A 230,686-nucleotide genomic window follows, 5' to 3' on the forward strand; every position below is an offset into this window, starting at 1 on the left:
GGGCGCTCGGGCGTCCGCGCGCTGGGTCGATCGTCGCAATGTCGGAGTTTTTCGCGACACGCCGTGATCCGGGGCGGCGGATGCCGCGAGCCGCGTTTTTCTCCGACATAACCGTTCTCGCCCGACCCGGGCGCACCCCGTGGGCGGCGGTTTCGGCATGGAACAATGACGTATGACCGTGCGGGCTTCGAGGTGGCTGATCGTGCTCGCGGCCGTGTGCTTCGGGACGACGGGTACCGCGCAGGCCCTCGGTGCGCTCGGCGGCGCCGAGGCGAGTGCGACATCGCTCGGCGCGGCGCGGATCGTCTTCGGGGGCGCGCTCCTGGCTATCCTCGCGTTCGCGGTGGCGCTCGCTGAACGCCGGAGGCGGTCGGCCGCGGCAGGCCGAGACGGCGAACCCGACGGCGCCGGCGGTCGAGACGGCGAGCGAGACTCCGAACGCGACGGCGACGGCGACGGGGATCTCGACCGCGACAGCGTCCGCGGGTCGGGCCGGGTCCGAAGCCGGCCACGCGGCTCGAGCGTGGCGCTCGTGATCCTCGGGGCGGCCGGCGTTGCCGCGTACCAGCCGGCTTTCTTCACCGGGACCGCGCAGAACGGGGTCGCGGTCGGCACGCTCGTCGCCCTCGGCTCGGCCCCGGTGCTCACGGGACTGCTTGAGTGGGGCTGGTACCGCCGACCCCCGGGCATCCGCTGGGCGTGTGCGACGTTCGTCGCGGCGACCGGGGTGGCGGCGCTGTCCGGGCTGTTCAGCGGGGGAGGCGGGCCCGTGACGGTTCTCGGGATCGCGGGCTCACTCGGTGCGGCCGGGTCCTACGCCGTGTACACACTGAGCACGAAGCTGCTCCTCGATCGGGGCTGGGCGCCCGCGGCCGCGATGGGAGCGACGTTCGGTGCCGCGGCCGTTCTGATGCTGCCCGTCCTGCTCGCGAGCAACCCGGCCTGGCTCGCCCAACCCGCGGGGCTGGCGACGGCGGCGTGGCTCGCAATCGTGGCGACCGCTCTCGCCTACACCCTCTTCGCCCGCGGATTGCGGGGCCTGTCGGCATCCCAGGTATCGACGCTCACGCTGGTCGAACCCGTGACCGCGACGGCCCTCGGCGTGTTCGTGCTGCACGAGGACTTCACTCCTGCCACCGTCGTCGGCGTCGCCCTGCTCGTGGCCGGACTCGGAATCCTCACGATGAACCGCCGTGCCGCGGGCGCACCGACCGGCACCCTGTCTTAGACGCGCAGCACTGCAGGGCCAGATTGTGCACAAAAAGCGCATAGCGAGGGTCTGCTGCGCGGTAGATTGAGGCGAGATCATCGGCGGTTTTCTGGCGGTGTCCGGGACTCGGAGGGGACGGCGCGATGAATTCCGGAGTGCCGCCGGCGTCGACCTGGGCTCGCCTGCGGGCACGCGTCATCGCCAACACCTCGGGGACCCTGCTGGTCCCCGTGCAGTTGTCGCTGCTCGGCAGCTTCGCCATCGTCGCGTTGATCGTCGGGTCGGCGGCGGATTCCGCCGGAATCCGGACCGAGCTCCTTCTCGGCCTCGCCCTGATCGTGGTGTCAGCCGCAGCCCTCTGCGTGCCCTGGGCGAGCCTTCCGGACGGCTGGATCCTCCTCGTCGCCGTCGTAGACATCGTGATCGTCGCCCAGATCCGCGTGGCCGTCGTCAACGAGCAGCCCGGCGTGAACGTACTCGTCCTGATCCCCGTGCTGTGGCTCGCGTATTCATTCGGGATCGTCGCCCTGCTGCTCGCCATCATGGGCGATTTCTTCGCCGCAGTCTTCCCATACGCCCTGAGCGGCGACTGGCCGGCCACCTCGGCCCAGTGGGCGGGCACGACGATCCTGCCCGCCACGATCGCCATCGTCGCGATCGCCGTCTTCGTGGCCGCCCGGCAGCAGCGCAGGGAACGGGCCGATCTCGTCGCCGCATACGAGGACCTGCGGGTATCCATCGCCGAGGGGCTCGACACGGCGTCCGCCGCCCTCGCCGTCGTCGACACGGTGGATGCCGGCATCACCTTCTACAATCCGGCCGGCGAGATCCTGCTCACCAACGACACCGCCCGCCAGCTTGCGGTGGCGGGAGGTTCACCGGCCTCGACATCCGTGCAGCGCTGGGAACACGTCTTCGGAGAAGACCGGGTCACGCCGATTCCCGAGGACCAGCGCGTTGTCGCCCTCGCTGCCCGTGGTGAGATCGTCACCCGCCGGCTCTTCTGGATCGGCGTGGAGGCGGACCAGCGGGCCGTCGTCGTCTCGACCCAGTTCGTCCGCCGCGCGTCCGGCGAGCTGATCGGAACCGTCGTCGCCGCCCACGACGTGACCCCGCTTGCAGAGGCGATCTACGCGCGGGACGAGTTCCTGACGACCATCACCCACGAACTCCGCACCCCGCTCACCTCGATGATCGGCTACCTCGACCTGATCGAGGACAGCGTTGACCTCGCCGATTCCGGCATTGCCGCGGAATTCGGGATCGTGCAGCGCAACAGTCAGCGTCTCCTGGCCCTGATCAACGACCTCCTCGTGACGACCCGCGGGCAGGCGCACCTCGAACGCCGGCTCTTCGATGTGGCCGAGCTCGCAGAGAACTCGATCAACACGATCCGGGTCGCGGCCGGTGAGGCGGGCGTGCACATCGTGCCGCCCACCCTGGTACCGGTCCGGGCGGAAGTGGACGCCGACCAGATCGGCAATGTGCTCGACAAGGTGCTCTCGAACGCCCTCAAGTTCAACCGGCCGGAAGGCGAGATCGACCTCACGATCGAGGTCGACGGCGACGACGTCGTCATCCGCGTCGGCGACACCGGCATCGGGATGAGCGAACCGGAGCAGGCGCAGATCTTCGACCGGTTCTTCCGCGGTGCGTCCTCCCGGCTCAACGTGATCGCCGGGAGCGGGCTGGGACTGTCGACGGCGAAGACCATCGTCGAGGCGCACCACGGCTCGATCTCCGTGCAGAGCGAACTCGGCGAGGGATCCACGATCGAGATCCGCCTGCCGCTCCGCGTCGGCTCCCCGGTGACGCGGTCGGTCCCGACGGTCCCCGCGGTCCCTGCGGTTCCGGCGCAGACCCTGGCCTCCTGAAGCGATCGACCCGCCGAAGCGGTCAGTCGGCCGAAGTGGATGCCGCGCCCGGCCGCCCCTGCTGCCTGCGGTGTTCGAGGCGCAGCTCGAGCTCGTTCATCACCAGGGCTGCGAGGTCCTCGAGGGTCGCGAGCTCTGCGTCGGTGACCGCCCGTGGCTCGAAGTCGAGCACGCACAGCGTGCCCAGGTTGAACCCGTCCTTCGTGCGCAGCGGCACTCCCGCATAGAACTGAAGGCCGAAACCGCCGGCGACAAGGGGGTTCGTCAGCGCCCGCGCGTCCGTTCGCGCATCCTCGATCACCCAGGGGCCGTCCTGCATGATCGCGGACGAGCACAGGCCCGGGTCGCGCGCGATCTGCTCGAGGTCGAGCCCGGTGTGGGACTTGAACCAGATCCGGTCGTGGTCGACGATGCTCACAATCGCGATCGGCACGTCGAAGATCCTGGCGGCGAGGGCGGTGATCCGGTCGAAGGTGCCGTCCGGCGGGGTGTCGAGGATGTCCAGCCGGGCGACCGCCGCCATCCGCTCGGCTTCGTCGGTCGAGAGGGGGACCTGCTCGTCGCCGCGGTGCCTACCCGTCTCCGTGATCACGGCCTGGCGGAGCGCGAGCACCACCTCGCCGATGTCCGGGCGGTCGGCGGGATCCCGGGCGAGCATCGTCGACAGCAGGTCCCGCCAGGCCGGTGAGACGGATGCCGGGATCACCGGGTCGCGCAACAGTCGCGCGAGCGCAGCCTGCACCGGTTGACCGTCGAACGCGACTTCCCTGGTGAAGCACTCCAGCAGCACGAGCCCGAGCGAGTAGATGTCGCTCGCCGGGCCGACCTCCTCGCCGCGGGCCTGCTCCGGGGAGAGGTAGGCCGCCGTCCCTGTCGTCATGCCCTCGCTCGTGAGGCGCGTGCTCGCCGGTGAGAGGGCGATGCCGAAGTCCGTGAGCTTGGCGCGGGCCCTGAACCGGCTGCTGTACTGCGCGAGGAGGATGTTCGCCGGCTTGATGTCGCGGTGCACGATGCCGCGCCCGTGGATGTACTCGAGTCCCTCGGCGAGGTCGTAGCCGACCTGGGCGATGTTCCGCACCGACAGAACGCCCTCGAGGAGCCGGTCCCGGAGGTCGATACCGTCGACGAGCTCCATCACGAGGAAGATCTGGCGTCGGTCAGAGGCCGCTTTGTGCACGCCCACGTCGAAGAGGGTGACGAGGCTGTGGTGGCTCAGGCTCGCGAGCACGTTGATCTCGGCCTGCTGGCGCTGGATGTCGTCCTGCTCGATCGCGACGGTCGTGAACACCTTGATGGCGACATCGCGGCCGAGCCGGTCGTCGGTGGCCCGGTAGACGGACGCCATGCCGCCGCTGCCGATCAGCTCTTTGAGCTCGTATCGATGGCCGAGCAGGCCAGTGGGTTTCGCGGTCATCGGGCTCCTTGTGACCCGAGTATAGGGGAAGACCGGGCTCGGATCAGTGGGTCAGAACCCCCGGTCCGCCAGCAGTCCGGGCAGTCCGGTCGGGCCGGACGAGTTCGCGGTGTCTTCGAACCCCACGGGGAGCATGCTGCCGATCCAACTCTCGGCCGTCCAGCCCTCGACGGGTGATCCGGTCACGACGATCGTGCCGGTATTACTGAGCTGATTGTCCGTCACGTAGCCGGCCTGCAGGTTGCTGCACGAGTACCCGGTCCAGGCGCGCAGGATCGCGCCGTGGCTGACGAACGCCACGGTCTCGAGCCCGAGTTCGGCCGCCTCCGCGACGACCCGGTCGAACCGGGCGAAGGTGTCGCGGCCGGACTCGCCGCCGGGCATCACGATGTCGAGCTCTCCGTTCGCCCACGCCAGGAAGGTCGTGCAGTACGCGTCGACGGCGACCCGGTCGTGGCGCCCCTCGAGGGCACCCGCGCCGACCTCACGGATATCCGCACGGATTCGCACCTCGAGGCCGCGGGCCGCCGCGAGCGGTGCCGCCGTCTGCTGGGTGCGGACGAGCGTCGAGACGTAGAGCGCGTCGATGGCGACGGGTTCGAGGGTGGCGACGAGGCTCCCGGCCTGTTCCCGCCCGAGCGGGGTGAGATCGGCGCCGGGATGCGCGGTATCGAGGAGACCCCCGACATTGGAGACCGTCTGGCCGTGCCGGATCAGGATGAGGCGCATGGCTACCTTTCGGGACGCCCGATCGTCGGGCATCCGCTTCTAGGATGCCCAAAGATCGCCCGCCGCGGAAATTACCCGCAATCCTCCGGGAAATAGTGCTTTCAATCAGGGAAATTTCAGGGTCATCCCTGATGCCGGGCCGGGGGGATCGGAGGAGTCTGGAAGCCGCGACAGGCGCGAGAGACGAACGAGCGGGGACGGCATGACGACCAACAGGGGCCACGGGGAACGAATCGGTGAATTAGGACGCGAGTCGCACGGAGACGGGGACAGGGGTGAGGACGGGGTGAAGACTCCGCCGATCGCCTTCGCTCGCGGCCTCGTCAAACGCTACGGGACCGGCGAGACGGCCGTCGAGGCCCTCGCCGGGATCGACGTGGACTTCGCACGCGGTGAGCTCACCGCGATCATGGGGCCGTCGGGTTCGGGTAAGTCGACGCTGATGCACTGCATGGCCGGACTCGATACCGTCACGTCCGGCAGCGTCGTGATCGACGGCGCCGACGTGGGACGGATGAACCAACGCCAGCTGACCCGGCTGCGCCGCACCCGGCTCGGCTTCATCTTCCAGGCCTTCAACCTCGTTCCGACCCTGACGGCAGCAGAGAACATCACCCTGCCCCTCGACATCGCCCGCACCCCCGTCGACCGCGCCCACTTCGACGCCGTCGTCGCGGCTCTCGGCCTCGACGCACGCCTCGGCCACCGGCCGAGCGAGCTCTCCGGCGGCCAGCAACAGCGTGTCGCGTGTGCGCGGGCCCTCGTCGCCAAGCCCGCGGTGATTTTCGCGGATGAGCCGACCGGTAACCTCGATTCCCGCGCGGCGACCGAGCTGCTCGCCTTCCTGCGCCGCTCGGTCGACGAACTCGGCCAGACCGTCGTGATGGTGACCCACGACCCGCGCGCGGCGGCGTACGCGCACCGCGTGCTCTTCCTGGCCGACGGCCGGCTGGTCGGCGAGCTCGAGGCGCCGACGCAGGCCTCCGTGCTCGAGGCGCTGGGGTCTCTCGGCTCGGCTTCCGGCGATGGGCCGGCCGGGCCGGGCCTCCGCTCGGGTGGCCCCGCGACGATCCTGCCTGCGACGATCGCCGCGGGCAGTCCGGCCGGCCGCTGATGCGCCGGGTCGCACTCCGCGGCATCCGCGCGCACCTCGTGCGGTTCGTGCTGTCCGTGCTCGCGGTGACTCTCGGCGTCGCCTTCGTCACCGGCAGCTTTTCGCTGCGCACCATGATGTCGTCGACGTTCTCGGGCATCGTCGACAGCTCCATGCAGGCAGACGCCTACGTGCACGGCCGGGCTACGACGCCGGCGTCCGACGAGGGTTCCACCGCGAGCACCGTCCGCAACCAGATCCCGGCGTCCCTCGCGGTCGATCTCGCCCGCGTCGACGGAGTCGCGCACGCCTTCCCCGTCTACAGCGGACCGATCGTGCTCGTCGGTGCGGACGGCACGGCGGTCAGCAGCACCCAGGCGCCGAGTTTCGCGACGGGCTTCGAGCCCACCGAGGAGGTCGCGTCGGTCACGGCGGGTCGTGCTCCCGCAGGGCCGAACGAGATCGCGCTCGAGTCGGTGACGCTGGCTTCCTCGGGGCTTTCGGTCGGTGACAGCACCACCGTGGTCCTGGCCGGCGGGCTGCGCACGGTGCGTGTCGTCGGGGACGTGTCGATGGGGGTTCCGATGGCGGGAGCCACGATCGTGTTCCTCGACGTCCCGACCGCGGCCGCGGCCTTCGCCCCCGATGGACAGGTGGAGTCGATCAAGGTCTACGCCGAGCCGGGGGTGGACGAATCGACTCTCGTCGACCGGCTGACCCCGGCGCTCGCCGCAAGCGCGACGAACGCCACCGCCCCGAGCGAGGCGGCCACCGGAGACAGCATGCGCGCGGAGCAGCGCGCCGGCATCGAGACGACCCTCGGCTTCGTCGAGACCTTCATGCTCATCTTCGCGGCGATCTCCCTCTTCGTCTGCGCCTTCATCATCGCCAACACCTTCTCGATGTCCGTGCGGCAGCGGATGCGCGAGTTCGCGCTGCTCCGCGCCATCGGCGCCTCCCCGCTCCAGGTGTTCGCCTCGATCCTGGTGCAGGCCGCCGTGGTCGGGCTGGCAGGATCGGTGCTCGGGATCGCGGCGGGGGTCGGGTTGGTGTCCCTGCTCCGGATCGGTTTCGAGCAGGCCGGGATGAGCCTGTCCGGGGCGATCCCGCTCACGGAACCCACCATCATCACGGCCCTGCTGGTCGGCACGCTCGTGAGCGTTGTCGCGGCTGCTCTGCCCGCTCGTCGTGCCGCCCTGATCGCGCCGGTCGAGGCCATGCGCGACGACGTCGGCAGCAACGAACGATCGCTGAGGTTCCGCACCATCGCCGGATCGGCGCTCGTCACCCTCGGCGCAGGGTGCCTCGGCATCGCCCTGCTCCGGGCGGCGGACGGCGCGCAACTGCTCGCGTTCGGTGCCGTCGGCCTCATCCTGGGCATGCTCGTCCTCGCCCCGGTGATCGCCCGGTACAGCCTCGGCGTGCTCAGCTGGGTCTTCGTCGTCGCCTTCCGGCCGATGGGCCGGCTGGCGAGGGGCAACGTCACGCGCAACCCCCGCCGGACAGCGAACACGGCCGGTGCACTCATGATCGGGATGGCGCTCGTCGGCGGGGTGTCCGTGCTCGCGGCCTCGGCGACCGCATCCACCCAGACGATCGTCCGGGACGGCTGGAACGCCGACTTCTCCGTGCAGTCGGCCGCGGGTGCCGTGCCGGCCGGCGTGGTCGCGCCGATCCGCGACCTCGGCTCCGTCGCATCCGTCGACGTGCTCAGCCTCGGGCCGGCCCTCGTCGCGCATCCGGGTGCGGCCGACGACTCGATGTACGTGGTCGGAATGCCTCCGGAAGCATTCGAGCGCACGCTGACCATTCACGTCGTCAGCGGTTCGCTCGGCACCCTCGCCTCCGGCGAGGTCGCGGTCCAGAAGACCGCCGCGGCGGAACACGGCTGGGCCCTGGGCGATCCGTTGACCTTCACGGTTGCGCAGGGAAGCGGCACGGTCACCGAGACGACCACCATCGGAGCGATCGTGGACACGCGCATCATCGGCACCCCGATCATCATGTCCGAGGCCCGGTTCTCCGAGATCGTGCCACCCGCTACGGCCATGATCGACACGCTGCTGATCGAGAGTGCCCCCGGCGCCAGTGCGGCGGCGGTGCGCGCAGACCTCGTTTCGGTCGTCAAGCCGTACGTCGTGCTCTCGGTGCTCGATGCCGCGGACTTCGCCGCGCAACTGGCCGGCCAGGTCGACCAGATGCTCGTGGTCCTCTATGCGCTGCTGGCCCTGTCGATCGTGATCGCGGTTCTCGGGATCGTGAACACCCTCGCCCTGTCGGTGATCGAGCGCACCCGGGAGATCGGCCTGATGCGTGCCGTTGGCCTCGGCCGGCTGCAGCTCGCGACGATCATCACGATCGAATCGGTGCTCACCGCGCTGTTCGGCACCGTCGTGGGCATGGTCGTCGGCGTGGGGGTGGCATCCGCGATGCCGACCGTGTTCACCGGGATCGGGCTGACCGAGCTCGCCATCCCGTGGGCCCAGCTCGTCGGGATGCTCGTGCTGGCCGCCGGCGTCGGCGTGCTCGCCGCACTCTGGCCGGCCGTGCGCGCCGCACGGCTGCCCGTTCTGCAGGCTGTCGCGAGCGACTGACGCCGGCGGCGGGGAGCGGATGCCGGGGGCGGCCCAGGAGGCCGGCCCGCGGCATCCGCTGCACCGACTCAGCGCGAGACCGACTCCACCGGGACGGGGGTGAGCCAGGTCAGCACGGAGCCCTCGCCCTCGATCAGGTCGCCGAGGGCGGCGTTGAAGACGGCCCCGTATGGCGCCGTGATGTGCGCCTGGAAGGCGTCGGCGTCGCGGTACACCTCGTAGACGAAGAACTCGAGCGGGTTCGACACGCGGCGGTGCGGATCGAAGGTCACGTTGCCCGGTTCCCGCCGAACGTCGACGGTCAGCCCGGCGATCATCGTCGCGACCTCGTCCCCGCGGCCGGGAAGGGCCGTGAATTCGGCGTAGAGGGCGACGGGCTCGTCGGGATTCGTTGGTGGTGTGATGGTCATGCCTTCCTGGCTCCGGTCATGATCGCGACGGCATCCGTCATGGAATGCGACTGCGGCGTGATCGTCGCGGCGCACTTGCCGAGGCGCTGGATGTGGATGCGGTCGGCGACCTCGAACACATGCGGCATGTTGTGGCTGATCAGGATGACCGGGATGCCCCGGTCGCGGAGGTTCTTGACCAGCTGGAGCACCTGGTTCGACTCGCGGACCCCGAGGGCGGCGGTCGGCTCGTCGAGGACGACGACCTTTGAGCCGAATGCCGCGGCGCGCGCGACGGCGACGGCCTGGCGCTGACCGCCGGAGAGGTTCTCGACCGCGACGGTGACGTCCTGCAGGGTGCTGATGCCGAGGTCGCTCAGCTCTTGCTTCGCCCGCTTGCGCATGCCTTTCTTGTCGACCATGCGGAACACCGAGCCGAGCAGGCCCGCGCGCCGCAGTTCGCGGCCGAGGAACAGGTTCGAGGCCACATCGAGGGCGGGGGAGACGGCGAGGGTCTGATAGACCGTCTCGATGCCTGCTGCGTGCGCGTCCTGCGGCCGCTTGAACTGCACGGGCTTCCCGTCGAGGGTGATCTCGCCCTCGTCGGCGACTTCGGCGCCGGTCAGGCACTTGATTAGGGTGGACTTGCCCGCGCCGTTGTCGCCGATGATCGCGAGGACCTCGCCCGGGTAGAGCTCGAGGCTGACCCCGTCGAGTCCGACGACGCGGCCGTAGGTCTTGACGAGCTTCTTCGCCGTGAGAATCGGCTCGCGAACCGGTGCCGGAGCGCCGGCGGCCGTGCTGCCATCGATGAGGGTCATTTGCGTACCTTTCGGATCCACTGGTCGACGGAGACGGCGAGGACGATGAGCACGCCGACCGCGAAGGTCTGCCAGAGCACGTCGAGGCCGGCGAGGGAGAGCCCGTTGCGGAAGACGCCGACGATGAGGGCGCCGAGGAGGGTGCCCCAGATGGTGCCGCGGCCGCCGAAGAGGCTCGTGCCGCCGATGACGACGGCGGTGATCGAGTCGAGGTTGAGGTCGGTGCCCGCGTTGGGCGAGGCCGCGTTGCTGCGGCCGATCTGGATCCACGCGCCGATCGCGAGGATGGCCCCGGCGGCGAGGTAGACGCTCATCAGCACCCGGCTGACGCTGATGCCGGCCAGGCGGGCGGCTTCCTTGTCGTCGCCGACCGCGTAGACGTGCCTGCCCCACGCGGTCTGGGAGAGGATGAAGGCGATCACGACGTAGAGGACGAGCATCAGCAGCACGCCCATCGTGAAGTTGACCCCGCCGACGGAGAACGTGGTCCCCGTCCAGGTCAGGAGGTCGGGCATGTCGCCGCCGCGGACCGTCGCACCGTTGGAGTACAGCAGGGTGAGGGCGACGAACACGTTGAGGGTGCCGAGGGTGACGATGAACGGGGGAAGCCGCAGCCGGGTCACGAGGAAGCCGTTCAGGGCGCCGGCCGCGAGCGCGACGACGAGTCCGGCGATCAGGCCGAGGATGGGCGGGAGGCCGTTCTGGACCGTGAACTGGGCGATCACCATCGAACTGAGCACCATCACGGCGCCGACCGAGAGGTCGATGCCCGCGGTGAGGATGATCAGCGTCTGGGCGATCGCGAGGGTGCCGACGACGGCGACCTGCTGGGTGATCAGGGAGAGGTTCGCCGGGTTCAGAAACCGTTCGTTGAGCATCCCGAACACGATGATCGCGATGACGAGCACGACGGCCGGGCTGATCGCCGGGTAGCGGTGCATGAGGCCCCGCAGCCGGCTGAGGGGGGTGGTGCGGTCGAGGAATTCCTCGGCCAGGTCATGCTGGCCCGTTGCCGGGTTCGCGGTTGGTGTGGGCTGGGTCACGATGGGGGCTCCGGTTTCCTAGACGCCTGCGGTAAGGCCCCGTGGGGCGCCGGAATCGATTCTCGGCGCCCCACGGGAGCGGTAGTGGTTCTGACTAGCCCCAGCAGATGCCGGATGCCTTGGTCGTGTCGATGGACTCGACCCCGGTCTGGGGTGCGTCCGTCACCAGTGCGACGCCCGTGTTGTAGAAGTCGAGGCCCGGGCTCGTGGTCGGCTTCGCCCCCTTGTTGATGAGGTCGACGATCGCCTGCACGCCGAGCTCGGCCATCTTCACCGGGTACTGCTGGGCGGTCGCACCGATGATGCCGTCCTTGACCTGCTTGACGCCGGCGCAGCCGCCGTCGATCGAGACGACGATCATGTCGGTCTTGCCTGCAGCCTTGAACGCCTGGTACGCGCCGTATGCGGCGGGTTCGTTGATCGTGTAGACGACGTTGATGTTCGGGTTCTTGCTCAGCAGCGTCTCGGCCGCCGTGCGTCCGCCGTCTTCGGCGCCGTTCGTGGGCTCGTTGCCGACGATCTCGTAGTCGCCGCCGCTGTAGGTACCGGTCTTGGCCTCGTCACCGTTCTTGGCCTTGTCGGCCGTGTTGATACCCATCCCGTCCAGGAAGCCCTGGTCACGGTTGACGTCGACGGAGACGATCTTGTCGCCGAAGAGGTCGAGCATCGCGATGGTCGCCTTCTGGCCGGCGAGCTTCGCGGCGGTCCACTTGCCGATGTCCTGACCGGCGAGGTAGTTGTCGGTCGCGAAGGTGATGTCGACGGAATCCTTGTTCGTCGGCGGTGTGTCCAGTGCGATCACGAAGAGGCCGGCCGCGCGGGCCTTGACGAGGGCGTCTTCGACGCTGGGGCCGGTCGGAGTGATCAGGATGCCCTTGTCGCCCTTGGAGATGGCGTTCTCGACGGCGGTGATCTGGCTCGCCTCGTCGCCGTCGGCCTTGCCGGCCGCCAGGGTGAGAGTGACGCCGGCTGCGTCTGCGGCCTTCTTGGCGCCGTCTTCCATCGCGACGAAGAAGGGGTTGGTGGTGGTCTTCACGATGAGGGAAACGCCGATCGGGCCGGACGCGGCTCCCGTGGTGGAGCTGCTCGAGGCGGTCGAGGAACAACCGGCGAAGCCGATCGTGGCGAGTGTGGCAACCGAAGCGGCGGCAATCATCCGCTTCATGGTGGACGGAGTGGTCGTGCGATTCATCTTTGAATCTCCTCTTGGTGGGGGGAGGGTGCTCCCTGACAACGATGTCAGTGATCATCCTCAGTGCTGAATGTAATAAGGTCAAGTGCAATCGTGAGGCGGAGACCAAACTGTGACATCGATGTCAGAACCGGAAGGCGGGGCGCCTGCCCCTGTTGCCGTCGCCGATCCGCGCGCCCGGCCGACGATGAAGAACGTCGCCGCGCTCGCCGGGGTGGGTATCAAGACCGTCTCCCGGGTGATCAACGGTGAGCCGAACGTCTCTGCCGTCACCACGGCCCGCGTGCGTGCTGCCGCCGACAGCCTGGACTTCCATCCCGACCTGCACGCCCGCAACCTGCGCAGGGCCGACGGACGCAGCAGCACCCTGGGACTGCTCGTCGGTAGCGTCGGCAACCCGTTCTCCGGCGCGATGCACCGAGCCATCGAGGACCTCGCGAGCACCCGCGGCGTCGCGGTCTTCGCGTCGAGCCTCGACGACGACCCCGACCGTGAAGAAGTCGCCGTCTCCGCCTTCCTGCGCCGTCGGGTCGACGGCCTCATCCTCACGACCGTGTCGAAGAGCCAGGGGTACCTGTTGCCCGAGCTGCGGCGCGGGACACCGCTCGTCTTCGTCGACCGCGAGCCCGCCGGCGTCGAAGCGGATGTCGTCGTAAGCGACAACGCCGCGGGTGCGGCCGCTGCGACGCGGCATCTGCTCTCGTTCGGGCACCGGCGGATCGCCTTCCTCGGCGACCGGACCGATATCCAGACGGCGCAGGAGCGACGCCGCGGTTTCCTCGAGGAGCTCGGGCGGGCCGGCGTCGCGACCGCGGACATCCCGGTCATCACCGGGCTGCACGACGAGGATGCCGCGAACCGTGCGCTGATCGCGCTCCTGGAGTCGGAGCATCCGCCGACCGCCGTGTTCAGCAGCCAGAACCTGATCACGATCGGCGCGGTGCGTGGCCTGCGCGAGCTGGGCCTGCACCGCACGATTGCGCTCGTCGGCTTCGATGACGTGCCCCTCGCCGACCTGCTCGAGCCGGGCATCACGGTCGTCGCGCAGAACCCGAGCGAGATCGGGCGGCTCGCCGCCGAACGGATTTTTGCCAGACTCGACGGAGACCGCTCCGCCGGGAGAACCTATGTTGTACCAACCGAGCTGATCACTCGCGGATCAGGGGAGATGAGACCGAAATGACAGAAAACCAGACTGTGCCAGGAACCGAGACTGCAGGTGCCGGAGCGACCGGCCCGCGCGTCGTCGTCGTGGGCGACGCGCTCATCGACGAGATGCGCGAACCCGATTCCGTGCAGGAGTTTCCCGGAGGGGCGGCGCTCAACGTCGCCGTCGGCCTCGCCGTCCTCGGCGTGCCGTCGACCCTGATCGCGATGGTCGGCGACGACGCCGACGGCGCCGTGCTCCGTGAGTTCCTCGCCGCGTACGACGTGGAGCTGATCGCGACGCGCGGACCGTTCGGAAGCTCGCGCGCGACCTCCGACCGCACCGACGGCGAGCCGCGGTACGCGTTCAACGAGGCCGCGCAGAAGCGCCGAATCGACTTCGGCCCGGCCGAGCGCGCTGCCCTCGACGCGGCGCCGCTCGTCGTCGTGAGCTGCTTCCCGTTCGACGACACCGCGCAGACCGACGACTTCCTCGCCGCGGTCGGCGACGGCGAGCATCGTCTCGTGATCGACCCGAATCCGCGGGCCGGGATGATGCACGACAAGGCCCGCTTCGTGGAGAATTTCGAGCGCGCCGCGGCTCGCAGCCTGCTGACCAAGGTCGGCGACGAAGACGCGGAGCTGCTCTACGGGAGCACCCTCGAGGAGCTGCGCGAGCGCCTTGTCGCAAGCGGGACGCACCATGTGCTCGCGACCGCCGGCCGCGCCGGCGCCTCGATCAAGACCGATGACGGCCTGCTCGTGAGCGAGCCGATCGCGCCGCTGCCCGGTGCCGTGGTCGACACCATGGGCGGCGGTGACGCGACCCTGGCCTCGAGCGTGCGGAGCTTCCTCACCGAAGGCGTGCCGGCGGATGCCGACGGCTGGCAGCGGCTGCTCGCGACCGCGATGCTCGTCGCCGCGGCGACCTGCCGGTCGGAGGGAGCCCTGCTCCGCGTGCCGCCCGTCCTCTGAGCCTCGCCCCCTGAGCCCGACCACACGACCACACGTCCGCACGCCTGCGGTCGTGTGGTCGCGCGTCGTCGAGGCGCGCCTGCGGTCTCGTAGCGGGCTCACGGTCTCGAGGCTCATCCGGCGTCTCGGGGCGACCGGTAGAGCGCGCGCCGCGAGGCGTGGTGCGCGCCGCGAGGCGTGGTGCGCGCCGCGGGCGCCGCTCAGGCGGGGTCGACGGGCGTGAGGAGCGGGATCTTGGGTTCGCGGCCGTCGCCGGAGGACTTCCCGGTCAGGCGCCGGCCGATCCACGGCAACACGTAGCCGCGGTAGTAGGCCGCGGTACGCATCCGCTGGGCCGGAGGGGCCGCAGGCGCACCCGCGGCATCCGTCGCCGACCACTCCGCGGGAACCGGCACTCCGAGAGCCGTGAGCACGTTGGACGCGATCAGGGTGTGCCCGCTCGCGTTCAGGTGCAGCTTGTCCGCCGACCAGTACCGGGTATCGGTGAGCCGGGCATCCGCCCAGTTGTCGACGAGCGTGACGCCGGGCCGGGTGAAGGCCGCGCGGGCGGCCTCGGCGAGCTGGTCGCCGCGGCGCTGCATGAGCGCACCCAGGGGGAGCTGCTTCGAGGGGTTGCCGCCGCTCAGCACGAGCATGTGCGCGCCGTGCGCGAGTCCGGCCTCGACGACCTCGTCCATCAGTCCGACGACGCGCGAGATCTCCACGCGTGGGCGCATCATGTCGTTGCCGCCGCCGCAGATTGAGAGCAGGTCGGGCGCCTGGACGAGCGCGGGTTCGAGCTGTTCTGCGACGATCGGGCCGAGGAGCCGGCCGCGTACGGCCAGGTTCGCGTACGAGACCGGGGCAGCGGATGCCGCGGCGAGCCCGAGCGCGACCAGGTCGGCCCAGCCGCGCAGCCGCCCGTCGGGGAGTTCATCGCCGACCCCCTCGGTGAAGCTGTCGCCCATGGCAATGAATCGCTGATACATCCGACCCCCCAGTTGCTGCGGGCGTGCCCCGCATCCGTCACCAGCGCGATGTTACCCGCTCGGGGCGGAGGTCAGCGCTCGGGGTGGCTGTGCTTCGATCCGTGGCTGTGCTTCGTGCCGTGGGTCTGTTCCTCGCCCTGGCTCGGGTCGCGGGACAGCTGCCAGCGTTCCTGCAGCACGTCGCGGGCCTGCTGGGCGGCGCGGCGGACCTCCTTGTCGGGGTCGCGCAGGCGCTGCACGATCGTGGGAAGGTTCTCCTCGGTGCCCTGGGCGGCGAGGGCGTGCAGGGCGGCGGCGCGCACCCGCGGCACCTCGTCGGTGGTGAGGCGCACGAGCTTCGGGGCGACCTGCAGGTCGCGCAGCTGCACGACGCGCGCGCACATCTCGCGCACCCGCCAGGCCTGGTTGGTCAGCCCGACGACGATGTACGGCGCGGCAGACTCGCCCCAGACGTAGAGCAGCGCACGCGCGCCCCACAGCTCGGGCCAGTACAGGGCGGGGGCACCCTCGAGGATGCCCAGGGCGTGGCGGCCGCCGGCGTAGAGGAGGAAGTCCTTGCCGGCGTTCTTGGCGCGCAACAGGGCCACGGAACTGTCGACCACCGCGGTCTCGCCGTAGTGTTCGACGGCCGCGTGGATGCGCTCGGCCGTCGGAAGGTCGATGGGAAGGTCGGGGTGTGGCTCTAATTTGTTATGCATAGCACTCCCCACGGTACTGCCCGGGAGGTGATGGGGCCACTGCCCGGGCGCGTCCCGTCCGCGTCGCCGTTTCGCGAGAGCGTACTTGTGGCCCTTGGAACGGTGGTTTCAGCGCGCGGGGGTGACGCCCAGCATCCGCTCGAAGCCGGTCGCGCGGGCGTAGACGCCGTAGTTGCCGATCTCGGTGTAGCCGAGGCTGCGGTACATCGCGAGGGCCTCCGGCTGCCTGTAGCCCGTCTCGAGGCGCAAGCGGGAGTAGCCGAGCTCCCGGCCGAGCGCCTCGAGCTCGCCGAGCACTGCGACGGCGTGCCCCTGCCTGCGGTGGGCGGGGCTCGTCCACAGGCGTTTGGCCTCGCAGGTGTCGTCGTCGAACCGACGGATGCCGCCGCCCGCGATGGTTTCGTCGCCGTCACGCAGCACGATGAACCCGCCGCCCGGCGCCGCGAAGTCCGCGGCACTGTCTTCGAGGACGTCGTCGCCGCCGCCGTAGCGCAGCACGTATTCGCGGTGCAGGTCGGTCAGCAAGGGGACGACTTCGGCGTCGGTCAGACGTACGCGAACAAATTCCACGGATCCAGTCTGCCCGGTAAACTCCTCGTGTGTCTGTCAACCCCGAACTGCAGGGCCGGGTCTTCCCGCCCGTCGCCCCTTACCTCGTCGGTCGGGAGAAGGTGCGGGAGTTCTCCCGCGCCGTCTTCGCGCGCAACCCGATCAACCACGACCCGGAGGCCGCCCGCGCGGCCGGATACGCCGACGTCGTCGCCCCTCCGACCTTCGCGGTCGTCGTGCAGGAGGCCACGCTCGCGCAGCTCCTCGCCGAGCCCGACGGCGGCATCGACTTCAGCCGGGTGGTGCACGGCGAGCAGCGCTTCACGTTCAGCCGGCCGATCGTCGCCGGCGATGAACTGACCGCGACCCTGTCCGTCGCGAGCGTCAAGAGCCTCGGCGGCCACTCGATGGTCACCGCGGAGTCCCGCGTCGTCGACGCGACCGGCGCCCACGTCGTCACCGCGACATCCACCCTCGTCGTCAGGGGAGACGAATGACCCAGGCAGCTGCGGCCACGCCCGCACTCGATTCGCTCACCGTCGGCCAGATCGTCGCCACCGGGCTGTTCCCGCTGACGCGCGATTCCCTCGTGCGGTACGCCGGGGCATCCGGCGACTTCAACGCCATCCACTATCGCGACGACGTCGCCGTCTCGGTCGGCCTGCCCGGCGTGCTCGCCCACGGCATGCTCACGATGGGCCTCGCCGTTCAGCCCGTCGTCGACTGGGCAGGCGACCCCGTCCGCGTCGTCGACTACCAGGTGCGCTTCACCCGCCCGGTGCTCGTCGATCCCGCGCTCGGCGCCGTCGTGTCCGTGGTCGCGAAGGTCGGCCGCATCGAAGCGGATGCCGGCATCGTGCGCATCGACCTCACGGTCACCTCGAACGACCAGACCGTCCTCGGCAAGGCGCAGGCACGCGTCTCGCTCGCCTAGGCGCCCATGACTGACGCTGCTTCTGCTTCTGCTGTGCCGGTCTCTGACGCGGGCACCGAGCCGACGGATGCCGCGCCGTCGACGTTCGCCGAACTCACCACGATCCGCACCGGCGGACGCCCGCGGCTGCTGCTCGCTGCGGAAACCGAGGACGAGCTCGTCGCGACCGTCCAGGACGTCTGGGCGTCCGGCGAGGAGTGGCTGCTGCTCGGCGGCGGCTCGAACACCGTCGCGGCAGACACCGAGTTCGACGGCACCGTTGTGCGGGTGCTGACCCGCGGCGTATCGGTCGAGCACTCCGCCGACCGCGTGATCCTGCGCGTGCAGGCGGGCGAACCCTGGGATGCCCTCGTCGCTCACACCGTCGCGCAGGGCTGGTCGGGCATCGAAGCCCTCTCCGGAATTCCCGGCTCGACCGGAGCCGCGCCGGTGCAGAACATCGGCGCATACGGCCAGGAACTCGCCAACAGCCTCGTCGCGATCGACTTCCTCGACTACGAGAGCGGCGAACGGCGCCGCATCCCCGCCGCAGAACTCGAGCTCGGGTACCGCACCTCGCTGCTCAAGCACGGGCTCCGCGGTCTCGTCGTGGCGGTCGAACTGGAGCTGTGGGACACCGCGGCCGAGGCATCCGTTCTCGGAGGAGCGCTCAGCCGCCCCCTCGCCTTCCCCCAGCTCGCGGACGCCCTCGGTGTGCACCTCGGCGACCGCGTGCCGCTCGCCGATGTGCGCGAGACCGTGCTGCGGCTGCGCGCCGCGAAGGGCATGCTGCTCGACCCGGACGACACGGACGCGACGAGCGCCGGGTCGTTCTTCACTAACCCGATCGTCTCCCTCAGCTTCTCGCGGACCCTGCCGGAGTCGGCGCCGCGCTGGCCGCTGAACGACCCCGAGCTGCCCGACCGGGTGATCCCGCTCGACGACTACTACGGGATCGGTCCCGTGCCCGGCGCGACCCTGGTCGTGCCGCTCGTCAAACTGAGCGCGGCGTGGCTCATCGAGCACGCCGGCATCTCGCGCGGCTTCCGGTTGCCCGGTTCACGGGCTGCGGTATCGAGCAAGCACACCCTCGCCCTGACCAATACCGGGGGTGCGAGCGGCGAGGAGGTCGCCCAGCTCGCCCGGTTCGTGCAGCAGCGCGTGCAGGCGGAGTTCGGCGTCATCCTGCAGCCGGAGCCCGTGCTCGTCGGCCTCGGCCTGTAGCCCCGGGTTGCGCGGCTTCGCGCCTGCCCCTGAGCAACGGGCCCCCAACCAGTTCGACGGAGTTTTTCGATTCTGAACCGGTTTACGCGGCTTCCTGAGTGTCGAAATCCCACAAACTCCGTCGAATCGGTTCGGCCAGCGGATGCCCGGGCGGCTCCAGCGGGCGGCGTTCGGCATCCGTTGCCTGGGTTCAGGTTCCGCGGCTGCCTGCAGCTGCTCTCACGCGCTACATGCGCCGCTCCGCGCCCGGCATGCCGGCAGCGTAGCGGCGGAACTGGCGCGCGGGTCCGGGAGGGGCGCCCAACCAGCGGCCTCGCGGCTCGGGGCTCGCTGTCCCAGGCTGTTGCTCGGCTGCTGCCGTGAGGAACACCCGCGCTGTGGCGCAACTCCCGCGCTCGCTCATCGCAGCGCGAGCGCGCGTGGGGCCGCGACCGGTCAGGTCGCTCGCCGGGCCGCTGCGGCGATGCCCGCGACGATGAGCACGAGCCCCATCAGGATCACGCCGCCGAGCAGCCACAGCGCGGGGTCGGTCTCGCCGGGCACGAGCGTGCGATAGATGATGAAGCCCGAGAAGGCGAGCATCACCGTGCCCCAGAAGATCGTGCCGAAGAGCGGACGCCGCCGCCGCGCCGGCGCCGCAGGCCACGGCTCCGGGGCACTCGCGCTCGGAGCCGCGTAAGCGGGTGCGGTCGGTGCGGGAGGCACGGGAGGCGGCGTCGAGCCTGAGGAGGGGGTCGCAGCTGCGCTGGCACCTGCTGCACTCGCACCCGAAGCGGCACTCTGGGCCAGGGGGATATCGTGTTCGCGCGGCGCGGCGAATGCGGTGAACTCCGGAATGACCGGCTCGGCCGGGAGTACTTCGGTCTCGGCGAGTCCCGAACGGTCCATCGTCCCGAACGGAAGGACATCGGTGTCTGCGGCCGATGCGCCAGAGGTGGTCGAGGGCTCAGTCGGCAGGACGGCGGTCTCTGCGGTCGGTCCGGCGGGGGGTATGGCCGCTTCAGCAGGCAGGACGACGGACTCTGCGGTCGATGCTGCCGAGGGGGCTGTGGCGGCTTCGGCCGGCAGGACGGCGGTCTCGGTCGAATCGGCTGTGGGCATCGGTCCGGATGGGGCGGAGCCGGACTCGAACGGAAGCACCTCGGTATCGCCCTCCGAGACCGGGAACGGGATGGTCGCGTCGAGGGGGAGCACGGCGGTTTCTGCGGACGCGGCGGTTTCAGGTGAGTCTGTAGAGTCGGCGGCGGTCGCTTGCGACTCTGCGGGCTCGTCGGGACGGCCCGAACCGGCGGATGGGGTGACGGGATCGGTCATGGCGGACTCCTAGCGTGCGGTGCCGACGCGGACGCCGGACTGAGTGAGGTCGACCTGGCCGGCGAACGACCAGACGCGAACGTGGGTGACGGCCCGGGCATCCGTGCCGTTGACGGTGCGCACGTCGCGGAGGAAGACACCGGCGCGCTCGGGGTCGCGTGATTCCCCGCCCGTCGTCACGACGCCGGCGAGGAGGTTGACCTCGACCTCGACGGGCCGGTCGCTCGGCAGCTCGAGCGTCGTCACGCCGAATCCGAGCCACACGTCGATCGTGCGGGCGTCCCGGGCCGGGGCATTGTCGAGGGCGGTGAGGTCGACGGTCGGCGTGCCGGCGAACATCGCGTAGCCGGGGGGTGCCCCGGCAGAGGAGGACGGCACGGCCCAGTTGTGGGTGCCGGCGAAGGCGAACTGGGTGCCCTGCGGCATCCAGCCGAGGGCGACGAGGGTGAGCGCCGCGAGGAACGCGAGCCCGCCGAGCGCCCCGCTCTCGCGGCCGCGGATGCCGGAGACGATCATGCCGATCGCGGCGACGCCGAGGGCGACGGCGAGGCCGAGGACGAACGCGGAATTCGACCAGACCCCGTGCGCATAGACGGACGCGACGATCGCTCCGGCGAGCAGCGCGACCCCGAGGGTGATCGCCGACACGGCGGCGCTCGGGCGGCGGCCGCGGCGCCAGGCGGCCTGTTCGGCCTGCCGCTGACGCTGGCGTTCCTGCCAGGCGAGGTTCTGCTCGCGCCACGCGCGGTTCTGCTCGGTACGCACCCGGTTCTGCTCCTGCCAGGCCTGGTTCGCGGCCGTCGCACTCGCGGCGTTCGCCGCGTACGCGCCGGTCGCGGGTGCGCCCGGGGTGCCCGGGCCGCCCGGGTAAGCGGATGCCCCCGGGTACGTCCCCGGCGTCGGCTGCGGGATTCCGTTCCGGTTCCGGTAGTCGGCCTGGTACGGGTTCTCGGTCGGGGATGGCGACGCGGTCCACGACGATTGCGGGGCGAAGCCGGCGGAAGACGTGGCCTCGGGCGCCGGCGGAGCCGGGGGTGCGGGGGGCGCGCCGGGGGCAGGCGGGGTGGGACCGGCATCCGCTGCCGAGCCGTAACCCGAGGTCGGACGCGGGCGCTCGCCGGAACCGGAACCCGGACCGGGGCTGTACCCGGTACCGTCGCCGGAACCGTAGCCGCCGTTTCCGCCGCGGGATGAACCCCCGCCGCCCGGACCGCGGCGCACGAGGTAGAGCACGAGCCAGACGATGCCGGCGACGACCGCGAGGCCCCAGGCGGCGCTCAGCGAGGTGCTCAGCCAGCCGGGCATGCCCCAGGCGGCGGGAGGGCCGTCCCACCAGAATCCGCGGGTGAACGGCACGATGGTGAGGAGCAGGACGGCGCCGATCCCGATCATGGCGGGCTCGAAGCGGCCACGGAGGGCTTCCTCGGCGTGGATGCGACCGAGCGCGTTGGGCAGGAGCGCCCAGCCGACCGCGTAGACGAAGAGCACGGGAGCCCCGAGCACGGCGAGAACGAACGCGATGCCGCGCACGATGATCGGGTCGAGGCCGGTGCGGCCGGCGATCGCGCCGCAGACTCCGGCGAACCAGCGGTCAGCGCCACGGACCATGCCGCTGCGGCGGATCCAGTCGAAGAAACGGGTGAGCTGGTCTGGACCCGACGGGCCCGGGCCGGCCGGATATGTCGGATTACGCGGTTGATCGGTCATAACTTCACTCAACCACTCGCGGTGGCGCGCTGCTATGGGGGAGAACCCTGAACGGACCCTGAGATCTGGCCGCACCGGATCGGGGCGGCCTTCGGGGTGCTTGGATGAAGACATGAGAACCGAGCGGATGACCCGGCCGCGCCAGCGGATCATCGCCGGCGTCTGCGCGGGGTTCGCCGAACACACCGGGTTGTCCGTGACCGTGGTGCGCAGCGCGACGCTGCTGCTCGTCCTCGCCGGCGGGTCCGGCGCGCTGCTCTACGCCTGGCTCTGGGTGACGACGCCGACAGAGACAGCGAACCCGGCCCGGTTCGGGGCGGGCGAACTCCCCAAGGCGAGTCTCGCGCGCCCGGCGCCCGGGTACGCAGGCTCCTCCGGCTCCGGCTCCGGCTCTGACTCCGGTTCCGGCCTCGGCGGGCCGGCGGATGCCGCGGCCGAGAGAGCCGCCGCCGCCGCGTCCTCGGCCCGGTCGGCCCCGATCACGGAGATCCTGCTCGGGCTCGCCCTCCTCGCCGCCGGGCTCACCCTCGTCGCGAGCCGGCTCGGCGCCGATATCCCGCTCGCCGTCGTCATCCCCGCGATCGTCGTGCTCTCGGGGACCGCGCTCGCCTGGCGCCAGTTCGCGGACATTCGCGGCGGTTCCGAGCAGCACTCGTCCGCCCTGCTCGTGCGCGCCCTCGGCGCCCTCGTGCTCGTCGCCGTCGGGATCCTGCTGTTCTTCGTGACGAGCGACAGCCCGGACGGGTGGACGGTCGTGATCGCATCCGCTTCGGTGCTGCTCGGCGTCGTCGTCGTGATCGCGCCGTGGCTCGTGCGGCTCTCGCGCGACCTCGCCGACGAGCGCGCGGGGCGGGCCCGCGAGGCCGAACGCGCCGAGATCGCCGCGCACCTGCACGACTCCGTGCTGCAGACGCTCGCGTTGATCCAGCAGAAGGCCGGGCCGCAGAGCGACGCCGCCCGGCTCGCCCGCGCCCAGGAACGCGAGCTGCGCGAATGGCTGTTCACCGGGACGGGGACCGGTTTCGGCACGGGCGGAGGAGCGGGCGCCGATGGCGGTGCCGGGTCTGGTGCCCCCGACGTCGACCTCCCGACGGCCCTCCGCCGGATCGGCGCGGAGCTCGAGGCCGATTTCCCGGTTCAGTTCGATGTCGTGAGCGCCGGCGCGAGCCTCGGACCCGCCCCGGATGGGCTGCTCGCCGCTGCCCGCGAGGCCATGCTCAACGCGGCGCGGCACGCGGGCGGACCGGTGTCTGTCTACCTCGAGACGGGGGCGACCGCGGTGAGCCTCAGCGTGACCGACCGCGGGCCCGGCTTCCGGCTCGACGACGTACCGGACGACCGGCACGGCGTCCGCGAGTCCGTCATCGGGCGGATGCGTCGTCTCGGCGGCTCCGCGCTCGTGCGTCCCGGCCCCGGCGGCGCCGGCACGGAGATCCTGCTCACCCTGCCCACGGCATCCGCTGCCCCCGCGGTCCCCGACCCTGCCGCCCCGCACCCAACCAATTCGACGGACTTTGTGATGAAAACGCACGTTACGGGCCCGATTCGGGCCGAAAACCCCACACTCTCCGTCGAATCGGTTCGGCCGGACCCGGTGCAGCCAGACGAAGCGGATGCCGACGGGAGCCGCTCATGAGCGAGCCGCACGCCGCACCAGACCCGCGCCCGGACCTCGGCACCGCGCCCGGCACGGCCGCCGGGCTCCCGGTCGTGATCGTCGACGACCACTCGATCTTCCGCTCCGGCCTGCGCGCCGAACTCGACGCGGACGTCCGGGTGCTCGGCGAGGCCGCGACCGTCGACGAGGCGATCGAACTCGTGGTCGCGCTGCAGCCGCGGGTGGTGCTGCTCGACGTGCACCTGCCCGGCGGGCGTGGCGGCGGCGGCAGCGAGGTCATCCACGATGCCGCGCACCGGGCGCCGCACACCCTGTTCCTCGCGCTGAGCGTCTCCGACGCCGCCGACGACGTGGTCCGGGTGATCCGGGCGGGCGCCCGCGGCTACATCACCAAGAGCTCATCGGGGGCCGAGGTCTCCGAAGCCGCACGCCGGGTCGCCGGCGGCGACGCCGTGTTCTCCCCGCGGCTCGCGGGCTTCGTGCTCGACGCGTTCGGCGCGGTCGCCGGCGAGACAGCCGAGACGACGGAGGAACTCGACCGCCTCTCCGCGAGGGAGCAGGAGGTCATGCGGCTGATCGCCCGCGGCTACACCTACAAGGAAGTCGCCGGGAGCCTGTTCATCTCGCCGAAGACCGTCGAGACGCACGTCTCAGCGGTGCTCCGCAAGCTGCAGCTCTCCTCCCGCTACGAGCTCACCGCCTGGGCGCTCGAGCGCAAGCTGCTCTAGCCGCCCGGCGGTATCCGCCGGGCTACAGCAGTCCGAGTTCCATCGCCCGGGTCACGGCGCGGGTCCGGTCGCTCACCGCGAGCTTCTCGAAGGCGTGCAGCAGGTGCGTCTTCACGGTCGCCTCGCTGATGAACAGTGAGCGGCCGATCTGCGGGTTGCTCTCGCCGGCCGAGACGAGCCGGAGCACGTCGAGTTCGCGGGCCGACAGGCGCGGCGCGGGGGCGGCATCCACGCGCACCCGCTGCACGAGCATCGCCGCGATCGACGGGGCGAGCGCGGTCTGGCCGCGAGCGACCGAGCGCACGCCCTCGATGATCTCCGCCTGGGGCGCCGCCTTGAGCAGGTACCCGCTCGCCCCGGCCGCGATCGCCGCGAGGATCTGGTCGTCGCTCTCGTAGGTCGTGAGCACCAGCACCCGGGTACGCTCGTTCGCCGCGACGATGAGCGCGGTCGCCGCGACGCCGTCGAGCAGCGGCATCCGCAGGTCCATCAGCACGAGGTCGGGGTCGAGCGCGGCCGCGAGCGCGACCGCCTCCTCGCCGTTGCCTGCCTGCCCGACGACCTCGATGTCGCCGGCGGCGCCGAGCAGCATGGCGATGCCGCCGCGCACGATCGGGTGGTCGTCGGCCACGATGACCCGGATCATCGCTCGCCCCGCACCGATTCGACGGAGGTGCGGGCGTCGTCCGCGCCCGCCGCGGGCACGGTCACCCGCAGCACGGTGCCGCCGCGCTCACCGGCGCCGACCGTGAGACCGCCGCCGACGAGGGCGAGCCGGTCGCGCATCCCCGAGAGGCCGAACCCGTTCTCGTGGGCGGGAGCATAGGCGCCGAGGCCGCGACCGTCGTCGGTCACGGTGAGCACGGCATCCGTGCCCACTCGTTCGAGGCGAACGGATGCCGCCCCCGCGCGGGAGTGCTTGCGCACGTTCGCGAGACCCTCCTGGGCGCAGCGGAGCAGCACGACCTCGTTTTCGCGGTCGAGCCGGTCGAGTCCGTCGAGGCCGGGCGCCGAGACGGACACCAGCACCTGGATGCCGGTCTCGCGTTCGAAGCGTGCAGCGAGGCGGCGCAGGGTCTCGGCGAGGGTCGAGTCGCCGACCCGCACGGGCGACATCGCCGCGACCAGGGTGCGCGCCTCGGTCAGGGCCTGCCGGGCGGTGTCCTCGATGAGTTCGACGGTGGGCCGCGCCCCGCTGTCCGGCCCGAGCTCGTTCCCCGCGCGCTGGGCGAGCATCACGAGGCTCGTCAGGCTCTGGGCGATGGTGTCGTGGATCTCCCTGGCCAGGCGTTCCCGCTCGGCCGCGCGCCCGGCATCCCGGTGCAGGGCGGCGAGCTCGTCCTGGGCGACGCTGAGTTCCTCGTAGAGGCGGCGCTGGGTGTTGCCGTCGCGGGCGATGCGGGTGATCCAGGCGCCCATCGCGATCGCGAAGACGAAGGAGATGCCTTCCGTCGCAAACGCCTGGCCCAGGGCGGACGCGGTGCCGCCGATGCCCAGCCAGAGCCCGGCCGCAGCCGACATCGCGAGGAGTGCACTCAGGGCGACGGAGACGAGAAAGGAATCGGTGAGCGTCCAGAGCAGCGGGAAGGCGATCGCCTGGAGCGTCGCAAGGCTCGGGTTGAACGCCGCCGCGACGCCGACGCCGACGATCAGCACGCCGCGGAAGGCCGTCGCGGCCATCCCCGATTGCGCGGCCCGTCCGCTCGGGCAGTCGATCGCGCGCCGCCCGAACCAGAGATAGCCGACACCGATCGCGGCGAGCGTCGCGAGAGCGCCGATCCGCCCGAGCTCGTGCCCGTACCGGTAGGTGTCGGAGGCCGCGAGCACTCCCATCAGGAGCAGGGACCCGCCGACGGCGACGTCCCACCAGCGCACGGTCGTCATGGCCGGAATTCTCATGCGCCCAGCCTCCCACGGCGGCGGTGACCGGAGTACACCGGTTCAGCTGTCCTTGCGGATCCAGCGGAACGTCACCCGGCTGAGCACGAGTCCGACCACGAGCCAGATCCCGAGGTTGAGCGCGACGAGCGGGAGGTCCCAGACCCCGTTCTGCTCGAGGCTCGCGAAGCTGTCCGGCAGGAACACCGAGCGCATCCCCTGTGCCATCCACTTGAGCGGGAAGAGGCTCGCGACGTTCTGCATCCACTCGGGCAGCACGTAGAACTGCAGGTAGACGCCCGAGATGAACTGCAGGATCAGCACGATCGGGATCACGACGGCCGTCGCGCTCTTCCCGGAGCGCGGCAGCGCGGAGAGCGCAATGCCGAGGAACGCGCACGCGATCACTCCGAACAGGAACACCCAGGCGAAGGTCAGCCAGGTGGACGGGTCGGTCGGCAGGGCGATATCGAGCAGGAACCGCGCCACGAGGATCAGCAGGGCCGCCTGGATCGTGCCCGTGACGAGCACCATCCCGATCTTGCCGATGAAGTAGCTCAGCGGGGACAGCGGGGTGCCGCCGAGTCGTTTGAGAGTGCCGTCGCTCTTCTCCCCGGCGATGTCGACCGCGAGGTTCTGCACGCCGGAGAGCAGCATGCCCGCCGCGAGCATGCCCGGAAGGTAATACGCGCCGACGCTGACGCCACCGCTGCCATCGGGCGCTGTGCCGATGTTGCCGGCCGAGCCGAACGCGGCGGTGAAGATCGCGAGCATGATGAACGGGAACAGGAACGTGAAGAACACGCTGTCCGGGGTGCGGAAGTACATGCGTGCTTCGTAATACACCCGGGCGAGGCCGAGCCGCAGCACGCCGTGGCGGGCCGTGCGGATGCCGCCGGTAGGGGTAGTCGTGTCGAGCGTGGTCATGCGAGCACCTCCGTGCTGTCGTCAGAAGTGGACGAGTCGGCAGCGGATGCCGCCGCCGTGGTTTCCGCGCGGTCGTCGCGCACGAGCCCGAGGTAGACGTCCTCGAGGCTCGGCCGGATCACCTCGAGTTCGGCGGGCTCCCCGGCACCCTTGCCACTCGCGCCGCCACTCGCGCCGACGCTCGCAGCGACGAGCTCGGCGACGACCCGGCCGGGCTGGTCGGTGCGGATCTCGTGGGACTGGCCCGCCGCATCCCGCCAGCGCACGAGCGGAACCCGCGCCTCCGCCCCGCCGATCTCGTCGATCGCGCCGATGTCGATCAGGCGGCCCCCGGTGATCACCCCGGCGCGGTCGCCGAGCTGGGCGGCCTCGTCGAGGTAGTGGGTCGTGAGCAGGATCGTGGTGCCCTCGGACTTCAGGCTGCGCACGAGGTCCCAGAACTGGTGGCGTGCCTCGGGGTCGAACCCCGTTGTCGGTTCGTCGAGGAAGAGGAGCTCCGGCCGGCCGATGATGCCGAGCGCGACATCCACCCGCCGACGCTGTCCGCCGGACAGCCGGCTGATCCGGGTCTTCGCCTTCTCCTCGAGGCCAACGGCCGCGATGACCTCCGTCACGTCCCGCGGGTTCGGGTAGAGGCTCGCGAAGTGCGCGAGCTGCTCGGCGACCGTGACGTTGCCGCTTTCGCCCGTCGACTGCAGCACGATGCCGAGCCGGGCCTTCCAGTCGAGGCCGCCGTGCTGCGGGTCGGTGCCGAGCACGCTCACCTCGCCGCTGGTGCGGTCGCGGTAGCCCTCGAGGATCTCGATGACCGTGCTCTTGCCCGCGCCGTTCGGGCCGAGGAGCGCGAACGTCTCCCCGGGCCGGATGTCGAAGCTGATGCCCGCGACGGCCTCGAAGGCGCCGTAGGACTTGTGCAGGTCGCGCACGCGCACGACGGGGTCTGAGCTGTTCCTGGGCTCTGGTGTGGTGGTCATACCGAAAGAATCCCACCGGAGGCCCGCGAACGTAAGCGTCCGCCCGGCCGACCCGGGCATCCACCGGTCGGTGGATGCCCGGGTCGGTTTCGATTCAGGCGAAGAGGCGCTGCAGGCGGTGGATGCCTTCGAGCAGCTGGTCGTCCCCGAGTGCGTAGGAGAAGCGCAGGTACCCGCTCGGGCCGAAGGCCTCACCGGGAACCGCGGCGACCTCGGCCTGGTCGAGGATCAGGTCGGCGAGCTCGAGAGACGTCGTCGGCGTGACCCCGCCCCAGGTGCGGCCGAGCAGGCCGGTCACGTTCGGGTAGACGTAGAACGCGCCCTGCGGTGTCGGCGTCACCATGCCGGGGATCTTGTTCATCTCGGCGACGATGAGCCGGCGGCGCCGGTCGAAGGCCTCCCGCATCGCGATCGCGTCGTCCTGCGGGCCGGTGAGGGCGGCGATCGCGGCGCGCTGGGAAACGTTGGACACGTTCGAGGTGAGGTGGGACTGCAGGTTCGCCGCGGCCTTGATCGCGTCGAGCGGGCCGACCATCCAGCCGAGGCGCCAGCCGGTCATCGCGTACGTCTTGGCGACGCCGTTGACGAGGATGGTGCGGTCGGCGAGGGCGGGAACGGCCTCGACGATCGAGACGGCGCGCACGCCGTCGTAGGTGAGGTTCTGGTAGATCTCGTCGGTGATGACCCAGAGGCCGTGCTCCTCCGCCCACTCGCCGATCGCCTTCGTCTGCTCCGGCGAGTAGACGGCGCCGGTCGGGTTGGAGGGAGAGACGAAGAGCAGCACCTTGGTGCGCTCGGTGCGGGCGGCCTCGAGCTGCTCGACGGTGACGAGGTAGCCCTGGTCGCTGCCGGCGAAGACGTCGACCTGCACGCCGCCGGCGAGCCGGATCGATTCCGGGTAGGTGGTCCAGTACGGGGTCGGCACGATGACCTCGTCGCCCGGGTCGAGCAGGGTGGCGAAGGCCTGGTAGACGGCCTGTTTGCCGCCGTTGGTGATGACCACCTGGGCGGGGGAGACTGCGAGTCCGGAGTCGCGGAGGGTCTTCGCGGCGACGGCCTCGCGCAGGTCGGGCAGGCCAGCGGCCGGCGTGTACTTGTGGTTCTTCGGGTCGCGCACGGCGAGAAGCGCCGCCTCGACGATGTGCGCGGGTGTCGGGAAGTCCGGCTCGCCCGCCGCGAAGCTGATCACGGGTCGACCGGCCGCCTGGAGGGCCTTGGCCTTGCTGTCGACCTTGAGGGTTGCCGATTCCGCGATGGAGCCGATCCGGGTAGAGATTCGCTTGAGTTCGTGAGCCACAGAACGAGCATACGGTGGCCGCACCCGCGCGGCCAGCATCCGCCACGACGACCCCAGCTTTACAGTGGTGCCGGTGTGACCTAGACTTGATCGAGGTAGTTGAAATCTGCCATGCTTTTTTGCGCCTTTTTCTCGTGTTTCTTTCGGGGGGTCTGCGCAGGTCCGCATGGTGATCCGGCTGCATAGGGTGGTGGCTCAATTGGTAGAGCAGCGGTCTCCAAAACCGCAGGTTGCAGGTTCGAGTCCTGTCCGCCCTGCAAGTCGGTGGCATTTCCGTCGGCCCATGAAAGGTGTAACAGGTGGCCCGAAAAGTTGTCGACGAACCCAGTGAGGAAATCGTCGCAGACGCACGACTCGCTCGCGACGCCAAACGCGGTCCGTTCGCACGGATGTCCCTGTTCCTGAAGCAGGTCATGGCGGAGCTCCGCAAGGTGGTCACCCCGACACGCAAGGAACTGCTGAGCTACACGGCTGTCGTCCTGATCTTCGTAGCGATCATGATGGCCCTGGTTTCCGCCCTCGACTGGGTGTTCGCACTCGTCGTGACGTACGTCTTCGGAACACCAGGCGGCTGACCGGCTGCCGCCTACCGGCGGCGAGACCGCATGGCCAGGATTCACGGCAACGCTGCGCGGGACACGTCTTCGTGCCCGCGCACTACATAAGGATTGAGATTTAGTGACTGAGACGAATCACGACGACGTTGACTGGGCCACCGCAGCCGAGCAGGCGTCCGACGACGACGAAGCACAGGAAGGCAACGTCCTCGAAGCGGAAGAAGAGTCCGTGGAAGCCGCCGAACAGGTTGCCGTCCACGTCTTCGACCCCAGCGTCGGCGTTGAAGACAACCTCGACGCCGCACTCGACGCCCTCGCCGGCGCGGTCGACCCCACGGCCGACGCGCTCGTCGACGACGCCCTCGACATCGACTCCATCGACGAGGCAGAAGCCGCCGCCGAAGCCGTCGACGACGAAGAAGAGGTCGACGCGGTCGCGGACGACGCCGATGCAGAGGCCGACGCGGCTGACGCCGCAGACGCCGCCGGTGCACCCGTAGAAGCCGTCGACGAAGACCCATACGCCGAGTTCCGCAAGGAACTCCGCTTCCAGCCCGGCAAGTGGTTCGTCATCCACTCCTACGCCGGCTTCGAGCGTCGCGTGAAGTCGAACATCGAGAACCGCAAGCAGTCGATGGCCATGGAAGATTTCATCTACCAGGTCGAGGTTCCGATGGAAGACGTCGTCGAGATCAAGAACGGCCAGCGCAAGATGGTCACCCGCGTACGTATCCCCGGATACGTGCTCGTCCGCATGGACCTCAACGAGGACAGCTGGTCCGTCGTCCGGCACACGCCGGGCGTCACCGGCTTCGTCGGCAACGCGCACAACCCGACGCCGCTGCGCTTCGAGGAGGCCTTCGGCATGCTGAAGAGCCTCGTCGAGATCCAGGACGTGCCGTCCGCCAAGGGCGCAGGCACGCACGGCAAGATCGCGACCCGCGCACTGCCCGCCGAGATCGACTACGAAATCGGCGAGACCATCACGATCAAGGAAGGCTCGTTCGCGGGCCTGCCCGGCACGATCAGCGAGATCAAGGCGGAGAGCGGCAAGCTCATCGTCCTCGTCTCCCTGTTCGAGCGTGAGACCCCGGTCGAGCTCAGCTTCGACCAGGTCACCAAGCTTTAGTAAGTTTCCCCACCACCGGGGCCCGTCCGGGCCACCGGGAGAGTTGCCTCACGGCCGCTCGTCATCATAAAAGAAGGAAGAATCATGGCACCGAAGAAGAAGGTTACTGGTCTGATCAAGCTTCAGATCAAGGCCGGCGCCGCAAACCCCGCACCGCCCATCGGGCCGGCACTGGGTCAGCACGGCGTGAACATCATGGAATTCTGCAAGGCATACAACGCCCAGACCGAATCCCAGCGCGGCAACGTCATCCCGGTTGAGATCACCGTGTACGACGACCGTTCCTTCACTTTCATCCTGAAGACCCCGCCGGCGGCGGAGCTCATCAAGAAGGCGGCCGGCGTTGCCAAGGGCAGCGGCACCCCCCACACCGTCAAGGTGGCCAAGCTCACCCAGGCGCAGGTCCGCGAGATCGCCGAAGCGAAGATGGTTGACCTCAACGCCAACGACATCGACGCCGCCGCGAAGATCATCGCCGGCACCGCACGCTCCATGGGCGTTACGGTCGAGGCCTAACCCTTACCAGGCATCCGCCACCAGCAGTACGTGGAAGAGCCGGCCAGGCTCGCACCACACTCTCAAATCTTTATATACAGGAGATTCACATGGCACAGAAGTCAAAGGCCTACCGGGCCGCGGCCGAGAAGATCGAGGCCGACAAGTTCTACACCCCCACCGAAGCCGTCGCGATTGCCCGGGAGACCGGCTCCGCGAACTTCAACTCGACCATCGAGGTCGCGTTGAAGCTCGGCGTCGACCCGCGCAAGGCTGACCAGATGGTCCGCGGAACCGTTATTCTTCCTCACGGTACCGGCCGCGTGTCGCGCGTCATCGTCTTCGCAACGGGCCCCGCGGCCGAAGCAGCCCTGGCTGCCGGCGCCGACGAGGTCGGTGGCGACGAGCTCATCGAGAAGGTCGCCGCCGGTTACACCTCCTTCGACTCCGCGGTTTCGACCCCGGAGCTCATGGGCAAGGTCGGTCGTCTCGGTAAGGTCCTCGGCCCGCGTGGCCTCATGCCGAACCCGAAGACCGGAACGGTCACGACCGACGTCGCCCGCGCCGTCAACGACATCAAGGGCGGCAAGATCGCGTTCCGCGTCGACAAGCACGCCAACGTGCAGTTCGTCGTCGGCAAGGCATCCTTCACCGCCGAGCAGCTGAACGAGAACATCACGGCAGCACTCGAGGAGATCGTCCGCCTCAAGCCGAGCTCGTCCAAGGGCCGCTACGTCATGAAGGGCGCCGTCTCGACGACCTTCGGACCGGGCATCCCGCTCGACGTCAACGCCATCTAAGCACCACACCAGCACCACACCGAAGGGCCCGTCGCAAGACGGGCCCTTCGTCGTACCCGGCGCATCCGCCCGTCCGAAGCACCGCGCGCCCCTTCCGCCGCTCCGCGCCAGGCATGCCAGGCGCGAAGCGGCGGAGATGGCGCGCGAGCCGCGTCGGCGTCCGGCGGTGGGGTCAGTCAGAGACGGATGTCGGGCCCGGCTTTCCCGGGGCGGCGGGAGCGGCCGCGGCATTGCCCGGGTGCGCCCGGAGCAGTGCCGCGACCGCGATCGCGTCGCCCTCCGGCTGGTGCGAATTCGTGTGCGGCTTCGCGATGAACAGGTACAGGAGCCCTGCGCCCATCACGACCGCGAGGCCGATCAGCACGATCCAGTCGTCGAGGAAGACGCCCGTCTTGCCGGGCAGCGCCAGCAGCACCATCGCGAAGACACCGTAGGCGAGGGCGACGATGTTGACGACGAAGCCGGCTCGGCCGAGGTTGAAGGGGCCGGCGGGGCGCCAGCCCTTGATCCGCTGGCGGAGAGCGGCGAGCACGACGGCCTGGAACGCGACGTAGATGCCGATCACCGCGAACGCCGTGATCTGGGTGAGGCTGCCGCCCGCGTAGATCAGCAGGCAGAGCGCGAGCGGGATCGAACAGGCGACGATCAGCGCGTTCACCGGGACGGCGGTGCGCGGGCTGACCTTGGAGAGCCAGGCGTGGCCGGGGATCATTCCGTCGCGGGCGAAGGAGAACATCAGCCGGCTGGCTGCGGCCTGCAGGCTCAGTACGCAGGACAGGAAGGCCGTGATGGCGATCACGAGGAAGAGCTTGGCGCCGACCGTTCCGAGCGAGGCCTCGAGGATCGCCGGGATCGGGTCGATGTCGTTGCCGTCGACCACAGCCTGCAGGTCGGGCGCCGCCATCACGTAGCCGCCGAAGGAGAACAGCGCCGAGACCCCGCCGACGAGAATGGTCAGGATCATGGCCCGCGGGATGCCCCTGGCCGGGTTCGCGACCTCCTCGGCCACGTCCCCGCAGGCTTCGAAGCCGTAGAACAGGAACAGGCCGGCAAGGGCCGCGCCGAGGAACGCGACGGCGTAGTTGCCGTCGCCCTCGACACCCATCGTGCTGAAGAAGACGCTGAACTCCTGCTTGCGCTGGAAGATCAGCAGGTAGAGCCCGAGCCCGATCACGCCGATGAGCTCGGCGGCGAGGCCGATCCTGGCGACCCGGCCGAGCATCTTCGTGCCCGAGAAATTGAACGCGAACGCCACCAGCAGGAACAGCACAGAGAGGCCCAGCGTGACCTCCTTCGTGACCGGCGCGTCGATCAGGCTGCCGAGGAAGCCGCTGCCGAACTCGGCGACCGCGGTGATCGTGACGAGCATCGCCCAGACATAGACCCAGGCGGCCATCCAGGCGTAGCGCTTGCCCCAGAGCCGTCGGGTCCACGGATAGATGCCGCCGGCGATCGGGTACTGCGAGACCACCTCGCCGAAGACGAGGGCGACGAGCAGCTGGCCGGCTCCCACGATCACGATCCAGACGATCGAGGGCGGCCCGCCCGTGCTGAGGGCGAGCGCGAAGAGGGAGTACACGCCGACGAGCGGCGAGAGGTAGGTGAAGCCGAGGGCGAAGTTCGCCCACAGCGACATCGAACGGTGGAAGGAATCCTCGTACCCGAGCACCCTGAGGTGCTCCTGGTCGCCGATCCCCTTCGCGGCGGGCGACTTCCCCGGCTGTTCTGCGCTCATCATGACCTTCCGGCTGTGGTGCGCCCCGACGTCGTCGGCAGGGCGTGTGTGCCCAACATAGTGACACCGCCGCGACAAAGCTATAGAACCGGATGTATTCCCCGGACAGGGGGGATCAGCCGATGTAGCTCATCACGTGCTTGATCCGGGTGTAGTCCTCAAGGCCGTACATCGAGAGGTCCTTGCCGTAGCCGGAGTGCTTGAAGCCGCCGTGCGGCATCTCGGCGACGAGCGGGATGTGCGTGTTGATCCAGACGCAGCCGAAGTCGAGGCGCTTGGCCATCCGCATCGCCCGCGAGTGGTCCTTCGTCCAGACCGAGGAGGCCAGTCCGTACTGCACGTCGTTCGCCCAGGCCAGCGCCTCAGCCTCGTCGGTGAACTTCTGCGCCGTGATGACCGGCCCGAAGATCTCGTTCTGCACCGCGTCGTCGCCCTGCCGCAGGTTCGACACGATCGTCGCCTCGTGGAAGTAGCCGAGGCTGCCCTGGCGCTGCCCGCCGAGAGCGATGTTCGCGTGGTCGGGCAGGCGCTCGATGACGCCCTGCACGCGGGCGAGCTGGTCGGCGCTCGAGAGCGCCCCAAAGAGGATGCCGTCCTCGCGCGGGCCTCCGGTCCGCGCGTTCACGCGGGCGTACGCCGCGAGTGCGGCCACGAACTCGTCGTGGATCCCGGCCTGCACGAGCACCCGGGTGGCCGCGGTGCAGTCCTGGCCGCCGTTGTAGAACGCCGCCGTCGCGATGCCCTCGACGGCTGCGTCGATATCGGCGTCGTCGAACACGATGACGGGGGCCTTGCCGCCGAGCTCGAGGTGCACGCGCTTGACGTCGAGCGCCGCGGTCCCCGCGACCTCCATGCCGGCCCGGACCGACCCGGTGATCGACACCATCTGCGGTGTCCGGTCGGCGACGAGGGCGCGGCCGGTGTCGCGGTTTCCCGTGACGACGTTGAAGACGCCGGCCGGGAAGAACTCCGCGGCGATCTCGGCGAGGAGCAGTGTCGAGACGGGCGTCGAGTCAGAGGGCTTCAGCACGACGGCGTTGCCCGCCGCGAGAGCCGGGGCGATCTTCCAGATCGCCATCATCATCGGGTAGTTCCACGGGGTGACCTGCCCGATCACGCCGATCGGTTCCCGCCGGACGAACGAGGTGTGGTCCTTCAGGTACTCGCCGCCCGACTTGCCCTCGAGCACGCGCGCGGCGCCGGCGAAGAAGCGGACCTGGTCGATCATGACGTCGACTTCGTCGCCGACCAGGCCGGCCCGCGGCTTTCCAGTGTTCTCGCTCTCGACGTCGGCGATCTCCTCCGCGCGCTTCGAGAGGGCGTCGGCGAACTTCAGCAGGGCGAGCTGGCGTTCGCCGGGCGTGGTCTCGCCCCACGTCTCGAAGGCGGTCGCCGCTGCGGAGTACGCGGAGGCGACATCCGCTTCGGTCGACACCGGCGTGCGCGCGTAGACCTCCTCGGTGGCGGGGTTCACGATGTCGAGCTGCTCGCTCGCTGCGGACTCGACGTACTGCCCGTTGACGAAGTTACGGAGTTCACGGATGGACATGCGCGGGCCTTTCCCAAACGGCTGGTCGGCGCTGGCGAGGGCCACGGCGCCCGGGGCGGAATTCCCCAGAGGCCGACGATACCCTAAATCATCCCAAATACAATCTTTTATTTCGGTGGGCGCCGGGCGATCACGTCGAACGGGATCCCGGCGCAGGGCATCCGGTCGTAGGCCGCGAGCGGATGCCGCGGGTCAGGCACGATGTCCCCGGCGGCGAGCGAAGCTTCCGTCGAGATCAGCACGCGGCCGACCGAGTTGACGAGGGCGGCGGGCGCATCGAGCCCGAGCAGCACCGGCAGCAGCGCCTGCTCGAGCCGGGTGACCGACACGTCCGCCCCGATCACTCCGACCATGCGGCCGTCGGCGAGGACGGGAAGGGTGAGGGTGACGATGAAGTCGAAGGTGCACAGGTGGTCGACGTACGGACCCGTCACATGCGCTCGCCCGGTGGCCTCCGGCACCCGGTACCACTCGAGGCCGCGGAAGTCGCGCAGGTATTCGGTGTGCACCCGGGCGGCGAGGTCGAGCCGGGTGGGCGCGAGCGTCGTACCGAGCAGGGGGTTCGAGGCGAGGGGCCCGAGCCACCAGGCGAAGTGCGCGGGGCGGCCGGGCCGGTAGCCCGCTGCCGCGATGAACCCGGCGCCGACCAGGAGCATGGGGGAGCCCTCCGGTGCCGCACCGCCGAAGAGCGTGGGCACGACGAGGGATTCCACGAGGGCGTCGAGTTCGGCCGTCGTCGCACCGGGGACCGCGGCGGCGACGCGATCGCGCCAGTCGTCGAGCACCCGGAACACGTCGGCGAACGCGGCGCCCACGGCGGAGGCCACGGGTGCGAGTGCGTCCGGCGACGCGCTCGGCACGTCAGGCGCTGACAGCGGATGCAGCATGGAGCGTTCCTCCCCGTTCGATCCTGGTCTTCGCCGCGTGCAGCCACTCGGCCAGGTCGCGCACCTGACCGGCGACGAGGGTGCGGGCGAGCGGCCCGTCGCCTGCCCGGATCGCCGCGACGACGTCCGCGTTGCAGGCAGCGACCCTGGCGCGCATCGACGGGTCGACGAGCCCGAGCAGGAGCAGCGGACCGAACTCGGCCTGCAGCCGGACCTGCTCGCGCACGAGCCGCGCCGACTGGCTGAGCACCGCGAGCTCGAGGTAGAAGCCGCCGGCGTTGGCGCGCGCGCCCGCATCCCGGTCCCAGTCGGCCTGGGCAAGCCACTCGGAGAGCCGGTCGGCGTCGTTCGGCGCCGCGCGGAGGGCCGCCCGTTCCGCGCACCCTTCGACGATGGTGGAAAAGTAGACCGCGAGGTCGGAGAGCTCGACGTGGGCGACGCCCCGGAGCCGGGTGTGCAGGAGCGTCTCGTCCGGGGCATCCGCTTGGATCACGAAGCTGCCGCCGCCGCGGCCGCGACGGGTCTCGACGAGGCCGGACTCGCGCAGGATCACGAGGCCCTCGCGGACCGTGATCAGGGCAACCCCGAAACGGCGGGCGAGTTCCTGCTCGCTCGGCAGGCGTTCGCCCGAGGTGAGCACGCCGAGGATGATGGCATCGGTGAGGCGTCGGGCGACCTGCTCGGCCCGGCCGGCCTCGATGAGCTGGGCGAAGATCGCCTCCCGGGCGCCGGGTCGCAGCTGTGCCTCCATAGACTTCAATGTAGCCGACGGTGGCATGCTGGGAGCGGTCGGACGGGTGCCGGAATCAAAAACATTCGGTATAGGATCACAACTGAGTCCTGTCGCTGTGGCCGGCCGGACGCGTCGATGGGGACCGAGGTGAGCTGATGTCGCACGAACCGTCCGCCCGCGCACCCCGGCTGAGGGTTGCCGATTTCTCGCGGGTGCTCGCCGGCCCGTATGCCACGATGATGCTCGCCGACTTCGGCGCCGACGTGATCAAGATCGAGAGCCCGGCGGGGGACGACACCCGGCAGTGGCTGCCACCCACGGATGCCCTGGGCGCGTCCACCTACTTCGGTGCGGTCAACCGCAACAAGCGTTCGGTCGTCTGCGACCTCGGCACGGACGAGGGACGCGCGGCGGCCTGGCGTCTCGCGACCACGGCGGATGTCGTGGTGGAGAACTTCCGCCCCGGCGTGATGGAACGGTTCGGCCTCGGCTACGAGGCCGTGCGTGCTGCGAACCCCGGCGTCGTCTACTGCTCGATCACGGGCTTCGGCGCCGGAGCGGGCGCCCGGCTGCCCGGATACGACCTCCTCGTGCAGGCCGTCGGCGGGCTGATGAGCGTGACCGGTCCGGCCGACGGGGAGCCGAGCAAAGTCGGCGTCGCCCTCGTGGACGTGCTCGCCGGCCTCAACGCGCTCAGCGGCATCCTGCTCGCGCTCCGCGAACGCGACTCCCGTCGAGGCGATGCCGGTGCCGTCGACGCGGGTGGCCCCGTCGGCGGGCGGGTCGAGGTCGACCTCCTGACGACCCTGCTCTCTGCGCTCACGAACCAGGCGGCCGGCACCCTTGCGACCGGGCACTCTCCGGCCCGCCTCGGCAATGCCCACCCGAGCATCGCCCCGTACGAGCTTTTCTCGGCGGCCGACCGCGACCTCGTGATCGCCGTCGGCACCGACTCCCAGTTCCGCACGCTCGTGCGCCTCCTCGGCGCACCCGGCCTCGCGACGGACCCGCGCTTCCTGGGCAACGCCGACCGGGTCAGGCACCGCGCCGACCTCAGGCCGGCGCTCGAGGCGCTGCTGCGCACCCAGCCGGCGGCGCACTGGGTCGACACGCTCACGGATGCCGGGGTGCCCGCCGGACTGGTCAACTCGATCAGCGAGGCCTTCGCCTTCGCGGCGGGGCTCGGCGTCGAGCCCGTCGTCGAGCTCGAATCGGGCACCGAGCCCCGGCGCCTCAGCCGCCAGGTCGCCAATCCGATCCACCTCGGCGAGCGTCCGGCGAGCTACCGGCTGCTTCCGCCTCGCCTCGGCGAACACGCCGGGGCCGGGTGGCTCGAGCCGGACGCCCACCGCGCCGGTGGCGAGGCCGCTTCGGAGCCGTCGGCGCCGGCATCCGCACCCGGAGCGTCCTCGATGGCCGTTCCCACGTCCGTTCCCGCATCCATTCCCGTATCCCCGCCCGCGCTCCGCCGAACCGAACAGGACCTCTCGTGACTGCATCAGGCCGCCCCACACCGCTCGTCGCCACCCCGCTCGTCGATGCGGTCTTCGATCTCGACGAACTCCTCACTCCCGAGGAGGTCGTCTGGTCGCGCAAGGCCCGCGCGTTCGCGACCAACCGCATCCTGCCCACGATCGAGCAGGACTTCGAGGACCGGTTCTTCCGCGCCGAGCTCGTCGCCGAACTCGGCGCGGCCGGCTTCCTCGGCATGCACCTCGAGGGCTACGGCTGCGCGGGCGCGAGCGCCGTGAGCTACGGCCTGGTCTGCCTCGAACTCGAGGCTGCCGACAGCGGCTGGCGCACCCTCGTCTCCGTGCAGGGCTCTCTCGCCATGTCGGCGATCCACAAGTACGGGTCGGAGGACCAGAAACAGCGCTGGCTGCCCGGCATGGCGGCGGGCGCGCTCATCGGCTGCTTCGCCCTCACCGAACCGACCGGCGGCAGCGACCCTGCCGCGATGCGCACGATCGCCCGGCGCGACGGCGACGACTGGGTGCTCACGGGTACCAAGCGCTGGATCGGCCTCGCGAGCGTCGCAGACGTCGCCGTGGTGTGGGCGCAGACCGACGCCGGGGTGCGCGGATTCCTCGTCCCCACCGAGACCGCGGGGTTCACGGCCACACCGATCGCCGGCAAACTCTCGATGCGGGCCTCCATCCAGTGCGACGTCACCCTCGACGGGGTGCGCCTGCCCGGCGATGCCGTCCTCCCCGGCGCCACGGGGCTCTCCGGCCCGTTCGGCTGCCTGAACGAGGCCAGATTCGGCATCGTCTGGGGCGCGATGGGCGCCGCCAGGAGCTGCCTCGACGCCGCGATCGGCCGGTCGCGCAGCCGCGAGGTGTTCGGCCGCCCGATCGGGGCCATGCAACTGACCCAGGCCAAACTCGCCGACATGCTCGTCGAGTACGAGAAGGGCGTCCTGCTCGCGCTGCACCTCGGGCGGCTCAAGAAACGCGGCACCCTCACCCCGGCTCAGATCAGCGTCGGCAAACTCAACAGCGTGCGCGAGGCCATTCGGATCGCCGGCCTCGCCCGGTCGATCCTCGGTGGCGACGGAGTGACGAACGAATTCCCGGTGATGCGCCACCTCGCCAACCTCGAATCCGTCCGTACCTATGAGGGCACGGACGAGATCCACCAGCTCGTGATTGGTCGCGCTCTCACGGGGATGACGGCGTTCTGACCCGGGCGGGGCAATCGGAGGACGATTCCGGCCGTACCCCCACTTCGCGCCGCCTGGGCCTGACGGGGCATCCACGCCGTCTTCTCTGGAACCGCGTGTGCAATAGTTGAAAGGCGCGCACGTGGCAACGAGGGCATCGGGGTGGACATAGTGTCGGTAACAGGCGGTCAGGCCGCATTTGCGTACCTGCGCGGGCGCATTCTCTCCGGTGAGATCCCGGGCAATGCCACCCTGCGCGAGCAGGCGCTCGCCGAGGAACTCGGCGTCAGCCGTACCCCGATCCGGGAGGCGCTGCGGCGGCTCGACGAGACCGGCCTTGTCGAGTTCGTGCCGAACAAGGGTGCCACGGTCATCGCCTGGACGACCGAGCAGATGCGCGAGACCTACTACCTGCGGGCCATGCTCGAGAGCCGCGCGGCAGGCCTCGCCGCGGTGCGGATCTCCGACATCGACCTCGCGCGCCTTGCCGACCTGATCACCCTGATGGATGAGTTCGTGCTCGCGGAGGACGACGCCGGAATCTCCCGGCTCGGTGAACTCAACGCCGAATTCCACCGCATCATCGTCACCGCCGCCGAGAACGCCCAGCTCACTCGCCTGACCGTGTCCGTCGGCCGGGTGCCGCTGATGGCGAAGGCCTTCCGACGCGACAGCGGATCCTTCCGCGCGGTGAGCAATCACCATCACCGCGACATCCTCGCCGCCCTGATCTCGCGCGACGCGCTTTGGGCTGCGACGGCCATGCGGTCGCACATCCTTGCCGCGCGCAATTCGGTGCAGAGCTGGGACCGGGACGAGGGCGCCATCGTCGGCCCGGGCGCCGATCAGTCCGCGACGGCCAGTCCGCTCGACGCGGTCGAGCTCGACGCTGACGCGATCGATGCGGCCGACCTGGCCGACCTGGCGGACTTCACTCCATAACCCGCGTCCAGGATCTCGGCGACGGAGCCGTGCCGGGCGATCCGGCCGGCCTCGAGCACCGCAACCCGGTCACAGGTCTCCGCGACGATCTCGAAATCGGTCGACGCGACGAGGAGCGCGAACTCTTTCGCGTGCCACACGTCGCGCAGCAGGATGGCGTGCGCGGCCCGCGCGTCCGGTTCCAGCCCCGCGCCGGGGGAGACGGCGATGACGAGGGCGGGGTCGCCGGAGAGGACGGCGGCCAGGACCACCCGGTGGAGCACGACGGGGTCGAGGTCCTGCGGATACTGCCGGGCCCGAGCGGCCGGATCGACGACACCGACCAGGTCGAGTAGGTCGACGATGTGCCGCCGCGCGACGTCCGGGGTGACGCCGATGCGTTTCCGCAGTGCGCCGGCGAGCTGGTTCCTGACCGAGCGGCTGCGGTCGAAGCCGCTGAGCGGGTCGGCGGGGAGGTAGCCGATCGCGGTGCCGAGCAGGCGGGCTGCCGGGCGACGCTTGAGACCGACCAGTTCGATTCCCTCGACGAGGATCGAGCCGGTCGCGACCGAGGCGCCCTCCGGGAGCCGCCCCGCGATGGCGAGCGCGACCGAGATCGCGCCGGCCGCGACGGTTCCGACGAGGCCCAGGGACTCGCCGTGGGAGACGGACAGGGTGATCGCATCCACCGGGGTCAGCGTCGCGAGGGTCGACGAGATGCCGAGGCCGCGGACGTCGAGCACGGAACTCGCCCGGAAGGCGTGCGAGGGCACGGGGTCCTCATCGGGGTGGTCGTTGGCGGCGGCGGGGGACGGCTTCGCGGCTCCCGATGCCGTGGCGGCGAGGTCGGGATCGGGGAAAGGGGTCACGGGCGGGCCAATCATCGCGTCTCCAGGAGCTGTATGCAATCTTGACCACATCTTGCGGCAAAGCGCCATAAATGTCGAATTCGTTGCCTATCAATCCGTCATGTTGCATACATCGATTTCGAGCGGTGTGGCGAAACAATCCCGCAACATGAGGCGACTACGCTCCGACCATGGTTGACCTGTTCACCGGCTACGGTGCCACTACGAAGAGTCGGAAACGGACGGGGTCAGGGAGCGCCTGGGACGAGATGTTCCCGGATCCGTCCTCGCTCACTCCGACGGAAACGCGTGCCGCGTACAAGGACGTCTATGGCGCCCTGGCCAAGATGACCCAGGAGGAACTGCGGGGCCGCACGGCGGCGCTCGCGAGTTCGTACCTCGCCCAGGGCGTCACCTTCGACTTCGCGGGGGAGGAACGGCCTTTCCCGCTCGACGCCGTGCCGCGGGTGATCGAACAGCCGGAGTGGGTCACCGTCGAGGCCGGCATCAAGCAGCGCGTCCTCGCGCTCGAGGCGTTCCTCGCGGACATCTACGGGCCCCAGGCCGCCGTGCACGACGGCGTCATCCCGGCGAGCCTGATCAGTTCGTCCAACCACTTCCACCGCCAGGCCGCCGGCATCGTCTCGGCCAACAACGTGCGCATCCAGGTCTCCGGCATCGACCTCATCCGCGATGAGAAGGGCGCGTGGCGGGTGCTCGAGGACAACGTCCGCGTGCCCAGCGGCGTGAGCTACGTCATCTCCAATCGTCGCGTGATGGCGCAGACGCTTCCCGAACTCTTCGTCTCGATGCGGGTGCGCCCGGTCGGCGACTACCCGAACAAGCTCCTCCAGGCGCTGCGGGCATCCGCCCCCGCCGGGGTCGACGACCCCAACGTCGTCGTGCTCACCCCGGGCGTCTTCAACTCCGCGTACTTCGAGCACACCCTGCTCGCCCGGCTGATGGGCGTCGAGCTCGTCGAAGGCCGCGACCTGTTCTGCTCCGGCGGGCGCGTCTGGATGCGCACGACCGCAGGCCCCACCCGGGTCGACGTCATCTATCGCCGGGTCGACGACGAATTCCTCGACCCGCTCCAGTTCCGCGCGGACTCGCAGCTCGGGTCGCCCGGCATGCTGATGGCCGCCCGCCTCGGGAACGTCACGATCGCCAATGCGGTCGGCAACGGGGTCGCGGACGACAAGCTCGTCTACACCTACCTGCCCGATCTCATCCGCTATTACCTCGCCGAAGACCCGATCATCCCGAACGTCGACACCTGGCGGCTCGAGGATCCCCTCGCGCTCGAAGAGGTGCTCGACCGGCTCGACGAGCTCGTGGTCAAGCCCGTCGACGGGTCGGGGGGCAAGGGCCTTGTCGTGGGGCCTGCCGCGTCGAAGGCGGAACTCGCGACGCTGCGGAAGCAGCTGCTGCGTGACCCGCGTGGCTGGATCGCGCAGCCCGTCGTGCAGCTCTCGACCATCCCGACCCTCGTCGAAGACGGGATGCGGCCGCGCCATGCCGACCTGCGTCCCTTCGCCGTGAACGACGGCACGGATGTCTGGGTTCTGCCGGGCGGTCTGACCCGCGTCGCGCTCCCCGAGGGTGAGCTCGTCGTCAACTCGAGCCAGGGCGGCGGATCGAAGGACACCTGGGTGATCGGGCTCGAACCCGACTTCTACCACGAGTCCTCCGCACGCAACATCCAGGGTCTCGTGGCCGACCAGGCCGCGAACACCCAGGCTCCGGTGGCGGGCGCACACTCCATCGACCACTCGCCGCAGGACAAACCGCTGGGCAACAGCGACCAGCAGGAGCAACAGCAACAGCAACAGCAACAGCAACAGCAGGGGAAGCAACCGGTGTCCGCTGGGGCGCCGGCGGCATCGAAGTCATCGGCGCAGGAGGACCGGGAATGTTGAGTCGCATTGCAGAAAGCCTGTTCTGGATCGGACGGTACATCGAGCGCAGCGACGGCACCGCCCGCATCCTCGACGTGCACCTCCAGCTTCTGCTCGAGGATCCGTGGATCGAGGAGAACCTCGCCTGCCGGTCGCTCCTGCAGCTGATGGGCAGCCCCGTCCCCGAGGAGGGCGAGCTGACCCGCAAGGACGTTCTCGCCACCCTCGCCATGGACCGCACGCATCCGGCGTCGATCGCGTACTCGATCACCTCCGCACGCGAGAACGCCCGCCGCGCGCGGGAGATCGTGCCGACCGAACTCTGGGAATGCCTCAACACGACGAGCGCGCGGATGCCGCGCAAGGTCGCGAGCGAGAAGACCCACGACTACTTCGCCTGGGTGCGGGAACGTGCCGCGCTCGCCGTCGGGATCGTCGAGGCCGGTGCGAGCCGGGACGACGCCTGGCACTTCTTCACCCTCGGGCGCAGCCTGGAGCAGGCGGACATGACGGCTCGTCTTCTCGCCACCCGGTCGTTGACCGAAGCGAGCGGGCCGTCGTGGACGACGATCCTGCGTTCCTGCGGCGCGTACGAGTCCTACCTGCGCACCTACCGCGGGGTGCCGTCCGCCCGGAACGCCGCCGAATACCTGCTGATGGACCGGTTGTTCCCCCGGTCGATCGTCTTCTCCGTCTCGCGCGCCGAACAGTGCCTGCGCGACCTCGAGCCGCGCACCGACCGGGCCGGTGTCACCGGCCAGGCCCAGCGGGTGCTCGGCCAAATCCGCAGCCAGCTGGAGTACCGACCGATCATGGACATCCTGAACGACCTGCCGCTGCAGATGATGCGCGTCCAGGACGCGACCAGTACCGCCTCGGAGGCCATCGGCAACCGGTATTTCCCGAAGGGGAACGTTCCGACCTGGACAGGGGAAGCCTCGTGAACCGTCTCCGGATCCGGCACACGACCGGCTACCGCTACAAGGGCGAGGTCGCGGCCTCCTACAACGAGGCGCGGATGCTGCCGGTCAGTTCCGTCGACCAGTTCGTGCTCTTCTCGAACCTCGAGATCAGCCCGACGGCGGGCAACCACTACTACGCCGACTACTGGGGCACCCGGGTCTCCTCGTTCGAGGTGCTCACCCCGCACTCCGAGCTGACGCTCACCGCCAACAGCCTCGTCGAGGTGCGGCCGCGCGAGCACGAGACCCACGAACACACCTGGGTCGACCTCGTCGCGGATGCCCTGCGCACCTCGACGCTCTTCGAACAGTCCCGGCAGACCCGCCTGACGAAACCGCCGATGGACGTCGAGGCGCTCGCGGCAGAGATCGCCGCGCGCCACACGAGCTCCTGCTCGGCCGCCTACGAGATCTGTGCCGCGATCGGCGACCAGATGCAGTACGTCCAGGGAGTCACGGGCGTGCACTCGACCGCGGAAGAGGCCTGGAACGACCGACGCGGGGTCTGCCAGGACATCACGCACATCGCCCTCGGCGCGCTGCGCTCGGTCGGGATCCCGGCCAGGTACGTCTCCGGCTACCTGCACCCCAAGCCGAACGCGGAGGTCGGCGAGACCGTCACCGGCGAATCCCACGCGTGGGTCGAGTGGTTCTGCGGAGAGTGGCGCGGATTCGACCCGACGAACCTGATCGAGATCGGTGACCGGCACGTCTCCGTCGGCCGCGGTCGCGACTACAACGACGTGCCGCCGCTCCGCGGCGTCTACGCCGGCTCCGCGGGCTCCCAGCTCTTCGTCAAGGTAGAGATCACCCGCGAGGCCTGATGTCCTGCACATTCCGGGCCGAGCCGGAACTGTGCAGGACGATCGGCATCCGCTCGGGGGCGGTGTGTGCTCAGCGGGTGGGGGAGTGGGATTCCAGGAACTGGTAGACCTCGGTCTGGTCGACGCCGGGGAAGGTGCCGGTCGGGAGGGCGGCGAGCAGGCTCGTCGGGGTGCGCGCGGCGGGCCAGGCCTGGCCGGCCCAGCGCTCGGCGAGCTCGTCGGGGGCGCTGCGGCAGCAACTCTCGTCCGGGCAGCGGGAGACGGCACGGTTGTTCGTCTCGCGGCCGAGGAACCACTTCGTCTCCGAGAACGGCACGCCCACGCTCACCGAGTACTCGCCCTCCTTCGCCTTGGCGATGCGGGAGGTGCACCAGAAGGTGCCGGAGGGGGTGTCGGTGTACTGGTACCAGGGGCTGAACCGGTCGGCGACGTCGAAGACCGTCCGGGCGGTCCAGCTGCGGCAGACCGTCGTGCCCTCGACGGCGCCGAGGGCGTCGCTCGGGAACCGGACGGAGTCGTTCTCGTAGGCCTTGATGATCGTGCCGGACTCGTGCACCTTCATGAAGTGCACCGGGATGCCGAGCCGGGCCGTCGCGAGGTTCGTGAACCGGTGCGCGGCCGTCTCGTAGGACACCGCGAATGCGTCGCGGAGGTCCTCCATCGAGATGCTGCGCTGCGTCTTGGCCTCGGCCAGAAGTTTCACGGCATCGTCCTCCGGCAACAGGATCGCCGCCGTCAGGTAGTTGGTCTCGACCCGCTGCCGCAGAAATTCCGCATAACTTGTCGGCTCCTCGTGCCCGCACAGCGCGCTCGCGAACGCCTGCAGGATCGGGGACCGGGTGTCCCGGGAGGCGGACTGCTCGATCGGGAGGTAGATCCGGCCGTTGCGCTTGTCGGTGACCGAGCGCGTCGAGTGCGGCAGGTCCGCGACATAGTGCAGCGAGTAGCCGAGGTGCGCGGCCATGTCGGCGACGACCCGTTGCGGCACCGGTCCGCCGCTGTGGCCGACCGCGCGCAGCAGCCCGGCAGCCTGGGCCTCGAGTTCGGGGAAGTAGTTGTCCCGCGCGCGCATGATGCCGCGCAGTTCGGCGTTCGCCCGCCGCGCCTCTTCGGGGGTCGCCGCCCGTTCCCGGTGCAGGCGCTCGATCTCGTGGTGCAGGGTGAGGATCGTCTGGAGTGCCTCATCGCTCGTTGACCGGCCGATTCGGATGTGCGGGAGCCCGAGTGCGGTGAACACCGGCCCGCGCTGGGCGCGTTCCACCGCGATCTCCAGGGCGGCCCGTTCCGACGGCGCCTCCGTCTTGAGCAGCTCGTCGACCGTGGTTCCGAGCGCTGTCGCGATCGAGCGGAGCATCGACAACCGCGGCTCCCGCTTGCCGTTCTCGATCATCGAGACCTGCGACGGCGCCCGCCCGACCGCCGCAGCGAGGGTGTCGAGGGTCATCCTGCGGGAGCCCCTGAGTTCACGGATGCGACGGCCCAGGGTCAGGGCATCGATCCCGTGCTCGTCGGGCTCCGGCTGGGACAGGGCGGTGCGCAGGGTGGGATCGGCGGTGATCATCGCACCATGCTCACACGCTGCAGAACTTCACACAAGCAGAAGAACTGCATTTCTTCTGTGAATCCGGCCGGGGTGCGGGTTGCCGGAACCCCGCAGAGTAGGTGTCACAGGCAAGCAATGACGCAAACCCAAGGAGACAACATGACCGCGAACGCACCCCGCCCGGGAGACCAGACCCAGACCGCCGCCGAGCTCGCCCTCGAGTGGGCCGCCGACGCACGCTGGGAGGGCATCCGCCGCGACTACACCGCAGAGGACGTCATCGGCCTCCGCGGGTCTGTTCGCGAAGACCGCACGCTCGCCCGCCGCGGCGCCGAGAACCTCTGGAAGCTCATCCACGAGAACGGCACCGAGGAGAACCCCGAGTGGGTGCGCGCCCTCGGCGCCCTCACCGGCAACCAGGCCGTGCAGCAGGTGCGCGCCGGCCTCAAGGCCATCTACCTCTCCGGCTGGCAGGTTGCGGCCGACGCGAACCTCTCCGGCCAGACCTACCCCGACCAGTCTCTCTACCCCGCGAACTCGGTCCCGTCCGTCGTGCGCCGCATCAACAACGCGCTGCTCCGCGCCGACCAGATCGAGACGAGCGAGGCGGCCGCGAACGGCGGCACCGGCACCGGCATCGACTGGCTCGCACCGATCGTCGCCGACGCAGAGGCCGGCTTCGGCGGCCCGCTCAACGCCTACGAACTCATGCAGTCGATGATCGAGGCCGGGGCGGCCGGCGTGCACTGGGAAGACCAGCTCGCGAGCGAGAAGAAGTGCGGCCACATGGGCGGCAAGGTCCTCGTCCCCACTGGGCAGCACATCCGCACCCTGAACGCCGCCCGTCTCGCAGCGGATGTCGCGGGCGTGCCGACGATCATCATCGCGCGCACCGACTCCCTCGCCGCGACGCTCATCACGAGCGACATCGACGAGCGCGACCAGGAGTTCCTCACCGGGGGACGCACCGCGGAGGGCTTCTACGACACCCAGAACGGCATCGACGTCGTCATCGCCCGCGGCCTCGCGTACGCGCCGTACGCCGACCTGCTCTGGGTGGAAAGCTCGGAGCCCGACCTCGAGCTCGCGCAGCGCTTCGCGAAGGAGATCCACGCGCAGTTCCCCGGCAAGAAGCTCGCCTACAACTGCTCGCCCTCGTTCAACTGGAAGTCGCACCTCGACGACGCCCAGATCGAGGCGTTCCAGCGCGAACTCGCCAAGGCCGGCTACGCCTTCCAGTTCATCACCCTCGCCGGCTTCCACGCCCTCAACCACTCCATGTTCACCCTCGCCAAGGACTACTCCGAACGCCAGATGAGCGCATACGTCGAACTCCAGGAGGCCGAATTCGCCTCGGAGGCCGACGGCTACACCGCCACCCGCCACCAGCGGGAGGTCGGCACCGGCTACTTCGACAAGATCGCCACCGCGCTCAACCCCAACAGCGCGACCCTCGCCCTCGTCGGTTCCACAGAGGCCGAGCAGTTCTGACCCGCTCCGCGTTTCTGAATCGCTCAGCGCTCTGACCCGTCGCATCACCGAGCGGATGCGGCCACCCGGCCGGCCGCATCCGCTCACCGCCCAGCACCCCTCGACCTCACCCTGCAGAAGGAGACACACCATGAATTCCCCCCTCGCGACGACCGAAACGGTCTCGCCGAGCACGAACACCGGCAGTTTCGCCATGACCCAGCCGCACCTCGAGGTCACCGGCGACCTCGGTGCCCGCTACGACGAGATCCTCACCCCCGCGGCGCTCGACTTCGTCTCGGAGCTGCACGACCGCTTCGCCGGCACCCGCCACGACCTGCTCGCGACCCGGCTGCGGAAGCGCGTCGACGCCGCCAACGGGCGCGACCCCGGCTTCCTGACCGAGACGGCGCACATCCGCCGCGACCCGAGCTGGCGCGTCGCCGGCGCCGGACCCGGACTCGAAGACCGCCGCGTCGAGATCACTGGTCCGACCGACCGCAAGATGGCCATCAACGCGCTCAACTCGGGTGCCAGGGTGTGGCTCGCCGACCAGGAAGACGCCACGAGCCCGACCTGGGCGAACGTCATCGAGGGCCAGATCACCCTGTTCGACACCGTTCGCGGGCAGCTCGACTTCACGAGCCCGGAGGGCAAGGAATACACCGTCACGGGTGACGCGACCGGTGCGACCCCGACGATCGTGATGCGCCCGCGCGGCTGGCACCTCGTCGAGAAGAACATCAGCTTCATCGACCGGGCGAACCGCACGATGAGCGCCTCCGGCAGCCTCGTCGACTTCGGCCTCTACTTCTTCCACAATGCCCAGCGTCTCATCGAGGGCGGGAGCGGACCGTACTTCTACCTGCCGAAGCTCGAGAGCCACCTCGAGGCCCGGCTCTGGGACGACATCTTCAGCCACTCCGAAGACGCCCTCGGCATCCCGTACGGCACGATCCGCGCGACCGTGCTGATCGAGACGATCCAGGCCGCATTCGAGATGGAGGAGATCCTCTACGAGCTCCGCGACCACTGCGCCGGCCTCAACGCCGGCCGCTGGGACTACATCTTCAGCATCATCAAGACCTTCCGCGCCCGCGGGCGCCGGTTCGTCTTCCCCGACCGCAAGCAGATCACGATGACCGTGCCGTTCATGCGCGCGTACACCGAGCTGCTCGTCTCCACCTGCCACGGGCGCGGCGCGTATGCCATCGGCGGCATGAGCGCGTTCATCCCGAACCGGCGCGATCCCGAGGTCACCGCCCGGGCGCTCGAGCAGGTCGCTGCGGACAAGAAGCGCGAAGCAGGCGACGGCTTCGACGGCACCTGGGTCGCCCACCCCGACCTGATCCCGACCGCCCAGGCCGAGTTCGACGCCGTGCTCGGCGACCGGCCGAACCAGCTCGAGCGCACCCGCGACGACGTCAGCGTGACGGCCGCGGAGCTGCTCGATGTCGCATCCGTCGGCGGGCAGATCACGACGGCCGGCGTGCGCGACAACATCACGATCGGGCTGCGCTACATCGAGTCCTGGCTGCGCGGCGTCGGCGCCGCGGCGATCGACAACCTGATGGAGGACGCCGCGACCGCGGAGATCTCCCGCTCGCAGGTGTGGCAGTGGATCCACGACAACTCGGTCACCGCGGAGGGCGTGCGCATCGACGGACCCTGGGTGGACGCCCTGGTCGCCGACGTGTTCGCCTCCCTGCCCCGGACCCCGGGCGACCGGTTCGACGACGCCCTGTCGGTCTTCCGCACGGCGGCGCTCGAGCCCGAGTTCCCGACCTTCCTCACCGTCGGCGCCTACGCCCGCTTCCTCTAGCGTTCGTCGCCGTTTCCGCGAAAGCGGGTGAATCGTCGTTCTGGCCGTTGGTTAGCGACGATTCACCCGCTTTCGCGGACGGACGAGTCGGTAGGGTGGGGTGGTGATTGCGATACGACAGGCGGGGGCGGCGGATGCCGGGGTGCTCGCCGAACTGGCGGCCGCGACTTTTGCGCTCGCGTGCCCTCCACACACGACAGCGGAGGCGATCGCCGCGTTCGTTCGCGACGTTCTGGCCGAGGCCAACTTCGCCGCCTACCTCGCCGATCCCGAGCGGATGCTGTTCCTCGCCGAAGACCAGGACACTCGCCTTTCGCTCGGCTACACCATGCTGATCTTCGGCGAGCCGGCCGACTCCGACGTGCTCGCGGCCATCGGCATTCGCCCGACCGTTGAACTCAGCAAGTGCTACCTGCGCGCGGAAACTCACGGCCGCGGGGTGGCCGGGCTCCTGATGACGGCCACACTCGATGCCGCCAGAGAGCGCGGCGCTCGGGGCGCCTGGCTCGGCGTCAACGAGGAGAACGCGCGGGCCATCCGCTTCTACGGGAAGCACGGCTTCGCCGCTGTAGGCACGAAGCACTTCCTCGTCGGCGACCGCTACGAGGACGACTACGTGCTCGAACGCGAACTCTGACCGCGCGAACTCTGCCCGCGCGAATGCTGCTCATCGCCCCCTGAGGTGTCGCAGATCGACGTTCGTTGTGCTCGCGAACGTCGATCGTCGACACCTCAGGGAGTGGGAGCCGGCGTCTTCGCTGCCTTGACCTGCTCGTAGGCGGCGAGGGCCGCGCGCCGGGTCTCGCCGAGGTCGACGAGCGGCGCCGGGTAGGCATCCGTGCCGATTTCGGGCACGTACTCGCGGATGTACTCCCCATGTGGGTCGAACCGCGCCGCCTGCAATTCAGGGTTGAACACCCGGAAGTAGGGCGCGGCATCGGCGCCCGATCCCGCGACCCACTGCCAGCCGAACGGGTTGCTTGCGCCGTCGGCGTCGACGAGGGTGTCCCAGAACCATTGCTCACCGACCCGCCAGTCCACCAACAGATTCTTGGTGAGGAATGAAGCGGTGACCATGCGTACCCGATTGTGCATACTTCCGGTCTGCCACAGTTCCCGCATCCCGGCGTCCACGAGGGGGATGCCGGTACGGCCCTGCTGCCACGCGTTGAGCACCCTGTCGTCGAGCGGGGGCCACGGGAACCGGTCGAACTCGCGCTTGAGATTCGAGGTCGCAAGCTCGGGCGCGTGGAAGAGCACGTGATAGCTGAACTCCCGCCAGCCGAGCTCGGTCAGGAACCGTTGCGCGCTCGACGCGGTGGCGGCATCCGCCCCGCGCAGCACCCGCTGGGTGGCATGCCAGACCTGGAACGGGCTCACCTCGCCCCAGCGGAGTCGCGGCGACAGACGGCTCGTCGCGGCCTGGGCCGGGGCGTCCCGTTCGTCGGCGTAGCGCGCGAGCGACTCGCGCAGAAAGGTCTCGAGTGCCTTGGCCGCGACGGCCTCGCCCGGCTGCCAGGCCGCACGGAGCCCGGCCGCCCAGTCCGGGTGGGTGGGCAGGAGCCCCCAGTCGTCGAGGCGGTCAGAGGGCACCGCCCCCGGCCAGCCGTCGATCGCCATCGGCGCCGGGTAGGGCTCGCGCGGGGGAGGGCCGGCGACGCAGGCGCGCCAGAACGGTGTGAAGACCGAGTACGGGTTGCCCTGGCCGGTGCGGATCGTCCACGGCTCGAAGAGCAGCGAGCCGGCGAAGCTCCGGGCCTCAACGCCGTCGGCGTGCAGCGCCGTCTTGATCACGGTGTCGACCTCGCGTTCCGCAGCGCCGTAGCGGCGGTTCCAGAACACGGCGCCAGCGCCCACGGATGCCGCGAGTGCGCCGATGACGTCGGCCGCCGGTCCGCGTCGGAGCAGAAGGCTCCCGCCGAGCGCCTCGAGTGAGTCGCCGAGCGCGCGGAGGCTGCCGTGCAGCCACCAGCGGGAGGCGCCGCCGAGCGGCCGCACGCCCGGGGATTCCTCGTCGAGCACGTAGACCGCGACGATCGGGAGCCCGCGTTCGACGGCCGCGTGCAGTGCCGGGTTGTCGGCGAGTCGGAGGTCGTCGCGGAACCAGACGATCGTCGGCCCGGCGCCTTCCGCTGGGCTCACGCGCCCGTCCCGGAGACTCCGACGTCGGAGATCCGCAGGACGATCTTGCCGCGGGTGTGCCCCTCCTCGACCAGCCGGTGGGCGGCGGGACCCTCCGCGAGCTCGAAGACATGGTCGATGTGGGGGCGTACCGCGCCGTCGTCGATCATCTTGGTGATCCAGTCCAGGGCGTCTGCGTCCGCAGCGACCTTGAATCCGGTCGCCCGCACTCCGGCGGCCTCCGCGTCCGCCTGCAGGGTCGGCCAGCTTCCGCTCGGCGCGTTCACGAGCACCCCGTCCGGCCGGAGGACGCGGAGGGACCGCGTGCCGGTATCGTCGTGCACGTTGCCGATCAGGTCGATCACCGAGTCGACGTCGGCGAGAACCTCGTCGAAGCGGATGCTCGTGTAGTCGATGACCTCGTCGGCGCCGAGCTGGCGCAGGAACTCCGCGTTGCGGGGCGAGCCCGTCGTGATCACGTATGCGCCGAAGGCCTTGGCGATCTGCACCGCGAAGTGACCGACGCCGCCGCTGCCGGCGTGGATCAGCATCCGCTCGCCGGGTGTCACCTCGGCGATCTCGACGACCATCTCCCATGCGGCCAGGGCTGCGACGGGCACGGCGGCGGCCTCGATGTGGCTCAGCGTCGACGGCTTGAGGGCGACGCTCATGCTCGAGACGGCAATGTACTCGGCGTAGCTGCCGGTCGTGCGGGGGAAGCGCGTCATGCCGTAGACCTCGTCGCCGGGCTGCAGCGGGAACGCCTCGTACGGCGAGCTGACCACGATCCCGCTGAAGTCGAAGCCGAGCACGGCCGGGAAGGCCGAGATCGCCGCCGCGACGCCCGATCCGGCGCGGGTCTTCACGTCGATCGGGTTGACGCCCGCCGCGACGACGCGCACGATGAGCTCGTCGAGTACGGGGATCGGCGTCGGCACCGAGTCCAGGTGGAGTTCTTCGGCCGCGCCGGTGCGGTCGATCACGAGGGCGCGCATGGTTGGGGGCAGGTTCGTTGCATGTGCCATGTCTCCATTGTCTCCCGGCGGGCAGCCGGCGGACAGCTGAAACACCCTCGGTCACCCGGCAGATCCCGTTAGCAACGTGACTCGATCTGGGGGTGCGGAAACGCTCATTGTGCCTCACCTTGGGGGCGTCGAGGTCTGGATTTGCTCTCTCTCGCGGTCGTAGTCTGTCCACATAAAGGGGGACCGAAGTCCTCATTTAGGGGGACCGTTCGAGTCGAGCGTCCACCAGGCGACTGGTGTGCCTTTGGCCTGTATTCGGCGACCCGTTGCCCGTGCTGGAATTTCGCGCCGCACCCGAAGTGGCGCGATCTCTCCCGCCCGGGCAACGAACGAACTGTCCTTCCCATTGGTCGGCCGAATCTCGGCCTGCAACTACCCTGATGCCCTTCGAGGCGTCGAAAAGGATCCATCATGAACAAGCTTCTCAAAGGCTCCATCGCCGGCGCGGTCGGCGTGGCGCTCCTCCTCGGCGGTGGCGGCACCCTCGCCTTGTGGAACAATTCCGCTGTCGCCGCTGGAGGATCGGTGACATCCGGAGTTCTCACAATCGCGTCCACCGGCGCGGCCGCCTGGAAGAACATCTCGGCGGATGCCGTCCCGGCTGCCGCCGCCATTTCAGACATCACCGCATACAAGATTGTCCCCGGAGACAAGCTCGAGCTGACGCAGACTGTCACGATCAATGCCACGGGCAACAACCTCACGGCGCTGCTAACCTACGACCCTTTGACGATCGTGACCACGAATCCGGCCGGGGCGGCACTCAAGAGCGCGCTTACCTACACCATGGACGCGACAGGCGGCTCCAACGTCTCTCGCGTGACGGGCACCAATACTTTCGCTGTGACCCCCTCCACGTCAACAAGCACTGTCACGGTCAAGTTCACGGTTGAGCTGCCGTCAACCACGACCGGGGCGGTCGCGCAGGCTGGGACGATCAACCTCTCCGCACTGGGGTTCTCGCTCACGCAGACTCGGCCGTAACAAGCAACACTGGTGCGCCGTGCGCGCAATTGAACCACCCCGGTTTGCTTGATCTGCCGGGTGTCCGAGACGGGAGGGCCGCATGTCCAACAAGATAGCGGCTCTCCCCGCTCGCCCGGTACGCAAGATCGGTACAGCTATCGGGATCTTCGTCGCGGCAATACTTCTGGCCGTACTTGCGTCAGGAACCACGTACTCGTTGTGGAACGGCCGTGTGCTTGTGAACGCGGCAACGGTGACCTCCGGGAGCACCAGTGTCACCATCAACGGAGCGGCCAGCTACTCCATTCCTGGTCTTGATCTCACGAAGCTCAGCCCCGGTCAATCGGTTGTTGCCCCTCTGACCATCGCCAACACGGGGACGACCCCGCTCTCCGCGAGCATCGCGAGCATAAGCCTCCTGAGTCAGACGAAGTCGCTCGCGAGCTATCTGACCGTTCGGCTGACCGCGTCAACGAGCTGTTCCGCAGGACTGCTCGGCGGGATCAGTGGTCCCCTGACGACTTTCACCTCGTCGTCGAGTCCATTCGTACTCGTGTCGGGTGCGACTTTGGCCGTTTGCCTTGAGATTCAGTTGAATGGCGACGTGGTGGCAGGGGCCCAGGGCGGAACGGCGTCCTTCACCCTCAACCTGGCCGCGGTGCAGGTGCGCAAACCATGATCAAGCATCCTGTCGCCATCATCGCCGCGATCGCGGTCTTCATCGTCGGTGCCGGAACCACGACAAGCGTCGCGATGTGGAGCACCACGGGAGCGGCAACGGCCTCGGTTGCCGCCGGCACCCTCGGCATCGTGCAATCCGGCTTCGATAGTCCTGCCGCCGTCACGTTCACGTCGACCGTGTTGTCCACGGCGAGTGTCGTAACGCTCAAGAACACCGGAAGCATCCCGGCGCCGTACACACTCACCTTGAGCTTCGCCCAGCCGACCAGCCTCGCGGCCGGCGTGGACGTGCGTGTGGTGACGGTTGCCTCGGCGACGGCGTGCACGACCGCCGCAACCGCTACCGCGGCCAGCCAGAAATGGACCGCCAACGTGGTCCTCACCGGAAGCGCTGCCACGGCGCTCCCGGTTGGGGCTTCGGTCTACTTCTGCGTGAGCAGCACGATCACGCAGGCGCAACGCTTCTCACTCGTGAACGTCACGGCGAAGCCCACGGTGACGCTCGCCGCGGGCATCGGTACCTGGTCCATCACGCCGACCACCTCGGCCATGAACCTCACCGTCGCAGATACCATCACGCCGGGTAAGCCCGTCGTCTCCAACCCAACCGACCACGGCATGACTCTGACGTGGACGAAGCCAAGCGACACCGCTGCGATCACGGGGTATCAGGTATTTCGGGGCACTGAGCTGCTCGGAACGACGACAGCGCAAACGACAACGTTCACAGACACGACAGCCAATGTCGGGACGACATATACGTACACGATCAGGGCCATCGATGCGGCGGTTCCCGTGGACGTTTCGCCCGCGTCCCCGGAGACGATCGCCAGCACCTCTGGTGTCGACCCGACGCACTGGTACAAGGTCACGAACGTCGGCAACGGCAAGTGCGTTGACGGAGAAAACGAACGCACGAACAGTGGAACGCCGCTGATCACCTATGACTGCAAGACGACCGGGTATGCGAACCAATCCTGGAAGTTCTCCAACCCGCTCGGCGCCTCAACGGTTACCGGAAAGTATGCGCCGAATCTGGGCTGGGACACGAGCACGGGCAGCGGTTGGAACGGAACGACGACGGGGGCGCTGGCCGAACTGATCACGCTTTCCGGCGGGAACAACAACTCCCAGCTGTGGCGCATCCAATCCGTGAATGCGGCAAACGGGACCTATCGTTTCCAGAACGGATACGGCCTGTGTCTCGACACGAGCGGCGTGACGACGGCGACGAACAACACCGAGCTGGAGCAAGCGACCTGTAGAACCGGCCTCGCGTCCCAGACGTTCACCCTCACGAACGTTGTGTTCCCATGACGTGGCGATCTGTTCCGACAGGCGCGCGGTTCGGACCTCGCCTGGGGGCGGCATCCATCGCGACGGGCAGTGCCGTCCTGATCGCGATCCTGACCCTCGGTGGTGTGGCTGCATCGGCGAGCGCGCTCGGGGCGCGCACCGCGACTGCTGCCATCCCCACCGCCGCACCGACCGCCCCTGTCGACCTGCTCCTCAGCACCGACGGCACGCACTACGCGACGACGCTCAGCGCCGGCCTCTTCGACGGGCTCGGCCTGCTCATCCCGCGCGGCTCCCAGCAGGCCACCCTGTGGGTGCGCAACCCGACTGCCGCCCCGGCGGAGGTCCGGGTGAGCGCACACGACGTGCTGCTCCCGGCCGGCGGATACGCCGACCACGTCACCCTCTCCGCCTGGAACTCCGGCACCGGCGACACCCTCTCCCGCACCCTGCGCGCGCTCGACAGCTGCGGAATCGTGGTCCCGTCCCAGCCGATCGCGGCCGGCGGCACGATGAAGCTCATCGTGACGTTCACCATGGCGGATGTCTCCGGCACCGTCGATCAGGGAGCGAGCGCCGGTCTTGGGCTGCTGGTGGCGATGCGGGATGCCCAGGGCGGCCCGTTCGCGGCGTCCGCCTGCGACGACCCGGGAACGGTCGTCCCCGTGCTGCCGGGAACACCGACGCCCACTACGAAGACGTTCGCCGCCGTCGCGGGCACGGGGTTCCTCGCCCACACCGGGGTCGAGCCGCCCGCTCCCGTGCTGGTCGTCGGCGGGCTGTTGCTCGGGGTCGGTCTCTTCCTGCTGCTCGCCCGCCGTCGCCGACCTGAGGAGGACCGGGAATGACCCGATCCCAGCTCGATCCACTGCTGCTGACGCCGGTCGTCGGCGACGCACCCGAGTCGTTCGACCGCGAGCTGCCCGGACCGGAGGCATCCGTGCCCGGGGTGCCCGCCGCCGTCGAACCGGCCGAGAAGAGCCTGCTGCACTACCTCGGCCTCGCGGTCAGCGGCGCGATCCTGCTTCTCGTCGTCGCCCTCGCGCTGCTGCTGATCGTGGTGCCGAAGGTCACGGGGTCGACACCGCTCACCGTGCTGACCAGCTCGATGGAGCCCACCCTGCCGCCCGGAACGCTCATCATCGTGCGTCCGGTCGCCCCGGACGACATCCGGATCGGCGACGTCGTGACGTACCAGATCCACTCGGGAGTGCCGGGCGTGATCACTCATCGCGTCACCGCGATCAGCTCGAGCTCCGCCGGCGGGCGCACCTTCACGTTCAAAGGAGACAACAACAGCGTCGCCGACGCCGACCAGGTGCTCCCGGTGCAGATCCAGGGACGGCTCTGGTACTCGGTGCCGTGGGTCGGCTGGGTGAACAACGCCGTCAACGGCCAGAGCCGCAGCTGGATCGTGCCCGTCATCGCCGGGCTGCTGTTCGCCTACACGGGGTACATGTTCGCGAGCGGCGCCGTGTCCGCGCTGCGCAAGCGCCGTCGCGCCAGGGCTGCCGCGGCCACGAGGATCGCGTCTACGCCCGAGCCTGCTGCGCCCGGGTCGCCATTGCGTTGAGCACGTCGATCAGCTGGTTCGCGTAGCCGACCAGGATCGCGATCTGGTCCTCGTCGCGTTCGATCCACCGGCACTCCGGCTCCGACCGGATCGGCACGAAGTCCCGGTGCTGCTCCCAGACCAGCAGCGTCCGGTCGGCGCCGAGCACATACTGCTGCCACCAGACCTGCCGCATATAGGAACGAGGGATGCTGCGCCACGCCTTGTTCGTCGTCTTGATCTCCGAGAGTTCGAGCGTCCGGGCATCCGTGCCCACTCCATCGGGCGTCGCGAGGTGCCGGCGGTGGTCCGCGGCATGGAACAGCGTCGTGCTCGGCTCGATGCCGTAGTTCTCGAGCACCCAGGCGGCGATCACGGGCTCGCGGGCGCGACCGTGATCGGTGTACGTGTTCCCGCCGAAGTTGCTGCCGTTCATCTTGTCGTTGGCCGCGTTCTGCACCGACTTGGGGGTCGCGAGCTTGGCGACATCCGTGGCCGTGATGCCCTGGTTGCGGGCGCGCATCCAGGCCGCCCAGTCCGTGGAATCGGCGACGATGCGGAGCAGGTGCGGTGCGATCGCGGGCGTGCGCAGAGCGGATGCTGCCGCCGCGGCAACCGCTGAGGCTTCTGCCGGTGACCCTGCCGGCTCGAAAAGCGGCAGCAGGGTATCGGTCACTCTCCCCATTGTGCCAGCCCCGGGCCGGGCTCGGGGTGGGCGCGCGGGCCGGGGCAGAGCGGACGCGAACCCCATTCACAGGAGCGCCACGGGCCCCGCATAGGCTTTCCATAGAAAGCTCGCGATACTGAGTAATTATGAGCACACGTGAAACTGACCACTCGACCCGCGGGCCGCGTCTCCACAAGGCCGACGGAAGTCCCATTCGAGTGCTCGTCGTCGATGACGAACCCACGCTCACGGATCTGCTCTCGATGGCCCTCCGCTACGAGAGCTGGGAGGTGCGCACGGCCGGCGAGGGACGCCAGGCGCTGACGATCGCCCGCGAGTTCCGGCCGGACGCGATCGTGCTCGACATCATGCTGCCCGACATCGACGGCCTGCAGGTGCTGCAGCGGGTGCGCGCCGACGGCTATGAAACCCCCGTGCTCTTCCTGACCGCCAAAGACTCCCTCGACGACCGCATCGCCGGCCTGACCGCGGGCGGCGACGACTACGTCACGAAGCCGTTCAGCCTCGAAGAGGTCGTCGCCCGGTTGCGCGGCCTGATCCGCCGCTCGACCCTGGCCGTGTCCGACTCCGTCGACCCGCGCATCTCCGTCGGCGACCTCACCCTCGACGAGGACAGCTACGAGGTCTCCCGCGCCGGCGACGCCATCGAGCTCACCGCGACCGAATTCGAACTGCTCCGTTTCCTGATGCGCAACCCCCGCCGCGTGCTGAGCAAGGCCCAGATCCTCGACCGGGTCTGGAGCTATGACTTCGGGGGCAAGTCCTCCGTCGTCGAGATCTACATCTCCTACCTGCGCAAGAAGATCGATGCGGGGCGCGAGCCGATGATCCACACCGTGCGCGGTGCGGGGTACATGCTGAAAACCGCGTGATGACGCCGACCGACCAGGTCGACCCGTTCGGCCCGACCAGCCGGGCCCACCCGAGCGGTGCGGCCGGCCGGCAGCATCCGTCGCGCCGACCGCAGTGGCTCCGCCGCCCGCAGTGGTTGCCGCGCCGCGCCCGCGCGCCGTGGACCCTGCGCCGCCGGCTCGTGCTCGCCGTCGTCGGCCTGCTCGCCCTCGTGAGCGTCTCGATCGGGGTCGTGAGCGTCACGGTGCTGCGCGCCAACCTGCTGTCCGCTCTCGACCAGCAGGTGAGCTCGGCCGCGGAACGGTCGCACTCGATGCTCGAGGGGCGCCGCGACAACGACAACGACCCCGGCACCACGCTGCCGGTGTTCGTTCCCTCCGCGAGCGTCATCCTCAACGGCCCCGGCCAGCCGGGCACGCTCGCCCTCGTCTTCTACAACTCCACCCTCACCGCCGGCTACACCGACGACACCGGCACGATCGTCCCGCTCACCGCTCACCAGGTCGACCTCCTCGTGCAGAAGGCCGACATCCTCGCGAGCCAGACCGGAACCGCCCGGCCCGTCACCGTCGACCTCGGCGGCGACGTAGGCAGCTACCGGATCCTCGCGAGCTCGAGCCGCACCGGCACCCTCTCGATCGTCGGCCTCCCGCTCAGCACGGTCGACGGCACTGCGACACAGCTCGCCATGATCATCGGCGTGGTCTCCCTCGTCGGCATCATCGTCGTCGCGATCCTTGCGATGTGGATCGTGCGCCTCGCCCTCCGCCCGCTGCAGCGTGTCACGGCAACAGCGGCCCGCGTCTCCGAGCTCCCGCTCGATCGCGGCGAGGTCAGCCTCGTCGACCGGGTCCCCGCCGCGGACACCGACCCCCGCACCGAGGTCGGCCAGGTCGGCTCCGCGCTCAACCGCATGCTCGACCACGTCGACCTGGCCCTCGAGACCCGGCAGGCGAGCGAGAACAAGGTGCGGCAGTTCGTCGCGGATGCCAGCCACGAGCTCCGAACGCCCCTCGCCTCGATCCGGGGCTACTCCGAGCTCACCCGGCGCTCCGGCCAGGAGCTGCCGCCGGACGCCCTGCACGCCCTCAGCCGGATCGAGTCCGAGTCCGTGCGGATGACCGGGCTCGTCGAGGACCTGCTGCTGCTCGCCCGCCTCGACGAGGGCCGCGAACTCGAACACGGCACCGTCGACCTCACGAGCCTGCTCGTCGACGTCGTGAGCGACGCGCACGCCGCCGGCCGCGACCGGGTGCTCAACCTCGAGCTCCCCGACGAGCCGATCCAGGCCATCGGCGACACGCCCCGGCTGCACCAGGTCTTCACCAACCTGCTCGCGAACGCGCGCATCCACACCCCGCCCGACACGACCGTCGAGGTGGCTTTGTCCGAGCAGGACGGCCGGGCGATCGTGACGGTAACGGATGACGGCCCCGGCATTCCTGCGAACCTCCAGACGACCCTGTTCGAGCGTTTCGCCCGCGGCGACAGCTCGCGGTTCCGGGGCACCGGAAGCACCGGGCTCGGCCTCGCCATCGTCCAGGCGGTCGTGACCGCGCACCAGGGCGAGGTGTCGGTGTCGAGCCGGCCGGGCCGCACCGAGTTCCGGGTGTCGCTCCCGCTCGCCTGACCCGCGGCATCCGCCTGCCAACCCCCGCAGCGCCCCTGTTCCGAATTCAGGAGTCGAGCCCGGATTGCCCTGTTTTTGGCCCGGTTTGGCCCGTTTCGGGGCTCAACTCCTGAATTCGGCACACCCCGGCGCGAGCTGACCCGGCGCGACAGCGGGGGCGAGACGCGGTTAGGGGTTGTTGAGCTGGGCGAGGAGCGCGGCGAGCTGGTGCAGGTCGTCCGTCGGCCAGTCGCTCAGGCGCTTGTGCACGATCGCGGTCTCGCCGTTCCGCACCGCGTCGAGCTTGGCCCGTGCCAGGTCGGTGACGGCGAGGAACCGGGCGCGGCCGTCGTCCGGGTCGAGTTCGGTGCGCACGAGTCCGAGCTCGCAGAGCTGCTTCGCCTGGCGGCTGATCACGCTCTTGTCCACGTAGAGCGCCGCGGCGATCGCGCTCGAGTGCGTCGGTCCGTAGCGCTCGATGTGCCGCAGGAGCTTGAACGCGAACGGCTGCAGCGACGCGTCGATGAAGAGCGCGGCATCCCGCATGCTCGCCCGGATCAGCCCGGCGAGCACGCTCAGCTGCTCCTCCACCTCGGCGATCGCCGACGCCGACGCCGACTCCGCGCTCGGCGCAGCGCCGGGCGTTTCGGCCCGGGTGTCAGTCCCGGGCTCGTTCGGCGCGGTGGCGCGCTGCGGCAGGCCGGGGGTCCCGTGAATCATGCTCACAGACTACTGACTCTGCGCCGGGCGGGCTGGTCGTCCTTCGGCAGGTGGATCACCCCGGTCGGGTTGTTGAGACCGGCGGGGGCGAGACCGGCGGATGCCGCGCTCACCTCGATCATGATGTCTTCCATCTCCTCGACCTCCGTTTCGCGCTCGGCAGCGCGCTCGGCTGCGGTCAGGCCGGCGTGCCCGGCCGCGGTGCCGGCGCCGGCGCCCTCGCGGGCCCTGGCGATGCCCGTCTTCCGGCCGAGGGTCGCGTTCGGCAGCAGGGTGACCATCACGAGGGTGATCACGGCGAGCGGGATGCCGATCAGGAAGACCGTGCCGACGCCGGACCCGTACGCGGATTCGACGAGGGTGCGCACGGCAGCAGGGAGGTCCGCGACACGCGGGATGGTCCCGGAGCCGAGCGCGCTCGCCGCGGCCATCTTGTCCGCGGGACTCAGCGCGACCACGCCGTCGGTGATGTGCTGCGCGACCGCAGAGCCGAGCACGGAGCCGAGCACCGAGACGCCGATGGTGCCGCCGAGGCTGCGGAAGAAGGTGACGCTGCTCGTGGCGACGCCGAGGTGCCGGACCTCGATCGAGTTCTGAACGACGAGCACGAGGTTCTGCATCAGCATGCCGAGGCCGGAGCCGAGCACGAACATGTAGACGCCGACGAGCACGAGGTTGGTCTGGTAATCGAGGGTGCCGAGCAGCAGCAGGCCGACGATCACGAGCGCTCCGCCGGAGACCATGATCGCCTTCCACTTGCCGGTGCGGCTGATCAGGGTGCCGAAGGTGACCGAGCAGATCAGGTAGCCGCCCATCATCGGGATGGTCAGCAGGCCGGACTGGGTCGGCGTGGCTCCCCGGGCGAGCTGCATGTACTGGCTGAGGAAGACGGAGGTGCCGAACATCGAGACGCCGACGGAGATGCTCGCGATGACGGCGAGGGTGAAGGTGCGGTTCTTGAACAGGGTGAGCGGGATGATCGGCTCGCTGACCTTGAACTCCACGAACACCGCGGCGACGAGCAGCACGACAGCGCCGCCGACCATCAGGAACGAGGGCACGGATGCCCACTCGAACTGGGTGCCGGCAATGGTCACCCAGATCATCAGGAGCGACATGCCCGCGGTGATCAGGATCGCGCCGAGGTAGTCGATCTTGACGACCCGCTTGACCCTGGCCGGGAGGTGCAGCGTGCGCTGCAGCAGGATGATCGCGAGGATCGCGACGGGCAGGGCGATGAAGAAGTTCCAGCGCCAGCCGAAGGCGTCCGTCACGACACCGCCGAGCAGGGGGCCGCCCACGGTGCCGAGGGCCAGGACCGCGCCGAACAGCCCGGCATACCGGCCCCGGTCGCGGGGGCTGATGATGTCGGCCATGATGATCTGGCTGAGCGCGGCGAGGCCGCCGGCGCCGAGGCCCTGCAGCACGCGGAAGCTGATCAGGGTGCCGGTGTTCTGGGAGAAGCCGGCGAGTGCGGAACCGAGGACGAACACCACGAGCGAGAGCTGGATGAGCAGCTTGCGGTCGAAGAGGTCGGCGAACTTGCCCCAGATCGGCGTGCTCACGGTCGTCGCGAGCAGGGTCGCGGTGACGACCCACGTATATGCGGACTGGTCGCCGTGCAGGTCGGAGAGGATGAGCGGCAGCGACGTGCTGACGACGGTTCCGGCGAGGATCGAGACGAACATGCCCATCAGCAGGCCGGAGAGGGCCTCGAGCACCTGCCGCTTCGACATCGGCGTGTCCGAATCGCGGTGGGGGAGTGCGTGGTGGCCCTGCGGGTTCTGCGGTGGAGCGGTACGAACGGATGAAACGCGAGACATAAAACTCCTGGGCGGTGTAATTGACAAGCGTCAACTATATCTCGATAGTGGACTCAGGTCAACTACCTGTGCCGTTTCGCTCGCTCACGGCGAGCGGATGCCGCGATTTGCGCCGGCCCGCGGCATCCGTTACAGTGAACGAAGCCAAAGACCGCCGGTTGTCGCTGCCCAGTAATGGACAGCGACCGAAGGTTCACTCATGTGAACAGCCCGCGCAGGAATCGAAGTTCAGTTTCAGTTCGCAAGAACTGCTCAGCTCCGGCCTTGCGCTGGGGCTTTTTTTCATGTCTGCGCCCCGGGCTACCGGCACATGAAACCAAGAGGAGCGCCATGGCGAACAAGGAAGCAACGGTCGCCGAGCTGACGGAGAAATTCCAGAGCTCGACCGCCGTTCTGCTCACCGAGTACCGCGGTCTCACTGTTGCGCAGCTCAAGACGCTGCGCGTTTCCATCAGTGCGGACGCCACGTACGCCGTGGTAAAGAACACGCTCACCAAGATTGCGGCCAACAACGCCGGCATCACGTCGTTTGACGACGAACTCGCCGGCCCGTCCGCCATCGCCTTCGTGCACGGAGACCCCGTCGCCGTCGCGAAGACCCTGCGTGCCTTTACCAAGGCAAACCCTCTCCTGGTAGTGAAGGGTGGTTACTTCGACGGTAGCCCGCTCACTGCCGAAGAGGTAGGCAAGCTCGCCGACCTCGAGTCCCGTGAAGTGCTGCTGGCCAAGCTGGCCGGCGCGTTCAAGGCCTCGCTGTTCGGAGCCGCATATCTGTTCAACGCACCGCTTTCGAAGGCTGTTCGCACCATCGAAGCACTGCGTGAGAAGCAGGAGTCCGCGAACCAGGCATAGGCCTGCTAGCGGTGAGTAACTAAGAAACTATAGGGAGAATAATCATGGCAAAGCTTTCCACCGAAGAATTGCTCGAACAGTTCAAGGGCCTGACCCTCATCGAGCTGTCCGAGTTCGTCAAGGCGTTCGAGGAGACCTTCGAGGTCACCGCAGCAGCCCCCGTCGCCGTCGCCGGTGCCGCTGGCCCCGCCGCCGCCGTTGAAGAGGTCGAAGAGCAGAGCGCCTTCGACGTCATCCTCGAGTCGGTCGGCGACAAGAAGATCCAGGTCATCAAGGTTGTGCGCGAGCTCACCAGCCTGGGCCTCGGCGAGGCCAAGGCCGTTGTCGATGGCGCGCCGAAGGCCGTCCTCGAGGGCGTCACGAAGGAAGCTGCCGAAAAGGGCAAGGCTTCCCTCGAGGCCGCCGGCGCCACCGTCACCCTCAAGTAGTCGGGCCCCTCAGGGGGTTCTTCGTACTGGGGTCGACAGGCGTCAGCCGTTCGATTCGTACCACGCCGAAGGCGTCGCATCCACTGGATGCGGCGCCTTCTGCCGTTAAAGCAGCGCGGCGGTTCACCCCGCGCGAACCGATGTCCATAGCCGGGCTATGGACATAGATAGCCAAGCTATGTACAGTGGAGGAATGTCTTCTGACCTTCCCGCACTCCTCGGTGACCTGATCACCGTGAACCACCGGCTCGCCCGGGTCGCCGCCCACGCCGCGGATGGCCGGGAGTCGCCGGCGGTCTGGCGCACGCTGAGCGTGCTCCGCCAGCTCGGCCCGATCCGCCTCGGCGAGATCGCCGCCCGCAGCCGCATCTCGCAGCCGACCGCGACCAAGCTCGTCACCCACCTCGTCGAACGAGGCTGGGCCGCCCGCCTCGCCGACCCGCTCGACGCCCGCGTCACGAGCACCGTGATCACCCCGGCGGGGGACGCCGCCCTCTCCGCCTGGCGCAGCGAACTCGCCGAAGCCCTCCTGCCGATGTTCGACGGGCTGGCGGATGCCGAGCTCACCACGATCCGGAACGCCGTCGACATCCTCCGCGACCGCCTCGACGGCAGCGAGGTGCCCGCCGAGCGGGTACCCGTCGTCGCATCCGCCGCATCCGCCGCTTCGCCGGCGGCCGGGACTCCGGCCGGAGCCCGCGCATGAGCCGCGTGACCGCACTGGCGGAACACGGAACCCCCGCCGCGACCGACGGACGCGGGCCCAGGGAGGGCGGCGGCAGCATCCTGCACCAACCGACCGCGGTCTGGGCCGTCGCCTTCGCGTGCGTGATCGCGTTCATGGGCATCGGCCTCGTCGACCCGATCCTGCCCGCGATCGCCCGTGAACTCGCGGCGAGCCCGACCCAGACCGAGATGCTCTTCACGAGTTACCTCGTGATCACCGGCATCGCGATGTTCTTCACGAGCTGGCTGTCCAGCCGGATCGGCGCCAAGCGCACCCTGCTGATCGGCCTCGCGCTCATCATCGTGTTCGCCCTCGCCGCCGGCCTGTCGCAGAACGTCGAGACCATCATCGGCTTCCGCGCCGGCTGGGGACTCGGCAACGCCCTCTTCATCTCGACCGCGCTCGCGACCATCGTCGGGGCGGCGTCCGGAGGAACGTCCTCCGCGATCATCCTCTACGAGGCCGCCCTCGGGCTCGGCATCGCGATCGGCCCGCTCATCGGCGGGCTGCTCGGCAGCATCAGCTGGCGCGGACCGTTCTTCGGCAGCGCAGCACTGATGGCGATCGGCTTCGTCGCGATCATCGTGATGCTGAAGAAGGAGCCGCAGAAGCCCGCCCCGATCCGGCTCTCCGCGCCGTTCCGCGCCCTCGCCCGGCCGGGGCTCGGCATTCTCGCGAGCGCCGCCCTGTTCTACAACATCGGCTTCTTCGTGCTGCTCGCGTACACGCCGTTCGCGCTCGTTCCGCTCGGCCTCGGCAGTGCCATCACCCTCGGCCTGGTCTTCTTCGGCTGGGGCATCTCGCTCGCGGTCACCTCGGTCTGGGTCGCCCCGCTCCTGACCAGGCGGATGCGTCGCAGCCGGGTGCTCTGGCTCGTGCTGCCCCTGCTCGCCCTCGACCTCGCCGCTGCGGGCGTGCTGATCGGATCGGCCGGCGGAGTGGTCACGTGCGTCATCGTCGGCGGGCTGCTGCTCGGCGTGCTCAACACCGTGCTCACCGAATCCGTGATGGAGGCGACCGACCTGCCGCGGCCGGTCGCGTCATCCGCATACTCCGGCGTGCGGTTCCTCGGCGGGGCGATCGCGCCGCCTGCCGCCACCCTGCTCGCGGAGTTCTTCGGGCCGGCGGTCCCCTTCTACGCCGGGGCGGCATCCGTGCTCGTCGCCTGCGCGATTCTCGTGCTCGGCCACCGCCACCTCGCCCGTGCCGACGGTGCGATGGAGGACGAGTTCGAAGAGGCAGAGGCGATCGGCGCCGGCGACAGCTGACCCGAACCGAGTCGACGGAGATTTCGCCCGGCAAGCGCTTCACACGCGCTCGAACGTGTCCAGAACCTGAATACTCCGTCGCATTGGTCAGGGCTGCGGCTGGCGCGGGCCGCTCGTGCTCGCCCGGATCACGAGGTTCGTCGGCAGCACGGTGAGGTACCCGTCGACGTTGAGTTCCGCCTCCGCCGGACGCGCCAGTTCGGTCAGGAGCGCACTGACGGCGAGGCGGCCCTGCCGCCGCGGATGCTGTTCGAGGGTCGTCAGGCGGAACATCGAGGCGTGCGGATGCCCGTCGATACCGATCACGGACAGGTCGGCCGGTACCTGGATGCCGAGCTCCCGTGCCGCGACGATGAGTCCGATGGCGATCTCGTCGCTCGCGGCGAAGATCGCGGTCGGGCGGGTGCGCGGGTCGCCCAGCACGGCCAGGCCCACCGCATAGCCGCCGGGCATGCTGAACTCGCAGGGGTAGAAGCATCCGTCTGTCGAGCGCCCCGCGGTGCGCATGGCCGAGTAGAACCCGCTCAGGCGCTGGCTGTGCACCTGGAAGTCCATCTCGTCGATGGGATCGCCGCCGACGTGCACGACGTCGACATGGCCGAGGCTCAGCAGGTGTTCGGTCGCGAGCCTGGCCGTAGCGACATCGTCGATGGCGATCGTGTGCACGTCCCTGATCGGGCCACCGATGCCGATCAGCGGGCGGCCGAGGCGGTGCAGCCGGTCGACTTCCGCCTCGCTCAGTGCGACGCCGACCGAGATCACACCGTCAAAGCGCTTGCGGGCCAGGAAGTACTCGAAAACCCGGTCCCGCTCGGCGGATGCCGCGGGCAGGTTGTAGAGGGTCATATCGTAGCCCTCGGCGAGCAGGGCCTGTTCGAGGCTCTCGAGCACCTCGGAGAAGAACCACCGGCTGATGAAGGGGATGATCACCCCGACGTTCTTGGTGCGCCCGGTGACGAGGCTCGCCGCGTTGGGGGAGGCAACGTACCCGATCTCCGTTGCGGCAGCGACGACCTTGATCCGGGTGGCCTCAGAGACATAGCCACGCCCGCTGAGCGCACGGGACGCCGTGGCCTTCGCGACCCCCGCGAGACGTGCCACGTCGGCGATTGCGCTCACGACACGTCCTCCCTTGGATCAGTACGGACAGGATAGCGCTTGTTGCGCCGCCACTGGAACCGGTTCCAGCAGAAAGAGGCGATCAGTGGCACTTTGGATGACCGCGTGTGCGTGGTCGCGCGACCATTGTTGAAATCTTTGCGATTCCGTGACAAAGATTGACTTGCCAATCCGGGCCTGCTCCCGTAGTTTGTGTTGTGGAACCGGTTCCTTACGCGCTACGCGTCAGGGGTTGGACACCCGGAAAACCGCTGTACCGCAGTACTTTCTTGCGGTACATTCCCGCAGTACATTCCCGCATCACATTTCGGCACGCGATCCGCATCGTTCGCAGGCCCGCAACACTCAATGAGGAGAAACGCATGAGCGTGAAGCAGCACCGCCGGCTCTATCTGCCGCTGGCCACCGCGGCCGTGGTCGGACTGGCCCTGACCGGATGCACGGGGGACATCGCCGCATCCAGTTCGTCGTCGTCCAACTGTGCCGACTACGCGTCCTACGGGACGTTCAAAGACAGCCCCGAGGTCAAGATCGGCGGCACCATCCAGGACGTCGAGGCCGACCGCCTCGTCAACTCCTGGGCCGACTTCCAGTCCTGCACCGGTATCAAGGTCACCTACCAGGGCACCAAGGAATTCGAAGCCCAGATCGCCGTGCTCGCCGAGGGTGGCAATGCCCCCGACATCGGGATCATCCCGCAGCCCGGCCTCTTCAACAAGCTGGCCGCTGCCGGCTTCCTGAAGCCGGCCCCCGCTGCCGTCGAGGCGAACGTCGACAAGTGGTGGTCGAAGGACTGGAAGGGCTACGGCACCGCAACCGACGGCAAATTCTACGCCGCGCCGCTGATGGCGAGCGTCAAGGGGTACATCTGGTTCTCGCCCGCGGAATTCAAGGCCAAGGGCTACGAGATCCCGAAGACCCTCGATGAACTGACCGCCCTCACCGCGAAGATCGCGGCGGACGGCGACCACAAGCCGTGGTGTGCCGGTGTCGGATCCGGTGACGCAACCGGCTGGCCGGGCACGGACTGGGTCGAGGACTTCGTGCTGCGCCAGGCCGGCGCTGACACCTACGACAAGTGGGTCACGCACAAGATCCCGTTCAACGATCCCGCCATCGTCAAGGCCTTCGACTCCGCAGGCGCGATCCTGAAGAACCCGGACGACGTCAACGGCGGTCTCGGCGACGTCTCGTCGATCATCTCCACGCAGTTCGGCGACGCGGGCCTCCCGATCCTCGACGGCAAGTGCTCCCTGCACCACCAGGCCTCGTTCTACGAGGGCTTCTGGAAGAAGGCCGACGGTTCTGCGGTGACGGTTTCCCCCACGGGCGACGTCTACGCGTTCCTGATGCCCCCGGTCAAGGCCGGCGGAGACCAGGCAGTCACCGGTGGTGGCGAGCTCGTCGGAGCCTTCAAGTCGAGCGACGCGATCACCGCGACGCTCAGCTACCTGTCGAGTGACACCTGGGCGAACAACCGGGTCAAGGAGGGCGGCGTGATCAGCGCGAACACCGGCCTCGACCCCGCGAACGCCTCGAGCGACCTGCTCAAGCAGAGCATCACGATCCTGCAGGACCCGAAGACGGTCTTCCGTTTCGACGGTTCCGACCTGATGCCGGGTGCCGTGGGCACCGACTCGTTCTGGAAGGGCATCGTGTCCTGGCTGAGCGGCGACAGCAGCCAGAAGGTCACCGACACCATCGAGGCCAGCTGGCCGAAGAGCTAGACCGTCCGGGGAGCCCGCACCCGGGCTCCCCGGCTCGGGGCGGGGCCTGCCGGTAACCCGGCAGGCCCCGCCGCCTGTCTCATGAGACATGTACGACCCCCACTCGACCCCTCGCACGACAGCTTCGCGCACGATTGAAGGGACCGGCCGATGACGACCGCAGACTTACTCGGAAAGATAATCCAGGTAGTGGGGGCACTGGCAGCGTTCGCGCTCGTCATCGGTCTCCTGCTCTTCCTGATCGACAGGGCCCCGAAACGCGGGCGAGACTACTGGCAGTTGACCTTCTTCATCGCCCCTGCCCTGCTCCTGCTGCTTGCCGGCCTGATCTACCCCGCATTCCGCACCTCCCTCCTGGCCTTCACCAACAGCTCGGGTGTCTACGTCGGCGCCGAGAACTTCGTCTGGATGTTCACCCAGCCGGCCGCTCTGATCACCCTCGGCAACACCCTGATCTGGGTCGTCGTCGTGCCGACGATCTCAACGGCCATCGGCCTCGGCTACGCGGTCTTCATCGACAAGTCCCGGGGAGAGAAATACTTCAAGGCCCTCGTCTTCATGCCGATGGCGATCTCCTTCGTCGGCGCCGGAATCATCTGGCGCTTCATCTACGACTACAAGTCCGGAGGAAGCGACCAGATCGGCCTCCTGAACCAGATCGTGGTCTGGCTCGGCGGCCAGCCGGTGCAGTGGCTCCAGACGTCGCCGATCAACACCTTCCTCCTGATCATCGTGATGATCTGGATCCAGACCGGGTTCGCCATGGTCATTCTCTCCGCGGCCATCAAGGGGGTCCCGACCGAGCAGATCGAGGCCGCCGAGCTCGACGGAACCAACGCCTGGCAGCGGTTCACGAACGTCACGATCCCCGGCATCCGTGGCTCGCTCGTCGTCGTGATCACGACCATCTCGATCGCCACCCTCAAGGTCTTCGACATCGTGCGCACGATGACCGCAGGTAACTTCAACACGAGCGTCATCGCCAACGAGATGTACACGCAGGCCTTCCGGGCCGGTGAGCAGGGCCGCGGTGCTGCGCTCGCGATCGTGCTGTTCCTGATGGTGCTGCCGATCGTCATCTACAACGTACGAATCATGCGCAAGCAGAGGGAGATCCGATGAGTGACAACGTAGTCGACCTGCCCATCGTCGGCACCAAGAAGAACGCCCTCGAGGTCGTCACCGTCGGCACCAAGTCGGCCAGGGTGAAACGGCGCCTCACGTCGCGCACGGCGACGGTCGTGTCGCTCGTCATCGCGATCCTCTGGACGCTGCCGACCTTCGGCCTGTTCGTGTCCTCCTTCCGGCCCGCCGGGTTGATCACCACGACGGGGTGGTGGACCATCCTGCAGAACCCGGGCTTCACGCTCGACAACTACAAGGAGGTGCTGCTCTCCACCTCGCAGTCCTCCCCGCAGCTCGGCGCGTACTTCGTGAACTCCCTCGCGATCGCGATCCCCGCCACGATCTTCCCGCTCGTGATCGCCTCGATGGCCGCGTATGCCTTCGCCTGGATCAAGTTCAAGGGCAGTGGCGCCCTCTTCGTGCTCGTGTTCGCGCTGCAGATCGTGCCGTTGCAGCTCGCGCTGATCCCGCTGCTCCAGATGTTCACCGCGATCCTGAAGCCGGGCCAGGAAGCGCTGCACCAGTTGATCCCGATGATTCCCGCGCAGAACTACCTGCCGGTCTGGATCGCGCACACGATTTTCGCGCTCCCGCTGGCGATCTTCCTGCTGCACAACTTCATCTCCGAGATCCCCAGTGAGGTCATCGAAGCGGCCAGGGTCGACGGCGCAAGCCACGGCCAGGTCTTCTTCCGGATTGTGCTGCCGCTCGCGGTTCCCGCGCTCGCGTCCTTCGCGATCTTCCAGTTCCTCTGGGTGTGGAACGACCTGCTGGTCGCCCTGATCTTCTCGGGCGGAACGCCGGATGTCGCCCCGCTCACCCAGCGTCTCGCCGAGCTCACGGGTACCCGGGGCCAGGACTGGCAGCGACTGACGGCCGCCGCCTTCGTATCCCTGATCGTGCCGCTCATCGTGTTCTTCAGCCTGCAGCGCTACTTCGTGCGCGGGCTCCTGGCCGGCTCGACGAAGGGCTGACCCGGCCCCGGCATCCGCTCCTCGTCCCTCGCCACTGTTCCGAATTCAGGAGTTGAACCCCAATCCGGGAGTTTTCGGCCGCAAACCAGGAGTTTGCGGCCGCAACTCCTGAATTCGGAACACTGCAGGGGCGATGGGCGGGCGGCAGGCGGATGCCTGGGGCCGGTCCGTGGGTCTCAGGGCCGGTTCCCGGCGAGGGTCGTCTGGATCGCGGCGAGCACGAGCGGCCAGTGGTGCATCACGAGGTTGTAGCTGAAACGCAGGCATCGGCGCCGCTGCGTGGCCAACACGGCGTCCCGCCTGCAGTCTTCGTCGTGCGCCGCAGTGTTGTCGTGGTGTTCCAGCCCATCCCATTCAATGACCAGCCAGTCGGCGAGCAGTAGATCCACGCGGCCAACGCCCGCGATCCGGACCTGATGCCGACCACGGATGCCGGCATTCGCGAGCCGAATCCGGCCGATGCTTTCCAGGAAACTGTGGCACAGCCTGTTGCACTCCATGAGTCGTGCGAGCACTGCATCGGGCAGTTCGCGCAGCCAGACGTCCAGGTCGAGACTCCCCACCGGGTCCAGGTGCAGGAAGGAATCGAGTGCGGCCACCGTCAGCTCGGGACTTTGACAGAGGGCGAGTTGCAGTACCGTTTCGCGGCGCGATGTGACGAGCCTGGATTCGGGACGGCTCGCGGTATGTTCCACCCAATGCAGCGTGACGTCCCGTGGAATCGGGGCCGGCATCCGCTCGCGCTTGTCATGAGGCAGGCGCAGGCGTGCGGCATTGTCCGCGACGCAGACATGTAGTCCCGATCGCTCGGCTACCGCCCAACCGTAGTGTCTCGCCGCGGAGACACAGCCGAGTCTGCCGCCGACCCGGACGGCCCGGATGAGCTCGTTCGATGTCCCAGGGAGCGCGTACCAGCCCTTCCGTGGGCGAAAGGCTTGCCGCTGGTTGACGGCGGCACTCAGTTGTCGTCCCGTGACCCCGTGCGCGATGAGCTCCCGGCGCTGGGCGACGCCTTCGAGGGCAGTGAGGATTTCCGTCACACCTGGCATGGGACAACCCTCCCGTTCGCGGGCGTCGACGTGGACAGCACGGCAGTATCTGTGGAGAACCTGACCAGTTCCGCCCCTGTGGACAACCCGCGCAGCGGCACGCCGGACTGTTCCGAATTCAGGAGTTGAGCACCGCAGCGGGTGTTTCGGGCCGGATTCGAGCCGAAAACGAGCTCAACTCCTGAATTCGGAACCACGGGGGACGCGTTGGCAGGGTGGGAGCGGGGCAGGGCAACGAGAGCGAGCGGATGCCGCCGCAGCGGCGCTTAGGCTGGCTGCATGAGTGCAATGCACGGCCACGGTGGTGGGTCAGCCCCCTCCGGCAGGCCCGGACAGTTCGGACGCCCGCGCGGGCGGATCAGCGGCGGTGACCCCGTCGCCCAGCGTGCCGAGAACGCCGAGGCACCGCGGATCCCGAACCTGCTCGGCCGGATTGCCGCGCTGTTCGAACCGCACCGCACCGCGCTCACCATCACGATCGTGCTCGTGATCATCAGCGCGGCGTTATCGGTCGTGCCGCCCCTGCTCGTGCAGCGTGCCTTCGACGAAGGCCTGTTCCCGCCCGGGGGAGAGCCCAACCTGCCGCGCCTGGCGACCCTCGTCGGGCTCATGATCGCGATCTACCTCGGTTCCCAGCTGCTCGGGGTGTGGCAGACCTGGCTCACCGCGACCGTCGGCAACACGGTGATGGGCGCCCTGCGGGTGCGCCTGTTCACCCACCTGCAGGCCATGGAGCTGAGCTTCTTCACCCGCACCAAGACCGGCATCATCCAGTCGAGACTGCAGAACGACGTCGGCGGCGTCGCGAGCGTGCTCACCAACACCATCTCGAGCCTGCTCGGCAATGCCGTCACGGTGCTCGCCGCGTTCGTCGCGATGCTGCTGCTCGACTGGAAGCTCACGATCGTCGCCCTCATCCTGATGCCGATCCTCGTGATCGCCCAGCGCCGCGTCGGCCAGGTGCGCGCCCGGATCGCCGCCAAAACGCAGGAATCGCTCTCCGACATGACCGCGATCACCCAGGAGACGCTGAGCGTCTCCGGGATCCTGCTCTCCAAGAGCTTCACGAGGCAGCAGACCGAGATCGGCCGCTACTCCGACGAAAACGACAACCAGGTGCGGCTGCAGGTCAGCCAACAGATGAGCGGCCAGTGGTTCTTCGCCATGGTGAGCATCTTCCTCTCGAGCATCCCCGCGATCGTCTACCTCGTCGCCAGCCTCCTGATGAGCAACGGTTCGGCCGACATCACCGCCGGCACGATCGTCGCGTTCACGACGGTGCAGTCCCGGCTGCTGTTCCCCCTGCTCGGCCTGATGCGGGTCGCCCTCGACCTGCAGACCTCGAGCGCACTCTTCGCCCGGATCTTCCAGTACCTCGACCTCGTCCCGGCGATCCAGGATTCCCCGGCCGCGCTCGCCGTGCCCGAGAGCGGCCCCGCCACCGGACGGGTCGAGTTCGACGATGTGACCTTCGCCTATCCGGATGCCGCTGGCGAGTCCCGGCCCACCCTCGACGCGGTCTCGTTCACGATCGAGCCGGGCCAGTTCGCCGCGTTCGTCGGGCCGTCCGGGGCAGGGAAGACGACCGTCTCCTACCTGATTCCCCGCTTCTACGAGGCGACGGAGGGGCGGGTCCTGTTCGGCGGGATCGACGTGCGCGACCTCGCGCAGCAGTCCCTCGTCTCCCACATCGGCATCGTGAGCCAGGAGACCTACCTCTTCCACGCGACCATCGCCGAGAACCTCCGCTACGCGAAACCGGATGCCACGGCGGACGAACTCGAGGCCGCCGCCCGGTCCGCGAGCATCCACGACACGATCGCGTCCTTCCCCGCCGGTTACGACACGGTCGTCGGCGAGCGCGGCTACCGGCTCTCCGGCGGCGAGAAACAGCGCATCGCCATCGCCAGGGTGCTCCTGAAGAACCCGGAGGTGCTCATCCTCGACGAGGCGACGAGCGCCCTCGACGCCATCTCGGAGCGCGTCGTCCAGGCCGCCCTCGACACCGCGTCCCGAGGCCGCACCACGATCGCGATCGCCCACCGGCTCTCGACGATCGTCGCGGCCGACGTGATCTTCGTCGTCGACGGCGGGCGCATCGTCGAGAGCGGCACCCACTCCGACCTGCTCGCCGCGAACGGCGTCTACGCCCGGCTCTATTCCGAGCAGGTCACGGGTCCGGGTCCCGTCCTGGATCCGCCCAGGCTCCTCTCCGAATAGCGGTACTAGAGTTGAGGCGTGCCCGTCCGTCTGAGGTGTCCGCGTTGTCCGTGTTGTCCGGGTCGCTGACCGACCCCTTCGCCCCACCGAACACTCCTCGCCGTCCCGCGCGTGTGCCCCAGGCCGCGCGGTGACACTCACGACATCTCGACGAAGGATCTTCCATGAAGATTGCAGACACCATCCTCGACCTCATCGGCAATACGCCGCTGGTCAGACTGAACAAGGTCACCGAGGGGGTCGGCGCAACCGTGCTGGTCAAACTCGAATACTTCAACCCGGGCGGCTCCGCGAAGGACCGGATCGCCACCCGCATCATTGATGCCGCCGAACGTGACGGACTGCTGCTGCCCGGCGGAACCATCGTCGAACCCACCTCGGGAAACACCGGCGTCGGCCTCGCCCTCGTCGCGCAGCAGCGCGGCTACCGGTGCGTCTTCGTGCTGCCGGACAAGGTCGGCGAGGACAAGCGCAACGTGCTCACCGCGTACGGCGCCGAGGTCGTCGTGACCCCGACATCCGTCGCCCCCGACGACCCCGCGTCGTACTACAGCGTCTCCGACCGGCTCGCCAGGGAGATCCCCGGCGCCTTCAAGCCGAACCAGTACGCGAACCCGAACGGGCCGCTCAGTCACTACGAGTCGACCGGCCCCGAGATCTGGCGAGACACCGACGGCACCGTCACCCACTTCGTCGCGGGTGTCGGCACCGGCGGAACCATCACCGGGACCGGGCGCTACCTGCGGGAGGTCTCCGGGGACACCGTGCGGATCATCGGGGCCGACCCCGAGGGCTCGGTCTACTCGGGCGGCACCGGCAGGCCGTACCTCGTCGAAGGCGTCGGCGAAGACTTCTGGCCGGCCGCATACGACCCGGCCGTCGTGCACGAGGTGATCGCCGTTTCCGATGCCGACTCCTTCGCCATGACCAGGCGCCTCGCGCTCGAAGAGGGCATCCTCGTCGGCGGTTCGAGCGGCATGGCCGTCGTCGCGGCCCTCCGCGCGGCCGCGACCCTCCCGGCCGACGCCGTCGTCGTCGTGCTGCTGCCCGACGGCGGCCGCGGCTACCTCGGCAAGATCTTCAACGACAAGTGGATGCGCAGCTACGGTTTCAGCAACGCTCCGGCCGGGCACACCGTGGCCGACCTCCTCGAGAGCAAGACCGGCACCCTGCCCGCCTTCGTCTACGTGCACCCGATCGACACCGTGCGGGACGCGATCGAGGCCATGACGGCGTCGAGCGTCTCCCAGCTGCTCGTGCTGACCGCCAAGCCGCCGGTCGTGATGGGGGAGGTGCTCGGCGCGATCGACGAACGTCATCTGATGGAACTCGTCTTCTCCGGCGAGGCCAAACTCACCGACAAGATCAGTGCATACGTCGGCGACTCCCTCCCGATGATCGGCGTCAACGAACCCGTCGCCGCCGCCCGCGCGGCTTTCGCCCACGACGACGCACTTCTCGTCACCGCGGAGGGCAAGCCCCTCGGCGTCATCACCCGCCACGACCTCCTGACCTACCTCAGCGCCTGAGCGCCCCCACTACCTAAGGACCCACGGATGCCCAGCACCCCGAACTTCGACACCCTCGCCATCCACGCCGGACAGGAATTCGACCCGACGACCGGAGCCGTCATCCCGCCGATCTACCTGACCTCGACGTACGTCCAGGAGAGCATCGGCCACCTGCGCGGCGGCTACGAATACAGCCGCGGCGGAAACCCGACCCGTACCGTGCTCGAGACCCTGCTCGCCGCCCTCGAGGGCGGCAAGCACGGCCTGTCCTTTGCAAGCGGTCTCGCCGCGGAAGACACCATCCTCCGTGCCCTGGTCGCCCCCGGAGACCACATCGTCCTCGGCAACGACGTCTACGGCGGAACCCACCGCCTGATCAACACGGTCCACGGCGCGATCGGCATCCGCAACACGACCGTCGACCTGGCCGACCTCGCCGCCGTCGAGGCCGCGATCATCCCCGGCGAGACGAAGATCCTCTGGGTCGAAACCCCGAGCAACCCCCTCATGAAGATCAGCGACATCGGCGCGCTGGCCACCCTCGGCCACCGCTTCGGCGTCACCGTGATCGTCGACAACACCTTTGCGAGCCCCGCGCTGCAGCATCCGCTCGCGTTCGGAGCCGATGTCGTCGTGCACTCGACCACCAAGTACCTCGGCGGCCACTCCGACGTGCTCGGCGGCGCTCTCGTGATCAATGACGACGCGCTGTACCAGAAGGCGCAGTTCCTGCAGTTCGCGACGGGGCCGGTCTCCGCACCCCTCGACGCCTGGCTCACCGTGCGCGGCATCAAGACCCTCTCGGTGCGGATGGACCGGCACTGCTCCAACGCGCAGGCGATCGCCGAGCACCTCGACGGCCACGCCGCTCTCGAGGCCGTCTACTACCCCGGCCTGCCGAACCACCCCGGCCACGAACTCGCGAAGCGCCAGATGAGCGGCTTCGGCGGCATGCTCTCGATCGCGTTCACCGGAGGAGCTGCCGCAGCGCGTACCTTCGCCGAGTCCACGAAGCTCTTCCAGCTCGCCGAGTCCCTCGGCGGCGTCGAGTCCCTCGTGAACTACCCCGCCGAAATGACGCACGCCTCGGTCCGCGGCACCGAACTCGAGGTGGCTGACAACATCATCCGCCTCTCCGTCGGTATCGAGGACAAGGCCGACCTGATTGCCGACCTCGACGCGGCCCTCGCCGCGGTCGCGAGCCTCTCCCGCCCCTGAATTGGTGAGGTGCCCGGGCGGGCGGAGGACAGTTTGGCAGGAAATCGACGGAGTGTGTCTAGTCTGCCATTTCGCGGGGGGTCGTCGTCCGGCAGCATAGGAGCATGACGACGACACCGGCGACGGATGCGCCCGCGAACTCCGTTCCCTCCGGTGCCGGCAGCCTCGGCCTGCTCCAGGGCACCGCGCTCTACATCGCCGCCGTTCTCGGCACCGGGATCCTGGTGCTCCCGGGACTTGCGGCGGCGGCGGCGGGGCCGGCCTCCCTGCTCGCGGTCCTGATCGTCTTCGTGCTGTCCATCCCGCTCGCGGGCACTTTCGCCGCACTCGCCGCCCGCTACCCGGACCCCGGTGGTGTGGCGAGCTACGTGCGCACGGCCCTCGGCCAAACCTGGGCGCGGATGACCGGCTACTGGTTCTTCTTCGGCGTCGGTTTCGGCGCACCCGTCGTCGCTATGCTCGGTGCTGAATACGTCGTGGCGATCATCGGAGCAGACCCCGGCACGGTGCCTGCGGTTGCCCTCCTGATCCTGGTCCCGCCGTTCGTCTCCAACTACCTCGGTGTGCGGGTCTCCGGGGCCGTACAGCTCGTCCTGACCGGAGCGCTGCTCGTCATCGTGATCGGTGTCGTCACCGTCGCCTTCCCCGCAGCGGACCCCGCGAATTTCCACCCGTTCCTGCCCAACGGCTGGACCGGCGTCGGCGCAGCCGTCAGCCTGTTCGTCTGGGCCTTCGCCGGCTGGGAGGTCGGCACCCACATCGCGGGGGAGTTCCGCAATCCGCGCCGGGTCATCCCGGCGGCGACCGCGATCGCGCTCGTGGTGGTCGGGGCCGCCTATCTGGCGCTTCAGTACGTAACGGTCGCCGTCCTCGGCGGCGCAGCGGGATCGGGCGCCGTGCCCCTGCTCGCCCTCGTCGCCCAGTCGCCGGGCGGAGTTGGCCCGGTGTCCGTCGCGGTGATCGCGGCGATCGTCGCGCTCGGGGTGCTCAACGTGTATCTCGGCGCCTTCGCCAAACTCGGTGCCTCGCTCGGCCGCGACGGTGACCTCCCGCGCTGGCTCGCCCGGGGTGTCGAGACCGGGGGCGTTCCGCGCCGCAGTCTCACGCTCGTGGCCGTGCTCACCGGTGGGTACTTCACGATCATGGTGACGCAGCACCTGCCCCTGTCTGCGTTCATCCTGATCCACACGAGCTCCATGGTCGCGATCTACGCGCTCGGCATGATCGCCGCGGTACGCCTCCTCGACCGGTACAGCCTCGGCTGGTGGCTCGCGGTGGTCAGCGTTTTCCTCACCGGAGCGCTGCTCGTGCTCGCCGGCCCGAACCTGCTCGTGCCGGCAGCACTCGCCCTCGTGGCGGTGGTCATCGGCCAGGTCAAACGTCACGGTCGCCGATCCGCCCGATCGCGCCTGGCCACCCGCTGAACCCGCCGAGCCCCGAAAACCCGCTGAGCCCCGAACCCGCTGAGCCCGCTGAACGCCGAACCCGCCAGGAGAACCCCATGACCGTCACCCGCGCCCGCCTGATCGATCTCAGCCACACGATCCGTGCCGGTCTCATCACCTACCCCGGCCTGCCCGCTCCCGTGATCGAGCCATTCCTCACCCGCGCGGCCTCACGCGCGTCGTACGCTCCCGGCACCGAATTCACGATGGACGTGATCACCCTGATCGGCAATACCGGCACGTACCTCGACAGTCCGTACCATCGCTACGCGGGCGGAGCGGATCTCGCCGGTCTCGACCTCGCCACCCTTGTCGACCTGCCCGCCGAGGTATTCCATCTGACGGATGCTGCGACCCGGGGCATTCCCGCAGAGGTATTCATGGAGCGCGGCCCCGCCCTGGCCGGCTCTGCGGTGCTGATCCACACCGGCTGGGACCGCCACTTCGGCACTCCGGAGTACCGCTCCGGTGCCCCCTTCCTCACAGAGGAGGCCGCAAAGATGCTGGTCGACGCCGGTGTCGCCCTCGTCGGGATCGACTCGCTCAACATCGATGACACCGAGGGGAGCGGGGAACGGCCGGCCCATTCCGTCCTGCTCGCCGCCGGCATCCACGTCGTCGAACATCTCACCGGACTGGCGGAGGTGCCGGGCTCCGGGGCTGCGTTCTCGGCGGTGCCCCCGAAGATCGAAGGCTTCGGGACCTTCCCGGTCCGCGCGTTCGCGCGAGTGCCCCACCCCGCCGGCTGAGGCGCGATCCCCGCCATGTGACGGTCACAATGCGGTTCCCGAGCGGTGCATACTGGGGATGCGTAATTTTTTGTGACCGTGCTCATAGACGAGGCCCCGATGACTGCTGAACTGCCCACTGGCCGGGCCCCCAGCATCCGGGACGTCGCACGCCTTGCCGGCGTCTCGCATCAGACCGTGTCGAGGGTGCTCAACAATCACCCGAGCATTCGTGACTCCACGAAGGCCCGCGTGCTCCAGGTGATCGAGGAACTCCAATACCGGCCGAACCGGGCGGCCAGGGCCCTCTCGAGGGGAAGGTCGCGCACGATCGGCGTGCTGTCGGCCTCCGGGTCCCAGTACGGCCCCGCGAGCAGCATCGCCGCGATCCAGGATGCGGCGCGGGAGGCGGGCTACTACGTCAACACCGCCAATCTCACCTCGGTCGACACGGCCTCCATCGAAGCGGCACTCGACCACCTGATGTATCAGTCCGTGGAGGGGATCGTGGTCATCGCACCGCAGGTCCGCGTCTTCGACGTGCTGGAACAGCTCTCGATCGAGGTGCCGTACGTCACCCTCCAGTCGACGGGCCGGCCCAACGATCATGCACTCTCCGTCGACCAGATCCACGGCGCCCGACTGGCCACGCGGCACCTCATCGACCTCGGACACCGGCGGATCTTCCACCTCGCGGGGCCTCAGGACTGGATCGAGGCAGAGGCTCGGATGCGCGGATTCCTCGAGGAGATGGGGGCGATGGACGTTCCGACGACCGCCCCGATCCTCGGGGACTGGACCGCGGACTTCGGGTACCACGCCGGGCGCGAGCTGCTGCGACAACGCGATTTCACCGCCATCTTCTCGTCGAACGACCAGATGGCGCTCGGGATCATGCACGCGGTCAGGGATGCTGGGCTCGACATCCCGCGGGACGTGAGCATCGTCGGTTTCGACGACATCCCGGAGGCGGCGCACTTCTGGCCCCCGCTCACGACCGTCCGCCAGGATTTCGCCGAACTGGGCAGACGCTGCATCGCCCTCCTGCTCGGCACCATCGCCGGTGAAGACCCGGACAAGTTCCGTGAAGCGATCATTCCCGAGCTCATCGTTCGCGGCTCGACGGGCCCGCCCGCCTTCTGAATCCGGCGTGAATCGGGTGGTTATCAAAACGCAACCACCCACTTTTCGCCGTGACTTGACAAGAACGCCCACTGCGGGCGTAATGTGAACACAGCGATTGTGACCGTTCACATTTCGTGACAATGTAAGTACGCACGTGAGTACGCAGATGGCTTCGGCCTCAGCACCGCATGACAAAGGAGTCGAATTTCGTGATCGAGAACGCACAGGCCGCGCTCGCAGCCGACGCATCCGCCGAGCTCTCTCTCAGCAGAGGCGATCACCGACCGAACGTCGCCACGTGCGCTGCGGGAATCTCCACAGATGTGGTGGCGTTCGCATGAGCACCTACGGACCCCAGATCGAGGTCGCGATCGCCCGCGTCCGCGCCGAAGTCGCCGATCTCCACGCCGAGCTCACCCGCAACGGACTCGTGGTCTGGACCGGCGGCAACGTCTCCGGCCGCGTTCCGGGTGCAGACCTCTTCGTGATCAAGCCGAGCGGCGTCGACTACGCAGACCTCGCCCCGGAGAACATGATCCTGTGCGACCTCGACGGCGCCGTGATCCCGGGAACCCCTGGCTCCGACCGCTCCCCGTCGAGCGACACGGCGGCACACGCCTACGTCTACCGCAACATGACCGAGATCGGCGGTGTCGTGCACACGCACTCCACCTACGCGACCGCCTGGGCCGCCCGCGGCGAGGAAATCCCCTGCGTGATCACGGCCATGGCCGACGAATTCGGCGGCCCGATCCCGATCGGCAACTTTGCGATCATCGGGGACGACACGATCGGCCGCGGCATCGTCGAGGCGCTCACGGGACACCGCTCCCGCGCCGTGCTGATGCAGAACCACGGTCCGTTCACGATCGGCAAGGACGCCCGTGACGCCGTCAAGGCGGCCGTCATGGTCGAGGACGTCGCGCGAACCGTGCACATCGCCCGGCAGGGCGGCGAACTCATCCCGATCCCGCAGGCCGCGATCGACTCCCTCTTCAACCGCTATCAGAACGTCTACGGACAAGCGCCGCAGGGAGCACTGAAGTAGTGTCCGCCCTCTTCACCGCTCACCCCCACGATTTCGCCGAGAGCGCTCGCACCGAGCTTCTCGTGATCGATAAGACCACCACCCTTCGGGATTTCACCCGCGAGGTGCGTTGGAACCAGGCCGACTACCCACTGGGACAAGGCCTGTAATCACATAGCAGCACCAATACAACTGCCATCAGAGTTGATAACAGATCCACGAAAGGTAATTCAGTGAAGACAAGTAAGGTCCTCGCAGGCATCGCTGCCATTGGACTCGCACTCTCCCTCGCTGCCTGCTCCGGCGGACGAGGCGACACAGCCACGACGACCGCTGCAGCGGGCGCCAACGCCGGCGCACTCGTCGGCGTCGCAATGCCCACCAAGTCCAGCGAGCGCTGGATCAAGGACGGCGACGCCGTCAAGGCCTCCCTCGAGAAGCTCGGCTACAAGGTCGACCTCGAATACGGCGAAGACAAGATCCCGACCCAGGTCCAGCAGATCAGCAACATGCTGACGAAGGGCGCGAAGATCCTCATCATCGCGTCGATCGACGGCACCGCGCTCAGCGACCAGCTTGACCAGGCCGCAGCGGCCGGCGTCAAGGTCATCGCGTACGACCGCCTGATCAACGGCAACAAGAACGTCGACTACTACACCACGTTCGACAACAACGAGGTCGGCGTTCTGCAGGCCACGAGCCTGCTCACCGGACTCGGCGTGCTGGACAAGGACGGCAAGGAGACCGGCAAGACCGGACCCTTCAACGTCGAGCTCTTCGGTGGCAGCCCCGACGACAACAACGCCACGTTCTTCTTCAACGGCGCAATGTCCGTCCTGCAGCCGCAGATCGACAAGGGCGTCATCGTCGTCAAGAGCGGCCAGGTCAGCTTCACCCAGGTAGCCACCCTTCGCTGGGACCCGGCGACCGCCCAGAAGCGGATGCAGAACCTCATCGCGAGCACCTACTCCGACGGCTCCAAGGTCGACGGCGTGCTCTCCCCGTATGACGGTCTCTCCATCGGCATCATCTCGGCTCTGACGAGCTCGGGATACGCCACCGACAAGCTCCCGATCATCACCGGTCAGGACTCCGAGGCCGCTTCGGTCAAGTCGATCATCGCCAAGCAGCAGTACTCCTCCATCTACAAGGACACGCGCCAGCTCGGCGACGAGGCCGTCAAGATGGCCGACGACCTGCTCAACGGCAAGACCCCCGAGGTCAACGACACGAAGAGCTACGACAACAAGGTCAAGATCGTCCCGACCTTCCTGTTCGCTCCTCAGGTCGTCACGATCGACAACTACAAGGCCCTGCTCGTCGACACCGGTTACTACACCGAAGCCGACCTCAAGTAGGTTCTTCTCCTCACCGGCAGTGGCGGCGGGTAACCCGCCGCCACTGCCAGCACCGAAAGCACCACAACCACCACCCACCCTCTCTCCACCGGAAGAAGAAGTAACGGTGACAACGAATATTCTCGAGATGCGCAGCATCACGAAAACCTTTCCCGGAGTGAAAGCCCTCCAGGACGTTTCCCTCGCGGTGAAGCGAGGCCACATTCACGCGATCTGCGGCGAGAACGGCGCAGGAAAGTCCACCTTGATGAAGGTGCTCTCCGGCGTCTACCCGCACGGCACGTACGACGGCGAGATCGTCTTCGAAAACGAGCCGGTCGCCTTTAAATCCATCAATGACTCCGAGGCCTCAGGCGTCGTCATCATCCACCAGGAACTCGCCCTGAGCCCGTTCCTCTCCATCGCCGAGAACATCTTCCTCGGCAACGAGCAGCAGAACAACGGCTGGATCGACTGGAACAAGACCAACATGGAGGCAGCCAAGCTGCTCGCCAGAGTCGGTCTCAAGGACAACCCGATCACCAAGATCCGCGACATCGGCGTCGGCAAGCAGCAGCTCGTGGAGATCGCGAAGGCCCTGTCCAAGGAAGTCAAGCTCCTGATCCTGGACGAGCCGACCGCGGCACTCAACGATGAGGACTCCGCGCACCTGCTCGACCTGATGAAGCACCTCAAAGGCCAGGGCGTCACCTCGATCATGATCAGCCACAAGCTGAACGAGATCAAGGCCATCGCCGACGAGGTCACGATCATCCGTGACGGCAAGCTCATCGAGACGCTCGACATGCACACCGATGACATCTCCGAGGAGCGCATCATCAAGGGCATGGTCGGACGGGACCTCGGCAGCCGGTACCCCGACCACACGCCGAACATCGGTGAGGAACTCCTCCGGGTCGAAGACTGGAACGTCTACCACCCGCTCGACCACCAGCGCCGGGTCGTCAAGGACGCGAACATCACCGTCAGGGCCGGCGAGATCGTCGGAATCGCCGGGCTGATGGGCGCGGGCAGGACCGAACTCGCGATGAGCGTGTTCGGCCACAGCTACGGCCACAACATCTCGGGCACCGTGTACAAGAACGGCGTCAAGATCAACACGAGCACGGTCGCGAACGCGATCGAACACGGCCTGGCGTACGCCACCGAGGACCGCAAGCGCTACGGGCTCAACCTGATCGAAGACATCAAGCGCAACATCTCCACGGTGGGCATGCACAAGATCGCCAAGCGCGGCTGGGTCGACTCTAACCAGGAGATCGTCGTCGCGGAGGGCTACCGGAAGAGCATGAACATCAAGGCCCCGACAGTAGAGGCCCTCGCCGGGAAGCTCTCCGGCGGCAATCAGCAGAAGGTCGTTCTCTCCAAGTGGATGTTCTCCGACCCGGATGTCCTCATCCTGGACGAACCCACCCGCGGCATCGACGTCGGCGCCAAGTATGAGATCTACGGGATCATCAACCGCCTCGCCGACGCAGGCAAGGGCGTCATCGTGATCTCGTCCGAGCTGCCGGAGCTGATCGGCATCTGCGACCGGATCTACACCATCTTCGAAGGCCGGATCACGGCAGACGTGGCCCGCGGGCAGACGACGGCTGAATTCCTTATGCAAAACATGACCCAGGAAAGGGACAAGGACAAGCGATGAGCGTGTTCAGATCTTCACTTAATTACCTCGCCGGCCAGCTACGGCAAATCGGCCTGTTCATCGCCCTGATCGCGATCGTGATCTTCTTCCAGGTGGCCACAAACGGCATCACCCTGAAGCCGATCAACGTCACCAACCTGATCGTGCAGAACAGCTACATCCTGATCCTCGCCGTCGGCATGGTCATGGTCATTATCGCCGGCCACATCGACCTGTCGGTCGGTTCCGTCGTCGCCTTCGTCGGCGCCATGTCCGGCGTGATGATCACGCAGTGGAATGTGCCGTGGTGGCTCGCGATCATCCTGTGCCTCGGCGTCGGCGCCCTCGTGGGAATGTGGCAGGGCTTCTGGATCGCCTACTTCGGGATACCGGCCTTCATCGTCACATTGGCCGGGATGCTCACCTTCCGTGGGCTCACCCAGATCGCACTGCAGAACAAGCAGATCTCGCCGTTCCCCGACGAGTTCCGCGCCCTCGGCAGTGGCTTCCTCCCCGACCTCGGCGGCGGAACCAGTGCCGTCGAACCGCTCACCCTCGGTATCGGCATCATTGCGACGCTCTTCCTGGTGCTCCAGGGCATCCGCCAGCGCCGTGCCCGCGCCAAGTACGACGTAGAAGACGAGCCGTTCGCGTGGTTCCTCACCAAGCTGGTCTTCACCGCAGCGATGATCATCGGCATCACGTACCTGCTCGCGAGCTACCGCGGCACGCCGATCGTGCTCATCGTCCTCGGCATCCTGATCGTCGTCTACGCATCCGTGATGTCCAACAGCGTCTTCGGCCGCCACATCTACGCCATCGGTGGCAACCTGAACGCCGCGGCCCTGTCGGGTATCAAGACCAAGCGCGTCACGTTCATGCTGTTCGTGAACATGGGCGTCATCTCGGCACTCGCCGGGCTCGTCTTCACCGCCCAGCTCAACCTCGCCAACCCGAAGGCCGGTGACGGCTTCGAGCTCGACGCCATCGCCGCCGTCTTCATCGGTGGGGCCGCGGTCACGGGTGGTATCGGTACGGTCACCGGCGCCATCATCGGTGGTTTCATCATCGGGCTGCTCAACAACGGAATGTCGATCCTCGGTGTCGGAACGGAGTACCAGCAGCTCATCAAGGGCCTGGTGCTGCTCGGCGCCGTCGCATTCGACGTATACAACAAGCGTCGCTCTGGCGGTCGCTGACCCCGAACGCCACGCACGAGCGGGCCGGTCGTCTTCGGACGACCGGCCCGCTTTTTTGCGCCTGCGATCTGCCCTTTGGTAGCCGATCGGCCGTTACCCAAGCGTGATCCGAGCGTGCCGCATCGAGCCTGTTGCTCACGGCCAGTGCCGGTTACTATCTGTGGCATCTGGCGCAAGGAGCACAATGATGTCCACCCAGCACGTCATGAACGACGAGCCCGTCCGCGCGGACGGGCCGGTCATTCTGGAGATGCGATCGATCACGAAGGAATTTCCCGGGGTCAAGGCCCTGTCGGATGTGTCCCTCACAGTGAGAGCCGGAGAGATTCACGCCATCTGCGGCGAGAACGGTGCGGGCAAGTCCACTCTCATGAAGGTCCTCTCCGGGGTATACCCGTACGGGACCTACGACGGCGACATCGTCTATCAGGGTGTGACCGTGCACTTCAGGGACATCCGCTCGAGCGAAGAAGCCGGGATCGCGATCATCCACCAGGAACTCGCGCTCATCCCCGAACTCTCCATCACCGAGAACATCTTCCTCGGCAACGAGCCGACCAAGTGGGGCGCCATCGACTGGATCACAGCCAAGAAGACCGCCCTCGAGCTGCTCGCACGGGTCGGGCTCCGCGAGGACCCGGACACCCTGATCAAGAACATCGGCGTCGGCAAGCAACAGCTCGTCGAGATCGCTAAGGCGCTCAGCAAGTCGGTCAAGCTGCTGATCCTCGACGAGCCGACGGCGGCTCTCAACGAGGCGGACTCGCAGCACCTGCTCGACCTGATCCGCGGTCTCAAGGGCAAGGGGATCACCTCGATCATGATCTCCCACAAGCTCAACGAGATCGAACAGGTCGCCGACTCCATCACGATCATCAGGGACGGGAAGACGATCGAAACCCTCAACGTCGTCAGGGACGGGGTCAACGAGGACCGCATCATCCGCGGAATGGTCGGCCGGAGCCTCGAGAGCCGGTTCCCCGACCACGTCCCGCACATCGGCGAGGTGTTCTTCGAGGTGCGGGACTGGAACGTGCAGCACCCGCAGGTCACGGAGCGGATGGTCGTCAAGAACTCGAGCCTCACCGTGCGGCGCGGGGAGATCGTCGGCATCGCCGGCCTCATGGGAGCCGGCCGCACCGAACTCGCGATGAGCATCTTCGGGCGGTCATACGGCACCTTCCTCTCCGGGCGGATGTTCAAGGACGGCAAGGAGATCGAACTGAGGAACGTCGCGGAGGCCATCGACCACGGGCTCGCCTATGTGAGTGAGGACCGCAAGGCGCTCGGCCTCAACCTGCTCGACGACGTGAAGCGTTCGATCGTGTCCGCGAAGCTCTCCAAGATCTCGGCCGGTCCCGTCGTCAATGACGGCAAGGAGTTCGCGATCGCGGAGGGCTATCGCACGAGCCTCCGGATCAAGACGCCCACGGTCGATTCCGGGGTGAGCAAACTCTCCGGCGGAAACCAGCAGAAGGTCGTGCTCGCCAAGTGGATGTTCACCGACCCCGACCTGCTCATCCTCGACGAACCCACCCGCGGCATCGACGTCGGCGCGAAATTCGAGATCTACGGCATCATCCAGAACCTCGCGGCGCAGGGCAAGGGCGTGATCCTGATCTCCTCGGAACTCCCTGAGCTCCTGGGGCTCGCCGACCGCATCTACACAGTCTTCGAGGGTGCGATCACGGATTGCATCCCCGCGGCGGAGGCCGATCCGGAAACCCTGATGAAGAGCATGACCAGCGCCAGAAGGAAGGTTCGCAGCTGATGACTACCGAGACCACCACTACGAGCGAGGCGCGCGGCGCGCGGAAGCTGTTCGGCGGGGGAAACCTGCGTCAGTTCGGCATCCTGTTCAGCCTGATCGCGATCATCCTGCTCTTCCAGTACCTCACCAACGGCCTGACCCTCTCCTCGGGCAACCTGATCAACCTCGTCAGCCAGTACTCCTACATCCTGATTCTCGCCATCGGAATGGTGATCGTGATCATCGCCGGGCACATCGACCTGTCCGTCGGGTCGGTCGCCGCGTTCGTCGGAATCGTCGTCGCAACCTCCATGAAGGACTGGAACCTGCCCTGGCCGCTCGCCATCCTCTTCGGTCTCTTCGTGGGCATGCTTATCGGAGCCTGGCAGGGCTGGTGGGTCGCCTTCGTCGGCGTGCCTGCCTTCATCGTCACCCTCGCCGGCATGCTCATCTTCCGTGGCGGCAACCAGCTGATCGGCAACGCCAACACGGTGCCCGTTCCCCCCGGGTTCACCACCATCGGTTCCGGGTACCTGCCGGAGGTAGGCCCGTACACCGGGTACAACAACCTCACCCTCCTGCTCGGGCTCATCATCGTGATCGCCGTGATCTGGCGGGAGATCAGGGCGCGCCGCGTGCAGCGGATCATGGGCTCGACGCCGTCCCCGCTCTGGGCGAGCGTCGTCAAGGTCGTGCTGCTCGACGCGGTCGTCATCTACGCGACCTTCCTCTTCGCCGGTGGCCGCACCGGAACGAGCTTCCCGGTCTCCGGCATCATCCTCGGGGTGCTCGTGCTGGTGTACTCGTTCGTGACCCGGAACACGATCTTCGGCCGTCACGTCTACGCCGTCGGCGGCAACAAGCTCGCCGCCGAACTGTCCGGAGTGAAGTCCCGGCGGATCAACTTCCTCGTGATGATGAACATGTCGATCCTCGCAGCCCTCGCCGGAATGATCTTCGTCGCCCGTTCCGTCGCCTCCGGCCCCCAGGACGGCCTCAGCTGGGAACTCGACGCGATCGCTGCGGTGTTCATCGGCGGCGCCGCGGTCTCCGGCGGCATCGGCACGGTCACCGGCTCCATCATCGGTGGTCTCGTGATGGCCGTGCTCAACAACGGGCTCCAGCTCCTCGGCGTCGGAAGCGACCGGGTGCAGATCATCAAGGGTCTCGTACTTCTCCTCGCCGTGGGGGTGGATGTCTGGAACAAGAAGCAGGGTCGGCCGTCAATCCTCGGGTTCATGACCCGGAACCGGAAGTCCACCCCGGCTCCGGACGAACCGCCGATGGTCGTCCCGGACTCCGGCACCCCGGACACGGCCCGGCCGCCGGCGAGCATGCCGTCCTGAGCCGCGGCATCCGCATGACCCCACACGACCTCGCTCCACACCCGCACATCACAATCCCTGCCCCACCACATTGAGTAGAAAGCGATCGAACATGCGAAAACTCCTTGCGACTACAGCACTCGCAGCGGTAGCCCTGATGGCACTCTCCGGGTGTTCCACCCGCACCGACACCACGGGCGGCTCCACAGCGGCCGCCGGTTTCCCCGCGGATTCGGTGATCGGCGTCGCGCTTCCCTCGAAGACCTCTGAGAACTGGGTCCTCGCCGGCGGCCTCTTCGAAGACGGCCTCAAGACGGCCGGGTTCAAGGGCGACGTCCAGTACGCCGGCGCCTCGACAACGGTCAAGGACCAGCAGGACCAGATCTCGGCGATGGTCACCAACGGCGCCAAGGTCATCATCATCGGCGCGGCCGACGGCGGCCAGCTCGGCACCCAGGTGAAGGCGGCGAAGGATGCGGGCGCGACGGTGATCGCCTACGACCGGCTGATCCTGAACACGCCGGACGTGGACTACTACGTGGCCTACGACAACTTCAAGGTCGGCGAGCTGCAGGGCCAGGCGCTCCTGGACGGGCTCAAGAGCCGGAAGGCGGCCGGGCCGTACAACATCGAACTCTTCTCCGGTTCCTCCGACGACGCCAACTCCGCGGTCTTCTTCAACGGCGCGATGAGCGTGCTCCAGCCGAAGATCGACGACGGCACCCTCGTCGTCGCATCCGGCCAGACCGACATCAAGCAGACGGCGACCGCCGGCTGGAAGGCCGAGAACGCGCAGAGCCGGATGGACTCACTCCTGACCAGCACCTACGGCGACAAGGCCCTCGACGGTGTCCTGTCCCCGAACGACACCCTCGCTCGGGCGATCATCACCTCGGTGAAGGCGGCAGGCAAGCCCATCCCGGTCGTGACCGGCCAGGACTCCGAGGTCGAATCGGTCAAGTCGATCATGGCCGGTGAGCAGTACTCGACGATCAACAAGGACACCCGCCTGCTCGTCGCCCAGGCCATCAAGATGGCCCAGGCGCTGCAGAAGGGCGAGGCCGTCGACGTGAACGACACCAAGTCGTACGACAACGGAGTCAAGATCGTTCCCGCCTACCTCCTGCCCCCGGTCATCGTGACGAAGGCGAACGCGGCAGAGGCATACGCGAACGATCCCAAGCTCGCGCCGCTCACCAAGTAGCGCCTGCAGCAGGACCCGGCGGAGCCGGCCCCAGCCCGGGGCCGGCTCCGCTTGCGTGCGGGGGCAGTGAATATGAGCGCTCACAATCACTCAACGGATGCTGGTGGTTCGCCTGTCGAATGAGATCGAAAAGATATCTCGGGGGCTTGTCAACCCATACTTGTGAGCGCTAACATTTCGGCAACGACCAGAACGACCTGGTCGCCCGGCACCGAGTCACGCAGCAGAATGTTCCGCCGGGACGCTAAACAAGGAGGTTTAGTCACATGATCAGGAAGATGATCGGAGCGGTCGCCGTCGGCGCCTTTCTCCTCGCCCTCACCGGCTGTTCCACGGCCTCGGGCACCGGATCGGCGGGCGCGGCGAAGGCGCCCGGCGACATCGTCGTCGGCTTCGCGCAGGTCGGCGCGGAGAGCGGCTGGCGGACCGCGAACACGAAGGACATCCAGGATGCGTTCGCCGCGTCCGGAATGCAGCTCAAGTTCTCGGACGCGCAACAGAAGCAGGAGAACCAGATCAAGGCCATCCGCTCGTACATCACCCAGGGCGTCGACGTCATCGCGTTCTCTCCCGTCGTCGAGACCGGCTGGGACGCGGTGCTGAAGGAAGCGAAGGACGCCGGCATTCCCGTGGTCCTCACGGACCGTGCCGTCGACTCGAAGGACGACAGTCTCTATGTGAGCTTCCTCGGCTCCGACTTCATCAAGGAAGGCCAGAAGGCCGGCCAGTGGGTCGTCGACGAATACAAGAACCAGACCGATCCCGTCAAGATCATCCAGCTCGAGGGCACAACGGGCGCGGCTCCCGCCATCGACCGGGCGGAAGGCTTCGCGGACGTCATCAAGGCGGACCCGAAGTTCCAGATCGTCGCGTCTCAGACCGGAGACTTCACCAGGGCAGGCGGCAAGCAGGTCACCGAAGCGCTCCTGAAGTCCAACCCGGACGCCACCCTGATCTTCGCCCACAACGATGACATGGGCCTCGGCGCGATCGAGGCCGTCGAAGCTGCGGGGAAGGTCCCGGGGAAGGACATCAAGATCGTCACGATCGACGCGGTGAAGGACGGCATGAAGGCCCTCTCCGACGGCAAGATCAACTTCATCGTGGAGTGCTCTCCGCTCCTCGGTAAGCAGCTGGTCGACATCGTCAAGAAGGTCGTCGCGGGGGAGAGCGTCGAGAAGCGCATCCTCACGGAGGAGACCACCTTCACCCAGGAGCAGGCGACCGCCGCGCTTCCCACCCGTCAGTACTGAGCGAGCCCGGCACTGCCTCGCCGGCCTCCGGCGGCGCCCACCGGTCGGCCATCCGGCCGGCCGGTCCCCGCCGCCGGGAGCCGGCATCCGCTTGCAGAAGACGATGAAGAGAGTACGTGAATGAACGGACAGGTTCCCGTCGTCGAGATGACCAACATCTCGATCTCGTTCCCCGGCGTCAAAGCACTCGACGAGGTGAGCTTTCGAATGTTCCCCGGGGAGGTGCACTCGCTGCTCGGGGAGAACGGCGCAGGCAAGTCGACCCTGATCAAGGCGCTCACCGGCGTCTATCAGATCGACAGCGGCCCGACCGACAGAGGCGAGATCCTGCTGGCCGGCAGCCGGGTGTCGTTCGCGGGCCCGGCCCAGGCCCAGAACGCCGGGATCAGCACGGTGTACCAGGAGGTCAACCTGCTCGGAAACCTGAGCGTCGCGGAGAACATCATGCTCGGTCGCGAACCGCGCCGGTTCGGCGGCATCGACTGGCGGGCCACCCGTCGCCGGGCGCTGGAACTCCTCGGGGGGTTGCACCTCGACATCGACCCCGGTTCCCTCCTCGGTTCGCACTCTCTCGCCGTTCAGCAACTCGTCGCGATCGCCAGGGCCATCGACGTCCACGCGAAGGTCCTCATCCTCGATGAGCCGACGTCGAGTCTCGACGCCGACGAGGTCGCGGAACTCTTCCGGGTGATTCGCGAGCTGAAGGAGGAGGGCGTCGCGATTCTCTTCGTCTCCCATTTCCTCGACCAGGTCTACGAGATCTCCGACCGCCTCACGGTCCTGCGGAATGGCAAACTCGTCGGCGAGTACCGCACGGACGAGATCCTGCGCCTCGACCTCGTGCAGAAGATGATCGGGAAGGAACTCGCGATCCTCGACGCCCTCGAGCGACGGATCGTCGAACCGGGAGGCGGGGAAGGCGACGAGGTGCCCCTTCTCGCCGCGAGGGCGCTCGGACGCAAGGGATCCATCGCACCGGTGGACCTCAGGGTGTACACCGGCGAGGTGGTCGGGCTCGCCGGGCTCCTCGGCTCCGGGCGGACCGAGCTCGCCCGGATCCTCTCGGGCATCGACCGGCCGGACTCCGGGGAACTGGTGATCGACGGCACGCCGCACCGGTTCCGGACCCCGCGCTCCGCGCTCGCGCGGGGTGTCGCATACTCCTCGGAGAACCGGCGCGCGGAGGGCATCGTCGAGGACCTCACCGTGCGGGACAACATCGTGCTCGCACTGCAGGCCGATCGCGGCTGGTCCCACCCGATCTCGCGGAAACGCCGCGACGAGCTCGCGGTCAGCTACATCCAGGCCCTGAACATCCGGCCGGCCAACCCGGACGCCATCGTCAGGAATCTCTCGGGAGGCAACCAGCAGAAGGTGTTGCTGGCGAGGTGGCTCGCCGTCGCGCCGCGGCTGCTGATCCTCGATGAGCCGACCCGAGGCATCGACGTGGGCGCGAAGGCCGAGATCCAGAAGCTCGTGGTCAACCTCGCCGAAAACGGGATGTCGGTGCTGTTCATCTCGGCGGAACTCGAGGAAGTCCTGCGCCTCAGCAGCAGGATCGCGATCATGCGGGATCGCAGGCTCGTCGCCGACATCGTCAACGACGACCTGACCGTCGACAGCCTCCTGGCCATCATCGCCGACGGCGAACTGACGGCGGTGGCACGATGAACGCGAGCCGGATGTTCTCGAGCCGGCTGTTCTGGCCGGTGGTGATGCTGCTCGTCCTGTTCATCATCAACCTGGTGGCCTTTCCCGGGTTCTTCAGCCTCGAGGTGAAGAACGGCCACCTGTTCGGAAGCCTCGTCGACATCGCCCGCAATGGCGCGCCGACCCTCATCATCGCGGTCGGCATGACGCTCGTCATCGCGACGCGGGGGATCGACCTCTCCGTGGGCGCCGTGTGCGCGATCGCGGGGGCCGTCGCCTGCTCGATCATCCTCGGTTCCCCGGAGCCGGGCAGCATCGGCACGGTCGCGGTCGCCGTGATCGTCGCGCTCCTGATCGCCCTCGTGCTCGGCCTGTGGAACGGGTTCCTGGTCGCCGTGCTCGGGATCCAGCCCATCATCGCGACCCTGATCCTGATGACCGCCGGGCGCGGGGCGGCGATGCTCATCACCGAGGGCCAGATCCTCACCGTGAACAGTCCTCCGTTCAAGGTGATCGGGTCCGGCTTCGTCCTCGGCATCCCGGTCTCCGTCGTCATCGCGGTGGTCATCTTCACCGCGGCCGCCCTGCTCACCCGGCGTACGGCGCTCGGGCTCCTGATCGAATCGGTCGGAATCAATCCGGAGGCGAGCAGGCAGGCGGGAGTCCGGTCGCGGGGACTCCTCATCACCGTGTACACGTTTTCGGCCTTCTCCGCCGCCATCGCCGGCCTCATCCTGACCTCGAACCAGACGGCGGCCGACGCGAACAACACCGGCCTCTTCATCGAACTGGATGCGATCCTCGCGGTCGTGATCGGCGGAACCTCCCTCGCGGGCGGCCGGTATTCACTCCTCGGCACCCTCGTCGGCGCCCTGGTCATCCAGACCCTCGTCACGACGGTGTACACGGTCGGCATTCCGCCCATCGCGACGATGGTCTTCAAGGCCGCGGTCGTGACGGCCGTCTGCCTGCTGCAGTCACCGACGACGAACGCCGCGTTCGGCCGCTGGCGCCGGTCGCTCGGCCGGGGTCGTCCTGGCACCCGAACCGCCGAAAGGGCGTCCGTCTCATGAGCATCGACACCTCCTCCGCGCCGGTCGCGGGTCGCCGGCTGTTCGGCCGGGTCTCGTCCGCGTTCACGAGCCCGAAGTACGGTCCCGTGCTCGTGACCCTCGTGCTGCTCATCGCCGTCTTCGCGATCGGCGGGAGCCGCTATCGCGGCTTCGTCTCCGGGCCCGTGATCCTCAACCTGTTCGTCGACAACGCCTACCTGATCGTGTTGGCGGTCGGGATGACGTTCGTGATCCTGACCGGCGGCATCGACCTGTCAGTCGGGGCCGTCCTCGCCCTGTCGACGATGATCGCCGCGAGCCTGCTCCAGTCCGGGTGGTCGGCCTCGGTCGTGATCCCGCTCATCCTTGTGCTGACATCCGTGCTCGGCCTGCTGGTCGGGCTCATGATCCACGTCTTCAAGATCCAGCCGTTCATCGCGACCCTCGCCGCGATGTTCCTGGCCAGGGGGCTCTGCTACGTGATCAGCAAGGACTCGATCTCGATCACGGATCCGGTCTTCGTCAGCCTCGCGCAGACCAGGATCTCGCTCGGCGGGCGCATGAGCATCACGGCCAGCGTCGTGATCGCCCTGCTCGTGGTCCTGGTCGCGTTCCTCGTGCTGCATTACTCGCGCCTGGGTCGCACCGTCTACGCGATCGGCGGCGGGGAGCAGTCCGGCATGCTGATGGGACTGCCCGTCGCTCGGACCAAGGTCCTCGTCTACGTGATCAGCGGATTCTGTTCCGGGCTTGCCGGGGTACTCTTCACCTTCTATACGCTGTCGGGATACAGCCTCACGGCGGTCGGCACCGAACTCGACGCGATCGCCGCGGTCGTGATCGGCGGAACCCTGCTCACGGGCGGGTACGGATTCGTGCTCGGCTCCGTACTCGGAGTTCTCGTGCTCGGGACGATCCAGACGATCATCACCTTCGAAGGCACCCTCAGCTCGTGGTGGACCCGGATCTTCATCGGCGGGCTCCTCCTCGTCTTCATCGTCCTGCAGAAGGTCCTCACGGCACGCCGCCGGTAGCGCGTCCGGCGCGAGCGTGTCGGTCACGGCACCCGTGCGTGAGCCAGAATAAGGGGACAGAGAGACGATGCGTTGCATGCGCATCGGTGGGAGCCAATGAGCCTGGTGAGCAAGGACGATGAGAAGGCGCGCGTCGCCAACATCTTCGACGTCGCGCGGCTGGCGGGGGTATCGCACCAGACGGTCTCCCGGGTGCTCAATGACCTCCCCAACGTGCGCCCCGCGACGCGGGAACGGGTCGAGAACGCGATCAAGCAGCTCCGTTACCGGCCGTCGCCTGCCGCGCGCGCTCTCGTCACCCGCCGGTCCCGCACGATCGGCCTGATCACCACGGGCGGCCCGGACTACGGACCCTCGAGCACCGTCCTTCGGTTCAACGAGGCGGCGCGGGACGCCCGGTACGCGGTGAGCATGGCGAGCATGCTCGAGTCGGACCCGGAGTCGTTGCGTTCGGCCGTCGAACTCCTGCTGCGTCAGAACGTCGAGGCGATCGTGCTGATCGCAGCCCACCGCAGCGCTCTCGAGGCCGTCAGGGGCATCGAACTCGGGGTTCCCCTCATCGCGGTGGAGTCGAGCGGCCGCGGTGGATTCCATCGGGTCGGCGTCGACAACTACCGCGGCGCGCGGATCGCCGTCGCGCACCTCGCCGAGCTCGGCCACACCAACATCGTGCACCTCGCCGGACCGGCCGACTCCGTCGACGCGATCGAACGGGCCAGGGGGTGGCGTGACGAACTCGGCGACCGCGGCCTCATCGCGCGGGAACCGCTGATCGGCGACTGGTCGCCGGCGAGCGGGTACCGCCTCGGTGCCGACCTGATCGAATCGGGTTCGCATGGCGACTTCACCGCGGTGTTCGCCGGCAACGACCAGATGGCGCTCGGCCTGATCCACGCCCTCGTCCGCAACGGACTCGCCGTGCCGGATCGCGTGAGCGTCATCGGGTTCGACGACATCCCCGAGGCCGCCTTCTTCTCCCCGACACTGACGACCATGCGCCAGGACTTCGACGAGCTCGGCCGCAACATCCTGAGCACCCTCCTCGCCGTCCTCGAAGACGAGGAGGCGCCGGACCTGCCGAGCTCGGTGCCGGAGCTCATCGTCCGGGAGTCGACCGCCCCGCGCGCCTAGCCGTTCCAGGTGGCGACACGCCCGTGCATTCGCTCGGGGCGGTGGTTGCGTCTCGGGGCGAGCGCTCCTCGCCGCGCCCCGAGGCGTGGAGCGCGCCGCGACGCGTAGTGCGCGCCCCGAAACATAGCGCGCACCGCGAGGCGTAGTGCGCGCCCCGAAACGTAGCGCGCGCGTGGTGTGGTCGGGGCGGACGTTCGGGGCGGTGGTTTCGTCTCGGGGTGAGCGCTCCTCGGCGCGCCGCGAAGCGTAGTGCGCGCCGCGAGACGTAAGGCGCGCCCCGAGGCGTGGAGCGCGCCGCGAGTCGTAGTGCGCGCCCCGAGGTGGCGGGTCCTCAACGGGGCGGATGCGGCGGCCACTGTCCACAGGAGTCGCGGCAGCCGAGCGGGCCTGGGCGGTACCGCCGAAACTCGGGCGATGACAACTCGACTCGACACCCTCGCCGCCCGCTACCGTGAGCTGATTCCCACCGGGGCCCTCAACGCCGCTGGCCTCAATTCCACGGCGATCGATGCGCTGCTCAGAGCCGGCACGCTGGTTCGCATTCGGCGGGGAATGTTCGTCTGGGGGACGCTCTGGCGGGAGTCGGACCCCGATGACCGGTACCGGCTGTTCGTTCGTGCTTCTGCCGCGTGCGCCACCCGGCCCCTTGTCCTCTCGCACATCTCCGCAGCCGCGCTGCACGGCCTCCCGTACATCGGCCTGTGGCCGCGCGAGGTGCATGCCCTCGATCCGGAAGCAACCGGTGGGAGCCATGCCCGCTTCCTGACAGCGCATCGCGGAGCGCCCGCGCCCGCCACTGTCGAGGTGGCCGGATGCACCGCGACATCCCTCGTTCGCACCCTCGTCGACGTCGCCGCGGGAACGAATTTCCTGACGGCCGTGGTCATGATCGACCATGCCCTCCGGGTGGAACAAGTGCGGGCCGCTGACGATGCGTTTCTCGGGCGCTCGGGGGCCAGGGCAATCACCAAGGACGACCTGCTCACCGAGCTGGCGCTTGTGAATCCCCGGCGTGGATTTCGCCAGGCCGAGGCGGCGATCGATTTTGCCAATCCTCTGTCGGCGAATGGGGGCGAGTCGCTCAGCCGGGTGCGCCTGTTCGAGCTGGGCTTCGTCGTGCCGGAGTTGCAGGTGGGCTTTCCGAATGTCCGGGGGCACAACTACTGGGTCGACTTCTACTGGAGAACCGTCCGGAAGATCGGCGAATTCGACGGGCACCAGAAATACACCAGGGGGCGAATCCTGGCGGGACGCGATCCGGCCGAGGTCGTCCTGCAGGAGAAGAAGCGCGAGGACGCACTTCGGGAACACTCGGACAGTTTCATGCGCTGGGACTGGGATCTGGTCGAGTCTCCCCGGCGGTTTTTCGAATTCCTCGTAGAACACGAGGTACCGCGGGCGGCGACACGCCCGTGCTGAGTTATCCACAGAGGTGCGGATGCTGTTTCTCCAGGATGTGGATAACCGGGCGGATTCCGCGAGAAAACGGGCGTCCGGACGGGCGGGCCTGTTGACAACATCACGAATGTCGGTGGATAACTACATAATTGTAATTACCGCATGTAGTGGCCATTCCCATTCGGTGGCACTACATGTAGTATTGACCTCCAGCACAGCAACGCCGCAACACACGTGACATCCCGCGTTTCGCGGGACCGCATCGCACTTGCGCAGTCGTACTGGCGCACTCACTTCTGAATCACACGAAAGGCCTTCCAGATGGCAATCACGGTCTACACCAAGCCCTCCTGTGTCCAGTGCACAGCCACCTACCGGGCCCTCGACAACAAAGGCATCGAGTACGAAGTGCTCGACCTCTCCGTCGACGAGAACGCCCTCGAGGCCGTCAAGGCGCTCGGTTACCTCCAGGCGCCGGTCGTCATCACCGACGAGGACCACTGGTCCGGCTTCCGCCCGGACAAGATCAACGAACTCGCCGCGCGCCTCGCCTGAGCGGTCTGCGGTACGGGACTGAAGCGAGCGGTTCGAGAGTGAAGCCGGCATCCAATGGCTGAGATCGTCTATTTCTCCAGCACCTCGGGGAACACCCAGAGGTTCGTGGAGAAACTCGGCCGTCCGTCCGCGCGCATCCCGTTGCACGCCCGAGACGAGCCGCTCAAGGCGACCGAGCCCTATGTGCTCGTCGTGCCGACCTATGGCGGCGGCGAAGCCAGGGGAGCGGTGCCGAAGCAGGTCATCCGCTTCCTGAACGACGAGCACAACCGTTCGCTCATCCGTGGCGTGATCGGCGCGGGCAACATGAACTTCGGCACGGCATTCTGCATCGCGGGGGACATCATCGCGGCCAAGTGCAACGTGCCGCATATGTATCGATTTGAAGTATTGGGAACTCCGGATGATGTACGCATCGTTCACGACGGATTGGAAACATTTTGGAAGCAACAGCCGTGAAAGTAGCCCCGCACGCGCAGGTCGCGCTCGCGATGGACTATCACTCCCTCAACGCCATGCTCAACCTCTATGGGCCGAACGGGGAAATCCAGTTCGATAAGGACAGGGAGGCGGCCCGGGAGTTCTTCCTGCAGCACGTCAACCAGAACACGGTGTTCTTCCACTCCCTCCGGGAGCGCCTCGACTACCTGGTCGAGAAGGAGTACTACGAGCAGGCCGTGATCGACCAGTATTCCTTCGACTTCATCACGAGCCTCAACGACCTCGCGTACTCGAAGAAGTTCCGCTTCCAGACCTTCCTCGGCGCCTTCAAGTACTACACGTCGTACACGCTCAAGACCTTCGATGGCAACCGCTACCTCGAGCGCTTCGAGGACCGCGTCGTCATGACCGCCCTCGGTCTCGCCCAGGGCGACGAGAAGCTCGCGATCGGACTCGTCGAGGAGATCATCGCCGGCCGTTTCCAGCCCGCGACGCCGACGTTCCTGAACTCGGGCAAGGCGCAGCGCGGCGAGCTCGTCTCCTGCTTCCTGCTCCGCATCGAAGACAACATGGAGTCGATCGCCCGCGGCATCAACTCCTCGCTCCAGCTCTCCAAGCGCGGCGGCGGCGTCGCCCTCCTGCTCAGCAACATCCGTGAGTCCGGCGCCCCGATCAAGCAGATCGAGAACCAGTCGAGCGGCATCATCCCCGTGATGAAGCTCCTCGAAGACTCCTTCAGCTACGCGAACCAGCTCGGTGCCCGCCAGGGCGCCGGCGCCGTGTACCTGCACGCGCACCACCCCGACATCATGCGCTTCCTCGACACCAAGCGTGAGAACGCCGACGAGAAGGTGCGGATCAAGACCCTGTCGCTCGGCGTCGTCATCCCCGACATCACCTTCGAGCTCGCCAAGAAGGACGAGGACATGTACCTGTTCTCGCCCTACGACGTCGAGCGCGTCTACGGCGTGCCCTTCGCGGACATCTCCGTGAGCGAGAAGTACCACGAGATGGTCGACGACCCGCGGATCAAGAAGTCCAAGATGAAGGCGCGCGACTTCTTCCAGACCCTCGCGGAGATCCAGTTCGAGTCCGGCTACCCGTACATCATGTTCGAGGACACCGTCAACGCGGCGAACCCCATCAAGGGCCGCATCAACATGTCGAACCTGTGCTCGGAGATCCTCCAGGTCAACACCCCGACCACGTACAACGAAGACCTGTCCTACGACACCATCGGCAAGGACATCTCCTGCAACCTCGGGTCGATGAACATCGCCCTGTCGATGGACTCGCCCGACTTCGGCAAGACCGTCGAAACCGCGATCCGCGGCCTCAACTCGGTCTCCGAGCAGAGCCACATCACCTCGGTGCGCTCGATCGAAGACGGCAACGACAAGTCGCACGCGATCGGCCTCGGCCAGATGAACCTGCACGGCTACCTCGCCCGCGAGCGGGTGTACTACGGCAGCGAAGAAGCGATCGACTTCACGAACATCTACTTCTACACGGTGCTGTTCCACGCCCTCCGCGCCTCGAACACCCTCGCCATCGAGCGCGGCCACGCGTTCGCCGGCTTCGAGGACTCGACGTATGCCTCCGGCACGTTCTTCGACAAGTACACCGACCAGGCGTGGGTCCCGGCCACCATTCGCGGTGCCGAGCTCTTCGAGAATGCCGGGGTGCGCATTCCGACCCAGGCCGACTGGGCCGAGCTGAAGGCATCCGTCATGGAGCACGGCATCTACAACCAGAACCTGCAGGCCGTTCCGCCGACCGGGTCGATCTCCTACATCAACAACTCGACCTCGTCGATCCACCCGATCGCCTCCAAGATCGAGATCCGCAAGGAAGGCAAGCTCGGCCGCGTCTACTACCCGGCGCCGTTCATGACGAACGACAACCTGGACTTCTACCAGGACGCCTACGAGATCGGCGCCGAGAAGATCATCGACACCTACGCCGCGGCAACGCAGCACGTCGACCAGGGCCTCTCGCTCACGCTCTTCTTCAAGGACACCGCGACGACCCGCGACATCAACAAGGCGCAGATCTACGCGTGGCGCAAGGGCATCAAGACCATCTACTACATCCGTCTCCGCCAGATGGCCCTCGAAGGGACCGAGGTTGACGGTTGCGTCAGCTGTATGCTGTGAGTTTGCTGGACGTTTTCTGTGCACTGCCCGCGACTGCCCTGGGACTAAGGACTATCAATGATTGACAAGCTCAAGCTCATCTCGCACGTTGATGCGATCAACTGGAACAAGATCGAGGATGAGAAGGACGTCGACGTCTGGAACCGGCTGACCAACAACTTCTGGCTGCCGGAGAAGATCCCGCTGTCGAACGACGTGCAGTCCTGGAACCAGCTCACCCCGGTCGAGCAGCAGCTCACCCTGCGCGTGTTCACCGGCCTGACCCTGCTCGACACGATCCAGGGCACCGTCGGCGCTGTCTCGCTGATCCCCGACTCGATCACCCCGCACGAAGAGGCCGTCTACACGAACATCGCGTTCATGGAGTCCGTGCACGCCAAGAGCTACTCGTCGATCTTCTCCACCCTGAGCAACACGAAGGACATCGACGAGGCGTTCCGCTGGTCGACGGAGAACGTCAACCTGCAGCGCAAGGCCTCGATCGTGATGGACTACTACCAGGGCGACGACCCGCTCAAGCGCAAGGTCGCCTCGGTGCTGCTCGAGTCGTTCCTGTTCTACTCGGGCTTCTACCTGCCGATGTGGTTCTCCAGCCGCGCCCGCATGACCAACACGGCCGACCTCATCCGCTTGATCATTCGTGACGAAGCGGTGCACGGCTACTACATCGGCTACAAGTTCCAGAAGGGCCTCGAGGCGGCGACGCAGGAGCGTCGCGACGAGATCAAGGACTACGCGTTCAACCTCGTCTTCGAGCTCTACGAGAACGAGGTGCAGTACACCCAGGACCTCTACGACGCCGTCGGCCTGACCGAGGACGTCAAGAAGTTCCTGCACTACAACGCCAACAAGGCCCTGATGAACCTCGGCTACGAGGCCATCTTCCCCAAGGAGGTCTGCGACGTGAACCCGGCGATCCTGTCCGCCCTCTCGCCGAACGCCGACGAGAACCACGACTTCTTCTCCGGGTCGGGCTCCTCGTACGTGATCGGCAAGGCCGTGAACACGGAAGACGCCGACTGGGACTTCTAGCCCACGACTGATAGCACGTAGGAAGGCCGGGAGCGCAGTGCGCCCCCGGCCTTCTTCGTGCGTTCGTGCTTTCTAGTGTGCGACCGTGGCGTCGGCGTGGACTGAGGCGTCGTGTCCCGCGTCCGCTGCTGCACCGTGTGCCAGGTGCCCGGCGATCTTCTGGATCTCGGGACCGTAGGTCCCGGTCCCGGCGTCGGTCGCGATCTGCTGCGCCGCCGCATCCTGCTGGTCGGCCGGCAGGGCCGTGAGCGCCGTCAGGGCGCTCTGGAGTTCGACCGGGAGCTTGTCGAACAGGGCCGGGTTGTCAGCGAGGCTCGAGGCGAGCTTGATGACGGCGGCACCGCCCCCAGCGTCGGTTCCGCTGTCGTCGGGCGCCGCGCTATCCGTGCCGCCCGTCGTTCCGGTTGTGCCGGCGTCGAGGCTTCCCTCGAGCGCTGCGTGCAGGGCGGCGCGCAGCGGATGCTCCGGGTCGGCCTGGATCGCAACGGCGAGCGCCTGCGCCTGCTCGCCATAGTTCCCGGCGAGAGCCGACGTGGCGATGAATCCGGCGGCGGCGGTGCGGTCCCCGTCCGAGGCCTGTGTCAGGGTGGTCAGGTCGGCCTGCAGATTCGCAGGCAGGCTCGCGAAGAGCTCGGCGTGACCGGAGATCGTCGCGGCGACCTTCTGGGCCTTCTCGCCGAAGTCCTGTCCATGCGCGAGGTCCCCGTGCAGCTCGTGGGCGACGGAGCCGAAGAATGAGGCGCCCGGGGCGGCGGGGGCGGATGCCGACGGGGTCGACGGGGTGCCCGGTTCGGCGGTGCCGCCCAGCGGGCTGGCCGTTGCTCCCTGCATGCCGGTGCCGAGCAGGGCACCCGCGGCGAGTACAGAGGCGGCGCCGATCGTGAGGCGCTTCTTTCGAGAGGTGGCGGTAGCCGAGGAGTTCTTGTTCTGGGTCACAGTTGTTCCTTTCGATTGCGCGCGGCCGGCGGTGGTGCAGTCCAGGGCGGGCCCCGGATGGCGAACCGCTGCCGGCAGCACGTGGCGAGTCTAGGCAGCCGGGTCGGCCAGACCCTCCGTGTCTGCTGGGTGCCCGGCCGCGGAGTCGGACGAGTGCCGCCAGGACTTCCCGGGCGATGCCGGCCGTCGCCCGGCGGGCATCCCCGGTCTGGTTGTCGCTCTCACCGGGCGTTTCCGGGGCCGGCGCACTTGCGCGACTCGTCGTGGGCGGCGGCACCGGTGCCGGGGCTGGCGGCGGAGGAATTACGCTCTCGGCTGAGTCGGTGGCCTCGGAGTGTCCCCCGTTGGGGGACTGGTGCTAAAGGTGAGAATGTGTCACCATAGACAGATTATCCTGTCCCCTGGTTCCACCCGTTGAGTCTGACGAGCAGTCAGCTCCGGCGACGTACACGCGACACTGAAGTGATTTGACACTGGAGTTACCGGGTTCAGCACCACGATCTGGTACTTCGGAGTCCTCACAAATGAACAAGAAGAATCTGGCGGCAGCGCTTGCGCTGTCGCTGGCTATACTCGGCCTCATCGCCCCTACCAACGTTACGTCCGCCCAAGCGGCGACGCCGTCGTCCGTCAAGGTCGTCGACTCCGCGAACATCATCACGGACCCCGCCTGGTTCACGCAGGCCTACAACGAGGGCATCCGTCTCTACGTGATGCACTCGACCGCGTGGGGCAGCTGCGCGCCCTGGGAGCACACCCAGGCGCAACTCAAGATGGCGCTCGACGCCGGCCTCAAGATCGCCGTCTACACCCGGGATGCGACATGCTGGCAGGGCGGTATCGCCGCGGCCGGCCCGTATCAGTCGCAACTGCAGTTCTTCGCACTCGACGTCGAGACCGGCAGCCCTGCGGTGACCCGCGCGATGGTCGACGGGGTGCGCGCGATGGGCGTGCGGCCGGTGATCTACAGCGGCTCGGGGATGTGGCCGAGCATCATGAACAACAGCAGCGCCTTCGCCGACGTGCCGCTCTGGGACACGAATGCCGGCGCGGTGAACTACAGCGGCTGGCTCGCGGACACGGGTGCCCCGGCGCCCGTGGCGTACGGGGGCTGGAACACGGCAGCGAACCCGCGGATCGGGGTGCAGCAGAAGTTCGAGCACAACCTGAACGGCGTGCTCGTCGACCTCAACTCCTTCGACGCGGGCTTCCTCGGCCTCGGCGAACCGGCGCCCGTCGTCGTGACACCGGCACCGGCACCGGTGCCGACGGCCGCTCCCGCGCCGACTCCGAAGCCCACGCCAGCGCCGGCGAAGGTTCGGATCCACCACCGGCGCTGACTCGGGCATCCGCTCGCCCGCGCTCGGCTACGCGCTCGCGGTGCGGCGGGGGTTAGTCCTCGTCGGGGACGACGACCAGGGTGACCGGGATGTTCCCACGCGTGGCGCGGGAGTACGGGCAGACCTGGTGGGCGGCTTCGAGCATCTCCTGGGCGACGACGGGGTCGACGCCGGGCAGCTGGGCCTCGATCGTGACCTCGAAGTCGAAGCCAGTGGCCATGCCGCCGACGAGGTGAACCTCGAGGGAGACGGCAGAGTCGGTGACGATGACCTTGCGCTGGCGGGCGACACCCTTGAGCGCATTGTGGAAGCACGCGGCCCAGCCGCTCGCGAAGAGCTGCTCGGGGTTCGTGCCCGCTCCGCCGTCGCCGCCCATTTCGGCCGGGATGGACAGGTCGAGGTCGAGTTTGTTGTCGCTCGTGACGACCTTGCCCGTTCGTCCGCCCCAGGAAGTGGCGGATGCGGTGTAGACGGCGGTGCTCATGGTGTCTTCTTTCGTGGCGGGCCGGGGGCAGACTGGGGGTGGCCCTTGTGGAAGTGCTTCGTATTCGAAACAACTAGGAGCGAGTCGTGAGTATTCCCCCATCGGGCAATGCAAATCCGGGCGATCCGGACCGGAAGGGCCCCGCCCCGAGCGTGTCGCCCGCAGAGATGCGTGCCTGGGCGGCCATCGTCGAGACGGCGAACATCGTGCAGTTCGCCGCCGACCGGCAGCTTCGGGACGCGGTGGGTCTGACCCTCGCCCAGTTCGAGATCCTGCTCCGGCTCCTCGAAGCGCCAGATGGCCGGTTGCGGATGACGGACATCGCCGACGCCCTGACTGTGTCCCGCAGCGGGCTCACCTACCAGGTCGCCCGGCTCGAGACGCTCGGGCTCGTCGAACGACGCCCGTCCCCTGGCGATGAGCGCTCCGTGATCGCGCACATCACGCCGGCCGGCCGTGCTGCGCTCGCCGCGGGCGGGCCCGGTTACGTCACGCTCGTGCGGGAGATGCTCTTCGACCGCATCGATCCCGGGCAACTCGCGACGGTCACCGAGATCCTCGGCGACGTGCGTACTCAGCTGCGTGAGCGGCCAAAACGCTCCACGTTCCGCCGCAGCCGAGGCGCCCCCGCCGCGGGGGACTGACCGACCTCGACCCGGTCAGATCGTCGGGACCAGCTCGGCGCGCGGGCAGGGCTGTCCGCCGACGAGATTGAGGCAGGACGCGAACACGGACGGGAACGGCTCACTCAGCGAGGACCCGAACCAGGTGTTGTAGAACTGCCAGAAATTCAGGTTTCCGTGCGTCGAGCATCCGCCGCCGTCGCCCGTCGTGTCTGTAAGTGCCGCAGAATCCGGCTGGTACGGCGTGTAGTTGTAGAGGTTCGCCGTGGCCTGGTTGCGGATCTGGACCGTCGCCGCGCCGCACGCGGCGTCGGGGTTGTATGCGACGCTGACCGCGCCGATCTTGTAGGTGCGTTCGGGCTCCTGGGTGTACTGCCGGAACTGCCACGCGGCCCGGTAGACCTGGTTGAAGAAGCCGAAGTACTCCGCGTCGCAGCCTGCCGTGTCCGGGCAGCCGTAGCCCGTCGCCCGCAGGTAACCGGATGCACTGGGCCGGGTGAGGAGGGACTGTTCCTTCTGCAGCAGCACGAGCAGAACCCGCGGGCTGATCGTGCAGGCCCTGGCGACCTTCTCGATGATCGTGCTCGCGCGCTCGTTCGTCGCACCCTCGTAGGCGGCGCAGTGCCCGGGGCCCTGCGCGGGTTCGGAGGCGGTCGACTCGCGGTACTCCCAGAGGCACGGCGACTCGTCGCGTCGCACGCAGTTCCGGCCCTCGAGGAAGGACTGCACGTCGTCTGCCGTCATCGCGTCGGGGTTGAAGAAGTTGTAGTCGCTGATCAGGGCGCCGGCGTCGAAGACGGCGGGTTCGGTGGGCGCCGTTCGCGGCACGACGACTGACCGCACCAGGAAGCCGCCGGCCACGATGGCGGCGATCGTCGCGACGGCGATGAGGGTTCGTCGCTGGGAGGCGCGGAGAGGCATGAGTCCACCCTAACCGGGCCAGGCGAACGAGCGGGGTCGGTCTGGGGATCGCGCGGTCGCTCGCACCGGTGATCGCGACGCGGCTCACGGCGTGGCACGGCCGCAACGGTTTTTCCCGGGGTCGGGGTCGATTTCTGTCGCTCGGCCTTCGCCGGGAGTAGCGTGGGAGCATGTCAGGCATCGATGCAGACCAGTCTCCAGCTCCCACCGGCAGTATCGTCGTCGGGCACGACGGCTCCGATTACGCCAACCATGCGCTCGAGGTCGCCCTCGACCTCGCGGAGCCGCTCGGGGCATCCGTCGTCGTCGTTCGGGCCTGGTCGATCGACACGGCCCCGCGCCCGGCCGACTGGAAGTTCGGCTACGTCTCGCCCCTCACCGACTACGCCGGCGCGGTGCGGGCGAAGCTCGAGGCCGATGCCGCACCGACGGTCGCCCGGCACCCGGGCGTGCCGGTCGAGTACCGGGCGGCCTACGCGACACCGCTCGGCTGCCTGATCGAGGTCTCACGCGGGGCACGGATGCTGGTGGTCGGCTCCCGCGGGCGCGGCGGCCTTGCCGGGATGCTGCTCGGGTCGGTCAGCGAGCAGTGCGTGCGACACGCGGCCTGCCCGGTGCTCGTGGTACGGCCCGGCGCACCGGCCTGAGCGGTCTACTGCCCCGGCGCGGGAGTCCGGAGGTCGGCAACCGACGCGCGGGGGATGAACTGGGTCGGGAGCTGGATGTCCTGGGCCGCCTGCCCCGGCGACTCGATCTCGGCCACGAGTCGCTCGACGGCGAGCTCTCCGAGCTGCTCGACCGGGCGGGCGACGACCGTGATGCCCGGCACCATGTATGCCGCCCAGGGGCTGTCGTCGACCGTGACCAGGGACACCTCGCGTCCGATGGCGAGCCCCCGCGAACCGGCGACCTTGAGTACGGACAACGCCATGTCGTTGTTGGAGGTGAAGATGACCGTGGGCGGTGAGGCCAGGTCGAGCATCTCTGCGACCGCGGCCTCCGAGGAGTCGGGGACGTCTTCGCTGAAATGCCAGACCTGGTCTTCGGGAGGGATGCCCGCCTCGGCCGCGCCGGCCGCGTAACCGTCGGTACGGTCCCGCACGCTCGAGATCAGTGCGAGGGGGCGTGCCGTGGTGTGGCCGGTGATGTTCGCGGCGGTGATCAGGAAGCCGAGCCGGGTGTGCCCGAGGCCTACGGCGTTGCGGACCGCCTCCCGGGTGCCGGAATAGTCATCTGTCGAGACCATGGTGACGCCCAGGTCGTCCAGGCGGCGGTCGGCGAGCACAAGCGGGCGGCCACCCAGGTTTCCGGCCTCGAGGTGCTGACTGTGGCCGGTTGCGGAGGGGAACACGATCAGGCCGTCGACCTGCTTGTCGAGCAGGGTCTCGATGGCCCCTCTCTCCACGTCGGGGTCCTCGTCGGTGTTGGTGATCAGGACCTGGTACCCGCGTTTTCGCGCCGCATCGACGATGGACTTGGTGGCGCGGTCGAAGAAGGCGTTCGTGAAGTCGGCGATGACGACGAGTCCGATCGTTCCGGTCGAGCCGGCGCGCATGGCTCTCGCGAGTTCATTGGGGCGATAGCCGATCTCGTCCGCTATGCGACGGACGCGTTCCACGGTGGCTGCCGACGTGCGCCCGTAGCCGGAGAGGGCCCGGGAGGCGGTGGCGCGGGAGACGCCGGCCTGGTCTGCGACGTCGACGATTGTCGGAGCGTGACTTCGTCGTTCAACCATGAACAATCCTCGTAATCGAAACGTTACCGAACAGGCTTGCGCCGCGGTGCTGCGTGCTGCAATCTTATACAAGTTTGCGAGAACGATCTCGCAAACAGCGTGTGCAGTCGCAATTGCAGTGCACCTATGTGTCAAAGGAGACCTCCATGAAGCGTTCTTACCGAGCGATCACCACCGTCGGCGTCGCAGCCGCATTCGTTATCTCGATGAGCGCCTGCTCCACCACAGCGAGCACCGGGAGTGCGACGACGTCGACCGAAAAGAAGGACATCACCATCGCGTTCGTGATGGGCGCAGAGGCAGACCCGTTCTTCCAGGCGATGAAGGTCGGCGCCGAGGACGAGGCCAAGGCCGAGGGCGTCAAGCTGATCTGGCAGGGCGACCCCTCCAAGTACTCTGCTGAAACGCAGATCCCGATCGTCGACGCCGTGCTCGCCCAGCAGCCCACCGGCCTCGTGCTCATCCCGACCGACCCGAAGGCCCTGCAGGCCTCGGTGGCCAAGGCCACTGCCGCCGGCATCCCCGTCGTCAACGTCGACACCCACGTCGCCGACCTCAAGGACGTCGTCAGCTTCATCACCGGCGACAACGCCGACGGCGGCTCCAAGGCGGCCGACGCGCTCGCCACCCAGATCGGCTACAAGACCGGTGGCTCGTACAAGGTCGTCGTCGGACTCACCAGCGCCACCGCAACCACGAACGTGAGCCGCCTCGACGGCTTCAAGGCCCAGGTCGCCGCGAAGTACCCCGGTGTGGAAATCGTCGACGTGGCATACTCCGAGTCCAACCCGGAGACGGCTGCCACCAACGTGAGCAACTGGCTGACCAAGTACCCGGACCTCAACGGAATCTTCGCGATCGACGGCACGAACGCATCCGGCGCGGCCGCCGCGCTCGAGTCGAAGGGCCTCAGCGGCAAGATCGGCCTCGTCGGCTACGACGCATACCCGGACAACGTCGCCAAGATCAAGTCGGGCATCTTCACCGCCCTCGTCGCCCAGGACCCGGCCGCCGAGGCACGCCTGGCCATCAAGACCCTCGTCGAGTTCATCAACACCGGCAAGACGGCGACCGAGCACGAGGTCGTCATCCCCAACGTCGTCCTCAACTCCACGACCTCCGACGCTGACTTCGCCAAGTACACCTACGTCAAGTAGCTGACGCTTCCCGTACTTCACGACAAGAGCCAGGGAGTCATCATGACCAACAGCAATCAAACCACGGCGCGGAAACCGGGCATTCCGGCGGAACAGAAGCCGGTTCCGCTCGCGCTCACGGCGCGGATCAGCACCCTCGCGTCGAACCAGAGCACCATCCTGATCGGCGTGATGGTACTGCTCATCGTCGTCTTTTCGGTGCTGGAGCCGAAGTTCTTCTCCGCACCGACCGCCAGCAATATCCTCACGGACTGGGGATCGGTCGTCCTGATTGCAGTTGGCCAGACCTTCGTCGTGATCAGCGGTGGAATCGACCTCTCGGTCGGAGCCATCATCGGACTCAGCGGAGTCGTGTCGGCCTGGACGATGGCGAACGTCCTCAAGGTCGACCAGACGGTGTCCGGCGCGGACGCGTCTGGCCCGCTCCTCATCGGCACCCTGGTGTCGGTGGGAGTGGGGCTCCTCGTGGGCCTGACCAACGCCTTCCTGATCAACAAGCTCCGGATCGTCCCGTTCATCGCGACCCTGTCGACGATGGGGGCCGCACTCGGGCTCTCGGTGATCATCTCGAGCGGGCAGCCGATCGGATCCGCGAACAACTTCAGCCTCATCGCCGCGATGGACCCGAAGACGAACCCGTTGTCGTGGGCCCTGATCGTCGTCATCGTCGTGGTGACGATCGCCGGCCTGTTCCTGCACAAGGCGCGGTTCGGCCTCTACACCTACGCGATCGGCTCGAACACCTTCGCGGCCCGCGGCGCAGGCATCAACGTCGAACGGCACCTGACGTTGGTCTACGCGCTCTCCGGAGCCCTGGCCGGTCTCGCCGGGATGTACGTCTACCTGCGCCTCGGTGCCGGCTCGCCGTCATCGGGAACCGGGCGTGAGCTCGACGCCATCGCCGCGGTCGTCATCGGGGGCGCCTCCCTGATGGGTGGCATCGGCCGGATCTGGGGCACCGTGCTCGGTGCGCTCATCCTCTTCACGGTGCAGTCCGGCCTGATCATGGTCGGCGTCGCGCCGGACTGGAAGAAGGTCGTTGTGGCCATCCTGATCGCCGCGGCGGTCGCTGCGCAGACGCTGCAGAGCAAGAACGGAAGAAAATAATGACCGGCGAAGTGATCTACGAAGTCAAGAACGTTTCGAAGCGGTACGGGTCGGTCGTCGCCCTCGACGGTGCGAGCCTCAAGCTGCACGCCGGTGAGGTGCTCGGCCTGGTCGGCGACAACGGCGCGGGCAAGTCGACGCTCGTCAAGGTCCTCTCGGGGGCACACCAGCCCAACGGCGGGAAGATCTACCTCGACGGCGTCGAGCGCACCTGGGGTTCGCCCCGGGAGGCGCTCGAGGCCGGCGTGGAGACCCTTTATCAGGACTCGGGGCTCGCCCCGCACCTGACGGTGTCGCAGAACGTGTTCCTCGGCCGGGAAAAGACGGTCAAGGGAATCTTCGGCAAGATGGGCTTCCTGGCCCGCAAGGAGATGGAGCACGACGCCCACGAAGACCTCGAGCGCGTCGGGATCGCCGTCCCGGCGTCCGACCGTCCGGTGTCCCAGCTGTCCGGCGGGCAGCGGCAGGCGGTGGCCATCGGTCGCGCCGTGGCCTGGGCGCGCCGCGTGATCATCCTCGACGAGCCGACCAACCACCTCGGTGCGCGGCAGGCCGGGGAGGTGCTCCAGGTGGTCAGGGCGGCCAAGGCGAAGGGGCTCGGCGTGATCTTCATCTCGCACACCCTGCCCCACGTGCTCGAGGTCACCGACCGGGTCGTGGTCCTTCGGCTCGGCAAGATCGTCATGGATGCCCCCACCTCGGAATTCGACGGGGATCGCCTGATCGGGGTCCTCACCGGGACCATCCAGACGGTCAGGGTCGAGGGCGACTGACCCGACCGGACGCCGCGGAATGCCGATCGGCCCCGGGCAGCGCACAGCGGACATCCGCTGGCGCCGCCCGGGGCTTCGTCGTTCCCCCGCGCAGGCCGATCCTTTCCGGTCGAGAGTGACCGGCGGAACGGTCACTCTCGACCGGAAAGGAGCACCCAGCCGCGTCGGGTAAACTCGAATGTCGGATTTGAGGGGTGTTTCGGTGGTGGACCTGGAGCTTGAACGGGAACAGAACTACGTGGCAACGCTGTACGCGCGTCTCGACGCGCTGCAACGGGAGGCCGAGGACCAGCTGACGGCGGTGCGGCTGCTCGACGTCGGCGGGAATCACCAGACCCGCTCCGAGCGGGACACCTTTGCGCGCCTCTACGAGGACCGGATCGTGCAGTTGCGGGAGATCGACGACCGGCTGGCGTTCGGCCGGCTCGAACTGGCCGCGGACGACGCGAGCGGCGACTCCGTCTTCCGCTACATCGGCAGGGTCGGACTGCGCGACGAAGACCTGCAGCCGATGCTGCTCGATTGGCGGGTGCCGCAGGCGAGCGCGTTCTACCAGGCGACGGCCGCGACCCCGCTCGGAGCCAGGTCCCGGCGTCACCTGCAGTCCAAGGGGCGGACCATCGTCCGGATCGAGGACGAGATCCTCGACGCCGAACTCCTCGGCGGAGACCCCTCCGAACATCAGGGTGAGGGCGCGCTGCTCGCCGCGCTGACCGCCCAGCGCACCGGGCACATGCCCGACATCGTCGCGACCATCCAGGCGGAACAGGACCGGATCATCCGCTCTGACCTTGCCGGAGTACTCGTCGTCCAGGGCGGGCCGGGGACAGGCAAGACCGCCGTGGCGCTGCACCGTGCGGCCTACCTGCTCTACACGCATCGCGATCGCCTGAAGCACAACGGCGTGCTCATCGTGGGGCCGTCCCGCTCCTTCCTGCAGTACATCGAGGCCGTCCTGCCGTCCCTCGGCGAGACCGGAGTCGTGCTCGCGAGCGTGGGGCAGCTCTACCCGGGCGTCGAGGCGACCCGTGAAGACGCCCCGGCGGTCGCGGCGCTCAAGGGCCAGGCCTTCATGGCCGCGCTCATCGCCCATGCCGTGCGCTCCCGGCAGCGCATCCCGGTGGGCAGCCGGCAGCTCGAGGTCAACGGCGACAAGCTGACCCTGACCCCGCAGCTCGTCGCGAACGCGATCGCCAAGGCCCGCGAGGGCGGCAAGCCGCACAACCTTGCGAGGGTCACCTTCGTGAAGACCGCGATCGGCGCGCTCGCGCGGGATTGGCTGCGGCAGTTGCAGCAGGGCGGCGCCTCGATGGACGAGAGCGACCTGCCGATGCTGCGCGAAGACCTGCGCCTCGCCCAGGACGTACGCGTGGCTCTCAACACGGCCTGGTTGCCGCTCACCCCCGAGAAGCTCGTGCAGGACCTGTATGCGCGCCCGCAATGGCTCGCCGAACTCACCCCCGGCTGGACCGCCGAACAGCGCGCGCTGCTGCACCGGGCCAGGGACGTGGAGTTCACGATCGCCGACATCCCGCTGCTCGACGAGGCCGCGGAGCACCTCGGCGAGTACAACGTCGTCGACGTCGCGCTCAAGCGCGAGCAGAAGGAACAGCGCAAACGCGACATCGAGAACGCCGAACTCGCGATCGCGAATATGGACGTCAAAGGTCTCGTGAACGCGCGCGCCCTCGCGGACAACTTTGCCGAGCTCGGCGACCGGGCCACGACCGCCGAGCGCGCGGCCGTCGACCGCACCTGGACGTACGGCCACGTCGTCGTCGACGAGGCGCAGGAGCTATCGCCGATGCAGTGGCGGCTCTTGCTGCGGCGCGGGCCGCGCCGGTCGTTCACGGTCGTCGGCGACATCGCGCAGGCCGCATCCGCTTCGGCCTCCGGCAGCTGGAAGGAGGCCCTCGCCCCCATCCTCGATGCCTCCCTCGAGGCCGGGCGCTGGCGCCTCGAGGAACTCACTGTGAACTACCGCACCCCGCGCCAGATCGCGACGGCGGCCGAGGAGATGGCGATCGCGCACGGCCTGCCGGTGACGCCATCGCGTGCCGTGCGTGCGAGTGAATGGCCGATAGCCGTCGAAGCGGATGTCGCGACAGCGGTGCACCGCGAACGCGCGCTTCACGCCGGCGGCACGCTCGCCGTGATCGCGGCAGACACGGCGCTCGAGGTTGTCGGGGAGGAGCTCGGGGCGGAGTTCGGGGACCGGGTCGGACTCGGTGCCCTCGGTCTGACCCGGGAGATCGCTCTGCTCGGGCCCCGCGACGCGAAGGGCCTCGAGTTCGACGCCGTGATTGTCGTGGATCCCGCCGGTATCGTGGCCGCCTCGGAGCGCGGAGCCGGAGCGCTGTACGTCGCCATGACCCGCGCGACGCAGCGCCTCTACCTGGTCGCCGACCTGGGGTCCCTGCTGCCCGCCGGCCTCACCCGCTGACCCGCAACGCGCTGACACCTCAGTTGGAGAACCGGGTCAGGGGCGGGGAGACTCGAAGTACAGGTGGGCGTGCGCCCGGCAGCCGTCGTTGAAGGGCGCCGTGCAGTGCGGGCACCGCGTCGCCGAGCGGTAGTCGGTGATGCTGAGGGTGCGCCGGCAGACCCCGCAGAGGATCGCCTGCTCTGTCCACCGCGCGACCGGCCACTGCCGCGCGGCATGGTCGGCCGCGGCGGCGTGGCAGAGGTGGCAGGGGTAGAACCGGTCGCAGCAGTAGAAGCGGATCGCGACGACATCCGCTGACGTCTTGTAGTGCACGCACCGCGTCTCGTCGTCGACGGTCTCGCCGAAGACTGTGAAGACCTCGAGGCCCTCGAGGTCCGTCCCGCCTGACCGTTCCCGACCCGGCTGCCGCTGCACGAGCTGCCGACTACTTCTTGGCGGCTGCGGTGACCTGGTCCTGAACGAAGGTGGAGAAGACCGTCGCGTCGGTCAGGGAGCCGGTGTACGCGACGCCGTTCACGAGCACGGTCGGGGTTCCGGCGACCTTGGTGAGTGTCGTCGAGTTGGGGAGCGGGCCGGCGAGGGCGCGCTTGGTCGCGTTGCCGACCCAGGACTTGAAGGTGCCGTCCGTGATGCACTTCGCGATGCCGGCATCCGTGGCTCCCGCCGTCGTGACCAGACTCGCGAGTTCCTGGTCCGTCAGGCCCGCGGTGCTCTCAGCCGGCTGTTTGGCGAACAGGGCGGCGTTGACGGCCGGGAATGCGGCCGGCTGGGAGTTGGCCACGCACACGGCGGCGTTGGCGGCACGGGTCGAGTACTTCGTCCCCGCGGAGTTGGCGTCGAGGATGGAGATCGGGTGGAACTCGAGCGTCGCGTTGCCCGCGGTGACCCACGAGTTGATCGCGGTGCCGTTGGTGGCCTCGAACTGGCCGCAATACGGGCACAGGTAGTCGGCGTAGACGACGATGTTCGCGGTGCTCGTGAGCTTCGTCTGGTCGGTCGCGATCGGTGCGGCGTCCGCGGCGAGGGCGACCGTCGGGACGGCGGTGAGCGTGGTGCCGTCGCCGGTGAGCAGCACGCCGTCGCTCGCCATGTTCAGCGGGCCGGCCGCGGCGGGGCCGTTGCTGTTCACGATCACGAGGGCGACGACTACGGCGATCGCAACGAGTCCGGCGCCGATGCCGCCCCGCAGGAACAGCTTGTTTCGCTTGTCCTTCTTCTGCTGGGCTTCACGCATCAGGCGGGCGCTCTCCCGTGCCGCGTCGCGGCGGTCCTTCTTCGGGGGCGTGCCTTTGCCGGGGAGGTTGCTGTTCATAGACCCTGTACACCGTTTCGTCGCGAGTGACTTATCGAATCTAGGTTAGATCCTCCACCTCCACGCCCCGTGCCATCGGGCTGGGAGCCAGCTGTGAGGAACGTTAGAACCAGGTACTGAGGTGCGGCGGCGGCCCGGTGCGGAATGCGGCGTCGAGGCGAGCAGCCGCATCCGTCGTCTGCTCGGTGACTCGCCCGGCGCGGCTCAGCACGACGGCGCTCGGTCCGCCCAGGTAGAGGGCGGCGAGGTCGGCGACCGACAGGGTGAGGTGGGCGGCTACCGCAGGGGCGGCCTCGCCCGCGGCGAGCGGATGCGCCGACCCGGCGCCGTCTGAGCCGACCGTGAGCAGGAACTCGCCCCCGGCGATGCCGAGGTCGTCGGAGACATCGAGGCGGAAGACACCCGGTGCGGCGTACCGACGGCGCTCGAGTGCGGCGGGAACGTCGAGGAGGCGCAGCCAGAGGTGGTCGCGTTCGTCTGACGCGCGCACGGCGCGGGGATTCTCGAGCTGCCAGGCGAGCGGCTCCGCGATGTTCCGGAGTGGGGCGGAGACCTCGCCGATGAGGTCGAGGTCGAGCAGGAAGCGCCACAGGGCGGTGTATGCCGCGTCGGTCGCCGCGACGAGGTCGACGAGGTCGAGCCGACCGGGATAGGCCTCGCCCTCGAGGGTGACGCTGTACACCGCGAAGCCCTGCGGCCGGCCGGTCGGGTCGTCGAAGCGCACCATCTGCCGCGTCGGAGCGCCCATGGTCGGCGGGACCGGTGCGACCGATGTCGTGGGCTCGACGGTCGCCGGGGTTGTGAGCCCCAGGATCTGGTCCCAGAGACTGTCGCGGCGGTCGACGTCGCCGGCGCCGCGCTTCCTGGCGGCCTCGAAGATCGCCGGGGCGTCGTGACGCAGCGACTCGGGCGTCACGAAGTGCAGCCGCCCCGTGCCTTCCGGGGCCGTCGGAGCCGGCCGGGCGTCCCCGGTCGTGATGGCGATGCTCGCCTGGTACGCGGCGGGCCCGAAGCCGTACCGCGCGTAGATGGTGGCCTCCGACACGGTGAGCATGGCGAGCGGCAGCCCGAGCCGGTGCGCGGTGCGGAGCTCTGCGGTGAGCAGGGCGCGGGCGAGGCCGCGGCGACGGTGCGTCGGCGAGACGGTGACCGAGCTGATCGCCCAGGCCGGCAGGGTGCTGCCGCCGGGGACGCTCAGCCCCATCGGCCAGGACCGGACCGTCGCGACCGGGGTGAGCGGATCGGCTGCGGTCGCGTCGAGCACGGCCGTCACCCGATCGCCCGCCGTGTTTGCCAGACGGCGGTCGAGTTCGCCGGCGTCTGGTGCGGCCTCGTGGAAGCCGCGCGCGGTCGCGCGGTGCCAGTGTCGCCGGGCACCGGTGTCGTCGGCCCCGATCAGGCGCAGGTCGAGGCCGTCGGCCGCGAGCCGGGCCGCCGATTCCTCGTCGATGGGCGTGCGTGCGAAGTCGGGTGCCGTGTAGTCGTTCACGGCCCCACTGTACTGGCCGGGGACCGGCCGGAGTCAGCTCGCGACGGTCCCGGCCGGCGTACCGGGCGCGGGGGTCGGTGCGACGAGGGCCCGTGCGACAGCCGCGCGACCGACGGCGGCGAACCGCTCCGGTCCCGCCTCGGCGCCGAGTGCGCCGCGGGGCACCGTCGCGAACGCGAGGGAACGCTCGCCGAGCACGATCACCCGGCCGCCGCCGGCTTCGAAGGAGCTCAGCTCCTCCGTGAGCGGAGTGCCGTCCGCATCGCCGGGAGACGGCGGTCCGGCGAGGATCAGGATCCGGGGGCGTTGCCCGCGCAGGGACCGCACGAGTGCGAGTTCACGGTCGGGGTCGCCGGCCGTGACGGTGACGGTCACGGTGAGTCCGGCATCCGCTGCCGCGTCGATCACGCCGGACGCGAGGAACGCATCCGGCGGGTCCGCGATGTCGGTCACGACGAGGGCGACCGTGCGGGTGCTTCCCGTGGCCACGGCCTGCGCCGAGAGGTTGGGCGTGTAGCCGAGTTGGGCGGCGGCGGCGAAGACCCGGTCGCGATAGTCGCCGTTGACGGTCCGGGAGCTGCCGTTCAGGGCACGCGACGCGGTGGCGAGGGACACGCCGGCCGCGGTGGCCACGTCGAGCAGGGTGGGTAGCCGGGATGACGGACTCATCGGTCCATCCCCTTCCTGGGGACTGGCGGGCCGGGTCGCGGTTCGGGGCGCGGTTCGGCAGGTGTTTGTCATTGTGGCACGCCGGGCGCGGGGATGGCGCGTGCGGGCCTGAGACTCTCCTGCGGAACCGGGAAATCACCCCTGGCTGCGGGGCGTCCGGGGGGAGACGGGCATCGATGGGTCGAGCGGCCTGACCCCGAGCGTCACCGACCGACGCGATCGGCCCGGATCCCTCCCACCGCCTGCCATACAACGTTGTACTATGCGAGGAGACGAACGCTGTCGCGAGCGTCGCCCGAAACGGAAGGGCCTCCATGGTGGCAACACTGCACGATGTGGCGCAAATCGCCGGAGTGTCGATCAAGACCGTCTCCAACGTCATCAACGATCACCCCCACATCCGCCCGGCCACCAAGCAGCGGGTGCTCGAGGCCATCGCCGAGCTCGACTACCACCCCAATCTCTCGGCGCGCAGCCTGCGGTCCGGCCGGACCGGCATGATCGGCCTCGCCCTCCCGGAGCTGTCGCTGAGCTACTTCGCCGAGCTTGCGGATGCCGTGATCCGGTCGGCGGAGCGCCACGGCGTCACCGTGCTGATCGAACAGACCGGCGGAGACCGGGACCGGGAGATCGGCCTGCTCTCGAGCCCGCGGCGGCAACTCACCGACGGCCTGATCTTCAGCCCCCTCGGCCTGGGCAACGACGACGCGGACTTCCTGAAGGTCGGCTACCCGCTCGTGCTGCTCGGCGAGCGGGTCTTCGGCGGCCCGACCGACCATGTCACGATGCGGAACGTCGACGCGGCCCGTGCCGCCACCGAACACCTGATCCGGCAGGGCCGCCGCCGGATCGCCGTGGTCGGCGCCCACGATGGCGAGGTGATCGGCTCGGCCGGCCTGCGCCTGCGCGGCTACCGGGAGGCCCTCGACGCCGCAGGCATCCCCTTCGACCCCGCCCTGCTCGGCTTCACGACCCTGTGGCACCGGTCGAACGGCGCGACCGCGATGCGGGAGCTGCTCGCCTCCGGCGTTCAGTTCGACGCCGTGTTCGGGCTCAACGACACCCTCACCCTCGGCGCCATGCGGGTGCTCCAGGAGGCCGGCCTGCACATCCCGGAGGATGTCGCGACGATCGGCTTCGACGACCTCGACGAAGCGCAGTACAGCCTCCCGACGCTCTCGACGATCGACCCCGGTCGCGAGGAGATCGCCGAGACCGCCGTGCGCATCCTGCTCGAGCGGATCAATGCCACAGACCCCGCGTCACCTCCGCGGGAGATCCTCGCGGACTTCCGCGTGATCGAACGCGAATCGACGGCGACGCACGGCGGAGCGGGGGAGCGGATGCGGGCATCCGCTGCTGCCGGAACCGTCGGTGAGATCGGTGCGAGCGCACCGGCGCCAGCCGGAGTGACGGCCCTGTCATGACGAAGCCGGGAACGCCGAGCGGGGCGCAGCACGAGATCACGGGGCACGGCTACCGGGCCGTCGTCACCGAGGTGGGGGCGTGCCTGCGGCTGTTGCAGTTCGAGGGCCGCGACCTCGTCGTGGGTTTCGGCAAGGACGAGGCGATGGTCAACTTCCGTGGCGCGCTCGCCGCGCCCTGGCCGAACCGGATCGCCGACGGCCGCTACCCGGCGGACGGGGTGCTCGAGCAGCTGCCGATCAACGAACCGACGCGGGACTGCGCGCTGCACGGGCTCGTCTTCGACCGGGACTGGCGACTGCTCGCGCAGGCGCCCGACTCGGTGGTGCTCGGCCTGCGGCTGCCCGCCGGCGTCGGCTATCCGTTCCAGCTCGACCTCACCGCGCGGTACGCGCTCGCCGCGGACGGGCTGACGACGACGATCGAAGTGCGCAACTCGGGAACGGGAACGGCGCCGTACGGCGTCTGCCCGCATCCGTACCTGCGGGCGGGGGATTCGCCGCTCGACAGCTGGACTCTCACCATCCCGGCCGACCGGTTCCTCGAGGTCACACCGGACCGGCTGCTGCCCGTCGGAGTCGTGGACGTCGCGGGCGGCGACCTGGCCTTCGACTTTCGGGATCCCCGGGTGCTGGGCACGACGGAGATCGACCACGCGTTCACGGGCATCCTCCGGGACTCGAGCGGGCTCGCGACCCTCGAACTACGGGAGGCCGGCGGTCACGGCGTGGCCATGAGCTTCGGGCCGGAGTGCCCGTGGCTGCAGGTGCACACCGCGGACCTGCCTCTCCCGGGGATCACCCGGATCGGCCTCGCGGTCGAGCCCATGACCTGCCCGCCGGATGCGTTCAATTCCGGCATCGACCTGATCCGCCTCGCGCCGGGGGACACCCACGAGGCGAGCTGGCGGATCAGCGCCCTCTGACGGCCCCTCCCTGCCGCGTTCCGAATTCAGGAGTTGACGAGTCTGCGGGCAGCGTCGCCGCGGAATCCCGCGGGCGCGATCTGCCCAACCCCGGCGTCTCCTGAATTCGGAACAGGGGGAGGGACCGGGGTCAGGCCTCCACGCGGTGGGCGGCGTACTGCGAGCGGATGACGGGGCGGAAGTCGGTCTCCGGCGCCGCGGCGATCGAGATCCGCCAGTCCGGCCGCGCTCCCGTCAGCGTCCACGCCGCCTGGACGGCTGCGCCGTCGGCGACGTACTCCCCGGGGGCCGGGATCACGACGGGGCTCTCGAAGAGCTGCGCCGCGATGCTGCGGACCGCCGGGTTCTGCGCGGCGCCGCCGATCAGCAGCACCCGGGAGACGACGACGCCCTGGCCGCGCACGGCTTCGAGGCCGTCGGCGAGCCCGCAGAGCAGGCCCTCGATCGCCGCGCGGGCGAGGTTCGGCCGGGTCGTGGACGCGAGGGTGAGCCCGAACAGGGTCGCGGTCGCGTGGGGCAGGTTCGGGGTGCGTTCGCCTTCGAAGTACGGCTGGAGCACGAGTCCGTTCGCGCCGGGCTCCGCCTCGAGGGCGAGCCGGCCGAGTTCGTCGTGGTCCACGCCGAGGAGTCCGCGCACCGCGTCGAGTACCCGCGCTGCATTGAGCGTCGCGACGAGGGGGAGGAACAGCCCGCTCGCGTCGGCGAACCCGGCGACCGTGCCCGTGGCATCCGCCGCCGGGCTCGTGGTCACGGCGAAGACGGTGCCGCTCGTGCCGATCGACACGATGACGTCGCCGTCGCCGGCGCCGAGACCGAGGGCGGCGCCCGCGTTGTCGCCGGCTCCCACGCCGACGACGATGCCGGCGGGCAACCAATTCGACGGAGCGAGCGCGACCGTCTCTCCGGCGAGCTCGCCGGGGCCGAGTACCCGCGGCAGCACGGCCGAGTGGCCCAGGGCGCGTTCGAAGAGGTCGAGGTCGTACTCGCCGGTGCTGGGCGACCAGTAGCCGGTGCCGCTTGCGTCGGAACGGTCGGTGGTCAGCTCGGTCAGGTCGGGGCCCAGGGGGCTCTCGTCGGCCGGGCCGAAGCCGCGCAGCCGCCAGGTGAGCCAGTCGTGGGGGAGGGCGACGGCGGCGACGCGGGCGGCGTTGGCCGGTTCGGCGTCGCGCAGCCAGCGCAGCTTGGTCGCGGTGAACGAGGCGACGGGAACGAGTCCGGTGCGCCGTGCGTACTCCGCGGCGCCGACCTCGTCGATGAGCTCAGCGGCCGCGGGGGCGCTGCGGGTGTCGTTCCAGAGCAGGGCCGAGCGGATGACGCGGCCATCGATGTCGAGGACGACCATCCCGTGCTGCTGGGCCGCGATCGAGATCGCGGCGACATCGCCCAGTCCGCCGGCGTCGGCGACAGCGGCCTGCAGGGCCTCCCACCACTTCTGCGGGTCGACCTCTGTGCCCTCCGGATGCGCCGCCCGGCCGGTGCGCACGAGCGCGCCCGAATCGGCGTCACGAACGACGACCTTGCAACTTTGGGTCGAGGAATCGACTCCGGCAACCAGTGTCATGACTACATTCTCCGCTTCGAGAGGGGGTGAGGTGCGAGTGAGGTACGGGTGTGGGCGGGCCCCGGTGGCTAACTCAGGAAGAACCGGATGCCGGTGGCACGGTGCCGCGGAATTCCGCGGCTTCAGACCGGGCCGGCCGGTGGATTTCCTGAGTTAGCCACCACGGCGGCCGGGTACTGCGGGTGCTTCGGGAGGGGCGGGTACTGCGGGAAGTGCGGGTGCTGCGGGGCGAGCGAGTGCGAGGCAAACGCGCCCCGGCCGGTTTGTCGCGCCCCCCAGGTGAGCGTGACACGCCGGCCGGGGCGCGCGGGTGTGCGGTGCTAGTTGCGGGCGCCGAGCAGGTGCTCGAGGGCCAGCTGCTGCAGGCGGACGAAGCCGAAGCCCTTGCCACCGAAGTACGCGTCGGTGTCGAAGTCCTCGTAGGAGGCGCGGTCGGCGAGCAGGTCGTCATAGGTCTCGCCTTCGCCGAGGGTCGGCAGCGCGAGGTCGGGCACCTTGGCCGCGGCGAGCATCTGCTGCACCTCGGGGTCGGCACGGAAGGACGCGGCGCGTTCCTTGAGCAGCAGGTAGGTCTGGATGTTGGCCTTGGCGGAGTCCCAGACGCCCGTGATGTCCTCGGTGCGGCTCGGCTTGTAGTCGAAGTGGCGCGGGCCTTCGTAGGTCTGGCCGCCGTTCGGGCCGCCGTTTTCGAGCAGGTCGACGAGGGCGAAGGCGTTGTGCAGGTCGCCGTGGCCGAAGACGAGGTCCTGGTCGTACTTGATGCCGCGCTGGCCGTTGAGGTCGATGTGGAACAGCTTGCCCTGGTACAGCGCCTGGGCGATGCCGGCGGCGAAGTTGAGCCCGGCCATCTGCTCGTGGCCGACCTCGGGGTTCACGCCGACCATTTCGGGGCGCTCGAGGGTCGTGATGAAGGCCATCGCGTGGCCGATCGTCGGCAGCAGGATGTCGCCGCGGGGTTCGTTCGGCTTCGGTTCGATCGCGAAGCGGATGTCGTAGCCCTTGTCGGTGACGTAGTCGCCGAGCAGGTTGACGGCCTCACGGTAACGCGAGAGGGCCGAGCGGATGTCCTTGGCCGCGTCGTACTCTGCGCCTTCGCGCCCGCCCCACATCACGAAGGTCTTCGCGCCGAGCTCGGCCGCGAGGTCGATGTTGCGCAGCACCTTGCGGAGTGCGAAACGGCGGACGCTGCGGTCGTTCGAGGTGAAGCCGCCGTCCTTGAAGACGGGCTCGCTGAACAGGTTGGTCGTGATCATCGGGATGATCAGGCCGGTGTCCGCGCAGGCCTGCTTGACGCGGTCGATCTGCGACTGGCGCTTCTCTTCCGTGCAGCCGAACGGGAACAGGTCGTTGTCGTGGAACGTCAGGCCGTACGCCCCGATTTTCGCGAGATTCTCCACTGCGTCGACGACGTCGAGCGGCGGACGGGTCGGCCCGCCGAACGGGTCGGCTCCGTTGTAGCCGATGGTCCAGAGGCCAAAGGAGAACTTGTCTGCGGGAGTGGGCGTGATGGCCATGAGGTTCCTTGTCTGTCAGCGACGTTGATGATTTGTTGTATCTATAAACATATTAGGGGAAAAGCGGATGCGGCGCTACCGTTCCCCGACAATCGGTGCGACCCAGAATGGGCTGGTCGCGCCCACTGTTGCCAGTGCCGCCGAGTGTCGCCGTTGTAGGGGCGACACTCGGCGAGAACGGCGACGAACGGTGGGCGGGCGGCGGCGGGTCAGCGCGGGGCGACGGTCGCCGCGGCCACGAGGACGCGGGTGTGGTCGACGATGCGCACGGGGCCGGTGAGCCGCAGGGCGAGAGTCGCGGCGAATGAAGCACTCGAGCGCCCGAGCCGCAGCTCGAGGGCCCCTGGTTCGACGATGCGGTCGCCGGCCCTGCCCGTGAATGCGGCGAGGTCGGCGTGCACCGCGAACTCGACCTGTGCGCTCGCACCCGGGTCGAGCTCGACCCGCGCGTAGCCGATCAGCCGGTTCACCGGGCGCACGACCGAGGCGACCGGGTCGTGCAGGTAGAGCTGCACGACGTCCGCTCCCGCGCGGGCGCCCACGTTGGTGACCGTGAGCGTGACCGTTGTCGCGGCATCCGTGCCGATCGAGGCCGCGCCGATCGAGGCGTCGGTCCACTCGAAGTCGCTGTAGCCGAGGCCGTGGCCGAACGGGAAGCGCGCGGTCGGGTCGAGGTTGGAGACCTCGTTCCGGCTGCCGAGCGGCGCGGCGAGGTACCCGCCCGGCTGGCCGCCCGCACGGTTCGGTACGCTCACGGGCAGGCGGCCGGACGGGTTCACCCGGCCGCTGATCACGCCGGCGAGTGCGCCGGCACCCTCCTCGCCGGGGAAGAACGACTGCAGCACGGCCGCGGCCCGGTCCGGTGCGTCGTGCAGGAAGTACGGGCGACCGGCGACGAGCACGGTCACGACGGGGGTTCCGGCCGCGAGGACCGCGTCGAGCAGCGGCCACTGCCGGCCGGGCAGCTCGAGCGACTCGGCGTCGCAGCCCTCCCCGCTGGTCCCGCGCCCGAACAGGCCGGGACGGTCGCCGAGCACGACGATCACGAGGTCGGCGTCTGCGGCGGCGTGCACCGCGACGGCGATGCCCGTCTCGTCGGTCCCGTCCACGGTCACGCCGGGGGAGTACGTCACGGTCGCCGCGGGGTATTCGAGGCGGATGGCCTCGAGCACGGTGCGGATCTCGATGCCGATCGGCACCTCGGGGTGCAGGGTGCCGACGTGGCCGGGGAACGAGTAGCAGCCGAGCAGGTTGAGCGCGTCGTCGGCGTTGGGGCCGACGACCGCGATCCGCACGCCTGCGGCAGCGGATGCCGGTGCGACCGGTAGCAGCCCGTCGTTCGTGAGCAGCACGACCGATTGCTCGGCGATCCGGCGCGCGACGCTCCGGCTGGCGGCGGGATCGAGGTCGACCCGTCCGCGGACGGCCTCGACGTCGGCGAGATCGAGGTCGGTCCAGCCGGCGGGGAGCGCGGACCAGTCCGCGTCGAGCAGGCCGAGGTCGAGCTTCTGCAGCAGCACGCGCCTCGCGGCACGGTCGATGTAGTCGCTCGAAAGCCGCCCGGCCTCGATCTCGGCGAGGAGCGGTTCGGCGAAGGTCTTGACGGTCGGCAGCTCCACGTCGACGCCGGCGCGCAGGGCCTGCGCCGCGGCATCCCCCCAGGTCTCGGCGATCGAGTGCAGCGTCTTGAGGAAGGCGATGCCGAAGTAGTCGGCGACGACCGTCCCGGTGAAGCCCCAGGTGTCGCGGAGGAGCCCGGTGAGCAGGGTCGGGTCTGCGGCCGTCGGCACGCCGTCGATGTCGGTGTACGCGTGCATCACGGAGCGGACCCCGCCCTCGCGCACCGCCATCTCGAACGGCGGGACGAGCACGTCGTTGAATTCGCGGCGGCCGATCGAGACCGGGGCGAGGTTGCGACCGGCCTTCGACGCGGAATAGCCGATGAAGTGTTTGAGGGTCGCGACGATGCCAGCGGATTCGAGGCCGCGCACGTAGGCGGTCGCGATGGTGCCGACGAGGGTCGGGTCCTCCCCGATGGTCTCCTCGACGCGGCCCCAGCGGGCGTCGCGCACGACGTCGAGCACGGGGGCGAGGCCCTGGTGCACGCCGACGGAGCGCATGCTCGCGCCGATGCGGCCGGACATCTCCTGCACGAGGCCGGGGTTGAAGGTCGCGCCCCAGGCCAGCGGCACCGGGTATGCGGTCGCGCCCCACGCGGTGAAGCCGGCGAGGCATTCCTCGTGGGCGAGGGCGGGGATGCCGAAGCGGCCGGCCGAGACGATGCGGCGCTGGCTGCGCACGAGCGAGACGACGCCGACGGCGGCGTCGACGGGTCCGGAGCCGAACGGCCGGGTCAGCTGGCCGAGGCCGTGCGGCAGGAGGGCGTCGAGGTCGAGGGCGTCCTCCATGTCGTGCTGGTACGGGGCGACGCCGCCGCCGTCGTTGGAGGCGCCGACCCAGACGCCGTAGAGCTGGGCCACCTTCTCGCGCAGCGTCATCGCGGCGAGGAGGGCGTCGACGCGCTCGGCGGGGGAGCATGCCACGTCCTGCCAGGCGGGCGTTGCGGCGTCCGCCTGGGACGGAACGGGGGACAGGGTGTCGGTCATTGTTACTTTCCTCCGACGCCCATGAGGCCCTGAACGAGGGCGCGCCGGGCGAATAGGTACACGAAGAGAACCGGGAGCATCGAGAGCAGCACGGCCGCCATCAGCCCGGGGATATTGACGCCGTACTGCGACTGGAAGTCGAACAGTCCGAGGGTGATCACCTTGGTCGAGGCCGACTGGGTCAGGATCAGGGGGAAGAGGAACCCGTTCCAGGCCTGCAGCGCGGAGAAGACGATGATCGTCGAGATGCCGCTCTTGGAGAGGGGCAGCACGAGCTGGAAGAAGCTGCGCATCGGCGTCGCGCCGTCCATGGCCATGGCCTCGTAGAGCTCCGGGGTGATGTCGCGCATGCTGCCGGTCAGGATCAGGGTGCAGATCGGCAGGCAGAACGCCGCCGTCGGCAGGATGATGCCGATCAGGCTGTCGTAAAGCCCTGCGACCGAGATCAGGTAGAAGATCGGCACGATGACGGCCTGGGCCGGGATCGCGAGCCCGAGGAGGAAGGTGCGGAAGATCAGCGAGATGCCGCGGCTCCGGCTGCGGACGACCGCGTAGGAGAGCGGCGGGACGACGAGCACGACGATCGCGACGACGCTCACCGTGACGATGACGGTGTTCCACACGTAGGTGAGGAAGCCGCCCGTGACGAGGGCGCCGAAGTTGTCGAGCGTGAACGAGCTCGGCAGGGAGAGCGGGCCGGCGGATGCGTAGCCCTGCTGAGTCTGGATCGTCGCCGTGACCATGACATAGATTGGGACGAGGACGATCAGGAGCCAGATGATGCTGCCGGCACCGGCGAAGTAATTCGGTCTGGGCTTCATCAGATGCCTTCCTGGGCGCTGTTCATCTTGTCGTAGCCGGTGGCCCTGACCATGATGAGCGAGATGGCCGTCGCGATGACCACGAGGACGAGCGCAATCGCGCTGCCGACGCCGAAGTCGAACGACTGGAACGCCTTCCGGTACATGTAGTACGGCGTGATCGTGGTGTCGGTGCCCGGCCCGCCCTTGGTCAGGATGAGCACGGTGTCGAAGGTGGTGAGGCCGCCGACGACCATCAGAATGCCGGAGGTCACGATGGTGTTTCGGAGCTGCGGCAGGGTGATGCTGAAGAACTTGCGCATCGTGCCTGCGCCGTCGATCTCGGCGGCCTGGTAGAGCACGGGCGGGACCGACCGGGCCGCGCCCTGATAGAGCAGGGTGTGCAGGGGAGTGAACTGCCAGGCGCCGACGAAGGTGAGCACGGCGATCGCGCCGGCCTGGCTGCCGAGCAGGTTGCCGTCGCCGCCGAAGATCCCGGCCAGCTGGCCGGGGATGCCGAAGTTGGGGTCGAGCAGGGCCCGCCACAGCACGGAGACGGCCGCGGAGGAGAGCAACAGCGGGATGAAGTAGATCGCGGAGAGGACGGCGCGGTTCTTCTGCTGGCCGGCGGCCCAGACGCCGAGCAGGATGCTCAGCGGGGTCTGGATGACGACGCCGAGCAGGGTGAGCAGGGCGCTCAGCCAGAGGCTCTGCATCATGACCTTGTCGCCGAGGAGCTTGTTCCAGTTGTCGAGTCCGTTGAACTCGGGAGAGCCGAGGCCGCTCCAGCTGGTGAAGGACATCACCGCGACGCCGATGAGGGGGACGATCGCGAAGAGTGCGAAGAAGACGGTGGCGGGGAGGGCCCAGGCGAAGCCCGGGCGGCCCACGTTGGGGCCGCCCGAGTGCCGTGAGCGCCCGGTGGTTGGACGCTTCATGTTCAGTTACCTAGAGTGCCTGCATCGCGGAGATGAATCCCGCGACGTCGAGCTTGCCGGTGAAGAACTGCGAAACCGCGGTCTTCATGTCGGCGGACGCCGACTGGGGGTATGCCTGGTCCCAGGACAGCTGGAAGGCGGGGGCATCCTTGACCAGGTTGAACTGGAAGGTCGCGTATGCCGGGTCGGCGGCCTGGTCGAGGAACTTCTCGGTCGTGGTCGTCGTGGGAAGGTTGCCGATGCCGAGCTGCGCCTGGACGAACTCGTCGGAGTACATCAGCTTCAGGAAGTCGCGGGCGGTGTCCGGGTAGCGGGTGGCCTTGATGACCGAGTAGTAGTTGTTCGTGTTTCCGACCAGGTCTGCGCCGTCACCCTTGCCGTCGGCGATCGACGGGAAGCCGGTGTAGCCGAGGTTGGTTTCGGTCCACGCCTTGTCCGCGGTCTGCTGGGTGGAGTACTCCCACGAGCCCATGAGCTCGAACGCGGCCTTGCCGGTGCGGAGCAGTGCGGGCGAGCCGCCGTCGACGAAGCTCACGGAGTCGAAGTTGGTGCCGAAGGCGCCCGCGTCGATGAGGGTCTTGAGCTTGGTGAGTGCTGCCTTGCCGTCAGCGGAGTCCCAGACGGTGGTGTCGCCGCCGATGGCCTTCGTGAGGAGGTCGGGGCCGGCAACGCGGTCGAAGAGGTACTCGAACCACATCAGGGTCGGCCACTGGTCGGCGCCGCCGAGGGCGATCGGGGTGATGCCCTTGGCGGTGAGGACCTTGACGCTGGCGAGCAGGTCGTCCCACGTCTTCGGGGCGGTGATTCCCGCATCCGTCAGGACCTGCTTGTTGTTGAACAGGATGACCGGCTGGGTGCCGCGCATCGGGATGCCGTACGGCACCCCGTCGATCGCGGCGGCGTTGAAGACGGAGGGCAGGAAGCTCGACTCGAGGGCCGGGTCCGTTTTGATCATGTCGGTGAGGGGGAGGAGGAGGTTGGCCTTGACGAACGGCTGGATGCTGCCGCCGCCCCAGTTGAAGAAGACGTCGGGCGCCGCGTCGGTGCTGATGATCGTCTGGAGCTTCTGCTGGTAGTTCGCGCCGGGGATCCGGTCGAGGATGACCTGGACCTTGGAGGTGGCGTTGAATTTGTCGACCATGGCCTGCTCGACGGTGTTGCCGGCATCTCCGTAGACGGCGACGTGGATGACATTTTCCGGTCGGTTGCTGTTTGCTGTGTTGCCTCCCGCGCCGGAGCACGCGGAGAGCGTGACTCCCAACGCGAGTACTGCGGATGCGGCGACGGCTCGCTTGAGCCACCTGCTCGTGTTCGACATTGAACGCCTCTCGAAAGTTTCGGCGAAGTTGCCGAAAGTGATTAGGATGACTGGAGTCTATGGCGCAGGTTTTGTTGCGTCAAGCTACAAACCAAATGGATGCACGGGGCCGAGGCTTCGGGGAAGAATGAGCCCATGTCGATCGTCGAAGAAGGCCGGGAGAGCCCGGACCGCGTGACCCTCTCGGCGATCGCCGCGCTCGCGGCCGTGTCGCTCTCCACCGTGTCCAAGGTGCTCAACGGGCGCGGAGACGTCGCCCCGGCGACGCGCACCCGGGTCGAGGACCTGCTCTCCCGCAACGGGTACAGCCGGCGGGGCGATGCCGCGGCCTCTGCCCCCCTGCTCGAGCTCGTCTTCCACGAACTCGAGAGCGTCTGGGCGATCGAGATCATCCGCGGTGTCGAGCGCGTCGCGCGGGCGAACGGGCTGAGCATCGTGCTCACCGAGAGCGGCGACCGGCACGCACCGTCCGTGGAGTGGATCGACGGCGTGATCGCACGCAACCCCGTCGGGGTGATCCTGGTCTTCTCCGACCTCTCCGGCGAGCAGAAGCAGAAGCTCGCGACCCGCGGCATCCCCTTCGTCGTCGTCGACCCGGCGGGCGAGCCGACCCCCGACGTGCCCTCGATCGGGTCCGCGAACTGGTCAGGCGGCCTCGCGGCCACCCGGCACCTGATCGACCTCGGGCACACCCGGATCGGCATGATCGGGGGACCCGTCGACATGCTCTGCTCGATCGCCAGGATCGGCGGCTACCGGGCAGCGCTCGACGCGGCCGGCATCGCCTATGACGCCTCCCTCGTGCTCGACGGCGACTTCCACCCGGAGGGCGCCCGGGTGCGCGCGGTCGAGCTGCTCGAGCGGCCCGACCGGCCGACCGCCATCTTCGCGGGGAGCGACCTCCAGGCGATGGGCGTCTACGAGGCGGCGCGGGCGCTCGGGTTGCTCATCCCGGCCGATCTCTCGGTCGTCGGCTACGACGACCTCCCGCTCGCACGGTGGGTCGGGCCGCCGCTCACGACGATCCGGCAGCCGCTCACCGAGATGGCGGAGGCCGCGGCGAACCTCGCGGTCAGCATGCGGCATTCCCCCGGCGGCACCGTGCAGCGGATGGACCTCGCGACGAGCCTCGTCACCCGCCAGAGCACGGCCCCGCTCGCCTGACGAATTCGACGGACTTTGTGGGTTTTTTGCGCGTGAGAGCGCGTGTGAAGCGCTTTCCGGGCAAAATCTCCGTCGAATCGGTCAGGGGAGGGGCGCGTAGTCGAAGGCGGTGATCGTGACCGGGTGACCGGGTTCGCCGCTCACGAAGGGCCCGACGAGGGTGCCCACGAAACCGCCGGCGCGTTCGGTCGTCAGGAGGGCGGCATCCGTCAGGGCGACGAGGCTCGTCACGCCGGCGACCGTGACGGAGAAGGCGACTCCCGCCGCGGACAGTTCGGCGCTGAGGCCGAGCACGGCACCCGCCGCGACGTGGCCGAGCCGCATGCGGCCGAGGACCGTGTCGACCCCGGCCTCGCGCGCGATCGCGGTCACCGCCCACCCGGCCGGCGCATGGGCCAGCTCGATGCGCAGCCCGAAACCGTCGCTTTGCCGCAGGGCGAGGCCGGCCGTGACCCCCGGGTGCGGCAGCACCAGGTGGATGCCGGCCAGCAGGTCCGGATGCCGCAGCCGGTACCCGAGGAATGCGGTTGGTGTCCTCGGCGCGGGAGGCGGTGTCGACGTCGACCCGACCGCGCCCGTGTCCGCGCCCGTGGTCGTGGCCGGCGGAGGCGACTCGAGGTGCAATCCGTCCGCGGCGGTGTGTGCTCCCGATGCTGGCCCGCGCACGCCGAGCCAGTGCGCAGCGAGCGGCCCCGGCGGGAACGTGTCGTGCAGGTCGGCCGGGGTGGGTGCATCCGCGCTCGTGAACGGCGTGCTGCCGCGCTCGCCGAGCCGGCCGGCGCCCGGGTTGACGACCGGCCAGCCGGACTCCCACCCGACGGGTGCGAGAAAGGTCTCCCTGCCGAGCAGATGCCCGCCGTCCCTGACCCGGACGCCGAGGGCGAGGGCCCACCAGGAGCCGTCCCCGGCTTCGACGAGGTCGGCGTGACCGACGTTCTGCACGCTCGCGGTGGCTCCCAGCTGGCGGTGGCTGAGGATCGGGTTGCCGGGGTTGCCGACGTACGGACCCGTGACGACGCGCGATCTGGCGACCGAGACGGCGTGGTTCCGCTCGGTGCCGCCCTCCGCGGCGACGAGGTAGATCCACCCGTCGTGCGCGTAGAGGTGCGGGCCTTCCGCCCACACGGCACCCGCGACCGCGCCAGTCCAGAGGATGTGCTCCTGGCCGAGGAGCCTCCCGGCGACCGGGTCGAGCTCACGGAGCCAGATCTCGGTCTGGCCGGGGTATGCGCCGGGTTCGGCCAGGCGGCAGCCGGCCCACCAGGCCCTGCCCTCGTGGAAGAAGATCGTCGGATCGATGCCGCGTGCGCCCTCGAGGAAGACCGGATCGGACCACGGGCCCGCCGGGTCGGTCGCGGTCAGGAGGAACGACGCGTCCGCTCCGCCGCCGACGACCGTGCAGGCGAGGAAGAACACGCCGTCGTGGTGGCGCAGGGTCGGCGCGTAGAGGCCACCGGAATCCGGTACCCCGGCGAGGTCGAGCAGGGCGGCCTGGCCGGGGCGGTCGACCGCGTGACCGACGGGCGTCCAGGTGACGAGGTCGGTGCTCGAGTGCAGCGGGAGGCCCGGAAAATACTCGAAGGACGAATTGGCGAGGTAGTACGTGTCGCCGACCCGGCAGACCGAGGGATCCGGGTACATTCCGGGCAGGACCGGATTCGTGAAGACCGTCATGCTTGACCACCCTAGTGATCGGACCGACGGCAGCCGTGCCCCGCGGCCCGGTTTAGTCGATTCTCGCAACAAATCGACGAGTGGGTGGTTCTGGCCCGGTGCTGCATGGGCCAGACTGTGCGTCAAGACATTTATTATCGGGGTGGAAGCGAGGTCGGCGTCATGGCGAGCATCCACGATGTCGCCCGGGTCGCCGGGGTCTCGATCAGCACCGTGTCCTACGCGCTGTCCGGCAAGCGGTCGATCGCGGCATCCACCCGGGCGCGCGTGCTCGACGCCGTCGAGAGCCTCGGCTATCGTCCGAACGCCGGGGCGAGGATGCTCGCGGGCACCCGCACCAACATCTTCGCCCTCACGGCGCCCTTTCACGCGGACACCTATGCGCCGGCGCACATGGCCTTCGTGCTCGCGGTCGCGCAGGCCGCCAGGGCCCACGACTACGACGTGCTGCTGCTCACCCAGGACGAGGCGACGAACGGCCTGCGCCGGGTGGCGTCGAGCAGACTCGTCGACGGCATCATCGTGCTCGACGTCGCGGGCGACGACGACAGGGTCGCGGTCATCCGCGAGCTCGGCGTGCCGTCGACCTTCATCGGGGTTCCGCGGGATGCTGCCGGTCTCGTCTGCGTGGACCTCGACTTCGAGGCCGCTGCGGCGCTCGCGGTCGAGAAGCTGGCAGCAGCCGGGCACAGGTCGATCGGACTGATCGGGCACTCTCCCGGTGTCTACGCCCGCGGCTCGAACTTCCCGCCCCGGTTCCGCGACGGTTTCTTCGCGGCCGCGGCGGCCCGGGGGATCGAGACGGCGTTCGCGATGCCGGAGCGGGACGGTCCGAGCGCGCGGCTCGCGCTCGACGCCCTCTACCGCGACTGCCCCGACATGACGGCCGTCGTCCTCCACGCCGAGGAGACCGTGCAGGCCGCCGTGCTGGACGTGCTGCGCGAACGCGGCCTGCGGGTGCCCGGGGACCTCTCGGTGCTCTCTGCGTGCGCGAGCTTCGAGACCGACCACTTCGAGCCGCCCCTCGACACGATCCCGCTCGTCGCCGCCGACTCCTGCACGCGGGCGGTGGACCTCGCGATCGAGCAGGTGGGTGGACCGATCGAGCCTCGCATCGAACTCGTTCCTCCGCGCTTCTACGAGCGCGGCTCCATCGCGCCGCCACGCACCCGGTCGTCGGCCTCCCCGCGCCCCTGACCTCCCCGCTCGTCACGGGTCGGGCCCCGCTGCCCGATATCCGGGCGGAACGATGCAGGCCGTCCCGCGCCCTGTAACCTCAACGAGGGGGAGCTTCGACGGGTTTCCGTCGTCGTATCCCGCGGGCAAAGGTGACGATGGAAGACTACGAGGCACTCGTGGCTGAACGCGACCTTCTGCGAACCGCCATGGACCGGGTGCCGGCGCTGATCGGGCATTGGAACAGGGACCTCCGCTGTGACCTCGCCAACACCGCGTACGGCACGCTCCTCGGCGGCGACAGCGTGTCCATGCGCGGCCTGCACATGCGTGAGGTACTCGGCGCCGAGCTCTATTCGGCCAACGAAGCAATGGCGCAGGACGCGCTCGCGGGGATTCCCCAGCACTTCGACCGCGTCGTCGTCGACCCCGGCGGCGTGACGCGCCACCTGCAGGTCGACTACCAGCCGGACGGCACCGGCGGCTTCTTCGTGCAGGTCGCAGACGTCTCGGAGCGGGCCGTGGCGCAGGAGCGTCTCGCGGAGGCCATCGAATTCCAGACCGCCGTCCTCGAGACCACGCCCGACCTGATCACCGTGTTCGATCTCGAGGGGCAGAAGCTGCTCTGGGCCTCCCGGTCGCTGGGTGAGACCTACGGGTACACCATGGACGACCTATCCGACCCGGCCGGCCAGGCCAAAGCGGTTCCGGACTCCGACCGCGCGATCTACCGGGATGCACAGGAGCGGGTGGGGCGCGCCCTCGACCACGAGGTCGTGCACTGCCGGCACCGGATGACGACGAGCGACGGGCGCACCCTCTGGGTCGAGCGGGGGCTGACCCCGTTCAAACGCAACCCGGCGGGCGGTGTCAACCAGTACCTGAGCGTGACGCGTGACATCACGGGACTCGTCCACGCCGAGCGCCAACTCGAACGGGCCGCGAACCACGACGACCTGACCGGCCTGCCCAACCGCCGGCAGTTCATCTCCGCCTTCGAGGAGGCCGTCGGCCGGGAGTCCGGGGAGGTGGCGCTGATCTACTGCGACCTCGACGACTTCAAGTCCATCAACGACCGGCACGGCCACGGCGTCGGCGACGCCGTGCTGCGCGTCGTCGCCGAGCGGCTGAGCGCCGTGGTCCGGCCGAGCGACCTCGTCGCGCGCCTCGGCGGCGACGAATTCGTCATCCTGATCACCGGCGGCATTCCCGAGGCGTCCGCCCTCGTCGAGCGCGTCACCGAGCGGATGCGCCCCGTGTTCCCGATCGGAGAGCTCACGCTGGCCGTCCGGGCCAGCATCGGCGTCGCCGTCGGGGCGCCCGGCGCGAGCGCGGAAGACCTGTTCGCGCTCGCGGACGCGGACATGTACCGGATGAAGCCGGGTTCTCCGCGGCGCGATCTCCGCGCGCGGGTGCGCCGCGCCGCCGTCGGCCGTCGCTGAAGCCCTGAGGTGTCGCATATCGAGGTTCAACCCGCGTGTGAACCTCGATATGCGACACCTCAGGCGGGAGGAATCGGGGGATGACGGTCGGGGGACGCTCGTGCGACGCGGATATGTTGCGAATATCAACAAACAGCTTGTGCCGGCATCCGCGGGCCCCTATGCTTCAAAGCGACCCACTGTCGAAGCGTTTCGGCAGACGATAGGCACAGCAATTATCGAAGCGTTTCGATTCGCTCGCGCTGGGGTCGTCATCGGCGACAGGAATCGGTGTCGCCACTACAAGGAGGTAGAACGTGAGATTAGGAAAGCGCGCCCTCGCTGTCGTCGCACTGACGGCAGCAGCGGCACTCTTGACCGGCTGTGCCAGCGGTTCGAGCGGCGGATCGACAACCGCAGCGAGCAGCGGGCCGGTCGATGGCACCGGCAAGACCCTGACCCTCTGGGACTTCGAGTCCGACACCAGTGCGATGGGAATCGCCTGGAATGCGGCGATCAAGGTCTTCGAGAAGGAGACCGGCGCGAAGGTGAAGTTCGAGGCCAAGAGCTTCGAGCAGATCCGTTCGACCGCGAGCCAGGTCCTCAACTCCGACCAGGCCCCCGACATCCTCGAGTACAACAAGGGCAACGCCACCGCCGGCCTGCTGGCCAGCCAGGGGCTGCTCAGCAACCTCGACGACTACGTCAGCCAGTACGGCTGGGACGCCAAGCTCGCCCCCTCCCTCCAGACCACCGCCAAGTACGACGAAAACGGCATCATGGGCTCCGGCTCCTGGTACGGCGTTCCGAACTACGGCGAATTCGTCGAGGCCTATTACAACAAGGACATGTTCGCGAAGTACAACGTCGCGATCCCGACAACGCAGGCCGAGTTCGAAGCCGCACTGAAGACCTTCAAGGACGCCGGGATCACCCCGCTGGCCGAGTCGGCAGCCGAGTACCCGCTCGGCCAGCTCTGGTACCAGCTCGCGCTGACCAAGGCAGACCGCAGCTTCGTCAACGACTACCAGCTCTACACCGGTGACGTCGACTGGCAGGGCAAGGAACTCACCTACGCGACCAACACCATCAAGGACTGGACCGACAAGGGGTACATCTCCAAGGACGCCACCGGGACCAAGGCAGAGGATGCCGGCACCGCGTTCATCGCGGGAACGAGCCCGATCTTCTTCTCCGGCAGCTGGTGGTACAACCGCTTCACGACGGAGATCAAGGGCTTCAACTTCGGCACCTTCCTCTACCCCGGCGCCACGATGTCTCCCGGATCCAGCGGAAACATGTGGGTCGTCCCCGAGAAGGCCAAGAACAAGGACCTCGCCGCCGCATTCATCGACATCACGATGCGCCCGGAGATCCAGGCCCTGATCGGCAACAACGGCGGCGTCCCCGTCGCCGCGAACGCCGCGGACATCACCGACCCGAAGAGCCAGGAACTGATTGCCAACTTCAACACGCTCACCGCGCGCGACGGCATCGGCTTCTACCCCGACTGGCCCACCCCGACCTTCTACGACCAGCTGAACGCCGGCCTGCAGGAGCTCATGAACGGCACCAAGTCGTCCAAGGACGTGCTGACCGAACTCGGCACCCAGTACAACGACGGCATCAAGGACATCAAGAAGTAGTCCGCCGCGGGTCGCGTCTTCCCCGGCGCGACCCGCACCCCCCTCTTCCTGCCGCGCCCGCCCAGGCTTCGTGGCTGCGCGGCAGACCCCTGAACTGAAGAAAGGCAAGGCGATGGTTACGACAGCCCCGCTGGCCACTGAGACAACCGAATCGCACCCGCCCCGGCCGGGCAGACCCGCGGGCAAGCGTGTTCGCCGCGCACCCGTGCAGAGCCTCATCCCCGGTGCGAGCGGCAAGGGTTTCTGGCTCTACCTGGTGCCGGGCCTGCTCCTGCTCACCATCATCGTCCTGGTTCCGCTCGGCTGGAACTTCTTCCTGACCTTCACCAAGTACCGCGGCATCAAGCCGCCGGTCTGGATCGGCCTCGACAACTGGACCAAGCTCTTCGGCGACGACGTGTTCTGGACCTCGTTCGGCAACTCGGTCGCCATGATCGTGGCCATGGTCGTGGTCCCGACCCTGCTGGGTCTCGTGCTCGCCGCGATGCTCTTCGACCTCGTCGGCAAGAAGTTCGGCGGCAAGGTCGCGAGCTTCCTCCGCGCCACCTACTACCTCCCGCAGATCCTGCCGACCGTGATCGCGGCGATCGTGATCGGCTGGATCCTCCGCCCGGAGAACGGCGCTCTCAACCAGGTGCTCGGCGCCATCGGGCTCGGCGGTCTCGAGCACAACTGGCTCGGCAGCCCGGACACCGCGATGGCCTGCATCATGGTCATCATGATCTGGGTCCAACTCGGCTACCCGATCGTGATCTTCATGGCCGCCCTCCAGCGCGTCGACCCCGAGCTCTACGAGGCCGCTGAGCTCGACGGCGCCAACTGGTTCCAGCGGTTCCGCGCGATCACCGTCGGCATCATCCGCCCGGAGATCTTCGTCGTGACCCTGACCTGCACGATCGCGGCCCTCAAGGTGTTCGGCCCGATCTACGCCCTCACCCGCGGCGGGCCGGGCACATCGACCATGGTGCCGAGCTACTACTCATACAGCGAGTTCTTCCAGAACCAGCAGGTCGGCTATGGCGCAACGATCGCCACGGCCCTCACCGTCGTGGTCGCCGTCGTCGCGATCATCTTCATCACTTTCCAGACCCGGCTCGAGCGCCAGGACGAGGAGCGCTAGCCATGACCACCCTGACCGAGAAGATCCGTCCCCGCCGCGATTCCGGCGCAACGGAGCCCAAGCCGCTCAAGCTGCCCAAGGTGCACACTCGCAAGACCACCGGCGACTGGGTGATCCTGTTCGTCGCCATCATCATCGGCCTGTTCATCGCGATCCCGTTCGTGATGATCGTGATCAACTCCTTCAAGTCGCCGGCCGACTACAACAGCTCCGGCCCCCTCGCCCTGCCGAGCAACCTCTACTTCGACGGAATCATCAACTTCTGGACCAGGGTCAACTTCCCCGAAAAGCTCTGGAACAGCGTCGTCATCTCGAGCGTCGTCGCCGTGGCCGCCGTGCTGCTGTCGATGTTCAACGCCTACGCGATCGGGATCGGCCGCATCCGCGGCCGCACCTGGATCGTCGTGCTGATCCTGCTCGCCAACATGGTGCCGCAGGAGGCCCTGCTCTACCCGCTCTACTTCATGTTCAAGCAGGTCGGCCTGTACGACAACATCTGGGCCGTCATCATCATCTTCACGGTCATCCAGAGCGCCTTCGGCACCTACCTGCTGTCGAGCGTCTACGGGACGTTCCCGAAGGAGATGCTCGAGGCGGCCTCGCTCGACGGTGCAAGCCGCTGGCAGATCCTCTGGCGCGTCGTCTTCCCGATCAGCCGGTCGACCCTCGCGGTGCTCCTGATCTTCTTCTTCATCTGGACCTGGAACGAATTCCTGATCCCGTTGACGTTCCTGGTCAGCAACGCGAACCAGACGGTCCCGGTTGCGATCAGCGTGCTGCAGGGCGACCGCCTGATGGACGTCACGACCACGAGCGCATCGGCACTGCTCGGCCTGCTGCCGACGCTCATCTTCTTCCTCATCTTCCAGCGCACGCTGACGCGTGGCATTACCGCAGGAGCAGTCAAGTAATGAAGTTCACCGATGGATTCTGGCACGTGCGTCCCGGCGTCACGCCGCTCTATGCGCAGGAGGCGTACGACCTCGAGGTCGTGCCGGCGGCGACGGGCGACGGCGACGCCTTGCGGATCGACGCCCCCACCAAGGTCATCGCCCACCGCGGCGACGTGCTCAACCGGGCCCTGCTCTCAGTGACGCTGTCCTCCCCGCTGCCCGGCGTGATCCGGGTGCGGGTGGCCAAGGACACCGGCGGGTCGACGGAACCCGGCTTCGAACTCGACGGCGCCGTCACCGGCAGCGGCGTCGTGTCTGTCGACGCGGACGGGGGAAGCGTCACGAGCGGCCCCCTGACCGCGCGCATCGACCGGGGGAGCCCCTGGAGCCTCCGCTTCGAGGCCGACGGACGCGCCCTGACCGAGAGCGGACCGAAATCGATCGGCTACCTGCAGCTCGCCGACGGTGCCCCGATCGCGGCGGAACCCACCGGGGTCTCCGGCGTCACGGAGACCGGGCTCGCCCCCGCATCCGCGTACGTGCACGCCCGGCTCGGGCTCGGCGTCGGCGAACTCGTCTACGGTCTCGGCGAACGCTTCGGCCCGCTCGTGAAGAACGGCCAGACCATCGACATCTGGAACGCCGACGGCGGCACGTCGAGCGAGCAGTCCTACAAGAACATCCCGTTCTACCTCACCAACCGGGGCTACGGCGTGCTCGTCAACCACGCGGAGCACGTCTCCTTCGAGGTCGGCACCGAGTCGGTCGAGCAGGTGCAGTTCTCCGTCGCCGGAGAGTACCTCGAGTACTTCGTGATCTACGGGCCCACACCCAAGGAGATCCTCGGCCGCTACACCGAACTGACCGGGCGCCCGGCCCAGGTACCTGCCTGGTCGTACGGCCTCTGGCTGTCGACCTCCTTCACCACCCAGTACGACGAGGCGACGGTCAACTCGTTCATCGACGGCATGGCCGAACGCGACCTGCCGCTCTCGGTCTTCCACTTCGACTGCTTCTGGATGCGCGAATTCAACTGGACCGACTTCGAGTGGGACCCCCGGGTGTTCCCGGACCCCGAGGGCATGCTCGCCCGCCTGCACGGCAAGAACCTGCACGTGAGCGCCTGGATCAACCCGTACATCGCCCAGCGCGCGCCGATCTTCGCCGAGGCCCAGGCGGCCGGCTACCTCGTCAAGCGGGCCGACGGCTCCGTCTGGCAGTGGGACTTCTGGCAGGCCGGCATGGGTCTCGTCGACTTCACCAACCCGGATGCCGTCACCTGGTTCCAGGGCAAGCTGCGGCACCTGCTCGACCAGGGTGTCGACGCCATCAAGACCGACTTCGGCGAGCGGATCCCGCTCGACGTGGTCTGGCACGACGGCTCCAGCCCTGAGCGGATGCACAACTGGTACACCCAGCTCTACAACGCCGCCGTGTTCGAGGTGCTCCAGGAACACCACGGCGTCGGCGACGCGGTGCTGTTCGCGCGCTCCGCGACCGTCGGCGGCCAGAAGCAGCCGGTGCACTGGGGCGGGGACAACTCCTCGAGCTACGAGTCGATGGCGGAGACCCTGCGCGGCGGGCTCTCGCTCGCCCTCTCCGGCTTCGGGTTCTGGAGCCACGACATCGGCGGCTTTGAAGGCATGCCGAACGCGGCCGTGCTCAAGCGCTGGCTCGCCTTCGGCCTGATGTCGAGCCACTCCCGGCTGCACGGTTCCACGAGCTACCGGGTGCCGTGGCTCTTCGACGACGGCACCGAGGAACCGGGCCAGAGCGCCGTCGACGTCACCCGTCGCTTCACGAAGCTCAAGCTCTCGCTGATGCCTTACCTCTACGAGGTGGGCCTCGAGGCGCACCGCACCGGAATCCCCTTCATGCGCCCGATGCAGCTCGAGTTCGCCGGCGACCCCGCCGTCGACTACCTCGACCGCCAGTACCTGCTCGGCCACGACCTGCTCGTCGCTCCGGTGTTCAGCGAGGCCGGCGACGTGTCGTACTACCTGCCGGCCGGAACCTGGACGAACTACCTGACCGGCGAGACCGCGACCGGGCCGGTCTGGCGCCGCGAGACTCATGCGTTCGACAGCATCCCGTTGTGGGTGCGGGAGGGTGCCGTGCTCGTGACGGGCGCGAGGGACGACCGGCCGGACTACGACTACACCGAGGACGCCCTGATCACCGTCTACCCCGGCGGCGACGCCACCAGGACCGTGCTGGTCACGGATCCGCTCGGCGATTCCGTCGTGACCTTTACGATTGTGGAAGACGGCAACGGGGTCACGGTGCAGAGTGACTCGGACGCCGCGTTCCGCGCCCGACGCGCGGGAGGCGACACCTCAGCATCCGCAGACCGAAAGGCCACCCTCTCATGACCGATTCCCGCCAGGGCAACCCGGACTACCGCGACTCTGGGCTGAAATTCCCCGACGGGTTCATCTTCGGATCGGCGACGGCCGCGTACCAGATCGAGGGGGCCGTCGCCGAGGACGGCCGGGGCCCGTCGATCTGGGACACCTTCAGCCACACGCCCGGCGCCATCCTGAACGGCGACACCGGAGACAAGGCGAGCGACCACTACCACCACCTCGAGGAAGACCTCGACCTGATGCAGCGGCTCGGCCTGCACGCGTACCGGTTCTCGATCTCGTGGTCCCGGATCCAGCCCACCGGGCGCGGGCCGGTCAACGAGAAGGGCCTCGCGTTCTACGAGCGGCTCGTCGACGGGCTGCTCGCCCGCGGCATCCGCCCGATCGCGACGCTCTACCACTGGGACCTGCCGCAGGCGCTGGAGGACGAGGGTGGCTGGACCAACCGGGAGACCGCGTATGCGTTTGCGGAGTACGCGCGGATCATGGGCTCGGCGCTCGGCGACCGGATCGACACCTGGACGACGCTCAACGAGCCGTGGTGCTCCGCCTACCTCGGCTACGGCTCCGGGGCGCACGCGCCCGGACACACCGATGGGGCGGAGGCGCTGACCGCGGTGCACCACCTCAACCTCGCCCACGGGCTCGCGATCACGGAGCTCAGGAAGGTCGTCACGAACGACCCGGACTTCTCGATCACCCTCAACCTGCACGTCGTGCGCGGCGAGGGCCCCGGGGGAGCCGAGGCCGTTCGGCAGATCGACGGCCTCGGCAACCGGGTCTTCCTCGGCCCGCTCCTGACGGGCGCATACCCGGCGGATGTCCTCGCGGACACCGCCGGCATCACCGACTGGTCCTTCGTGCGGCCTGGTGACACCGAGATCATCCGCCAGCCGATCGACGTGCTCGGCGTGAACTACTACTCGACCAACCTCGTGCGGCTCTGGGACGGCGAGAACCCGCGGCAGAGCGCCGACGGACACAAGGACGCCGCTGGCACGCCCTGGCCGGGCGCCGACCGGGTCGAGTTCGTGCAGCAGGCCGGCCCGTACACCGATATGGGCTGGAACATCGAGCCGGCGGGCCTCGAGGAACTGCTCGTGTCGCTCAGCGAGGAATACCCGGACCAGCCGCTCATGATCACGGAGAACGGCGCCGCCTTCCCGGACACCCTCGTGCAGGAGGCCGACGGTGCCGCCGTGCACGACCCGCTGCGGACCGACTACCTGCAGCGGCACTTCACCGCCGCTCACCGTGCCCTCGCGCGCGGCGTCGACCTGCGCGGGTACCAGGTCTGGTCGTTCATGGACAACTTCGAGTGGGCATACGGCTACTCGAAGCGATTCGGCATCGTCTACGTGGACTACGACACCGAGGTGCGCACCCCCAAGGACAGCGCCCTCTGGTACGCGAAGCTCGTCGCCACGGGGATCATCCCCGCCGCCTGATCCCCTCCGCCAGGTCCCGATACCTTTCCGGTCGAGAGTGCCCGTTGCGCCGGTCACTCTCGACCGGAAAGGGCACTGTGGCGCGCCCGCAAAACCGTGCGCGCGCACGGTTTTGCGGGTTGGTGCAACAAAAGCGGTTCCGGAGCGCGATTCTCTCGTTGTAAATGCGAAATCTGCGCCCTCGACCCGAAAGAGGGGGTGACTACGGGGGGAATCCTGGTATATGTTGGGTGCATCAACATAAGCGCGCGTCGCAGCGTTGATGACAGCGTTACAAGGGGGTAATGGTGGTTTTCCTGCCGCCTCCTCGTGCGATCACAGCATTCAGAGCAGAAAGCAGATCATGACGAAAACCAAGAGGCTGTTCACGATTGTCGCTACGGGGGCCGTTGCGCTCTCGCTCGCGGCGTGTTCAACGGCCACCACATCCGGGACCGGAAGCACCACTGCGGCAATCGCGGACTGCAACGTCGGCATCTCGATGCCGACCCGCAGCCTCGAGCGCTGGATCAACGACGGCGAAGGCCTCAAGACCAAGCTCGAAGGAGCCGGCTGCACCGTCGACCTCCAGTACGCAGACAACAAGACCGACCAGCAGATCAGCCAGATCCAGAATCAGGTCGCCGGCGGGGCCAAGATTCTCGTCGTCGCAGCGATCGACGGCAAGGTGCTCGCACCGGCGCTCGCCGATGCGAAGAAGCAGAAGGCCACGGTCATCGCCTACGACCGCCTGATCAACGGGACCGCCGACGTCGACTACTACGCGACGTTCGACAACTACAAGGTCGGCCAGCTCCAGGGCGAGTTCATCGAGAAGCAGCTCGGCCTCAAGGACGGCAAGGGTCCGTTCAACCTCGAGCCCTTCGCCGGCAGCCCCGACGACAACAACGCCAAGTTCTTCTTCTCCGGCGCGTGGGACGTGCTCCTGCCCTACGTGGAGAGTGGCAAGCTGGTCGTCCCGAGCGGCAAGGCTCCGAAGACGAACGACGCATGGACCACGATCGGCATCCAGGGTTGGGCTTCTGACAAGGCCCAGGCCGAGATGGACAACCGGCTCTCCTCGTTCTACGGCAACGGCGCGAAGGTCAACGTCGTGCTGTCCCCGAACGACAGCCTCGCTGTCGGCATCGAAGCGTCCCTGAAGTCGGCCGGCTACGTCGCCGGAGCCGACTACCCGCTCATCACGGGTCAGGACGCCGACAAGGCCAACGTCAAGGCCATCCTCGCGGGCACGCAGTCGATGACCGTCTGGAAGGACACCCGTACCCTCGGTGCCCAGGTCTTCACGATGATCCAGTCGATCGCGGCCGGAACAACGGTCGAGGTCAACGACACCAAGACGTACGACAACGGCAAGAAGGTCGTCCCGTCCTACCTGCTCGCGCCTGAGGTCGTCACGAAGGACCTCGTGCAGACGAAGCTCATCGATTCCGGGTTCATCAAGGCATCGGACGTCGGCCTCTAAGCCGTACCGAAGAAACCGAATTCCGTACCGACTGCGGTGGTGGCGGGGCCCTGGGCTCCGCCACCACTGCGGTCCGTACGCACCCGAACGACGAATTCGCTGACAGGAGCGACACACATGAACGGTCCGATTCTTCGGATGATCGACATCGGGAAAGAGTTCAGCGGGGTCAAGGCCCTCGACTCGGTCACCCTCGAGGTCGAACGCGGCAAGGTCCACGGCATCTGCGGTGAGAACGGCGCAGGCAAGTCGACGTTGATGAAGGTGCTGAGCGGCGTCTACCCGCACGGTAACTACACCGGCACGATCGAATTCGAGGGGGAAGAGGCCCAGTTCCGATCGATCAACGACAGCGAAGCGGTCGGGATCGTCATCATCCACCAGGAACTCGCGCTCAGCCCGTACCTCTCGATCGCCGAGAACATCTTCCTCGGCAACGAGAACGCCACCCGCGGCGTCATCGACTGGAACAAGACCAACCTCGAGGCCGCGAGCCTGCTCGCCCGGGTCGGACTCGATGAGAACCCGGCCACGAAGGTGCTCGAGCTCGGCGTCGGCAAGCAGCAACTCGTGGAGATCGCGAAGGCGCTGTCGAAGCGGGTCAAGCTCCTCATCCTCGATGAGCCGACCGCCGCACTCAACGACGAAGACTCCGACCACCTGCTCGACCTGATCGAGCACCTCCGTGGCCAGGGCATCACCTGCATCATCATCTCCCACAAGCTCAAGGAGATCCGTCGGATCGCGGACACGGTCACCGTGATCCGGGACGGCAAGACGATCGAGACGATCGACATGCACGGTCCGGACGCGACCCAGGCCCGCATCATCCGCTCGATGGTCGGACGAGACCTCAACAGCATGTTCCCGCCCCGGGAGCCGAAGATCGGCGCAGAGATCCTCCGGGTCGAGGACTGGAACGCGTACCACCCCGTCGACACCGCCAGGAAGGTCGTCGACAACGCCTCGTTCACCGTGCACGCGGGCGAGGTCGTCGGCTTCGCCGGGCTGATGGGCGCCGGCCGCACCGAACTCGCCATGAGCATCTTCGGACGCTCGTACGGCACGAACATCACCGGCCGGGTCTTCAAGAACGGCGAGGAGATCTCGGTGCGCACGGTCGACGAGGCCATTCGCAACGGAATCGCGTACGCGACGGAAGACCGCAAGAAGTACGGGCTCAACCTGATCGGCGACATCACCGTGAACGTCTCGGCCGCGGCGCTGGCCACCCTCGCCAGGTTCGGCGTGATCGACCGCCACCGCGAGTACAAGGTCGCGGACGAATACCGCAGGCGGATGAACATCAAGGCGCCGAGCGTCTCCTCGATCACCGGGCAGCTCTCCGGCGGCAACCAGCAGAAGGTGGTGCTGTCGAAGTGGGTCTTCACCGGACCCGACGTGCTCTTCCTCGACGAACCGACGAGAGGCATCGACGTCGGCGCCAAATACGAGATCTACGGCATCATCAACGAGCTCGCGGCGGCAGGCAAAGCCGTCGTTGTCATCTCATCCGAACTGCCGGAGCTTCTCGGCATCTCCGATCGCATCTACGCGATCTCCGAGGGTCGCATCACCGGCGAAGTCGCCGCGAAGGACGCCACCCAGGAAAGCCTCATGCACCTTATGACTGCGGGAAAGGACTAGACCGCAATGACCACCACCACCCCAGCCAAGCGCAAGCCCCGGCTGGCCATCAATTTCCGCCAGTACGGCATCCTCGCCGCGCTCGTCGTCATCATCGTTCTGTTCGAAGTGCTCACGAAGGGCCGGCTGCTGCTGCCAGGCAACGTGAACAACCTGATCCAGCAGAACGCCTACGTGCTGATCCTCGCGATCGGCATGGTCGTCGTCATCATCGCCGGCCACATCGACCTCTCGGTCGGCTCGGTCGTCGCCATGGTCGGCGCGGTTTCGGCCATCGCGACGAACCAATGGGGCTTCCCCTGGTGGGCGGCCGTGCTGCTCGCCCTCGTCGTGGGTGCGGTCGTGGGCGCCTGGCAGGGCTTCTGGATCGCCTTCGTCGGCATCCCCGCCTTCATCGTGACCCTCGCCGGCATGCTGATCTTCCGCGGTCTCACCCTCGTGCTGCTGACCGGAGGCACGATCAGCGGGCTGCCGGACTCCTTCACGGCGATCGGCGCCGGCTGGCTCCCGGGAATCCTGGGTGAACTCGGCGGACGGGACACCCTGACTCTCGCCCTCGGCGCCGTCACGTGCATCGCCCTCGTCGCGCAGCAGTTGCGCACCCGTGCGACCCTGCGCCGCCTCGAGCTGCCCATGGAGTCCATCGTGCAGATGGCCGTCAAGTCCGGCATCGCCGTCATCGCGATCATGTGGCTGTCCTGGCTCCTCTCCGGCTACCGCGGCACCCCGATCATCCTGATCGTCCTCGCCGTCCTGATCCTCGGCTACACGTTCCTGTTGAACCAGACCGTCTTCGGCCGTCACGTCTACGCGATCGGCGGCAACCTCTTCGCCGCCATGATGAGCGGCGTGAAGACCAAGTGGGTCAACTTCTACGTCTTCGTCAACATGGGGGTGCTCGCGGGGCTCGCCGGAGTGGACAGCACGGCACGCGCAGGCGGCGCCGTGGCATCGGCGGGCCAGAACTACGAACTGGACGCCATCGCCGCGGTCTTCATCGGTGGCGCGGCGGTGCAGGGCGGCGTCGGAACCGTCGTCGGCGCGATCGTCGGTGGCCTCGTGATGGGCGTCCTGAACATGGGACTGTCGATCCTCTCGGTGGATGCCGCGTGGCAGATGGCCATCAAGGGCCTCGTCCTCCTGCTCGCGGTCGCCTTCGACATCTTCAACAAGCGGCGCAGCGGCGGACGCTGACCCCCGGGCGCGGGCGGTAGCCTTGTGCAACACGCGCGGACCGAGGAGTACCAAGTGCAGGGCAACAACCACGACGACATTCGTCGGCACAACCTGTCGGTCATCCTCCGCCTCGTCCATCGCAACGGGCCCACCTCCCGCGCCCAGCTGACCCGCCTCACGGGGCTGAACCGGTCGACCATCGCCGCCCTCGTCGGCGAGCTCGCCCAGCTCGGCCTCGCGGGGGAGCGCGACCCGGACTCGACGAACCAGGTCGGACGGCCGAGTCCCATCGTGCACGTGGCCGCGGCGGTCGTCGCCCTCGCCGTGAATCCCGAGATCGATGCGGTCACGATCGGGATCGTGGGCCTCGACGGAACCGTGCACCGGCGCATCCGCTACCCGACCGAGCACACCCCGAGCCCGACAGAGGCCGTCAACATCGCCGCAGCCGTCATCGACGGGATGCGGGGCGAGCTCGAGGCCCGGTTCCGCGTCGTCGGCATCGGCATCGCCGTCCCGGGCCTCGTGCGCGCCCACGACGGGCTCGTCCGGCTCGCCCCGCACCTCGGCTGGGTCGACGAACCGCTCACCGAGATGCTCGAGCAGGCCACCGGTTTCCCCGTCGTGGCCGCGAACGACGCGAGCCTCGGTGCCCTCGCCGAACGCTACTTCGGTGCGGGCAGGGGCATCACCGACCTGATCTACCTGAACGGCGGGGCGAGCGGCATCGGGGGCGGCATGATTGTCGGCGGACTGCCCGTCGGCGGCGTCGCCGGCTACGCGGGCGAATTCGGCCACACCCGCGTGAGCGGAAGCGACCGCGTCGACTCCGCGGGGATCGCCGGCACGCTCGAGGCCGAGGTGAGCCGGGAAGAACTGCTCGCGGTGCTCGGGCTCTCCGGCTCCGGCGCGGACGCCGACGAACTCGAACGCGCCTTGCTCGCGACGGAGTCCGCCGAGGTCCAGGCCGAGGTGCACCGCCAGCTCGATTTCCTCGCCGTCGCGCTCGGCGGAGCGATCAACATCCTCAACCCGCAGCTCGTCGTGCTCGGCGGCTTCCTCGGTGCGCTCTTCAACGCGGACCCCGAACGCCTCCGCGCCGCCGTCGGCGCCTGGTCGCTGCCCTCCTCCTTCGGCAGCGTGCGGATCAGCGCGGCGGAACTCGGATCGAACCTGCTGATGATCGGGGCTGCCGAGCTCGCCTTCGAGGGGATCCTCGCCGACCCGAACGGGTTCGGCACCTCCGACTGATCCGTTCGGCGTGTCGCCCGGCCGATCTCGGGCCTGCGGGAATAGCCGGCAGGGCGCCGGCCTTGGCACCAGTGGGTCGGAGTGTCTTTCGTCGTGTGCACCCGGGCACGCGACGGGCGCGGTGACGGCCCGGCTGCGCCCAGCATCCGCATCAGCCCCCAGCATCAGCCCCCAGCATCAGCCCCCAGCATCAGCCCCCAGTACACAGAGTGAGGACTCGTACGCCGTGAGCACCGCCACCGCCCCCATTTCCGTCGTCCGGCATCCGGGAGATGCCCTGACCCGGCCGCAGCGCCTGGTCTATGTGCTCGTGCTCGGAGCCCTCACCGCACTCGGCCCGTTCACCATCGACCTCTACCTGCCCGCGTTCCCCACCCTCGAGAGCGAACTCGGCGTCTCCGCCGCGGCCATCCAGCTCACCCTGACCGGAACCATGATCGGCTTCGGCTTCGGCCAGCTCGTCGTCGGGCCGTGGAGCGACCGGGTCGGACGCCGCCTGCCCTTGCTCCTCGCGACCGGCTTCCATATCCTCGCGAGCGTCGGCGCCGCGCTGTCCCAGGACATCGTCTGGCTCGGCGTCTTCCGGGTGTTGATGGGCTTCGGTGCGGCGGCGGGAGCGGTCGTCGCCCTCGCGATGGTGCGCGACCTCTTCGGCGGCAAGCCGCTCGTGCGGATGCTGTCCCGGCTCGCCCTGGTCAGTGGGCTCGCCCCCGTGCTCGCCCCGGTGATCGGGTCGCAGCTCCTCCTCGTGATGAGCTGGCGCGGCATCTTCTGGGTGCTCGCCGGCTACGGGATCGTCGTCGTCGTCGCGGTCGCGTTCCTGATCGTCGAGACCCTGCCCGCGCGGGACCGCCACGCCTCCGGGCACAGCACGCTCGCCCAGCGCTACAAGGCCGTGCTCGGCGACCGCACCTTCGTCGGGGTCGCGATCATCGGCGCGATGACCTTCACCGGGCTGTTCTCCTACCTCTCGGCGTCGCCCTTTCTGTTCCAGCAGGTGTATTCCTTCAGCCCGCAGCAGTACGGCGTGCTGTTCGCGGTGAACTCGCTCGGCATCGTCGCGGGCGTGCAGCTGTCCTCGGCGCTGATGCACCGCTTCAACGTCGCCCCGCAGTGGATCATCGCGGTGTCGACGCTCGTGCTGCTCACCGCGGCGACGGCGATCCTCGTGCTCGACCGGGCGGGCGCCGGCCTCTGGGGCACCCTCGTCCCGCTCTGGGTCTTCATCGCCGCCTGCGGGTTCACGTTCCCCTCCGTGCAGGTCATCGCGCTGAACGCCCACGGGCACGAGGCAGGAACCGCCGCATCCCTGCTCGGAGCGGCCAACTTCGGAGTCGCCGGCCTGATCTCCCCGATCGTCGGGCTGCTCGGCGTGGGCACCGCCGTGCCGATGTCGGCGGTGATGGGCGTGACGGCCGTCGTCTCGATCGTCGTGCTGTGGACCCTCGTGCGGCCACGGTCGCTCGGGACGCTCGACGCGGCCTGAGCCGCTGGGGTCGGTCGGGCCGACCCGGTGCGGGCGAGACGTAGGCTTGACGCAGGTGCGACCTGGCACCCTGGGGACTTTCGACGCAGCCGGACCCGGCCTGCGGCATCCTGACTCGCGGGAAAGCAACCAGAGGAGCACCCGCCGTGACCACCGAATCCCTGACCGTGATCACCGCGGCAGACCTGCGGGCGACCGGGAGGCACCCGGGTGATGCGCTGTCCCGCGGGCAACGGCTCGTCTACGTGCTCATTCTCGGGGCGCTCACGGCACTCGGCCCGTTCACGATCGACCTCTACCTCCCCGCGTTCCCGACCCTGCAGAGTGAGCTCGGAGTCTCGGCGGCCGCCATCCAGCTGACTCTGACCGGCACCATGGTCGGGTTCGGGCTCGGCCAGCTCATCGTCGGGCCGTGGAGCGACACGGTCGGCCGGCGCCTGCCGCTCATGCTCGCGGCCGGCTTCCACATTGTCAGCAGCATCGGTGCCGCGCTCTCGCCCGACATCGTCTGGCTCGGTGTCTTCCGGGTGCTGATGGGCTTCGGTGCCGCGGCGGGCGTCGTCGTCGCCCTCGCCATGGTGCGGGACCTGTTCGGCGGCAAGCCGCTCGTGCGGATGCTGTCCCGACTGGCCCTGATCAGCGGGCTCGCGCCGGTGGTCGCGCCCGTTCTCGGCTCGCAGCTGCTGCTCGTGATGAACTGGCGCGGCATCTTCATCGTCCTCGCCGGGTATGGCGCGGTCGTGATCGCCGCGGTCGCCATCTGGATCGTCGAGACGCGGCCGGTGCACGAGCGCCACCACGCGGGGCACAGCACCCTCGGTCAGCGGTACCGGGCTGTGCTCGGCGACCGCACCTTCGTCGGCGTCGCGGTCGTCGGGGCGATGACCTTCACCGGGCTGTTCTCCTACCTGTCGGCGTCGTCGTTCCTCTTCCAGCAGGTCTACGCATTCACGCCGCAGCAGTACGGCGCGCTGTTCGCGGTCAACTCCCTCGGCATCGTCGTCGGGGTGCAGACCAGCTCCCGGCTGATGCACCGCCACAACGTCGCCCCGCAGTGGATCCTGGCCTGCTCGACCGCCGCGCTCGCCGTGTTCGCGACCCTGATGCTCGTGCTCGGCCTCGTCGACGCCGGGCTCTGGGGCGTGATCGTTCCGCTCTGGTTCTTCATCGCCGCATGCGGCTTCACCTTCCCCTCCGTGCAGGTGATCGCGCTCAACGCGCATCCGCACGAGGCCGGCACGGCGGCGTCCCTCCTCGGGGCCGGAAACTACGGGCTCGCGGGCCTCGTCTCGCCCGTCGTCGGAATGCTCGGGGTCTCGACAGCGGTGCCGATGGCCGCGGTCATGCTCGGGACCGCGCTCGCCTCGGTGTGCTCCCTGTGGTTCGTGCTTCGGCCGCGCACGGTGCCGCGCCTCACCCACTGAGCGCGCGCGCCCTTCCCCGCGCCCGCCGGCCGCCGTTCCCCGCGCGCCGGTTGCCGAACGGTTGCCGATACGGACAAGAGTGGCCGGCGCACCGGGAACACGTGTCCGTAGTGGCAACCGTTACGGCGAGGGCACAGGATCATCCGCCTAACATGGCCTGATGGACGATGACAGCGCCCGCATACCCGAGCCAGACCCTGCACTCGAGCCAGACAGTGCAGCCGAGCCAGACCGCGCGCCCGCCGTCGCCCCGGAAACCGCGGCTGCCCCGGCTGCCCGCCGCATCGCCCGGCGCTGGCCTCTCCTCAGCGGTCTGGTCGCTGTGCTCCTCGCCGCGGGCCTCGGCGCCCTGATCGTCTTTCGCGACAACGGGAACCCGCTCGGCATCGACACCGAGTGGATGGGCGAGATCATCGAGCACCGGGCGCCGATCTGGGAGTACGCCTCGCTTGTGATGAACTTCCTCGGTGCGGGAATCGCTGGGGTCGTGATCATCCCGGTCCTGATCCTGGTGGGACTGCTCCTACTGAAACGTCCCTGGGCGGCGGGCTACTTCCTGGTGGCAACGCTGGTCAGTTCGGGACTCGTGCAACTCCTCAAGAACCTGTTCGGCCGCGCCCGCCCACAGGACATGCTGGTCACGAGCGATTTCGGCTCATTCCCTTCTGGGCATGTAGCGAACGCGGCGACGATGGTCGTCTGCCTCGCCCTGATCTTCCCGAAGGTGTGGGTCTGGGTGACCGGCACGATCTGGGTCGTCGTAATGATGGTCAGCCGCACCTACCTCGGCGCGCACTGGCTCACCGACACCATCGGCGGCCTGCTGCTCGGCATCGGAGTCGCCGTGCTGCTCTGGGCGCCCGTCGCCGCGAAACTCGACGGTGAGCGCCGGCTCGCCCACCGGCATCCGCCCGTTGCGGCCCCCGCGCCCTGACCGATTCGACGGTTGTGCCGAGGCGTGTGCCGTTGGGACGGCTGTTCCGGTCTGTTCTGAGCACAATTTCCGTCGAATTGGTTCGGATGCGGGGCAGACAACGGCGGATGCGCGCGGTACCGTCGTCGAATGAGAATCCTCCTTGTCGGGGCGGGCGGCGTCGGAGACGCGTTCGCGAAGATCATCGCTCGCCGGTCGTTCTTCGAACGGGTGATCGTGAGCGACTACGACCTCGGACGTGCAGAACGGACGATCGCCGCCGTCGCCGCCAAGTACGGTGACGAGAGCGCGGCCCGGTTCACGGCCGCCCAGATCGATGCGGGGGATCCGGACCGGGTCGCATCCGTCGCCAGGGAGCACGGCGCGACCCATGTGATGAACGCGGTCGAGCCGAAGTTCGTGCCGAGCGTGTTCGCCGGGGCGCTCGCCGCCGGCTGCAACTACCTCGACATGGCCGCGAGCCTCTCCGAACCGCACCCGACCGACCCGTACCACGAGACCGGCGTCAAGCTCGGCGACGACCAGTTCGCGCTCGCCGCCGACTGGGAGACCGCCGGGCGGCTCGCCCTCGTCGGGATGGGAGTCGAGCCGGGGCTGTCGGACGTGTTCGCCCGGTACGCCGCCGACCACCTGTTCAGTGAGATCGACGAGCTCGGCACCCGCGACGGCGCGAACCTCGTGGTGCGCGACGAATCCGGCGCCGAGATCTTCGCGCCCTCGTTCAGCATCTGGACGACGATCGAGGAGTGCCTGAACCCGCCGGTCATCTTCGAGAAGGACCGCGGCTGGTTCACGACCGAGCCGTTCAGCGAACCGGAGATCTTCGACTTCCCCGAGGGGATCGGCCCGGTCGAGTGCGTCAACGTCGAGCACGAAGAGGTACTGCTGATGCCGCGCTGGCTCGACGCGAAGCGGGTCACCTTCAAGTACGGGCTCGGCGAGGAGTTCATCGGCGTGCTCCAGACCCTGCATCGTCTCGGCCTCGACAGTGTGACGCCGGTGCGGGTGCGCAGCGAGTCCGGGCCCGTCTGGGTCGCGCCCCGCGACGTCGTCGCGGCGAGCCTGCCGGACCCGGCCACGATCGGCCCGCGGATGACCGGGAAGACCTGCGCCGGGGTCTGGGTCACAGGCACCGGTCTCGACGGGGCTCCGCGTGAGGTGTATCTGTACCACGTGAGCGACAACGAGTGGACGATGCGCGAGTACGACGCCCAGTGCGTGGTCTGGCAGACCGCCCTCAACCCGGTGATCGCCCTCGAACTGCTCGCGACCGGCGCCTGGACCGGTCTCGGCGTGCTCGGGCCCGAGGCGTTCGACGCGAAACCGTTCCTCGACCTGATGAGCGCGAGCGAGGCATCCGGTGGGTACGGTGAGCCCTGGGGGATGGAAGACCGGCTGGTGCGGCCCGCTTCCGCGGCCGACCCGGCATGATCAACGGCGAGGTCTCGTTCTGGTGGAACCAGCTCGGCCGCCCGGCCCAGCGTCCGCCGCTGCCCGGGCCGACACGGGCGGATGTCTGCATCGTCGGCGCCGGCTATACCGGCCTCTGGACCGCCTACTACCTGAAGAAGGCCGCGCCCGGCCTGCGCATCGTGATCCTTGAGCAGCGTTTTGCCGGCTACGGCGCCTCCGGGCGGAACGGCGGCTGGCTGACGAACTCGATCACCGGTGGCCGCGAGCAGTACGTTCGGTCGCACGGGCGTGACGCGGCGGCCCGCTTCCAGGTCGCGATGAACGACACCGTCGACGAGGTGATCCGGGTCGCCGCCGCCGAGGGCATCGACGCCGACATCGTCAAGGGCGGCGAGTTCACGGTCGCGTGCGACGTGCCCCAGCAGCGGCGACTCGAGGCGAGCGCCCGGTCCGAACGGGAGTGGGCGGAAACGGATGTCGAACTCCTCTCCGCCGCGGAGGCATCCGCCCGCGTGAACGTCGTCGGAGCCACGGGAGCGATGTGGCACCCGCATTGCGCGCGGATTCACCCGGCGAAACTCGCCGCCGGACTCGCCCGGGTCGTCGAGGCGCTCGGCGTCGAGATCTACGAGGACACCACGGTGACGGAGATCACCCCGCACCGCGCGGTCACGGGGCGCGGGATCGTCGCCGCGGACGTCGTCGTACGGGCGACCGAGGGCTTCACCGCGGGCCTGCGCGGCCTGCACCGGGCCTGGCTGCCGATGAACTCGTCACTGATCGCCACGGCGCCGCTCGCGCCCGCGGTCTGGGAGAGCATCGGCTGGGACGGCCGCGAGACCCTCGGCGACATGGCGCACGCCTACATGTACGCGCAGCGCACCGCCGACGACCGGATCGCGATCGGCGGCCGCGGGGTGCCCTACCGCTTCGGGTCGAAGACCGACTCCGACGGGCACACCCCGGCCGGCACGGTCGACGCGTTGCGCGGCATCCTGAACCGGTTCTTCCCCGCGACGACGGGGGTGACGATCGACCACGCCTGGTCCGGGGTGCTCGGGGTCCCGCGGGACTGGGCCGCGACGGTCGGCCTCGACCCGGCGACGGGGCTCGCCTGGGCGGGCGGCTACGTCGGAACCGGGGTCGCGACTACGAACCTGGCCGGCCGCACCCTGACCGAGCTGATCCTTGCGCGCGTCGCCGGGGGTACGGATGCGAGCAGGGTTTCGGCTGCCGCTTCGGCTGGCGGGCTCAGCGAGCTGCCCTGGGTCAACCACCGGGTGCGCAACTGGGAGCCCGAACCGCTGCGCTGGCTCGCGGTGACCGGCCTGTACCGGGCGTATGGGATCGCCGACCGCGCCGAGCACGGCGGCCGCCGCACGACGACGTCGCCGCTCGCGACGATCGCCGACCGCGTCTCGGGTCGCGGCCACTGAACTGATTCGACGGAGGTTCTTAAGTTTCGGACACGTGGGAGCGCGGATGAATCGGTTCAGAACCGAAAATCTCCGTCGAATTGGTGAGGGCCGGCGGGCCCCCGCTGGTCGACGGATGTCGTGGGTCGAGCCGGCCACGAATGTGGTCTACTCGAGGCATGAACGTTCTGCCCCCGTCACACGGCGTTGATAGTGCGGCCGAGACCCTCGTGGCCGCGTACCGGGTCGCGCTCGCCGCTGCGGACGCGGCCGTGGTCAGTGTGCGCGCGGCCCGCCCCGAAGACCTCCCCGCCGTCGTCGCGCTCTTCGAGCGCACCTGGGGTGCCGGCCGCAGCCCGGATGCCTCCCTCCTGCGCGCCCTCGACCACGCCGGCAACACGGTGCTCGTCGCGACGAGCGACGCCGATACTGCCGCTGCCGCCGCTCCGAGCGACGGTGCCGCCGGTGCTGCGGTGGCGGGAGCGGAACCCGCGTTCGTCGGGGCCGCACTCGGCTTCCTCGGCTGGGCCGGCGGCATCCACCTGCACTCGCACATGACGGCCGTCGCACCGGGCCTGCGCGGCGGTGGGGTCGGCTATGCGCTCAAGCTCTTCCAGCGCGCGGTCTGCCTCGAGCACGGCGTCGACGAGATGCGCTGGACCTTCGACCCGCTGATCCGCCGCAACGCGCACTTCAACCTCGTGAAACTCGGCGTGGAAGTGACCGACTTCCACCCGGACTTCTACGGGCGGCTCGACGACGCGATCAGCGGCAGCGACCGCAGCGACCGGTTCGAGGTGCGCTGGCGCCTCGACTCGCCCCGGACGCTGGCGGCGCTCGCCGGTTCGGACCGCCCGCAGTGGGGCGCCGCCGAACCGACCCGCGATGGGCTGCCCGCCCCCGAGCCCCTGGGGCTCAACCCTGACTTCGAGCGCCTCCGCACCGAGCACCCGGATGCCGCGGCCCGGCAGCGCGCCGACTCGCGGGTCGCATTCGCCGCGGCATTCTCCCGCGGCCTCCGGCCCGAACTCGCCGGCGACTCCTGGGTCTTCACCTCCCGCCCCGCAGACCCCGCCTGACCGCCTCCCCCGCCACTTGGTGTGCGCGTGTGTCCCGCGAGAGTGCACTTTTGGCCCTTAAATCCGCGGCTTAAGGGCCAAAAGTGCGCTCTCGCGGACAGGATTTGGGCGCGCGGATCGCGCGGCGGGGCTAGGATCGCGCCATGAATTCGAGCGATGCTGCCGATCAGTTGTCCGAGCTTCAGGCCGCGGCCGAGGCAGCCGTCGCCGCGGCACGCCAGGCGCAGGCCGATGCCGAAGCCGCCCTCGCGCGGGTGCAGGCTGCGGCCGTCCAGGCTCAGGCGGATGCCGCCACAGCGGCCGCGCGTAGGGAGTCCGACCCTGCGGCACCGCCACCCGCATCCGCGGCAGCCGTACCTGCGGCCGCACCCGCGGGCGCACCCGCGGTACCGGCCGAACGGTCGGCATCCGAGGTGCCGGCAGCGCCTCACGCCGCATCCGCAGCAGCCGCAGCGGCGACAGCAGCGGCACCGCTCACCGCGGCAGAGGTCGACGTGATTCGGGCCGGGTACGCCTTCAGCGGCCCGGCCCTCGAGATGGGCGCCCTCGTCAACGGCGACGCGCTCGCCGACGTGCCGATCCGGATCCCGCTCGCGATGACCAACCGGCACGGCCTCGTCGCCGGCGCGACCGGCACCGGGAAGACCCGCACCCTGCAGGTGCTCGCCGAGCAGCTCTCCGCGCACGGCGTGTCCGTGTTCGCCGCCGATATCAAGGGCGACCTGTCCGGCGTCGCGACCGCCGGCGTGCCGAACGACAAGCTGCTCGCCCGCACCCGCGGCATCGGGCAGGACTGGACCGGCCAGGCCGCCCCGACCGAGTACTTCTCCCTCGGCGGCACCGGCCGCGGTGTGCCGGTGCGCGCGACCGTCGCCGGCTTCGGTCCGCTGCTCCTGAGCAAGGTCCTCGGCCTCAACGACACCCAGGAATCCAGCCTCGGCCTCGTCTTCCACTACGCCGACCAGGCCGGCCTTCCGCTGCTCGACCTCACCGACCTGCGCGCGGTGCTGAGCTTCCTGACCAGCCCGGCGGGCAAAGCCGAACTCGCCGGTCTCGGCGGCCTGTCCCCGGCGACCGTCGGCGTGATCCTCCGCGAACTGATCACCTTCGCCGACCAGGGCGCCGACGTGTTCTTCGGCGAGCCCGAGATCGACACCCGCGAATTCCTCCGCACCGCACCCGACGGCCGCGGCGTGATCAGCCTGCTCGAGGTGCCCGGGGTGCAGGACCAGCCCGCGCTGTTCTCCACCTTCCTGATGTGGCTCCTCGCCGACCTCTACAACGACCTGCCCGAAGTCGGCGATCTCGACAAGCCCAAGCTCGTGTTCTTCTTCGACGAGGCGCACCTGCTCTTCGCGAACGCCTCCCAGGATTTCCTGGCCTCGATCACCCAGACCGTGCGGCTCATCCGCTCGAAGGGTGTCGGCATCTTCTTCGTCACGCAGACGCCCAAGGACGTGCCCGGCGACGTGCTCGCCCAGCTCGGCTCACGCGTGCAGCATCAGCTGCGGGCCTTCACCCCGGATGACGCCAAGTCGTTGCGAGCGACCGTCTCGACGTACCCGAACTCCGGTTATGACCTCGAGGAGGTGCTCACCGGGCTCGGAACCGGAGAGGCGATCGTGACCGTGATGAACGAGAAGGGCGCCCCGAGCCCCGTCGCCTGGACGAGGCTGCGCGCACCGCAAGGGTCGATGTCGCCGACACCGGATGCCGCGATCGAGTCGGCCGTCGCGGCGTCGCCGCTCCTGGCGACGTACGGGGCCACGATCGACCGGGAATCGGCGCGGGAGATCCTCGCGACCAAGCTCGAGGCGGCGAACCGGGCAGCGGCCGAGCAGCAGGCGAGTGAGCAGGCGGCGCTCGACGCGGCGGAGGAAGCCGCGGAGCGCGAGAAGGCCGAGAAGGCCGCCGTCGCCCAGCAGGCGAAGGACAGGCGGGCCGCCGAGCAGGCCGAACGGAAGGCGCAGGCCGAGTACGACCGGCTGATGCGGCAGACCGCGGGGCCTGCGCGCACCCGCACGAGCGCGAAACCGCAGAAGAGCGTGCTCGAGGAGGTGCTCGGGTCGTCGGTGACGAAGTCCATCCTGACCGGCGTCGTGGCCGGCATCTTCGGAACCCGGCGCCGGCGCTGAGCCGCGCCCCGGCATTCGCTCGCCCGCGCCGTCTCGCGCCCGCGCCCGCGCCGGTTTCGGCAGCCCGCGCCTGCCGTTTCGGGTGCGGTGTGCGCAAACGGGCGCGGCGGTGGGTGGTGCGGTGTTCGCGGGGATGCTCGCGCCGGTTTCGGCGGGCCGCTCGCGCTCGCGCCGGTTTCGGCAGGCCGCGCCGGGTTGTGCTGGCGGCCGCGCCGGTTTCGGCAGCCCGCGTCTGCCGTTTCGGGTGCGGTGTGCGCAAACGGGCGCGGCGGTGGGTGGTGCGGCGTTCGCGCGCGAGGAGCCGCAGCGTCCCGAGGTCGTGCGCCCCGGCATCCGCTCAGTCGGTGTGGGAGGTGAAGCGGCGCTCGAACCAGTAGAGCAGCTCGGGGCGGGACCGGTTCAGGTCCTGCAGCGTCATCGGCTCGGCGACCCGCACGATCGGCGCGTCGAGCTGCTCGACGATCGTCTCCATCGCCCCGCGCGAATAGAACTGGCCGCGCATCCGCAGCAGCAGCCGGCCGTCGAGTCCGGTGACGAACAGCTGCGGATGCGTGTCGAGCGCGCCGCTTTCGTAGAGGTCGAGGAGGACGATGGTTCCGATCTCGGACTTGTCGTAGCTCGTGACCCTGCCCAGGAAGCCGCGTTCGGTGACCCCGTCCCTGTCGACCCAGATCACGGTGCGGAAATAGGCGATCGCGGCGAGCAGGCAGATGGCGAAGAGGATGATCTGGCCGATCAAGACCGGCCGCCAGGAATCGGTCGGGATCGTGAGCCAGTAGAGAACGGCGGACACCGGAGCGACGAGGGCCAGCACGGACAGGCCGGACTGCCGGAGCAACCGGCCGTGCGGTCTCAACGCGTGCGCCCGAACGAGCGGTCCCCCAGTGACTTTCACCTTAAGCGTCCCCCTAGCCGGTGTATCCAGATTATCGCCAATGGGGGACGTACCCGGTAGCCACCTTAACGGGGACACCGCGTCGCACCTCCCGGAAACCCTCCCAACTTCATCCAGGTAGTCCGGAGCCCTCGTCGAAGTGGATTGGTATCCGTAGAGTGGGCTCGTGCCAGACTCTCCCCGCGCGCGGCGCAGCGCGCAGCCATCGAGATTCCGGGCGCACCCTGCCCAGGTGGGCGTCGCGGCCTTCGCCCTGACGATTGCGATCGGAACGGTGCTGCTGATGCTGCCGGTCGCCAGGGTCGGTCCCGGTGGGTCCACCCTGCTCGAGGCCCTGTTCACGGCAACGAGCGCCGTCTGCGTTACCGGGCTCGTCGTGGTCGATACGGCCACGCACTGGACGCCCTTCGGCCAGGTCGTCATCGTCCTGCTGATCCAGGTCGGTGGGCTCGGCATCATGACGTTCGCGTCCGTGGTCGGACTCTCGGTGCTGCGCAAGATGAGTCTCCGCTCCCGGATCACCGCGGCTGCCGAGAGCGGAAGTGTCGGACTCGAGAACGTGCGGGGTCTCCTGCTCGGCATCGTGACGACATCCGTGGTCATCGAGGTCTGCGTCGGCGCCCTGTTGAGCGCGAGGTTCGTGTTCGGGTACGGAGAGCCCCTGGGACGCGCCGTGTGGCTCGGGCTCTTCCATGCGGTCTCCGCCTTCAACAACGCGGGATTCGCCCTGTTCAGCGACAGCCTGATGTCCTATGCCACCGATCCATGGATCTCGCTGCCGATCGCGGCGGCGGTCATCCTCGGCAGCCTCGGCTTCCCGGTGCTCGTCCAGCTGCGGCGGTTCCCGCGCCTGCCGCGCAAGTGGGTGATGAACACCCGGATCGTGCTGGCCGCCACCGTTGTTCTGCTCGTGGTCGGCACCGTGTACCTCACCGCCGTCGAGTGGTCGAACCCCGCGACACTCGGCCAGTTCGCGGGTCCCGACAAGGTGCTTGCCGGCTTCTTCCAATCCGCGCAGGCCCGGTCGGGCGGGTTCAACACCATCGACTGGGGCCAGATGGACTCGGCGAGCCTGCTCGGCACCGACGTGCTGATGCTGATCGGCGGGGGACCTGCGGGCACCGCGGGCGGCATCAAGGTGACGACCTTCGCCGTGCTCTTCTTCGTTCTCCTCGCCGAGATCCGGGGAGAAGGGGCAGTCAACGTCTTCGGCAAGCAACTCGCCAGGGCGGTGCAGCGCCAGGCCATCACAATCGTGCTGATCGCCGTCGCCCTGATCGCCGCATCCACGGTCGTTCTGATGCTGCTGACCGATTTCAGCCTCGATGTGCTGCTCTTCGAGGTCATCTCCGCCTTCGCGACGGTCGGCCTGTCGACCGGGATCACGGCGAGCCTGCCGGTCGGCGGCCAGGTCCTGCTGATGCTCCTGATGTTCATCGGCCGGCTCGGCCCCATTACGTTCGCCTCGGCCCTCGCGCTCCGGCAGCGCCCCGCGACCTTTGAATTACCGATAGAAAGGCCGATCATTGGCTAAATTCTCCCTATTCGGGCGTCGCTCGTCCTCCCGCATGACCCGGGAGGACGCCGTCGTCGTGATCGGCCTGGGCCGGTTCGGTAGTTCGCTCGCCCTCGAGCTTATGAAGAGCGGCACCGAGGTGCTCGGGATCGACGGCGACGCGGACATCGTGCAGGCGCACAACGGCCTGCTCACCCACGTCGTGCGCGCAGACTCGACGAAGGAGGAGACCCTCCGTCAGCTCGGCGTCGCCGACTTCAGCAGCGCGGTCGTCGCGATCGGCGGCGACATCCAGGCGAACATCCTCACGGCGTCGCTGCTGATCAAGCTCGGCATCGGAAACATCTGGGCGAAGGCGGTGAGCGAACCGCACGGCGCGATCCTCGATCAGCTCGGCGTGAGCCACGTGATCTATCCGGAGAAGGACATGGGCAAACGCGTCGCGCACCTTGTGCGCGGGGTGATGCAGGACTACCTCGAAATCGGCGAGAACTTCGCGATGGTCAAGATGGCGCCGCCGCAGGAGACCGTCGGCATCCCGCTCGCGAAGACCCGGGTGCGGCCCGTGCACGGGGTGACCGTGACCGCGTTCCTCCGTGACGGCGCCGGCTGGAACTACACGACCCTCGAGACCGTCCTCGAGGCGGACGACGTGATCCTCGTGGCCGGCGAGACCGAGCGGGTCGAGGCGTTCAGCCGGCTGCGCTGACGCGGGGCCCTGGTCGGCGCCGCGTAGGCTCGCCCTATGAGTAGTGCAGCAGCGGCCGCCGCCCGTTTTGTGACCGAGGCGGCGATCGGGACCCGCGTCGTCGTGCGCCGCACGATCGAGGGCGGGGTGACGGATGCCGTCGGCTACCTCCGCGCGTGCGGTCCGGTCGACTGCGTGGTCGAGACGAAACGCGGTCTCGTCACGATCGTGCTCGCCGAGATCGTGGCCGCGAAAGAGGTACCGCCGCCGCCGGCGCCGCGTGCGCCGCGGCATCCGTTCGCCGATTGACGAATCTTTATTGGCGGAGAATGGGGGATTCGAACCCCCGAGGGCTCTCACCCAACACGCTTTCCAAGCGTGCGCCATAGGCCACTAGGCGAATTCTCCTGGCCGGTCATTTCCCGAAGGTAACAACCTCGAAGAATCTTACCTGTTTCTGGAGGCACTTGAGAACGCGGTCTGCGGGGACCTGCTTTTGGCTCGGTGCGGCTTTGCGCGTAAACTGAGAGTGGCTCCTCGCGTGGCGCTATCTCGGCCAACTCCCCCAGGACGGAAACGTAGCAAGGGTAACTGGGCTCTGGTGGGTGCGCGGGGAGTTTTTTCATGCCCGCGCGGCCTCGAATCCCCCACTCCTCAGGGCACTCTGACGTCCTCGTCTGCCTTGGCGCGGGCACTCCGCGCAGTACTGCCTGCGCGCGCGTCGCATACTGTGCAAAATTCCGTGATAACGATTCCATATCTACTCATAGACTGGGCTATGCGCGGATCGCGCCCCGACAGTGCCGGAGGCACCCATGGTCAACACGTCCGATAAAACCTTCTTGTGGCCCACCCAGCAGCCACGTCCGCTGAGCGATGAAGCGCTCGCGAGCGTAGACGCCTGGTGGCGAGCCGCGAATTATCTTTCCGTGGGGCAGATCTACCTGCTCGACAACCCGTTATTGCGGGAGCCGCTGACCCGCGACCACATTAAGCCCCGCCTGCTCGGTCACTGGGGAACGACCCCCGGACTGAACTTCATTTATGCCCACCTGAACCGCGCGATCCAGGAACGCAAGATCAGCACCCTTTATGTCACCGGCCCCGGCCACGGTGGGCCCGGCATGGTCGCCAACGCCTACCTCGACGGCACATACACCGAGATCTACTCCGGAGTCGAGCAGAGCGAACGCGGGGTCAAGGCCCTGTTCCGCCAGTTCTCCTTCCCGGGCGGAATCCCGAGCCACGCGTCACCGGAGACCCCCGGTTCCATCCACGAGGGCGGCGAGCTCGGCTACGCGCTCAGCCACGCCTACGGCGCCGCGTTCGACAACCCCGACCTGCTCGTCGCCGCCGTCGTCGGAGACGGCGAGGCCGAGACCGGCCCGCTCGCCACCAGCTGGCACTCCAACAAGTTCGTCGACCCGCTCGTCGACGGCGTCGTGCTGCCGATCCTGCACCTCAACGGGTACAAGATCGCCAACCCGACCATCCTCGCCCGCATCCCCGAGGAGGAGCTCCTCGACCTGATGCGCGGGTACGGCCACAAGCCGTACATCGTCTCCGGCGGCTTCAACGAGGAAGACCCGCTCCTCGTGCACCAGCGCATGGCCGAGACCCTCGACGAGGTCCTCAACGAGATCGCCGACATCAAGGCCCGCGCCCTCGCCGGCGACACCGAGCGTCCGCGCTGGCCCATGATCATCCTGCGCACCCCCAAGGGCTGGACCTGCCCGACCATGATCGACGGCCTCAAGGTCGTCGACTCCTGGCGTTCGCACCAGGTGCCGCTCAGCAACGCCCGCGACACCGAGGCGCACACCCGTCTCCTCGAGGGCTGGCTCGCCTCGTACCACCCCGAAGAACTGTTCGACGAGTCCGGTGCCCCGGTCGCGAAGATCGCAGCGCTCGCCCCGGAGGGAAACCTGCGGATGAGCGCGAACCCCGTCTCCAACGGCGGACTGCTCCGCAAGGAGCTGCGCCTCCCCGACTTCCACGACTACGCCGTCGACGTTCCCTCCCCGGGCGCCACGACGGACGAGGCCACGAAGGTCCTCGGCACCTGGCTCGCGGATGTCATCCGGGACAACCCCGACAACTTCCGGATCTTCGGGCCGGATGAAACAGCATCCAACCGTCTCGCCCCCGCCGTGTTCGCGGCGACGGGAAAGACCTGGGACGCCGAGTACCACGAGGGCGACACCAACCTCGAACGCGCAGGCCGCATCATGGAGATGCTCAGCGAGCACCAGTGCCAGGGCTGGCTCGAGGGCTACCTGCTCACCGGCCGCCACGGCCTGTTCAACTGCTACGAGGCCTTCATCCACATCGTCGACTCGATGTTCAACCAGCACGCGAAGTGGCTCAAGGTCACCCGCGAGATCCCGTGGCGCCGCTCCATCTCGAGCCTCAACTACCTGCTCTCCTCGCACGTCTGGCGCCAGGACCACAACGGCTTCTCCCACCAGGACCCGGGCTTCATCGACCACGTCGTGAACAAGAGCGCGGATGTCGTGCGCGTCTACCTGCCCTTCGACGCGAACACGCTGCTCTCGATCTACGACCACTGCCTGCGCAGCGTCGACTACGTGAACGTCGTCGTCGCGGGCAAGCAGCCGGCTCCGAACTGGCTCACCATGGACCAGGCCGTCGCGCACTGCGACCGCGGCCTCGGCATCTTCGACTGGGCAGGCACGGAAATCGCCGGCACCGAACCGGATGTCGTCCTCGCCGCAGCCGGAGAGGTCCCGACCCTCGAGATCCTCGCCGCCGCCGCGATCCTGCGCGAAGCGATGCCCGACCTCAAGGTCCGCGTCGTCAACGTCGTCGACCTGATGCGCCTGCAGTCCGAGGCGGACCACCCGCACGGACTCAGCGACGCCGAGTTCGACGCCTACTTCACCGCGGACAAGCCCATCGTGTTCGCATACCACGGCTACCCGTGGCTGATCCACCGCCTGACCTACAAGCGCCACGGACACGGCAACCTGCACGCCCGCGGGTATAAGGAGAACGGCACGACGACGACCCCGTTCGACATGGTCATGCTCAACGACCTCGACCGGTACCACCTGGTCATGGACGTCATCGACCGCGTTCCCGGACTCGGGGCCCGCGCCGGCGTTCTCCGCCAGGAAATGCAGGATGCCCGCCTCCGTGCCCGCGATTACACGCGCGCATTCGGTGAGGACATCCCCGAGGTCACCGAGTGGGTCTGGGATGCGAACGGCATCGGCGCCACCCCGGTCGATGTGGGACTTTCAACGGGTGGGGATAACGTCTAATCGTGGCTGACAGTATCTACATCACCTCCGCCGAGGGTTATACAGGCAAATCTACGATCGCACTGGGTGTTTTGGACACCCTGCTGCGTTCGGTCGAACGGGTCGGCGTTTTCCGTCCCGTCGCCCGATCGTCCAACCATCCCGACTACGTGCTCGAGCTCCTGCTCGAGCACCTCTCCGCAGGCAAGGCCGCGAGTGCGACCGCCGCAACGAGCACCCCGCTCACGTACGACGAATGCGTCGGCGTACATTATGACGAGGTCCACCTCGACCCCGATGCGGCACTCGGCCGCATCGTGCAGCGTTATAAGGCCGTCGAGGCCCAGTGTGACGCGGTCGTCGTCATCGGAAGCGATTACACCGACGTCGGCAGCCCCACCGAGCTCGCCTTCAACCTCCGCATCGCCGCCAACCTCGGCGTCCCGGTGCTGCTGGTTCTCGGCGGACGCGTGGGCTCCGGGCAGGGCGAGACGCTCAACCAGGATGACCGGCTCGGCCAGAGCGACCCGCGCACGCCGGACGACATCCGCCAGCTGACGGATGTCACGATCGCCGAACTGCGCAACGAGCACGTCTCGCTGCTCGGCGTCATCGTCAACCGGGCCGACCCGACGCGTCTGGACGACGTGATCGGCGCCGTCCGCGACGTCGTCGACGCGCCAGGGAGCGAACTCGCGAACGTGCCGGTCTGGGCGCTTCCCGAGGACCCGTACATCGTCGCACCGAGCATGAAGAGCATCCTCAAGGCCGTGAAGGGAACCCTCGTCAAGGGGGACCCCGCACTCCTGTCCCGTGAGGCCCTCGGAGTCGTCGTCGCGGCGATGTCGATGGTCAACGTGCTGCCGCGCCTCTTCGACGGCGCCGTCGTGCTCATCCCGAGCGACCGGCCCGACGTGCTCCTCGCCGTGCTGATGGCGAACTCCTCTGCGACGTTCCCCTCGATCGCGGGCATCATCCTTGTCGGCGGTTTCGACCTCCCGACCGAGATCGAACAGCTCGTCGAGGGGCTCGCCTCTACGGTGCCGATCATCCGCACCGAACTCGCGTCCTACGAGGCCGCGGTGCGCATCACGCATACCCCCGGCCGGATGGCCGCGGATTCGCAGCGCAAGCTCGACACCGCGCTCGCCCTCTTCGAGAGCCACGTCGAGGCATCCGTTCTGCTCGACCGCCTCAAGGTCAGCCGCGCCGACGTCGTGACGCCGCTCATGTTCGAGTACACGCTGCTCGAACGTGCGAGGAAGAACCGCAAGCGCATCGTCATGCCCGAGGGGGAGGACGACCGCGTGCTGCGCGCCGCCGCGACCCTGCTGGCCCGCGATGTCGCCGACATCATCATTCTCGGAGAAGAGGTCGAGGTCCGCTCCCGCGCGATCGGACTCGGCATCGACATCGGGAAGGCCCAGGTGATCAGCCCCTTCGACGAGGAGCTCCGCACCAAGTTCGCCACGGAGTACGCCCGCCTGCGCGCCCACAAGGGCGTCACCATCGACCAGGCCAGGGACGTCGTCACCGACGTGTCCTACTTCGGCACGATGATGGTGCAGATGGGACTCGCCGACGGCATGGTCTCCGGTGCGACGCACACCACGGCGCACACCATCCGCCCGAGCTTCGAGATCATCAAGACCCGCCCGAACACGTCCGTCGTGTCGAGCGTGTTCCTGATGGCACTCGCGGACAAGGTCCTCGTCTACGGCGACTGCGCCGTGAACCCCGACCCGACCGCCGAGCAGCTCGCCGACATTGCCATCTCCGCTTCGGAGACGGCCGTCGAGTTCGGCATCGAGCCGCGCATCGCGATGCTGTCGTACTCGACCGGCGAGTCGGGCAAGGGAGCGGACGTGGACAAGGTCCGCGCCGCGACCGCACTCGTGCGCGAGCGCCGTCCCGACCTCCTCATCGAGGGCCCGATCCAGTACGACGCGGCAGCGGATGCTGCTGTCGCCGCTGTGAAGATGCCGGCTTCGGCCGTGGCCGGCAGGGCCACCGTCTTCATCTTCCCGGACCTCAACACGGGTAACAACACCTACAAGGCCGTCCAGCGCAGTGCTGGCGCCCTCGCGCTCGGCCCCGTTCTGCAGGGCCTGCGCAAACCGATCAACGACCTTTCCCGAGGAGCACTAGTGCAGGACATCGTCAACACCGTCGCCATCACCGCCATCCAGGCGGCGTCGCTCGACTCCGCTGCCGCCGCTGCTGCCACGACTGCGACGGTCTCCGCATGAGCGCCGTCCTGGTCATCAACTCCGGTTCCTCGTCGTTCAAGTACCAGCTGATCGACATGGCCACGGAGACCGAGCTCGCGAGCGGTCTCGTCGAGCGCATCGGCGAGGCAAGCGGGCACGCCCGTCACAACGCCGCCGGCTCAGATCGCGTCGAGCAGACGCTGCCGATCCCGGACCACACCGCCGGTTTCGCCGTGATGCTCGCCGCGTTCGCCGCCACGGGCCCGCAGCTCAGCACGGCGAACCTCGTGGCCGTCGGCCACCGGGTCGTGCAGGGTGGCAGCATCTTCCAGGGCCCGACCGTGATCGACGACGAGGTGCTCGCCCAGATCAGCGCGCTCTCCGACCTCGCGCCCCTGCACAACCCGGCACACGTGCAGGGCATCAACGCGGCCCGCGCCCAGTTCCCGGACGTGCCCCACGTCGCCGTCTTCGACACCTCGTTCCACCAGACGATGCCGGCATCGGCGTACACCTACGCGATCGACACCGCGCTGGCCGCCGAGTACGGCATCCGTCGTTATGGAGCACACGGCAGCTCGCACAAGTTCGTGTCCGAGGCCGTTGCGGAGTTCCTGGACCGCCCGCTCGCGGAGCTCAAGACGATCGTGCTGCACCTCGGCAACGGTGCGTCGGCGTGCGCGGTCGACGGCGGCGTCTCGATCGACACCTCGATGGGCCTCACCCCGCTGCAGGGACTCGTCATGGGTACCCGCTCCGGCGACATCGACCCCGCCGTGCTGTTCCACCTGCACCGCAAGGCCGGCATGTCGATCGAAGAGCTCGACGTCCTGCTGAACAAGAAGAGCGGCATGCTCGGAATGACCGGCAACGGTGACATGCGCGACGTCGAAGACGCCGCAATTGCCGGAGACGCGGTCGCCCAGGCCGCCCTCGACGTTTACTACCACCGCATCCGCGGCTACGTGGGCAACTACATCGCCCAGCTCGGCGGACTCGACGTGATCGTCTTCACCGCCGGTATCGGCGAGAATTCGGGGATCATCCGGGCCGGCGCCCTTGCCGGACTCGAATTCCTCGGCATCGAGATCGACCCGGCGAAGAACGACCCGTTCTCCCGGGTCGCCCGCGTCATCTCGACCGATGACTCGAAGGTCACCGTGCTCGTCATCCCGACGAACGAGGAGCTGGAGATCGCTCGCCAGACCCTGGCCGTCATCTAGCAGCACCCAACGTCACACGAAACGGCCGTTCCCTTCGGGGAGCGGCCGTTTCGCCGTGAATCGGCGAACGTAATGTCGGAGATTTTCGGGACACGCGGCATCCGCTGCCCGGTCGCGCGGCGTGTCGCAAAAAATCTCCGACCTTACGTCGCGGAGGCCGCGGCGACTTCCCGCGGCGTCAGCGGATGCCCGCGGCAGCCGCCAGCGAGGCCTCGCGCTACAACGGGTCATGCTTCGCGAAGAGCAGCGGCCCGACGTGGAGTGCTCGCACGGAGAGGGCGTCGTCGACCACTCGCCTGATCGCCAGGAATGTCGTCTCCCACTCGAACAGAATCTGGTCGTGCGTGAGTCGAATCGAACGCCGCCCGAGCGCCTCGGTTTTGAGGTCGCGAATGCGGTCCGGGTGGAACCGCTCGGCTCCGTGCCAGCGCGCACCGTCGATCTCGAGCGCGACGCAGTCCTCGACGAGCAGGTCCTCGTCGCCGATATCGTGCACGCGCACCTGCGCGACGACCGCGTACCAGGCGTGCCGGAGTCGCCGGCGCACGATCGTCTCGAGCCCGGAGTCCGCCGTGAACTCGAGCTCTCGGATGCCCGGCTGCAGCCGCGCCGGAGCCGCACGACACAGCACACCCACCTCTGCCCGCGTCAGCACCCCTTCGTGCACTGCGGACTCGAGGCAAGCGATCGCACGCTCCTCGTCCAGGCAGCGCATCGCCTGCCACACCGCCTCCATCGAACCGACGAGCCAGGATCTCGCCCGGTCCGGGTAGCGCGGCGCGGCCCAGTGATACACGATGACCCGCCCATCGCTCGTTCGGGACGGGCGCTTCCCGCGCCCGTTCGGCGGTACCTGCAGGTGCAGGGCGTCGTGCGGCAGGCCGGTCCACACTCGCGCCGATTCCAGGGCGCTCAGGCAGGTTACTTGAGCGTGCACTGCTGCGGCGTCGCGCTGGTCACGGCCGGCGTGTGGGCATACATAGGATCCGCGGGCGACGCGTTCGATCGTGCCGTCGGCACTGGCGGCACGGACCCGCGCCGCCGTCACCCCGAACCGGCGCAGTTCGGCGGTCGTACTCGCGTGCCCGAAGCCGCAGAGAAACGTCGCAGGGGTGGTGGTCGCCGTAGCCGGGGCAGTTGTGCGGCGCGTGTCGTCGCTTGCGCCCGAAGCCGCGCGTTCAGGGGCTTTCCGATTCTGAATCTCGTCCACGGGGCGAGAATGCCGCGCGCCGGAGGCCGCAGGCAGGCCGGCGGCGTGCCTGGGGAGAACTGCGCGGCACCCGAGCCTGTGGGGGAGCCGTGCGGCGCTGGTGCGGGCCGGCCCCGCGGCCTCACAGATGCAACGTCGGAGATTCTCGCGAACCGCCGTATCCGCTGCCCCGGATTCACGGCATGTCGCGAGAATCTCCGACAGTCCGTAATTCAGGCGGGTGCCAGCGGATGCCCGGCGCGAGTGCGCTCCGCAGCGCGCGTATGTGGGCGCGTGCCGGGTCGCGCCGACGTAAGGTCGGAGATTCTCGTAACTCGCCGCATCCGCTGCCCGGATTCACGGCATGTCGCGAAAATCTCCGACGTTGCGAAGCCTCGGGGCGGTGCTGCCGCGGACGACGAGGTGGGTAGGCACGATCGTGGTGCCCGGAACGGATGCGCCGGGGGAGTCGATCTGCCGCAGGAGCTTCTCCATGCAGAGCCGGCCCACCTGCGCGAAGTCCTGGTGCACCGTCGTGAGCGGGGGCCAGAATTCGCCGGACTCGCGCATGTCGTCGAAGCCGACGACACTCACGTCTGCGGGCAGGGCCCGGCCGGCCTCGTGCATGGCGCGCATGACGCCGAGGGCCATCTGGTCGTTGGAGGCGAAGATGGCCGTGACGAGCGGGTCGGCGGCCAGGGTCACCCCGTGCACGTAGCCGCTCTGTGCGCTCCAGTCCCCCTCGAGCACGGGCGGCACCGGAGCGCCGGCGGCCTTCAGGGTGTTGCGCCACGACGCGGTGCGACGACCGGCCGAGAAGGACGACTCCGGACCCGCGATGTGCCAGACCGTGCGGTGCCCGAGGTCGAGCAGATGCTGGGTGGCCAGACGGGCGCCCTCGGTCTGGTCGGTGTCGACCACCGTGTACCGGGAACCGGCGTCGGAGTCGACGATCACGACGGGCAGCCCGGTCGGCACGGTCACGTCGATCCGGTCGAGCATGTGGGCTTCCATGATGATCACGATGCCGTCGACGGCCTGCTCGGCCAGCCGGGTCACGGCGCCGGTGACCGCGCCCTGGGTGGGCCGCGTCACCGGGATGAGCGTGATCGAGTACCCGGCCTGCGCGGCCGCCATCGCGACCGCATCGAGCGTGCGCATGTTGCCGAAGCTCGACAGGGTGAACATGATCACGCCGATGGTGCTGAACCGGCCGGACTTCAGGGCGCGGGCGGCGCTGTTGGGCCGGTAGCCGATCTCATCCATGGCCGCGAGCACGCGGTCCCGGGTATCGGAGTCGACATTGCTGCGGGCGTTCACCACCCGGGACACGGTCTGGGAGGAGACGCCGGCCAGGGCCGCGACATCCGCCATCGAGGGCAGGCGCTGCACGCCACGCGTCGGGGGAGTCTGCGCAGTCGGCGGACCCTGGGGAATCGAGGGCGCGGAGGGGCCAACGCCGTCTGCGGGGCTGATCTTTGCCACGTGCCCTCCCGGGTCCCGGAAAATGCTTCCGTATGTTTACGTAAACATGCTAGCGTGCTTACACGTCATGTTTACGTAAACATGATCGTGAACCTCGAACTCCATTATCCGCAGCACCACACCATCGAGTCAGAGAAACAGGAATGACGACGCTGTCAACACTCACCCCCAGTGGCCGGGCGCTTTCGGGCCCCCGGAAGCCGCACGTGCAGAAGCGCGACTGGACCGGCTGGAAGTTCATCGCCCCGTTCATGGTCGTCTTCACCCTCGTCCTGATCGCTCCGGTGCTGTATTCGATCTACCTGAGCTTCTTCAAGGAACAGCTCGTCGGAGGCAACTCCTTCGTCGGCTTCGCGAACTACGGCCAGGCGCTCACGGATCCCAAGTTCTGGGAGTCGATGGGGCGGGTGACCCTGTTCTTCGTCGTCCAGGTTCCGATCATGCTCGGCATCGCGCTCTTCGCGGCACTCGCGATCGACAGTGCCCGCCTGCACCTGTCCAGCTTCTTCCGCATCGCGATCTTCCTGCCGTACGCCGTTCCCGCGGTCGTCGCCACCCTGATGTGGGGCTTCATGTACGGCACCAAGTTCGGCCTCGTCGGCAACCTCAACGACTTCTTCCACCTCGCCATTCCGGACCCGCTCGGAAGCAGCTGGGTGCTCGCGAGCATCGGCAACATCGTCACCTGGGAATTCATCGGGTACAACATGATCCTGTTCTATGCGGCCCTTCGGGTGATCCCCACGGACCTCTACGAGGCGGCCTCCCTCGACGGGGCCGGCGCATTCCGCATCATCCGCAGCATCAAGATGCCTGCGCTGCGTCCCGCGATCGTGATCGGCGGCATCTTCTCGGTCATCGGCAGCTTCCAGCTCTTCAACGAGCCGAGCATCCTGCAGTCCCTGGCGCCCAACACTATCTCGACCTATTTCTCCCCGAACATGTACGCATACAACCTGTCCTTCGCCGGTCAGCAGTACAACTACTCGGCCACCATCGCGATCATCGTCGGCCTCATCACCGCCGTGATCGCCTACATCGTGCAGAACTCCGGTTCGCGGAAGGAGGTCTGAGATGTCCACCACTGACCAGGCCAGAGTGAACGTGTCCGCACGCCCGGCAAAGGCCCCACGGATGTCCCGCTACACCCGCACGAACAAGTCCAACCAGGGCCTGCACACCAGGAAGTCGATCCTGCTCACCATCATCATGGGTGCGCTGGTCCTCTACAGCCTGCTGCCCTTGTTCTGGCTCTTCGTGAACTCGACGAAGACCCAGGCCGAGCTGCTCAACTCGTTCGGCCTCTGGTTCAGCGGCCCGAACGCGCTCTGGGACAACATCGTCGCGACCGTCACCTACAACGACGGAGTCTTCGTCCGTTGGTTCGGCAACACGCTGATGTACGTCGTCGTCGGGGCGGGAGGGGCCACGTTCCTCGCGGCCCTCGGCGGCTACGGCCTGGCCAAATTCAACTTCCCCGGCAAGAAGGCCGTCTTCGCGGTCGTGCTCGGTGCCGTCGCGATCCCCGGCACGGCCCTCGCGGTCCCGACCTTCCTCATGTTCAGCCAGATGGGTCTCACGAACACGCCGTGGGCGGTCATCCTGCCCTCGTTGATCAGCCCGTTCGGTTTGTACCTGATCTGGACGTACGCGCTCGACGCCGTGCCGACCGAGGTGCTCGAGGCCGCACGCATGGACGGAGCAGGCGAATTCCGCACCTTCTTCACCATCTCGCTCAAGCTCCTCGCCCCCGGTCTCGTGACCGTGCTGCTGTTCACCCTCGTGGCCACCTGGAACAACTACTTCCTGCCCCTGATCATGCTGAGCGAACCGACCTGGTACCCGCTCACGGTGGGACTCAAGCAGTGGAGCAACCAGGCGCAGACCGTCGGAGGTGACGTGATCTACAACCTGGTGATCACCGGTTCGATGCTCACGATCATCCCGATCGTCGTCGCGTTCCTGTTCCTCCAGCGCTACTGGCAGTCCGGCCTCGCCGCCGGCAGCGTCAAGGCGTGACCCCAAGACCCATTCGACCGCACCACCTGTCCCGCATGGCACCTCATCCATTTACAAGGAAGTGAAAGGCATTTCATGAAATCACCACACAGCACCAGGAAGGCACTGCGCCGCACCGCGGTCGTCGTGGCCACCGGGCTCGCGCTCAGCATGTCCCTCGCCGCGTGTTCCGGATCCGGAACCGGATCGACCGCAGCATCGACCGCAAGCGCCGCCGACATCACCGCGGCCCTGAACGAGAAGTCGACCATCACCGTCTGGGCCTGGGCCCCTGCGGTGGCGGACATCGCCACCGCGTTCGAGAAGGAACACCCGAACGTGACCGTCAAGGTCGTCAACGCGGGAACCGGCAACGACCAGTACATCAAGCTGCAGAACGCGATCAAGGCCGGGTCCGGCGCGCCGGACATCGCCCAGATCGAGTACTACGCGCTTCCGCAGTTCGCGCTGTCCAAGTCGCTCGCCGACCTCAGCGCCTACGGATTCGACTCCTTCGCGTCCGAATACACCGACAGCACCTGGGGCTCGGTCAAGCTCGGCGACGGCATCTACGCCCTCCCGCAGGACTCCGGCCCCATGGCCATGTTCTACAACAAGGCCGTCTTCGACCAGTACGGCCTCACCGTTCCCACCACCTGGGACGAGTACGTCGCAACGGCCAAGAAGCTGCACGCGGCCAACCCGAAGGCGTACATCACCAACGACACCGGCGACGCCGGCTTCACCACGAGCATGATCTGGCAGGCCGGCGGAAAGCCGTTCACCACGACGGACTCCACCAAGGTCAGCATCAACCTTCAGGACGAGGGCTCGAAGAAGTTCGCGGACACCTGGAACACGCTGCTCAGCAACGACCTCCTCGCCGCAACGCCCAGCTGGAGCGACGAATGGTACAAGGGCCTCGGCGACGGCACCATCGCCACCCTCAACATCGGTGCCTGGATGCCCGGGAACCTGGAGACCGGCGTCAAGGAGGCCTCCGGTAACTGGCGAGTCGCGCCGATGCCGACCTACAAGGCCGGCGATACGGCCAGCGCCGAGAACGGCGGCGGCGGAGACGCCATCCTCGAGCAGAGCACGAACAAGCTCGTGGCTGCCGGATTCCTCCAGTACATGAACGAAGGCGCCGGCACCCAGATCTCGATCGACGCCGGCGGATTCCCGTCGACCGTCGCCGACCTGAACTCCGACAAGTTCCTGAACGCCACGAGTGACTACTTCGGCGGCCAGAAGATCAATGAGGTCCTCGTGCAGTCCGCGAAGGACGTCGTACCCGGTTGGAGCTACCTGCCGTTCCAGGTCTACTCGAACAGCATCTTCAAGGACACCGTCGGTCAGGCGTATGCCGCCAAGTCCGACATCAACGCCGGGTTGACCGCGTGGCAGAAGGCCACCGCGGACTACGGCAACCAGCAGGGCTTCACCGTCACCAGCAAGTAGCTGCCTGCGCCACTGCCGGAGAAGGGCGGGCCTGGTCCAGGCCCGCCCTTTTCCGTCGGTGGCGACACGTCGTAGTACCGAACAAAGAGGATCTTCCCCCGTGTTGCACGCCCGGCTCAGCATCACCCGCGACAACGTCGTGGCGCCCGTCTCGCCCCGGATCTTCGGCTCCTTCGTCGAACACATGGGTCGCGCCGTGTACACGGGCATCTACGAGCCCGGTCATCCCACCGCGAATGCGGCGGGATTCCGCGAGGACGTGCTCGACCTGGTGCGGGAACTGAACCCGAGCCTCATCCGCTATCCCGGCGGTAATTTCGTCTCCGGCTTCCGCTGGGAAGACAGTGTCGGCCCCCGCGAGGCGCGCCCCGTGCGCCTCGACCCGGCGTGGCACAGCGTGGAGACGAACGAGGTCGGCCTGCACGAATTCGCCGCCTGGGCAGAGACCGCCGGCGTCGAGGTGATGCAGGCCGTGAACCTGGGCACCCGGGGCGTCGCGGCGGCCGCGGCCCTGCTCGAATACGCCAACCACCCGGGAGGCACCACCCGCTCCGACGAGCGCGGGGCCAACGGCCGCACTGAGCCGTTCGGCATCCGCGTCTGGTGCCTCGGCAACGAGATGGACGGCCCCTGGCAGATCGGTCACAAGACCGCCGAGGAATACGGGCGCCTCGCCGCCGAGACGGCCCGGGTGATGAAATGGGTCGACCCCACGATCGAACTCGTCGTCGCCGGCAGCTCCAACGCCGAGATGCCCACCTTCGGCAGCTGGGAACGCACGGTCCTCGAGCACACCATCGACCTCGTCGACCACATCTCCCTGCACGCATACTACGAAGAGAAGCCCGGCGACCTCGGCAGCTTCCTGGCCTCCGGCGTCGGCCTGGACCGCTTCATCGCGGACGTCGCCGCGATCATCGACGAGGTAGCGGCGGAACGGGGCGTCGACCGCCCGATCGGCATCAGCGTCGACGAGTGGAACGTCTGGTACCAGACCCGCTTCAACGAGGTCGACAAACAGCCGTTGCTCACCGGGGAGTGGAACACGCACCCCCGCCTGATCGAAGACGAGTACAACGTCAGCGATGCCGTCGTTGTCGGTTCCCTGCTGATCTCGCTGCTGCGCAACAGCGACCGGGTCTCGATGGCCAACCTCGCCCAGCTCGTCAACGTGATCGCCCCCATCCGGTCCGAACCCGGCGGGCCCGCCTGGCGGCAGACCACCTTCTTCCCCTTCGCGCTGACCGCGGGAGCCGCTCGCGGCGACGTGCTGGCGACCGCGATCCACTCAGACACCTACGAAACCGTCGCCCACGGCACCGTCAACCTGGCGGATGCGGCGGCGACGGCCACCGAGAAGGAGATCGTGCTCTATCTGGTCAACCGGTCCGAGACCGCCCCGCTCACCCTCGACGTCGACCTCGCCGGCGCTCCCGCCCGCGCCGTGCTATCCGCGCAGAGCGTGCACGCCCCGGACGGAGGTGACCGGTTCAGCACGAACACCGCCGACCACCAGGATGCCGTTGCTCCGGCGACCCTGCTGGACGTGACGCTCTCCGAGGACGGCGACGCGGTCACCGTCATTCTCCCCGCCCTGTCCTGGTCGATCGTGCGCCTGGCCGCCCGGAGCGCCGCATGAGCGCCGTGAGCACGATCGCAGCCACCCGCTGGGTGCGCTGGCCCGAAGCGCACACTCTCGCAGACGGCACGGAGAGCCCGGCGTCCGGAACCGCCCGCATCGCCTACGGGGCCGACTACAACCCCGAGCAGTGGCCGGAAGAGGTCTGGGCCGAGGACATGCGGCTGATGCGCGAGGCCGGCGTGAACATCGTCAGCGTCGGCATCTTCTCCTGGGCGCTGCTGCAGCCCACCATCGACAGCTGGGATTTCGGCTGGCTCGACCGCGCCCTCGACCTGTTGCACGCCAACGGGATCGCCGTCGACCTCGCCACCGCCACCGCGAGCCCGCCACCGTGGCTGACCGAGGCGCACCCGGAGGTGCTGCCCGTGAACCGGCTCGGTGAGACCATCTGGCCGGGCGGCCGCCAGCAGTGGCGTCCGACCTCGCCGGTCTTCCGCCGCTACGCGCTCGCCCTGGTCGAGAAGATGGCCATGCGCTACGCCGACCATCCCGCCCTGGCGATGTGGCACATCAGCAATGAACTCGGCTGCCACAACGTCTACGACTACTCGGGCGACGCGGCCGCGGCCTTCCGCGACTGGCTCGCGTCCCGGTACGGTTCGCTCGTCGAACTCAACCGGGCCTGGGGCACCGCGTTCTGGTCGCAGAACTACTCGAGCTGGAGCCAGATCCTGCCGCCCCGACTGGCCGCCACCCACCCGAACCCCACCCAGCAGCTCGACTTCGCCCGGTTCTCGAGCGACGCGCTCAAGGGCTACCTGATTGCCGAGCGCGAGATCCTGCGGCAGGCCACTCCCGAGGTGCCGGTCACCACGAACTTCATGGTGATGGGCGAGACCCGCGGCATGGATTACCCGGACTGGGCCGCCGAAGTCGACCTCGTCTCCAACGATCACTACCTGCTCGTCGCCGACCCACAGGCGTTCGAGGAACTGTCGTTCTCGGCCAACCTGACCGGCCAGATCGCGAACCGGGCCCCGTGGTTCCTGATGGAGCACTCCACCAGTGCCGTCAACTGGCAGCCGGTGAACCAGGCCAAGTCGCCAGGCCAGCTGCGCCGCGACAGCCTCACCCACGTCGCGCACGGCGCAGACGCGGTCTGTTTCTTCCAGTGGCGCCAGTCCCTGGCCGGCGCCGAGAAATTCCACTCGGCGATGCTCCCGCACGCGGGGGAGGACAGCTCGGTCTTCCGCAGCGTCGCCCGCTTCGGTAGCGAACTCGCCGGCCTCGCCGCGGTCGCCGGCAGCCGAACCCGGCAGGCCCGCATCGGCATCCTCTTCGACTGGGATTCCTGGTGGGCCTCCGAGCTCGACTCGCACCCCACCGAACTGCTGCGCTACAAGACCGAAGCCATGGCCTGGTACACGGCAGCGCTCGCCAACGGTCTCCAGGCCGACATCGTGCCCGCCCGGTCCGTGCTGCACGGACCCGGCCTCGACGGCTACGACCTCGTGATCGCCCCGATGCTCTACGTGGTCACCGATGCGCTCACGGATGCCCTCACCGGCTATGTCGGCAGCGGCGGCCACCTCGTGGTCGGCGTGTTCTCCGGCATCGCCGATGCCGACGACCACATCCACCCCGGCGGCTACCCCGGCGCCTTCCGCGAACTCCTCGGCGTGCGCGCCGAGGAGTTCGGCGGGCTGCTCGCCGGCCAGACCGTCGGGCTCTCGGGGCAGGTGCCCGACGGGTCGACCGGGTCGCTGCTCACCCACGACGTCACCGTGCAGCCCGACGTCGACGTGCTCGCGCGCTTCGACGACGGGCCGTTCCCCGGCGTGCCGGCCGTCACCGGCCGTTCCGTTGGCGCAGGGCGGGCCAGTTTCGTCGCGACGGTGCCGGACACGGCCACGCTCGTCGCCCTGGTCGGCCGCTTCGCCGCGGATGCCGGAATCGCGTCGCCGTTGCCCGCAGACGTGCGCGGTACCGTCCAGCTCGCCGTGCGGGAGACGGAGACGCTCGAGTACCTGTTCTACATCAACCATTCCGCACAGGCGGTCACCGTGGCGCTGACCCCGGCGGACGGGCGCCTCGCGGCCGTCGACCTCGGCGGCAGCACCCTGGCCGCCGACTCGCTCACACTCCCGGCCACCGGCGTCGCCGTGCTGAGCCGGGAACGGACGGGGGCGTGATCATGGGCGACTTCGCGATCGGCGCCACCGACTTCCTCCTGAACGGGAGTCCCTTCCGGGTGCTCGCCGGGGCCATCCACTATTTCCGGGTACACCCCGACCACTGGGCCGACCGCATCCAGAAGGCCCGTCTGATGGGGCTCAACACCATCGAGACCTATGTGGCGTGGAACGCGCACTCGCCGGTGCGCGGGGAGTTCCGTACCGATGCCGGGCTCGACCTGGGCCGGTTCCTCGACCTCGTCGCGGCAGAGGGAATGTACGCGATCGTGCGGCCAGGGCCCTTCATCTGCGCCGAGTGGGACAATGGCGGCCTGCCCGGCTGGCTGTTCCGCGACCCGGCCGTCGGCGTGCGGCGCAACGAACCGCTCTACCTCGCGGCGGTCGCCGAATACTTCGAGCAACTGCTTCCGATCGTGGCCTCCCGGCAGATCGACAGGGGCGGGCCCGTCATCCTCGTGCAGATCGAGAACGAGTACGGCGCGTACGGCCACGACAAGGACTACCTGCGTGCGCTCGTCGACCTCAACCGGGCCGGCGGCATCACCGTGCCCCTCACCACGATCGACCAGCCCACCGACCAGATGCTCGCAGACGGCAGCCTGCCGGGCCTCCACAAGACCGGATCGTTCGGATCGCGTGCGACCGAACGGCTGGCTACCCTGCGCCGCCACCAGCCGACGGGGCCGCTCATGTGCGCCGAATTCTGGAACGGCTGGTTCGACCACTGGGGCGCCCACCACCACACCACCTCGGCGGAAGACTCGGCCCGTGAGCTCGACGACCTGCTCGCCACCGGCGCCTCCGTGTCGCTGTACATGTTCACCGGCGGCACCAACTTCGGTTTCACCAACGGGGCGAACGACAAGGGCGTGTTCCAGCCAACGGTCACCTCCTACGACTACGACGCGCCGCTCTCCGAAAGCGGCGAGGTGACGCAGAAGTACCTCGCCTTCCGCGAGGTGCTCGCCCGGTACGCCCCAGTGCCCGCCGAACTCCCCGAAGCCGTGCCGGCCGCGCCCGACTTCGAGGTCGAGCTCACGGAGTCGGTGACGCTCTGGGACGCCGTGCGCGAGCTGGCGAGTCCGCCCGGCGAGCCCGTGCCCGAGCTGCCGAGCATGGATGCCCTCGGCCAGTACACCGGATTCGCGCTGTACCGCACCAGGCTGGCACCGGGCGCGCACCTGCTGTCCTTCGGCGCGGTACGCGATCGTGCGCAGGTTTTCGTCGACGGCAAGCCCGTCGGTGTGCTGCAGCGGGATCACCACGAGCGGTCGATCAGCCTCCCGCAGGGGTCCCTGCTCGACCTCCTCGTCGAGGACCAGGGCCGGGTCAACTACGGTCCGAGGATCGGCGAGGACAAGGGCCTGATCGGCCCGGCGACGCTCGACGGAACGCTGCTGGGGAACTGGCAGGTGCTGCCCCTGGACGTGGACGGATTCGCCGCATCCGGCAGCCGGCTCTTCGGCCCGCATCCGGGATGCTCCGACGGGGCTGGTGAGCGCGATCTCGATCCCGACCTGGATGTCGACCTGACATTCGCCTACGACTCGCTGCGGGCCGCCGAGCCCGCAGCCGGCACGGTCGCCGCGGAGGCCCCCGTCGGCTCACTCAGCGGACCCGCGTTCGCGCGCGGCCGGTTCGACGCCGAGCCGGGACGCGATCTCTTCCTCAGCACGGCCGGCTGGGGCAAGGGCCAGGCCTGGATCAACGGGTTCAACCTCGGCCGGTTCTGGGATCGCGGCCCGCAGACGACCCTGTACGTGCCGGGTCCGGTACTGTCGGCGAGCAATGAACTCGTCGTGCTGTTCCTGCACGGAACCGGGAGCAGCCGCGCCCGTTTCGTCCCCCGCCCCGACCTCGGCCACACCGACTTCTAGCCTTCCATCCACACCCTTGCGGTCTTCTGGGTAGGGGCTCGGAGACGTAACGTCGGAGTTCTTCGCGACGCGCGGCATCCGCTGCCCGGAGTTACGGCGTGTCGAGAATTTCTCCGACGTTGCGCAGCCGTGGGGCCGGCGCGAGCGGATGCCTGGCGCGCGGTCTTCGGGTTCGCGCGCGCTCGCCGTCCCCCGGGCGGGACTGTCAGCGGTCCCGGCTACGATTGACCCGTGGTTACCGCCCTGTATCGCCGCTACCGGCCAGAGACCTTTGCCGAGATGATCGGTCAGTCCCAGGTGACCGAACCCCTGATGACGGCCCTGCGCACGAATCGGGTGAACCACGCGTACCTGTTCAGCGGCCCCCGCGGCTGCGGCAAGACGACGAGTGCGCGCATCCTCGCCCGCTGCCTCAACTGCGCGGAGGGTCCGACGGACACCCCGTGCGGTGTCTGCCCGAGCTGCGTCGAGCTCTCCCGCGACGGCGGAGGCTCGCTCGACGTGGTCGAGATCGACGCCGCGAGCCACAACGGTGTCGACGACGCCCGGGACATCCGCGAGCGCGCCATCTTCGCGCCCGCCCGCGACCGCTACAAGATCTTCATCCTCGACGAGGCGCACATGGTCACGCCGCAGGGCTTCAACGCCCTGCTCAAGATCGTCGAAGAGCCGCCGGAACACGTGAAGTTCATCTTCGCGACGACCGAGCCGGAGAAGGTCATCGGCACGATCCGCTCGCGCACCCATCACTACCCGTTCCGTCTCGTGCCGCCGGGACCGATGCTCGAATACGTGCAGACGCTCTGCGAAAGCGAGAAGGTCGCCGTCGCACCCGGAGTGCTGCCGCTCGTCGTCCGTGCAGGCGGCGGATCGCCCCGCGACACCCTGTCACTCCTCGACCAGCTCATGGCCGGCTCGGACGACCACTCCGTCGAGTACGACCGTGCGGTCGCCCTCCTCGGCTACACGAGCGCGTCCCTGCTCGACGAGTCGATCGACGCGATCGCCGCCCGCGATCCCGCCGCAGCCTTCGACGCGGTCGACCGCGTCATCCAGACCGGCCAGGACCCGCGCCGCTTCGTCGAAGACCTCCTCGAGCGAATGCGCGATCTCATCGTCGTCGCGGCGACCTCCGCAGCGGGCGCGTCCGCCGTGCTCCGCGGGGTCCCGCAAGACGAGATCGAGCGGATGGCCGTCCAGGCCGCCAAGTTCGGCCCGGCCGAGCTCTCCCGCACCGCCGACATCCTCAACACCGCACTCACCGAAATGACCGGCGCGACCTCGCCCCGGCTGCACCTCGAACTCATGATCGCCCGCGTTCTGATCCCGGCGAGCGACGACTCCACCCGCGGCTCCCTCGCCCGCGTCGAACGGCTCGAGCGCCGCATCGGTGTGGGTACAAGCGGTGTCGGCACAAGCGGTGTGGGTACAAGCGATGTGGGTACAAGCGGTGTGGGTGCGAGCGATGCAGACGCAAGTGCGGTCGGCACGAGTGCGGCCACATCCGGTGCACCAAGCCCTGCCGCACCGGCCCCGGCCGTGAGCGCTCCTGCCGCCGAGAGTCCTGCTGTGAAAACTCCTGCTGCGAGTGCCGCTGGCTCGAGCGCGCCGTCAGTTCACGCGCCTGTTCTGCCGGCAGCCGGCACGCCGAGCGAACCGGTGCCGGCTCCCGTTGCCTCTGCCCGCCCGATCGGGCCGGTCACGTTCCAGCAGGTGAAGGACGCCTGGCCGGAGGTCCTCGAGGCCGTCCAGGCCGCCAAGACGAGCGCGTGGCTGGTGCTCTACACGGCGGACGTCCTCGAATTCCGGGAAGGCGACCTGCTCGTGCTCTCGTTCCCGAGCCAGAAGGACGTCGCAGGCCTCAAGCAGGCCGCCGCGCCGGGCGAGGGCGTCGGCGACTACCTCAAGCGGGCGGTCAACTCCGTCCTCGGCTTCACGCCGCGTCTCATCGCGAGAGTCAACGTGCCGGGGGCTCCGACCCCCAGCGCCGGCGGCTCGGCGGTGCCCAGCGCAGCACCCGTGCCCGCGTCACCGGCCTCGGGCTCGGCCGCACCAGTGCCCCAGTCCGCAGCTCCGGGCCCAGTAGTGAGCGAGGGCGCAGCCGATGAACAGGCCGGCCGCCCGGACGCGTCGGCGCCAACGACCGATCTCGCCGCCTCCGCCGGTCCGCCCCGGGCCTCCGGCACCTCCGCATCGGCATCGCCCACCGCTCCCGCAGAGCCGACCGGCTCCGTCACGGCCTGGGCGACCGTCGCGATTCCGGGCGCGGGCGACGCGTCCGGAGCGGCCACGGACCCCGAGGCCGCGCGCGCCCCGACAGCGGCCCCCGCTTCCGCTTCGCCGAGCCCGGCAAGGCCGGCGAACTCCGCGTCGTCGGTTCCCGGCCCCACGGCATCCGCTGCCCGCCAGGACGAACCGCCATACGACGACGGGCCGCCGCCCTACGACGACAGCGACGTGCCTCCGGACGAGGACACCCCGCCCGATCGTGCGCCAGGCTCGGCCCGGCAGGTCCCGAACCGGTCCGCCGCGCGCCAGGCGCCGCCGGCACCGCAGGGTCGGTCCGCACAGGCACCGGTGCACCCTCCCGCCGACCATAACGTCACCCACTCCGGGCCGAACACGATCGCCCCGGACGGCAGGCGCAGCCCGGCTTTCGAGGAAAAGCAGCGCTACGGCGAATCCGTGGTCCGCGAGGTCCTCGGCGCGACCTTCCTCGAAGAACAGCCGTATGAACCGGCACCCCGAACCAGAGGCGACTGACCATGTACGAAGGAATCGTCCAGGAACTGATCGACGAACTCGGTCGACTGCCCGGAATCGGGCCCAAGTCCGCGCAGCGCATCGCGTTCCACATTCTGCAGACCGAGAGCTTCGACGTCACCCACCTCGCCAACGTCCTCCTCGAGGTACGCGACAAGGTGCGCTTCTGCGAGATCTGCGGCAACGTCTCCGAGCAGCCGACGTGCATGATCTGCCGCGACCCACGCCGCAACCCCGCGATGATCTGCGTCGTCGAAGAGGCCAAAGACGTCGTCGCGATCGAACGCACCCGCGAGTTCAAGGGGCTCTACCACGTGCTCGGCGGGGCGATCAGCCCCATCGACGGCATCGGGCCCGACCAGCTCCGCATCCGCCAGCTCCTGCAGCGTCTGTCGGACAACACCGTGCAGGAGGTCATCATCGCGACGGACCCCAACCTCGAGGGTGAGGCGACGGCGGCCTACCTGTCGCGCCTGCTGACGACCCTCGAGATCACGGTCACCAGGCTCGCCTCCGGGCTGCCCGTCGGCGGCGACCTCGAGTACGCCGACGAGGTCACTCTCGGCCGGGCCTTCGAGGGCCGCCGCACCGTCACGAACTGACCGCGCGACCGCCTCCGCCCGCCGCCTCCGCCCGCCGCCTCCGCCCGCCGCCTCCGCTCCGCACCGCACGCGTCCCGCGCCCGCGTCGCACCGTGCGCCCGCATGCCACGCCGCAGGGCCGAGAGTCACCTTTCCGGTCGAGAGTGCCCGCTACGCGGGTAACTCTCGACCGGAAAGGTGACTTGGGGAACGGGTCAGCGCACCCCGGCGGTCGGCCGCGGCGTCGAACCGGCAGCGGATGCCCCGCCCGTCGGCGGGACCGGCAGCGGCGCGTTCTCCGCGAGCACGGCCTGGTACGCGTGCAGGTGCACATACAGCTCATCGGTGAGCGGGTTCCTGCGCCGCTTCACGATCGTGTACAGCTGGTAGACCACGACGGCGACGTTCGCCACGAGGGAGACCGCACTGACCGTGAAGAGGGCGACCGGGTTGTGCGAGGACTCCACGGCGAAGCTCGAACTCGTCACGAACGTCGGAACGGCCATGGTGAACATCATCCAGAAGGCGAGCGTCTGGGCCCGGTGCTGCAACCAGGCACCGCGCTTGATGAAGAATGCCGGGATGGTGCAGGAGACCAACAGGGCTGCGCCCGCGTAGAAGGAGTGGTCGCCGACGGCGTTGTATACGTATGCGAAGTTCCAGAGGTCATACGCGATGATCCAGAACCAGAGCATGTCCGGCCAGATCATGTCCTTCTTCGGGCCGTGGCTCACGATGATGCCGGCCCAGCCGCAGATCGTGAGCAGGTTCAGCAGGCCGGCGATGCCGTTCATGATGTTCCAGACTCCGCCGACCATGAAGACGCCGTCGACCTCACCGTTGAGTCCGGAGACCTGGAAGTCGCGGATTACGGCCTCGAAGATGTTGACGGCGAGAATGAGCGCGGGGAACATCAGTGCCCAGCGGTTCTTCGCGAGTCGGGGAATGAACCGGATCGCGACGAAGCCGAGGCAGCCCGCGAGCGCGGAGTACACCTTGACCCAGTGGAACCAGGTGCCGGTGCTCGACCCCGCCCCGGCCGTGGTGGGCCAGACGAAGATCGTCAGCGCGAGGGGGACCGCGATGAAGAGCGCGAGCGCCGCCCACTTGTTGGCCCTGGCGACCTCGTTGGCGATCATCAGCCCCGCAACGACCGCGACCCACATCAGCGTCGACGACCACGGGATTGCCGCGAATAGGAACATAGTCATTACTCCTTTGTGATGGACGCAGTAGGGGAAGAATCGGGGCCGTTCGGGTCGAGGTGGAGCGTCTGCCGCACGATCGCGACGAGGACGTCGTCCGGCACGCCCGGCCGGGCGCGAACGAGCCCGATCAGCCCGAAGACGAGCACGTAGAACACCTCGGCGACGTTGTCGATGTCGACCTGGTGGCGGCGCTGGTACGCCTCGACCGTGGTTGCCTGCAGGCAGTCGACGATGGCCTGCACGGCCCGGTCGACGAAGCGGATGTAGAGCCCCGCGTTCTCGCTCCGGCCCAGGTCCTTCCGGAACAGGTCCTTGTCGTGCAGGTGATGGCGGAACAGCCGCACGCAGGCGAGGAGCGCCCCATCGATATCGCCGGGGGTGCGCGCGGCATCCCAGCGGCGGATGTCTGCGACGAACTCATCGATGTGGTCCTCGCAGATGAGGTCGATCAGGGCGCCCGTGTCGGGGAAGTAGTGGTAGATCAGCCCGCGGGTGACGCCGACCCGATCCGCGATGGCCGAGACCGTGACCGCGGCGACCCCGCGTTCGACGACGAGCGCGCGGGTCGCTCGCACGATCTCGCTGCGGCGTTCGTCCGGCTGTTTGCTCAGCCGGGATCGTGCGCTCCGTCGTGCGGTCACGTCTGGCACCTGGTCCCCAACTTCCTCGTCGTTTCGCCCTGATCACACCGTAGAACTGCCATTGACAGAGTGTCAATCGGCGTCCGCCCCCCAGTGCGAGGGGCGCTCGGTGACTCCGCGTGTGCGGCGTCACATTGCCGACGCCGAATACAACAGCATTTATGATGGGAGACGGGTCCATGCCCGCCATGCCCGCAGACCCGAACCCCCAGGAGCGCCACGTGAGCTTGATCGTGCAGAAGTTCGGCGGATCATCCGTCTCCGACGCCGAAAGCATCAAGCGCGTCGCCAAGCGCATCGTCGACACGCGCAAGGCCGGCAACGAGGTCGTCGTCGCCGTCTCCGCGATGGGCGACTCCACCGATGAACTTCTCGACCTCGCGCACCAGGTCACCCCGATCCCGGCGCCGCGCGAGCTCGACATGCTCCTCACCGCCGGCGAACGCATCTCCATGGCCCTGCTCGCCATGGCGATCAAGAGCATGGGCTACGACGCCCGCTCCTTCACCGGCAGCCAGGCCGGCATGATCACCGACGCGCACCACGGCGCCGCACGCATCGTCGACGTCACGCCCGGTCGCATCCGCTCGGCGCTCGACGAGGGCGCCGTCGCCATCGTCGCCGGCTTCCAGGGCTTCAACCGCGACACCATGGACATCACCACCCTCGGTCGCGGCGGCTCCGACACCACGGCCGTCGCCCTCGCTGCCGCCCTGAACGCCGACATCTGCGAGATCTACACGGATGTCGACGGCGTGTTCACCGCTGACCCGCGCGTCGTTCCCCGGGCGCACAAACTCGACCGCATCTCGAGCGAAGAAATGCTCGAGCTCGCCGCCGCCGGAGCGAAGGTCCTCTACATTCGCGCCGTGGAATACGCCCGCAGGCACGGAGTGACCCTGCACGTGCGCTCGTCGTTCAACAACAATCTCGGCACGATCGTCTACAACCCCGACACGACCGACCCGGCGACCGCGCTCCCCGAGGGAACCGTCGGCACGCCCCCCGTTACCAGCACGACCGAATCCCTGATCGGAGAAAAAGTGGAAGAGCCCATCATCGCCGGGATCGCCGCCGACCTCAGCGAGGCGAAGGTGACCGTCGTCGGCGTTCCCGACATCCCCGGCAAGGCCGCGCAGATCTTCAAGATCGTCGCGAACACCAACGCCAACGTCGACATGATCGTCCAGAACGTGTCCGCCGCCGCGACCGGGCTGACCGACATCTCCTTCACCTTGCCGAAGTCGGAAGGACAGCGGGTCCTCACCGCGCTGACGAACGAGCGCGCGAACGTCGGGTTCGCGAGCCTGCAGTACGACGACCAGATCGGCAAGCTCGCCCTCGTCGGCGCCGGTATGCGCACCAACACCGGTGTCTCCGCGAAGCTGTTCGCCGCGCTCTACGAGGCGGGGATCAACATTGAGATGATCTCGACGAGCGAGATCCGCATCTCCGTCGTCACCCGCGCGGACACCATCAACGAGGCGCTCCGGGTCGTGCACACCGCGTTCGACCTCGACGACGACGCCGAGGCCGTCGTGCACGGCGGCACCGGCCGCTGAGCCGAGCCGCAGCCATACACACCGCGTCACCCGCAGTCAGACCGTCAGACAGCACGACAGACAGATACTAGGGAAGAAACCGTGAGCAGCACAGCAGGAATCCACATCGGAGTCGTCGGGGCAACCGGCCAGGTGGGCGCCGTCGTCCGGCACCTGCTCGAACAGCGGGACTTCCCGGTCGCCGGCATCCGCTACTTCGCCTCTGCACGTTCGGCCGGAACCACCCTGCCCTGGAAGGACGACCGGATCGTCGTCGAAGACGCCGCGACGGCCGACCCGACCGGGCTCGACATCGCGATCTTCTCCGCAGGCGCGACCTTGTCCAAGATCCAGGCCCCCCGGTTCGCCGCTGCCGGCGTCACCGTGATCGACAACTCCTCCGGCTGGCGGATGGACCCCGACGTTCCCCTCGTCGTCAGCGAGGTCAACCCCGAAGCCATCCACCACGCGGTCAAGGGGATCATCGCGAACCCGAACTGCACCACAATGGCCGCGATGCCCGTGCTCAAGGTCCTGCACGACGAAGCGGGCCTGCAGCGCCTCATCGTGAGCACCTACCAGGCCGTGTCCGGCAGCGGTCTCGCCGGCGCCCAGGAACTGGCGAGCCAGATCCGCGCCGCAGCGCACAGCGACAACCTCCTCCAGCTCGTGCACGACGGTTCGGCCGTCCCCATGCCCGAACCCGTGCTGTATGTCCGTCCGATCGCCTTCGACGTCGTTCCCCTCGCCGGTTCGATCGTCGACGACGGACTCTTCGAGACGGACGAGGAGAAGAAGCTCCGCAACGAGAGCCGGAAGATCCTCGAACTGCCCGACCTGCTCGTCTCGGGCACCTGTGTGCGGGTGCCGGTCTTCACCGGCCACTCCCTCTCCATCAACGCCGAGTTCGCGAACCCGCTCTCGGTCGCCCGTGCGCTCGAACTGCTCAAGGACGCTCCGGGCGTCGTACTCACGGATGTCCCCACGCCCCTCGAAGCCGCAGGGAAGGACCCGAGCTTCGTCGGCCGCGTCCGTCAGGACCCCGGAGTTCCGGATGGACGCGGACTGGCCCTGTTCATCACCAACGACAACCTCCGTAAGGGTGCCGCACTCAACGCCGTCCAGATCGCCGAACTCGTCGCCGCGGACCTCCTCGCCTCCTGACCGGACGGCAATACGTCGATGCCGGATACGGGCGCCGAAGCAAGTACAGTACTGTGAACATCATGGGCGGCTATCGCGTTTCGGAGAGCGTGAGGCGGGTCATCATCGCACTCTTCGCCGCGATCGCCGGCGTCGTCGTGGTCGCCGCGATCGTGTCCCTCTCCCGTATGCCGGCGCCGATCTGGTGGGTTGCCTTCGTCGGAATGCTCTGCGCCGCAGCGCTCAACGTCTGTTGGGTGCACCTCGGCGCTGAACAGCACCGCAGCCCCGTGGTCAGCCTGCCCATCCTCGTGCTGCCCGTGCTCTCCGCCGTGATCACACCCCTCGACGCGGCCGGAGCCATCGTCATCGGCGTGCTGCTCATCGTGTTCGCGCGCACCCGCCGCGTCGATGTCGCTCTCTACAGCGCCGGTCTCGCGGGCACGGGATCCGCGGCGGCCGTCGCCGTCCTCGCCGGTGCCACGGCCAGCGGCCTTCCGGACTACGCCGCCGCCGCCTGTGCGGGCGCCACGTATGTCGCGCTCGTCGCAACCATCGAATACCTGCGGATGCAGTTGGTCAGGCCGATCTCGTCCCGTACTGGCCCACTGGTCGTGCCCGCACGACTGGCGGTGATGATCCTCGGCTGCGCCCTCGTCTCTGCGCTCGTCGTCGTCTTCCACAACGTTGGGCGCGTCGTGAGCCGCGACTCGAGCGCCTTCGTCATCTCCACCTTGCTCGCGTTCACCCTCGCCGCGGTCGGCATCAAGCTCATCGGACGCGTCGTGACGATGCGTCGCCGGCTCACCGGCCTCATTGCGGGCGCGGCAGCGCTCGGGGCGGCCGGGCGCGAAGACATCTCCGCCGGCCGGGTCCAGTCCGGTCCCGAGGACGACGCGGAGGCGACGGCCAGGGTCCTCGAGCTGCTTCACGGGGCCGTGGCGACGACGATCGGAGTCGAGTACGTCGTCATTCGCGACGAACCCGCGCGCACCGGTGAGATCAGCGCCCCCATGCTGCTCTCCGAGACAGACCTCCGGTATGTCGTTGCCGGCCGTGAACCCATGGGCGGCGTCTTCACCGCCGACGACACGAGCGCGCTCAACGCCCTCGCCCGCGCGGCCGAACTCGCGATGAGCGCCCACTACAACATCGGCGGCCTCACCGCACGCGCCAACACCGACCCCCTCACCGGCCTGCCGAACTATCGGGCCTTCCAGGCAGCGCTCGCGAACATCAACGACCACCGCGACTATTCGGAGGCCCTCGCCGTCCTGTTCCTGGACCTCGATGACTTCAAGCGTCTCAACGACCGGCACGGGCACCAGAGCGGCGACGACCTGCTCAGAGAACTCGGCCGCAGGCTCCGCATGATCGTGCGCCCGAGCGACGTCGTCGCCCGAGTGGGTGGCGACGAATTCGTCGTCATTCTCACGCACCTGGCCTCGCTCGGCGAGGCGAAGGAGATCGCCGAGCGCATCCTCGAGACCTCCGTCCAGCCGCTCACCCTCGGTTCGAGCAGCTACACCCCGACGCTCAGCATCGGCCTCGCGTACTCGGCCCACCGCGAGACCGACGTCTCTCAGCTCGTGCAGGACGCCGACCGGGCCATGCTCGCGATCAAGAAGTCGCGACGCCGCGGCGGCCCGGCCAACGAGAGCAGCATCAACATCTCAAGCCATCGCTCGTCCCAGATCAACGACATCATCGCGCACGCCATCGACGAGGACCTCCTCGAGCTCGCGTTCCAGCCGATCGTCAGCCTCGTCACCGGCCAGATCTGGGCCTTCGAGGCCCTCGTCCGCTACAACGACCCCGTGCTCGGCCCGCTCTCTCCGCCGTCCATCGTGGAGAAGGCCAAGGGCCTCGGCCGGATGGACGCCCTCACCAGGCAGGTCGCCGTGAAGGCCATGGCCGCGGCCGCCGACTTCCGCCTCGTCGAACCGCGCGTCACCTGCATGGCCATCAACGTCGAAGCCGGGCAGATCGTGCCCGATCGGGTCGGCACCTTCATGGAGGACCTCGCAGGGCGCTACCCCGGTATCTCGCTGTGCCTCGAGCTCAACGAACGTTCCGTCGCCCGGGTGACCCCCGCTATCCGCTCGCAGGCCGACCGGCTTCGCGACCTGGGGCTGCTGATCGCCCTCGACGACTACGGCTCCCAGGACTCCTCGGTGGACGCCCTCGTGCGGATGCCCATGGACATCCTGAAGATCGACCGCAGCCTCGTCGACGACCTCGACGACATCCGCCAGCGCGAGGTGCTCACCGCCCTGCAGGGCTTCGGCGACAACCTCGAATACTCGATGATCGTCGAGGGCGTGGAGAACGAGGCGATGGTCCGGCACCTCGCGGCGATCGGCATCCGCAGCGCCCAGGGATTCCACTACGGCGTCCCGGAGAGCTTCGAGAAGACCCTGTCCCGGCTCGAGCGGTACGGGGCCGCCTCTGTCGTCCCCGCGGACAGCCTCCCGATCGAGCCGCCCGTTGGTGCAGGGACTCCTGCTGCAGCGCCGGCGCCCTGACCGATAGTCTCAGTCCATGAGCGAGACCGGGACGGACAGCGCGGTGAGGCCGAATCTGCCGCGCCTCGACCGTTCCGTTTTTCTCTCCCAGCTGCTCCTCGCCGGGGCGACCCTCTTCCTCGTCGCTGTCACCGGGCTCACCTCGATCCAGCGGCTGAGCGCGCCGATGTTCTTCCTCGGGGTGCTCCTGATCTTCATCGCGACGGCCGTCAGCGCCCTCGTCACGTGGAGCGACCACTCCAAGTACTGGATCGTCGTGCTCCCCGTCGTCGACATCATCGCGATCGTCCTGATCTGGCAGGCCGCGACCGCGATCGGCGCCAGTTTCCTCCTGGTGCTTCCGGTGATCTGGCTGTCGACGCACTTCGGAGCCAGGGGTGCGACGGGAAGCGTCCTCCTGGCGGCCGTCATGATCTGGGGTGGGACCCTGTTCCGTCCCGTGCCCACGTCCATGGCTGACGTCACCCAGCTCGTAATGATCCCGACGATGCTGGGCTTCGTCGCGGTGACGACCCACCTGACGACCAAACGCGCCGCCGCCCAGCGAGTGCTGCTCACCCAGCAGGCCGGCCTGTTCGAGTCGGCCCTGCGCCGTTCCCGCCGCCAGGAGCAGACCCTCGACGAACTCTTCAACGCGGTGGACTTCGGCGTCGTCGGTTTTGATCGTGCATCGACGGCGAACTTCCTGAACCGTGCCCAGCGCGAGCTGCTCGCCCTCTATGGAACGACAGACAACCGGCCGGCCGTGGTCAGCACGGTGTTCCACGCGGACAGGGTGACGCCGTACGCCGAAAGCGATCGGCCGTACTCCCGGGCGCTCCGCGGTGAGACCATCGACCGCCTCACCGTCTGGGTCGGCGAACCCGGCCAGCAGCAGGCGGCCCTCCTGGTCTCCGCGCGGCCCATCACCGACGAGAAAGGCGACTACGACGGCGGTGTTATGGTCTCCCGGGACGTCACCACCGAGGTCAGGGCGATTCAGGCCCGTGACGACCTGGTCGCCTCGGTGTCGCACGAGTTGCGCACCCCACTCACGTCCATCCTCGGCTACCTCGAACTCGCTCTCGACGACGAACGGCTCGACCCGTCGACCAGGGGCATGCTCGAGGTCGCGTCGAAGAACTCGGACCGACTGCTCGAGATGGTTTCCGGGCTGCTCACCGATGCGAGCGATTCGAAGCACGAGCTGCCGCTCAACATCGCCCCGTGCGACCTGGCCGGGATCGTCACGGACGCCCTCGAGTCGGCGGGCCCCTCTGCCGCCAAGCGCACCATCGCATTCGATGTCGACGCCCTTCCCATCATCACGGTCGAAGCGGATGCGTTCCGGTTACGGCAGGTCGTCGACAACGTCCTCTCGAACGCGATCAAGTACAACGTCGAGTCCGGGCGGATCGGCGTCACCCTGGCCGTCGATGACGGGCTGGTGGAGCTGCGGATCTCCGATACCGGCAGGGGCATGACGGCCGAGGAACAGACCAAACTGTTCGACAGGTTCTATCGTGCGGACTCCGTGCGGAATTCGAGCGTGCACGGCACCGGGCTCGGGTTGAGCATCAGCAGGGACATCATGCGCAAGCACGGCGGAGACCTGCGCCTCGAATCCACCAAGGGCAAAGGCTCGGTGGCGGTCTTCACGCTACCCCTGACGTCCGTCGCCAGCCGGTAGACTGCCCTCAGAAGGGGGCCCAGCACTTGGACTCGACCACAATCTTTATCGTCAGCGCCCTCATCGTCGTGCTCTGCGGGGTGTCGTTCATCCTGAACACCGCCCTCAATCGCAACGACGCGGCAGGCAAGCTGTGGAGCCTCTCCTTCATCGCGGGGATCGCCGTGGCCTTCGGCTACGGCGTGGCGATCATCGGGTCATCGAACTGGTGGGGACTCGTCGTCGGCAACGTAGGCCTCGTGGTGCTGTCCGGTGCATTCTGGAGCGGCTCCCGCCTCTACAATTCCCGGGAGTCCCTGCTCTGGACAGTGGGAGCCGCGGCTGCGGTCGTCGCGATCTGGACGCTCATCACGGCGCCGGGCGGAGACCAATGGGGTGCCTCGAGTGTGACGTGGGCGGCCATGGCCGTCTTCGGCGGCTTCGGCGGTTCCGAGGCGCTTCGGGGCAGGCTCGGCAGGAACATCAACGGCAGGATCCTGGGGATGAGCCTCTGGATCGTCGCGATCTACACGTCGGCGCGCGTGGTCGCCCTCGTCGCGCTCGGCCACGACGATCCGGATTTCTCCCGGTTCTTCGGCACGGGATCTGCGTCGATCGTCAACATGTCCCTGATCGTGCTCGGTTCGATCGCCATCTCGATTCTCCGCGCCGAGAAGCTCGGCAACAACGCCGTCGGGGACTTCACCGATGGGATCCACTCCGCCGCGGGCGTGATGACGTCTGGCGCCTTCGTGCAGGCGGCCACCGACCACATCGAGAGGGCCGACCGCTGGCAACTCGGGCTCGCCGTGATCGGCGCGGACATCGACAACCTCCCGGAGATCAACACGGCCTTCGGTCGTGCTGCCGGCGACGCGGCCATCGCCCGGTTCGCCCAGACCCTGCGGAACAGTGCGCCGGTGATGGCCCTGATCGGTCACCCCGCCGCGGGCAGCTTCCTCATCCTCGTCAACGTGTCGTCCGCAACGGAGGCCCGGAGTATCACCGAACGCATCCAGACCGCGCTCGTCGACGAACCGGTCACCGATTCCTATCGGATCCGCCTGACCGCGAGTTTCGCCATCGCGGACACCTTCGACCACGGCTACGAACTCGGCGTGCTCACGTCGGCCGTCACCGAGGCCATCCGCACGCTCAAGCGCGGCGGCGGCAACGACATCGCGGTCGTCTCCGAAGCGGTCTGAAACCTGACGGGCCGCGTCGTGGAGACCGCCCGGCCGGCGGTTACTCGGCGGGGGTGAGCGCGACGGTGATCTCGTCGCTCGCCGTCGACTTCGCGAAGGCAGCAGAGGTCGGCGTGGACTGCACGAGGACCTCGTAGGTGAATGCGAGCGTGATGCTCGTCGCGGCGGGGTCGACCGCGGGCAGGATGAACGTCTGGCTGTAGCTGTACGGCGTCTTGATCAGGTAACCGGGCGCGATCGAGGCCTGGTCGACCGACGCGGGCGGAGCGGTCAGGGGACCGCTCGGGCCCTTCACGGACGCGACGACGCCGACCCGGGAAAGGTACACGGCCTGGCCGTCGTCGGTGCCGAGGGTTCCGATCAACGAAAAGCTGATCGGCTTGTTCGCGGCGGGTGTCCATTCGCCGATATTGAGCGTCGACCAGTAATTGACGGCGAGGGTGACGTCGCCGGCCTTCAGGTTGCGGGTCGTCGACCCGGTCGCGAGGTCGTTGATCACCGGGATGATCGGCGCGACCGAGAAGGTGGCCGTCGGCGTACTCGAGGTGAGACCTGTCGCCCAGGGTGCCTGGCCGCATCCGCTCAGACCCGCTGTGAGCAGAAGACCCAGACCGAGTGCGGGAAGCACTCGTGAGAGGGAACGAGCAGGCATGGGGACTCCCGTGGATCGTGGTTCGGGCCCCGACGCGGGGACACGGCTTGAGCTTATCTTGCGGAGACCTTGACCGGGGATGTGGCAAAAGTTGCGCTTCGGATGACAGAGTAAGACCTGTGAACGAGAACCCCCAGAACTCCCCGTATGTCAAGGCCCAGCCCCCGGTTGACCCTTCCCTCGCGGACTACGCGAACGATTTCACGGAGATCGTCGACGCTCTGCCCGTGTTCCGCCCGACCATCGGGTGCATCGTCCCCGCGTACAATGAGGCGGACTCCATCGCTTCGGTCCTGGACTCCCTGCTCGCCCAGACCCGTCTTCCCGACGTGATCCACGTCGTCGTGAACAACACGACGGACGACACCGTCGAGATCGCCAGCCACTATGCCGGCCCGCACATGCGGATGACTGACGGCATCGAGCAGTTCACCGAGATCTTCATCCACGACATCGGCGAGAACCCCGACAAGAAGGTCGGTGCGCTCAACTACGGCTTCTCGCTCATCGAGGGCTGTGACTACCTCCTCGGCGTCGACGGCGACACGACCGCAGACCCCCGCGCCGTCTGGCACCTCGAGGCCGAGATCTCCTCCGACACCCGCGTCGGCGGCATCTCCGCCATCTACAGCATCGACGACAGCCAGATCGACGGCACCATGGGCAAGTTCCTCATTGCCGGCCAGCGCACTCAGTTCGCCGCCTTCAACATGCAGAACATGCTCCGCGGCCGCAACATGGCCGTCCTCGGCGGGCAGTTCTCGATCTTCTCGATCCGGACCCTCCAGGAGGTCATGATCGACAGCAAGCAGTCCACTCCCTGGGTCAAGGACAGCGAGGTCGAGGACTCCCTTCTGTCCCTGCAGATCAAGAGCGCCGGGTACCTGACCAAGATCAGCGCCCAGGCCCGGGCCAACGTCGGCGGCATGACCACCCTGCGCGGCCTCGACGCCCAGCAGGTCAAGTGGAACTTCGGTGCTATCGAGTTGATGTGGCCGGGACAGCGCGGCGATACGAAGGGGCAGCCCTTCCACCCCAACCTCCGGCTGCGCTGGATCGAGAACTTCTCCATGGCCGCCAACATCCTCACCCGCGGCCTGTTCATCGTGCTGCTCGCCGCGTCCCTGTCGATCAACGCCTTCGTGTTCAGCCCGGTCTGGCTGATCCCGCCGCTCGTCGCGCTCTTGCTCAACTTCCGCACGGCGTGGTCGATGAAGAACCGCAACGGCCGCGACTTCTTCTTCGCCCTCGCCTGGTTCCCCGCCGAGATCTACATGTGGGTGCGCATCGGGCATTTCCTCAGGGCCTGGACCAAGTTCGCAAGCAACAAGCAGGTCGACAACTGGGCCGAGCAGGCCAAGGCCGAGCGCGGCTCCGGCAACGCCTTCCTGTTCCCGCTCATCTTCGCGACCGCCTTCTTCGCCGCGCTCGTGTTCATCTGGCTGCAGCTGCCCGCGGTGGCGCAGTCGACGGTCCTCTGGATCGGCTGGCCGATCCTGGGTATCACGACCATCATCCAGACCCTGACCATGTTCGGCACGCTCGTCAAGCGCCACCGGGGCTACCGCGTGTGATCGCCCTACTCGAAGACGGGGCGCTCGAGACGCTGCTCACCCAGGTGGGCGGCGACACGTCGTTGCGCCACCGTTTCCTGCGCGACTTCGTTGCCCTGTGGCCGAGCCGGGCCGAGCGGCTCGCCGAGTCCCTCGCCCGGCCGGACCTCGAGGAAGCGCATGTCGTCCTGCTGAGCATCCGTTCGACGAGCACCATGGTCGGAGCGGTCGTGCTCGAATCGACTGCGGCCCTCGTGCACAGTGCGCTGGCCCTGAAAGATCTTCCCGGCTGCTTCAGGCACCTGCCCCGCCTCATCGAGGTCGGCGAAGCCACGTGCGTGGAACTGGCCGTGCTCGCGGCCCGGGCAGAAGACTCCGAACGGGTGCAGCAGGGCGGGCGGAGTCGCCGCGAGGGCCTGCGCAGCGATCACGGGTCCCTGGGCGAGCCTCCGGCCCTGCCGCGACGCTGGTAACTCCCCACCCCGTATCCGCAGCACCCGGTATCCACTGCACCGATCCGGCGCGCCACTGAGTGCGCACTCCGCTTCACCGCGGGCGCCACAGGGTGTGCGCGCCCGCCAGGGCGCGGAAGACACCGAAAGGGGCGGGCGTCAGGCCCGCCCCTGTCGACGTCACAGCGAAAGAGCCGAGCGTCAGTCGTTCTCGGAGGCCGCCAGCCGGTAGCCGACACCGCGCACGGTCTCGAGCCAGCGCGGGGTGGTGAGACTGTCGCCGAGCTTGCGACGCAGGTTGCCCATGTGCGCCTCGACGGCACGCTTGTCTGCCTCATTCACGTAGTACGCGGTCACGTAGCTTTCGCCGCGCAGGAGGAGAGCAAGGTCGGCCTTGCTGCGCACCCGGCGCTTGGAGTCGAGCAACGCCGCGAGCAGGTCGAACTCGGTGCGGGTGAGGTCGAGCTCCGCCGTGCCGAGCACCGCGAGACGCATCTCTGGGCTGAGGCGCAGACCGTTGTGCTCCATCCAGTCAGCGGCGTCCGGAACGGCGGGCTGCGGCTCGATGAGCGCGAGCGCGTTCGACGGGGCGGATGCCGGCGGCTGGGCCACCGGGGGAGCCGCCGGCGCGGGCACCCAGCCCTGCGGGGGCGCCGGCGCGTATTCGATCGGGGCGGGGACCCAGCCTGACGCCGCGGGGACGTAGCCGGGCGGCGGAGCCTGCTGGTACTGCGCCGGCGGGGCGGCCTGCGCGGGTGGAGCCTGCTGGTACTGCGCGGGCGGAGCCTGCTGGTACTGCGGGGCCTGAGCCTGCTGGGGCGGCTGCTGATGCGCCTGCGGCTGTGCAACGGGCGGCTGCTGGTACTGCGGAGCCGCGGCGGCCGGCTGGTATTCGACCGGAGGCGCCTGCGCGTACTCGGGAGCGGCCTGGGCGAATTCGGTGACGGGGTAGTCCACCGCGGCGTGCTCCGCCGGGAATCCGGAGTCGTCGGAGGGATCCGCGGCCGCAGCATCCGCATAGGTCGAGGACGGTGAGATGAGGGCCTGGCGAGGACGACGCATCATGGCGTCGATCCGGGCGCGCAGTTCGCGAGGGCGGAACGGCTTGGTCATGTAATCGTCCGCGCCGGCTTCGAGGCCCTGAAGGGTGTCGATCTCCTCGTCGCGTGCAGTGAGCATCACGATGTAGGTCGAGCTGAAGGCCCGAATGCGCTTCGCGGTCTCCAGGCCGTCCATGCCGGGCATGCTCACGTCGAGGGTCGTGACGATCGGGTCGTACGCCCGTACCGCCCGCACGCCGTCGACACCGTTGCTGGTCGCGATGGCGTCGAAACCGGCCTGGGTCAGCACGGCCTCGAGGAGATGACGGATGTCGTCGTCGTCCTCGATGATGACGGCAACGCGCCGCTCACTCTCCGTTGTTTCCATGATCTATCTCCTAGCTGCTTCGGCCTGCGACCGAATTCCAACAATGAACGGTGTGCTGTCGAGGGGAGTGCCGCCGGCACCGGGGTCTACCATCCGGCGGCCTTGGCCAGCGCGAGTGCCTGCGCGTTCCACCAGATCCCTGCGGTGGGACCGCCGTTGCAGGTCCCGTCGCTCTCGCCGGGCTGCTTGATCCAGAGGTTCGCGTCCTGGGCACCCTGGTTCGAGACGACCGAGGGCAGGGCCCCGAGGGCGCGGCCGGAGGGATTGCACCATTCACCGTTCGAGCCCGCGCCGTTGCGGGAGGTGTCGATGACGTAGTGGGAGCCATTGGTGAGCTCGGAGACCTGCTGCGCATACGCGTGCTCGCCCGTGGAGGCCATGTAGTTGGACACGTTCGTCGCGAAACCGCGCACGGAGGCGATGCCCGAGCGATTGAGCAGCCCGGCCATCGCGGACGGGGTGATCCATTCGGAGTGGCCGGCGTCGAGGTAGACGGTGGCCCGCGTCGGCGCGAGTAGGTCGACGGCGGTGTGCACCTCGTGCACTCGCTCCTCGACGTTGTTGCACTGGGTGGCGAGGGAAAGGGCGTCGGGCTCGAGGATCACCACGGCCTCGCGCAAGGTCAGGCTCGTCGCGATCGCCTGCACCCAAGCGGGGTATTCGAGGACCGAGAGCCCGCCGGCGGAGAAGTTGCCGCAGTCCCGGTTGGGGATCCCGTAGAGAACGAAGACGGCGGTCTTGCCGTCCTTGAGTGCGGCGTCGGTGATGCTGGCGACCTCGACGCCGACCGTGTCGATCGGATACTTCTCCGGAGTCAGCCAGATCGCCGCCGGCTGGGCGGCGAGCCGGCCCAGAGCCGTAGCCTCTGCCGACCCTGCCCCGGACCGTTCAGCAGCATCCGCTGCGGCCTGCGCTGCCGACGAGGACGGGTTGACATAGAACGACGTGGTCGCCAGCGGGTTCACGGTCTGACCTCCCGGCACAAGCAGGGCGAATGCACCGACGAAGGTGCCGAGCGCAAGCACGGGCAACGCCAGGGCGATGATGCCGAGGACGAGACCTGTACGCGAGCCGGACGAATGCACGAACCCACCCTATCGGGGGGGTTCGACAAACATGTTACGCAGGAGTATCGTCTGACGGTTCTTTGTTCCTTTTCGGGGGCAGATCCCGCCCCCAGTCCGGGGCGGCCGGCGGCATTCGGACGCGGTCAGGCGCCCGAGCCCGCGGCGTTACACTCGAACGTGTGAATCCAATGGCGCAGGTCGATGTCGTACTTATAGGGGGCGGCGTCATGAGCGCCACTCTGGGCACCTTGATCAAACAGGTGCAGCCGGACTGGAGCATCGAGGTCTATGAGCGCCTCGGCGAGGTCGCCCAGGAGAGCTCGAATCCCTGGAACAACGCGGGGACCGGTCATGCGGCCCTGTGCGAGCTCAACTACATGCCGCAGGCAAGCGACGGGAGCGTCACCGCAGACAAGGCGGTGAGCATCAACGAGCAGTTCCAGATCAGCCGCCAGCTCTGGTCGTCCCTGGTCATCGACGGAGTGCTGCCCGAGCCGACGAAGTTCATCAACTCGACGCCGCACATGACGTTCGTGCACGGCAAGTCCAACGTCGAGTACCTGCGCAAACGCTTCGCCGTGCTCAAGGACCAGCCTCTCTTCCACGGGATGGAGTACAGCGAGGACCCGGCCGTCATCGGCACCTGGACCCCGCTGATCACGAAGAACCGCCCGAAGAACCAGCGCATCGCCGCGACCCGGATCGCGTCCGGCACCGACGTCGACTTCGGCGCGCTCACCCGCTACCTCTTCGACGACCTTGCGGCCAAGGGCGTCGGCGTCCACGTCAACCAGCAGGTCACCGGCCTGAAGAAGCTGACGGACGGCACCTGGCGCCTGAACCTCCGGCGCCTCGTCGGCGGACACCCCAGCATGGTGAAGGCCCGCTTCGTGTTCGTGGGTGCCGGCGGCGGCGCGCTCGCCCTCCTGCAGCAGAGCGGCATCCCCGAGGCACGTGGCTTCGGCGGCTTCCCGATCAGCGGTCAGTTCCTGCGCACGACCAACCCCGCAGTCGTCGCCCAGCACCAGGCCAAGGTCTACGGCAAGGCTGCCGTCGGTGCCCCGCCGATGTCGGTCCCGCACCTCGACACCCGCCACGTGGAGGGGGAGGCCTCGCTTCTCTTCGGACCCTTCGCGGGATTCACGCCCAAGTTCCTCAAGTCGAGCACCTGGTTCGACCTCCCCTTCTCCGTCCGCGGGCACAACATCGGCCCGATGCTCGCCGTCGCCCGGCACAACGTCGGCCTGATGAAGTACCTCTTCGGCGAGGTCTTCGCCTCCCGCACCGCCAAGCTCAAGGCCCTGCAGGAATTCATGCCGACGGCCAAGATGTCCGACTGGGAGCTCATCACCGCGGGCCAGCGCGTGCAGGTGATGAAGAAGGATCCGAAGGAAGGCGGCGTGCTGCAATTCGGCACCGAGGTCATCACCTCGGCCGATGGCAGCATCGCCGGGCTGCTCGGGGCTTCCCCCGGTGCCTCGACCGCGGCACCGATCATGGTCGACCTGCTCCAGCGCTGCTTCCCCGAGCGGTACCCCGCCTGGGAGCCGCGGCTCCGCGAGCTGATCCCGAGCCTCGGCACGACCCTGTCCGACGACCCCGCCCGCGCCGCGGCGTCCCTCGCCGCGACCGCCGCGACCCTGCACCTCACCAACCCCTGACGAATTCGACGGAGCTTGTGGGTTTCGGGCACGCGAGCGGGCAGTTTCGGCCCGTTTTGGGCACGATCTCCGTCGATTCGCTGAGGGCGGATGCTGCGACACCCTTGCGCAAGTATCGAACGTGTGTTCGAATGTGGGTATGCGGTGGAGCGGGCAGGAACTCACGACGGAACAGGCGGGCGCCCTTCCCGGCCTTGCTCGGCTGAACAACCTGGTGCGGAGCGTGCGCACCCCCGAGTTCGCGGGGATCACCTTCCACGAGATCCTGGCCAAGTCCGCGCTCAACCGGGTGCCGGGCCAGAGCGCCATGCCCTTCGGCTGGACCATCAACCCCTACCGAGGCTGCTCGCATGCCTGCGCCTACTGCCTGAGCCCGGAAACGCTCATCCTGATGGCGGACGGGCGGCAGAAGCCGCTCTGGGAGGTGAGGGTTGGCGATGCGATCATGGGCACGGAGACCGTCGGCGCCTACCGGCGGTATGTGCAGACCACAGTGCTCGCTTCGTGGGATACCCGGAAGCGCGGCTACCGCGTCACCCTCGCTGACGGAACCGAACTCGTCGCCAGCGGAGACCATCGCTTCCTCACCGAACGGGGTTGGAAGTACGTCACCCGCGCCATGCGCGGGGACGGCCAACGTCCCTACCTGACCGACAACAACAAACTCATGGGTTTCGGGCTCGTGGGGCCCGCGATCGACCGGAAGCTGTCCATTGCCGGTGCCGCCGTGAAGTCCGCGGCGCTGCTCCAGGTCGTGTCCGTGGAGGACCTGGAGACCACGATGGACATGATCGACATCACGACCGGGACCGGCGATTTCATCGCGAACGGGGTCATCAGCCACAACTGTTTCGCTCGCAACACGCACACCTACCTCGACCTCGACGCCGGCAAGGACTTCGACAACGAGATCATCGTGAAGGTCAACGTCGCCGAGGTGCTCCGCAAGGAGCTCGCCCGGCCCGCCTGGGAGCGCAACGCCGTCGCGCTCGGCACCAACACCGATCCGTATCAGCGCGCAGAGGGCCGCTACCGACTGATGCCGGGCGTGATCGCCGCGCTCGCCGATTCCGGAACCCCGCTCTCGATCCTGACCAAAGGCACCCTGATCCGGCGCGACCTCGACCTGCTCGTCGAGGCGAGCACGCTCGTACCCGTCGACCTCGCCCTCTCGATCGCGATCTACGACGACGAGCTGCAGTCCGCGGTCGAGCCGGGCACGCCATCCACGGCGGCGCGCCTCGCCACCGTGACCGCCATCAGGGAGCGCGGCCTGCGCTGCTCCGTCTTCATGATGCCGATCCTGCCGTTCCTCACCGACACCCGGGCGCACCTCGACGATGCCCTCCGCCAGGCGAAGGCCGCCGGAGCCTCCGACGTGATGTACACCGCGCTGCACCTGAGGCCCGGAGTGCGCGACTGGTTCATGCAGTGGCTCGCGCGGGACCACCCCGACCTGGTGCCCCGCTACCACGAGCTCTACGGCCGTAGCGCCTACGCGCCCAAGGGCTACCGGCAATGGCTCGCGCTCCGGATCAAACCGCTGATCCGGGCGCACGGGCTCGAGCACGGGATCGAGGATCCCGTCACCGGCGGCGTCCGCTCCCGCGCGCTCGCCCGCCCCGTGCCCGCCGTCCCCGCGTTTCCGGGCCAGCCCGAGCCCGGCCCGCGGCTGCTCATTGCGGGTGAGCTTCCGCCTGAGCTGCACCCGACCCTGTTCTGAACCCCGCCCTCCGCTGAGGTGTCGCAGATCGACGTTCAACGCCCACGCGAACCTCGATTCGCGACCCTTCACGCCAGAACGGCTCCGCCGGATGCGATAATCGACGGAGAACGGAGCGGCAATGACCCTAGGCCTCCCCGACCATCTGGTCGGCACCTCGGTCGGGCGCGCCCTGGCCCAGGCCACGCACTGGTTCGGCCTCACCTGCCTCGTCGGCGCCCTTGTCTCGGTCGCCGTGCTCGGGATCAGCCATCCGAGCGCCCAGATCGGCGTGAGCCTGATCGGGATCCTCTCGATGGCGATCCTCCTCTTCCTCCTGTCCCGCCACCGTACGGTGCTGCTCTCGGTCGTCTACCTTCTGGTGGGCTCCGTCGTCACCTATATCGTCAGCGTGACCCTGCTCGGACTGCCCGAACTCTTCCACAGCTCCGACGTGTTCCTCGTATCGATGCCGAAAATGGCGCTCGTGATGGTCGGCGGCGTCGGAACAGGTGCCCTCGTCGGTGTGCTCTGGGGAACGGCCGGCTTCATCCTCGCCGAGACTGTGACCGTCCTCGCCGCCATCGAGACCGGGGTGCCCTATCACCCCGACGCGTTCACGGTGTCGACCTATGCCTTCCTCGTCGGGGTGATGCTCGTGAGCGGTCTCGGTCGGCGCAGGCACCGCCCGGTCCAACTCGCCATGCACCGGGCGCTCCAGGAGGACCAGTCCCGGCTGCTCCGCCACGAACTCGACGTGCGCGCGGTCGCCCTCAGTCAGGACACCACACTCAACCAGCTCGTCGCGCTCGTGCACGCCCACCCCGGGCCGCTCAGTCCGCACCTGGCCGCCGGCATCCGTGAGACCGTCGACACCCTGCACGGCACGAGCTGGCTGACCGACTCCGACGAGCGCCTCTCCGGCCCCGACGGCTGGCTCGACAGCGCCGTCTACTCCGCGATCGAACGCTGCCGTGACCGCGGCCTCGTCGTCGAGGTCACGGGGGAGCGCGCCGCCCTCGGCCGCCTCGACGCGGTCGCCGACCGCGAACTCGGCCTCGCCGTGCAGCAGTGCCTGATCAACGTCATCCTGCACGCCGGCATCGTCTCCGCTGAGGTCGTCATCGAATCCACCGATCACGATCTTTCCGTGATCGTGATGGATGCCGGTCGCGGCTTCACGGAATCGGAGACCGGCGCCGACCGGCTCGGCCTCCGCCAGGCGGTTCGCCGCCGGATCGAGCGCCTCGGCGGCTCTGTCACGATCATGACCCGGCCGGGTGCGGGCACGTCTGTGCTTCTGACGGTGCCGGCACCTCCCGGCGATGCCGTCGAACGACCGGGAACCGGCGCCGCAAGCGGCCCATCGGCCGGCCCCCCTGGCGACACCGCGAGCGACGCCGGCATCGGCTGGCCGCTATGAGCCGCAGCTCCCTGACCCAGCAGCAACTCGACCCACTGGGGGCCCTCGCCGCGTGGCCGCTCGCGCCGGCGATCGCCGCGATCGTCACGGTCTCGGCGGTCGCGGCCACGATCGCGCAGACGGACCAGGCCGTCCAGGCCGGGAACGCGCCCCTGGGCACCCTCGCGATCACGGCCGTCACCCTCGCCGCGATCCTGCTCGTCCTCGCCTCCCGCCCGAGCAACGCACCGTTCCGGGGCGCAGCGCACGTCGCCATCGGTGTGCTCGCCCTCGCCGCCTACCTGCTCGAGCAAGCCTCGCGCTGGAACCACAACGCCCTGATCCAGGACGACTTCGGCCCCGTCGCCATCGGCCTCCTCCTGCTCGGCCTCGCTCCCTACCGGCCGTGGCGCCAGATCGCGTCCTCCGCCGGGATCCTCGCGCTCGTCGTCGCCGCCGTGACCTGGGTGCAGGCGCCGTTCCACTCCATCGACGTCGCACCCCTCGTCTTCGTCACGGTCGCGGTCACCCAGGTCCTCGCGCCGGCGCTTGCCGGGGCCGCGTATTCCCGGCGACTCGTCGGGTCCCTCCTGGCCTGGCAGACGGATGCCCGCCGCGCGATCATCGAGCGCACCGAGGAGACCCGGGCCCGTGTGGTCAGGGCCGTCGTCGAGCAGCAGCGCACCGAACTCGCCGCCGGCGTGCTCCCGCTGCTCACCGAGGTCCTCGACCGCGGCGAGATCACGAAGGCCGACATTGTCCGTGCGGGCGTGCTGGCCGCCAACGTGCGCAAGGCGTTGCTCCGCGAGCTCGACAAGACCTGGCTCGACGCGGCCATCGCCAGGGAGCGCGCGGCCCTCCTGGCCCGCGGCATCACCCCGCTGCTCGTGGTCGCCGATCCCGACCGCCGCGCCGCCGCCTTCCATACCGACCAGCGCGCCGCGACCGCGGCCCTGCTCGGAGCCCTCTGCTCGGCGCCGGGCTTCGACCCCTGCAGCCTGGTCGTGCAGGTCACGGCGGGCGACGAATTCCGCGGCACCGGCGCCCCGCGCCCTGCCCTGACCCGGTCACCCCTCAACACGACGTCCGAGATTCCGCTGAGCACCTCCCCGCTCCGCACAATTCCGGACCGCGGGCCCCGGCGCGAGGCCGCCCCGGGTGTCGGAGCACCGGCATCCGCCCCCCGGCTCGACCAGGTCACGATCCAGGTCGGCATCGACCTGCCCGCCCGGGCCGTGCGCGCCCTGCTGCGGCCCTACCTCGGCGTGCTGCACGTGGTGTTCGGGCGGGTGCGCGTCTCCACGAGCCGGGCGCCCGGACGTCGTCCGCTCGTGACCCTCGAGTTCGACGCGGAACACGGCCCCGAACGCCGGAGAGCCGCCCGCCCAGTACGCTGAACTGACCCGGCGCAGACGAACGCGCCGGTGGCGCAGAGGGGGATTCCAGGTACCGTGGCAAAACTGTACTTTCGCTATGGAGCGATGAACAGCGGCAAGAGCACGTCCATGCTCCAGGCCGCATACAACTACGAGGAGCGCGGCCATCGCGTGCTGCTCGCCAAGCCGTCGGTCGACACGAAGGGCGATCGGGGCATCCTCTCGCGTCTCGGCGTGACGCGCGGCGTCGACTTCCTGCTGACGCCCGAGACGGATGCCTACGCCCTCTTCCAGGAGCACCGCGCGCAGGTCGTCGCCCGCGACGGGCTCGACGTCAGCGCCCTGCTCGTCGACGAGGCGCAGTTCCTCACCGAGGCGCAGGTCGACGACCTGCTCCGGATCGCGATCCTCGAGAACATCCCCGTCCTGGCCTACGGGATCCGCACCGACTTCCAGACCGTCGCGTTCCCCGGCAGCCGCCGCCTGCTCGAGATCGCGCACAGCCTCGAAGAGCTCAAGACCATCTGCCGCTGCGGGCGCAAGGCCGTGTTCAACGGCCGCAAGATCGACGGACGCTTCGTCTTCGACGGCGACCAGGTCGCGATCGACGGGGCCTTCGTCACCTACGAGTCCCTGTGCGGCTCCTGCTACCTCGAGGAGAGCGGCGGGCGGCTCGGCCATCGGGCCATGAATGCAGGGAGGGGGCGCCCAGCCGACTCTCCAGAAGACCTCGTCCCCGGCGAGACAGCGAGCGCCCCACCTGCCCCCCGGCGCGTTCCCCCGGTTTCACCCTAAGACCAGCACATCACCGCCGAAAAGCCGTCATTTCCGGTGGCACCCGAACGGGGGGAGCCGGTGGCAGAAGAACCTCGGCGGCACCGCATCCGTCGCCCCCACTATCGCTCAACCGAAGGTCGTCGTGCCCACGTATCGCATTGCCTTGATCGACGACCACGAGATCGTCGCGCGCGGTTTCGCCGCCCTCTTCGGGGCGCTTCCCGAGATCCAGGTCGTCGCAACGGTCGCGTCGGTGACCGAGCTGCTCGAATCGACCGCGCACGCCAGCCACCCGGTCGACCTGGTGATCCTCGACCTGCGGCTGTCCGACGATTCGGAGGTCGGCGCCAACGTCGACCGGCTGCGCGCCGCCGGTTCGGCCGTCCTCGCCTTCACCGCGGGCGACGACGCCCTGCTGATGCGCACGGCCGCCCGCAGCGGGGTGCTCGGAGTGGTGCGCAAGTCCGAACCGACCGCCGTGCTGCTCGACGCGGTGCTCCGCGCGGCCTCCGGCGAACCGATCCCCTCGACGGAGTGGGCGGCCGCCCTCGACGGCGACCCCGAGCTCAACGACGCCGGGCTCAGCCCGCGGGAACGCGAGGTGCTCTCCCTCTACGCGGCCGGTGCGAAGGCCCCGCTCGTCGCCGCCCGTACGGGCCTCGCCGAGGCGACCGTGATCGATTACATCCGCAGGGTGCGCTCGAAGTACCAGCGCGTCGGGCGCCCGGCCAACACCAAGATCGACCTGTACAAGCGGGCCCTCGAAGACGGCATCCTGCCGGTCCCCGGCCAGCCGTGAGGCGCGCCCGGCGCCCGCTCGCCGGCCTGACCGCCGCCGAGCGCCTTGCCCGGGTGCTCTACACGTCGATCGGCCCCACCGCGGTGGTGTTCTGCCTCCTCAGCCTGGGTTCCTTCCTCAGCCAGGTCTGGGGGCCGCGACCGATCCCCGCGATCCTGGTCTGGGCTCTCGTCTTCGGGCTGCCGGTCGCGCTCGGGGTGCTGTCCCGGCGGGCGTCCCTTGCCCTGCTGCGCCGCATCGCGCTCGCCGAAGGCGTCGTGTTCCTCGGGATCCTCGTGTTCTGGCTGGTGTTCCGGGCCACCCCTCTTCCGGCCGCAGCGGACATCCCCTGGGCCCTGACCTTCACCGGGGTGCCCGTCCTCGCCGTCGGAGTGGCCACCCGCGACCGTGCCGGCTGGGCGTACCTCGTCGTCGCGTGCACGCTCAGCGGACTCGTCCGGGCCGCGACCACCACGAATCCCCGGCCGATCCTCGTCGGCCTCGAAGACGCCGTCTACTCAATGCTCCTCGTCGGTGTCTTCCTCGGCCTGATGATGGCGGCCCGGCGCAACGCCGTGCGGGTCGACGCTGCGACCGTCGCCACCCGGGCGGACATCGCCGTCGCCGCCGCGGGAGTGGCGCGCAGCCGCGAGCGCGTGGCGATCGTCGCGCTCGTGCACGACAGCGTCATCTCCACCCTGCTGATGGCCGGCCGCGGCGGCATCCCGGCGGCGTCGCTCGCCGAGCATTCGGCCAACACTCTCGTGCGCCTCGACGCGGTCAGGGACCGCGACCCGGGCACGCTCGTGTCCGGACCCGACCTGACCCTCCGGCTCGAAGCCCTCGCCGCGCAGATCACTCCGGACGCCGTCGTCAGCTCCGATCTCGACGGACACTCCGCCGTGACGGCCGCAGCCGCGACAGCGCTGCTCGGCGCCGTGGGAGAGGCCCTGCGCAATTCCCGCGTCGCGGCGGGAGGCGGTCGTGACCGCTCGGTGACCCGCAGCGTCACCGCACGGATGTTCGGCGCGGGCATCCGCATCACCGTCCGTGACGACGGGGTCGGCTTCGATCCCGCCAGCGTCCCGGCCGAGCGTCTCGGCATCGCCCGCAGCATCGTCGACCGGATGCGTCGCATCCCGGGAGGGGCTGCCACGGTCTGGTCGCGGCCGGGCGCGGGCGCCGAGGTCGTCGTCTCCTGGTCGCCGGAGGCCGCAGCGGCGGCCGTGCCGGGAGCCCCGGGAGCCCCGGGATTCCAGGGATCCGCCGGAGCCCCGGGAACAGCAGTGACGCCCGCACCGGTCCCGCTCCTTGTCACCCTGCCTCGGAGCCTCGCGGCGGTCCTCCTCGCCGTCTTCACGGCGGTCCACCTGCTACTCGCCTTCGGCGATCCCGGCCCCGCCGCGGGTCGCCCCCTCACCGCGGCCGGCCTGCTCCTCATCGTCGTCGCCGCGGCGTGGCTCCTGGTCGTCGTCCCCGACCCGATTCCCCGCCGTGCCCCCGTCGCCGTGATCCTGCTCGCCACCGCGGGGGCCGCGCTCGCCTCGGCCGCCGTCGCCCCGGTATCCGCCCAGCCCTTCGCACACTGGCCGTTCGGTGCCGTCACCCTGCTGCTCGTCCTGCTCGCTACCCGTGGGCGGCCCGGTCCGGCCTGGGTCGGCTACGGCCTGCTCGCCGCCGTCGGGCTCGGCTGGGCGCTGCTGAACGGCCTGACCGTCGCCGTCGGCCTCGACCTCGTGATCCGGCACGCCGCCACCCTGCTCGCCGGTGCGGTCTTCGCCGTCGGGCTTACCCGATCGACCCGCGCCCTCGACGTGCTCAACCGGGAGCGCGCCGTGTCGATCGCGGCCGCCGCGAGCGACGTGGCCGCCCTCACCGAGCGGGAATCGGAACTCGCCCGCGTCAACGCCCTCGCCAGGCCGACACTCGAGCGCCTCGCCGGCGGGGAGGACCTCGACCCGCCGCTCCGCTTCGAGTGCCTCATCGTCGAGGCCACCCTGCGCGACGCCATCCGGGCCAGGACGCTCTTCGTCGAGCCCGTGATCACCGCCGCCCGGGCCGCCCGGCTCCGCGGCGTCGACGTGACCCTGCTCGACGACTCCGGCGGCCGGCCGCCCGAGGCGCTGGGCGCGGTCGCAGGCATCATCGCCGGGCAGCTCGATCTGCTCGACTCCGGCCGGCTCACCGCGCGGCTGCTGCCGCCCGGCCGCGACGACGTCGCGTCCCTCGTCATCGACTCCACGGGCAACCGGATGCTGACGGTTTCCCCGGTCGGAGTGCTCCGCACCCCCTGATCGTGGGTCTGTCCCGGGCCCGATTGCGGGGTTAGCGTTGGGCGTTACCAACTTTCCCGGGCGCGGATTGATGTGCTGCGTGCGCTCGCGGTTCTCTGCAGCGTCATCCGGCGGGGGAGGATCGCGTGGCTTCACTGACCGAGATTCTGATCCTGCACGGACTACTGCCGATTGAGAAGCTCGACACCCTGATGGCCGGCGACCCCGCCGACGAAAGCGCCGTGCGCGCCCTCGTCGACTCCGGCGTGATCACCGAGGCCCAGTTCGCCAGGGCGCGCGCCGAGCAGGCCGGCCTCGCCTTCGTCGAACTGATCGACTTCCCCGTCGACCGGCACGCCGTCTCCCTCGTCACCCCGGCGATGTCCCGGCGGCATCAGGTGTTGCCGATCGCGATCGAAGCGGGCCGGCTGGTGCTCGCGATGGTCGACCCCGGCAACGTGTTCGCGATCGACGACGTGCGCGAGTCCGCGCGGATGCGGGTCATCCCCGTCGTCGCGGAGAAGAACGACCTGCTCGCCGCGATCGCCCGCTACCACCGCGCCGACGACGAGCTCAGCAACCTCACCACCACGATGGAGGACGAGCAGGCCACGGTCGAGGCCTCTTCGGCCTTCGGCGTCTCCGACTCCCTCGACGACGATGCCCCGATCGTGCGCTTCGTCAACCTGCTCGTCAGCCAGGCGATCCAGGACAAGGCGTCGGACATCCACATCGAGCCCGCCGAGCACAACCTGCGGGTGCGATACCGCATCGACGGGGTGCTGCACGAGATGCAGCGGGCGCCGAAGAGCATTCAGAACGGCGTCATCTCGCGCCTCAAGATCATGAGCGACATCGACATCGCCGAGCGGCGGAAGCCGCAGGACGGCCGGATGTCGGTCAGCCACGCCGGCCGGCAGATCGACCTCCGTGTCGCGACCCTGCCCACGGTGTGGGGCGAGAAGATCGTCATGCGAATCCTTGACAACTCCTCGACGACGATGGACCTGCACGCCCTCAACCTGCTCGAGCACAACTACGAGGCCTACAAGAAGTCGTACACCAAGCCCTACGGGATGATCCTCATCACCGGCCCGACCGGGTCCGGCAAGTCGACCACCCTGTACACCACCCTGAACTCGGTGGCCCGGCCGGAGATCAACGTGATCACGGTCGAAGACCCGGTCGAGTACCGGATGGCCGACATCAACCAGGTGCAGGTGAATCCGAAGGCGGGGCTCACGTTCGCGAGCGCGCTGCGGTCCATCCTCCGCAGCGACCCTGACGTCGTGCTCCTGGGCGAGATCCGCGACCACGAGACCGCCCAGATCGCCATCGAGGCCTCGCTCACCGGCCACCTCGTGCTCTCGACCCTGCACACCAACGACGCGCCGAGCGCGATCACCCGCCTGACCGAGATGGGCATCGAGCCCTTCCTCGTCGGCTCCGCCCTCGACTGCGTGGTCGCCCAGCGCCTCGCCCGCCGCCTCTGCGACCGCTGCAAGGCCCCCGCCGAGGTCACCGTCGAGCGCCTCAACCAGCTGCGCTTCGGGTTCGACCCGACCCAGCCGCTGCCGGTGCTCTACCAGCCGATCGGCTGCCAGAACTGCTCGAAGACCGGTTACCGAGGCCGGCTCGCCGTGCACGAGGTCATGACGGTCTCCGAGAACATCGAACGGCTCGCCGTCGACCGCGCCTCGAGTGCGGACATCGGCCGGGCCGCCCGGTTGGAGGGAATGATATCCCTCCGTGATGACGGCTGGGAGAAGGTCCGCATGGGCCTGACCTCCATCGAAGAGATTCTGCGAGTTGTTGCATAGCGCTCGTCGCATGCCGAAAGGAAAGAACGCATGGACAAGCCCATTTACGAAATCCCCGCCGTCGAGCCGGGGGAGAACGTCTCCTGGTGGGACCAGATCGCGGCCGGCCCCGCCGAGAGTGCTGCCCTCGAGAAAGCGGATGCCGAGCGCACCGCCGCCGAGCGGGTCGCGGCCGAGCGCACCGCGCGCCTGCAGGCCGCCGTCGACAACGCCGCCGCCGAACGCCGCGGCGCCCAGCTTGACGAGACCGGCGGGCACGGCTTCGAGCGCCGCAGCGCTCGCCGAACCGAATCCGACGTCGTACCGGCGCCGCTTCTGGGATTCGCGGCACCGGCGGCATCCGCCGACGAAGACCTCGACGACGCCGACGTGAGCCAGGCCGAACCGCCCCGCTCCGCGATCGACTACACGCTCCCGCTCCCGGTCGCGGCCCCGTACACGCTCCCGGGTACCCTGCCGATCGGGCCGCCGGCCGGGAAGCCGTTTATCGTTCCCTTCGTCGTGCCCACGTCGACCCCCGAGCAGGATGACCGGCTCGTCTCCGCGCCGGCGCCGACTCGTGCGTACTCCCCGCCTCCGGCGTCTGCCCCGCAGCCCGCGCGTGCGGCCGGCCGCCGCGCCGCGATCCAGGCCGAGCCCGAGCGCCACCTCGAGTCCGAGCGCCCGCACGCCCCCGTGCACATCGGCCCCGACGGCCGCCCGGCCGACCAGGACCTGATCGACGCCCTCCACCTCGTGCTCGAGCTCGAGGCCTCCGACCTGCACATCACCGTCGGCGCCCCGCCCACCATCCGCATCGACGGCGCCCTGCGGCCCATCGAGGGCCTCCCCGTCTGGCTGCCGGACAAGGTCAATGCTGCGCTCCACAGCATCATCTCGCCCGCAGACCTCGAACGCTTCGAAGACGACCGCGAGCTCGACTTCGCATACACCGCGGCCGGCGCCCGGTTCCGGGTGAACTTCTACCACCAGCGCAACTCGATCGGCGCCGCCTTCCGGCTCATCCCGCGCGAGATCAAGCCGCTCAAGGAACTCGGCGTGCCCGAATCCGTCGGCCGGTTCTCGCTCCTGCCCCGCGGCCTCGTCCTGGTCACCGGGCCCACCGGTTCCGGTAAGTCCACGACCCTCGCCGCGATGGTCGACCTCGCCAACAGCACGAGGCCCGACCACATCGTCACCGTCGAGGACCCGATCGAGTTCCTGCACAAGCACAAGAAGTCGCTCGTCAACCAGCGCGAGGTCGGTCACGACACGAAGAGCTTCGCCGCCGCCCTCAAGCACGTGCTGCGCCAGGACCCCGACATCATCCTGATCGGCGAGCTCCGCGACCTCGAGACCATCTCGGTGGCCCTGACCGCCGCCGAAACCGGCCACCTCGTCTTCGCGACCCTGCACACCCAGGATGCCGCCCAGACGATCGACCGCATGATCGACGTGTTCCCGCCGCACCAGCAGGGCCAGATCCGCACCCAGCTCGCCGCGACCCTGCGCGGCGTGGTCTGCCAGACCCTCGTCAAGCGCGCCAACCAGCGGGGCCGCGTGGTCGCGACCGAGATCCTCGTGACGACTCCCGCCATCGCCAACCTCATCCGCGAGGGCAAGACCCACCAGATCACCTCGATGATGCAGGCCGGTGGGTCCGAAGGCATGCACACAATGGACCAGCACCTCGCCGACCTCGTCGACTCCGGCCAGATCACCCGCCAGGCAGCCCTGGACAAGGCCCACGACGTGGAGAGCCTGCAGCAGCTGATCAAGCGGGCCGACACGACGACCGACGACTCATCCCGCACGATGGGCGGCGGTGGCGTCGACTACGGCGACACCTACTCCATCCCGCAGCGCTGATGTCGACCGCACAAGCCTGGGCCTACGTCGGCCGCGACAACAACGGCAAGACCGTCAAGGGCAAGCTGGATGCCTCGAGCGAGGGTGCTGTGGCCTCTCGCCTCGGAGCGATGGGCATCTCGCCGATTTCGATCAAGGAATCGGCCGAGGGCACCGGTCTGAACCGCGAGATCACCATCCCGGGATTCACGAAGGGCGTCGGCCTCAAAGACCTCGCGATCATGAGCCGCCAGATGGCGACAATGATCGGCTCGGGCCTGTCGCTCCTGCGCACCCTCAACATCCTGGCCGAGCAGACCGAGAGCAAGCCGCTCGCGAAGATTCTCAAGCAGGTGCGTGACGATGTGGAGACCGGGGTCTCGATCTCGGAGTCGTTCGCAAAGCACGGCCGAGACTTTCCGCCGATCATGATCAACATGGTGCGGGCGGGGGAGACCGGCGGTTTCCTGGACCGGGCCCTCGAGTCGATCGCGGCGAACTTCGAGAAGGAGGTCAAGCTGCGGGGGACGATCAAGTCGGCGCTGACCTATCCGGTGATCGTGCTGATCATGTCGCTCGTTTCGGTGCTGATCATGCTCATCTTCATCGTGCCGATCTTCGACGATATGTTCAAGGGCCTGGGGGGAGGGCTCCCGCTCCCTACCCAGATTCTCGTCAACCTCTCGCATTCGATGATCTTTGTCGTACCCGTTCTCGTCGTGGCCGGTGTCGCGTTCAGTATCTGGTGGGGTCGGAACAAGAACACCGAGCAGGTTCGGCGATTCCGGGACCCGATTATGCTCAAGCTGCCGGTCTTCGGCAGTCTGCTCAAGAAGATCGCCGTTGCCCGGTTCAGCCGCAATTTCGCGAACATGATCGGTGCCGGCGTACCGATCCTGCAGGCGCTCAAGATCGTCGGCGAGACCTCGGGCAACTGGGTGATCGAGAACGCGCTCGTCAAGGTCGCCGAATCCGTGCGCCAGGGCCAGTCCATCTCGGCCCCGCTCCTCGCCCAGCCGGTCTTCCCGCCGATGGTCACCCAGATGATCGCGGTCGGCGAGGACGCCGGCTCGCTCGAGACGATGCTGAACAAGATCGCCGACTTCTACGACCAGGAGGTCGAGTCGTCGACCGAGCAGCTCACCGCCGCGATCGAACCTCTCATGATCGCCTTCCTCGGCGTCGTGATCGGCGGGATGGTCATCGCCTTATACATGCCGATCTTCAGTCTCGCCGGCGCCATCAAATAGGCATGCCGCCTCTCGCCCTACTACTGGGGGTGCGATTGGATGCAATACCCCTCATTCATGGGTCGCCGCTGAAAGGGACCTGCAAATACGCTTGGAGTCCAATCGGGCCCGATGGCCGGTTCCACACCTAACTGAACGGATCTCACAGTGGTCACTCGCGCGCTCAACGCCCTCAACCTCCGCCGCAAGAAGCTCGACGAGAACGAAAAGGGCTTCACCCTGATCGAGCTCCTCGTCGTCGTCATCATCATCGGCATCCTCGCCGCGATCGCCGTCCCGGTCTACCTCGGTGTTCAGAGCAATGCAAAAGACTCCGCAGTCAAGGCCGACCTTGACAATCTCAAGACCGCCGCAATTGCGTTCCAGACCAGCAACGCTACTCAGGCCATGCCAACTTCGGTTACCGACCTTGCCGCAACCGTGACCCCGAGCGCATCCAACTACACAGCCGGTAAGGAGCCCAAGCTCACCTCTTCTGGCGTCGGATCAGCTGCGACTTTCAAGATTGTGGCGGAAGGTTCCAACGGCAACTGGTGGAAGGTTACGGACAAGACGACCGTGTCTGTCGCCCTTCCTGCCGACTACTAAGCCAAGCGACTGAAGTTCCGAAAGAGTGGAGTGCTCATTGCGCTCCACTCTTTCGGGTGATGGCGGCACTAGTCGTCGATCTTCTTCCACACCCGCCGAAGTGCGGACGAATTCGCGAACCGACGACGGGAATGGTGAGCTTTGGAACCGAACAGCTCCCCAAGAGAGCCGCTGCATTCGGAAGCTGGCCTCTCCCTCATCGAGATCATGGTCGCCATGATGATCTTCGCAATGATTGCCCTCGGCGTCGGCTACGGGATGGTCAGCACGCTCGTACTTTCCCGGGACAGCGCATCGCGCGAGACAGCGGCCGGCATTGCATCGTCCGAAATCGACGCCGCTCGGGCAAAAGGCAATCCCTTTGCCGTGCTGGACGTCCCCGCTCACACTGTCACTACGGCGGCAACGGAGAACTTTATAGTCAGTCTCAGTACCGCATGGGTCACGCCCACAGGAGCGGCTTCGACCTGCGGAACCGGTGGCGGTGCACTGCAGTACAAGCGTGTCACGGTCACTGTCACCTGGCCGAACATTCGGCCGACCTCGCGACCCGTCGTCGTAGACACCCTCCTTGCTCCGAGCACAAGAATCAACGATCCCACCAAGGGCACCCTCCTCATCTCGGTCAAGAACGCGCGCGGCCTCGGCCAGCCAGGGGTGACCTTCACGGCTACGCCAGCGACGGGGGCGGCCCTGGTGACCACGCCGACCGATGCCGACGGATGTGCATTCCTGCTCCAGGCCGCACCGGGTGACTATGCGGTCAAACTCACGACAACCGGCATGGTTGACTCGCGCCTCCAGGAAACAAACCCGTCGGTCACGCATACTGTCGCCGCGGGATCGAGTGCTTCGTACTCCTTCCAATTCGACAAGGCAGTGCGGTTCACTCTCACTTATGCCTCCAACATCGCGGCGCCCCTCCCGAATATTCCGACCAATCTCGACTACACGTTCATCAACAACGTCGGCAACTGGGTGTTGCCGGCAACGAGCAGCCATGTCGACCTTCACCCATTCACGGTCGGCTACCAGGCGTTTGCGGGCAAGTTGTCGGCAACAGGCTGTTCTTCCGTGGACCCGGGAGACTGGGCGCCCGACACTAGTGTCACGCCGGCACGGGTCTCAGCCCGCCAACCGATCGCCGCGCCCCTCCCGGGTGAGTCCGTCACCGTCAACGTGCCAATGGGCGGGGCCATAGTCACCGGGGGCGCTACGGGAGGATGGCTCACCGCAGTGTCCGATCCGGCAACCCCGGTCGCTGGTGAGCATTCCTGCCTTGCGTCGCCAACCACGACGATGACCTATACCTTCGGCAACATCGTTCCGTCGTCGGGCTCCGTGCGCATCGCGCTTCCCTTCGGTTCCTGGCGGCTCTTCACGAGCGCCAGCAGCACCGGAGCGCTGACTGAGCTGCCTCGGACGCGAGTACCGTCGCTTCTGACAAATGGCCTACTGGTACCAAGCGCCGCCAGCCTGTTCGTCCTGGACCCGCGATGATGCCGCGCGAAACTCGCTCTCGGCCACTGGCGGAATCGGGAATCACCCTCGTCGAGCTCCTCGTGAGCATGATGCTCCTGGGCCTGATCCTTGCAATGGCCTCCGGGCTCTATTCAAGCGTCGTCCGTTCCGTGTCAATCAGCAGGTCAATAGACAGCAGCACCCGGGTGGCATCGACTGCAGCGAACGAACTCAGCCAGGTGATCCGCTTCGGCACGCCCCTGAAAGTGGCCGGATCGAGTATCGCCGCACCGGTATTCAGCTTCGCGGGTCGGGAAAGCCTGGTGCTCTTCAGCAATACCGATGTCAACGCCCTAGCCAGTGTCGCCGTGTTGCCGTCCAAGCCCACGATGATTCGGTTCTCGATCGATCCCACGAGCCGCGCCTTGATCGAGAGCCGGTGGACGGCGACGGCCTCCGGATCCGCATGGGTATTCGCCGCGACGACGACGCTCCCGAACACGAGCCTCAATCTCGGTACAACGTTCATCGACCCCGGCGTGGACACACCGCTCTTCAGCTACCTCGACAGCGGTGGCAGTGCGATTGCCGTGCCGGCCACAGGAAGTATGAGCGCGGCCGACTGTGCCCGCATTTCATCCGTCCGACTCACGGTCCGAGTCCAAGGAAGCGGCGGCGCGGCCGCTGCGCCCGTCGTCATCGAAAAAACGGTCGAGGTGGTCTCGTGATCGCGCTGACAAACAAGCTCGTCACCCGGTTCCGTCGCGACGAAAGCGGTGTCGCCCTGGTTGCCGTCATCGGCCTGGCGCTCGTGATGCTCCTCCTGACCGCCACCGCACTCAGTTTCACCGCGAGCGGCACCGTCAAGGCACGCAACGATCAGGACGGAACCGCCGCACTGGCGGCGGCATACGCCGGTGTCGACGAGTACGCCAGTCGGTTGTCCAACGACAGCACGTACGTGAAATTCGGGAATCCGGCAGCGCCGTTCACCATCGGTACCGGAAGCGTGACCACTGTCTCGATGCCCACGTCCGGTAACGAAAACCCTGCGTTCGGCGTCGGAACCGCGGGCACCTGGGGTACCGTCGCGGGCGCATCCGGCCGGGCATCGTTCCGCTACGAGATCGACAACTCCCTCTATTCCTCGTCCGGGATTGTGCGTGTTCGTTCAACGGGCATGGTCGGTAGTTCGACGCGCAGCGTGGTGGCGAATCTGAAGCAGAAGGGCTTCATCGACTTCCTCTATTTCACGAACTATGAATTCATGGACCCGCAAATCACGGGAAGCATCACCTGCACAGACCCGGCGAGCGTTCGTTACGCCCCTCACGACTCGCACTGCACGGAGATTCAATTCGCGGACGGCGACGTCCTGGATGGGCCGGTGCATTCCAATGACCAGATGCGTATCTGTGGATCCAAGTTCCTCCAGGGCGTCACAACAAGCAGCACACTGACCCCGAACTACAAGAACACGTGCCCGGGAACGCCGATCGTATTCGGTACGGGCACGCCTGCGCCGACGGGTCCCGTGTGGGCTCCGGCTATCGATATGCCGCCGACGAACGCGTCAATGCCCAACGAGACTCGCGCCGACCTACCGGCCGATGTCCCGCGACCCGGGTGCATGTACACCGGACCGACCACGATCACCTTCGACGCGACTGGGCACATGCGCGTCATCTCTCCGTGGACGAAATTCACGAGGCCGTCGTTCACGGCGGGAATTACGAGCAAGAACCCCATCGAGTGCGGTGACCTGGCCGCTTTGAATTCACCTGCGGGTGCGTCCGTGACGGTTCCGGACCAGAACCTGATTTTCGTTCAAACCGTTTCGTCCACGGCAACCGATCCGAACTACTGGGCGCCGGGAGTTAAGCCCGCTAGCGTCACCTGCACCGGCAGCGGAGGAGACCAGGGCTGGACCTACGGTTCTCCGGTTGCTCTGCGATACCCGGTGGCGACCGAGGATAGTCCACCGACATCCACATCTGCCCTTCCGGCCTACCAATGCAGGACGGGTGACGCGTTTGTGAAGGGGGTCGTCAAAGGGGCGGTCACGGTTGCAACGGACAACTTCATTTACGTCACAGGCAACCTCACTTACAACGACGCAGCCTTCGACGTTCTCGGACTCGTCGCGCAAAACGCTGTGTGGGTGTGGAACCCGATGAATTGCCCGGCCTACGGCGGTCGCCCGGCCTGTACCGAAGTGACCACGGCCAACGGAGGCGCACCTCTCGGTAACAGGGAAATCGACGCTGCGATCCTGTCGATCAATCACACGTTCCAGGTGCAGAACTACGACACCGGTGGCAGCCACGGCACATTGACTGTCCTGGGAGCTATTGCGCAGAAGTTCCGCGGGACCGTCGGTACCGGCGCCGGCGACACGGGCTTTCTGAAGAACTACAAGTACGACAGCCGACTGCACGGGGCAGCGCCGCCCAAGTTCCTGGCTCCGACATCGACGACCTACGGCGTCACCCAGTACATCGACGTCGCGACGGCCTTCGCAGCGGACGGATCGGCTCTTCCGTGATGGCCGTTCTTGCCCCTGAATTGCTCCCCGTCATCGTCGTCTTGTGCGTCGTCGTCGGTCTCGTGGTGGGGTCGTTTCTCAACGTCGTGATCTATCGGGTTCCGGCCGGTCTCTCGATCGTGTCACCGCCGAGCGCGTGTCCGCGCTGCGGGGCTCCGATCCTGCGCCGGGACAACATTCCGGTGCTCTCCTGGTTGATCCTGCGTGGCAAGTGCCGCAACTGTCGTACCAGTATTTCGGTGCGGTATCCGCTCGTGGAAACGGGAACAGCCGTCGCCTTCGCCCTGGTTGCCGTATACGTGTGGTCTGGCCCGTACGCGGCCCAGGTCGGATCCGGCAGTGCTGGTTTCGCTTGGGTCCCTGCGGTGCTCGTCTTGGTGGCGTTTCTGTACTTGGCGGCGGTGAGTATCGCGCTCGCCCTGATCGATCTCGATACTCATCGGCTGCCTAACCCGATCGTGCTGCCGAGCTACCTGGTCGGGGCAGGACTGCTCGGAGCCGCATCCATAGTGACGGGCGACTACGCCGCGCTGATCCGCGCCGGCATCGGTCTCGCCATCCTCTGGGTCTTGTATTTGATCATGGCGCTCGCTTATCCAGGCGGCATGGGTTTCGGCGACGTCAAACTGGCCGGTGTTCTCGGACTCTTCCTCGGTTACCTCGGCTGGGGGCCGCTTGCTGTCGGTGCGTTCGCGGCGTTCCTGCTGGGAGGGGTCTTCGCGATCGGGCTTGTGCTCACCCGCCGCGCCACCCGGAAGAGCGGTATCCCGTTTGGGCCCTGGATGCTGGCTGGCGCATGGGTCGGAGTCTTCTGGGGAAGTCAATTGTGGAACAGCTACCTGAGCTTCATCGGCATCATCCAGTGACGGAACGCGGCCTCGCCGCAATCAGCATCGTCCAATCAGTAGGGGAATGACAACGTGACAACAAGCGTCGTGGGCATAGACATCGGCTGCTCGGTTCTGCGAGCCGTCGAAGTGAGCGACCCGCAGTCGGCAAAACCGATGCTGCTCCGCTATAGCCAGATCGGTCTGCCGGAGGGTGCGGTCGACAGTGGCGAGGTCATTGAACCGAACACCGTCGCAGCAGCGCTCAAGCAACTCTGGTCGTCCGGGGGATTCAAATCCAGGAACGTCGTGCTCGGCATGGGTAACCAACGGGTGCTCGCCCGCGATCTGAGCGTCCCGAAGATGTCGCTCGCCCGCATCCGCGAGACCTTGCCTTTCGAAGTGCAGGAAATGCTCCCTATCCCCGTTACCGAAGCCTTGCTCGACTTCTACCCGATCTCGGAATCCGAGGGGGAGAACGGGCCGGTCATCAACGGACTCTTGATCGCGGCAGTCAAGTCGGCTGTGCTTGCGAACGTCAAGGCGACTCAGCTCGCGGGACTGACGACTGTCGACGTGGACTTGATCCCCTTTGCCTTGAGCCGCATTCTCGTCAGCAGACCGGGCATCGCCGGCACGGTCGCGTTGGTCGACATCGGCGGCAGCACCACGAGCGTCGTCATCGCCACGAACGGAGTTCCGCAGTTCGTGCGAATTATCGCCACCGGCGGCGATGACATATCGCGAGCGCTGCAGGACGAACTCAAATCGGCTCCCGAACCGGCCGAAGCGGCCAAGCGCGGTCTCGGCCTGGCCACTGGAACGGTGCCGGAGGCGGACAAACGTGCTGTGGAAGTCATCTACAAGATCGCGAGCGAACAGTTGACGAGCCTCCGCAACACCATCAGCTATTTCGTCAATACCCGGCCGACGAACCCGGTGGGACAGATCGTCCTCAGCGGTCGCGGCGCCCAGCTGCGCGGGCTGCCCGAGGCGCTCGCCGAGATGACGAGAATGCCGGTGATCGTCGGAGACCCGTTCGCGACCGTCGGTCTCGCGCGGGACATCGACGCAAACGACCTTCGGCTCAGCGGCTCAACGTATGCCGTGGCGCTGGGCCTCGCCCTGGGAAGTGCAGCATGAGCCGCACGAGCAAGGCCGAGGTGCTTATCGTGGGCGGTGTTCCCCGCGTCGACCTCCTTCCCCCGGAGATCTACAAGGAGCGTGCTGCTGCCGTCATCCGGCGGCGCCTGCTGATCGGTGTCTTCGGCGTGATCGCAATCATGGCCGTCGGCACCGGCGCCTCGACGGTGCTTGCGCTCCAGGCCCAGGGCCAGCTGGCTGACGAACAGGCACGCACGTCGAGTCTTCTGGCCGAGCAGACGAAATATGTCGAGGTCCGGTCCGTGCAGGCCAATGTCACCCTCGTTCAGGCCGCCCAGCAGGTGGGGGTGTCCACGGAGATCGACTGGAAGAAGTACCTCGACAGCGTGCAGGCCACACTGCCGTCGACCGTCTATATCGACACCGTGACCCTGGACTTCGCCTCCCCGATCTTTGCCTATGCGCAGCCCACAGCGCCGCTGCAGGGCGCCCGGGTCGGTACCGTCACGTTTTCGGCGAAGAGCGCGGTGTTGCCGGATGTCCCCACCTGGCTCAATGCCCTCGCCACTCTCCCGGGATTCGCCGACGCCCTGCCCGGTAGCGTCACCCTCGATGAGACGACGAAGATCTACACCGTGGAGATCACCATGCACGTGAACGATGCCGCATACGCCAAGCGCTTCACTACTGCGGGGAAATGATCATGGACAAGAACAGGATCTGGATCATCGGCTCGGTTGTCATCATGGTCGCCGTCCTCGCTATGGGCCTGCTGCTTGGTATCCAACCGCAACTCGCAGCGGTCGCCACAGCCGATCAGGCGCGCGTTGCGGTTGAGGCGTCAAATGCGGGGCAGGCAGCGGTGCTGGCCAAACTCCAGTCCGACTATGCCGGAATCGACGCGCTGAAAGCCGAACTGATTCCCCTGCGGGCCTCCGTGCCGAGCGGAACGGAGATGCCGAGTTTTGTCACTCAGCTTGATGCGCTCGCCGGGTCGACGTCGGTGACCCTGACTGGCATGACCGTTTCCGATGCCGTTCCGTATGCGGCTCCGGCCGCACTCGCGGCGACGGGAACGACCGACGCGGCTGCAACCCCAGCCGCCGTGATGCCGCTGACGAACGCACAGATCACGGCAACGACCTTCGCCTCGCTCGCCGTGTCGATCACGGTTACCGGCAGCTACGCCCATGCTCTTGACTTCATCAGCGGACTCCAGAGCGGCCAGCGACTCTTCCTGGTCACGGGGATCAACACGGCGCCCGTCGCCGAGGACGCGACCGCCGACGCGAAGAAGAGTGCGACAGGGGATATCACCGCCACCATCACCGGCCTCGTCTATGTGCTCGTCCCGCCAGCAACGGCCGGGACACCCGCCGCGACGACGGCCGCGACTCCGACACCCACCCCGACGCCCGCCGCGAAGTAGGCCCGGGACGGCCGCCGCGCCGAATCACAAATCGCGCGGCCAAGCTCCCAATCGGGGGCCGGGCATGTTGTTATGGTTGCTCCAGAGAACTACGGCCACCCGGCCCGCGAGGAGTGCAGCATGAGCGACCCGACATCAGACGAGCGCAACACGACCCCCGAGACGGATGCCCCGACGGCCGCGTACCAGCGGTCCGAGACGGACCCGACCGACCAGGCGGCACCGAGCGAGCCGGCGCACGCCGCCGCCTCCGTTCCCGCTGACGAGTCGGCGCCTGCGCCGCTCGCCGAGCCCGCGGCATCCGCCCCCGCCGCCCCGGTCGTCGCCCCCGAACCGGTCGGCGAGCCGATCTCCTACGAGACGCCCACAGCCGTTTCGGCAGGCGCAGCGCACGAGGATGCCCAGGTCGTCACGCAGGACCAGGCGACCGCCGAGCACGTTCCCGCCACCGATTACACCCCCGGCTACACGCCCGCGGTTCCCGTGCAGGCGCCCGCCGGCCCCATCTACATTCAGGCCCCGGCCCCGCCCGTCGAGAAGGGCAACCGGGGCGCCGGCGTGCTGCTCGCACTGCTCGCGACGGTCGTCTACGCCATCGTCTACGCGCTCGTCGCCTTCGGCATCGCCGGGGCAGGCAGCGGCTCGGTCGCCGACGCGGCCGCGAAGTTCAGCGACTTCATCGTGCTGCCGGTGTTCTACGTGCCGGCCGTATTCTTCTTCATCGGGTTCTCCCTGCTCGTGCTGATCGTCAACCGCGGCGGCTGGTGGGCCTACGTGCTCTTCGGCTTCCTCGTGGCCGTCATCGTGTACTTCTCCTACATCGGAGCGGCGCTGCTGACCGTGCAGGCCTGGACCTTCACCCCGTCCGAAGCGGTCCGGTTCATCACCGCGCAGTGGCTGAGCCCCTACGCGATCGCCGCCGCCATCGTCGCCCGCGAGGTGCCGATCTGGTTCGGCGCCTGGATCGCCCGCCGCGGACGCACCGTCACGGCCCGCAACGCCGCCGCCAAGCAGGACTACGACCGCCGCCTCGCGGAAGGGCCGCAGCTCTCCCGTCCGTAGTAATCCCGAACATTTCGGGATCGGCGCCGTCCGGTGGAGTCGCCGTGACGATGCGGCCCCCGCAGCGGGGGAGTGAGGCCTGAGCGATGCGCGAATACCAGAGATACGCGGCCGTCGTCGCCGTGTTCGCTGCCGTGCTCTACGCGGCCCTGCTCGTCGCGGGCTTCGGCATGATCAGCCTGCTCGCCGACATCGAGGTGATCCCGGTCACGGATGCCGGCCCGCTCGTCGGTCCCGGAATGGCGGCGGCGGCCGTGCTGCTGGTCTTCGCTCTCCTGCTGTGGCTCGGGCTGCGCGCCTCGCCGCGCCGCCAACGGGTGGCGCTCGGGTACGCGGCCGGAACCGGCATCGCCGCGTTCCTCGGGTTCGTCGCCGCGGGTTCCGTGCTCTACCTGCTCGGAACCGGGCCGCTCTTCAGCGGGCTGACGTTCGCCGCTGCGGTGCTGCGCGAACCCTTCGCGGCGACAACCGGCATTCTCGCCTTCGTCGTCACCCTGCTCTACTCGCTCGTGCTCGCCTCCCGCATGAACGAACACGGCCGGCCGCTCTGGCCGTGGGAGCGACCGGACGAATAGCCGAAATCTCCCGGTCGATTCGGCCCGGTATCGAGTAACCTTAACGTCCATGGATGGTTCCATCGAAGCGCGCGTCGGCGATGTCGTCGACGACTGGCTGAGGTGGCTCCCCAAGTGGCGACCCGGCACGCACACCCGCCGCACGCGGCTCTGCCGCACGTGCTTCGGTTCGCCGGTCATCCGCGCCGCCGGCCTCATGACCGACGTGCCCCACGCGGTTCAGCACGCTCTCGCGATGCGCGTGAAGGCCGTGATCGACGGCGCCGTCGACGCGTACACCGAGTCAACCCTTCCCCTGCTCAGCCGTGAAATCCACGCGAACGAGGAACGCAAGGCCGCGGCGGCAAGCTACCGCCCGGCCGACGGCCTCGACCCCGAGTACACCGGTCTCGAGCTCGACCCGCCCGCCGAACGGGAGGCACCCTACCTCTTCACCTTCGCGGAACTCTCCCGACCGGCCTCCCCGGCCGCGTTCGTCGCCGAACCGGCGCCTCTCACCCCCGCCGAGAAAGCGGCGATCCGGGCCGAGCTGCGCCTCGCCGACGAGTACGCCGCCGACGTGGGCGGCCAGGTCTGCACCGCCCTCTACCGGCACCGTGAGCGGATGCTGGCCGCCGTCGACGAGTTCGTCGAGCCCTGGGTGCAGTCCCTGCTCGCCGATCTCGACAGCACCCTCGACTCCCCGCTCTGGCCGCACGGCCTCTGAGCCTCCCCGCTCCTGACTCGCACGGCCGGCCGCTTTCCCCGGAGGTGGCGGGCTTCAGCTCGGGCAGTGCTCGAAGACGTAGCCGGAATCGGTATCGGCGACGAGCCCGCGGTCCCTCAGCACCATCGAGCGCGGCCGGTCACTCCGGGCGCACGCCTCGGCGAAGCTGTCCCTGAGGTCGTCGCTGTACTCGATGTCCAGCACGTCGTCGCCATAGGCATCCGTGTACACGCTGCACTCGGCGAAGCGGTCGCATTCCTCGGTCACGGCGAAGTCGAACCCGACCTCCGTCCGCAGGCGCGCGGCGAGTTCAGCGGAGTTCTTCTGCCCGATCGCGAGACCCAGAGCGTGTGTCTCCGCCGCGAAGAGAGTCACCAGGGCGATGTTGTCTGCCGCGGTCAGTGCGCCGCCCGATCGGGTGAAGGAGTCCAGGTTGTCGATCTCGACCGCGTTGAAGCCGGCGTCGGTGCACCGTTGCAGGGTCGGACGGAGCGCCGCGACGATCGCCGCTCGTCGCCGGTCCGTCGAGGTGTCGAAGATGATTTCGTCCGGCCAGCCCGCGTCGACCACGGGATCGGCAGCGCCGCCGAGCACCAGGTCGGGGTGATCCCTGAGCCAGGCGGCCGTTTCGCCCGGCTGCGACTGGAAACCGTTGACGTAGCAGATCGAATACACCCCGGGGGCGGGCTCGGCGCCGCTGTCGCGAGTCACGACGGCCGTCCCGGCCGGAACGGGGTAGGCGCCGCCGAGCTGGTAATCCGCCTGGGCTCCGCCGGGAAACGGTGTTCGCGCAGAGCCTGCTGCAGAGCCTGCCGCAGAGCCCGCCGCAGAAGCGGTCGTCGACGGTTGCGAGGGAACGGCCGAGCAGCCACTCAGCGCCACCACCACGGCCAGGACGGCGATTCGCGGTGCGACGGTGAGCTTCGGGTGCATGCAGAGTATTCTCGCGGGTTGCGCGGGGGAGCGGGCGCGCAGGGAACCCGACTCGCCGCATCCGCTCGTTGGCGGCTCACCATTTGACCGGGCTACCCGAGGGGAGTTAGTATTTCGAGGTGTGCGCTTCGTCGTGCGCTTGAGTCATGCCATCGCGATCTCGTCGTGCCGCACCTTGGGCGCCCAGACACGGCACGCATGCTGGGTTTGCTCACCGAGCAGCCCCCACGGCATACCCACTGAAACGCGCGGAACTTGTTCCGCGTGTGCCGGCGGGTCCAGATGAACTCGACAAGGACCGGAAACGGAACGAATCGAATGCTAACCATCAATGAGCTGTCACCGTGCAGCAATAACAAGGAGTAATTAGTGCCAACCATTCAGCAGTTGGTCAGGAAGGGCCGCAGCCCCAAGGTCACCAAGACCAAGGCTCCCGCCCTCAAGGCCAACCCGCAGCAGCGCGGCGTGTGCACCCGCGTGTACACCACCACCCCGAAGAAGCCGAACTCGGCTCTCCGCAAGGTCGCCCGCGTCAAGCTGTCGAACGGTACCGAGGTCACCGCCTACATCCCCGGCGAGGGTCACAACCTGCAGGAGCACTCGATGGTGCTCGTGCGTGGCGGTCGCGTGAAGGACCTCCCCGGTGTTCGTTACAAGATCGTTCGCGGCGCACTGGACACCCAGGCTGTCAAGAACCGCAAGCAGGCTCGTAGCCGCTACGGCGCCAAGATGGAGAAGAAGTAATGCCTCGTAAAGGCCCAGCGCCCAAGCGTCCCGTTATCGCTGACCCGGTATACGGCGCCCCCATCGTCTCCCAGCTCGTCAACAAAATCCTCCTCGACGGCAAAAAGGGCCTCGCCGAGCGCATCGTTTACGATGCACTCGAGGGCGTCGTTGCCAAGAACGGTGCGGATGCTGTCGTCACGCTGAAGAAGGCGCTCGACAACGTGCGCCCCACCCTCGAGGTGCGTTCGCGCCGCGTCGGTGGTTCCACCTACCAGGTGCCGGTCGAAGTCAAGCCGCACCGCGCCAATACCCTGGCCCTCCGCTGGTTGACCAGCTACGCCAAGGCGCGTCGCGAGAAGACCATGACCGAGCGTCTCACCAACGAGATCCTCGACGCGTCCAACGGCCTCGGTGCCGCGGTCAAGCGTCGTGAAGACACACACAAGATGGCCGAGGCGAACAAGGCCTTCGCACACTACCGCTGGTAGTCGCGTTCCGGTGAGCGAGCAGGGCGGGTCACCCGCCCCGCTCGCCCACCGGCTTGTCTTGTTTCGCCCCACACACCCCCAAAAAACGTCCGGAGGACACCCGTGGCACTTGATGTGCTCACCGACCTGAGCAAGGTCCGCAATATTGGCATCATGGCGCACATTGACGCTGGCAAGACCACCGTCACTGAGCGCATCCTGTACTACACGGGTGTCAACCACAAGATCGGCGAGACCCACGACGGCGCCTCGACCATGGACTGGATGGCGCAGGAGCAGGAACGTGGCATCACGATCACCTCCGCTGCGACGACCTGTTTCTGGGCCGGTAACCAGATCAACATCATCGACACCCCCGGCCACGTGGACTTCACCGTCGAGGTGGAGCGTTCGCTCCGCGTCCTCGACGGCGCGGTTGCCGTGTTCGACGGCAAGGAGGGCGTTGAGCCCCAGTCCGAGACCGTCTGGCGCCAGGCCGACAAGTACGACGTTCCCCGCATCTGCTTCGTCAACAAGATGGACAAGCTCGGCGCGGACTTCTTCTACACCGTCGACACCATCGTCAAGCGCCTCGGCGCGAAGCCGCTCGTCATCCAGCTGCCGATCGGCGCCGAGAACACCTTCGAAGGTGTTGTCGACCTCGTCGAGATGCGTGCACTGACCTGGCGCGGCGACTCCAAGGGTGACGTCGAGATGGGCTCCCACTACGAGATCGAGGTCATCCCGGCCGACCTCGTCGAGCAGGCCGCGGTCTACCGCAAGCTGCTCCTCGAGACCGTCGCCGAGACCGATGACGACCTCATGGAGAAGTACTTCTCCGGCGAAGAGCTCACCGTCTCCGAGATCAAGCACGCGATCCGCAAGCTCACGGTCAACAGCGAGATCTACCCGGTCCTCTGCGGCTCCGCGTTCAAGAACCGCGGCGTCCAGCCGATGCTCGACGCAGTCATCGACTACCTCCCCACCCCGCTCGACGTGCCGGCCATCGAGGCCCACGACGCGCGCGATGAAGAGGTCGTCGTCATGCGTCACTCCGACGCTGCCGAGCCGTTCACGGCCCTCGCGTTCAAGGTTGCGGTGCACCCGTTCTTCGGTCGCCTCACCTACATCCGCGTCTACTCGGGACACCTCGACTCCGGCGGCCAGGTCATCAACTCGACCAAGGGCAAGAAGGAGCGCATCGGGAAGATCTTCCAGATGCACGCCAACAAGGAGAACCCGGTGGCCTTCGTGACCGCCGGTCACATCTACGCGGTCATCGGCCTCAAGGACACCACCACCGGCGACACCCTGTGCGACCCGAACCACCAGGTCGTACTCGAGTCGATGACGTTCCCTGACCCGGTGATCGAGGTTGCGATCGAGCCGAAGACGAAGCAGGACCAGGAAAAGCTGGGTCTCGCGATCCAGAAGCTGGCCGAAGAAGACCCGACCTTCCGCACCGAGCAGAACCAGGAAACTGGCCAGACGGTCATCAAGGGAATGGGTGAACTTCACCTGGACATCCTCGTCGACCGCATGCGTCGCGAGTTCAACGTTGAGGCCAACGTCGGCAAGCCCCAGGTCGCGTACCGCGAGACGATCCGCAAGGCCGTCGAGCGTCACGACTACACCCACAAGAAGCAGACCGGTGGATCCGGCCAGTTCGCGAAGATTCAGATCGCGATCGAGCCGCTTGAGATCACTGCCGAAAAGGGTTACGAGTTCCTGAACAAGGTCACCGGTGGCCGCATCCCCAGGGAATACATCCCCTCGGTCGACGCGGGCATCCAGGACGCCATGCACGTCGGTGTTCTGGCCGGCTACCCGATGGTCGGCGTTCGCGCCAGCCTGCTCGACGGTGCCGCGCACGATGTCGACTCCTCGGAGATGGCGTTCAAGATCGCCGGTTCGATGGGCTTCAAGGAAGCCGTTCGCAAGGCCAACCCTGTTCTTCTCGAGCCGCTCATGAGCGTCGAAGTTCGTACGCCTGAGGAATACATGGGCGACGTCATCGGTGACCTCAACTCCCGCCGTGGTCAGATTCAGACCATGGAGGACGCGAGCGGCGTCAAGGTCATTCGTGCCTTCGTTCCGCTGTCGGAGATGTTCGGCTACATCGGCGACCTGAGGTCCAAGACTTCAGGGCGTGCCGTGTACTCGATGACCTTCGAGAGCTACGCCGAGGTCCCAAAGGCTGTCGCCGAAGAGATCATCCAGAAGAACAAGGGCGAATAGCCTGGGGCCCTCGGGCCTTTCCGGGCCTTCGGGCCGAAATCGCTTCGGCCTCCCGGCCCGAGTAACATAAGTACACAAATCCAGCAGTTTCTCCGGCCGCAAACCAGCGGGCGGTGAAGCCGAGAGTCCTGAGGAGGACCCACAGTGGCCAAGGCCAAGTTCGAGCGGACTAAGCCGCACGTAAACATCGGAACGATCGGTCACGTTGACCACGGAAAGACCACGCTGACTGCAGCGATCTCCAAGGTCCTTGCCGACACGTTCCCTTCCAAGACCAACGTTCAGCGCGACTTCGCGTCGATCGACTCGGCTCCGGAAGAACGCCAGCGCGGCATCACGATCAACATCTCCCATGTTGAGTACGAGACCGAAAAGCGTCACTATGCGCACGTCGACGCACCGGGCCACGCTGACTACATCAAGAACATGATCACCGGTGCCGCACAGATGGACGGCGCGATTCTCGTTGTCGCCGCAACTGACGGCCCGATGGCTCAGACCCGTGAGCACGTTCTTCTCGCCAAGCAGGTCGGCGTGCCGTCCCTGCTCGTCGCGCTGAACAAGTCCGACATGGTTGACGACGAAGAGATCCTTGAGCTCGTCGAGCTCGAGGTTCGCGAACTCCTCACCGCCCAGGGCTTCGACGGCGACAACGCTCCCGTTGTCCGCGTCTCCGCACTCAAGGCTCTGGAAGGCGACCCGAAGTGGGTCGGCAACATCCTCGAGCTGATGACGGCTGTCGACGAGTACTTCCCGGAGCCCGTCCGCGACAAGGACAAGCCGTTCCTCATGCCGATCGAGGACGTCTTCACGATCACCGGTCGTGGAACTGTCGTCACCGGCCGCGCCGAGCGTGGAACCCTCAAGATCAACTCCGAGGTCGAGGTTGTCGGCATCCGCCCGACGATCAAGACCACGGTCACTGGTATCGAGATGTTCCACAAGCAGCTCGACGAGGCATGGGCCGGCGAGAACTGTGGTCTTCTTCTTCGTGGCACCAAGCGCGAAGACGTCGAGCGCGGCCAGGTCGTCGTCAAGCCGGGTTCGGTTACGCCGCACACCGACTTCGAGGGCACCGCGTACATCCTGTCAAAGGAAGAGGGCGGCCGTCACAACCCGTTCTACGCGAACTACCGTCCGCAGTTCTACTTCCGCACCACCGACGTCACCGGCGTCATCACGCTGCCCGAGGGCACCGAGATGGTCATGCCCGGCGACACCACCGACCTGACTGTCGCGCTGATCCAGCCGATCGCTCTGGAAGATGGACTCGGCTTCGCTATCCGTGAAGGTGGCCGCACCGTCGGCGCCGGAACCGTGACGAAGATCATCAAGTAGTTCTTCACCACCTGCACCACTGAAACGGGTCGGTCCTTCGGGGCCGGCCCGTTTTTGCGTCCCCGCGCGGTCCTTGCCGCGGGCGGACGCCGGTTCTATCGTGGGTTGCGGTCGCACCGGAGCGGCCGGACTGGAGGACATCATGGGACTGGACGACATCACGAAGAAGGCCCAGGAATTCCTGGGCGACAGCAAGGTCACCGAGGCCCTGCACAGCGAGCAGGCCGAGGACATCAGCGACAAGCTCCTCGACGGCACCGCCGATGCGGTCAACAAGGTCACAGGCAACAAGTTCGAGGACCAGGTAGAGCAGGCCCGCACCGCCGCCGACACCCACCTCGGCACCGACTGACCCATACCTTTCCGGTCGAGAGTTACCGCTACAACGGCAACTCTCGACCGAAAAGGTACCTGTTGCTGGAAGATGAGCGGACTTAGCAGCTCCTCCACAATTCGGGTGGCTTGATATAGCGCACAGAACGGGACGCGCGCGATGCGTGTCGAGTGCCCACACGCACCCTGTCAGCATGAGACATACAGAGATCACCACCAAGTCCGGACTCGTGCTCGTCCGCGACCACGTCGCTGTGAATCAGGACGATCGTCCGCTGAGACGGGATGCAGACGCGGGCTCGCGTCAGCGCATCCGCCGCGGAGTGTACGTCGATTACGCGCTTTGGGAGGGCCTCACTCCTCTCGAGCGCTACAGATCGCATGTGATCGCAGTCGTGCACACGCGAAGGCGGATGCCAGTGGTCGGGTTTGACTCGGCCGCAGCCCTTTGGGGGTACCCTCGACTCAGCCCCTGGCCGGGAGTCGTGCACATCATCGTGGACCCGGCCTCCACGATGCGCAGCAAGAACAGGGTATTTGTGCACCGGGACCGGCTCGAAGCTGAGGATGTCGTCGAACTCGACGGCGTGCTCGTCACAAGCCCGGCGCGCACGCTTGTCGACCTGGCCCGAACGGCCAGCATGCGCGATAGCGTCGCTGCGATCGACCGCGGCCTCAATCGCACCCGGAGTGCGGCGGCGATTCGTGTGAGCCGGGATGAACTCTTCGCGGTGCACGACCGCGTTGTGACGACTCGAGGTCACCGGAAATCATTCGACGCGATCAGCTTCGGTAATGGGCTCGCGGACAATGGCGGCGAATCGGAGAGCAGGGTCGTCATCTTCCAGCTTGGGTTCCCCGACCCCCAGCTTCAGGTGCGACACGTCAATCCACGCGGTGGTTTCTATTACACCGACACGGAATGGCCCGAGTTTCAGGCGATTGGTGAGTTCGACGGACTTGGTAAGTACCTGAAGCAGGAATACCTCGGCTTGATGACACCGGGGGAGGCCGTACACGAAGAGAAGATCCGGGAGGACCACCTTCGCGCAGAGGGAAACCGTTTCGCACGCTGGGGATCCGGCGATCTGGACCCGCCTGCCTCGCTCCAACGGATCCTGTTACAGGTTGGGCTTCCGATCATTCGCTGACCGTTGCCTTTCCGGTCGAGAGTGACCCGCGCAAGTGGAACTCTCGACCGGAAAGGTAACGAGAAACGGATGCGAAACGGGCGGGAAGGGGGCAAAGCGGGGCGAAAGGGGGGCTAGACGCGCGACACGCCGGTCGCGACACGCCCGGGTTGCACAAAGGACTACCCCTGTGGCAGACTCTTCTAGTTCAACACTTTCGACTGCCGCGCTGCACGCGGTGTCGGGATCACTGCCAGGCAGTGCATAGCCGGTGTCCACAGGGCGCACGGTTAGGCCGCGGGTAGCAGAACAGAGCTTAAACCAACAGCCGGGAAAGCATGGGAAATCCATGCCTTCCCCCATGCCCCGGTGTGGAGAAGCGGTTGGCTCGGTTCAAAGTCGTGCGGCTGGAAGGCTGCGGGACGAGGAATCGAAATTGACAGATGAACAGTGGTGCGACAGCAGCAGTGCTACTACGGCGTCCAATGCAGCCTTCGGGATGTACGAAGCCTTGACAAGAAAGAGAGTTCGACATGGCGGGACAGAAAATCCGCATTCGACTTAAGTCGTATGACCACGAGGTCATTGACATCTCGGCGCGCAAGATCGTCGACACCGTGACCCGTGCGGGTGCAACGGTTGTCGGCCCCGTGCCGCTTCCGACCGAGAAGAACGTGGTGTGTGTCATCCGTTCCCCTCACAAGTACAAGGACAGCCGGGAGCACTTTGAAATGCGCACCCACAAGCGTCTGATCGACATCATTGACCCCACCCCGAAGGCCGTCGACTCGCTCATGCGTCTCGACCTTCCGGCGGACGTCAACATCGAGATCAAGCTCTAGGGCCCGCGATGTCTTACTCCGATACCAAGACCACCAAGGGTCTCCTCGGCAAGAAGCTCGGCATGACCCAGGTCTGGGACGAGAACAACAAGCTTGTTCCCGTCACCGTCATCGAGATCTCGCCGAACGTTGTCACCCAGATCCGCAGCAAGGAGATCGACGGCTACGCCGGCGTTCAGATCGCTGCAGGCGCCATCGACCCGCGCAAGGTCAACAAGCCTTCCGCCGGACACTTCGAAAAGGCGGGCGTCACGCCTCGCCGTCACCTCACCGAGCTCCGCACCGCGGATGCCGCTGACTACACCCTGGGACAGGAACTCACCGTTGACGGTGTCTTCGTTGCCGGCTCCAAGGTCGACGTCATGGGCACGAGCAAGGGTAAGGGTTTCGCCGGTGTTATGAAGCGTCACAACTTCAAGGGTGTCTCCTCTTCTCACGGTTCCCACCGCAACCACCGCAAGCCCGGTTCCATCGGTGCTTCCTCGACCCCGAGCCGTGTCTTCAAGGGCATGCGCATGGCCGGTCGTATGGGTGGCGAGCGCGTCACCGTGCTGAACCTCAAGGTTCACGCGATTGATGCCGAGAAGGGCCTCCTGCTGGTCAAGGGTGCCGTTCCCGGCGCCAAGGGCCGCCTCGTATTCGTCCGCACTGCCGTGAAGGGAGCGTAACCGCATGGCCACCACGCTCGATCTCATCGATGCAACCGGCGCAAAGTCCGGTTCCGTTGAACTGCCCGCCGAAATCTTCGACGTCCAGACCAACATCCCCCTGATCCACCAGGTCGTCGTCGCGCAGCTCGCTGCCGCACGCCAGGGCACGCACAAGACCAAGCGCCGCGGAGAAGTTTCCGGTGCCGGTCGCAAGCCCTTCAAGCAGAAGGGAACCGGTCGCGCTCGTCAGGGCTCGATCCGCGCGCCCCAGATGACCGGCGGTGGCATCGTCCACGGACCGACGCCCCGCAACT

At 68.1% G+C, this 230,686-nt stretch carries 194 protein-coding genes, 2 tRNA genes and 1 other RNA gene (1 of these 197 running past the window's edge); 142 read left to right on the plus strand and 55 right to left on the minus strand.

Annotated elements, in window-relative coordinates:
- Nucleotides 1-172: 172 nt before the first annotated feature.
- Nucleotides 173-1,228, plus strand: a complete 1,056-nt coding sequence (locus MQH31_RS00460) for an EamA family transporter (RefSeq protein ID WP_243010532.1) — start codon at nucleotides 173-175, stop codon at nucleotides 1,226-1,228.
- 125 nt (nucleotides 1,229-1,353) lie between these two features.
- Nucleotides 1,354-3,084, plus strand: coding sequence for a sensor histidine kinase (locus MQH31_RS00465; protein ID WP_243010533.1), 1,731 nt, complete (start codon nucleotides 1,354-1,356; stop codon nucleotides 3,082-3,084).
- A gap of 22 nt (nucleotides 3,085-3,106) precedes the next feature.
- Here the strand turns inward: MQH31_RS00465 and MQH31_RS00470 are convergent, their stop codons facing one another.
- Both MQH31_RS00470 and MQH31_RS00475 read right to left on the minus strand, forming a co-directional pair.
- Nucleotides 3,107-4,498 carry a protein kinase domain-containing protein gene (locus MQH31_RS00470; RefSeq protein ID WP_243010534.1) on the minus strand — a complete coding sequence of 464 codons (1,392 nt, stop codon included), beginning with the start codon at nucleotides 4,496-4,498 and terminating at the stop codon, nucleotides 3,107-3,109.
- 51 nt (nucleotides 4,499-4,549) lie between these two features.
- Nucleotides 4,550-5,227: a histidine phosphatase family protein gene (locus tag MQH31_RS00475; RefSeq protein WP_243010535.1), complete on the minus strand. Its 678-nt coding sequence runs from the start codon at nucleotides 5,225-5,227 to the stop codon at nucleotides 4,550-4,552.
- Nucleotides 5,228-5,513: 286 nt separating this feature from the next.
- Here MQH31_RS00475 and MQH31_RS00480 point away from each other — a divergent pair, with 286 nt between their 5' ends.
- Together MQH31_RS00480 and MQH31_RS00485 are read left to right on the plus strand one after the other, a co-directional pair.
- The gene (locus MQH31_RS00480) at nucleotides 5,514-6,341 is read left to right on the plus strand and encodes an ABC transporter ATP-binding protein (RefSeq protein ID WP_243010536.1); all 828 of its coding nucleotides are present in this window, start codon (nucleotides 5,514-5,516) and stop codon (nucleotides 6,339-6,341) included.
- Nucleotides 6,341-8,914 carry an ABC transporter permease gene (locus tag MQH31_RS00485; RefSeq protein WP_243010537.1) on the plus strand — a complete coding sequence of 858 codons (2,574 nt, stop codon included), beginning with the start codon at nucleotides 6,341-6,343 and terminating at the stop codon, nucleotides 8,912-8,914. The genes MQH31_RS00480 and MQH31_RS00485 overlap by 1 nt, the downstream gene beginning before the upstream one ends.
- A gap of 68 nt (nucleotides 8,915-8,982) precedes the next feature.
- Here MQH31_RS00485 and MQH31_RS00490 read toward each other — a convergent pair whose 3' ends face one another.
- The 4 genes from MQH31_RS00490 to MQH31_RS00505 all read right to left on the minus strand — a co-directional run bounded on the left by MQH31_RS00490 (nucleotide 8,983) and on the right by MQH31_RS00505 (nucleotide 12,359).
- Nucleotides 8,983-9,324 carry a putative quinol monooxygenase gene (locus tag MQH31_RS00490; protein ID WP_243010538.1) on the minus strand — a complete coding sequence of 114 codons (342 nt, stop codon included), beginning with the start codon at nucleotides 9,322-9,324 and terminating at the stop codon, nucleotides 8,983-8,985.
- Nucleotides 9,321-10,124 (minus strand): ATP-binding cassette domain-containing protein, encoded by an 804-nt coding sequence (locus MQH31_RS00495; RefSeq protein ID WP_134534398.1) that lies wholly within the window; start codon nucleotides 10,122-10,124, stop codon nucleotides 9,321-9,323. Before MQH31_RS00495 ends, MQH31_RS00490 begins: the two co-directional genes overlap by 4 nt.
- A complete protein-coding gene (locus tag MQH31_RS00500) occupies nucleotides 10,121-11,167 on the minus strand; it encodes an ABC transporter permease (RefSeq protein ID WP_243010539.1) in 1,047 nt (348 codons plus the stop codon). Before MQH31_RS00500 ends, MQH31_RS00495 begins: the two co-directional genes overlap by 4 nt.
- Nucleotides 11,168-11,261: 94 nt before the next feature.
- Nucleotides 11,262-12,359 (minus strand): substrate-binding domain-containing protein, encoded by a 1,098-nt coding sequence (locus tag MQH31_RS00505; protein ID WP_134534397.1) that lies wholly within the window; start codon nucleotides 12,357-12,359, stop codon nucleotides 11,262-11,264.
- 112 nt (nucleotides 12,360-12,471) lie between these two features.
- Between MQH31_RS00505 and MQH31_RS00510 the strand changes: the two genes are divergently transcribed.
- Together MQH31_RS00510 and MQH31_RS00515 are read left to right on the plus strand one after the other, a co-directional pair.
- A complete protein-coding gene (locus tag MQH31_RS00510; RefSeq protein ID WP_372488088.1) occupies nucleotides 12,472-13,542 on the plus strand; it encodes a LacI family DNA-binding transcriptional regulator in 1,071 nt (356 codons plus the stop codon).
- A complete protein-coding gene (locus MQH31_RS00515) occupies nucleotides 13,539-14,480 on the plus strand; it encodes a carbohydrate kinase family protein (RefSeq protein WP_243010540.1) in 942 nt (313 codons plus the stop codon). Before MQH31_RS00510 ends, MQH31_RS00515 begins: the two co-directional genes overlap by 4 nt.
- Before the next feature lie 200 nt (nucleotides 14,481-14,680).
- Here the strand turns inward: MQH31_RS00515 and MQH31_RS00520 are convergent, their stop codons facing one another.
- The 3 genes from MQH31_RS00520 to MQH31_RS00530 all read right to left on the minus strand — a co-directional run bounded on the left by MQH31_RS00520 (nucleotide 14,681) and on the right by MQH31_RS00530 (nucleotide 16,716).
- Nucleotides 14,681-15,448: an SGNH/GDSL hydrolase family protein gene (locus tag MQH31_RS00520; protein WP_243010541.1), complete on the minus strand. Its 768-nt coding sequence runs from the start codon at nucleotides 15,446-15,448 to the stop codon at nucleotides 14,681-14,683.
- A 71-nt stretch (nucleotides 15,449-15,519) separates the two neighbouring features.
- A complete protein-coding gene (locus MQH31_RS00525) occupies nucleotides 15,520-16,146 on the minus strand; it encodes a HEAT repeat domain-containing protein (RefSeq protein WP_134534394.1) in 627 nt (208 codons plus the stop codon).
- Nucleotides 16,147-16,254: 108 nt separating this feature from the next.
- Nucleotides 16,255-16,716, minus strand: coding sequence for a GNAT family N-acetyltransferase (locus MQH31_RS00530; RefSeq protein WP_243010542.1), 462 nt, complete (start codon nucleotides 16,714-16,716; stop codon nucleotides 16,255-16,257).
- 29 nt (nucleotides 16,717-16,745) lie between these two features.
- Here MQH31_RS00530 and MQH31_RS00535 point away from each other — a divergent pair, with 29 nt between their 5' ends.
- From MQH31_RS00535 to MQH31_RS00545, 3 genes are read left to right on the plus strand one after another with little or no spacing between them, the layout of a single operon-like run.
- On the plus strand, nucleotides 16,746-17,192 hold the full coding sequence (locus tag MQH31_RS00535; protein WP_243010543.1) for an FAS1-like dehydratase domain-containing protein: 447 nt from the start codon (nucleotides 16,746-16,748) through the stop codon (nucleotides 17,190-17,192).
- A complete protein-coding gene (locus tag MQH31_RS00540) occupies nucleotides 17,189-17,629 on the plus strand; it encodes a MaoC family dehydratase (RefSeq protein ID WP_243010544.1) in 441 nt (146 codons plus the stop codon). The genes MQH31_RS00535 and MQH31_RS00540 overlap by 4 nt, the downstream gene beginning before the upstream one ends.
- 6 nt (nucleotides 17,630-17,635) lie before the next feature.
- A complete protein-coding gene (locus tag MQH31_RS00545) occupies nucleotides 17,636-18,832 on the plus strand; it encodes a UDP-N-acetylmuramate dehydrogenase (protein ID WP_243010545.1) in 1,197 nt (398 codons plus the stop codon).
- A 435-nt stretch (nucleotides 18,833-19,267) separates the two neighbouring features.
- Here the strand turns inward: MQH31_RS00545 and MQH31_RS00550 are convergent, their stop codons facing one another.
- Together MQH31_RS00550 and MQH31_RS00555 are read right to left on the minus strand one after the other, a co-directional pair.
- A complete protein-coding gene (locus MQH31_RS00550) occupies nucleotides 19,268-20,146 on the minus strand; it encodes a hypothetical protein (protein WP_243010546.1) in 879 nt (292 codons plus the stop codon).
- Between the two features lie 9 nt (nucleotides 20,147-20,155).
- The gene (locus MQH31_RS00555; RefSeq protein ID WP_243010547.1) at nucleotides 20,156-21,853 is read right to left on the minus strand and encodes a PspC domain-containing protein; all 1,698 of its coding nucleotides are present in this window, start codon (nucleotides 21,851-21,853) and stop codon (nucleotides 20,156-20,158) included.
- 112 nt (nucleotides 21,854-21,965) lie between these two features.
- Between MQH31_RS00555 and MQH31_RS00560 the strand changes: the two genes are divergently transcribed.
- Nucleotides 21,966-23,489, plus strand: coding sequence for an ATP-binding protein (locus MQH31_RS00560; RefSeq protein ID WP_243010548.1), 1,524 nt, complete (start codon nucleotides 21,966-21,968; stop codon nucleotides 23,487-23,489).
- Nucleotides 23,486-24,199 carry a LuxR C-terminal-related transcriptional regulator gene (locus MQH31_RS00565; protein WP_243010549.1) on the plus strand — a complete coding sequence of 238 codons (714 nt, stop codon included), beginning with the start codon at nucleotides 23,486-23,488 and terminating at the stop codon, nucleotides 24,197-24,199. The genes MQH31_RS00560 and MQH31_RS00565 overlap by 4 nt, the downstream gene beginning before the upstream one ends.
- Nucleotides 24,200-24,221: 22 nt before the next feature.
- On the opposite strand, the gene MQH31_RS00570 is transcribed toward MQH31_RS00565, so the two are convergent.
- From MQH31_RS00570 to MQH31_RS00590, 5 genes are all read right to left on the minus strand, one after another.
- Entirely contained in the window at nucleotides 24,222-24,845 is a 624-nt protein-coding gene (locus MQH31_RS00570) for a response regulator (RefSeq protein WP_243010550.1), read from the minus strand.
- Nucleotides 24,842-26,098, minus strand: a complete 1,257-nt coding sequence (locus MQH31_RS00575; RefSeq protein WP_243010551.1) for a sensor histidine kinase — start codon at nucleotides 26,096-26,098, stop codon at nucleotides 24,842-24,844. Before MQH31_RS00575 ends, MQH31_RS00570 begins: the two co-directional genes overlap by 4 nt.
- A gap of 42 nt (nucleotides 26,099-26,140) precedes the next feature.
- Nucleotides 26,141-27,004: an ABC transporter permease gene (locus MQH31_RS00580; RefSeq protein ID WP_243010552.1), complete on the minus strand. Its 864-nt coding sequence runs from the start codon at nucleotides 27,002-27,004 to the stop codon at nucleotides 26,141-26,143.
- Nucleotides 27,001-27,978: an ABC transporter ATP-binding protein gene (locus tag MQH31_RS00585; RefSeq protein ID WP_243010553.1), complete on the minus strand. Its 978-nt coding sequence runs from the start codon at nucleotides 27,976-27,978 to the stop codon at nucleotides 27,001-27,003. The genes MQH31_RS00580 and MQH31_RS00585 overlap by 4 nt, the downstream gene beginning before the upstream one ends.
- 94 nt (nucleotides 27,979-28,072) lie before the next feature.
- On the minus strand, nucleotides 28,073-29,314 hold the full coding sequence (locus MQH31_RS00590) for a pyridoxal phosphate-dependent aminotransferase (protein ID WP_372488090.1): 1,242 nt from the start codon (nucleotides 29,312-29,314) through the stop codon (nucleotides 28,073-28,075).
- A 145-nt stretch (nucleotides 29,315-29,459) separates the two neighbouring features.
- Here MQH31_RS00590 and MQH31_RS00595 point away from each other — a divergent pair.
- The 5 genes from MQH31_RS00595 to rplA all read left to right on the plus strand — a co-directional run bounded on the left by MQH31_RS00595 (nucleotide 29,460) and on the right by rplA (nucleotide 32,256).
- Nucleotides 29,460-29,532: transfer RNA gene (locus tag MQH31_RS00595), tRNA-Trp, on the plus strand.
- Nucleotides 29,533-29,574: 42 nt separating this feature from the next.
- On the plus strand, nucleotides 29,575-29,850 hold the full coding sequence (gene secE / locus MQH31_RS00600) for a preprotein translocase subunit SecE (protein ID WP_134534380.1): 276 nt from the start codon (nucleotides 29,575-29,577) through the stop codon (nucleotides 29,848-29,850).
- Nucleotides 29,851-29,953: 103 nt separating this feature from the next.
- Nucleotides 29,954-30,961 (plus strand): transcription termination/antitermination protein NusG, encoded by a 1,008-nt coding sequence (gene nusG, locus MQH31_RS00605; protein ID WP_243010555.1) that lies wholly within the window; start codon nucleotides 29,954-29,956, stop codon nucleotides 30,959-30,961.
- A gap of 84 nt (nucleotides 30,962-31,045) precedes the next feature.
- On the plus strand, nucleotides 31,046-31,477 hold the full coding sequence (rplK, locus tag MQH31_RS00610; RefSeq protein WP_243010556.1) for a 50S ribosomal protein L11: 432 nt from the start codon (nucleotides 31,046-31,048) through the stop codon (nucleotides 31,475-31,477).
- 89 nt (nucleotides 31,478-31,566) lie between these two features.
- Nucleotides 31,567-32,256: a 50S ribosomal protein L1 gene (gene rplA, locus MQH31_RS00615; RefSeq protein WP_134534377.1), complete on the plus strand. Its 690-nt coding sequence runs from the start codon at nucleotides 31,567-31,569 to the stop codon at nucleotides 32,254-32,256.
- Nucleotides 32,257-32,428: 172 nt separating this feature from the next.
- On the opposite strand, the gene MQH31_RS00620 is transcribed toward rplA, so the two are convergent.
- The 4 genes from MQH31_RS00620 to MQH31_RS00635 form a co-directional block, all read right to left on the minus strand.
- Entirely contained in the window at nucleotides 32,429-33,994 is a 1,566-nt protein-coding gene (locus tag MQH31_RS00620) for an APC family permease (RefSeq protein ID WP_243010557.1), read from the minus strand.
- A 112-nt stretch (nucleotides 33,995-34,106) separates the two neighbouring features.
- Nucleotides 34,107-35,540, minus strand: coding sequence for an aminobutyraldehyde dehydrogenase (locus MQH31_RS00625; protein WP_243010558.1), 1,434 nt, complete (start codon nucleotides 35,538-35,540; stop codon nucleotides 34,107-34,109).
- Nucleotides 35,541-35,647: 107 nt separating this feature from the next.
- On the minus strand, nucleotides 35,648-36,427 hold the full coding sequence (locus MQH31_RS00630) for a cache domain-containing protein (RefSeq protein WP_243010559.1): 780 nt from the start codon (nucleotides 36,425-36,427) through the stop codon (nucleotides 35,648-35,650).
- On the minus strand, nucleotides 36,402-37,178 hold the full coding sequence (locus tag MQH31_RS00635) for a FadR/GntR family transcriptional regulator (RefSeq protein ID WP_241976179.1): 777 nt from the start codon (nucleotides 37,176-37,178) through the stop codon (nucleotides 36,402-36,404). The genes MQH31_RS00630 and MQH31_RS00635 overlap by 26 nt, the downstream gene beginning before the upstream one ends.
- 137 nt (nucleotides 37,179-37,315) lie before the next feature.
- Between MQH31_RS00635 and MQH31_RS00640 the strand changes: the two genes are divergently transcribed.
- From MQH31_RS00640 to MQH31_RS00650, 3 genes are all read left to right on the plus strand, one after another.
- Nucleotides 37,316-38,653: a CaiB/BaiF CoA transferase family protein gene (locus MQH31_RS00640; protein ID WP_243010560.1), complete on the plus strand. Its 1,338-nt coding sequence runs from the start codon at nucleotides 37,316-37,318 to the stop codon at nucleotides 38,651-38,653.
- Nucleotides 38,650-39,843 carry an acyl-CoA dehydrogenase family protein gene (locus MQH31_RS00645; protein ID WP_243010561.1) on the plus strand — a complete coding sequence of 398 codons (1,194 nt, stop codon included), beginning with the start codon at nucleotides 38,650-38,652 and terminating at the stop codon, nucleotides 39,841-39,843. Before MQH31_RS00640 ends, MQH31_RS00645 begins: the two co-directional genes overlap by 4 nt.
- A 150-nt stretch (nucleotides 39,844-39,993) precedes the next feature.
- Nucleotides 39,994-40,764 carry a GntR family transcriptional regulator gene (locus tag MQH31_RS00650; protein ID WP_243010562.1) on the plus strand — a complete coding sequence of 257 codons (771 nt, stop codon included), beginning with the start codon at nucleotides 39,994-39,996 and terminating at the stop codon, nucleotides 40,762-40,764.
- Here MQH31_RS00650 and MQH31_RS00655 read toward each other — a convergent pair.
- A complete protein-coding gene (locus MQH31_RS00655; RefSeq protein WP_243010563.1) occupies nucleotides 40,668-41,612 on the minus strand; it encodes an ABC transporter ATP-binding protein in 945 nt (314 codons plus the stop codon). The genes MQH31_RS00650 and MQH31_RS00655 overlap by 97 nt on opposite strands.
- 170 nt (nucleotides 41,613-41,782) lie before the next feature.
- Between MQH31_RS00655 and MQH31_RS00660 the strand changes: the two genes are divergently transcribed.
- Genes MQH31_RS00660 through MQH31_RS00670 form a run of 3 tightly spaced genes read left to right on the plus strand, consistent with a single transcriptional unit; the run spans nucleotide 41,783 to nucleotide 45,275 of the window.
- Nucleotides 41,783-43,510, plus strand: coding sequence for a circularly permuted type 2 ATP-grasp protein (locus tag MQH31_RS00660; RefSeq protein WP_243010564.1), 1,728 nt, complete (start codon nucleotides 41,783-41,785; stop codon nucleotides 43,508-43,510).
- Nucleotides 43,504-44,433, plus strand: a complete 930-nt coding sequence (locus tag MQH31_RS00665; RefSeq protein WP_134534368.1) for an alpha-E domain-containing protein — start codon at nucleotides 43,504-43,506, stop codon at nucleotides 44,431-44,433. Before MQH31_RS00660 ends, MQH31_RS00665 begins: the two co-directional genes overlap by 7 nt.
- Nucleotides 44,430-45,275, plus strand: a complete 846-nt coding sequence (locus tag MQH31_RS00670) for a transglutaminase family protein (protein ID WP_243010565.1) — start codon at nucleotides 44,430-44,432, stop codon at nucleotides 45,273-45,275. The genes MQH31_RS00665 and MQH31_RS00670 overlap by 4 nt, the downstream gene beginning before the upstream one ends.
- A gap of 70 nt (nucleotides 45,276-45,345) precedes the next feature.
- Here the strand turns inward: MQH31_RS00670 and MQH31_RS00675 are convergent, their stop codons facing one another.
- Nucleotides 45,346-46,836 (minus strand): helix-turn-helix transcriptional regulator, encoded by a 1,491-nt coding sequence (locus MQH31_RS00675; RefSeq protein WP_243010566.1) that lies wholly within the window; start codon nucleotides 46,834-46,836, stop codon nucleotides 45,346-45,348.
- Nucleotides 46,837-46,977: 141 nt separating this feature from the next.
- On the opposite strand from MQH31_RS00675, the gene aceA reads away from it, so the two are divergent.
- The 3 genes from aceA (at nucleotide 46,978) to MQH31_RS00690 (ending at nucleotide 50,747) form a co-directional block, all read left to right on the plus strand.
- On the plus strand, nucleotides 46,978-48,309 hold the full coding sequence (gene aceA / locus MQH31_RS00680; RefSeq protein ID WP_243010567.1) for an isocitrate lyase: 1,332 nt from the start codon (nucleotides 46,978-46,980) through the stop codon (nucleotides 48,307-48,309).
- Between the two features lie 193 nt (nucleotides 48,310-48,502).
- The gene (aceB, locus tag MQH31_RS00685; protein ID WP_243011643.1) at nucleotides 48,503-50,110 is read left to right on the plus strand and encodes a malate synthase A; all 1,608 of its coding nucleotides are present in this window, start codon (nucleotides 48,503-48,505) and stop codon (nucleotides 50,108-50,110) included.
- A gap of 103 nt (nucleotides 50,111-50,213) precedes the next feature.
- Nucleotides 50,214-50,747: a GNAT family N-acetyltransferase gene (locus MQH31_RS00690; RefSeq protein WP_308196399.1), complete on the plus strand. Its 534-nt coding sequence runs from the start codon at nucleotides 50,214-50,216 to the stop codon at nucleotides 50,745-50,747.
- A gap of 95 nt (nucleotides 50,748-50,842) precedes the next feature.
- Here the strand turns inward: MQH31_RS00690 and MQH31_RS00695 are convergent, their stop codons facing one another.
- Both MQH31_RS00695 and MQH31_RS00700 read right to left on the minus strand, forming a co-directional pair.
- The gene (locus MQH31_RS00695) at nucleotides 50,843-52,252 is read right to left on the minus strand and encodes a cryptochrome/photolyase family protein (protein WP_243010569.1); all 1,410 of its coding nucleotides are present in this window, start codon (nucleotides 52,250-52,252) and stop codon (nucleotides 50,843-50,845) included.
- Entirely contained in the window at nucleotides 52,249-53,256 is a 1,008-nt protein-coding gene (locus MQH31_RS00700; protein WP_243010570.1) for an NADP-dependent oxidoreductase, read from the minus strand. Before MQH31_RS00700 ends, MQH31_RS00695 begins: the two co-directional genes overlap by 4 nt.
- A gap of 411 nt (nucleotides 53,257-53,667) precedes the next feature.
- On the opposite strand from MQH31_RS00700, the gene MQH31_RS00705 reads away from it, so the two are divergent.
- From MQH31_RS00705 to MQH31_RS00725, 5 genes are all read left to right on the plus strand, one after another.
- Nucleotides 53,668-54,240 (plus strand): alternate-type signal peptide domain-containing protein, encoded by a 573-nt coding sequence (locus tag MQH31_RS00705; RefSeq protein WP_243010571.1) that lies wholly within the window; start codon nucleotides 53,668-53,670, stop codon nucleotides 54,238-54,240.
- A gap of 82 nt (nucleotides 54,241-54,322) precedes the next feature.
- Nucleotides 54,323-54,901 (plus strand): hypothetical protein, encoded by a 579-nt coding sequence (locus tag MQH31_RS00710; RefSeq protein WP_243010572.1) that lies wholly within the window; start codon nucleotides 54,323-54,325, stop codon nucleotides 54,899-54,901.
- Nucleotides 54,898-56,220 (plus strand): ricin-type beta-trefoil lectin domain protein, encoded by a 1,323-nt coding sequence (locus MQH31_RS00715; protein WP_243010573.1) that lies wholly within the window; start codon nucleotides 54,898-54,900, stop codon nucleotides 56,218-56,220. Before MQH31_RS00710 ends, MQH31_RS00715 begins: the two co-directional genes overlap by 4 nt.
- On the plus strand, nucleotides 56,217-57,047 hold the full coding sequence (locus tag MQH31_RS00720) for an LAVTG motif-containing sortase-dependent surface protein (protein WP_243010574.1): 831 nt from the start codon (nucleotides 56,217-56,219) through the stop codon (nucleotides 57,045-57,047). The genes MQH31_RS00715 and MQH31_RS00720 overlap by 4 nt, the downstream gene beginning before the upstream one ends.
- A complete protein-coding gene (locus MQH31_RS00725) occupies nucleotides 57,044-57,772 on the plus strand; it encodes a signal peptidase I (RefSeq protein WP_243010575.1) in 729 nt (242 codons plus the stop codon). Before MQH31_RS00720 ends, MQH31_RS00725 begins: the two co-directional genes overlap by 4 nt.
- Here the strand turns inward: MQH31_RS00725 and MQH31_RS00730 are convergent.
- Nucleotides 57,732-58,343, minus strand: a complete 612-nt coding sequence (locus tag MQH31_RS00730) for a YqaJ viral recombinase family protein (RefSeq protein ID WP_372488124.1) — start codon at nucleotides 58,341-58,343, stop codon at nucleotides 57,732-57,734. The genes MQH31_RS00725 and MQH31_RS00730 overlap by 41 nt on opposite strands.
- 221 nt (nucleotides 58,344-58,564) lie before the next feature.
- On the opposite strand from MQH31_RS00730, the gene MQH31_RS00735 reads away from it, so the two are divergent.
- Both MQH31_RS00735 and MQH31_RS00740 read left to right on the plus strand, forming a co-directional pair.
- Nucleotides 58,565-59,311: a response regulator transcription factor gene (locus MQH31_RS00735; protein WP_243010576.1), complete on the plus strand. Its 747-nt coding sequence runs from the start codon at nucleotides 58,565-58,567 to the stop codon at nucleotides 59,309-59,311.
- Nucleotides 59,311-60,921 (plus strand): sensor histidine kinase, encoded by a 1,611-nt coding sequence (locus MQH31_RS00740; RefSeq protein WP_243010577.1) that lies wholly within the window; start codon nucleotides 59,311-59,313, stop codon nucleotides 60,919-60,921. Before MQH31_RS00735 ends, MQH31_RS00740 begins: the two co-directional genes overlap by 1 nt.
- Before the next feature lie 168 nt (nucleotides 60,922-61,089).
- Here the strand turns inward: MQH31_RS00740 and MQH31_RS00745 are convergent, their stop codons facing one another.
- Together MQH31_RS00745 and MQH31_RS00750 are read right to left on the minus strand one after the other, a co-directional pair.
- Nucleotides 61,090-61,620: a MarR family winged helix-turn-helix transcriptional regulator gene (locus tag MQH31_RS00745; RefSeq protein ID WP_243010578.1), complete on the minus strand. Its 531-nt coding sequence runs from the start codon at nucleotides 61,618-61,620 to the stop codon at nucleotides 61,090-61,092.
- A 2-nt stretch (nucleotides 61,621-61,622) separates the two neighbouring features.
- On the minus strand, nucleotides 61,623-63,356 hold the full coding sequence (locus tag MQH31_RS00750; RefSeq protein WP_243010579.1) for an MFS transporter: 1,734 nt from the start codon (nucleotides 63,354-63,356) through the stop codon (nucleotides 61,623-61,625).
- 417 nt (nucleotides 63,357-63,773) lie between these two features.
- Here MQH31_RS00750 and rplJ point away from each other — a divergent pair, with 417 nt between their 5' ends.
- The 4 genes from rplJ (at nucleotide 63,774) to MQH31_RS00770 (ending at nucleotide 66,718) form a co-directional block, all read left to right on the plus strand.
- Entirely contained in the window at nucleotides 63,774-64,295 is a 522-nt protein-coding gene (gene rplJ / locus MQH31_RS00755; RefSeq protein ID WP_134446735.1) for a 50S ribosomal protein L10, read from the plus strand.
- Nucleotides 64,296-64,339: 44 nt separating this feature from the next.
- Entirely contained in the window at nucleotides 64,340-64,723 is a 384-nt protein-coding gene (gene rplL / locus MQH31_RS00760) for a 50S ribosomal protein L7/L12 (RefSeq protein WP_134446737.1), read from the plus strand.
- 193 nt (nucleotides 64,724-64,916) lie between these two features.
- Nucleotides 64,917-65,429: a MarR family winged helix-turn-helix transcriptional regulator gene (locus MQH31_RS00765; RefSeq protein WP_243010580.1), complete on the plus strand. Its 513-nt coding sequence runs from the start codon at nucleotides 64,917-64,919 to the stop codon at nucleotides 65,427-65,429.
- Nucleotides 65,426-66,718: an MFS transporter gene (locus tag MQH31_RS00770; RefSeq protein ID WP_243010581.1), complete on the plus strand. Its 1,293-nt coding sequence runs from the start codon at nucleotides 65,426-65,428 to the stop codon at nucleotides 66,716-66,718. Before MQH31_RS00765 ends, MQH31_RS00770 begins: the two co-directional genes overlap by 4 nt.
- Before the next feature lie 87 nt (nucleotides 66,719-66,805).
- Here the strand turns inward: MQH31_RS00770 and MQH31_RS00775 are convergent, their stop codons facing one another.
- Complete coding sequence (locus MQH31_RS00775) at nucleotides 66,806-67,837, minus strand: LacI family DNA-binding transcriptional regulator (RefSeq protein WP_243010582.1); 1,032 nt, start codon at nucleotides 67,835-67,837, stop codon at nucleotides 66,806-66,808.
- Between the two features lie 362 nt (nucleotides 67,838-68,199).
- Between MQH31_RS00775 and MQH31_RS00780 the strand changes: the two genes are divergently transcribed.
- The 3 genes from MQH31_RS00780 to MQH31_RS00790 all read left to right on the plus strand — a co-directional run bounded on the left by MQH31_RS00780 (nucleotide 68,200) and on the right by MQH31_RS00790 (nucleotide 71,663).
- Nucleotides 68,200-69,564 carry an ABC transporter substrate-binding protein gene (locus tag MQH31_RS00780; protein ID WP_134534350.1) on the plus strand — a complete coding sequence of 455 codons (1,365 nt, stop codon included), beginning with the start codon at nucleotides 68,200-68,202 and terminating at the stop codon, nucleotides 69,562-69,564.
- Between the two features lie 150 nt (nucleotides 69,565-69,714).
- On the plus strand, nucleotides 69,715-70,686 hold the full coding sequence (locus tag MQH31_RS00785; RefSeq protein ID WP_243010583.1) for a carbohydrate ABC transporter permease: 972 nt from the start codon (nucleotides 69,715-69,717) through the stop codon (nucleotides 70,684-70,686).
- On the plus strand, nucleotides 70,683-71,663 hold the full coding sequence (locus MQH31_RS00790; RefSeq protein ID WP_134446748.1) for a carbohydrate ABC transporter permease: 981 nt from the start codon (nucleotides 70,683-70,685) through the stop codon (nucleotides 71,661-71,663). The genes MQH31_RS00785 and MQH31_RS00790 overlap by 4 nt, the downstream gene beginning before the upstream one ends.
- 176 nt (nucleotides 71,664-71,839) lie before the next feature.
- Here the strand turns inward: MQH31_RS00790 and MQH31_RS20790 are convergent, their stop codons facing one another.
- Nucleotides 71,840-72,703: an endonuclease domain-containing protein gene (locus tag MQH31_RS20790; RefSeq protein ID WP_243010584.1), complete on the minus strand. Its 864-nt coding sequence runs from the start codon at nucleotides 72,701-72,703 to the stop codon at nucleotides 71,840-71,842.
- A 297-nt stretch (nucleotides 72,704-73,000) separates the two neighbouring features.
- On the opposite strand from MQH31_RS20790, the gene MQH31_RS00800 reads away from it, so the two are divergent.
- The 24 genes from MQH31_RS00800 to nrdF all read left to right on the plus strand — a co-directional run bounded on the left by MQH31_RS00800 (nucleotide 73,001) and on the right by nrdF (nucleotide 102,151).
- Nucleotides 73,001-74,932, plus strand: coding sequence for an ABC transporter ATP-binding protein (locus MQH31_RS00800; RefSeq protein ID WP_243011644.1), 1,932 nt, complete (start codon nucleotides 73,001-73,003; stop codon nucleotides 74,930-74,932).
- Nucleotides 74,933-75,096: 164 nt separating this feature from the next.
- The gene (locus MQH31_RS00805) at nucleotides 75,097-76,461 is read left to right on the plus strand and encodes a cystathionine beta-synthase (protein WP_243010585.1); all 1,365 of its coding nucleotides are present in this window, start codon (nucleotides 75,097-75,099) and stop codon (nucleotides 76,459-76,461) included.
- Between the two features lie 27 nt (nucleotides 76,462-76,488).
- The gene (locus tag MQH31_RS00810) at nucleotides 76,489-77,661 is read left to right on the plus strand and encodes a cystathionine gamma-synthase (RefSeq protein WP_243010586.1); all 1,173 of its coding nucleotides are present in this window, start codon (nucleotides 76,489-76,491) and stop codon (nucleotides 77,659-77,661) included.
- 104 nt (nucleotides 77,662-77,765) lie between these two features.
- Nucleotides 77,766-79,085, plus strand: a complete 1,320-nt coding sequence (locus tag MQH31_RS00815; protein ID WP_243010587.1) for an APC family permease — start codon at nucleotides 77,766-77,768, stop codon at nucleotides 79,083-79,085.
- A gap of 77 nt (nucleotides 79,086-79,162) precedes the next feature.
- Nucleotides 79,163-79,855 carry a cyclase family protein gene (locus tag MQH31_RS00820; RefSeq protein ID WP_243010588.1) on the plus strand — a complete coding sequence of 231 codons (693 nt, stop codon included), beginning with the start codon at nucleotides 79,163-79,165 and terminating at the stop codon, nucleotides 79,853-79,855.
- Between the two features lie 99 nt (nucleotides 79,856-79,954).
- Nucleotides 79,955-80,977 (plus strand): LacI family DNA-binding transcriptional regulator, encoded by a 1,023-nt coding sequence (locus tag MQH31_RS00825; RefSeq protein WP_134534343.1) that lies wholly within the window; start codon nucleotides 79,955-79,957, stop codon nucleotides 80,975-80,977.
- 319 nt (nucleotides 80,978-81,296) lie between these two features.
- Nucleotides 81,297-82,007: an L-ribulose-5-phosphate 4-epimerase gene (locus MQH31_RS00830; RefSeq protein ID WP_243010589.1), complete on the plus strand. Its 711-nt coding sequence runs from the start codon at nucleotides 81,297-81,299 to the stop codon at nucleotides 82,005-82,007.
- Nucleotides 82,007-82,156, plus strand: coding sequence for a hypothetical protein (locus tag MQH31_RS00835; RefSeq protein WP_243011697.1), 150 nt, complete (start codon nucleotides 82,007-82,009; stop codon nucleotides 82,154-82,156). The genes MQH31_RS00830 and MQH31_RS00835 overlap by 1 nt, the downstream gene beginning before the upstream one ends.
- A gap of 63 nt (nucleotides 82,157-82,219) precedes the next feature.
- Nucleotides 82,220-83,344 (plus strand): multiple monosaccharide ABC transporter substrate-binding protein, encoded by a 1,125-nt coding sequence (gene chvE / locus MQH31_RS00840; RefSeq protein ID WP_134534341.1) that lies wholly within the window; start codon nucleotides 82,220-82,222, stop codon nucleotides 83,342-83,344.
- A 127-nt stretch (nucleotides 83,345-83,471) separates the two neighbouring features.
- Entirely contained in the window at nucleotides 83,472-84,992 is a 1,521-nt protein-coding gene (mmsA, locus tag MQH31_RS00845; protein ID WP_279238375.1) for a multiple monosaccharide ABC transporter ATP-binding protein, read from the plus strand.
- Nucleotides 84,989-86,170 (plus strand): multiple monosaccharide ABC transporter permease, encoded by a 1,182-nt coding sequence (gene mmsB, locus MQH31_RS00850; protein WP_134534339.1) that lies wholly within the window; start codon nucleotides 84,989-84,991, stop codon nucleotides 86,168-86,170. Before mmsA (MQH31_RS00845) ends, mmsB (MQH31_RS00850) begins: the two co-directional genes overlap by 4 nt.
- 184 nt (nucleotides 86,171-86,354) lie before the next feature.
- On the plus strand, nucleotides 86,355-87,941 hold the full coding sequence (mmsA, locus tag MQH31_RS00855; protein WP_279238311.1) for a multiple monosaccharide ABC transporter ATP-binding protein: 1,587 nt from the start codon (nucleotides 86,355-86,357) through the stop codon (nucleotides 87,939-87,941).
- Nucleotides 87,941-89,266, plus strand: coding sequence for a multiple monosaccharide ABC transporter permease (gene mmsB / locus MQH31_RS00860; protein WP_134534338.1), 1,326 nt, complete (start codon nucleotides 87,941-87,943; stop codon nucleotides 89,264-89,266). Before mmsA (MQH31_RS00855) ends, mmsB (MQH31_RS00860) begins: the two co-directional genes overlap by 1 nt.
- 91 nt (nucleotides 89,267-89,357) lie before the next feature.
- On the plus strand, nucleotides 89,358-90,449 hold the full coding sequence (locus tag MQH31_RS00865) for a substrate-binding domain-containing protein (RefSeq protein WP_134534337.1): 1,092 nt from the start codon (nucleotides 89,358-89,360) through the stop codon (nucleotides 90,447-90,449).
- 266 nt (nucleotides 90,450-90,715) lie between these two features.
- On the plus strand, nucleotides 90,716-91,702 hold the full coding sequence (locus tag MQH31_RS00870; RefSeq protein WP_134534336.1) for an ABC transporter substrate-binding protein: 987 nt from the start codon (nucleotides 90,716-90,718) through the stop codon (nucleotides 91,700-91,702).
- A 120-nt stretch (nucleotides 91,703-91,822) separates the two neighbouring features.
- Nucleotides 91,823-93,373 carry a sugar ABC transporter ATP-binding protein gene (locus tag MQH31_RS00875; protein WP_243010590.1) on the plus strand — a complete coding sequence of 517 codons (1,551 nt, stop codon included), beginning with the start codon at nucleotides 91,823-91,825 and terminating at the stop codon, nucleotides 93,371-93,373.
- Entirely contained in the window at nucleotides 93,370-94,425 is a 1,056-nt protein-coding gene (locus MQH31_RS00880; protein WP_134534334.1) for an ABC transporter permease, read from the plus strand. The genes MQH31_RS00875 and MQH31_RS00880 overlap by 4 nt, the downstream gene beginning before the upstream one ends.
- Nucleotides 94,422-95,438 (plus strand): galactofuranose ABC transporter, permease protein YjfF, encoded by a 1,017-nt coding sequence (gene yjfF / locus MQH31_RS00885; protein ID WP_134534333.1) that lies wholly within the window; start codon nucleotides 94,422-94,424, stop codon nucleotides 95,436-95,438. The genes MQH31_RS00880 and yjfF overlap by 4 nt, the downstream gene beginning before the upstream one ends.
- 105 nt (nucleotides 95,439-95,543) lie before the next feature.
- Nucleotides 95,544-96,569 (plus strand): LacI family DNA-binding transcriptional regulator, encoded by a 1,026-nt coding sequence (locus MQH31_RS00890; protein ID WP_243010591.1) that lies wholly within the window; start codon nucleotides 95,544-95,546, stop codon nucleotides 96,567-96,569.
- Between the two features lie 414 nt (nucleotides 96,570-96,983).
- Nucleotides 96,984-97,988, plus strand: coding sequence for a type IV toxin-antitoxin system AbiEi family antitoxin domain-containing protein (locus MQH31_RS00895; RefSeq protein ID WP_243010592.1), 1,005 nt, complete (start codon nucleotides 96,984-96,986; stop codon nucleotides 97,986-97,988).
- Nucleotides 97,989-98,288: 300 nt separating this feature from the next.
- Nucleotides 98,289-98,522 (plus strand): glutaredoxin-like protein NrdH, encoded by a 234-nt coding sequence (gene nrdH / locus MQH31_RS00900; protein WP_134446781.1) that lies wholly within the window; start codon nucleotides 98,289-98,291, stop codon nucleotides 98,520-98,522.
- A 54-nt stretch (nucleotides 98,523-98,576) separates the two neighbouring features.
- Nucleotides 98,577-98,981 carry a class Ib ribonucleoside-diphosphate reductase assembly flavoprotein NrdI gene (gene nrdI, locus MQH31_RS00905; RefSeq protein ID WP_243010593.1) on the plus strand — a complete coding sequence of 135 codons (405 nt, stop codon included), beginning with the start codon at nucleotides 98,577-98,579 and terminating at the stop codon, nucleotides 98,979-98,981.
- A gap of 32 nt (nucleotides 98,982-99,013) precedes the next feature.
- Nucleotides 99,014-101,119: a class 1b ribonucleoside-diphosphate reductase subunit alpha gene (gene nrdE, locus MQH31_RS00910; RefSeq protein WP_134534859.1), complete on the plus strand. Its 2,106-nt coding sequence runs from the start codon at nucleotides 99,014-99,016 to the stop codon at nucleotides 101,117-101,119.
- A 57-nt stretch (nucleotides 101,120-101,176) separates the two neighbouring features.
- Entirely contained in the window at nucleotides 101,177-102,151 is a 975-nt protein-coding gene (gene nrdF, locus MQH31_RS00915) for a class 1b ribonucleoside-diphosphate reductase subunit beta (RefSeq protein WP_134534329.1), read from the plus strand.
- Nucleotides 102,152-102,223: 72 nt separating this feature from the next.
- Here the strand turns inward: nrdF and MQH31_RS00920 are convergent, their stop codons facing one another.
- On the minus strand, nucleotides 102,224-103,087 hold the full coding sequence (locus MQH31_RS00920; RefSeq protein WP_243010594.1) for a hypothetical protein: 864 nt from the start codon (nucleotides 103,085-103,087) through the stop codon (nucleotides 102,224-102,226).
- Nucleotides 103,088-103,611: 524 nt separating this feature from the next.
- Between MQH31_RS00920 and MQH31_RS00925 the strand changes: the two genes are divergently transcribed.
- On the plus strand, nucleotides 103,612-104,427 hold the full coding sequence (locus tag MQH31_RS00925; RefSeq protein ID WP_243010595.1) for a glycoside hydrolase family 25 domain-containing protein: 816 nt from the start codon (nucleotides 103,612-103,614) through the stop codon (nucleotides 104,425-104,427).
- Between the two features lie 52 nt (nucleotides 104,428-104,479).
- Here the strand turns inward: MQH31_RS00925 and MQH31_RS00930 are convergent, their stop codons facing one another.
- Nucleotides 104,480-104,911, minus strand: coding sequence for an organic hydroperoxide resistance protein (locus MQH31_RS00930; protein ID WP_243010596.1), 432 nt, complete (start codon nucleotides 104,909-104,911; stop codon nucleotides 104,480-104,482).
- A gap of 86 nt (nucleotides 104,912-104,997) precedes the next feature.
- On the opposite strand from MQH31_RS00930, the gene MQH31_RS00935 reads away from it, so the two are divergent.
- Complete coding sequence (locus MQH31_RS00935) at nucleotides 104,998-105,555, plus strand: MarR family winged helix-turn-helix transcriptional regulator (RefSeq protein ID WP_243010597.1); 558 nt, start codon at nucleotides 104,998-105,000, stop codon at nucleotides 105,553-105,555.
- A 15-nt stretch (nucleotides 105,556-105,570) separates the two neighbouring features.
- Here MQH31_RS00935 and MQH31_RS00940 read toward each other — a convergent pair whose 3' ends face one another.
- Nucleotides 105,571-106,455: a LasA N-terminal domain-containing protein gene (locus tag MQH31_RS00940; protein WP_243010598.1), complete on the minus strand. Its 885-nt coding sequence runs from the start codon at nucleotides 106,453-106,455 to the stop codon at nucleotides 105,571-105,573.
- Between the two features lie 170 nt (nucleotides 106,456-106,625).
- Here MQH31_RS00940 and MQH31_RS00945 point away from each other — a divergent pair, with 170 nt between their 5' ends.
- Nucleotides 106,626-107,102, plus strand: coding sequence for a universal stress protein (locus MQH31_RS00945; RefSeq protein ID WP_243010599.1), 477 nt, complete (start codon nucleotides 106,626-106,628; stop codon nucleotides 107,100-107,102).
- Nucleotides 107,103-107,107: 5 nt separating this feature from the next.
- On the opposite strand, the gene MQH31_RS00950 is transcribed toward MQH31_RS00945, so the two are convergent.
- Nucleotides 107,108-108,190 carry a LacI family DNA-binding transcriptional regulator gene (locus tag MQH31_RS00950; RefSeq protein WP_243010600.1) on the minus strand — a complete coding sequence of 361 codons (1,083 nt, stop codon included), beginning with the start codon at nucleotides 108,188-108,190 and terminating at the stop codon, nucleotides 107,108-107,110.
- Between the two features lie 146 nt (nucleotides 108,191-108,336).
- Here MQH31_RS00950 and MQH31_RS00955 point away from each other — a divergent pair, with 146 nt between their 5' ends.
- From MQH31_RS00955 to MQH31_RS00970, 4 genes are all read left to right on the plus strand, one after another.
- A complete protein-coding gene (locus MQH31_RS00955) occupies nucleotides 108,337-109,347 on the plus strand; it encodes a substrate-binding domain-containing protein (RefSeq protein ID WP_243010601.1) in 1,011 nt (336 codons plus the stop codon).
- A gap of 42 nt (nucleotides 109,348-109,389) precedes the next feature.
- Nucleotides 109,390-110,454 carry an ABC transporter permease gene (locus tag MQH31_RS00960; protein ID WP_134534318.1) on the plus strand — a complete coding sequence of 355 codons (1,065 nt, stop codon included), beginning with the start codon at nucleotides 109,390-109,392 and terminating at the stop codon, nucleotides 110,452-110,454.
- Entirely contained in the window at nucleotides 110,454-111,227 is a 774-nt protein-coding gene (locus tag MQH31_RS00965; RefSeq protein WP_134534316.1) for an ATP-binding cassette domain-containing protein, read from the plus strand. Before MQH31_RS00960 ends, MQH31_RS00965 begins: the two co-directional genes overlap by 1 nt.
- Nucleotides 111,228-111,429: 202 nt before the next feature.
- The gene (locus MQH31_RS00970) at nucleotides 111,430-113,670 is read left to right on the plus strand and encodes a HelD family protein (protein ID WP_243010602.1); all 2,241 of its coding nucleotides are present in this window, start codon (nucleotides 111,430-111,432) and stop codon (nucleotides 113,668-113,670) included.
- Nucleotides 113,671-113,706: 36 nt separating this feature from the next.
- On the opposite strand, the gene MQH31_RS00975 is transcribed toward MQH31_RS00970, so the two are convergent.
- From MQH31_RS00975 to MQH31_RS00990, 4 genes are all read right to left on the minus strand, one after another.
- On the minus strand, nucleotides 113,707-114,087 hold the full coding sequence (locus MQH31_RS00975; protein WP_243010603.1) for a CHY zinc finger protein: 381 nt from the start codon (nucleotides 114,085-114,087) through the stop codon (nucleotides 113,707-113,709).
- Between the two features lie 10 nt (nucleotides 114,088-114,097).
- Nucleotides 114,098-114,985: a DsbA family protein gene (locus MQH31_RS00980; protein WP_134534310.1), complete on the minus strand. Its 888-nt coding sequence runs from the start codon at nucleotides 114,983-114,985 to the stop codon at nucleotides 114,098-114,100.
- 103 nt (nucleotides 114,986-115,088) lie between these two features.
- Nucleotides 115,089-116,474 (minus strand): GNAT family N-acetyltransferase, encoded by a 1,386-nt coding sequence (locus tag MQH31_RS00985; protein ID WP_243010604.1) that lies wholly within the window; start codon nucleotides 116,472-116,474, stop codon nucleotides 115,089-115,091.
- Nucleotides 116,475-116,507: 33 nt separating this feature from the next.
- Entirely contained in the window at nucleotides 116,508-117,143 is a 636-nt protein-coding gene (locus MQH31_RS00990; protein WP_243010605.1) for a LacI family DNA-binding transcriptional regulator, read from the minus strand.
- Nucleotides 117,144-117,457: 314 nt separating this feature from the next.
- On the opposite strand from MQH31_RS00990, the gene MQH31_RS00995 reads away from it, so the two are divergent.
- The gene (locus MQH31_RS00995) at nucleotides 117,458-118,570 is read left to right on the plus strand and encodes a LacI family DNA-binding transcriptional regulator (RefSeq protein ID WP_243010606.1); all 1,113 of its coding nucleotides are present in this window, start codon (nucleotides 117,458-117,460) and stop codon (nucleotides 118,568-118,570) included.
- Complete coding sequence (locus tag MQH31_RS01000; protein ID WP_243010607.1) at nucleotides 118,567-119,493, plus strand: aldose 1-epimerase family protein; 927 nt, start codon at nucleotides 118,567-118,569, stop codon at nucleotides 119,491-119,493. The genes MQH31_RS00995 and MQH31_RS01000 overlap by 4 nt, the downstream gene beginning before the upstream one ends.
- Before the next feature lie 130 nt (nucleotides 119,494-119,623).
- On the opposite strand, the gene xylB is transcribed toward MQH31_RS01000, so the two are convergent.
- From xylB to MQH31_RS01030, 6 genes are all read right to left on the minus strand, one after another.
- Nucleotides 119,624-121,054, minus strand: a complete 1,431-nt coding sequence (gene xylB, locus MQH31_RS01005; RefSeq protein ID WP_243010608.1) for a xylulokinase — start codon at nucleotides 121,052-121,054, stop codon at nucleotides 119,624-119,626.
- Between the two features lie 320 nt (nucleotides 121,055-121,374).
- Complete coding sequence (gene xylA, locus MQH31_RS01010) at nucleotides 121,375-122,568, minus strand: xylose isomerase (protein WP_134534299.1); 1,194 nt, start codon at nucleotides 122,566-122,568, stop codon at nucleotides 121,375-121,377.
- Between the two features lie 209 nt (nucleotides 122,569-122,777).
- On the minus strand, nucleotides 122,778-125,174 hold the full coding sequence (locus MQH31_RS01015; RefSeq protein ID WP_243010609.1) for a beta-xylosidase/alpha-l-arabinosidase: 2,397 nt from the start codon (nucleotides 125,172-125,174) through the stop codon (nucleotides 122,778-122,780).
- 2 nt (nucleotides 125,175-125,176) lie between these two features.
- Nucleotides 125,177-125,995 (minus strand): carbohydrate ABC transporter permease, encoded by an 819-nt coding sequence (locus tag MQH31_RS01020; protein WP_134446835.1) that lies wholly within the window; start codon nucleotides 125,993-125,995, stop codon nucleotides 125,177-125,179.
- The gene (locus MQH31_RS01025) at nucleotides 125,995-126,912 is read right to left on the minus strand and encodes a carbohydrate ABC transporter permease (RefSeq protein WP_243010610.1); all 918 of its coding nucleotides are present in this window, start codon (nucleotides 126,910-126,912) and stop codon (nucleotides 125,995-125,997) included. The genes MQH31_RS01020 and MQH31_RS01025 overlap by 1 nt, the downstream gene beginning before the upstream one ends.
- A 10-nt stretch (nucleotides 126,913-126,922) precedes the next feature.
- Complete coding sequence (locus MQH31_RS01030; protein WP_243010611.1) at nucleotides 126,923-128,230, minus strand: ABC transporter substrate-binding protein; 1,308 nt, start codon at nucleotides 128,228-128,230, stop codon at nucleotides 126,923-126,925.
- A 135-nt stretch (nucleotides 128,231-128,365) separates the two neighbouring features.
- Between MQH31_RS01030 and MQH31_RS01035 the strand changes: the two genes are divergently transcribed.
- The gene (locus tag MQH31_RS01035) at nucleotides 128,366-129,394 is read left to right on the plus strand and encodes a LacI family DNA-binding transcriptional regulator (RefSeq protein ID WP_134534291.1); all 1,029 of its coding nucleotides are present in this window, start codon (nucleotides 128,366-128,368) and stop codon (nucleotides 129,392-129,394) included.
- Between the two features lie 81 nt (nucleotides 129,395-129,475).
- Here MQH31_RS01035 and MQH31_RS01040 read toward each other — a convergent pair whose 3' ends face one another.
- Nucleotides 129,476-131,068, minus strand: coding sequence for a glycoside hydrolase family 43 protein (locus MQH31_RS01040; RefSeq protein ID WP_243010612.1), 1,593 nt, complete (start codon nucleotides 131,066-131,068; stop codon nucleotides 129,476-129,478).
- 162 nt (nucleotides 131,069-131,230) lie between these two features.
- Here MQH31_RS01040 and MQH31_RS01045 point away from each other — a divergent pair, with 162 nt between their 5' ends.
- The 18 genes from MQH31_RS01045 (at nucleotide 131,231) to MQH31_RS01130 (ending at nucleotide 156,563) form a co-directional block, all read left to right on the plus strand.
- On the plus strand, nucleotides 131,231-132,265 hold the full coding sequence (locus MQH31_RS01045; RefSeq protein WP_134534287.1) for a LacI family DNA-binding transcriptional regulator: 1,035 nt from the start codon (nucleotides 131,231-131,233) through the stop codon (nucleotides 132,263-132,265).
- Between the two features lie 137 nt (nucleotides 132,266-132,402).
- Nucleotides 132,403-133,686: a diguanylate cyclase domain-containing protein gene (locus tag MQH31_RS01050; protein WP_243010613.1), complete on the plus strand. Its 1,284-nt coding sequence runs from the start codon at nucleotides 132,403-132,405 to the stop codon at nucleotides 133,684-133,686.
- Nucleotides 133,687-133,982: 296 nt separating this feature from the next.
- The gene (locus tag MQH31_RS01055; protein WP_134534283.1) at nucleotides 133,983-135,311 is read left to right on the plus strand and encodes an extracellular solute-binding protein; all 1,329 of its coding nucleotides are present in this window, start codon (nucleotides 133,983-133,985) and stop codon (nucleotides 135,309-135,311) included.
- A 112-nt stretch (nucleotides 135,312-135,423) separates the two neighbouring features.
- Nucleotides 135,424-136,431, plus strand: coding sequence for a carbohydrate ABC transporter permease (locus tag MQH31_RS01060; protein ID WP_134534281.1), 1,008 nt, complete (start codon nucleotides 135,424-135,426; stop codon nucleotides 136,429-136,431).
- Nucleotides 136,432-136,433: 2 nt separating this feature from the next.
- The gene (locus MQH31_RS01065; protein WP_243010614.1) at nucleotides 136,434-137,342 is read left to right on the plus strand and encodes a carbohydrate ABC transporter permease; all 909 of its coding nucleotides are present in this window, start codon (nucleotides 136,434-136,436) and stop codon (nucleotides 137,340-137,342) included.
- On the plus strand, nucleotides 137,342-139,696 hold the full coding sequence (yicI, locus tag MQH31_RS01070) for an alpha-xylosidase (protein WP_243010615.1): 2,355 nt from the start codon (nucleotides 137,342-137,344) through the stop codon (nucleotides 139,694-139,696). Before MQH31_RS01065 ends, yicI begins: the two co-directional genes overlap by 1 nt.
- Nucleotides 139,693-141,138, plus strand: coding sequence for a GH1 family beta-glucosidase (locus MQH31_RS01075; protein ID WP_243010616.1), 1,446 nt, complete (start codon nucleotides 139,693-139,695; stop codon nucleotides 141,136-141,138). Before yicI ends, MQH31_RS01075 begins: the two co-directional genes overlap by 4 nt.
- A gap of 343 nt (nucleotides 141,139-141,481) precedes the next feature.
- Nucleotides 141,482-142,603, plus strand: coding sequence for a multiple monosaccharide ABC transporter substrate-binding protein (gene chvE, locus MQH31_RS01080; RefSeq protein WP_134534274.1), 1,122 nt, complete (start codon nucleotides 141,482-141,484; stop codon nucleotides 142,601-142,603).
- 117 nt (nucleotides 142,604-142,720) lie between these two features.
- Nucleotides 142,721-144,250, plus strand: coding sequence for a multiple monosaccharide ABC transporter ATP-binding protein (gene mmsA, locus MQH31_RS01085; RefSeq protein WP_134534272.1), 1,530 nt, complete (start codon nucleotides 142,721-142,723; stop codon nucleotides 144,248-144,250).
- Between the two features lie 6 nt (nucleotides 144,251-144,256).
- Nucleotides 144,257-145,444 carry a multiple monosaccharide ABC transporter permease gene (gene mmsB / locus MQH31_RS01090; RefSeq protein ID WP_134534270.1) on the plus strand — a complete coding sequence of 396 codons (1,188 nt, stop codon included), beginning with the start codon at nucleotides 144,257-144,259 and terminating at the stop codon, nucleotides 145,442-145,444.
- A gap of 54 nt (nucleotides 145,445-145,498) precedes the next feature.
- The gene (locus tag MQH31_RS01095) at nucleotides 145,499-146,677 is read left to right on the plus strand and encodes an ROK family transcriptional regulator (RefSeq protein WP_134534268.1); all 1,179 of its coding nucleotides are present in this window, start codon (nucleotides 145,499-145,501) and stop codon (nucleotides 146,675-146,677) included.
- 226 nt (nucleotides 146,678-146,903) lie between these two features.
- Nucleotides 146,904-148,163, plus strand: coding sequence for a multidrug effflux MFS transporter (locus tag MQH31_RS01100; protein WP_243010617.1), 1,260 nt, complete (start codon nucleotides 146,904-146,906; stop codon nucleotides 148,161-148,163).
- Nucleotides 148,164-148,309: 146 nt separating this feature from the next.
- Nucleotides 148,310-149,587: a multidrug effflux MFS transporter gene (locus MQH31_RS01105; protein WP_243010618.1), complete on the plus strand. Its 1,278-nt coding sequence runs from the start codon at nucleotides 148,310-148,312 to the stop codon at nucleotides 149,585-149,587.
- Between the two features lie 160 nt (nucleotides 149,588-149,747).
- On the plus strand, nucleotides 149,748-150,521 hold the full coding sequence (locus MQH31_RS01110) for a phosphatase PAP2 family protein (RefSeq protein ID WP_243010619.1): 774 nt from the start codon (nucleotides 149,748-149,750) through the stop codon (nucleotides 150,519-150,521).
- Between the two features lie 129 nt (nucleotides 150,522-150,650).
- On the plus strand, nucleotides 150,651-151,952 hold the full coding sequence (locus MQH31_RS01115) for a saccharopine dehydrogenase family protein (RefSeq protein ID WP_243010620.1): 1,302 nt from the start codon (nucleotides 150,651-150,653) through the stop codon (nucleotides 151,950-151,952).
- Nucleotides 151,949-153,370: an NAD(P)/FAD-dependent oxidoreductase gene (locus MQH31_RS01120; protein WP_243010621.1), complete on the plus strand. Its 1,422-nt coding sequence runs from the start codon at nucleotides 151,949-151,951 to the stop codon at nucleotides 153,368-153,370. Before MQH31_RS01115 ends, MQH31_RS01120 begins: the two co-directional genes overlap by 4 nt.
- 158 nt (nucleotides 153,371-153,528) lie before the next feature.
- On the plus strand, nucleotides 153,529-154,428 hold the full coding sequence (locus tag MQH31_RS01125) for a hypothetical protein (RefSeq protein ID WP_243010622.1): 900 nt from the start codon (nucleotides 153,529-153,531) through the stop codon (nucleotides 154,426-154,428).
- Nucleotides 154,429-154,571: 143 nt separating this feature from the next.
- Entirely contained in the window at nucleotides 154,572-156,563 is a 1,992-nt protein-coding gene (locus tag MQH31_RS01130) for a helicase HerA-like domain-containing protein (RefSeq protein ID WP_243010623.1), read from the plus strand.
- A gap of 337 nt (nucleotides 156,564-156,900) precedes the next feature.
- Here the strand turns inward: MQH31_RS01130 and MQH31_RS01135 are convergent, their stop codons facing one another.
- Nucleotides 156,901-157,458 (minus strand): hypothetical protein, encoded by a 558-nt coding sequence (locus MQH31_RS01135; RefSeq protein WP_243010624.1) that lies wholly within the window; start codon nucleotides 157,456-157,458, stop codon nucleotides 156,901-156,903.
- 166 nt (nucleotides 157,459-157,624) lie between these two features.
- Here MQH31_RS01135 and MQH31_RS01140 point away from each other — a divergent pair, with 166 nt between their 5' ends.
- Genes MQH31_RS01140 through MQH31_RS01150 form a run of 3 tightly spaced genes read left to right on the plus strand, consistent with a single transcriptional unit; the run spans nucleotide 157,625 to nucleotide 159,971 of the window.
- The gene (locus MQH31_RS01140) at nucleotides 157,625-158,992 is read left to right on the plus strand and encodes a TrkH family potassium uptake protein (protein ID WP_243010625.1); all 1,368 of its coding nucleotides are present in this window, start codon (nucleotides 157,625-157,627) and stop codon (nucleotides 158,990-158,992) included.
- A 34-nt stretch (nucleotides 158,993-159,026) separates the two neighbouring features.
- Complete coding sequence (locus MQH31_RS01145) at nucleotides 159,027-159,683, plus strand: potassium channel family protein (RefSeq protein WP_243010626.1); 657 nt, start codon at nucleotides 159,027-159,029, stop codon at nucleotides 159,681-159,683.
- A gap of 36 nt (nucleotides 159,684-159,719) precedes the next feature.
- Nucleotides 159,720-159,971, plus strand: a complete 252-nt coding sequence (locus MQH31_RS01150) for a putative acetyltransferase (protein ID WP_134534254.1) — start codon at nucleotides 159,720-159,722, stop codon at nucleotides 159,969-159,971.
- Between the two features lie 11 nt (nucleotides 159,972-159,982).
- Here MQH31_RS01150 and MQH31_RS01155 read toward each other — a convergent pair.
- Nucleotides 159,983-160,070, minus strand: a tRNA-Ser gene (locus MQH31_RS01155).
- A 120-nt stretch (nucleotides 160,071-160,190) separates the two neighbouring features.
- Here MQH31_RS01155 and ffs point away from each other — a divergent pair.
- The 4 genes from ffs to MQH31_RS01175 all read left to right on the plus strand — a co-directional run bounded on the left by ffs (nucleotide 160,191) and on the right by MQH31_RS01175 (nucleotide 166,358).
- Nucleotides 160,191-160,287, plus strand: an RNA gene (ffs, locus tag MQH31_RS01160) — signal recognition particle sRNA small type.
- Between the two features lie 190 nt (nucleotides 160,288-160,477).
- On the plus strand, nucleotides 160,478-162,946 hold the full coding sequence (locus MQH31_RS01165) for a phosphoketolase family protein (protein ID WP_134534252.1): 2,469 nt from the start codon (nucleotides 160,478-160,480) through the stop codon (nucleotides 162,944-162,946).
- Between the two features lie 2 nt (nucleotides 162,947-162,948).
- On the plus strand, nucleotides 162,949-165,174 hold the full coding sequence (gene pta / locus MQH31_RS01170; RefSeq protein ID WP_134534250.1) for a phosphate acetyltransferase: 2,226 nt from the start codon (nucleotides 162,949-162,951) through the stop codon (nucleotides 165,172-165,174).
- Nucleotides 165,171-166,358: an acetate/propionate family kinase gene (locus tag MQH31_RS01175; protein WP_134534248.1), complete on the plus strand. Its 1,188-nt coding sequence runs from the start codon at nucleotides 165,171-165,173 to the stop codon at nucleotides 166,356-166,358. Before pta ends, MQH31_RS01175 begins: the two co-directional genes overlap by 4 nt.
- Nucleotides 166,359-166,575: 217 nt before the next feature.
- Here MQH31_RS01175 and MQH31_RS01180 read toward each other — a convergent pair whose 3' ends face one another.
- Nucleotides 166,576-167,568, minus strand: a complete 993-nt coding sequence (locus MQH31_RS01180) for a type IV toxin-antitoxin system AbiEi family antitoxin domain-containing protein (RefSeq protein WP_243010627.1) — start codon at nucleotides 167,566-167,568, stop codon at nucleotides 166,576-166,578.
- A gap of 336 nt (nucleotides 167,569-167,904) precedes the next feature.
- Nucleotides 167,905-168,921: a LacI family DNA-binding transcriptional regulator gene (locus MQH31_RS01185; RefSeq protein WP_243011646.1), complete on the minus strand. Its 1,017-nt coding sequence runs from the start codon at nucleotides 168,919-168,921 to the stop codon at nucleotides 167,905-167,907.
- Nucleotides 168,922-169,175: 254 nt separating this feature from the next.
- On the opposite strand from MQH31_RS01185, the gene MQH31_RS01190 reads away from it, so the two are divergent.
- The 8 genes from MQH31_RS01190 to recR all read left to right on the plus strand — a co-directional run bounded on the left by MQH31_RS01190 (nucleotide 169,176) and on the right by recR (nucleotide 181,510).
- Nucleotides 169,176-170,105 (plus strand): carbohydrate ABC transporter permease, encoded by a 930-nt coding sequence (locus MQH31_RS01190; RefSeq protein ID WP_134534244.1) that lies wholly within the window; start codon nucleotides 169,176-169,178, stop codon nucleotides 170,103-170,105.
- 61 nt (nucleotides 170,106-170,166) lie between these two features.
- Nucleotides 170,167-171,051, plus strand: coding sequence for a carbohydrate ABC transporter permease (locus tag MQH31_RS01195; protein WP_241976276.1), 885 nt, complete (start codon nucleotides 170,167-170,169; stop codon nucleotides 171,049-171,051).
- A gap of 75 nt (nucleotides 171,052-171,126) precedes the next feature.
- Nucleotides 171,127-172,491, plus strand: a complete 1,365-nt coding sequence (locus tag MQH31_RS01200; protein WP_243010628.1) for an ABC transporter substrate-binding protein — start codon at nucleotides 171,127-171,129, stop codon at nucleotides 172,489-172,491.
- 100 nt (nucleotides 172,492-172,591) lie between these two features.
- Nucleotides 172,592-174,130 (plus strand): arabinosylfuranosidase ArfA, encoded by a 1,539-nt coding sequence (gene arfA / locus MQH31_RS01205; protein WP_243010629.1) that lies wholly within the window; start codon nucleotides 172,592-172,594, stop codon nucleotides 174,128-174,130.
- The gene (locus MQH31_RS01210) at nucleotides 174,127-176,265 is read left to right on the plus strand and encodes a beta-galactosidase (protein ID WP_243010630.1); all 2,139 of its coding nucleotides are present in this window, start codon (nucleotides 174,127-174,129) and stop codon (nucleotides 176,263-176,265) included. Before arfA ends, MQH31_RS01210 begins: the two co-directional genes overlap by 4 nt.
- A 2-nt stretch (nucleotides 176,266-176,267) precedes the next feature.
- Nucleotides 176,268-178,145, plus strand: coding sequence for a glycoside hydrolase family 35 protein (locus tag MQH31_RS01215; RefSeq protein WP_243011647.1), 1,878 nt, complete (start codon nucleotides 176,268-176,270; stop codon nucleotides 178,143-178,145).
- Between the two features lie 231 nt (nucleotides 178,146-178,376).
- Nucleotides 178,377-180,908, plus strand: a complete 2,532-nt coding sequence (locus MQH31_RS01220; protein WP_243010631.1) for a DNA polymerase III subunit gamma and tau — start codon at nucleotides 178,377-178,379, stop codon at nucleotides 180,906-180,908.
- A 2-nt stretch (nucleotides 180,909-180,910) separates the two neighbouring features.
- Nucleotides 180,911-181,510, plus strand: a complete 600-nt coding sequence (gene recR / locus MQH31_RS01225) for a recombination mediator RecR (protein ID WP_134534232.1) — start codon at nucleotides 180,911-180,913, stop codon at nucleotides 181,508-181,510.
- Between the two features lie 194 nt (nucleotides 181,511-181,704).
- Here recR and MQH31_RS01230 read toward each other — a convergent pair whose 3' ends face one another.
- A complete protein-coding gene (locus MQH31_RS01230; protein ID WP_243010632.1) occupies nucleotides 181,705-182,700 on the minus strand; it encodes a DUF5692 family protein in 996 nt (331 codons plus the stop codon).
- A complete protein-coding gene (locus tag MQH31_RS01235; RefSeq protein WP_243010633.1) occupies nucleotides 182,700-183,338 on the minus strand; it encodes a TetR/AcrR family transcriptional regulator in 639 nt (212 codons plus the stop codon). The genes MQH31_RS01230 and MQH31_RS01235 overlap by 1 nt, the downstream gene beginning before the upstream one ends.
- Nucleotides 183,339-183,559: 221 nt before the next feature.
- On the opposite strand from MQH31_RS01235, the gene MQH31_RS01240 reads away from it, so the two are divergent.
- The 5 genes from MQH31_RS01240 to MQH31_RS01260 all read left to right on the plus strand — a co-directional run bounded on the left by MQH31_RS01240 (nucleotide 183,560) and on the right by MQH31_RS01260 (nucleotide 191,400).
- Entirely contained in the window at nucleotides 183,560-184,900 is a 1,341-nt protein-coding gene (locus tag MQH31_RS01240) for an aspartate kinase (protein WP_134534851.1), read from the plus strand.
- Between the two features lie 81 nt (nucleotides 184,901-184,981).
- Nucleotides 184,982-186,043: an aspartate-semialdehyde dehydrogenase gene (locus MQH31_RS01245; RefSeq protein ID WP_134534228.1), complete on the plus strand. Its 1,062-nt coding sequence runs from the start codon at nucleotides 184,982-184,984 to the stop codon at nucleotides 186,041-186,043.
- 62 nt (nucleotides 186,044-186,105) lie between these two features.
- Nucleotides 186,106-188,547, plus strand: a complete 2,442-nt coding sequence (locus MQH31_RS01250) for an EAL domain-containing protein (RefSeq protein WP_243010634.1) — start codon at nucleotides 186,106-186,108, stop codon at nucleotides 188,545-188,547.
- 16 nt (nucleotides 188,548-188,563) lie between these two features.
- On the plus strand, nucleotides 188,564-190,216 hold the full coding sequence (locus MQH31_RS01255) for an ATP-binding protein (RefSeq protein WP_243010635.1): 1,653 nt from the start codon (nucleotides 188,564-188,566) through the stop codon (nucleotides 190,214-190,216).
- Nucleotides 190,217-190,242: 26 nt separating this feature from the next.
- Complete coding sequence (locus tag MQH31_RS01260; protein ID WP_243010636.1) at nucleotides 190,243-191,400, plus strand: GGDEF domain-containing protein; 1,158 nt, start codon at nucleotides 190,243-190,245, stop codon at nucleotides 191,398-191,400.
- A gap of 40 nt (nucleotides 191,401-191,440) precedes the next feature.
- On the opposite strand, the gene MQH31_RS01265 is transcribed toward MQH31_RS01260, so the two are convergent.
- Entirely contained in the window at nucleotides 191,441-192,052 is a 612-nt protein-coding gene (locus tag MQH31_RS01265) for a hypothetical protein (protein WP_243010637.1), read from the minus strand.
- A 119-nt stretch (nucleotides 192,053-192,171) separates the two neighbouring features.
- Between MQH31_RS01265 and MQH31_RS01270 the strand changes: the two genes are divergently transcribed.
- Nucleotides 192,172-193,626 carry a glycosyltransferase family 2 protein gene (locus MQH31_RS01270; protein WP_243010638.1) on the plus strand — a complete coding sequence of 485 codons (1,455 nt, stop codon included), beginning with the start codon at nucleotides 192,172-192,174 and terminating at the stop codon, nucleotides 193,624-193,626.
- On the plus strand, nucleotides 193,623-194,078 hold the full coding sequence (locus tag MQH31_RS01275; protein WP_243010639.1) for a hypothetical protein: 456 nt from the start codon (nucleotides 193,623-193,625) through the stop codon (nucleotides 194,076-194,078). The genes MQH31_RS01270 and MQH31_RS01275 overlap by 4 nt, the downstream gene beginning before the upstream one ends.
- 180 nt (nucleotides 194,079-194,258) lie before the next feature.
- Here MQH31_RS01275 and MQH31_RS20795 read toward each other — a convergent pair whose 3' ends face one another.
- Entirely contained in the window at nucleotides 194,259-195,485 is a 1,227-nt protein-coding gene (locus MQH31_RS20795; RefSeq protein ID WP_308196401.1) for a winged helix-turn-helix transcriptional regulator, read from the minus strand.
- An 86-nt stretch (nucleotides 195,486-195,571) separates the two neighbouring features.
- Nucleotides 195,572-196,570 carry a glycoside hydrolase family 6 protein gene (locus MQH31_RS01290; protein WP_134534214.1) on the minus strand — a complete coding sequence of 333 codons (999 nt, stop codon included), beginning with the start codon at nucleotides 196,568-196,570 and terminating at the stop codon, nucleotides 195,572-195,574.
- A 170-nt stretch (nucleotides 196,571-196,740) separates the two neighbouring features.
- Here MQH31_RS01290 and MQH31_RS01295 point away from each other — a divergent pair, with 170 nt between their 5' ends.
- The 12 genes from MQH31_RS01295 to MQH31_RS01350 all read left to right on the plus strand — a co-directional run bounded on the left by MQH31_RS01295 (nucleotide 196,741) and on the right by MQH31_RS01350 (nucleotide 213,506).
- On the plus strand, nucleotides 196,741-198,213 hold the full coding sequence (locus tag MQH31_RS01295; protein WP_134534849.1) for a malate:quinone oxidoreductase: 1,473 nt from the start codon (nucleotides 196,741-196,743) through the stop codon (nucleotides 198,211-198,213).
- Nucleotides 198,214-198,352: 139 nt separating this feature from the next.
- Nucleotides 198,353-199,936: an Rv2578c family radical SAM protein gene (locus MQH31_RS01300; protein WP_243010640.1), complete on the plus strand. Its 1,584-nt coding sequence runs from the start codon at nucleotides 198,353-198,355 to the stop codon at nucleotides 199,934-199,936.
- Between the two features lie 121 nt (nucleotides 199,937-200,057).
- Nucleotides 200,058-201,338 carry a sensor histidine kinase gene (locus tag MQH31_RS01305; protein WP_243010641.1) on the plus strand — a complete coding sequence of 427 codons (1,281 nt, stop codon included), beginning with the start codon at nucleotides 200,058-200,060 and terminating at the stop codon, nucleotides 201,336-201,338.
- Nucleotides 201,335-202,714 (plus strand): hypothetical protein, encoded by a 1,380-nt coding sequence (locus MQH31_RS01310; protein WP_243010642.1) that lies wholly within the window; start codon nucleotides 201,335-201,337, stop codon nucleotides 202,712-202,714. Before MQH31_RS01305 ends, MQH31_RS01310 begins: the two co-directional genes overlap by 4 nt.
- 54 nt (nucleotides 202,715-202,768) lie before the next feature.
- Nucleotides 202,769-203,488, plus strand: a complete 720-nt coding sequence (locus tag MQH31_RS01315) for a thymidine kinase (protein WP_243010643.1) — start codon at nucleotides 202,769-202,771, stop codon at nucleotides 203,486-203,488.
- A 124-nt stretch (nucleotides 203,489-203,612) separates the two neighbouring features.
- Nucleotides 203,613-204,269, plus strand: coding sequence for a response regulator transcription factor (locus tag MQH31_RS01320; RefSeq protein WP_243010644.1), 657 nt, complete (start codon nucleotides 203,613-203,615; stop codon nucleotides 204,267-204,269).
- Nucleotides 204,266-206,542, plus strand: coding sequence for a DUF8320 family protein (locus tag MQH31_RS01325; protein ID WP_243010645.1), 2,277 nt, complete (start codon nucleotides 204,266-204,268; stop codon nucleotides 206,540-206,542). Before MQH31_RS01320 ends, MQH31_RS01325 begins: the two co-directional genes overlap by 4 nt.
- Before the next feature lie 125 nt (nucleotides 206,543-206,667).
- On the plus strand, nucleotides 206,668-208,341 hold the full coding sequence (locus tag MQH31_RS01330) for a GspE/PulE family protein (RefSeq protein WP_243010646.1): 1,674 nt from the start codon (nucleotides 206,668-206,670) through the stop codon (nucleotides 208,339-208,341).
- 30 nt (nucleotides 208,342-208,371) lie between these two features.
- A complete protein-coding gene (locus tag MQH31_RS01335) occupies nucleotides 208,372-210,189 on the plus strand; it encodes a type IV pilus twitching motility protein PilT (protein ID WP_243010647.1) in 1,818 nt (605 codons plus the stop codon).
- Nucleotides 210,189-211,418, plus strand: coding sequence for a type II secretion system F family protein (locus tag MQH31_RS01340; protein ID WP_243010648.1), 1,230 nt, complete (start codon nucleotides 210,189-210,191; stop codon nucleotides 211,416-211,418). The genes MQH31_RS01335 and MQH31_RS01340 overlap by 1 nt, the downstream gene beginning before the upstream one ends.
- A 147-nt stretch (nucleotides 211,419-211,565) precedes the next feature.
- Nucleotides 211,566-212,006 carry a type II secretion system protein gene (locus tag MQH31_RS20510; RefSeq protein WP_308196402.1) on the plus strand — a complete coding sequence of 147 codons (441 nt, stop codon included), beginning with the start codon at nucleotides 211,566-211,568 and terminating at the stop codon, nucleotides 212,004-212,006.
- A gap of 141 nt (nucleotides 212,007-212,147) precedes the next feature.
- Nucleotides 212,148-213,506, plus strand: coding sequence for a type IV pilus modification PilV family protein (locus MQH31_RS01350; protein WP_279238314.1), 1,359 nt, complete (start codon nucleotides 212,148-212,150; stop codon nucleotides 213,504-213,506).
- A 109-nt stretch (nucleotides 213,507-213,615) separates the two neighbouring features.
- Here the strand turns inward: MQH31_RS01350 and MQH31_RS01355 are convergent, their stop codons facing one another.
- Nucleotides 213,616-213,969: a hypothetical protein gene (locus tag MQH31_RS01355; protein ID WP_243010650.1), complete on the minus strand. Its 354-nt coding sequence runs from the start codon at nucleotides 213,967-213,969 to the stop codon at nucleotides 213,616-213,618.
- On the opposite strand from MQH31_RS01355, the gene MQH31_RS01360 reads away from it, so the two are divergent.
- The 8 genes from MQH31_RS01360 (at nucleotide 213,934) to MQH31_RS01395 (ending at nucleotide 221,715) form a co-directional block, all read left to right on the plus strand.
- Complete coding sequence (locus MQH31_RS01360; protein WP_243010651.1) at nucleotides 213,934-216,012, plus strand: hypothetical protein; 2,079 nt, start codon at nucleotides 213,934-213,936, stop codon at nucleotides 216,010-216,012. The two genes, MQH31_RS01355 and MQH31_RS01360, sit on opposite strands and share 36 nt — an antisense overlap.
- Nucleotides 216,012-216,878, plus strand: a complete 867-nt coding sequence (locus tag MQH31_RS01365; RefSeq protein WP_243010652.1) for a prepilin peptidase — start codon at nucleotides 216,012-216,014, stop codon at nucleotides 216,876-216,878. Before MQH31_RS01360 ends, MQH31_RS01365 begins: the two co-directional genes overlap by 1 nt.
- Nucleotides 216,879-216,932: 54 nt before the next feature.
- On the plus strand, nucleotides 216,933-217,982 hold the full coding sequence (gene pilM, locus MQH31_RS01370; protein WP_243010653.1) for a type IV pilus assembly protein PilM: 1,050 nt from the start codon (nucleotides 216,933-216,935) through the stop codon (nucleotides 217,980-217,982).
- Nucleotides 217,979-218,644 (plus strand): PilN family protein, encoded by a 666-nt coding sequence (locus MQH31_RS01375; RefSeq protein WP_243010654.1) that lies wholly within the window; start codon nucleotides 217,979-217,981, stop codon nucleotides 218,642-218,644. Before pilM ends, MQH31_RS01375 begins: the two co-directional genes overlap by 4 nt.
- A 2-nt stretch (nucleotides 218,645-218,646) precedes the next feature.
- Nucleotides 218,647-219,372: a hypothetical protein gene (locus MQH31_RS01380; RefSeq protein ID WP_243010655.1), complete on the plus strand. Its 726-nt coding sequence runs from the start codon at nucleotides 218,647-218,649 to the stop codon at nucleotides 219,370-219,372.
- A gap of 120 nt (nucleotides 219,373-219,492) precedes the next feature.
- Entirely contained in the window at nucleotides 219,493-220,434 is a 942-nt protein-coding gene (locus tag MQH31_RS01385) for a ribonuclease E domain-containing protein (protein WP_243010656.1), read from the plus strand.
- Nucleotides 220,435-220,520: 86 nt separating this feature from the next.
- Entirely contained in the window at nucleotides 220,521-221,009 is a 489-nt protein-coding gene (locus tag MQH31_RS01390) for a DUF6121 family protein (protein ID WP_243010657.1), read from the plus strand.
- Between the two features lie 49 nt (nucleotides 221,010-221,058).
- On the plus strand, nucleotides 221,059-221,715 hold the full coding sequence (locus MQH31_RS01395) for a spermidine/putrescine ABC transporter substrate-binding protein (protein ID WP_243010658.1): 657 nt from the start codon (nucleotides 221,059-221,061) through the stop codon (nucleotides 221,713-221,715).
- 54 nt (nucleotides 221,716-221,769) lie between these two features.
- Here the strand turns inward: MQH31_RS01395 and MQH31_RS01400 are convergent, their stop codons facing one another.
- The gene (locus tag MQH31_RS01400; RefSeq protein ID WP_243010659.1) at nucleotides 221,770-222,648 is read right to left on the minus strand and encodes an endo alpha-1,4 polygalactosaminidase; all 879 of its coding nucleotides are present in this window, start codon (nucleotides 222,646-222,648) and stop codon (nucleotides 221,770-221,772) included.
- Nucleotides 222,649-223,017: 369 nt separating this feature from the next.
- On the opposite strand from MQH31_RS01400, the gene rpsL reads away from it, so the two are divergent.
- From rpsL to rplD, 9 genes are all read left to right on the plus strand, one after another.
- A complete protein-coding gene (gene rpsL, locus MQH31_RS01405; protein ID WP_055787040.1) occupies nucleotides 223,018-223,392 on the plus strand; it encodes a 30S ribosomal protein S12 in 375 nt (124 codons plus the stop codon).
- Nucleotides 223,392-223,862, plus strand: a complete 471-nt coding sequence (gene rpsG / locus MQH31_RS01410; RefSeq protein WP_066597688.1) for a 30S ribosomal protein S7 — start codon at nucleotides 223,392-223,394, stop codon at nucleotides 223,860-223,862. The genes rpsL and rpsG overlap by 1 nt, the downstream gene beginning before the upstream one ends.
- A 102-nt stretch (nucleotides 223,863-223,964) precedes the next feature.
- The gene (gene fusA / locus MQH31_RS01415; protein ID WP_134534177.1) at nucleotides 223,965-226,079 is read left to right on the plus strand and encodes an elongation factor G; all 2,115 of its coding nucleotides are present in this window, start codon (nucleotides 223,965-223,967) and stop codon (nucleotides 226,077-226,079) included.
- Between the two features lie 144 nt (nucleotides 226,080-226,223).
- Nucleotides 226,224-227,417, plus strand: a complete 1,194-nt coding sequence (gene tuf, locus MQH31_RS01420; RefSeq protein WP_243010660.1) for an elongation factor Tu — start codon at nucleotides 226,224-226,226, stop codon at nucleotides 227,415-227,417.
- 142 nt (nucleotides 227,418-227,559) lie between these two features.
- On the plus strand, nucleotides 227,560-227,769 hold the full coding sequence (locus tag MQH31_RS01425; protein ID WP_243010661.1) for an Rv0909 family putative TA system antitoxin: 210 nt from the start codon (nucleotides 227,560-227,562) through the stop codon (nucleotides 227,767-227,769).
- Between the two features lie 394 nt (nucleotides 227,770-228,163).
- Complete coding sequence (locus MQH31_RS01430) at nucleotides 228,164-228,901, plus strand: type IV toxin-antitoxin system AbiEi family antitoxin (protein ID WP_243011648.1); 738 nt, start codon at nucleotides 228,164-228,166, stop codon at nucleotides 228,899-228,901.
- Nucleotides 228,902-229,413: 512 nt separating this feature from the next.
- Nucleotides 229,414-229,722 carry a 30S ribosomal protein S10 gene (gene rpsJ, locus MQH31_RS01435; protein ID WP_035834607.1) on the plus strand — a complete coding sequence of 103 codons (309 nt, stop codon included), beginning with the start codon at nucleotides 229,414-229,416 and terminating at the stop codon, nucleotides 229,720-229,722.
- An 8-nt stretch (nucleotides 229,723-229,730) separates the two neighbouring features.
- Entirely contained in the window at nucleotides 229,731-230,390 is a 660-nt protein-coding gene (gene rplC / locus MQH31_RS01440) for a 50S ribosomal protein L3 (protein WP_134534173.1), read from the plus strand.
- Between the two features lie 4 nt (nucleotides 230,391-230,394).
- Nucleotides 230,395-230,686: the 5' portion of a 50S ribosomal protein L4 gene (rplD, locus tag MQH31_RS01445; RefSeq protein WP_134534171.1), read on the plus strand. The gene runs 359 nt beyond the window's last position; the window shows 292 of its 651 coding nt (coding positions 1-292); its start codon is at nucleotides 230,395-230,397; its stop codon lies off the right edge, out of view.

The organism is Cryobacterium zhongshanensis, from assembly GCF_022760445.1.
GTDB lineage: Bacteria > Actinomycetota > Actinomycetes > Actinomycetales > Microbacteriaceae > Cryobacterium > Cryobacterium algoricola.

Coding starts and splice junctions, on each gene's coding strand:
- MQH31_RS00460 (WP_243010532.1), top strand. CDS start 173: ATGACCGTGCGGGCTTCGAGGTGGCTGATCGTGCTCGCGGCCGTGTGC.
- MQH31_RS00465 (WP_243010533.1), top strand. CDS start 1,354: ATGAATTCCGGAGTGCCGCCGGCGTCGACCTGGGCTCGCCTGCGGGCA.
- MQH31_RS00470 (WP_243010534.1), bottom strand. CDS start 4,498: ATGACCGCGAAACCCACTGGCCTGCTCGGCCATCGATACGAGCTCAAA.
- MQH31_RS00475 (WP_243010535.1), bottom strand. CDS start 5,227: ATGCGCCTCATCCTGATCCGGCACGGCCAGACGGTCTCCAATGTCGGG.
- MQH31_RS00485 (WP_243010537.1), top strand. CDS start 6,341: ATGCGCCGGGTCGCACTCCGCGGCATCCGCGCGCACCTCGTGCGGTTC.
- MQH31_RS00490 (WP_243010538.1), bottom strand. CDS start 9,324: ATGACCATCACACCACCAACGAATCCCGACGAGCCCGTCGCCCTCTAC.
- MQH31_RS00495 (WP_134534398.1), bottom strand. CDS start 10,124: ATGACCCTCATCGATGGCAGCACGGCCGCCGGCGCTCCGGCACCGGTT.
- MQH31_RS00505 (WP_134534397.1), bottom strand. CDS start 12,359: ATGAATCGCACGACCACTCCGTCCACCATGAAGCGGATGATTGCCGCC.
- MQH31_RS00515 (WP_243010540.1), top strand. CDS start 13,539: ATGACAGAAAACCAGACTGTGCCAGGAACCGAGACTGCAGGTGCCGGA.
- MQH31_RS00520 (WP_243010541.1), bottom strand. CDS start 15,448: ATGTATCAGCGATTCATTGCCATGGGCGACAGCTTCACCGAGGGGGTC.
- MQH31_RS00525 (WP_134534394.1), bottom strand. CDS start 16,146: ATGCATAACAAATTAGAGCCACACCCCGACCTTCCCATCGACCTTCCG.
- MQH31_RS00540 (WP_243010544.1), top strand. CDS start 17,189: ATGACCCAGGCAGCTGCGGCCACGCCCGCACTCGATTCGCTCACCGTC.
- MQH31_RS00545 (WP_243010545.1), top strand. CDS start 17,636: ATGACTGACGCTGCTTCTGCTTCTGCTGTGCCGGTCTCTGACGCGGGC.
- MQH31_RS00550 (WP_243010546.1), bottom strand. CDS start 20,146: ATGACCGATCCCGTCACCCCATCCGCCGGTTCGGGCCGTCCCGACGAG.
- MQH31_RS00555 (WP_243010547.1), bottom strand. CDS start 21,853: ATGACCGATCAACCGCGTAATCCGACATATCCGGCCGGCCCGGGCCCG.
- MQH31_RS00560 (WP_243010548.1), top strand. CDS start 21,966: ATGAGAACCGAGCGGATGACCCGGCCGCGCCAGCGGATCATCGCCGGC.
- MQH31_RS00565 (WP_243010549.1), top strand. CDS start 23,486: ATGAGCGAGCCGCACGCCGCACCAGACCCGCGCCCGGACCTCGGCACC.
- MQH31_RS00570 (WP_243010550.1), bottom strand. CDS start 24,845: ATGATCCGGGTCATCGTGGCCGACGACCACCCGATCGTGCGCGGCGGC.
- MQH31_RS00575 (WP_243010551.1), bottom strand. CDS start 26,098: ATGAGAATTCCGGCCATGACGACCGTGCGCTGGTGGGACGTCGCCGTC.
- MQH31_RS00580 (WP_243010552.1), bottom strand. CDS start 27,004: ATGACCACGCTCGACACGACTACCCCTACCGGCGGCATCCGCACGGCC.
- MQH31_RS00585 (WP_243010553.1), bottom strand. CDS start 27,978: ATGACCACCACACCAGAGCCCAGGAACAGCTCAGACCCCGTCGTGCGC.
- MQH31_RS00590 (WP_372488090.1), bottom strand. CDS start 29,314: ATGCTGGCCGCGCGGGTGCGGCCACCGTATGCTCGTTCTGTGGCTCAC.
- rplK (WP_243010556.1), top strand. CDS start 31,046: ATGGCACCGAAGAAGAAGGTTACTGGTCTGATCAAGCTTCAGATCAAG.
- rplA (WP_134534377.1), top strand. CDS start 31,567: ATGGCACAGAAGTCAAAGGCCTACCGGGCCGCGGCCGAGAAGATCGAG.
- MQH31_RS00620 (WP_243010557.1), bottom strand. CDS start 33,994: ATGATGAGCGCAGAACAGCCGGGGAAGTCGCCCGCCGCGAAGGGGATC.
- MQH31_RS00625 (WP_243010558.1), bottom strand. CDS start 35,540: ATGTCCATCCGTGAACTCCGTAACTTCGTCAACGGGCAGTACGTCGAG.
- MQH31_RS00630 (WP_243010559.1), bottom strand. CDS start 36,427: ATGCTGCATCCGCTGTCAGCGCCTGACGTGCCGAGCGCGTCGCCGGAC.
- MQH31_RS00635 (WP_241976179.1), bottom strand. CDS start 37,178: ATGGAGGCACAGCTGCGACCCGGCGCCCGGGAGGCGATCTTCGCCCAG.
- MQH31_RS00640 (WP_243010560.1), top strand. CDS start 37,316: ATGTCGCACGAACCGTCCGCCCGCGCACCCCGGCTGAGGGTTGCCGAT.
- MQH31_RS00660 (WP_243010564.1), top strand. CDS start 41,783: ATGGTTGACCTGTTCACCGGCTACGGTGCCACTACGAAGAGTCGGAAA.
- MQH31_RS00665 (WP_134534368.1), top strand. CDS start 43,504: ATGTTGAGTCGCATTGCAGAAAGCCTGTTCTGGATCGGACGGTACATC.
- MQH31_RS00675 (WP_243010566.1), bottom strand. CDS start 46,836: ATGATCACCGCCGATCCCACCCTGCGCACCGCCCTGTCCCAGCCGGAG.
- aceA (WP_243010567.1), top strand. CDS start 46,978: ATGACCGCGAACGCACCCCGCCCGGGAGACCAGACCCAGACCGCCGCC.
- aceB (WP_243011643.1), top strand. CDS start 48,503: ATGACCCAGCCGCACCTCGAGGTCACCGGCGACCTCGGTGCCCGCTAC.
- MQH31_RS00700 (WP_243010570.1), bottom strand. CDS start 53,256: ATGGCACATGCAACGAACCTGCCCCCAACCATGCGCGCCCTCGTGATC.
- MQH31_RS00705 (WP_243010571.1), top strand. CDS start 53,668: ATGAACAAGCTTCTCAAAGGCTCCATCGCCGGCGCGGTCGGCGTGGCG.
- MQH31_RS00710 (WP_243010572.1), top strand. CDS start 54,323: ATGTCCAACAAGATAGCGGCTCTCCCCGCTCGCCCGGTACGCAAGATC.
- MQH31_RS00715 (WP_243010573.1), top strand. CDS start 54,898: ATGATCAAGCATCCTGTCGCCATCATCGCCGCGATCGCGGTCTTCATC.
- MQH31_RS00720 (WP_243010574.1), top strand. CDS start 56,217: ATGACGTGGCGATCTGTTCCGACAGGCGCGCGGTTCGGACCTCGCCTG.
- MQH31_RS00725 (WP_243010575.1), top strand. CDS start 57,044: ATGACCCGATCCCAGCTCGATCCACTGCTGCTGACGCCGGTCGTCGGC.
- MQH31_RS00735 (WP_243010576.1), top strand. CDS start 58,565: ATGAGCACACGTGAAACTGACCACTCGACCCGCGGGCCGCGTCTCCAC.
- MQH31_RS00740 (WP_243010577.1), top strand. CDS start 59,311: ATGACGCCGACCGACCAGGTCGACCCGTTCGGCCCGACCAGCCGGGCC.
- MQH31_RS00745 (WP_243010578.1), bottom strand. CDS start 61,620: ATGATTCACGGGACCCCCGGCCTGCCGCAGCGCGCCACCGCGCCGAAC.
- MQH31_RS00750 (WP_243010579.1), bottom strand. CDS start 63,356: ATGTCGAAGCGGCAGGTGCTCGAGGCCCTCTCCGGCCTGCTGATGGGC.
- rplJ (WP_134446735.1), top strand. CDS start 63,774: ATGGCGAACAAGGAAGCAACGGTCGCCGAGCTGACGGAGAAATTCCAG.
- rplL (WP_134446737.1), top strand. CDS start 64,340: ATGGCAAAGCTTTCCACCGAAGAATTGCTCGAACAGTTCAAGGGCCTG.
- MQH31_RS00765 (WP_243010580.1), top strand. CDS start 64,917: ATGTCTTCTGACCTTCCCGCACTCCTCGGTGACCTGATCACCGTGAAC.
- MQH31_RS00770 (WP_243010581.1), top strand. CDS start 65,426: ATGAGCCGCGTGACCGCACTGGCGGAACACGGAACCCCCGCCGCGACC.
- MQH31_RS00780 (WP_134534350.1), top strand. CDS start 68,200: ATGAGCGTGAAGCAGCACCGCCGGCTCTATCTGCCGCTGGCCACCGCG.
- MQH31_RS00785 (WP_243010583.1), top strand. CDS start 69,715: ATGACGACCGCAGACTTACTCGGAAAGATAATCCAGGTAGTGGGGGCA.
- MQH31_RS00790 (WP_134446748.1), top strand. CDS start 70,683: ATGAGTGACAACGTAGTCGACCTGCCCATCGTCGGCACCAAGAAGAAC.
- MQH31_RS00800 (WP_243011644.1), top strand. CDS start 73,001: ATGCACGGCCACGGTGGTGGGTCAGCCCCCTCCGGCAGGCCCGGACAG.
- MQH31_RS00805 (WP_243010585.1), top strand. CDS start 75,097: ATGAAGATTGCAGACACCATCCTCGACCTCATCGGCAATACGCCGCTG.
- MQH31_RS00810 (WP_243010586.1), top strand. CDS start 76,489: ATGCCCAGCACCCCGAACTTCGACACCCTCGCCATCCACGCCGGACAG.
- MQH31_RS00815 (WP_243010587.1), top strand. CDS start 77,766: ATGACGACGACACCGGCGACGGATGCGCCCGCGAACTCCGTTCCCTCC.
- MQH31_RS00820 (WP_243010588.1), top strand. CDS start 79,163: ATGACCGTCACCCGCGCCCGCCTGATCGATCTCAGCCACACGATCCGT.
- MQH31_RS00825 (WP_134534343.1), top strand. CDS start 79,955: ATGACTGCTGAACTGCCCACTGGCCGGGCCCCCAGCATCCGGGACGTC.
- MQH31_RS00830 (WP_243010589.1), top strand. CDS start 81,297: ATGAGCACCTACGGACCCCAGATCGAGGTCGCGATCGCCCGCGTCCGC.
- mmsA (WP_279238375.1), top strand. CDS start 83,472: ATGCGCAGCATCACGAAAACCTTTCCCGGAGTGAAAGCCCTCCAGGAC.
- mmsB (WP_134534339.1), top strand. CDS start 84,989: ATGAGCGTGTTCAGATCTTCACTTAATTACCTCGCCGGCCAGCTACGG.
- mmsA (WP_279238311.1), top strand. CDS start 86,355: ATGATGTCCACCCAGCACGTCATGAACGACGAGCCCGTCCGCGCGGAC.
- mmsB (WP_134534338.1), top strand. CDS start 87,941: ATGACTACCGAGACCACCACTACGAGCGAGGCGCGCGGCGCGCGGAAG.
- MQH31_RS00865 (WP_134534337.1), top strand. CDS start 89,358: ATGCGAAAACTCCTTGCGACTACAGCACTCGCAGCGGTAGCCCTGATG.
- MQH31_RS00870 (WP_134534336.1), top strand. CDS start 90,716: ATGATCAGGAAGATGATCGGAGCGGTCGCCGTCGGCGCCTTTCTCCTC.
- MQH31_RS00875 (WP_243010590.1), top strand. CDS start 91,823: ATGAACGGACAGGTTCCCGTCGTCGAGATGACCAACATCTCGATCTCG.
- MQH31_RS00880 (WP_134534334.1), top strand. CDS start 93,370: ATGAACGCGAGCCGGATGTTCTCGAGCCGGCTGTTCTGGCCGGTGGTG.
- yjfF (WP_134534333.1), top strand. CDS start 94,422: ATGAGCATCGACACCTCCTCCGCGCCGGTCGCGGGTCGCCGGCTGTTC.
- MQH31_RS00895 (WP_243010592.1), top strand. CDS start 96,984: ATGACAACTCGACTCGACACCCTCGCCGCCCGCTACCGTGAGCTGATT.
- nrdH (WP_134446781.1), top strand. CDS start 98,289: ATGGCAATCACGGTCTACACCAAGCCCTCCTGTGTCCAGTGCACAGCC.
- nrdI (WP_243010593.1), top strand. CDS start 98,577: ATGGCTGAGATCGTCTATTTCTCCAGCACCTCGGGGAACACCCAGAGG.
- nrdE (WP_134534859.1), top strand. CDS start 99,014: ATGGACTATCACTCCCTCAACGCCATGCTCAACCTCTATGGGCCGAAC.
- nrdF (WP_134534329.1), top strand. CDS start 101,177: ATGATTGACAAGCTCAAGCTCATCTCGCACGTTGATGCGATCAACTGG.
- MQH31_RS00925 (WP_243010595.1), top strand. CDS start 103,612: ATGAACAAGAAGAATCTGGCGGCAGCGCTTGCGCTGTCGCTGGCTATA.
- MQH31_RS00930 (WP_243010596.1), bottom strand. CDS start 104,911: ATGAGCACCGCCGTCTACACCGCATCCGCCACTTCCTGGGGCGGACGA.
- MQH31_RS00940 (WP_243010598.1), bottom strand. CDS start 106,455: ATGCCTCTCCGCGCCTCCCAGCGACGAACCCTCATCGCCGTCGCGACG.
- MQH31_RS00945 (WP_243010599.1), top strand. CDS start 106,626: ATGTCAGGCATCGATGCAGACCAGTCTCCAGCTCCCACCGGCAGTATC.
- MQH31_RS00950 (WP_243010600.1), bottom strand. CDS start 108,190: ATGGTTGAACGACGAAGTCACGCTCCGACAATCGTCGACGTCGCAGAC.
- MQH31_RS00955 (WP_243010601.1), top strand. CDS start 108,337: ATGAAGCGTTCTTACCGAGCGATCACCACCGTCGGCGTCGCAGCCGCA.
- MQH31_RS00960 (WP_134534318.1), top strand. CDS start 109,390: ATGACCAACAGCAATCAAACCACGGCGCGGAAACCGGGCATTCCGGCG.
- MQH31_RS00965 (WP_134534316.1), top strand. CDS start 110,454: ATGACCGGCGAAGTGATCTACGAAGTCAAGAACGTTTCGAAGCGGTAC.
- MQH31_RS00980 (WP_134534310.1), bottom strand. CDS start 114,985: ATGAACAGCAACCTCCCCGGCAAAGGCACGCCCCCGAAGAAGGACCGC.
- MQH31_RS00990 (WP_243010605.1), bottom strand. CDS start 117,143: ATGAGTCCGTCATCCCGGCTACCCACCCTGCTCGACGTGGCCACCGCG.
- MQH31_RS00995 (WP_243010606.1), top strand. CDS start 117,458: ATGGTGGCAACACTGCACGATGTGGCGCAAATCGCCGGAGTGTCGATC.
- MQH31_RS01000 (WP_243010607.1), top strand. CDS start 118,567: ATGACGAAGCCGGGAACGCCGAGCGGGGCGCAGCACGAGATCACGGGG.
- xylB (WP_243010608.1), bottom strand. CDS start 121,054: ATGACACTGGTTGCCGGAGTCGATTCCTCGACCCAAAGTTGCAAGGTC.
- xylA (WP_134534299.1), bottom strand. CDS start 122,568: ATGGCCATCACGCCCACTCCCGCAGACAAGTTCTCCTTTGGCCTCTGG.
- MQH31_RS01015 (WP_243010609.1), bottom strand. CDS start 125,174: ATGACCGACACCCTGTCCCCCGTTCCGTCCCAGGCGGACGCCGCAACG.
- MQH31_RS01020 (WP_134446835.1), bottom strand. CDS start 125,995: ATGAAGCCCAGACCGAATTACTTCGCCGGTGCCGGCAGCATCATCTGG.
- MQH31_RS01025 (WP_243010610.1), bottom strand. CDS start 126,912: ATGAAGCGTCCAACCACCGGGCGCTCACGGCACTCGGGCGGCCCCAAC.
- MQH31_RS01030 (WP_243010611.1), bottom strand. CDS start 128,230: ATGTCGAACACGAGCAGGTGGCTCAAGCGAGCCGTCGCCGCATCCGCA.
- MQH31_RS01035 (WP_134534291.1), top strand. CDS start 128,366: ATGTCGATCGTCGAAGAAGGCCGGGAGAGCCCGGACCGCGTGACCCTC.
- MQH31_RS01040 (WP_243010612.1), bottom strand. CDS start 131,068: ATGACGGTCTTCACGAATCCGGTCCTGCCCGGAATGTACCCGGATCCC.
- MQH31_RS01045 (WP_134534287.1), top strand. CDS start 131,231: ATGGCGAGCATCCACGATGTCGCCCGGGTCGCCGGGGTCTCGATCAGC.
- MQH31_RS01050 (WP_243010613.1), top strand. CDS start 132,403: ATGGAAGACTACGAGGCACTCGTGGCTGAACGCGACCTTCTGCGAACC.
- MQH31_RS01060 (WP_134534281.1), top strand. CDS start 135,424: ATGGTTACGACAGCCCCGCTGGCCACTGAGACAACCGAATCGCACCCG.
- MQH31_RS01065 (WP_243010614.1), top strand. CDS start 136,434: ATGACCACCCTGACCGAGAAGATCCGTCCCCGCCGCGATTCCGGCGCA.
- yicI (WP_243010615.1), top strand. CDS start 137,342: ATGAAGTTCACCGATGGATTCTGGCACGTGCGTCCCGGCGTCACGCCG.
- MQH31_RS01075 (WP_243010616.1), top strand. CDS start 139,693: ATGACCGATTCCCGCCAGGGCAACCCGGACTACCGCGACTCTGGGCTG.
- chvE (WP_134534274.1), top strand. CDS start 141,482: ATGACGAAAACCAAGAGGCTGTTCACGATTGTCGCTACGGGGGCCGTT.
- mmsA (WP_134534272.1), top strand. CDS start 142,721: ATGAACGGTCCGATTCTTCGGATGATCGACATCGGGAAAGAGTTCAGC.
- mmsB (WP_134534270.1), top strand. CDS start 144,257: ATGACCACCACCACCCCAGCCAAGCGCAAGCCCCGGCTGGCCATCAAT.
- MQH31_RS01110 (WP_243010619.1), top strand. CDS start 149,748: ATGGACGATGACAGCGCCCGCATACCCGAGCCAGACCCTGCACTCGAG.
- MQH31_RS01115 (WP_243010620.1), top strand. CDS start 150,651: ATGAGAATCCTCCTTGTCGGGGCGGGCGGCGTCGGAGACGCGTTCGCG.
- MQH31_RS01120 (WP_243010621.1), top strand. CDS start 151,949: ATGATCAACGGCGAGGTCTCGTTCTGGTGGAACCAGCTCGGCCGCCCG.
- MQH31_RS01125 (WP_243010622.1), top strand. CDS start 153,529: ATGAACGTTCTGCCCCCGTCACACGGCGTTGATAGTGCGGCCGAGACC.
- MQH31_RS01130 (WP_243010623.1), top strand. CDS start 154,572: ATGAATTCGAGCGATGCTGCCGATCAGTTGTCCGAGCTTCAGGCCGCG.
- MQH31_RS01145 (WP_243010626.1), top strand. CDS start 159,027: ATGACCCGGGAGGACGCCGTCGTCGTGATCGGCCTGGGCCGGTTCGGT.
- MQH31_RS01150 (WP_134534254.1), top strand. CDS start 159,720: ATGAGTAGTGCAGCAGCGGCCGCCGCCCGTTTTGTGACCGAGGCGGCG.
- MQH31_RS01165 (WP_134534252.1), top strand. CDS start 160,478: ATGGTCAACACGTCCGATAAAACCTTCTTGTGGCCCACCCAGCAGCCA.
- MQH31_RS01175 (WP_134534248.1), top strand. CDS start 165,171: ATGAGCGCCGTCCTGGTCATCAACTCCGGTTCCTCGTCGTTCAAGTAC.
- MQH31_RS01185 (WP_243011646.1), bottom strand. CDS start 168,921: ATGGCGGATGTCGCGGCCCTGGCCGGCGTCTCCTCCCAGACCGTGTCC.
- MQH31_RS01190 (WP_134534244.1), top strand. CDS start 169,176: ATGACGACGCTGTCAACACTCACCCCCAGTGGCCGGGCGCTTTCGGGC.
- MQH31_RS01195 (WP_241976276.1), top strand. CDS start 170,167: ATGTCCCGCTACACCCGCACGAACAAGTCCAACCAGGGCCTGCACACC.
- MQH31_RS01200 (WP_243010628.1), top strand. CDS start 171,127: ATGAAATCACCACACAGCACCAGGAAGGCACTGCGCCGCACCGCGGTC.
- MQH31_RS01210 (WP_243010630.1), top strand. CDS start 174,127: ATGAGCGCCGTGAGCACGATCGCAGCCACCCGCTGGGTGCGCTGGCCC.
- MQH31_RS01215 (WP_243011647.1), top strand. CDS start 176,268: ATGGGCGACTTCGCGATCGGCGCCACCGACTTCCTCCTGAACGGGAGT.
- recR (WP_134534232.1), top strand. CDS start 180,911: ATGTACGAAGGAATCGTCCAGGAACTGATCGACGAACTCGGTCGACTG.
- MQH31_RS01230 (WP_243010632.1), bottom strand. CDS start 182,700: ATGACTATGTTCCTATTCGCGGCAATCCCGTGGTCGTCGACGCTGATG.
- MQH31_RS01250 (WP_243010634.1), top strand. CDS start 186,106: ATGGGCGGCTATCGCGTTTCGGAGAGCGTGAGGCGGGTCATCATCGCA.
- MQH31_RS01255 (WP_243010635.1), top strand. CDS start 188,564: ATGAGCGAGACCGGGACGGACAGCGCGGTGAGGCCGAATCTGCCGCGC.
- MQH31_RS01265 (WP_243010637.1), bottom strand. CDS start 192,052: ATGCCTGCTCGTTCCCTCTCACGAGTGCTTCCCGCACTCGGTCTGGGT.
- MQH31_RS20795 (WP_308196401.1), bottom strand. CDS start 195,485: ATGGAAACAACGGAGAGTGAGCGGCGCGTTGCCGTCATCATCGAGGAC.
- MQH31_RS01295 (WP_134534849.1), top strand. CDS start 196,741: ATGGCGCAGGTCGATGTCGTACTTATAGGGGGCGGCGTCATGAGCGCC.
- MQH31_RS01300 (WP_243010640.1), top strand. CDS start 198,353: ATGCGGTGGAGCGGGCAGGAACTCACGACGGAACAGGCGGGCGCCCTT.
- MQH31_RS01305 (WP_243010641.1), top strand. CDS start 200,058: ATGACCCTAGGCCTCCCCGACCATCTGGTCGGCACCTCGGTCGGGCGC.
- MQH31_RS01310 (WP_243010642.1), top strand. CDS start 201,335: ATGAGCCGCAGCTCCCTGACCCAGCAGCAACTCGACCCACTGGGGGCC.
- MQH31_RS01335 (WP_243010647.1), top strand. CDS start 208,372: ATGGACAAGCCCATTTACGAAATCCCCGCCGTCGAGCCGGGGGAGAAC.
- MQH31_RS01340 (WP_243010648.1), top strand. CDS start 210,189: ATGTCGACCGCACAAGCCTGGGCCTACGTCGGCCGCGACAACAACGGC.
- MQH31_RS01360 (WP_243010651.1), top strand. CDS start 213,934: ATGGGTATTCGCCGCGACGACGACGCTCCCGAACACGAGCCTCAATCT.
- MQH31_RS01365 (WP_243010652.1), top strand. CDS start 216,012: ATGGCCGTTCTTGCCCCTGAATTGCTCCCCGTCATCGTCGTCTTGTGC.
- MQH31_RS01375 (WP_243010654.1), top strand. CDS start 217,979: ATGAGCCGCACGAGCAAGGCCGAGGTGCTTATCGTGGGCGGTGTTCCC.
- MQH31_RS01380 (WP_243010655.1), top strand. CDS start 218,647: ATGGACAAGAACAGGATCTGGATCATCGGCTCGGTTGTCATCATGGTC.
- MQH31_RS01385 (WP_243010656.1), top strand. CDS start 219,493: ATGAGCGACCCGACATCAGACGAGCGCAACACGACCCCCGAGACGGAT.
- MQH31_RS01390 (WP_243010657.1), top strand. CDS start 220,521: ATGCGCGAATACCAGAGATACGCGGCCGTCGTCGCCGTGTTCGCTGCC.
- MQH31_RS01395 (WP_243010658.1), top strand. CDS start 221,059: ATGGATGGTTCCATCGAAGCGCGCGTCGGCGATGTCGTCGACGACTGG.
- MQH31_RS01400 (WP_243010659.1), bottom strand. CDS start 222,648: ATGCACCCGAAGCTCACCGTCGCACCGCGAATCGCCGTCCTGGCCGTG.
- rpsG (WP_066597688.1), top strand. CDS start 223,392: ATGCCTCGTAAAGGCCCAGCGCCCAAGCGTCCCGTTATCGCTGACCCG.
- MQH31_RS01425 (WP_243010661.1), top strand. CDS start 227,560: ATGGGACTGGACGACATCACGAAGAAGGCCCAGGAATTCCTGGGCGAC.
- MQH31_RS01430 (WP_243011648.1), top strand. CDS start 228,164: ATGCCAGTGGTCGGGTTTGACTCGGCCGCAGCCCTTTGGGGGTACCCT.
- rpsJ (WP_035834607.1), top strand. CDS start 229,414: ATGGCGGGACAGAAAATCCGCATTCGACTTAAGTCGTATGACCACGAG.
- rplC (WP_134534173.1), top strand. CDS start 229,731: ATGTCTTACTCCGATACCAAGACCACCAAGGGTCTCCTCGGCAAGAAG.